The sequence below is a fragment of the Mesorhizobium sp. P3_B5 genome (assembly GCF_056402815.1).
In genome coordinates this window covers 562147-779356 of record NZ_JBFUGR010000001.1, presented here as the reverse complement: position 1 = coordinate 779356, position 217210 = coordinate 562147, and the positions used below count along the sequence as shown (strand labels likewise).

General features: G+C 63.1%; 233 protein-coding genes and 3 pseudogenes (2 of these 236 running past the window's edge). 107 read left to right on the top strand and 129 right to left on the bottom strand.

Annotated elements, in window-relative coordinates; all coding sequences use genetic code 11:
• The 5 genes from AC1DVW_RS03910 to AC1DVW_RS03890 form a co-directional block, all read right to left on the bottom strand.
• Positions 1-590 carry the 5' portion of an amino acid ABC transporter permease gene (locus AC1DVW_RS03910; RefSeq protein WP_477321293.1) on the bottom strand. It extends 568 nt beyond the left edge of the window, so only the first 590 of its 1158 coding nucleotides appear in the window; the start codon lies at positions 588-590; its stop codon lies off the left edge, out of view.
• A 4-nt stretch (positions 591-594) separates the two neighbouring features.
• The gene (locus AC1DVW_RS03905) at positions 595-1782 is read right to left on the bottom strand and encodes an amino acid ABC transporter permease (RefSeq protein ID WP_477321291.1); all 1188 of its coding nucleotides are present in this window, start codon (positions 1780-1782) and stop codon (positions 595-597) included.
• A gap of 63 nt (positions 1783-1845) precedes the next feature.
• Positions 1846-2874, bottom strand: a complete 1029-nt coding sequence (locus tag AC1DVW_RS03900; protein ID WP_477321289.1) for an amino acid ABC transporter substrate-binding protein — start codon at positions 2872-2874, stop codon at positions 1846-1848.
• Positions 2875-3253: 379 nt separating this feature from the next.
• Positions 3254-4114, bottom strand: a complete 861-nt coding sequence (locus AC1DVW_RS03895; RefSeq protein WP_477321287.1) for a DUF2182 domain-containing protein — start codon at positions 4112-4114, stop codon at positions 3254-3256.
• A gap of 9 nt (positions 4115-4123) precedes the next feature.
• Positions 4124-4759, bottom strand: coding sequence for a DUF1326 domain-containing protein (locus AC1DVW_RS03890; RefSeq protein WP_477321285.1), 636 nt, complete (start codon positions 4757-4759; stop codon positions 4124-4126).
• Between the two features lie 357 nt (positions 4760-5116).
• On the opposite strand from AC1DVW_RS03890, the gene AC1DVW_RS03885 reads away from it, so the two are divergent.
• The 4 genes from AC1DVW_RS03885 (at position 5117) to AC1DVW_RS03870 (ending at position 8161) form a co-directional block, all read left to right on the top strand.
• Complete coding sequence (locus tag AC1DVW_RS03885) at positions 5117-6286, top strand: cystathionine beta-lyase (protein WP_477321283.1); 1170 nt, start codon at positions 5117-5119, stop codon at positions 6284-6286.
• Between the two features lie 242 nt (positions 6287-6528).
• Entirely contained in the window at positions 6529-7200 is a 672-nt protein-coding gene (locus tag AC1DVW_RS03880) for an RNA polymerase sigma factor (RefSeq protein WP_477321281.1), read from the top strand.
• Between the two features lie 117 nt (positions 7201-7317).
• Entirely contained in the window at positions 7318-7842 is a 525-nt protein-coding gene (locus tag AC1DVW_RS03875) for a DUF4142 domain-containing protein (RefSeq protein ID WP_477321279.1), read from the top strand.
• Between the two features lie 10 nt (positions 7843-7852).
• On the top strand, positions 7853-8161 hold the full coding sequence (locus AC1DVW_RS03870; protein ID WP_477321277.1) for a cupredoxin domain-containing protein: 309 nt from the start codon (positions 7853-7855) through the stop codon (positions 8159-8161).
• A gap of 52 nt (positions 8162-8213) precedes the next feature.
• Here AC1DVW_RS03870 and AC1DVW_RS03865 read toward each other — a convergent pair whose 3' ends face one another.
• The 4 genes from AC1DVW_RS03865 to AC1DVW_RS03850 all read right to left on the bottom strand — a co-directional run bounded on the left by AC1DVW_RS03865 (position 8214) and on the right by AC1DVW_RS03850 (position 12698).
• Positions 8214-9110 carry a LysR substrate-binding domain-containing protein gene (locus AC1DVW_RS03865; protein ID WP_477321275.1) on the bottom strand — a complete coding sequence of 299 codons (897 nt, stop codon included), beginning with the start codon at positions 9108-9110 and terminating at the stop codon, positions 8214-8216.
• A 57-nt stretch (positions 9111-9167) separates the two neighbouring features.
• The gene (locus AC1DVW_RS03860; RefSeq protein WP_477321273.1) at positions 9168-10289 is read right to left on the bottom strand and encodes a branched-chain amino acid ABC transporter substrate-binding protein; all 1122 of its coding nucleotides are present in this window, start codon (positions 10287-10289) and stop codon (positions 9168-9170) included.
• A gap of 45 nt (positions 10290-10334) precedes the next feature.
• The gene (locus AC1DVW_RS03855; RefSeq protein ID WP_477321271.1) at positions 10335-11657 is read right to left on the bottom strand and encodes an aminotransferase class I/II-fold pyridoxal phosphate-dependent enzyme; all 1323 of its coding nucleotides are present in this window, start codon (positions 11655-11657) and stop codon (positions 10335-10337) included.
• Between the two features lie 132 nt (positions 11658-11789).
• Positions 11790-12698, bottom strand: coding sequence for a crotonase/enoyl-CoA hydratase family protein (locus AC1DVW_RS03850; RefSeq protein ID WP_477321269.1), 909 nt, complete (start codon positions 12696-12698; stop codon positions 11790-11792).
• An 81-nt stretch (positions 12699-12779) separates the two neighbouring features.
• Here AC1DVW_RS03850 and AC1DVW_RS03845 point away from each other — a divergent pair, with 81 nt between their 5' ends.
• Entirely contained in the window at positions 12780-13373 is a 594-nt protein-coding gene (locus AC1DVW_RS03845; RefSeq protein WP_477321267.1) for a TetR/AcrR family transcriptional regulator, read from the top strand.
• Here the strand turns inward: AC1DVW_RS03845 and AC1DVW_RS03840 are convergent.
• Complete coding sequence (locus AC1DVW_RS03840) at positions 13370-14596, bottom strand: anion transporter (protein WP_477321265.1); 1227 nt, start codon at positions 14594-14596, stop codon at positions 13370-13372. The two genes, AC1DVW_RS03845 and AC1DVW_RS03840, sit on opposite strands and share 4 nt — an antisense overlap.
• 580 nt (positions 14597-15176) lie before the next feature.
• Here AC1DVW_RS03840 and AC1DVW_RS03835 point away from each other — a divergent pair.
• Positions 15177-16247: a sensor histidine kinase gene (locus AC1DVW_RS03835; protein ID WP_477242514.1), complete on the top strand. Its 1071-nt coding sequence runs from the start codon at positions 15177-15179 to the stop codon at positions 16245-16247.
• A 1055-nt stretch (positions 16248-17302) separates the two neighbouring features.
• On the opposite strand, the gene AC1DVW_RS03830 is transcribed toward AC1DVW_RS03835, so the two are convergent.
• The 3 genes from AC1DVW_RS03830 to AC1DVW_RS03820 form a co-directional block, all read right to left on the bottom strand.
• Entirely contained in the window at positions 17303-17827 is a 525-nt protein-coding gene (locus AC1DVW_RS03830) for a hypothetical protein (RefSeq protein ID WP_477321263.1), read from the bottom strand.
• A 415-nt stretch (positions 17828-18242) separates the two neighbouring features.
• Entirely contained in the window at positions 18243-18734 is a 492-nt protein-coding gene (locus AC1DVW_RS03825; RefSeq protein WP_477321261.1) for a pyridoxamine 5'-phosphate oxidase family protein, read from the bottom strand.
• Positions 18735-18761: 27 nt separating this feature from the next.
• Positions 18762-18935 carry a hypothetical protein gene (locus tag AC1DVW_RS03820; RefSeq protein WP_477321260.1) on the bottom strand — a complete coding sequence of 58 codons (174 nt, stop codon included), beginning with the start codon at positions 18933-18935 and terminating at the stop codon, positions 18762-18764.
• Between the two features lie 168 nt (positions 18936-19103).
• On the opposite strand from AC1DVW_RS03820, the gene AC1DVW_RS03815 reads away from it, so the two are divergent.
• Together AC1DVW_RS03815 and AC1DVW_RS03810 are read left to right on the top strand one after the other, a co-directional pair.
• Positions 19104-19301, top strand: coding sequence for a hypothetical protein (locus AC1DVW_RS03815; RefSeq protein ID WP_477321258.1), 198 nt, complete (start codon positions 19104-19106; stop codon positions 19299-19301).
• A 212-nt stretch (positions 19302-19513) separates the two neighbouring features.
• A complete protein-coding gene (locus AC1DVW_RS03810; protein WP_477321256.1) occupies positions 19514-19804 on the top strand; it encodes a hypothetical protein in 291 nt (96 codons plus the stop codon).
• Positions 19805-19915: 111 nt separating this feature from the next.
• On the opposite strand, the gene AC1DVW_RS03805 is transcribed toward AC1DVW_RS03810, so the two are convergent.
• Positions 19916-20167, bottom strand: coding sequence for a hypothetical protein (locus AC1DVW_RS03805; protein ID WP_477242504.1), 252 nt, complete (start codon positions 20165-20167; stop codon positions 19916-19918).
• Between the two features lie 235 nt (positions 20168-20402).
• Here AC1DVW_RS03805 and AC1DVW_RS03800 point away from each other — a divergent pair, with 235 nt between their 5' ends.
• Together AC1DVW_RS03800 and AC1DVW_RS03795 are read left to right on the top strand one after the other, a co-directional pair.
• Positions 20403-20777, top strand: a complete 375-nt coding sequence (locus AC1DVW_RS03800) for a hypothetical protein (protein ID WP_477242502.1) — start codon at positions 20403-20405, stop codon at positions 20775-20777.
• A 169-nt stretch (positions 20778-20946) separates the two neighbouring features.
• Positions 20947-22791, top strand: coding sequence for a CHASE3 domain-containing protein (locus tag AC1DVW_RS03795; RefSeq protein ID WP_477321602.1), 1845 nt, complete (start codon positions 20947-20949; stop codon positions 22789-22791).
• 17 nt (positions 22792-22808) lie between these two features.
• Here AC1DVW_RS03795 and AC1DVW_RS03790 read toward each other — a convergent pair whose 3' ends face one another.
• The 4 genes from AC1DVW_RS03790 to AC1DVW_RS03775 form a co-directional block, all read right to left on the bottom strand.
• Positions 22809-22982 (bottom strand): hypothetical protein, encoded by a 174-nt coding sequence (locus tag AC1DVW_RS03790; protein ID WP_477242500.1) that lies wholly within the window; start codon positions 22980-22982, stop codon positions 22809-22811.
• Positions 22983-23029: 47 nt separating this feature from the next.
• Positions 23030-24427, bottom strand: a complete 1398-nt coding sequence (locus tag AC1DVW_RS03785; protein WP_477242498.1) for a PAS domain S-box protein — start codon at positions 24425-24427, stop codon at positions 23030-23032.
• A 271-nt stretch (positions 24428-24698) separates the two neighbouring features.
• On the bottom strand, positions 24699-24863 hold the full coding sequence (locus tag AC1DVW_RS03780) for a DUF3309 family protein (RefSeq protein WP_258602338.1): 165 nt from the start codon (positions 24861-24863) through the stop codon (positions 24699-24701).
• Positions 24864-25139: 276 nt separating this feature from the next.
• The gene (locus tag AC1DVW_RS03775) at positions 25140-25709 is read right to left on the bottom strand and encodes a hypothetical protein (RefSeq protein ID WP_477321254.1); all 570 of its coding nucleotides are present in this window, start codon (positions 25707-25709) and stop codon (positions 25140-25142) included.
• Positions 25710-25915: 206 nt separating this feature from the next.
• Here AC1DVW_RS03775 and AC1DVW_RS03770 point away from each other — a divergent pair, with 206 nt between their 5' ends.
• The 5 genes from AC1DVW_RS03770 to AC1DVW_RS03750 all read left to right on the top strand — a co-directional run bounded on the left by AC1DVW_RS03770 (position 25916) and on the right by AC1DVW_RS03750 (position 27742).
• A complete protein-coding gene (locus AC1DVW_RS03770; protein WP_477242494.1) occupies positions 25916-26083 on the top strand; it encodes a Thivi_2564 family membrane protein in 168 nt (55 codons plus the stop codon).
• A 52-nt stretch (positions 26084-26135) separates the two neighbouring features.
• Complete coding sequence (locus AC1DVW_RS03765) at positions 26136-26477, top strand: hypothetical protein (protein ID WP_477321252.1); 342 nt, start codon at positions 26136-26138, stop codon at positions 26475-26477.
• A 102-nt stretch (positions 26478-26579) separates the two neighbouring features.
• The gene (locus AC1DVW_RS03760; RefSeq protein ID WP_477316976.1) at positions 26580-26759 is read left to right on the top strand and encodes a DUF3606 domain-containing protein; all 180 of its coding nucleotides are present in this window, start codon (positions 26580-26582) and stop codon (positions 26757-26759) included.
• 37 nt (positions 26760-26796) lie between these two features.
• Positions 26797-27090 carry a hypothetical protein gene (locus AC1DVW_RS03755; RefSeq protein WP_477321250.1) on the top strand — a complete coding sequence of 98 codons (294 nt, stop codon included), beginning with the start codon at positions 26797-26799 and terminating at the stop codon, positions 27088-27090.
• Positions 27091-27274: 184 nt separating this feature from the next.
• Positions 27275-27742, top strand: coding sequence for a GFA family protein (locus AC1DVW_RS03750; protein WP_477321248.1), 468 nt, complete (start codon positions 27275-27277; stop codon positions 27740-27742).
• An 87-nt stretch (positions 27743-27829) separates the two neighbouring features.
• Here AC1DVW_RS03750 and waaF read toward each other — a convergent pair whose 3' ends face one another.
• From waaF to AC1DVW_RS03715, 7 genes are all read right to left on the bottom strand, one after another.
• Complete coding sequence (gene waaF / locus AC1DVW_RS03745) at positions 27830-29047, bottom strand: lipopolysaccharide heptosyltransferase II (protein WP_477321246.1); 1218 nt, start codon at positions 29045-29047, stop codon at positions 27830-27832.
• 357 nt (positions 29048-29404) lie between these two features.
• Complete coding sequence (msrA, locus tag AC1DVW_RS03740; protein WP_477273760.1) at positions 29405-29923, bottom strand: peptide-methionine (S)-S-oxide reductase MsrA; 519 nt, start codon at positions 29921-29923, stop codon at positions 29405-29407.
• A 72-nt stretch (positions 29924-29995) separates the two neighbouring features.
• On the bottom strand, positions 29996-30319 hold the full coding sequence (locus AC1DVW_RS03735) for a hypothetical protein (protein ID WP_477321600.1): 324 nt from the start codon (positions 30317-30319) through the stop codon (positions 29996-29998).
• Positions 30319-30516, bottom strand: coding sequence for a hypothetical protein (locus AC1DVW_RS03730; RefSeq protein WP_477321244.1), 198 nt, complete (start codon positions 30514-30516; stop codon positions 30319-30321). Before AC1DVW_RS03730 ends, AC1DVW_RS03735 begins: the two co-directional genes overlap by 1 nt.
• Positions 30501-30740, bottom strand: coding sequence for an ABC transporter permease (locus tag AC1DVW_RS03725; protein WP_477321242.1), 240 nt, complete (start codon positions 30738-30740; stop codon positions 30501-30503). Before AC1DVW_RS03725 ends, AC1DVW_RS03730 begins: the two co-directional genes overlap by 16 nt.
• A gap of 119 nt (positions 30741-30859) precedes the next feature.
• Positions 30860-31063, bottom strand: a complete 204-nt coding sequence (locus tag AC1DVW_RS03720; RefSeq protein WP_477321240.1) for a hypothetical protein — start codon at positions 31061-31063, stop codon at positions 30860-30862.
• On the bottom strand, positions 31060-31746 hold the full coding sequence (locus AC1DVW_RS03715; RefSeq protein ID WP_477321238.1) for a glycoside hydrolase family 108 protein: 687 nt from the start codon (positions 31744-31746) through the stop codon (positions 31060-31062). The genes AC1DVW_RS03720 and AC1DVW_RS03715 overlap by 4 nt, the downstream gene beginning before the upstream one ends.
• 148 nt (positions 31747-31894) lie before the next feature.
• On the opposite strand from AC1DVW_RS03715, the gene AC1DVW_RS03710 reads away from it, so the two are divergent.
• Positions 31895-32554 carry an FkbM family methyltransferase gene (locus AC1DVW_RS03710; RefSeq protein WP_477321236.1) on the top strand — a complete coding sequence of 220 codons (660 nt, stop codon included), beginning with the start codon at positions 31895-31897 and terminating at the stop codon, positions 32552-32554.
• Positions 32555-32651: 97 nt separating this feature from the next.
• Positions 32652-33635 (top strand): glycosyltransferase family 8 protein, encoded by a 984-nt coding sequence (locus AC1DVW_RS03705; protein ID WP_477321234.1) that lies wholly within the window; start codon positions 32652-32654, stop codon positions 33633-33635.
• A gap of 593 nt (positions 33636-34228) precedes the next feature.
• Here AC1DVW_RS03705 and AC1DVW_RS03700 read toward each other — a convergent pair.
• Positions 34229-35149 (bottom strand): hypothetical protein, encoded by a 921-nt coding sequence (locus AC1DVW_RS03700; protein WP_477321233.1) that lies wholly within the window; start codon positions 35147-35149, stop codon positions 34229-34231.
• Positions 35150-35483: 334 nt separating this feature from the next.
• Here AC1DVW_RS03700 and AC1DVW_RS03695 point away from each other — a divergent pair, with 334 nt between their 5' ends.
• The gene (locus AC1DVW_RS03695) at positions 35484-36059 is read left to right on the top strand and encodes a CatB-related O-acetyltransferase (protein WP_477321231.1); all 576 of its coding nucleotides are present in this window, start codon (positions 35484-35486) and stop codon (positions 36057-36059) included.
• Between the two features lie 55 nt (positions 36060-36114).
• On the opposite strand, the gene AC1DVW_RS03690 is transcribed toward AC1DVW_RS03695, so the two are convergent.
• Positions 36115-36498, bottom strand: a complete 384-nt coding sequence (locus tag AC1DVW_RS03690) for a hypothetical protein (RefSeq protein ID WP_477321229.1) — start codon at positions 36496-36498, stop codon at positions 36115-36117.
• Between the two features lie 109 nt (positions 36499-36607).
• Here AC1DVW_RS03690 and AC1DVW_RS03685 point away from each other — a divergent pair.
• A pseudogene (locus AC1DVW_RS03685) lies at positions 36608-36749 on the top strand (DapH/DapD/GlmU-related protein); the annotation flags it as partial.
• Positions 36750-36896: 147 nt separating this feature from the next.
• On the opposite strand, the gene AC1DVW_RS03680 reads toward AC1DVW_RS03685, so the two are convergent.
• The 3 genes from AC1DVW_RS03680 to AC1DVW_RS03670 form a co-directional block, all read right to left on the bottom strand.
• Positions 36897-38804: a portal protein gene (locus tag AC1DVW_RS03680; RefSeq protein WP_477321227.1), complete on the bottom strand. Its 1908-nt coding sequence runs from the start codon at positions 38802-38804 to the stop codon at positions 36897-36899.
• 290 nt (positions 38805-39094) lie between these two features.
• Positions 39095-39220, bottom strand: a complete 126-nt coding sequence (locus tag AC1DVW_RS03675) for a hypothetical protein (protein WP_280950361.1) — start codon at positions 39218-39220, stop codon at positions 39095-39097.
• Positions 39189-39758, bottom strand: coding sequence for a hypothetical protein (locus tag AC1DVW_RS03670; RefSeq protein ID WP_477321225.1), 570 nt, complete (start codon positions 39756-39758; stop codon positions 39189-39191). Before AC1DVW_RS03670 ends, AC1DVW_RS03675 begins: the two co-directional genes overlap by 32 nt.
• 407 nt (positions 39759-40165) lie before the next feature.
• Here AC1DVW_RS03670 and AC1DVW_RS03665 point away from each other — a divergent pair, with 407 nt between their 5' ends.
• Positions 40166-40537: a nuclear transport factor 2 family protein gene (locus tag AC1DVW_RS03665; protein WP_477321223.1), complete on the top strand. Its 372-nt coding sequence runs from the start codon at positions 40166-40168 to the stop codon at positions 40535-40537.
• Between the two features lie 32 nt (positions 40538-40569).
• On the opposite strand, the gene AC1DVW_RS03660 is transcribed toward AC1DVW_RS03665, so the two are convergent.
• Together AC1DVW_RS03660 and AC1DVW_RS03655 are read right to left on the bottom strand one after the other, a co-directional pair.
• A complete protein-coding gene (locus AC1DVW_RS03660) occupies positions 40570-41088 on the bottom strand; it encodes a hypothetical protein (protein WP_477321221.1) in 519 nt (172 codons plus the stop codon).
• Positions 41089-41446: 358 nt separating this feature from the next.
• A complete protein-coding gene (locus AC1DVW_RS03655; RefSeq protein ID WP_477321219.1) occupies positions 41447-42205 on the bottom strand; it encodes a phage terminase large subunit family protein in 759 nt (252 codons plus the stop codon).
• Between the two features lie 295 nt (positions 42206-42500).
• Here AC1DVW_RS03655 and AC1DVW_RS03650 point away from each other — a divergent pair, with 295 nt between their 5' ends.
• Positions 42501-42881, top strand: coding sequence for an ester cyclase (locus AC1DVW_RS03650; protein WP_477321217.1), 381 nt, complete (start codon positions 42501-42503; stop codon positions 42879-42881).
• Between the two features lie 214 nt (positions 42882-43095).
• On the opposite strand, the gene AC1DVW_RS03645 is transcribed toward AC1DVW_RS03650, so the two are convergent.
• Positions 43096-44253, bottom strand: a complete 1158-nt coding sequence (locus AC1DVW_RS03645) for an FAD-dependent oxidoreductase (protein ID WP_477321215.1) — start codon at positions 44251-44253, stop codon at positions 43096-43098.
• 73 nt (positions 44254-44326) lie between these two features.
• Between AC1DVW_RS03645 and AC1DVW_RS03640 the strand changes: the two genes are divergently transcribed.
• Together AC1DVW_RS03640 and AC1DVW_RS03635 are read left to right on the top strand one after the other, a co-directional pair.
• Entirely contained in the window at positions 44327-44779 is a 453-nt protein-coding gene (locus AC1DVW_RS03640; RefSeq protein ID WP_477321213.1) for a MarR family winged helix-turn-helix transcriptional regulator, read from the top strand.
• Between the two features lie 505 nt (positions 44780-45284).
• On the top strand, positions 45285-46184 hold the full coding sequence (locus AC1DVW_RS03635) for an ankyrin repeat domain-containing protein (protein ID WP_477321211.1): 900 nt from the start codon (positions 45285-45287) through the stop codon (positions 46182-46184).
• Between the two features lie 151 nt (positions 46185-46335).
• Here AC1DVW_RS03635 and AC1DVW_RS03630 read toward each other — a convergent pair whose 3' ends face one another.
• The 4 genes from AC1DVW_RS03630 to AC1DVW_RS03615 form a co-directional block, all read right to left on the bottom strand.
• On the bottom strand, positions 46336-46926 hold the full coding sequence (locus AC1DVW_RS03630; RefSeq protein WP_477321210.1) for a flavodoxin family protein: 591 nt from the start codon (positions 46924-46926) through the stop codon (positions 46336-46338).
• 294 nt (positions 46927-47220) lie between these two features.
• On the bottom strand, positions 47221-47982 hold the full coding sequence (locus tag AC1DVW_RS03625) for a terminase large subunit domain-containing protein (protein WP_477321208.1): 762 nt from the start codon (positions 47980-47982) through the stop codon (positions 47221-47223).
• Complete coding sequence (locus AC1DVW_RS03620; protein ID WP_477321206.1) at positions 47879-48241, bottom strand: hypothetical protein; 363 nt, start codon at positions 48239-48241, stop codon at positions 47879-47881. The genes AC1DVW_RS03625 and AC1DVW_RS03620 overlap by 104 nt, the downstream gene beginning before the upstream one ends.
• A complete protein-coding gene (locus AC1DVW_RS03615) occupies positions 48234-48671 on the bottom strand; it encodes a hypothetical protein (RefSeq protein WP_477321204.1) in 438 nt (145 codons plus the stop codon). The genes AC1DVW_RS03620 and AC1DVW_RS03615 overlap by 8 nt, the downstream gene beginning before the upstream one ends.
• A 69-nt stretch (positions 48672-48740) precedes the next feature.
• Between AC1DVW_RS03615 and AC1DVW_RS03610 the strand changes: the two genes are divergently transcribed.
• From AC1DVW_RS03610 to AC1DVW_RS03590, 5 genes are all read left to right on the top strand, one after another.
• The gene (locus tag AC1DVW_RS03610) at positions 48741-49073 is read left to right on the top strand and encodes a hypothetical protein (RefSeq protein WP_477321202.1); all 333 of its coding nucleotides are present in this window, start codon (positions 48741-48743) and stop codon (positions 49071-49073) included.
• A gap of 455 nt (positions 49074-49528) precedes the next feature.
• Positions 49529-49975 (top strand): Ros/MucR family transcriptional regulator, encoded by a 447-nt coding sequence (locus tag AC1DVW_RS03605; RefSeq protein ID WP_477321200.1) that lies wholly within the window; start codon positions 49529-49531, stop codon positions 49973-49975.
• Between the two features lie 46 nt (positions 49976-50021).
• Entirely contained in the window at positions 50022-50216 is a 195-nt protein-coding gene (locus tag AC1DVW_RS03600; protein WP_477321198.1) for a hypothetical protein, read from the top strand.
• A gap of 112 nt (positions 50217-50328) precedes the next feature.
• The gene (locus AC1DVW_RS03595; protein WP_477321196.1) at positions 50329-50592 is read left to right on the top strand and encodes a hypothetical protein; all 264 of its coding nucleotides are present in this window, start codon (positions 50329-50331) and stop codon (positions 50590-50592) included.
• 92 nt (positions 50593-50684) lie between these two features.
• On the top strand, positions 50685-50981 hold the full coding sequence (locus tag AC1DVW_RS03590) for a hypothetical protein (RefSeq protein ID WP_477321194.1): 297 nt from the start codon (positions 50685-50687) through the stop codon (positions 50979-50981).
• A gap of 27 nt (positions 50982-51008) precedes the next feature.
• Here the strand turns inward: AC1DVW_RS03590 and AC1DVW_RS03585 are convergent, their stop codons facing one another.
• Both AC1DVW_RS03585 and AC1DVW_RS03580 read right to left on the bottom strand, forming a co-directional pair.
• Positions 51009-51422: a DoxX family protein gene (locus AC1DVW_RS03585; protein WP_477321192.1), complete on the bottom strand. Its 414-nt coding sequence runs from the start codon at positions 51420-51422 to the stop codon at positions 51009-51011.
• A gap of 277 nt (positions 51423-51699) precedes the next feature.
• Entirely contained in the window at positions 51700-52449 is a 750-nt protein-coding gene (locus AC1DVW_RS03580) for a tryptophan 2,3-dioxygenase family protein (RefSeq protein WP_477321190.1), read from the bottom strand.
• A gap of 149 nt (positions 52450-52598) precedes the next feature.
• Here AC1DVW_RS03580 and AC1DVW_RS03575 point away from each other — a divergent pair, with 149 nt between their 5' ends.
• Both AC1DVW_RS03575 and AC1DVW_RS03570 read left to right on the top strand, forming a co-directional pair.
• Entirely contained in the window at positions 52599-53069 is a 471-nt protein-coding gene (locus tag AC1DVW_RS03575) for an Lrp/AsnC family transcriptional regulator (RefSeq protein WP_477321188.1), read from the top strand.
• A 449-nt stretch (positions 53070-53518) separates the two neighbouring features.
• Positions 53519-54058, top strand: a complete 540-nt coding sequence (locus tag AC1DVW_RS03570) for a hypothetical protein (RefSeq protein ID WP_477321186.1) — start codon at positions 53519-53521, stop codon at positions 54056-54058.
• Between the two features lie 161 nt (positions 54059-54219).
• On the opposite strand, the gene AC1DVW_RS03565 is transcribed toward AC1DVW_RS03570, so the two are convergent.
• Genes AC1DVW_RS03565 through AC1DVW_RS03555 form a run of 3 tightly spaced genes read right to left on the bottom strand, consistent with a single transcriptional unit; the run spans position 54220 to position 56619 of the window.
• On the bottom strand, positions 54220-55386 hold the full coding sequence (locus AC1DVW_RS03565) for an SdrD B-like domain-containing protein (protein WP_477321184.1): 1167 nt from the start codon (positions 55384-55386) through the stop codon (positions 54220-54222).
• Complete coding sequence (locus tag AC1DVW_RS03560) at positions 55383-56276, bottom strand: HTTM domain-containing protein (protein ID WP_477321182.1); 894 nt, start codon at positions 56274-56276, stop codon at positions 55383-55385. Before AC1DVW_RS03560 ends, AC1DVW_RS03565 begins: the two co-directional genes overlap by 4 nt.
• The gene (locus tag AC1DVW_RS03555; protein WP_477321180.1) at positions 56260-56619 is read right to left on the bottom strand and encodes a hypothetical protein; all 360 of its coding nucleotides are present in this window, start codon (positions 56617-56619) and stop codon (positions 56260-56262) included. The genes AC1DVW_RS03560 and AC1DVW_RS03555 overlap by 17 nt, the downstream gene beginning before the upstream one ends.
• 337 nt (positions 56620-56956) lie before the next feature.
• Here AC1DVW_RS03555 and AC1DVW_RS03550 point away from each other — a divergent pair, with 337 nt between their 5' ends.
• Entirely contained in the window at positions 56957-57322 is a 366-nt protein-coding gene (locus AC1DVW_RS03550; RefSeq protein WP_477321179.1) for a VOC family protein, read from the top strand.
• Positions 57323-57336: 14 nt separating this feature from the next.
• Here AC1DVW_RS03550 and AC1DVW_RS03545 read toward each other — a convergent pair whose 3' ends face one another.
• The 6 genes from AC1DVW_RS03545 to AC1DVW_RS03520 form a co-directional block, all read right to left on the bottom strand.
• The gene (locus tag AC1DVW_RS03545; RefSeq protein WP_477242420.1) at positions 57337-58299 is read right to left on the bottom strand and encodes a prohibitin family protein; all 963 of its coding nucleotides are present in this window, start codon (positions 58297-58299) and stop codon (positions 57337-57339) included.
• 512 nt (positions 58300-58811) lie between these two features.
• A complete protein-coding gene (locus tag AC1DVW_RS03540; protein ID WP_477321177.1) occupies positions 58812-59183 on the bottom strand; it encodes a hypothetical protein in 372 nt (123 codons plus the stop codon).
• 216 nt (positions 59184-59399) lie between these two features.
• The gene (locus AC1DVW_RS03535; protein ID WP_477321175.1) at positions 59400-61499 is read right to left on the bottom strand and encodes an EAL domain-containing protein; all 2100 of its coding nucleotides are present in this window, start codon (positions 61497-61499) and stop codon (positions 59400-59402) included.
• A 75-nt stretch (positions 61500-61574) separates the two neighbouring features.
• Entirely contained in the window at positions 61575-62726 is a 1152-nt protein-coding gene (locus AC1DVW_RS03530) for a M20 aminoacylase family protein (protein ID WP_477321173.1), read from the bottom strand.
• A gap of 16 nt (positions 62727-62742) precedes the next feature.
• On the bottom strand, positions 62743-63972 hold the full coding sequence (locus AC1DVW_RS03525; RefSeq protein WP_477321171.1) for a hydantoinase/carbamoylase family amidase: 1230 nt from the start codon (positions 63970-63972) through the stop codon (positions 62743-62745).
• Positions 63969-65177 carry a diaminopropionate ammonia-lyase gene (locus tag AC1DVW_RS03520; RefSeq protein ID WP_477321169.1) on the bottom strand — a complete coding sequence of 403 codons (1209 nt, stop codon included), beginning with the start codon at positions 65175-65177 and terminating at the stop codon, positions 63969-63971. Before AC1DVW_RS03520 ends, AC1DVW_RS03525 begins: the two co-directional genes overlap by 4 nt.
• Positions 65178-65278: 101 nt before the next feature.
• Here AC1DVW_RS03520 and AC1DVW_RS03515 point away from each other — a divergent pair, with 101 nt between their 5' ends.
• Positions 65279-65746: an Lrp/AsnC family transcriptional regulator gene (locus AC1DVW_RS03515; protein WP_477321167.1), complete on the top strand. Its 468-nt coding sequence runs from the start codon at positions 65279-65281 to the stop codon at positions 65744-65746.
• A gap of 28 nt (positions 65747-65774) precedes the next feature.
• Here AC1DVW_RS03515 and AC1DVW_RS03510 read toward each other — a convergent pair whose 3' ends face one another.
• Complete coding sequence (locus AC1DVW_RS03510) at positions 65775-66371, bottom strand: YdeI/OmpD-associated family protein (protein WP_477321598.1); 597 nt, start codon at positions 66369-66371, stop codon at positions 65775-65777.
• 278 nt (positions 66372-66649) lie between these two features.
• Here AC1DVW_RS03510 and AC1DVW_RS03505 point away from each other — a divergent pair, with 278 nt between their 5' ends.
• Positions 66650-67276, top strand: coding sequence for a hypothetical protein (locus AC1DVW_RS03505; protein WP_477321165.1), 627 nt, complete (start codon positions 66650-66652; stop codon positions 67274-67276).
• A gap of 125 nt (positions 67277-67401) precedes the next feature.
• On the opposite strand, the gene AC1DVW_RS03500 is transcribed toward AC1DVW_RS03505, so the two are convergent.
• Entirely contained in the window at positions 67402-67872 is a 471-nt protein-coding gene (locus AC1DVW_RS03500; protein WP_477321163.1) for a cupin domain-containing protein, read from the bottom strand.
• A 65-nt stretch (positions 67873-67937) separates the two neighbouring features.
• Here AC1DVW_RS03500 and AC1DVW_RS03495 point away from each other — a divergent pair, with 65 nt between their 5' ends.
• On the top strand, positions 67938-68399 hold the full coding sequence (locus AC1DVW_RS03495; protein WP_477242395.1) for a MarR family winged helix-turn-helix transcriptional regulator: 462 nt from the start codon (positions 67938-67940) through the stop codon (positions 68397-68399).
• Positions 68400-68439: 40 nt separating this feature from the next.
• Here AC1DVW_RS03495 and AC1DVW_RS03490 read toward each other — a convergent pair whose 3' ends face one another.
• The gene (locus AC1DVW_RS03490; protein WP_477242393.1) at positions 68440-69342 is read right to left on the bottom strand and encodes a S1C family serine protease; all 903 of its coding nucleotides are present in this window, start codon (positions 69340-69342) and stop codon (positions 68440-68442) included.
• 399 nt (positions 69343-69741) lie between these two features.
• Between AC1DVW_RS03490 and yghU the strand changes: the two genes are divergently transcribed.
• The gene (yghU, locus tag AC1DVW_RS03485) at positions 69742-70608 is read left to right on the top strand and encodes a glutathione-dependent disulfide-bond oxidoreductase (RefSeq protein WP_477321161.1); all 867 of its coding nucleotides are present in this window, start codon (positions 69742-69744) and stop codon (positions 70606-70608) included.
• Positions 70609-70728: 120 nt separating this feature from the next.
• Here yghU and AC1DVW_RS03480 read toward each other — a convergent pair whose 3' ends face one another.
• The 4 genes and pseudogenes from AC1DVW_RS03480 to AC1DVW_RS03465 form a co-directional block, all read right to left on the bottom strand.
• The gene (locus tag AC1DVW_RS03480) at positions 70729-71112 is read right to left on the bottom strand and encodes a YbhB/YbcL family Raf kinase inhibitor-like protein (protein WP_477321597.1); all 384 of its coding nucleotides are present in this window, start codon (positions 71110-71112) and stop codon (positions 70729-70731) included.
• Positions 71061-71279: pseudogene (locus AC1DVW_RS03475) on the bottom strand (hypothetical protein); the annotation flags it as partial. The gene AC1DVW_RS03480 and the pseudogene AC1DVW_RS03475, both read right to left, overlap by 52 nt.
• Before the next feature lie 71 nt (positions 71280-71350).
• On the bottom strand, positions 71351-72121 hold the full coding sequence (locus tag AC1DVW_RS03470) for a hypothetical protein (protein ID WP_477321159.1): 771 nt from the start codon (positions 72119-72121) through the stop codon (positions 71351-71353).
• A 300-nt stretch (positions 72122-72421) separates the two neighbouring features.
• Complete coding sequence (locus AC1DVW_RS03465) at positions 72422-73621, bottom strand: aminotransferase-like domain-containing protein (protein ID WP_477321596.1); 1200 nt, start codon at positions 73619-73621, stop codon at positions 72422-72424.
• A gap of 376 nt (positions 73622-73997) precedes the next feature.
• On the opposite strand from AC1DVW_RS03465, the gene AC1DVW_RS03460 reads away from it, so the two are divergent.
• The 8 genes from AC1DVW_RS03460 to AC1DVW_RS03425 are packed head-to-tail and all read left to right on the top strand — an operon-like array spanning position 73998 to position 80843.
• Positions 73998-74984, top strand: coding sequence for a 3-oxoacyl-ACP synthase III family protein (locus AC1DVW_RS03460; RefSeq protein ID WP_477321157.1), 987 nt, complete (start codon positions 73998-74000; stop codon positions 74982-74984).
• 2 nt (positions 74985-74986) lie between these two features.
• Complete coding sequence (locus AC1DVW_RS03455) at positions 74987-75988, top strand: NAD-dependent epimerase/dehydratase family protein (RefSeq protein ID WP_477321155.1); 1002 nt, start codon at positions 74987-74989, stop codon at positions 75986-75988.
• Positions 75985-76809: an MBL fold metallo-hydrolase gene (locus AC1DVW_RS03450; RefSeq protein WP_477321153.1), complete on the top strand. Its 825-nt coding sequence runs from the start codon at positions 75985-75987 to the stop codon at positions 76807-76809. The genes AC1DVW_RS03455 and AC1DVW_RS03450 overlap by 4 nt, the downstream gene beginning before the upstream one ends.
• On the top strand, positions 76806-78059 hold the full coding sequence (locus tag AC1DVW_RS03445; protein WP_477321151.1) for a F390 synthetase-related protein: 1254 nt from the start codon (positions 76806-76808) through the stop codon (positions 78057-78059). The genes AC1DVW_RS03450 and AC1DVW_RS03445 overlap by 4 nt, the downstream gene beginning before the upstream one ends.
• Positions 78056-79198 carry a GNAT family N-acetyltransferase gene (locus AC1DVW_RS03440; RefSeq protein WP_477321149.1) on the top strand — a complete coding sequence of 381 codons (1143 nt, stop codon included), beginning with the start codon at positions 78056-78058 and terminating at the stop codon, positions 79196-79198. Before AC1DVW_RS03445 ends, AC1DVW_RS03440 begins: the two co-directional genes overlap by 4 nt.
• On the top strand, positions 79195-80199 hold the full coding sequence (locus AC1DVW_RS03435) for a Rieske 2Fe-2S domain-containing protein (protein WP_477321147.1): 1005 nt from the start codon (positions 79195-79197) through the stop codon (positions 80197-80199). The genes AC1DVW_RS03440 and AC1DVW_RS03435 overlap by 4 nt, the downstream gene beginning before the upstream one ends.
• A gap of 52 nt (positions 80200-80251) precedes the next feature.
• Positions 80252-80539 carry a type II toxin-antitoxin system RelE/ParE family toxin gene (locus tag AC1DVW_RS03430; RefSeq protein ID WP_477321145.1) on the top strand — a complete coding sequence of 96 codons (288 nt, stop codon included), beginning with the start codon at positions 80252-80254 and terminating at the stop codon, positions 80537-80539.
• Between the two features lies 1 nt (position 80540).
• A complete protein-coding gene (locus tag AC1DVW_RS03425; protein WP_477242371.1) occupies positions 80541-80843 on the top strand; it encodes an addiction module antidote protein in 303 nt (100 codons plus the stop codon).
• Position 80844: 1 nt separating this feature from the next.
• Here the strand turns inward: AC1DVW_RS03425 and AC1DVW_RS03420 are convergent, their stop codons facing one another.
• The 13 genes from AC1DVW_RS03420 to AC1DVW_RS03360 form a co-directional block, all read right to left on the bottom strand.
• Positions 80845-82011, bottom strand: coding sequence for an ATP-grasp domain-containing protein (locus AC1DVW_RS03420; protein ID WP_477321143.1), 1167 nt, complete (start codon positions 82009-82011; stop codon positions 80845-80847).
• Between the two features lie 38 nt (positions 82012-82049).
• Positions 82050-82601 carry an isochorismatase family protein gene (locus tag AC1DVW_RS03415; RefSeq protein WP_477321141.1) on the bottom strand — a complete coding sequence of 184 codons (552 nt, stop codon included), beginning with the start codon at positions 82599-82601 and terminating at the stop codon, positions 82050-82052.
• A gap of 77 nt (positions 82602-82678) precedes the next feature.
• Positions 82679-83146, bottom strand: a complete 468-nt coding sequence (locus AC1DVW_RS03410) for a hypothetical protein (protein ID WP_477321139.1) — start codon at positions 83144-83146, stop codon at positions 82679-82681.
• 86 nt (positions 83147-83232) lie between these two features.
• Positions 83233-85263: an amidase gene (locus AC1DVW_RS03405; RefSeq protein ID WP_477321594.1), complete on the bottom strand. Its 2031-nt coding sequence runs from the start codon at positions 85261-85263 to the stop codon at positions 83233-83235.
• A gap of 100 nt (positions 85264-85363) precedes the next feature.
• Positions 85364-86746, bottom strand: coding sequence for an SEL1-like repeat protein (locus AC1DVW_RS03400; protein ID WP_477321137.1), 1383 nt, complete (start codon positions 86744-86746; stop codon positions 85364-85366).
• An 81-nt stretch (positions 86747-86827) separates the two neighbouring features.
• Positions 86828-88444, bottom strand: a complete 1617-nt coding sequence (locus AC1DVW_RS03395) for a WD40 repeat domain-containing protein (protein ID WP_477321135.1) — start codon at positions 88442-88444, stop codon at positions 86828-86830.
• Positions 88445-88556: 112 nt separating this feature from the next.
• Entirely contained in the window at positions 88557-89327 is a 771-nt protein-coding gene (gene xth, locus AC1DVW_RS03390) for an exodeoxyribonuclease III (RefSeq protein ID WP_477321133.1), read from the bottom strand.
• Between the two features lie 67 nt (positions 89328-89394).
• Positions 89395-90048, bottom strand: a complete 654-nt coding sequence (locus AC1DVW_RS03385) for an alpha/beta hydrolase family protein (protein ID WP_477321131.1) — start codon at positions 90046-90048, stop codon at positions 89395-89397.
• A 232-nt stretch (positions 90049-90280) separates the two neighbouring features.
• On the bottom strand, positions 90281-91387 hold the full coding sequence (locus AC1DVW_RS03380) for a tetratricopeptide repeat protein (RefSeq protein WP_477321129.1): 1107 nt from the start codon (positions 91385-91387) through the stop codon (positions 90281-90283).
• The gene (gene ku / locus AC1DVW_RS03375) at positions 91384-92286 is read right to left on the bottom strand and encodes a non-homologous end joining protein Ku (RefSeq protein ID WP_477242353.1); all 903 of its coding nucleotides are present in this window, start codon (positions 92284-92286) and stop codon (positions 91384-91386) included. Before ku ends, AC1DVW_RS03380 begins: the two co-directional genes overlap by 4 nt.
• A 304-nt stretch (positions 92287-92590) precedes the next feature.
• Positions 92591-92878, bottom strand: a complete 288-nt coding sequence (locus AC1DVW_RS03370; RefSeq protein ID WP_477243098.1) for a GIY-YIG nuclease family protein — start codon at positions 92876-92878, stop codon at positions 92591-92593.
• 159 nt (positions 92879-93037) lie between these two features.
• The gene (ligD, locus tag AC1DVW_RS03365) at positions 93038-95536 is read right to left on the bottom strand and encodes a DNA ligase D (RefSeq protein WP_477321127.1); all 2499 of its coding nucleotides are present in this window, start codon (positions 95534-95536) and stop codon (positions 93038-93040) included.
• Between the two features lie 31 nt (positions 95537-95567).
• Complete coding sequence (locus tag AC1DVW_RS03360) at positions 95568-95792, bottom strand: hypothetical protein (protein ID WP_477273895.1); 225 nt, start codon at positions 95790-95792, stop codon at positions 95568-95570.
• A 620-nt stretch (positions 95793-96412) separates the two neighbouring features.
• On the opposite strand from AC1DVW_RS03360, the gene AC1DVW_RS03355 reads away from it, so the two are divergent.
• On the top strand, positions 96413-97420 hold the full coding sequence (locus tag AC1DVW_RS03355) for an aldo/keto reductase (RefSeq protein ID WP_477321125.1): 1008 nt from the start codon (positions 96413-96415) through the stop codon (positions 97418-97420).
• 107 nt (positions 97421-97527) lie between these two features.
• Entirely contained in the window at positions 97528-98025 is a 498-nt protein-coding gene (locus tag AC1DVW_RS03350; RefSeq protein WP_477321123.1) for a GNAT family N-acetyltransferase, read from the top strand.
• 84 nt (positions 98026-98109) lie between these two features.
• On the opposite strand, the gene AC1DVW_RS03345 is transcribed toward AC1DVW_RS03350, so the two are convergent.
• Positions 98110-98352, bottom strand: coding sequence for a hypothetical protein (locus AC1DVW_RS03345; RefSeq protein WP_477321121.1), 243 nt, complete (start codon positions 98350-98352; stop codon positions 98110-98112).
• Positions 98353-98665: 313 nt separating this feature from the next.
• On the opposite strand from AC1DVW_RS03345, the gene AC1DVW_RS03340 reads away from it, so the two are divergent.
• Positions 98666-99199: an Hsp20/alpha crystallin family protein gene (locus AC1DVW_RS03340; RefSeq protein WP_477321119.1), complete on the top strand. Its 534-nt coding sequence runs from the start codon at positions 98666-98668 to the stop codon at positions 99197-99199.
• Positions 99200-99235: 36 nt separating this feature from the next.
• On the opposite strand, the gene AC1DVW_RS03335 is transcribed toward AC1DVW_RS03340, so the two are convergent.
• Positions 99236-99865, bottom strand: a complete 630-nt coding sequence (locus tag AC1DVW_RS03335) for a glutathione S-transferase family protein (RefSeq protein WP_477321117.1) — start codon at positions 99863-99865, stop codon at positions 99236-99238.
• A 70-nt stretch (positions 99866-99935) separates the two neighbouring features.
• Positions 99936-101360 carry a LuxR C-terminal-related transcriptional regulator gene (locus tag AC1DVW_RS03330; RefSeq protein WP_477321115.1) on the bottom strand — a complete coding sequence of 475 codons (1425 nt, stop codon included), beginning with the start codon at positions 101358-101360 and terminating at the stop codon, positions 99936-99938.
• A gap of 62 nt (positions 101361-101422) precedes the next feature.
• On the opposite strand from AC1DVW_RS03330, the gene AC1DVW_RS03325 reads away from it, so the two are divergent.
• Entirely contained in the window at positions 101423-101833 is a 411-nt protein-coding gene (locus AC1DVW_RS03325) for a hypothetical protein (protein ID WP_477242335.1), read from the top strand.
• A gap of 11 nt (positions 101834-101844) precedes the next feature.
• Here the strand turns inward: AC1DVW_RS03325 and AC1DVW_RS03320 are convergent, their stop codons facing one another.
• The 4 genes from AC1DVW_RS03320 to AC1DVW_RS03305 all read right to left on the bottom strand — a co-directional run bounded on the left by AC1DVW_RS03320 (position 101845) and on the right by AC1DVW_RS03305 (position 106334).
• Positions 101845-102852 (bottom strand): LacI family DNA-binding transcriptional regulator, encoded by a 1008-nt coding sequence (locus tag AC1DVW_RS03320; protein WP_477321592.1) that lies wholly within the window; start codon positions 102850-102852, stop codon positions 101845-101847.
• Between the two features lie 139 nt (positions 102853-102991).
• Positions 102992-103999: a zinc-dependent alcohol dehydrogenase family protein gene (locus AC1DVW_RS03315; protein ID WP_477321113.1), complete on the bottom strand. Its 1008-nt coding sequence runs from the start codon at positions 103997-103999 to the stop codon at positions 102992-102994.
• A gap of 31 nt (positions 104000-104030) precedes the next feature.
• Positions 104031-104801 (bottom strand): L-iditol 2-dehydrogenase, encoded by a 771-nt coding sequence (locus AC1DVW_RS03310; RefSeq protein ID WP_477321111.1) that lies wholly within the window; start codon positions 104799-104801, stop codon positions 104031-104033.
• Positions 104802-105020: 219 nt separating this feature from the next.
• Positions 105021-106334, bottom strand: coding sequence for an ABC transporter substrate-binding protein (locus tag AC1DVW_RS03305; RefSeq protein WP_477321590.1), 1314 nt, complete (start codon positions 106332-106334; stop codon positions 105021-105023).
• Between the two features lie 309 nt (positions 106335-106643).
• On the opposite strand from AC1DVW_RS03305, the gene AC1DVW_RS03300 reads away from it, so the two are divergent.
• Genes AC1DVW_RS03300 through AC1DVW_RS03290 form a run of 3 tightly spaced genes read left to right on the top strand, consistent with a single transcriptional unit; the run spans position 106644 to position 109547 of the window.
• Positions 106644-107630 (top strand): tagatose kinase, encoded by a 987-nt coding sequence (locus tag AC1DVW_RS03300; protein WP_477321109.1) that lies wholly within the window; start codon positions 106644-106646, stop codon positions 107628-107630.
• A complete protein-coding gene (locus tag AC1DVW_RS03295) occupies positions 107627-108904 on the top strand; it encodes a D-tagatose-bisphosphate aldolase, class II, non-catalytic subunit (protein WP_477321107.1) in 1278 nt (425 codons plus the stop codon). Before AC1DVW_RS03300 ends, AC1DVW_RS03295 begins: the two co-directional genes overlap by 4 nt.
• A gap of 52 nt (positions 108905-108956) precedes the next feature.
• Positions 108957-109547 (top strand): DUF922 domain-containing Zn-dependent protease, encoded by a 591-nt coding sequence (locus AC1DVW_RS03290; RefSeq protein WP_477321105.1) that lies wholly within the window; start codon positions 108957-108959, stop codon positions 109545-109547.
• Between the two features lie 67 nt (positions 109548-109614).
• Here the strand turns inward: AC1DVW_RS03290 and AC1DVW_RS03285 are convergent, their stop codons facing one another.
• Positions 109615-110319, bottom strand: a complete 705-nt coding sequence (locus AC1DVW_RS03285; RefSeq protein WP_477321103.1) for an SDR family oxidoreductase — start codon at positions 110317-110319, stop codon at positions 109615-109617.
• A 118-nt stretch (positions 110320-110437) separates the two neighbouring features.
• Here AC1DVW_RS03285 and gcvA point away from each other — a divergent pair, with 118 nt between their 5' ends.
• Complete coding sequence (gene gcvA, locus AC1DVW_RS03280; RefSeq protein ID WP_477321101.1) at positions 110438-111334, top strand: transcriptional regulator GcvA; 897 nt, start codon at positions 110438-110440, stop codon at positions 111332-111334.
• 22 nt (positions 111335-111356) lie between these two features.
• Here the strand turns inward: gcvA and AC1DVW_RS03275 are convergent, their stop codons facing one another.
• Both AC1DVW_RS03275 and AC1DVW_RS03270 read right to left on the bottom strand, forming a co-directional pair.
• Positions 111357-112463 carry a flavin-containing monooxygenase gene (locus tag AC1DVW_RS03275; RefSeq protein WP_477321099.1) on the bottom strand — a complete coding sequence of 369 codons (1107 nt, stop codon included), beginning with the start codon at positions 112461-112463 and terminating at the stop codon, positions 111357-111359.
• A gap of 230 nt (positions 112464-112693) precedes the next feature.
• Positions 112694-113110 (bottom strand): winged helix-turn-helix transcriptional regulator, encoded by a 417-nt coding sequence (locus AC1DVW_RS03270; protein ID WP_477321097.1) that lies wholly within the window; start codon positions 113108-113110, stop codon positions 112694-112696.
• 136 nt (positions 113111-113246) lie between these two features.
• Between AC1DVW_RS03270 and AC1DVW_RS03265 the strand changes: the two genes are divergently transcribed.
• Positions 113247-113834 (top strand): dihydrofolate reductase family protein, encoded by a 588-nt coding sequence (locus tag AC1DVW_RS03265; RefSeq protein ID WP_477321095.1) that lies wholly within the window; start codon positions 113247-113249, stop codon positions 113832-113834.
• On the opposite strand, the gene AC1DVW_RS03260 is transcribed toward AC1DVW_RS03265, so the two are convergent.
• From AC1DVW_RS03260 to AC1DVW_RS03250, 3 genes are all read right to left on the bottom strand, one after another.
• Entirely contained in the window at positions 113831-114643 is an 813-nt protein-coding gene (locus AC1DVW_RS03260; protein WP_477321093.1) for a class I SAM-dependent methyltransferase, read from the bottom strand. The genes AC1DVW_RS03265 and AC1DVW_RS03260 overlap by 4 nt on opposite strands.
• A 110-nt stretch (positions 114644-114753) precedes the next feature.
• Positions 114754-115173 (bottom strand): VOC family protein, encoded by a 420-nt coding sequence (locus AC1DVW_RS03255; RefSeq protein ID WP_477321091.1) that lies wholly within the window; start codon positions 115171-115173, stop codon positions 114754-114756.
• A gap of 95 nt (positions 115174-115268) precedes the next feature.
• Positions 115269-117320 carry a hypothetical protein gene (locus tag AC1DVW_RS03250; RefSeq protein WP_477321089.1) on the bottom strand — a complete coding sequence of 684 codons (2052 nt, stop codon included), beginning with the start codon at positions 117318-117320 and terminating at the stop codon, positions 115269-115271.
• 243 nt (positions 117321-117563) lie between these two features.
• Here AC1DVW_RS03250 and AC1DVW_RS03245 point away from each other — a divergent pair, with 243 nt between their 5' ends.
• The 3 genes from AC1DVW_RS03245 (at position 117564) to AC1DVW_RS03235 (ending at position 121915) form a co-directional block, all read left to right on the top strand.
• Positions 117564-118766 (top strand): MFS transporter, encoded by a 1203-nt coding sequence (locus tag AC1DVW_RS03245; RefSeq protein ID WP_477321087.1) that lies wholly within the window; start codon positions 117564-117566, stop codon positions 118764-118766.
• 131 nt (positions 118767-118897) lie between these two features.
• Positions 118898-119533: an ankyrin repeat domain-containing protein gene (locus AC1DVW_RS03240; protein WP_477321085.1), complete on the top strand. Its 636-nt coding sequence runs from the start codon at positions 118898-118900 to the stop codon at positions 119531-119533.
• Positions 119534-119692: 159 nt separating this feature from the next.
• Complete coding sequence (locus tag AC1DVW_RS03235; RefSeq protein ID WP_477321083.1) at positions 119693-121915, top strand: sensor domain-containing diguanylate cyclase; 2223 nt, start codon at positions 119693-119695, stop codon at positions 121913-121915.
• A gap of 62 nt (positions 121916-121977) precedes the next feature.
• On the opposite strand, the gene AC1DVW_RS03230 is transcribed toward AC1DVW_RS03235, so the two are convergent.
• The 8 genes from AC1DVW_RS03230 to AC1DVW_RS03195 all read right to left on the bottom strand — a co-directional run bounded on the left by AC1DVW_RS03230 (position 121978) and on the right by AC1DVW_RS03195 (position 131412).
• Positions 121978-122700, bottom strand: coding sequence for an ATP-dependent DNA ligase (locus tag AC1DVW_RS03230; protein WP_477321081.1), 723 nt, complete (start codon positions 122698-122700; stop codon positions 121978-121980).
• 256 nt (positions 122701-122956) lie between these two features.
• Entirely contained in the window at positions 122957-123295 is a 339-nt protein-coding gene (locus tag AC1DVW_RS03225; protein WP_477242300.1) for a slr1659 superfamily regulator, read from the bottom strand.
• An 18-nt stretch (positions 123296-123313) separates the two neighbouring features.
• A complete protein-coding gene (locus AC1DVW_RS03220; protein ID WP_477321079.1) occupies positions 123314-123874 on the bottom strand; it encodes a slr1658 superfamily regulator in 561 nt (186 codons plus the stop codon).
• A 2-nt stretch (positions 123875-123876) separates the two neighbouring features.
• The gene (locus tag AC1DVW_RS03215; RefSeq protein WP_477321077.1) at positions 123877-126243 is read right to left on the bottom strand and encodes a SpoIIE family protein phosphatase; all 2367 of its coding nucleotides are present in this window, start codon (positions 126241-126243) and stop codon (positions 123877-123879) included.
• Complete coding sequence (locus AC1DVW_RS03210) at positions 126240-127418, bottom strand: methyltransferase domain-containing protein (protein WP_477321075.1); 1179 nt, start codon at positions 127416-127418, stop codon at positions 126240-126242. Before AC1DVW_RS03210 ends, AC1DVW_RS03215 begins: the two co-directional genes overlap by 4 nt.
• Complete coding sequence (locus tag AC1DVW_RS03205) at positions 127415-127936, bottom strand: ubiquinone biosynthesis methyltransferase UbiE (RefSeq protein ID WP_477242292.1); 522 nt, start codon at positions 127934-127936, stop codon at positions 127415-127417. The genes AC1DVW_RS03210 and AC1DVW_RS03205 overlap by 4 nt, the downstream gene beginning before the upstream one ends.
• Positions 127937-128215: 279 nt before the next feature.
• Positions 128216-129865, bottom strand: a complete 1650-nt coding sequence (locus tag AC1DVW_RS03200; protein WP_477321588.1) for a putative bifunctional diguanylate cyclase/phosphodiesterase — start codon at positions 129863-129865, stop codon at positions 128216-128218.
• Positions 129866-130284: 419 nt separating this feature from the next.
• Complete coding sequence (locus AC1DVW_RS03195; RefSeq protein WP_477321073.1) at positions 130285-131412, bottom strand: helix-turn-helix domain-containing protein; 1128 nt, start codon at positions 131410-131412, stop codon at positions 130285-130287.
• Positions 131413-131707: 295 nt separating this feature from the next.
• Here AC1DVW_RS03195 and AC1DVW_RS03190 point away from each other — a divergent pair, with 295 nt between their 5' ends.
• The 3 genes from AC1DVW_RS03190 to AC1DVW_RS03180 all read left to right on the top strand — a co-directional run bounded on the left by AC1DVW_RS03190 (position 131708) and on the right by AC1DVW_RS03180 (position 133249).
• Positions 131708-132010 carry a hypothetical protein gene (locus AC1DVW_RS03190; protein ID WP_477321071.1) on the top strand — a complete coding sequence of 101 codons (303 nt, stop codon included), beginning with the start codon at positions 131708-131710 and terminating at the stop codon, positions 132008-132010.
• A gap of 115 nt (positions 132011-132125) precedes the next feature.
• Positions 132126-132356, top strand: a complete 231-nt coding sequence (locus AC1DVW_RS03185; RefSeq protein ID WP_477321069.1) for a hypothetical protein — start codon at positions 132126-132128, stop codon at positions 132354-132356.
• Between the two features lie 161 nt (positions 132357-132517).
• Positions 132518-133249 carry a DUF2270 domain-containing protein gene (locus tag AC1DVW_RS03180; protein WP_477242284.1) on the top strand — a complete coding sequence of 244 codons (732 nt, stop codon included), beginning with the start codon at positions 132518-132520 and terminating at the stop codon, positions 133247-133249.
• 49 nt (positions 133250-133298) lie between these two features.
• Here the strand turns inward: AC1DVW_RS03180 and AC1DVW_RS03175 are convergent, their stop codons facing one another.
• Positions 133299-134213, bottom strand: coding sequence for a LysR family transcriptional regulator (locus tag AC1DVW_RS03175; protein ID WP_477273947.1), 915 nt, complete (start codon positions 134211-134213; stop codon positions 133299-133301).
• A gap of 134 nt (positions 134214-134347) precedes the next feature.
• Between AC1DVW_RS03175 and AC1DVW_RS03170 the strand changes: the two genes are divergently transcribed.
• From AC1DVW_RS03170 to AC1DVW_RS03155, 4 genes are all read left to right on the top strand, one after another.
• Positions 134348-134758: a (R)-mandelonitrile lyase gene (locus AC1DVW_RS03170; protein WP_477321067.1), complete on the top strand. Its 411-nt coding sequence runs from the start codon at positions 134348-134350 to the stop codon at positions 134756-134758.
• 80 nt (positions 134759-134838) lie between these two features.
• A complete protein-coding gene (locus tag AC1DVW_RS03165; protein WP_477321065.1) occupies positions 134839-135828 on the top strand; it encodes an aldo/keto reductase in 990 nt (329 codons plus the stop codon).
• Positions 135829-135863: 35 nt separating this feature from the next.
• The gene (locus AC1DVW_RS03160; RefSeq protein WP_477273951.1) at positions 135864-136856 is read left to right on the top strand and encodes an aldo/keto reductase; all 993 of its coding nucleotides are present in this window, start codon (positions 135864-135866) and stop codon (positions 136854-136856) included.
• A gap of 167 nt (positions 136857-137023) precedes the next feature.
• Positions 137024-137491 (top strand): flavodoxin, encoded by a 468-nt coding sequence (locus AC1DVW_RS03155; RefSeq protein ID WP_477321063.1) that lies wholly within the window; start codon positions 137024-137026, stop codon positions 137489-137491.
• A gap of 531 nt (positions 137492-138022) precedes the next feature.
• Here the strand turns inward: AC1DVW_RS03155 and AC1DVW_RS03150 are convergent.
• Positions 138023-138682: a sulfotransferase family protein gene (locus AC1DVW_RS03150; RefSeq protein ID WP_477321061.1), complete on the bottom strand. Its 660-nt coding sequence runs from the start codon at positions 138680-138682 to the stop codon at positions 138023-138025.
• A gap of 275 nt (positions 138683-138957) precedes the next feature.
• On the opposite strand from AC1DVW_RS03150, the gene AC1DVW_RS03145 reads away from it, so the two are divergent.
• Positions 138958-139263, top strand: coding sequence for a hypothetical protein (locus AC1DVW_RS03145; RefSeq protein ID WP_477242270.1), 306 nt, complete (start codon positions 138958-138960; stop codon positions 139261-139263).
• Between the two features lie 6 nt (positions 139264-139269).
• Here the strand turns inward: AC1DVW_RS03145 and AC1DVW_RS03140 are convergent, their stop codons facing one another.
• The gene (locus AC1DVW_RS03140) at positions 139270-139608 is read right to left on the bottom strand and encodes a hypothetical protein (protein ID WP_477242268.1); all 339 of its coding nucleotides are present in this window, start codon (positions 139606-139608) and stop codon (positions 139270-139272) included.
• Positions 139609-139780: 172 nt separating this feature from the next.
• Between AC1DVW_RS03140 and AC1DVW_RS03135 the strand changes: the two genes are divergently transcribed.
• Entirely contained in the window at positions 139781-141889 is a 2109-nt protein-coding gene (locus tag AC1DVW_RS03135) for an alpha/beta fold hydrolase (RefSeq protein ID WP_477321059.1), read from the top strand.
• 33 nt (positions 141890-141922) lie between these two features.
• Here the strand turns inward: AC1DVW_RS03135 and AC1DVW_RS03130 are convergent, their stop codons facing one another.
• Together AC1DVW_RS03130 and AC1DVW_RS03125 are read right to left on the bottom strand one after the other, a co-directional pair.
• The gene (locus tag AC1DVW_RS03130) at positions 141923-142390 is read right to left on the bottom strand and encodes a GNAT family N-acetyltransferase (protein WP_477321057.1); all 468 of its coding nucleotides are present in this window, start codon (positions 142388-142390) and stop codon (positions 141923-141925) included.
• A gap of 175 nt (positions 142391-142565) precedes the next feature.
• Entirely contained in the window at positions 142566-143180 is a 615-nt protein-coding gene (locus tag AC1DVW_RS03125) for a LysE family translocator (RefSeq protein ID WP_477242262.1), read from the bottom strand.
• A 198-nt stretch (positions 143181-143378) separates the two neighbouring features.
• On the opposite strand from AC1DVW_RS03125, the gene AC1DVW_RS03120 reads away from it, so the two are divergent.
• The 4 genes from AC1DVW_RS03120 (at position 143379) to AC1DVW_RS03105 (ending at position 145502) form a co-directional block, all read left to right on the top strand.
• Positions 143379-143762: an ArsR/SmtB family transcription factor gene (locus AC1DVW_RS03120; RefSeq protein ID WP_477273965.1), complete on the top strand. Its 384-nt coding sequence runs from the start codon at positions 143379-143381 to the stop codon at positions 143760-143762.
• Positions 143759-144292 carry an SRPBCC family protein gene (locus tag AC1DVW_RS03115; RefSeq protein WP_477273967.1) on the top strand — a complete coding sequence of 178 codons (534 nt, stop codon included), beginning with the start codon at positions 143759-143761 and terminating at the stop codon, positions 144290-144292. Before AC1DVW_RS03120 ends, AC1DVW_RS03115 begins: the two co-directional genes overlap by 4 nt.
• Positions 144293-144351: 59 nt before the next feature.
• On the top strand, positions 144352-144825 hold the full coding sequence (locus tag AC1DVW_RS03110) for an SRPBCC family protein (RefSeq protein ID WP_477321056.1): 474 nt from the start codon (positions 144352-144354) through the stop codon (positions 144823-144825).
• A 98-nt stretch (positions 144826-144923) separates the two neighbouring features.
• The gene (locus tag AC1DVW_RS03105) at positions 144924-145502 is read left to right on the top strand and encodes a dihydrofolate reductase family protein (RefSeq protein WP_477273970.1); all 579 of its coding nucleotides are present in this window, start codon (positions 144924-144926) and stop codon (positions 145500-145502) included.
• Positions 145503-145574: 72 nt separating this feature from the next.
• Here AC1DVW_RS03105 and AC1DVW_RS03100 read toward each other — a convergent pair whose 3' ends face one another.
• Entirely contained in the window at positions 145575-145730 is a 156-nt protein-coding gene (locus AC1DVW_RS03100; protein ID WP_477242252.1) for a hypothetical protein, read from the bottom strand.
• A gap of 267 nt (positions 145731-145997) precedes the next feature.
• Here AC1DVW_RS03100 and AC1DVW_RS03095 point away from each other — a divergent pair, with 267 nt between their 5' ends.
• Entirely contained in the window at positions 145998-146723 is a 726-nt protein-coding gene (locus AC1DVW_RS03095) for an SOS response-associated peptidase (protein ID WP_477273972.1), read from the top strand.
• Here AC1DVW_RS03095 and AC1DVW_RS03090 read toward each other — a convergent pair.
• On the bottom strand, positions 146720-146980 hold the full coding sequence (locus AC1DVW_RS03090; protein WP_477242249.1) for a hypothetical protein: 261 nt from the start codon (positions 146978-146980) through the stop codon (positions 146720-146722). The two genes, AC1DVW_RS03095 and AC1DVW_RS03090, sit on opposite strands and share 4 nt — an antisense overlap.
• Positions 146981-146983: 3 nt before the next feature.
• The gene (locus AC1DVW_RS03085; protein ID WP_477273974.1) at positions 146984-147385 is read right to left on the bottom strand and encodes a hypothetical protein; all 402 of its coding nucleotides are present in this window, start codon (positions 147383-147385) and stop codon (positions 146984-146986) included.
• Between AC1DVW_RS03085 and AC1DVW_RS03080 the strand changes: the two genes are divergently transcribed.
• The 3 genes from AC1DVW_RS03080 (at position 147384) to AC1DVW_RS03070 (ending at position 149770) form a co-directional block, all read left to right on the top strand.
• Positions 147384-147569 carry a hypothetical protein gene (locus tag AC1DVW_RS03080; RefSeq protein ID WP_477273976.1) on the top strand — a complete coding sequence of 62 codons (186 nt, stop codon included), beginning with the start codon at positions 147384-147386 and terminating at the stop codon, positions 147567-147569. The two genes, AC1DVW_RS03085 and AC1DVW_RS03080, sit on opposite strands and share 2 nt — an antisense overlap.
• 357 nt (positions 147570-147926) lie before the next feature.
• Entirely contained in the window at positions 147927-148484 is a 558-nt protein-coding gene (locus tag AC1DVW_RS03075) for an OsmC family protein (RefSeq protein ID WP_477242243.1), read from the top strand.
• A gap of 56 nt (positions 148485-148540) precedes the next feature.
• Positions 148541-149770 carry an NAD(P)-binding domain-containing protein gene (locus tag AC1DVW_RS03070; RefSeq protein WP_477321054.1) on the top strand — a complete coding sequence of 410 codons (1230 nt, stop codon included), beginning with the start codon at positions 148541-148543 and terminating at the stop codon, positions 149768-149770.
• Between the two features lie 43 nt (positions 149771-149813).
• On the opposite strand, the gene AC1DVW_RS03065 is transcribed toward AC1DVW_RS03070, so the two are convergent.
• The 5 genes from AC1DVW_RS03065 to AC1DVW_RS03045 form a co-directional block, all read right to left on the bottom strand.
• On the bottom strand, positions 149814-150704 hold the full coding sequence (locus AC1DVW_RS03065) for an ankyrin repeat domain-containing protein (protein ID WP_477321052.1): 891 nt from the start codon (positions 150702-150704) through the stop codon (positions 149814-149816).
• A 262-nt stretch (positions 150705-150966) separates the two neighbouring features.
• A complete protein-coding gene (locus AC1DVW_RS03060) occupies positions 150967-151416 on the bottom strand; it encodes a CoA-binding protein (RefSeq protein ID WP_477321586.1) in 450 nt (149 codons plus the stop codon).
• Between the two features lie 5 nt (positions 151417-151421).
• A complete protein-coding gene (locus AC1DVW_RS03055; protein WP_477307773.1) occupies positions 151422-151793 on the bottom strand; it encodes a 2Fe-2S iron-sulfur cluster-binding protein in 372 nt (123 codons plus the stop codon).
• A complete protein-coding gene (locus AC1DVW_RS03050; protein ID WP_477321050.1) occupies positions 151790-153145 on the bottom strand; it encodes a selenium-binding family protein in 1356 nt (451 codons plus the stop codon). Before AC1DVW_RS03050 ends, AC1DVW_RS03055 begins: the two co-directional genes overlap by 4 nt.
• A gap of 254 nt (positions 153146-153399) precedes the next feature.
• Positions 153400-154437, bottom strand: a complete 1038-nt coding sequence (locus AC1DVW_RS03045) for a LacI family DNA-binding transcriptional regulator (RefSeq protein WP_477321048.1) — start codon at positions 154435-154437, stop codon at positions 153400-153402.
• A gap of 286 nt (positions 154438-154723) precedes the next feature.
• Here AC1DVW_RS03045 and AC1DVW_RS03040 point away from each other — a divergent pair, with 286 nt between their 5' ends.
• From AC1DVW_RS03040 to AC1DVW_RS02960, 17 genes are all read left to right on the top strand, one after another.
• Positions 154724-155743: a sterol desaturase family protein gene (locus AC1DVW_RS03040; RefSeq protein WP_477321046.1), complete on the top strand. Its 1020-nt coding sequence runs from the start codon at positions 154724-154726 to the stop codon at positions 155741-155743.
• A 97-nt stretch (positions 155744-155840) separates the two neighbouring features.
• The gene (locus AC1DVW_RS03035) at positions 155841-156821 is read left to right on the top strand and encodes a sugar ABC transporter substrate-binding protein (RefSeq protein ID WP_477321044.1); all 981 of its coding nucleotides are present in this window, start codon (positions 155841-155843) and stop codon (positions 156819-156821) included.
• A gap of 214 nt (positions 156822-157035) precedes the next feature.
• Positions 157036-157983 (top strand): ABC transporter permease, encoded by a 948-nt coding sequence (locus AC1DVW_RS03030; RefSeq protein WP_477321584.1) that lies wholly within the window; start codon positions 157036-157038, stop codon positions 157981-157983.
• A complete protein-coding gene (locus tag AC1DVW_RS03025) occupies positions 157983-158807 on the top strand; it encodes an ATP-binding cassette domain-containing protein (protein WP_477242231.1) in 825 nt (274 codons plus the stop codon). The genes AC1DVW_RS03030 and AC1DVW_RS03025 overlap by 1 nt, the downstream gene beginning before the upstream one ends.
• 111 nt (positions 158808-158918) lie before the next feature.
• Positions 158919-159230: a MocE family 2Fe-2S type ferredoxin gene (locus AC1DVW_RS03020; protein ID WP_477242229.1), complete on the top strand. Its 312-nt coding sequence runs from the start codon at positions 158919-158921 to the stop codon at positions 159228-159230.
• 100 nt (positions 159231-159330) lie between these two features.
• Complete coding sequence (locus AC1DVW_RS03015) at positions 159331-160143, top strand: 3-methyl-2-oxobutanoate hydroxymethyltransferase (protein ID WP_477242227.1); 813 nt, start codon at positions 159331-159333, stop codon at positions 160141-160143.
• A 250-nt stretch (positions 160144-160393) separates the two neighbouring features.
• Complete coding sequence (locus tag AC1DVW_RS03010; RefSeq protein WP_477242225.1) at positions 160394-160582, top strand: hypothetical protein; 189 nt, start codon at positions 160394-160396, stop codon at positions 160580-160582.
• 620 nt (positions 160583-161202) lie between these two features.
• Complete coding sequence (locus tag AC1DVW_RS03005) at positions 161203-161742, top strand: sigma-70 family RNA polymerase sigma factor (protein ID WP_477321582.1); 540 nt, start codon at positions 161203-161205, stop codon at positions 161740-161742.
• On the top strand, positions 161739-162578 hold the full coding sequence (locus tag AC1DVW_RS03000) for an anti-sigma factor family protein (RefSeq protein WP_477321042.1): 840 nt from the start codon (positions 161739-161741) through the stop codon (positions 162576-162578). The genes AC1DVW_RS03005 and AC1DVW_RS03000 overlap by 4 nt, the downstream gene beginning before the upstream one ends.
• A gap of 290 nt (positions 162579-162868) precedes the next feature.
• Positions 162869-163114 (top strand): DUF680 domain-containing protein, encoded by a 246-nt coding sequence (locus AC1DVW_RS02995; RefSeq protein WP_477321040.1) that lies wholly within the window; start codon positions 162869-162871, stop codon positions 163112-163114.
• A gap of 57 nt (positions 163115-163171) precedes the next feature.
• Positions 163172-163399, top strand: a complete 228-nt coding sequence (locus AC1DVW_RS02990) for a DUF680 domain-containing protein (protein ID WP_477321038.1) — start codon at positions 163172-163174, stop codon at positions 163397-163399.
• A gap of 83 nt (positions 163400-163482) precedes the next feature.
• Positions 163483-164454 (top strand): MBL fold metallo-hydrolase, encoded by a 972-nt coding sequence (locus AC1DVW_RS02985; protein ID WP_477321037.1) that lies wholly within the window; start codon positions 163483-163485, stop codon positions 164452-164454.
• A gap of 30 nt (positions 164455-164484) precedes the next feature.
• On the top strand, positions 164485-164964 hold the full coding sequence (locus tag AC1DVW_RS02980; RefSeq protein WP_477321035.1) for a tetratricopeptide repeat protein: 480 nt from the start codon (positions 164485-164487) through the stop codon (positions 164962-164964).
• Between the two features lie 56 nt (positions 164965-165020).
• Positions 165021-165524 (top strand): DoxX family protein, encoded by a 504-nt coding sequence (locus AC1DVW_RS02975; protein WP_477321033.1) that lies wholly within the window; start codon positions 165021-165023, stop codon positions 165522-165524.
• Between the two features lie 236 nt (positions 165525-165760).
• Positions 165761-168310, top strand: coding sequence for a caspase family protein (locus AC1DVW_RS02970; RefSeq protein ID WP_477321031.1), 2550 nt, complete (start codon positions 165761-165763; stop codon positions 168308-168310).
• A gap of 17 nt (positions 168311-168327) precedes the next feature.
• Positions 168328-168627, top strand: coding sequence for a hypothetical protein (locus AC1DVW_RS02965; RefSeq protein WP_477321029.1), 300 nt, complete (start codon positions 168328-168330; stop codon positions 168625-168627).
• Between the two features lie 123 nt (positions 168628-168750).
• Complete coding sequence (locus tag AC1DVW_RS02960; protein ID WP_477321027.1) at positions 168751-169023, top strand: hypothetical protein; 273 nt, start codon at positions 168751-168753, stop codon at positions 169021-169023.
• A gap of 128 nt (positions 169024-169151) precedes the next feature.
• Here AC1DVW_RS02960 and AC1DVW_RS02955 read toward each other — a convergent pair whose 3' ends face one another.
• The 4 genes from AC1DVW_RS02955 to AC1DVW_RS02940 all read right to left on the bottom strand — a co-directional run bounded on the left by AC1DVW_RS02955 (position 169152) and on the right by AC1DVW_RS02940 (position 172905).
• Complete coding sequence (locus tag AC1DVW_RS02955) at positions 169152-169784, bottom strand: TetR/AcrR family transcriptional regulator (RefSeq protein ID WP_477321026.1); 633 nt, start codon at positions 169782-169784, stop codon at positions 169152-169154.
• Between the two features lie 202 nt (positions 169785-169986).
• Positions 169987-171960, bottom strand: coding sequence for a putative bifunctional diguanylate cyclase/phosphodiesterase (locus AC1DVW_RS02950; RefSeq protein ID WP_477321580.1), 1974 nt, complete (start codon positions 171958-171960; stop codon positions 169987-169989).
• A 21-nt stretch (positions 171961-171981) separates the two neighbouring features.
• The gene (locus AC1DVW_RS02945) at positions 171982-172512 is read right to left on the bottom strand and encodes a putative pterin-binding protein (RefSeq protein ID WP_477321024.1); all 531 of its coding nucleotides are present in this window, start codon (positions 172510-172512) and stop codon (positions 171982-171984) included.
• 78 nt (positions 172513-172590) lie between these two features.
• Positions 172591-172905: a hypothetical protein gene (locus tag AC1DVW_RS02940; RefSeq protein ID WP_477321022.1), complete on the bottom strand. Its 315-nt coding sequence runs from the start codon at positions 172903-172905 to the stop codon at positions 172591-172593.
• Positions 172906-173229: 324 nt separating this feature from the next.
• Between AC1DVW_RS02940 and AC1DVW_RS02935 the strand changes: the two genes are divergently transcribed.
• From AC1DVW_RS02935 to AC1DVW_RS02925, 3 genes are read left to right on the top strand one after another with little or no spacing between them, the layout of a single operon-like run.
• Positions 173230-173709 carry a (2Fe-2S)-binding protein gene (locus AC1DVW_RS02935; protein ID WP_477321020.1) on the top strand — a complete coding sequence of 160 codons (480 nt, stop codon included), beginning with the start codon at positions 173230-173232 and terminating at the stop codon, positions 173707-173709.
• Entirely contained in the window at positions 173706-174689 is a 984-nt protein-coding gene (locus AC1DVW_RS02930) for an FAD binding domain-containing protein (RefSeq protein ID WP_477321018.1), read from the top strand. The genes AC1DVW_RS02935 and AC1DVW_RS02930 overlap by 4 nt, the downstream gene beginning before the upstream one ends.
• Positions 174686-176980, top strand: coding sequence for a xanthine dehydrogenase family protein molybdopterin-binding subunit (locus AC1DVW_RS02925; protein ID WP_477321016.1), 2295 nt, complete (start codon positions 174686-174688; stop codon positions 176978-176980). Before AC1DVW_RS02930 ends, AC1DVW_RS02925 begins: the two co-directional genes overlap by 4 nt.
• A 178-nt stretch (positions 176981-177158) precedes the next feature.
• Here the strand turns inward: AC1DVW_RS02925 and AC1DVW_RS02920 are convergent, their stop codons facing one another.
• From AC1DVW_RS02920 to AC1DVW_RS02905, 4 genes are all read right to left on the bottom strand, one after another.
• The gene (locus AC1DVW_RS02920; protein WP_477321014.1) at positions 177159-177980 is read right to left on the bottom strand and encodes an outer membrane beta-barrel protein; all 822 of its coding nucleotides are present in this window, start codon (positions 177978-177980) and stop codon (positions 177159-177161) included.
• A 69-nt stretch (positions 177981-178049) separates the two neighbouring features.
• Positions 178050-178766, bottom strand: a complete 717-nt coding sequence (locus tag AC1DVW_RS02915; protein WP_477321012.1) for an outer membrane protein — start codon at positions 178764-178766, stop codon at positions 178050-178052.
• Positions 178767-178846: 80 nt separating this feature from the next.
• On the bottom strand, positions 178847-179539 hold the full coding sequence (locus AC1DVW_RS02910; RefSeq protein ID WP_477321010.1) for an outer membrane protein: 693 nt from the start codon (positions 179537-179539) through the stop codon (positions 178847-178849).
• A gap of 262 nt (positions 179540-179801) precedes the next feature.
• A complete protein-coding gene (locus AC1DVW_RS02905; protein ID WP_477321008.1) occupies positions 179802-180947 on the bottom strand; it encodes a helix-turn-helix transcriptional regulator in 1146 nt (381 codons plus the stop codon).
• 375 nt (positions 180948-181322) lie between these two features.
• Between AC1DVW_RS02905 and AC1DVW_RS02900 the strand changes: the two genes are divergently transcribed.
• Positions 181323-182285, top strand: a complete 963-nt coding sequence (locus AC1DVW_RS02900; RefSeq protein ID WP_477321006.1) for an AraC family transcriptional regulator — start codon at positions 181323-181325, stop codon at positions 182283-182285.
• A 117-nt stretch (positions 182286-182402) separates the two neighbouring features.
• On the opposite strand, the gene AC1DVW_RS02895 is transcribed toward AC1DVW_RS02900, so the two are convergent.
• The 3 genes from AC1DVW_RS02895 to AC1DVW_RS02885 form a co-directional block, all read right to left on the bottom strand.
• Positions 182403-183167: a slipin family protein gene (locus tag AC1DVW_RS02895; protein ID WP_477242189.1), complete on the bottom strand. Its 765-nt coding sequence runs from the start codon at positions 183165-183167 to the stop codon at positions 182403-182405.
• Positions 183168-183237: 70 nt separating this feature from the next.
• Positions 183238-184608 carry an NfeD family protein gene (locus AC1DVW_RS02890; protein ID WP_477321004.1) on the bottom strand — a complete coding sequence of 457 codons (1371 nt, stop codon included), beginning with the start codon at positions 184606-184608 and terminating at the stop codon, positions 183238-183240.
• A gap of 228 nt (positions 184609-184836) precedes the next feature.
• Positions 184837-185943 carry a hypothetical protein gene (locus AC1DVW_RS02885; RefSeq protein ID WP_477321002.1) on the bottom strand — a complete coding sequence of 369 codons (1107 nt, stop codon included), beginning with the start codon at positions 185941-185943 and terminating at the stop codon, positions 184837-184839.
• A gap of 229 nt (positions 185944-186172) precedes the next feature.
• Between AC1DVW_RS02885 and AC1DVW_RS02880 the strand changes: the two genes are divergently transcribed.
• Entirely contained in the window at positions 186173-186664 is a 492-nt protein-coding gene (locus tag AC1DVW_RS02880; RefSeq protein WP_477321001.1) for a hypothetical protein, read from the top strand.
• A 14-nt stretch (positions 186665-186678) separates the two neighbouring features.
• Here AC1DVW_RS02880 and AC1DVW_RS02875 read toward each other — a convergent pair whose 3' ends face one another.
• Both AC1DVW_RS02875 and AC1DVW_RS02870 read right to left on the bottom strand, forming a co-directional pair.
• Positions 186679-187149, bottom strand: coding sequence for a GNAT family N-acetyltransferase (locus AC1DVW_RS02875; protein WP_477320999.1), 471 nt, complete (start codon positions 187147-187149; stop codon positions 186679-186681).
• 57 nt (positions 187150-187206) lie between these two features.
• Positions 187207-188916: a BTAD domain-containing putative transcriptional regulator gene (locus AC1DVW_RS02870; RefSeq protein WP_477320997.1), complete on the bottom strand. Its 1710-nt coding sequence runs from the start codon at positions 188914-188916 to the stop codon at positions 187207-187209.
• 166 nt (positions 188917-189082) lie between these two features.
• On the opposite strand from AC1DVW_RS02870, the gene AC1DVW_RS02865 reads away from it, so the two are divergent.
• Both AC1DVW_RS02865 and AC1DVW_RS02860 read left to right on the top strand, forming a co-directional pair.
• The gene (locus tag AC1DVW_RS02865) at positions 189083-189364 is read left to right on the top strand and encodes a DUF4242 domain-containing protein (RefSeq protein WP_477242181.1); all 282 of its coding nucleotides are present in this window, start codon (positions 189083-189085) and stop codon (positions 189362-189364) included.
• A gap of 105 nt (positions 189365-189469) precedes the next feature.
• The gene (locus tag AC1DVW_RS02860) at positions 189470-189646 is read left to right on the top strand and encodes a DUF1127 domain-containing protein (protein ID WP_477320995.1); all 177 of its coding nucleotides are present in this window, start codon (positions 189470-189472) and stop codon (positions 189644-189646) included.
• A gap of 24 nt (positions 189647-189670) precedes the next feature.
• On the opposite strand, the gene AC1DVW_RS02855 is transcribed toward AC1DVW_RS02860, so the two are convergent.
• The 6 genes and pseudogenes from AC1DVW_RS02855 to AC1DVW_RS02830 form a co-directional block, all read right to left on the bottom strand.
• Positions 189671-190561, bottom strand: coding sequence for a ribokinase (locus AC1DVW_RS02855; protein ID WP_477320993.1), 891 nt, complete (start codon positions 190559-190561; stop codon positions 189671-189673).
• Complete coding sequence (locus AC1DVW_RS02850; RefSeq protein WP_477320991.1) at positions 190558-191433, bottom strand: MurR/RpiR family transcriptional regulator; 876 nt, start codon at positions 191431-191433, stop codon at positions 190558-190560. Before AC1DVW_RS02850 ends, AC1DVW_RS02855 begins: the two co-directional genes overlap by 4 nt.
• Positions 191430-192407, bottom strand: coding sequence for an ABC transporter permease (locus AC1DVW_RS02845; RefSeq protein ID WP_477242173.1), 978 nt, complete (start codon positions 192405-192407; stop codon positions 191430-191432). Before AC1DVW_RS02845 ends, AC1DVW_RS02850 begins: the two co-directional genes overlap by 4 nt.
• 27 nt (positions 192408-192434) lie before the next feature.
• Positions 192435-193931 (bottom strand): annotated as a pseudogene (locus AC1DVW_RS02840) (sugar ABC transporter ATP-binding protein); the annotation flags it as partial.
• Between the two features lie 60 nt (positions 193932-193991).
• Positions 193992-195050, bottom strand: coding sequence for a sugar ABC transporter substrate-binding protein (locus AC1DVW_RS02835; RefSeq protein WP_477320990.1), 1059 nt, complete (start codon positions 195048-195050; stop codon positions 193992-193994).
• Between the two features lie 45 nt (positions 195051-195095).
• Positions 195096-196097 (bottom strand): TIM barrel protein, encoded by a 1002-nt coding sequence (locus AC1DVW_RS02830; protein ID WP_477320989.1) that lies wholly within the window; start codon positions 196095-196097, stop codon positions 195096-195098.
• A gap of 242 nt (positions 196098-196339) precedes the next feature.
• Between AC1DVW_RS02830 and AC1DVW_RS02825 the strand changes: the two genes are divergently transcribed.
• From AC1DVW_RS02825 to AC1DVW_RS02800, 6 genes are read left to right on the top strand one after another with little or no spacing between them, the layout of a single operon-like run.
• Entirely contained in the window at positions 196340-196942 is a 603-nt protein-coding gene (locus AC1DVW_RS02825; RefSeq protein WP_477320988.1) for a CDP-alcohol phosphatidyltransferase family protein, read from the top strand.
• A 35-nt stretch (positions 196943-196977) separates the two neighbouring features.
• Positions 196978-198762 (top strand): bifunctional alpha/beta hydrolase/class I SAM-dependent methyltransferase, encoded by a 1785-nt coding sequence (locus tag AC1DVW_RS02820; RefSeq protein ID WP_477321579.1) that lies wholly within the window; start codon positions 196978-196980, stop codon positions 198760-198762.
• Positions 198763-198767: 5 nt separating this feature from the next.
• Positions 198768-200114, top strand: coding sequence for a phosphatase PAP2/dual specificity phosphatase family protein (locus tag AC1DVW_RS02815; RefSeq protein ID WP_477320987.1), 1347 nt, complete (start codon positions 198768-198770; stop codon positions 200112-200114).
• Positions 200111-200542: a hypothetical protein gene (locus AC1DVW_RS02810; RefSeq protein ID WP_477242161.1), complete on the top strand. Its 432-nt coding sequence runs from the start codon at positions 200111-200113 to the stop codon at positions 200540-200542. The genes AC1DVW_RS02815 and AC1DVW_RS02810 overlap by 4 nt, the downstream gene beginning before the upstream one ends.
• A gap of 8 nt (positions 200543-200550) precedes the next feature.
• Complete coding sequence (locus AC1DVW_RS02805) at positions 200551-201219, top strand: lysophospholipid acyltransferase family protein (RefSeq protein ID WP_477242159.1); 669 nt, start codon at positions 200551-200553, stop codon at positions 201217-201219.
• A 20-nt stretch (positions 201220-201239) separates the two neighbouring features.
• A complete protein-coding gene (locus AC1DVW_RS02800) occupies positions 201240-202172 on the top strand; it encodes a phosphatidate cytidylyltransferase (protein ID WP_477321577.1) in 933 nt (310 codons plus the stop codon).
• Between the two features lie 24 nt (positions 202173-202196).
• Here the strand turns inward: AC1DVW_RS02800 and AC1DVW_RS02795 are convergent, their stop codons facing one another.
• Positions 202197-203735: an acid phosphatase gene (locus tag AC1DVW_RS02795; RefSeq protein WP_477320986.1), complete on the bottom strand. Its 1539-nt coding sequence runs from the start codon at positions 203733-203735 to the stop codon at positions 202197-202199.
• A gap of 204 nt (positions 203736-203939) precedes the next feature.
• Between AC1DVW_RS02795 and AC1DVW_RS02790 the strand changes: the two genes are divergently transcribed.
• Entirely contained in the window at positions 203940-205211 is a 1272-nt protein-coding gene (locus AC1DVW_RS02790; protein ID WP_477320985.1) for a cytochrome-c peroxidase, read from the top strand.
• Between the two features lie 13 nt (positions 205212-205224).
• Here AC1DVW_RS02790 and AC1DVW_RS02785 read toward each other — a convergent pair whose 3' ends face one another.
• The 7 genes from AC1DVW_RS02785 to AC1DVW_RS02755 form a co-directional block, all read right to left on the bottom strand.
• A complete protein-coding gene (locus AC1DVW_RS02785; protein WP_477320984.1) occupies positions 205225-206832 on the bottom strand; it encodes an FGGY-family carbohydrate kinase in 1608 nt (535 codons plus the stop codon).
• Positions 206833-206934: 102 nt separating this feature from the next.
• On the bottom strand, positions 206935-207663 hold the full coding sequence (locus AC1DVW_RS02780; RefSeq protein WP_477242151.1) for an SDR family oxidoreductase: 729 nt from the start codon (positions 207661-207663) through the stop codon (positions 206935-206937).
• Between the two features lie 26 nt (positions 207664-207689).
• Positions 207690-208949: a sugar ABC transporter permease gene (locus tag AC1DVW_RS02775; protein WP_477242149.1), complete on the bottom strand. Its 1260-nt coding sequence runs from the start codon at positions 208947-208949 to the stop codon at positions 207690-207692.
• Positions 208946-209779 carry an ATP-binding cassette domain-containing protein gene (locus AC1DVW_RS02770; protein ID WP_477320983.1) on the bottom strand — a complete coding sequence of 278 codons (834 nt, stop codon included), beginning with the start codon at positions 209777-209779 and terminating at the stop codon, positions 208946-208948. Before AC1DVW_RS02770 ends, AC1DVW_RS02775 begins: the two co-directional genes overlap by 4 nt.
• A gap of 79 nt (positions 209780-209858) precedes the next feature.
• The gene (locus AC1DVW_RS02765; protein ID WP_477278148.1) at positions 209859-210923 is read right to left on the bottom strand and encodes an ABC transporter substrate-binding protein; all 1065 of its coding nucleotides are present in this window, start codon (positions 210921-210923) and stop codon (positions 209859-209861) included.
• Positions 210924-211185: 262 nt separating this feature from the next.
• On the bottom strand, positions 211186-212070 hold the full coding sequence (locus tag AC1DVW_RS02760) for a cupin domain-containing protein (RefSeq protein ID WP_477320982.1): 885 nt from the start codon (positions 212068-212070) through the stop codon (positions 211186-211188).
• A gap of 197 nt (positions 212071-212267) precedes the next feature.
• Positions 212268-213218, bottom strand: a complete 951-nt coding sequence (locus AC1DVW_RS02755) for a LysR family transcriptional regulator (protein WP_477320981.1) — start codon at positions 213216-213218, stop codon at positions 212268-212270.
• Positions 213219-213311: 93 nt separating this feature from the next.
• Here AC1DVW_RS02755 and AC1DVW_RS02750 point away from each other — a divergent pair, with 93 nt between their 5' ends.
• The 4 genes in view from AC1DVW_RS02750 to AC1DVW_RS02735 are tightly spaced (at most 23 nt apart) and all read left to right on the top strand, a layout consistent with a single transcriptional unit that may run on beyond the window.
• Entirely contained in the window at positions 213312-214187 is an 876-nt protein-coding gene (locus AC1DVW_RS02750; protein WP_477320980.1) for a dioxygenase family protein, read from the top strand.
• Positions 214184-215197, top strand: coding sequence for a maleylacetate reductase (locus AC1DVW_RS02745; RefSeq protein ID WP_477320979.1), 1014 nt, complete (start codon positions 214184-214186; stop codon positions 215195-215197). The genes AC1DVW_RS02750 and AC1DVW_RS02745 overlap by 4 nt, the downstream gene beginning before the upstream one ends.
• A gap of 23 nt (positions 215198-215220) precedes the next feature.
• Positions 215221-216501 carry an ABC transporter substrate-binding protein gene (locus AC1DVW_RS02740; RefSeq protein WP_477320978.1) on the top strand — a complete coding sequence of 427 codons (1281 nt, stop codon included), beginning with the start codon at positions 215221-215223 and terminating at the stop codon, positions 216499-216501.
• Positions 216502-216504: 3 nt separating this feature from the next.
• Positions 216505-217210, top strand: the 5' portion of a protein-coding gene (locus AC1DVW_RS02735) for an ABC transporter ATP-binding protein (RefSeq protein ID WP_477320977.1). It continues 14 nt past the right edge of the window; the window shows 706 of its 720 coding nt (coding positions 1-706); it begins with the start codon at positions 216505-216507; its stop codon lies off the right edge, out of view.

Here is a 217210-nt window from a genome sequence, read left to right as displayed (position 1 = left end):
AGCACGATGCCGAGCGGCAGCGAAACGATAATGGCGACAAAGGCCACCGTCAGCGTCACCATCAAGCCGCCCCATCGCGGGGTTTCGACATGTTCCAAACCGAAGGAGCCGCCGACCAAAAGGAAGTAGGATACGATGGGGAAGACGACGATCAGCAAAAGTGCGTTGAGGCCCTTGCGCGGCAGCCTCGGCATCAGCAGCGGCACCAAAAGCACCACCAGCAAAATGCCGACCAGGATCGGACGCCAGCGTTCCTCGATCGGATAGGTGCCGAACATGATCTGGCCGAATTTGGCATTGATGAAGGCCCAGCAGGCGCCATGCCAGCCGTCGGGCTGAATGCCGCCCTGCGCTACCGTGGCGCACACGCTGCGGTCCGGTCCCGCCCACTGAGCGCTGATGAACGCCCAGTTGATGACCTGCGGCAGGATCATCGCCACCAGCGCGATCCCTATAAGGGTCAAGATGGTGTCGCCGACCGAAGCGATTAGGTTCTTGCGGACCCATGCGCCGAGACCGCGTTCGCTTGATGGCGCTGTCTGCGCCAGCACCATCTCGGTGCGCACCCAGGACGTATCGTGTTCCTGCATGGCCCTACCTCTCCACCAGCGCCATTTTGGCGTTGAACCAGTTCATCAACAGCGAGGTCAAAAGGCTTATGGCCAGATAGATCACCATCATAATGACCACGCATTCTACCGCCTGGCCGGTCTGGTTGAGCACGGTGCCAGCGGTGGCCGTCAGATCGGGATAGCCGATGGCGATGGCGAGTGAGGAATTCTTGGTCAGGTTGAGGTATTGGCTGGCCAGCGGCGGGATGACGATGCGCATGGCCTGCGGCACGACCACCAGCCGCAACGCTTGGCCAGAACGTAGCCCGAGCGCAGCCGAGGCCTCGCTTTGGCCCTTGGCGACACCAATAATGCCGGCGCGCACGATCTCGGCGATGAACGCAGCCGTATAAAAAGACAGGGCCAGATAAAGCGACAGGAACTCCGGTTTCACCACGAAGCCGCCGGTCAGGTTGAAGGTCGATTGTTTTGGAAAATCAAAGCTCAGCGGGAAGCCGCTCAGTGCATAGCCAAGCAGCGGCAGCCCGACGATCAACGCCACCGACGTCCAGAAGACCGGGAACGGCTGGCCTGTCGCCATCTGTCGCTGATGGGCCTTGCGAGCAACGAACCATGCCATGGCGATGCCGACAAGAAACGCGACGAAGATCAGCCACGAGCCATCGCCCCATACGGGGCGCGGAAAGTAGATGCCCCGCTGATTAAGGAGGGAGCCGAACGGCAGATGAATGCTTTCCTTCGGTGCGGGTAGCACGGCAATCACGCCGGAATACCAGAAGAAGATAACCAGCAGAGGTGGGATGTTGCGGAAGATCTCGACATAGACCGTGCAGATCTTCTGGATCAGCCAGTTTTTCGACAGCCGGCCGATGCCGACTATGAAACCGATCAAGGTGGCGGTGATGATACCGACAAATGCAACGATCAACGTATTGATCAAGCCGACGATGATGGCCCGGAAATAGGTGGAGTCCGAAGAATAGGCGATCGCCGTATCGGAAATGTCGAAGCCGGCGCGGCCCTTCAGAAAGGCGAACCCGGAGGCAATGTGCAGGTTGCTCAGATTCACAATGGTGTTGTGGACGATCCACCAAACACCGGACACCAGCAAAGCAACGACCAAGCATTGATAGAAAATGCTGCGGACTTTCGGATCGTTGATTAAGGAACCGCGACTCGGCTCCTCGCGAAGAACTTCCTGCGATGCCATTCGACCGTCCCCTGGAAAGAGAAACCGGAAGGCAGACAATCTGCCTTCCGGATCACATTTCGATCAGCGGATCGGCGGAGCGTATTGCAGGCCGCCCTTGGTCCACAGCGCATTGATGCCGCGCGCGATCTTCAGCGGGCTGCCCGAACCGACATTGCGTTCGAACATCTCGCCATAGTTGCCGACGGCCTTGACGATGTTGACGACCCAGTCATTGGAGACGCCGAGATCGGTACCGATCTTGGTATCTGCTTCCTGGCCGAGCACGCGCTTGATCTCGGGGCTTTCCGAGGTCTTCATCTCGTCGACGTTGGCCTTGGTGATACCAAGCTCCTCTGCCTGCAACAGCGCGAAATAGGTCCACTTGACGATGTGGTACCACTGGTCGTCGCCCTGGCGCACGGCCGGTCCAAGCGGCTCCTTGGAGATGATCTCGGGCAACACGACATGGTCGGCCGGTGCACCCAGCGTCAGGCGGATGCCATAGAGGCCCGACTGGTCGGTGGTGTAGACGTCGCAACGGCCGGCATCATAGGCGGCGTTGACCTCTTCCAGCTTTTCGAAGACGACCGGATTGTACTCCATCTTGTTCGCCTTGAAGTAGTCGGCGAGGTTGAGCTCGGTCGTGGTGCCGCTCTGCACGCAGACGGCGGCGCCCGAAAGCTGCAGCGCGGAATTCACGCCCGGCAGTTTCTTGGCGTTGATCATGAAGCCCTGGCCGTCATAGTAGGTGACGCCTATGAAGTTCAGGCCAAGTGCGGTGTCGCGGTTGATAGTCCAGGTGGTGTTGCGCGACAGGATGTCGACTTCACCAGACTGCAGTGCGGTGAACCGCTCCTTGGCGCTGAGCGGCGTGAACTTGACCTTGGTGCCGTCGCCGAAGACGGCGGCCGCCACAGCGCGGCAGAAATCCGCATCGATGCCTTGCCATTCACCCTTGTCGTCGGGCGCTGAGAAACCGGCCAGACCGGTCGAGACGCCGCATTGAATGAAGCCCTTCGCCTTGACTGTGTCCAGCGTGCCTGCCGAAGCGGCCGAAGCCATCAATCCGAGCGCGGCGGCTCCAAAAATGCCAATTGCAATATGTTTCATAACCCACAGACCTTCTTCTGTTTTTCAGGCAAACCCTGATCATTGTTCCCGTGCGTGAACGTAGCCCCCTTCCGATCTATTCCCGAAACCCGCATCGTAATCGACGCGCTGCCTCCCATTCACGAACTGCATCGAAGGCGATTATTCCTGTGAGGTCAAGGGAAATGACCGAAACCCAATGCGTTTGAAAACCAATTGCCGGAAATGCCTGAATTGCAGACAAGAGCGTCAGGAAATTTGCAAGCCGCGCAAACAAAATTGGCAAAGTCCTATCCGCGCAAATTCGCGCGGCGCCTGTGGAACTTGTCCTCCGGCATTGCTCTGCACGACTGCCTTTTGTCGCGATCAATTGGCATGGTCTGCCCTTGCGCTGGCGCGCTCAAACCGCTCCGGCAAGGAGCCAGAGACCGGCACCCGCCATCAGCACCCCGGAGATGCGGGGAATCAGTTGGCCGGCCGGAACTGTCTTCTCCAGAAGAATGAGGATGGCGATGCCGGCGATCCACAGGACGTTCATGACACCGCCGACGAACAGCAGCGCCATCAGCGCCCAGCAGCAGCCAAGGCAATAGGCGCCATGCCCGGCCCCGAACCGCAGGGCACCAAGCGGATCGGACCGGAACCCGCCGTGACTGGCCAGGAACGCGATCGGCGCCTGGCATTGCCGCAGGCACACCGCCTTCAACGGCGTCCATTGATAGAGGCCGACGGCGACCAGAACGAGGCCGGCCAGTATCCTGCTGTTGGTTGCCATCGTCGGGCTCAGCAAGGTGAGATCAGCCAGCAGCCATTGCGCGCTGGTCGCCGCAACGCTGAAGGCAACCCAGACCAGCAGATAGCCGGTGAAAAACCATGCCGTCGATGCGATCGGCCGGCCGCTCGCGCGCGCCTGGCGGCCAACGCCGGCATAGAGCAGCAGCATCGGCGCAACCGATGGCGTCATCATGCCGACCATCATCACCGCCCACATGGCGAAGATGAAAGCGAAATCGGCCGGTGCCCAGACCCGGAAACCGGGCGTCGCCGTGGCGCCCATATCCATGCCGCCCATATTCATACCCGACATGTCCATGCCCGCCATGTCACCGGCTGCGGCGCCCGGCGCGGCGACATCGGGCGCCGTCATGTCGGCGGCGAGCCACAGCACATAGGCCCAGGCGAGCACGGCAATGATGACAAGCGCAACCGTCACGACCGCGCGGTCGCGCCGCAACACCGCCTCAAGGGCCGAGTCACTCATTGGATCAGGTCAATGCACGACGCCGCTTTGCGTGAGATGCATAATGGCGAAATGGCTGTGGGAGTCTGCCAGCTCGAACTTGATCGGACCGGACGCCTTGGTCCAGCCGCGCCCGGCCTCGGCGAGCGCGTATTCGAAGCCATGCGGGAGATCGATGCGCACCCGATGTTCGGCGCCGGTGACCGGATTCTTGATCGGCTCGCCGTGCCCCTCGGTCACGCCCGGTACATGCAGCGTGGCCTTGCGCGCGTCGATGTCGACCTTGAAGTCGATGGCGGCGAAGATCGGATCGTGGACCTTTTCCAGCGTGGTCGAGAAAACCTGGAATATGGTCGCGCCGGGTTCGGTGTCCTGGCCGCTGAGAATGCGCAGCAGCGCTGCGCGCTGCGCATCGGTCGCCCGTACGTCGATGACCACCGCGGCCTCGCCCTTGCCTTCATGGATCGGGCCCGGCCAGCGAAAGATCCCGGCAAACCGCAAGCCGTCAAGCTTGGTCTCGCCATGATAGCCGTGCTCGATCTCCATGCCGGCGACCGCCTGGCAGAATCCGTGGGTCGGCAATGCATTGAACTGGCACGGACAGCCATAGGCACAGTTGCAGTTGGTGAATTCGCGCGCCTTTATCATCCATTTGACGTCGGTCATGGCATTCCTCCCCTTTGCCTCGCTCATGCTCTGTGAGCGAGATACCCGGATCGGAGGGATCTGGACGTCAACCGGCAAAAACCGTCCGGTAGCATCTGATCGAGGCAATCCGGCGATAAGTATTAGTATTCAATTATATATCTTTCGCAGCCACCCACAAGGCCGATCGGCGGGGGACCGGCGGGGCGCCCTGGCCAGGCATTGCCGGTGATCACGCCAGCGCGGGGCGGATCAGCGTTACCGACTTCTGCTGGCATGAATTGGCATATCCAAAGACCGTTGCCTGGCCGGCGTCGGGCTGTTGCACGGCCAGTGCCGCCGCACTATGGCTAGCGCCTCACCACAAGGCGAACAGCAATGGCAAAAGACGGCAACGAGATGGGCATCAACACGCGGCTTGCCCATTCCGGCAACAACCCGCACGACTATTTCGGCTTCGTCAATCCGCCGGTCGTGCATGCCTCGACCGTTCTCTACCCCAATGCCGCGACGATGGCCGCGCGCAGCCAGAAATACACCTACGGCACGCGCGGTACGCCGACCACCGACGCGCTGGCGCATGCGATCGACGCGCTGGAAGGCTCGGCCGGCACGATAATCGTGCCGTCGGGCCTGGCGGCGGTGACCATTCCGCTGCTGGCTTTCCTGTCGGTGGGCGATCACGTTTTGATCGTCGATTCCGTCTATCATCCGACCCGCAATTTCGCCGACACGATGCTGAAGCGGTTGGGTGTCGAGGTCGAGTATTACGATCCATATGCCGGCGCCGGCATCGCCAAGCTGATCAAGCCCAACACCAGGGTCGTGTTCACGGAATCGCCGGCCTCAAACACTTTCGAGGTGCAGGACGTCCCGGCCATCGTCAAGGCGGCGCATGCGGCCGGCGCCATCGTCATGATGGACAACACCTGGGCGACGCCGCTCTATTTCCGCCCGCTCGACCATGGCGTCGACATTTCGATCCATGCGGCGACGAAATATCCGGCCGGCCATTCCGACGTGCTGCTCGGCACCGTGTCGGCCAACGAGGCCTGCTGGAAACAGCTCTATGAGAGTTTTTGCACAATGGGGTGCTGCGCCGGGCCAGACGATGTCTACCAGGTGCTGCGGGGCCTCCGCACCATGGGCGTGCGGCTGGAGCACCACCAGAAAAGCGCGCTTGAAATCGCCGCTTGGCTGGAGGGGCAGACCGGCGTCGCCAGGGTGCTGCACCCGGCACTGCCCAGCCACCCGGACCACGCTCTGTGGAAGCGCGACTTCTGTGGCTCGAGCGGCATTTTTTCCGTCGTGCTCAAAGGCGGCGCTCAGAAACAGCAGCACGCCTTCCTCGACGCGTTGAAAATCTTCGGCCTCGGCTATTCCTGGGGCGGCTATGAGAGCCTCGCCGTGCCGGTCTGGCTCGGCGACCGCGTCGTCGCCAAGGGTCCCTATGACGGGCCGCTGCTTCGCCTGCAGATCGGGCTCGAGGATGTCGAGGATCTGAAAGCCGATCTGTCGCGCGGCCTCGCCGCGGCTGCGGCAGCATGAACAGGCGGAGCCTGCCGGACAGAATCGGAAAGCCGGCGTAACGCATTCAAAATGCATATTAAAAGCCGGGCGGATCGTACAGGCCGATCTGCCTGCTGCGGCAGCGTACGCAAACCTCAGACACCAGTACCGCAATCGTTGCGGCCCGGTTAGAATGTTCGGGAACCTTTTCCCAGCAGCGCCATCCAATGTTTCGATCGGAATTCCGTTCAAGAGATTGGGTCGTGATGAGGAAACTGGCCATGACTGCTGTCCTGACGATCATGCCCGCTGCCTCCGGCGAGATGCAACTGGTACGCCGTGCACTGGCTCGTGAGGGCAATGCCTTCCGCACCATCATGAAGACCCACAATCAACGGCTCTACCGCATCGCCCGCGGCGTGGTGCGCAACGACGCCGAGGCCGAGGACATCGTCCAGGAGGCCTATGTCAGGGCCTTTGCCCATCTCGATGCCTTTCGCGGCGACTCCTCGCTGGCCACGTGGCTGTCGCGCATCGTCATCAACGAGGCGCTCGGCCGTCTGCGCAAAAGAAGGCGAACGGTGGCGATGCCGGCAAACGCGCAAGCCGAAATCATCCAGTTTCCCCTCAATCCCAGCGACGATCCGGAGCGGACGATGGCGCAACGGCAGATCCTCGACCTTGTCGAACGAGCGACCGACAGCCTGCCCGATGTCTACCGGTCGGTGTTCGTGGCGCGGGTGATCGAGGGACTCAGCATCGAGGAGACCGCCGAGCTTCTCGGCGTGCGGCCCGAAACCGTCAAGACAAGGCTGCACCGCGCCCGCGCCTTGGTGCGCAAGGCACTGGACGACCAGATCGGTCCGGTGCTGCTCGACGCATTCCCCTTCGCCGGCCGGCGTTGCGACAGGCTGACCAGCGCGGTGATGCAGCGGCTCGGCCTGGAAAGCTGATCGTCGGCTGATTTGGGCTGATTTTCGCGGGAACGTTTGCCGCCGCCCCGCATCCAATGACCGTCAACTGAAAAACACGACCCGGCGCGATCCCTGCGTCCGGGCGAAGGAGATGCCATGTCTATTCGTCACACTGCCGCCCTCGCCGCCTCGCTCCTGCTCGGCACGGCCCCGCTCGCACAGGCCGGGGACAAGCCGACCGACCCGCAAATCGCCCACATCGCCTACACGGCCGGCGTCATCGATGTGGAAGCCGCCAAGCTGGCGATCGAGAAATCAAAGACCAAGGAGGTTGTCGACTTCGCCAACGACATGGTGCGCGATCATGAAGCGGTGAACGTCCAGGCGCTCGACCTGGTCAAGAAGCTCAATGTCACACCGGAGGACAACGCCACCAGCCAGGCGTTGAGCAAGGCTGCGGAGGAAGAGCGCGCCAAGCTCACCAAGCTCGACGGCGCTGCCTTCGACAAGGCCTATGTCGACAACGAGGTCGCCTACCACAAGCAGGTCAACGGTGCCCTTGAAACCCTGTTGATCCCGTCGGCGCAGAATGCCGAGCTGAAGAGCCTGCTGGAAACCGGCCTGAAGATTTTCCAGGGCCATCAGCAGCATGCCGAACACGTCGCCGGCATGTTGAAGTAAGGACAAGATCATGTCGAAGCGGCATCTGTGGATTGCCTTTGCTCTGGCTATCGGCATCGTTCCGGCACAGGCCGAAACAATCCAGATCACCATCGACAAGCTTGTCTTCTCGCCAGCCGCCGTCGAGGCGAAGGTCGGCGATACGATCGAGTGGGTGAACAAGGACGCGTTCGCCCATACGGCCACCGTCAAGGGCGGCTGGGAGGTGATGATCCCGCCGAAGGCAACAGCGAGCCTGACGCTGAAGACAGTCGAAGCGGTCGACTATTTCTGCCGCTTTCATCCCAACATGAAAGGGCGTCTCGACGTGACGCCATGATGGTTTGAAACCGGCGGCGAAGCGATCGCTTTGCCGCCGGTTGTTCCAAGCGTCAGTCCTGGCTCGCTCCGCCCTGTGCAAGCAGCCACTCGATCATTTGCGCGGCCTGGGCGGGTGGACGGTCCGGCGCCAGGACCGACAGGCTGAGGCCGGTTGGGACGCGCTGCGGGAACGGCGCCACGAGCGAACCGGCGGCGAGTGCGCGCGACACAAGCGCCTCATGCCCCATCAGAACCCCGGCGCCGTCGACGGCCGCCTGCAGCGCCATGCTGTAGAGCGAGAATTCGGAGCCGGACTCGATCGACGGGCCTTTCAGCCCTACAGCCTCGAACCACAGGCTCCAGTCGCCGGTCCAGGTGGTGTCCCAAAGCAGAAGCTGCGATGACAGATCCGCCGGCGTTTTCAGCTGCCTGGCGAGCGCCGGCGCGCAGACCGGAAAGATCACGTCGTCGCAGAGCTTGAACGCGCGGCTGCCGCCTGGGGCGTGCCTGGTCAGGAAGATTGCGAGGTCGAAAGGTTCCCGCCTGAAATCCGGCGGCTCCTCCAGCGCATGGATGGATGGGCGTAGCGCTGGATGTGCGGCACGGAGCGCCGGCAGACGCGGCGCCAGCCACAGCTGGGCGATCGACGGCAGCGCGGCAATGCTCACCTGCGGCCTTGGCGCCCAGATGCGCAATTCCTGGACGGCGAGGCCCATGGCGTCGAATGCCGTCGAGAAGGCCGGCAGGGCCGCGCGCCCGGCCTCGGTCAGATGCAGCCCCTGGGCATGGCGCACGAACAGCGGCGAGCCGAGCCAGGCCTCCAGCGCCTTGACCTGATGCGATACCGCCGCCGGGGTGACGCCCAGCTCATCGGCCGCCTTGGCGAAGCTTTCATGGCGGGCGGCCGCCTCGAAGGCCCGCAAGGCATTGAGCGGCGGCATGCGAGGTCGCGGCGGATTGACGGCCATCGTCCGACGTTCCCGGAAGGCGTCGGCGGCCGGTGACCGGTCGCCGACGCGGTGTTTCTACTTGAGGGCGACCGGGGTCAGCTTGCCGTCGACCTTCTGCCACTCAAATACGACGAAGCCCGGCTGCTTGATATCCCCCTTGTCGTCATAGGAGATCGAACCGAGCACAGTCGAGATGCCGGCGCCGGAATGAAGATAATCGGAAGCGGCCTTAGGATCGTCGGCCTTGGCTTTGGCAATAGCCTCGGCAAGAATCTGCGTTGCCGCGTAAGCATAGAGGGTCACCGCCTCGGTGGGCACGTTTTTGGCCTTGAGATCCGCAACGGCGCCCTTGGCTTCGGCAAACGTTGCCGGGTCAGGGAATGACGTCATCAGGGTTCCAACAGCACCGTCACCGCCGATGGCGCCAAACTCGCTGTTGGAGATGCCGTCGCCGCCCATCAGGATGGTGGTGACGCCTTGGTCGTGCATCTGACGCACAATGAGACCAGCCTCCGTGTGCTGACCGCCATAGTAGACAAGGTCGGCGCCCGATTGCTTGATCTTTGCGACGAGAGGGCTGTAATCCTTTTCGCCCGGGTTGACCTCCTCATGCAGGACCTCCTTGCCGCCGCCGGCATTGTAGGCCTTGGCCATTTCGTCAGCGAGGCCTTTGCCCGCCGTCGACTTGTCGTCGACGATCGCGATCTTCTTGTCCTTGAAGCGGTCGAGAACGAATTTGGCGGCGATCGAGCCTTGCTGATCGTCGCGCCCGCATGCCCTGAAGGCGTTCCACAGGCCGCGCTCCGTCACCATCGGGTTGGTGGCTGTCGGCGTGACGAACAGGACGCCATTCTCGGCATAGACCTCGGAAGCCGGAATGGTGACGCCGGAATTATAGTGCCCGACAACATAGTGGACGCCATCAGCGACGAATTTGTTGGCGACGGAAACCCCCTGCTTCGGGTCGGAGACATCGTCACCGACCGACACGGCAAGCTTTTGTCCGAGAACGCCGCCATTGGCGTTGATGTGTTCGACCGCGGTTTCGACACCGACGCGGTACTGTTCTCCGTAAGCGGCGTTCGGCCCCGACATTGGGCCGGCGACGCCGAACACGATATCCGCCCTGGCGGCCCCGACAGTCGCGGCAGTCATTAGGGCAGCAATCATCATCTGCACGATCATGCGCATTTTCATTCCCCTGTTTTTTGAGAAAGGCGGAGTTCTCCGCCGCTTCAGGCGTCAGTTCACAAAGTGAAGCTTGTTGAACCGGCGCCGGAATGCCGTGACATCTGCCGCCACCTGTTCGCTTGCGTCGTTGCCGCGAAGCCCCCTGGCAATGAGTGACGCGAGTTCCGGCATGTCGTCCTCGGTCATGCCCCAGCGGACGATCTCGGGTGTGCCGAAGCGCAACCCGTTCATGTGGCCGTCGACAGCGTCTATCGGCAAGCCGATGCCGCAGGTCAGGATGTTGGCCAGCCGCAACTTCTTTGCCGCCGCCTGGCCGCCACCGAACTCGGCTGCCTTGATGGCGAACTGATGCGATGTCGTGTAGCCCATGCCGGTCGAAAACACCGGCAGGCCGCGATCGGCAAGGCTTTCGGCCAGTGCCTTTGCCGTCCGCGCCATAGTCGTGGCGTAGGCCCTGCCATGGTCTTTCCAGTCCAGAAGCGTGATCGCCAAGGCTGCCGACTTGGCGGCATCGAAGTTGGCGGTCATGCCGGGAAATGCAATCTTGTCGAGCTTCTCGGCGACGGCGGCGTCGTTGGTGACGATCAGCCCGGACGCCGGACCACCAAGACTTTTGTAGGTGCTCATCGTCATCAGATGAGCGCCCTCCTCCAGCGGCTGCTGCCAGGCGTGCCCGGCAATCATGCCGCACAGATGGGCCGCGTCGAAGAGAACCAGCGCACCGACCTCGTCGGCGATCGCCCGGATCTCACGAATGGGATGCGGTAGCAGGTTGAGGCTGCTGCCGATGGTTATCATCTTCGGCCTTATCGATCTCGCCTGGTCGCGCAATTTGCCGACGTCGACGGTGTAGCCGTCGGCATCGACTGGAGCGGTGTGGATATCGAGCCCGTAGAGCCCGGCGCAACCGGCCATATGGTGGGTTACATGGCCTCCGATCGCCGGCGACGGGACAATGATGCTGTCGCCCGGCCTGGCTGCAACCATGAAGGCATAGAGATTGGCGATCGCGCCAGACGGCACTCGGATCTCGGCATAGCTGGCGCCGAAAACTTCGGCCGCGAGTTCCGCAGCGATCACTTCGATCTGCTCGATGCCCTCCAATCCCATTTCATATTTGTCGCCGGGGTAGCCGAGCGACGGGCGCGACCCCAGGCCGGAAGCGAGTGCGGCTTCGGCCTTCGGGTTCATCACATTGGTCGCCGGGTTGAGGTTGAGGCAGTCGGCCTCGTGGATCGAACGGTTTTGCTCGATGCCCCTGTTGACTGCCGCCATGACGGCATCGGTCTTCTGAGCGCTCGTCTCCTGCGCCAGCTGCTGGGCGAACTCGTCGCAATGCGAGGGAACCCAGGGCCTGCGAGCGAGAGCGACCATCGATGCCTCCTTGCCATTCGCCGATAATCCGGCTGTTAATGGGAGCCTAAGGTGGAGCCGTCGGTCGCCACGACGCAAGCGAGTAGTTCTAGCGCCTAGGCTTAGAAAAACTAGGTCTACCCATCCCGCCCCCTATTTTGAGGATCGCTTCCCTCCAGACATCGCAACGGCAGCGCCTTGATCCTGTTCGGCTAGCCGATCCTGCTCCAGCGACGCCCGCCTTGCTTCATCCGGCCGGGTGATGTGGGTCCACGAGCCGTCACAGCCCGGCTGGCGGCGCGCGATCCAGGCATCCAGACCTTCGCGCAGATCGGCGGTCGGGGCCATGCGGGCGAATTGCTCGGCCTCGACAGCCAAGCCTTCGGCGATGCTCTGGTTGAGGCCGCGCGCCACCGCGGTGAGGATGCTGGCGACGGCCAGTGGTGAATGCCTGGAAATACGCCGTGCCAGGTCAAAGGCTGCCGGCATCAGTTCCTCGTGCGGCACCACCACGTTGACAAGGCCGAGCTCAAGGGCGCGCGGTGGCGGAAACCAATCGCCGGTCAAAAGCAGTTCGAGCGCCCGCTTGCGCCCGGCCAGCCTGGGCAGGCGCTGTGTGCCGCCAAAAGTCGGCGGCATTGCGAGATTGATTTCCGGCTTGGCGAACAGCGCGCGGTCGCTGGCGATGGCGAGCGGCACGGCCTCGGTGATTTCGCAGCCGCCGCCGAAGGCGATGCCGTTGACGGCGGCGATGATCGGTTTGCGGAAGGCTTCCAGCCTTGCGGTCAAACGCTGGCCGCGCATGACGAAATCGCGCAGCGCGACATCGGCGCCGCGTGCGACGCTGACGGAGAATTCATGGATGTCGCCACCGGCCGAAAACGCCCGTTCGCCGGCGCCGGTCAGGATGACCGCGCGGATGGCGCCATCGACCTCGACGGCATCGAGGATCGCCAGCAACCGGTCGATCAGCGCGTAGTTCAGCGCGTTGAGTTTTTCGGGACGATTGAGGGTGAGCACGGTTACCCCTTCGCGGGTCTCGCTCAGGACAAGATCGGTCATTGCTGTTCCTTTCCAGATTGCCCCGGAAAAGGATCAGGCTTTCGGTTGCATGTATATTCACTAGTCGGTATACCTAACGTCATGCCTGAAGCGTCGAGCCCCACCCGCAAACGCATTGTCGATGCCGCGACCAGGCTCTTTTATGCGGAGGGAATCGGCCGCGTCAGCGTCGATGCCATCGCCGAGAAAGCGGGGCTGACCAAGCGGACGCTGTATTATCACTTCCAGAGCAAGCACGATCTGATCGCCGCCTATCTCGAAAGCCGCGACCAGCCCAATCTGAAACAGTTTGCAGGCTGGTTCGAGGCCGCCGAAGGCGGCGCCGACCGCAAGGTCGAGGCGATCTTCAGCAATCTGGCGCGGTCGGCACGCCACCCAAAGTGGAAAGGCTGCGGTTTCCTGCGCACAGCGGCGGAACTCGCCTCGATGCCTGGCCACCCTGCGGTCAAGGCAGGATCGCGACACAAGGCAAATTTCGAAAAATGGCTGGCGGCGGAATTGTTGGCCCGCGGTATCGCCGAGCCGCAGATGCTGGCGCGCGAGATCGTGCTTTTGATGGACGGCGCCTTCTCGATCATGCTGGTCCACCGCAACCCCGACTATATCGAAGCGGCCGGGCATGCCGCCGCGACGCTGGTTCGGGCGAGATCCGGGACTGGAAACTCCAGCTCTTAGAACCCGTACGCCAGCCACGCGGTGCTCGCGGCAAGGGTGATCAGGGTCAGCGGCAGGCCTACCTTGAAGAAGGCGCCGAAACTGAGAGCCGTGCCAGCGCGCCGCGCCTGCTCGGCGACAATCAGGTTGGCGACCGAGCCAAGCAGCGTGAAATTGCCGGCCAGCGTCGAGCTCATGGCGACGACGAGCCAGGCGCGCTCCGGGTTTTCCAGGCCGGGGATGAACGGCCTGAGCGCCAGCACGGCCGGCACATTGCTCATGATGTTGGACAGAACGGCGGTGAAGCCGGAGAGACGCCAGACGTTGTCCAACCCTAGGTTCTTGGCCGAGGCGATGATGTCGGGCGTCAGCAGCGTCTTTTCGGCGCCGGCGACGACCACGAACAGGCCGGCGAACATGAACAGCAGCGGCCCGTCGATCTCGTGGTAGATGCGCGCCGGCTTGATGGCGCGGGTGAGCAGCAGGATGGCGCCACCGATGAGTGCCGCCTTGGCGACCGGAACGCCGGCGAAGAAGGCGACCGCCAGCCCGATGCAGACGACCACCGCCTTCAGCACCTGCCCCGGCAGCATGCGGCCGCGATAGACTTCGGGGCTCAACTCGGCCGGCCGCTGGAATTCGGCGCGGTAGACGATGCGGACGAGGACGACGACGGCGACTAGGCCGAACAGGGCGACCGGCGCCAGGGCGGCCGAGAAGGCCGGATAGGAAATCCCCGACAGCGCGCCGATGACCATGTTCTGCGGGTTGCCGGTGATGGTGGCGACGCTGCCGCAGTTGGACGCCGTGGCGGTGGCGATCAGATAGGGGATCGGGTTGCGATTGATGACGCGGGTGACGTGAACGACGATCGGCGCCATAACCAGGCAGATGGCGTCGTTGACCAGGAACGCCGACAGCACGCCGGTCAACAGCGTCACCATCACCAGCAGCATGAAGGGCGCATGCGCGTGCTCGATGGCGTAGGCGCCGAGCGCCCGGAAGGCGCCCGACACTTTCAGGTGCGCCACCACGATCATCATGCCGAGCAACAGCGTGATGGTGTCGAAATTGATGGCGCGGTAGGCGTCTTCCATGCTCAGCGCGCCGATGGCGATCATCGCCGCTCCCCCGAGCAGCGCGATCCCTGCCCGGTCGAGACGCAGGCCGGGTATCCTGCCGATGGCGACGCCGGCATAGGTCAGGATCAGGATCAGCAAGGCCGCCGCGCCCGTCAATGTCATTGGCAGAACACCCAGTTCAAATCGGCCCGGCTCCGGGCGAGATCCCTCCCCGCCCGATCATTTCGTCCATGCAGCTTTAGCAAGGCCCCCGCAAAGTGAAAGCGCTGATGGCGACCGATCGTGAAAATCAGGGAGCAAATCGCCCGCCGCGACAGCCGATTTGCGCCAGTGAAACTTGCCGGCCGTCAGCCCCTTGGCTTTAGCCACGGCCAGCCATTATCGCTAGCTGGCTTACCAATATTTTCGGCCGTTCGGATGATTCAGATGGGCCAGAACGTTAAGAGGGAGCACCGGATTTCGGAGAGGAGGAAGCGATGCACCCGACGGAATGCCCGCGCTGCCATGGCGCCCGCAAGGTTTTCATATGCTCGCGATGGGTCGATTCGAAAGGACATTGCTGTCCTGGCGGGACACACCGGCTCAGTTGCCCCGGCCGCACCGTTGCTTGCCGGGAATGCGCCGGGCGGTGATGTTGAGCCGACAATGACTAAGCTGCATTCAATTCGCGACTCCGGCCCGGTAATGGTGTAATAGAAGAGGTTGAGCGGAGGCAAAAATGCCTCCAGATCGGCTTTGAGCCTTGTTCCACCCCATTGCGAATATCGAGGATGCGCAGACGCTGGCGCAGGCGATCGTCAATACGATCGTCGAGCCATTCCTTGTCCTTGACGAAAAGTTTCATGTGCTGGCAGCCAGCCGCTCCTTCTATCAGACCTTTAAGGTCGACCCCGAGGAGACCCACGGCGCCCTGCTCTATGCACTGGGCGACGGCCAATGGGATATTCCGGCACTGCGCCTGCTGCTGGAGACGATCATCCCCGAGAAGACAGCCATGGACGGCTTCGAGGTCGAGCATGATTTCCCCACTATCGGCCGCCGCACGATGCTGCTTAACGCCCGCAAGGTGCTCTACGATCACAGCTCGACTATTACCATTCTGCTCGCCTTCAACGACATTACGGCGCGACGCGCCATCGAGAAGGAAAAGGAAGAGCTTCTCGCCCGTACCGAGGATCTGCTGCGGCAAAAGGATGTGTTGCTGCGCGAGATGGAGCACCGGGTTGCCAACAGCCTGCAGATCATCGCCAGCATCCTGTTACTGAAGGCCCGCTCGGTCACCTCGGAGGAAACCCGCCAGCATCTGAAGGAGGCTCACCAGCGGGTGCTGTCGGTGGCCGAAGTGCAGCGCCATCTCCACACCGAGGCTGGTGTCGAAGAGATCGACGTCGTGTCCTATCTGTCCAAGCTGTGCATCAGCCTGGCCTCTTCGATGGTCGGCGATGTCCAGCCGATCGCGGTCAACGTCACGGCGGATGGCGGCAGGATTGACTCGCAAAAGGCGGTGAGTCTGGGGCTGATCGTCACCGAACTCGTTCTCAACGCGATCAAATATGCCTTCCCCATGGAGAAGGCGAAGGCGCTGATCCAGGTGACCTACGAGACCGATGGCAGCGACTGGAAGCTGACGGTTTCGGACAATGGCGCCGGCAAGCCCGCCAGCATCGTCGCCAGTGCGGGCCTGGGAACCGCCATCGTCGAGGCGCTGGTCAAGCAACTGGAGGCCAAGATCGAGGTCATCAGCGACAAGAACGGCACCAGCGTGTCGGTGACCAGAGCGACGTTCACTTCACGGGTGCCGCGCGCGGCGTAGCGTGATCCATTTCATGGCGGGGCGCCTTAGCCAAGTTGTCGGATCGGATTGCGCCAAGAGATGTCGGCGTACGCTCATGCAAGGGCGATGGGCCATTAAGGGCCAGATTCAGATTCTGGGCGGCTGTATCGCACCTGACACGTGAAGGGCCAAAGTTTTTGGTGATCCGTCGCGCCTGAGCCTAGTGATCCCATGCTTCCTGGCGAAATAGGCGGGTTCATAGGGCTTTTGCACCGGTATCTCGCTTGCCAAGCCGCTCCGCGGCTAACGCCATCTTTTCCTGGCATCGACAGGCAGAGGGCGTCCTGCTCCAGGTCGAAACGTATAGGTGGCGGATGGATCTGGCTTGTGAGCAGGATGCCCAAATCCAAATGGTCCGCTGAAATCGCCTTCAGCCGGAGGATCGTTGGATAGTGACGGTTGTTCCGGAGATTCACCGACTGAACCGGTGTGGTTGTGATCTTCCATTTCGAACGCACCAGCTTGCTTCATTCAGCTAAAAAGATCGGCAGGCCGCCTGGTTCCCTCGATGTCGCCAGCATGGTTTCCAAAACCTTACAGCTTCGGCTGGGGAGCGAGCGGTTCGGGTGGCCATACCTCGGCGTCGACCTCGAAGTCGGCAAGGACTGCCAAGAATGTGCGAGCGGTGTGGGCCTCGCTGGCCATGCTTCGTCCTTCCAAAGGAACCAGAATGCCATGCGGATCGTTGATTGAGATCAAGTGACAGGCACGAGTGATGCCCTGTCCAGGGCAAGAGCGGCGAACGGCGAAACGGCCGGGCGCTCTCATGGAGGCTTATATGGATATCACCACAATTCTGGTCATCGTTCTCATTGTCTTGCTGCTGGGCGGTGGCGGCTTCTACGGTCGCGGACGCTGGTACTAGACGGGAAAGCAATCATCGGGTCCGGAACCTCTCGATTCCGCGCAAAGAATAGAAGAATACCGGAAGGCACAACCCAATGGACAACCAGCACAACAGCATTTTGGAGGCTCGTTGGCTTCTTGCCGTACCGCTTTCGCTTGTTCTCACGGTGCTGTTGGCCGGCTTGGTCCTAGCCTGATTCACATAGCCGTAGCGGCAAATCGTCATTCTTTCGCAGCCTAACACTAGCCATTGCCAAATAGTCATAGGCTTGCAGCGATATCTCCCGGATATTGCTGAAGGATCGGGTTTCGTACACCCGATCGGCCCGCGCCCTCCGCCAGAGGCGCGGGCTTTCTTGTGCAGAAGCCCTGGCGCCGTCTTCCTGGTCGGCGCGTGTGACATCATCACCCACAACTTCGATATCGGCCGACGCCCCGTCACACTGGAGGGCGTCAGCGAACGATGCCCGATTTGCACAGTAATAGTCTCTGGAAGGAACGGATGCCCGTATCGTCCGTTTATCCTCCGATACGCACACGGTTTTGGACTGTGTTGCGTTTGGCAGGTTGAAAAGGAGAAGAAAATGGCTGACGGCCCAACTGTTGTTAATACAGGCGGTGGTGGAGGCGGAGGCACCACAGCCATCGCGATTGTTGTGGCGCTCATTGCGATAGCCGTACTGCTGGTTGTTACGGGTGTTATCGACATCCATGGCGGCCGCGGAGGCGACATCAATGTCAAGATCGACGCGCCTGCGGCATCAGCACCGGCGGCCCCAGCCGCACCAGCCCCGGCCGAACCTGCTCCCGCACCGGCTGCACCAGCTCCGGCTGCACCAGCGCCGGCCCCGGCTGCACCAGCACCGGCCAACTGATCGGCCGTTCCAACAGCCTTTAAGGGCAGAAGCGCAGCCCACCGGTGTCAAAGCCGGTGGGCTTTCCTTTCTATGCCGGTTGATCCGGATTCCGCAGGATCGTGCAGTTATCGAGAAACTATGCCTCGCATGGAACAAACGCCTCGCTGAGGTGTTGATGGATGGATCGAACCGCCCAAGCGTTCGGTCGTTAAAGAGCCCGCTTCCAATCCCCCCGGAATGCGGGTTTTTTGCGCCATCTCGGCTAGGTGGTTTAGCGATAGGCCTGCCGTCCCGAGATGGTCTCGATCGTGATCTGATAGAACAGATGGCTGCCGGTACCGGCCTGCGCCTCGCAAGGCTTCAGCGCGCCGGGCTCCCACCAATTGGCGTGCTTCTGCAGCAGCGACCAGGCAAATTGGCGATCATGGTCTGACGTGGGAGCCTGCTGGTCCCTGGCAGGAATCGTGCTGTCGAGAGCGGGCGCCTTGGGCAGGTCCTGGAACAGGCCCTCGACGACGACGCTCTTCCAGCCATGGACGCCGCCGACATCATCGACCTGCAGGCAGACATGCGGATTCTGGCGCATCCACTCGACCTTCTTGCCGAGCAGCGAGAAGCTGAAAATGAAATTGTCGCCGAAGGCGAAATGAATCGGAACCACGTAAGGCCGGTTATCTTTGACGCAGGCCAGGCGGCCAAGCCGGGCCGACTTCAACAAGGAAATGCATTCGGGCCGCGTCATCTCTGAGATGTTCATCGCCATTGTTCTTTCCGTTGCTGTTCGTCGACGTCAGGCACCACGATCGATGCGCCGGATGGCGCGTATCGCCTCGCCTTCGGCGACCCCGATCAATGCGTCGATGGCCTGGATCGCCTCGATCTGGCCGCGCGCCGCAACCGTCCTGCGTAAGGCGTGCAGGTCGTCGCGAATTTCGCAGAGCGTGGCTCGGATCGTGAAGGGCATAGGCCGCCTTCCAGGGACACAACAGCCTGAGGTGGCGATCGGTTCCGTTCCGAGCGGAATGACTCGCTAAGTTCGCGATATATCGTACAACAACGCTGTCGTCGGCCATGTCTCGGGCACCGGCGTTTGAGAGTGTACATCGTACTCCCGCCCTGCGGGAGCCATGCGATGCAAGACGACACAAGCCCGGACACTTTCTTATCCGCGCACGATTTCGACATTGTCAAGAATGCCTTCAGGCTATCGGTGGCCGAAGGGCTGATTGCTGAAGCGCATTGGATTCAGCATGCCAGGGATCTGGTACACCAACTCACCGGCCATGAAGATGTCTACGAGAGCATCGTCGACCGGATCGTCGGGCGATAGGCAAGCCTGGCGACCGCCCAAAGATACCGCGCCAAAATCGCACACGGCCCGATGGCACAAGGTTCCACTGCGGAATGGATAATTCTCAACGGTTAGTATCTAGCAATATCATTCTTCCAAAGCGCAATTTCTTGGAACCTTCGCACCAACAATCCGTTCTTTTTTCGATCGCTGCTTGGACGATCTCAACAGCAACAGAGGAGGAATTGATCATGAACTTCAAGATGATTTGCATGGGCGCAATGGCGCTTGCGATGACCACTGGTGCGGCCTTTTCGGCCGGAGGCAACACCTCGGCGCTCGACGATCCGGCGAAAATGGCGCCGTTCTTTACCGATGCCGGCATGAAGGCCATGAAGTCGGCGGATGAATTCAAGGCCGCCTGGATGGCGATGTCGGAAGAAGATCGCGCCGGGGTTACCAAGGCTTGCGGCGACGAGGCCATTGCCAAGGATCACGACGATTTCTGCAAGATGACCAAGCAGCTCGGCGGCGCCAACTAACGTCGGCTCTTGCAGACGGAAAATGGCGGGCCTTAGGGTCCGCCATTTTTTCTCTCCGATACCGCCCTGGCATCGACGGATGCGCTTGCGCCCGCCTTGGCGATTGGCGGGCTAGTCTGTGCCGGACGATCCGTCGACGGCCCCCTCGCCGTTCGCAGCATTGGCCAGAATTCCAAAGTCTTGCGACTTGGTCCCCGGTCCTGCCGTCAGGAACCCGTCGGCATCGAGCCCGCGCCGCAGCAGCTCCCTCACGGCTGCCGACCGGCTCGGCATGCGCTTGTCAAAACGCCAGTTTTCCAGCGCCGCCAATTCATCGGCGGTCAGCATGATCTGCAATCGTTCCGGTCGTTCCAGTTCAGCCATCTGCGCCTCCAGCCGCCAAGACCAAAAGTACGGTGAGTTAGTATGTCCCTCACTACGAGTAAAATTAGTGATCTCTGTACAGGACGTCAAGAGCTGCTGATACGTCACCGTCACACAAGGCCAATGGTGCGGAACAGGCGTCATTTGCACAATCAACATGTTCTACTAACTACTTGATTTTATTTGATAAATTGTTTATTTTGCTTGCCATTCCAGCGCGGCCGGCGCATGGTCGATGGCGAGGGACAAACCATTCCAGAAAGGAAGGTTTTCCATGAGATATGGCTATTCGGCTCATCTGCGGGACGACGTCAATTCGGAGGTTCAGGCGGCATGGCGCTCCCAGGGAATAGTGAATATCGCTGTGGTGGCTGAGGCCATACGGCTGAAAAACCTTGCCGAAAACGTCGCACTCGAGGATATCGAGTACATGGTGATGCAGGCTGCCCAATTCTACGGAGCGGCCATGGAACTCGAAGGGCTGACCGCCATCGACGTGACGACCTTCAATCCGCTGTCCGAGGATGGCGTCACAATATTCGGCAGTCTCGATGCGATCGAAGACAGACCCATTGCGTACGATCGGCGCCCGCTGGATCAAATCCAATAGGCGGTGACCGTCACCTGACGCTCCCTGGCATCAAGCCTGTTGTGGAAGATCGTCGTCCAGCATCCTGCGGCCGCCCCTTGCGTTGGGCCGAGGCGGCCCTTACCACATGCATTCGGCGAGGATTTCCTATGGTACAGCATAGCAGATGATCACGAGGCTGCGGCGCGCGATGCGTTGGCAATCGCTTCCGCTCATCGTCGGCTTCGCCATCCTGGCGTTGATCGTTGGCTCGCGTGCCATGCTGGTGGAAACACAGAGCGCCAATCGCGCCGCCGCGCGCAATGCGATCGAATATCAGCAGTTGCTTGCCGGTCTGCTCTCGCTGGCGCAGGACGCCGAGACGAGCCAGCGCGGTTACCTGCTGACCGGGGAGAAATCGTACCTGGAGCCTTATCAACAGGCTGTGGCCGCAATTCCCGGACAACTCGCCCGCATCGACGAGATGACCGCCGGAAACCAGGAAACCGTCCAGCAGATCGATGGCATAAAGGACGCGCTGGCGCAAAAACAGGCGGAACTGGCAGAGACGATCCGCCTATACGAAAAAAACCAGGCGGCGAAGGCGCTGGAGATTGTCCGCAGCGGGCAAGGCAAGGCCGCGATGGATCAGATTCGAACCAACATGGATACGATCAGACGCATCGTCAGCGCGACCCTGCACGCCAGGGACGCCCATACCGACCAGATTGAACGCTGGCTGCGCATCGGATCGTTCGCAGCACTGCTGGCGATTTTCGTGCTCGGCGTCTACACGGTCCGGGAATCGCGCCGCCGCTTCCATGAGGTGACCGTTGCCCAGGACGAGTTGACCCGCAAGAACACCGCGCTGACGGGAGAGATCCAGACGCGCGAGAAGGCCGAATCCCAGATCCGCCAGATGCAGAAGATGGAAGCTGTCGGCCAACTTACCGGCGGCATTGCCCACGACTTCAACAATATGCTGGCCGTGATTATCAGCGCCATGAACCTTGCCCAGCGCAAACTGGCGCGCGGCGAAAACGATATCGACAAGTTTGTCGAGGCGGCGACTGACGCTGCGACCCGAGCCGCCAATTTGACGGCTCGGTTGCTCGCCTTTTCGCGCCAGCAACCATTGGCGCCGCAAATCGTCGACGCCAACCGGTTGGTAACCGGCATGTCAGATTTGCTGCGCCGGGCATTGGGCGAAGCGATCCGGATCGAAACGGTCCTGGCTGGCGGGTTATGGAAGACACATGCCGATCCGAGCCAGATCGAAAATGCTATCCTCAACCTGGCGGTCAATGCGCGCGATGCTATGGGTGAAGAGGGCAAGCTGACCATCGAAACTGCCAACAGCCATCTCGACGACTCCTATGCCGCCACCCATGCCGAGGTGAAAGCCGGCCAGTATGTGATGGTCGCGGTAACCGACACCGGCACCGGAATGACGCCGGACATCATCGCAAAGGCATTCGAGCCGTTTTTCACGACCAAGCCGATCAACAAGGGCACCGGTCTTGGTCTCAGCCAGGTCTTCGGTTTCGTCAAGCAGTCAGGCGGTCACGTCAAGATCTACTCCGAGCCGGGCGAAGGCACGACAGTCAGGATTTACCTGCCCCGCTTCTTCGGCGATGAAGAGACCGCACCCTCCGCCGGAACCGGAGAGGCAGTCGCCAGGCCGGCGACTGAAACCATACTGGTGGTCGAAGACGATATGCGGGTGCGGGTCTCGACAACCGATGCGCTGCGCGAACTCGGTTACACCGTTGTCCACGCCGGCGGCGGCGAAGAAGCATTGCAGAAACTCGGCGAGACCCCGGGCGTCGCGCTCCTCTTCACAGACATTGTCATGCCGGAGATGAATGGCCGCAAGCTGGCCGAAGAAGCCGTCAGGCGCATACCAGGACTGAAGGTGATCTTCACCACCGGCTTCACCAAAAATGCCGTGGTCCACAATGGCATTCTTGACCACGATGTGCATTTCCTGGCCAAGCCGTTCACCATCGAGCAACTGGCCGCGAAGCTGCGCGACGTGCTGAATGCAAAGGCATAAACCTTCTTCGATGCCTGCTATTTTGCCTGCTTCAATATCCGCGCCTCACGCAGCAACGATGGTCGATCTGTACCGATCATGGCGATGAGGTCGTGTGCCTGATCAAGGGTAATGCCGGTTTCCTCTGTCAGGATAAGAGCCAGTCGCTTCTCCTTCGTCTGGCGGACACTGTTTTGTCTTTCCTCAGCCATCGCAATCCCTTTGGTATCTACAACCAAGAGTGGAGGCGAAGGTTCCTTCAATCGATCGCGGTATCGAGTGACGTCTGGACGAAGCGCAACGGCGCTTCCAACGTCCAGACAACGCCTTGCTTTTGAAACTCCAGCTGTCCGGTGCCGCTGAGCGCTTGCGGCGCGACGCGTTTGAGGACGATTGATCCGAAGCCGCGACGCGTGATCTCGTCCAGCTGCGGCCCGCCGAGCTCCCGCCAGACAAGCCGGAAGGTGTCGGCGCCATCGGCGACAGTCTTTATGTCCCATTCGACCTCGACCTGTCCGCCATGACGCGACAGCGCTCCGTGTTTTGCCGAATTCGTGGCGAGTTCGTGGAAAGCAATGCCGAGATACTGCACGGCGTTCGGCTGCAGCATGATCACTGGTCCGGCCAGCGACAGACGGGCCTGCGCGGCGAAAGGCTTGATCTGCGCCTCGACCAGCTCGCTGACCGTTGCGCCGCGCCATTCGGCGTTGACGAGAAGGTCGTGGGATTGCGAAAGCGCCATGATGCGCTCCCGTACCTGTCCGAGGAAAGCCTCCGGCGTGCTCATCGATTTGCTGGTTTCGCGGATCATCGAGATGATGACCGAATACTGGTTCTTCACGCGATGATTAACCTCGCGCATGAGCAGGCGGATGCGCCGTTCGCTCTCCTTGTGAGAACTGATATCGCGCGCGATCTTGGAGGCGCCGATGACCCGGCCGATGCCGTCGCGGATCGGCGAGACCGTCAGCGAAACCGGAATGAGCCTGCCGTCCTTGCGCTGGCGGATTGTTTCGTAGGATGGCACCCTCTCGCCGGCGCGTATGCGGCTGATGATCAGGGCTTCCTCGTCGAGATGATCGACGGGAATGAGCATGGTCACCGGCCGGCCGATTGCCTCGGCAGGCGTGTAGCCGAACAGGCGTTCGGCCGCGTCGTTCCAGCTGGTGATAGTGCTGTTCAGATCCTTCGAGATGATGGCGTCCATCGTCGATTCGACGATCGCTGCCAACCGAGTGCGGGCTTCGTCGGCCTGACTCTGGCTGCGCAGATCGAGCAAGGTGTTGATAGCGCCAATCACGCGGCCCGCTTCATCGCGCAGCAGGACGGGATGAGCCTTGAAAGGAATGAGTTCGCCATTCGGCCGTTCGGCGATCGCTTGGCCCCAGCGGACATCGCGCTCTTCGAGCAAGGCGACCGCCATCGGACATTCGTCATGCGCCATTGTCCGTCCATCGAGATGACGCAGTTTCCAGGAACCGCACCACTGGTCCTCGCCAATGACGGGCCGATGCCCCCAGAGGTCGGCTGCGGCCTCGTTGAAGAAGGTGATGTGACCTTGTCTGTCCGTGGTGTAGACGGCGACGGGCATCGCCTGCAGCAAATCGACGGAAGGTACTACTGGAATCCCAGCGTCCGCTTGTTGGATGATGTTCACTTGTTCCCCGCCCGTACGTTTCTAACGGATTGCTACCACCGATAAATGCACGTGAGGGGTTTGGGTTCCCGCCGCGCCTTTCGGCGCAGCGGGTTGCCAAGCTGCGGCGGCCCAACCCCAAACGCCGCAGCCCAACAACAGAAAGGAACCTATCCAGCCGGCCGCGGTCTATTAAATTTGACATATCGGAGTGGAAATCACCTCAACCGGTGAATGCAAAAAACCCGCCGCTCCCTTAGGCACGGCGGGCCTGAAATCGCTGCGAGCGACGCTAGATGCGTCCGAGTACGACCAGAATAATGACGATGAGGAGGACGAGGCCGAGACCGCCACCGCCATAATAGCCGGTGCCGTAGAATGGCCCGCCACCAAAGCCGCTGAAGCCGCCCAGCAAGGCAATGACCAGAATGATGATGAGAATAGTGCCGAGACCCATGGTGTTTTCCTCTGCCAGTTGGCGCTGTTGCAACAGGTGCGTTCCTCCGCCTGTTGATCACCATAGGAACTCGCGAAGCGCGTTCCTGTTCCACCTGATGACACGGGCACGGCCCCGGGCCAGAAAAGGGCACAAAAAAACGCCCGCTGGCCGGGAGCCAGCGGGCGATAGGCCTTTCAGCCCTTGACCGCCTGGAGGGACCCAGCGATCAGAGAAATAATGCACGGGGCGGGATGAAGTTGCGTCCGTTAGACAAGGAATTTGCCGGACAGCATCCTAGCGTGGAAATTCGGATTCAGAAGGGATCGACGCCTTTGCGGATTTCTTCCCTGTTTCTTCGGCCAAGGGAATTTCCGCGTCGCTTGACCAGCCCGCGGTCTCAGAGTCGCCGCGACGCGCGTCAGCGCCCGATCGTGTCAATATCGCGGTTGCCGCACCCTCCTGCGCCTGCCCAACCCGGGCCATGACGATGGTTCCACCGCCCCTGACATGCTCGGCGTAGACATAGGCATCGGCTTCATCGATGCCCGCAACGGCAAAGGCCTCCAGCACGCCGCCGGCCATACCGCCTGCCGCAGCGCCGGTCAGCGTCGATACCAGCCACCCGGCGCCGACAACAGGCCCAAGACCCGGAACTGTAATCGCGCCGATGCCGGCCAGAAAACCGCCGATGCCACCGACCGCGGCTCCGATACTGGCGCCTGTGGCGGCCGGACTGCCGCTGCGCTGCGAACCGTCCGGGGCTATGATGCTGATCTCATCTGTCGGGATGCCGGCACCCTCGAGCTCACGAACCGCGACTTCGGCGTCGCCATAGGTGTCGTACAGTCCAGCTATCGTTTTCATGTCGATTTCTCCCGGAGCGCGCAAAATCGGCGCGGATCCATGGACTCAAGCAACATGCGGACGAATTGTTCCATGAGGGCTATGAGAGAGGAGCGAACGGAAGCCATCCCGTGGCTGCGCCAGCGGCTTGAGGAACCAATCCGACGCTGCACCGTTTGCTGCAGCGTACTTCATGTTTTTTCAAAACAGCCAACGGAGTGAGGGACATGGCTTCATCAGTTCTCATCAGCATCCTGATCACCTTTCTGGTGATCATTCTTGTGCTCTATCTCGTCCAGCGCCTGCCGCTCGATGGCCGCACGAGACAGATCGCCCAGATCGTCGTCATCATCATCGGTATTATCTCGATGCTGAAATACCTGGCTGTCTTCTAGGAACCGAGCGGGGGCTGCGAGCGTTTCCACCTTACATTACAAGGAGAAAACGATGGCCGACACCCAAGCAGGCGCCTCGAAGGCGTCCGACGATACGCAGGAAGCGATGAAGAAGCAGATCGCAGAGCTTCGGCGCGAGATCACCAAGATCAATCGCACCCTGTCCGAGCAAGCCGAAGAGGCTGCCGAGACCGCGCAAGGCTGGTATGAAAGCGCGGCTGACAAAGCCTCGCGCACAACCCAGCAATTGCGCAGCCAGGCGCAGACGGTGTCGGATACGGTCCAGCAGAATCCGGGCACAATATCGTCGGCGATGGTGCTTGGCGGAATGCTGGGCGTCCTCCTCGGCATCGCCATCGCTAAGAGTTCGGAGCCCGAGCGCCGCTGGTTCTAAGCGTGATTGAACAGCGCGGGCGGCAGCTCCGGCTATGGACTTCGACTGCGGATCGGCGTCCATAGCGAATGACCGACAAACCTGCAAGTGCGAGAGCTACCCATGACCGACGACAAATCGAAGACCAAGGCGGACCGAAGACTGGTATCCGGCGAAGAACCATACGAAGTCGCTGCCTTCGCTAAAAAGTATGGCATTCCGCCGAGCGAGGCCAAAACGATCATTAAGCGCTACGGGCCGTCGAGGCGGAAACTCGACGCCTATATGGCGACGAGGACCTAGTCGGTCGGCTATGCGTCTCGAGCGCTACATGATTGTCATGCCTTTTCGATCAATCGCGTTGACAGCTGGAACGATCCTGCTTGCTGCGACGGCTGCGGCCTATGCCCGGCCGGATACGCGCAAGATGACCTGCGAACAGACGCAAACCCTGATCCAGAGCCATCGCGCGGCGGTGCTGACGACCGGGCCGAATGCCTATACTCGCTATGTCCGCCAGTTCGGCAATGAATGCGACTGGCCGGAGGTGCCGATCGCCGCCGCTGTCCCGACACGCGACGGTCAATGCCGGGTCTATCGATGCCAGGAGCCGGTCTTCGATTTCCCCAACTGACGGATCGCGGTCGCTTTGCAGCCTGTTGTTGCATGGGCCTGAAATTGGCTGCCGTCGCGTCATCGACGCCTTTTGAGATCTCGCGTGGAACCGTTGCGCCTCGAGTGAATTGATTCTGCGCGAGGCTGGCGTAGCGCGGCGACCGACATCTTGACCGGGTGAGCCAAGCCAGGAGGGAGCAGCTATGTCCAACGACATCCGCAGAAGTGGCAGCTGCCTTTGTGGCGGCGTGCAATTCGTGGTGACCGGAGATCCCTTGCGGACCGGTCTTTGCCATTGCAAAGACTGCCGCAAGACCAGCGGATCAGCCTTCTCGGCCTTCGCGGTCTGGCCGCTGGCAGCATTTGAAACCAACGGTATCGTCAACAGCTACGGCGGCAGGAGTTTTTGCCCGACTTGCGGCGGCCGCGTCAGCTTCGTCGGAGACGATGAGGTCGAAGTGATGGTCGGCAGTCTCGATCTGGCGCCGTCCGAAGGACTAGAACCTAGCTATGAGCTGTGGATCGGGCGCCGCGAGCACTGGCTGCAGCCCCTGCCCGAGGCGCAGCAGTTCGAGCACGACCGCGTCGACGGCGATCAGACGGACGCGCAAGATTCCACCGCGGACGGCGAGACGTCTTCCGGCAGTGAGCCGTTGCGCAAATCGGCCTAAGAAGCAGTCAAGAAGCCGGAGTCGTTTGCGAGGCGGGTGCGATGAACATGAACGAGCGATCCTGACGCCGTGCGTTTGCTGTGCCGTTCAGGTGCGGACTTCGGTTGAAAGACCGGCCAGGGTTTCCCGCACGCGGTCTTCGCTGACGCCGAGTGTGTCCGTGATCCAACTGGGTGTTGACAGCGGCGGCTCAAGAAAGCGGACGTGGCTGTTTACCGGCCCATGCACATAGGGACGGTTCATTCCGTAGATAAGCGCGCACGGGACATTCAGGGCGGCGGCGGCGTGCGAGATGCCGCCGTCGACGCCAAGGAACATGGTCGAGGCAGCGATTTGGCACATGGCTTCGTCAATCGACGGGGTCGAGGTGAAATCGACTGCCTCGGGAATGGCGGTGCGGATTTGTGCGGCACCGGCGCGCTCGCGCGATCCACCGACGATCCAGATCGCCCAACCGCGATCATTATAATCCTTGGCGATCGAGATGAACCGCTCGACAGGCCATGACCGAAAATTGTCAACATCGGCAGTGTAGAGTGAGAGCGCCGGCCGGTCGGCATCGATTTTCTGGCGCTGGCGCCAGCCATCCAGTTGTGCTGGATCGACCACCAGCCGTGGTGCCGGCCATTGCGTGTCTGCAGCCGGCTTTTCGCCAAGCGAGGCAATCGAGCAGACCTCTTCGAAGATCCGCGTCTTGCGCGGGCCGAAGGCCCACAAATGTCCAAGCCAATCGACCGGGAAGCGATTCAGTAGCCCGAATTGCAACTCCTGCGGATAGCCGATGCGTTCGGGTATGCCGGCCATCAACGTCATCAGCGCCGCTTTGGTGGTGCTGGTCATCAGATAGGCCGTGCGGTAATTCTGCTTACGCAATTCGCCGACCAATCGGCGGCGCTCCCCAATGCCGAGTCGCAGGTGACGCTTGTCGAGTGCCCAGCCTTTCCTGACATGAGGCATAAGCCCTGCCAAAGGCAGCGCCACGGATGACGTGATCACATCGATAGGGCGATCCGGAAATTTTTGGGCAATGATCTGAATGGCGGAGTGGCAGCGGACGAAGTCGCCGACCGCCGAAAAGCCGACCAGAAGAATTGGATCGCTGGTTGTCAAGGAAGTGCTTCGCCATCGAGGATTCGGGCATACAGGTCCAGATAACCCCGTGCCGTCTTTTGAATTGGAAACCTCGTAGCAGCAGATTCGCGGCATTGTCGAGGCGCTTGCGGGTGCTTCTTTGAGACCAATGAAGAAATTCGCGATCGCACTTGAGGCTGTCAGAGAGCTTACGGCGCCGACTGTCTTGGGCAACGCTCTCCGCGGCGGGAGGGCAAGACGTTCGGGACCAGGTTACGGACTCGTTAATCAGCGCCTGCTACTATGCCCAATGACCAAGAATCTCGGAAACACCCCCAGGCACAACCCCACACCGGCAAAAGGCTCTGCCCTGGGTTGGCTGGCGCCTGCTCTGTTTCCGCTGGCGGTTGTCGCGCTTGGATATTGGATCGGCAAGCAATTCTTCGGCTTCTAGAGCCTACGTCTGGTCAGGGCGCGGGAACGAGCCAGCCAGCCGCCGGGGGGCGCGGGCTGGTCGAGATACGAGCCTCAAACGCAAAAAACCGCCGCACCTTTCGGCGCGACGGTTCAAATCCAGGCCGATCCGGCGCGTTATGAAACGGCCTTTTCGCGAACCGGAAGCTTCCAGCCCGGCCTGACAAAATGGCAGGTGTAGCCGTTGGGATATTTCTCCAGATAGTCCTGATGCTCGGGCTCCGCCTCCCAGAAGGCGCCTGCTGGAGCAAGCTCGGTGACGACCTTGCCTGGCCACAGGCCAGAGGCATTCACATCGGCGATGGTGTCTTCGGCAATCCGCTTCTGTTCGTCGCTGGTATAGAAGATCGCCGAGCGATAGCTCATCCCGACATCGTTGCCCTGGCGGTTGCGCGTTGTCGGATCATGGATCTGGAAGAAGGATTCAAGCAGCGTGCGAAAGCTGATCCTGGCAGGATCGAAGTTGATCTCGATGGCTTCGGCATGGGTGCCATGGTTGCGGTAAGTGGCATTGGGCACATCGCCGCCGCTATAGCCGACACGGGTCGAGATGACGCCTGGATAGCGCCGTATCAAATCCTGCATGCCCCAGAAGCAGCCGCCGGCAAGGACTGCGCGTTCGGTGGAAGTCGCCATATCACATCTCCTTCGGATTTCTCCTAAGGTAGGCATTGTTGCTGCTTTCGACCAGTTGCCGGAGGCGATACGTTATTCTTTTTCGACCGATCTGAACCGCCGCACGATCATCTCGAACAGGATATCCGCAATCCACATCGCCGAGACGCCGATGAGAAAGGCGGCGGCCAGCGTGGTGGTGTCGTCGGCCGGGTTGGGGATCGGCAGGCCTGTTGCCTTGAAATAGGACACGGCAGGCAGCGTCAGATAGGCGGCAGCCAGCGCGCCGCAGATCGGCGAAGCCACCATTTCGCGCAGCTTGTAGCGATGGCGCGACAACGCGCGAAGCACGCCGCCGGCGAGTCCCGCGGCGACGACAGGTCCTTTAATGCCGAGCAGGTCGAAGAAATCGTGCATCATGGCCTCCACCCGCAAAGTCGTTCACCCTTGCGGTTGTGCGCCAGCAGCGCCCTCGCCTCGGCGTCCGACAGCGCGTCGACGGCCTTGGTCGACAAGCGGAGCGGCGACGAGACCGCGCAGAAGCCGCCCTGGATGGTCATACAGCCGGAGAGCGCGACGGCAAGGGCCAGCGCGAGACTCAATCCTTTGCCCATGATTTGAGCTCCTTTCGGGTGGTTTCAGCGGGCAGCGCCCCGATATCGTTCTGGATCTCGTTGGCAATTTCGCGCGCTGCCGTCTCAGTGGCGGCCTGCCGGGCGCGCTCTGCGCTGGCGCCGGCGAGCCGCTGATGAAAGCCCCAGCCAAGCGCGGCGATGATGGACGCCAGCATGCCGAGTAGCGCCGGGTTGCCGATGAAGAAAGACAGGAGCGCGGTCATTGCCAGCACCACAGAAGCGCAACGCCGATCGCGGCTGCAAGAACGAGTGCGCCAACCGCCCAAGGCAGCGCCTGACGGAGGACTTCGGTGACAATCTCGAGCATCGCGACTTTCTCCCGTCACTTCGGCCAGTGGAATTTGTGGGCGAGGACGTACCAGCCCTCGGTGGCGCCGCTGATCGCCAGACCAACGCCGGTTTCCAGGGCCATCTGAACATCGGGATCGTCAGACAGTGCCGCGGCATCGCCGGCGCCGAGCAGGCCGCGCGCGACGAGGACGCCGGCGCCATAGCGCAGCGCAATGCGGATAAGGACAGCAGTCATTTCGGGTTCCTTGCGAAAATGAATTTGAGGATTTGAAACAGCACGCGCCAGAACGGATTGGGTTCGGCTGGAGCGGCCGGCGGCGATTCAGGACCAGGCGGTGCAGGTGATTCGGCTTGCGGTTGGGTCGGCTGCGGGGCCGTCGAAGCTGCCGGAGCCGGCTTGACGAAGCCCGCCGACATCAACAGCGCCCGCGACCTCACCGAGCCGACCCGATCGCTCCAGCCCTTGCCAAAAATTGGCCAGGTCGGCAGCCGCTTCAGGAAGGTCAGGCGGGCGTCACAGAGATCGTCGATGATCGTCCCCGCCGGCCTGGCGCGGACGGCCCGCAGCGTGGCCGGGCCAATCCTGCCATCCTGCGCCGTGCCGACGGCGGCCTGAAGGTATTTCGTCGCCCTGCCCGGCCCGCTGTTCACGGCGAAGTCGAACACGGCATAGTCGATCCCTTGGGGAAGCTCGGCGCCGGCAACACTGTCCCAATAGAAGCGGCGATAGACGGTTGCCACTTGCTCGTCGGTGATCTCTCGCAATTCAGCCTTGGTCGCGTCGGGCTTCACGAAGCGGCGGAAATTGGCAAGGGTGACGCCCTTCATGGTGGCGCCGCCGGGATCGGCCGGATTGTCGGACCAGCCGCCTTCGGATTTGAGGACGAGCGCAAGCGCCCGCGAAAAATTGCGGTCCATGGGAGTGTCCTTTGCTGTGGAAATGCAGCACGAGCCGCAGAGTGCGGGCAGCACCCGCCAAAATGGGAGCGCTTGATTTTACCGTGCCAAACTGAAATTGCTCGCCGGAGTGGATACCATCGCGCTCCAGTCAGGCGGCAGGCTAATTATGCTGAAGGAAAGCTACATCGAGTTCATGCTTCGATGGCACTTGTATCGAAGGTGGCATCGCCCTCAGCGACCGAAGCGGCTGGCTGAGTACAACTTCCACAAGACAATGAAAACCGTTCCGCCGGGCGGCCTGTTTATCGACCTTGGCGCAAACGTTGGCGATGTTACGAGACATGCCCTCAGCTATGGCATGAAAGTAATAGCTTTCGAACCCGACCCTGTCGCCGGTCTGGCTTTGACGAAAAGGTTTGGCGACAACGAGCGAGTAACGATTATCCTGAAAGCCGTCGGAGGGTTGGCAGGAAAAGCCAACCTCCACCAGGTGCCGGACACCAAAGACATAGGCATGACCGAGTGGTCATCTCTTTTCCGGGCGCCAGCGCACGCGAGTGGGGAAAGTTTCGAGGTTGAGGTGGTCGATCTGGTGCAGTTTCTACGAGATCTGCGCGAGCCTGTAGCCGTCGTCAAAATGGACATAGAAGGAGCCGAAGCGGAATGCATTGAGCGCATGCTGGATGACGGTATATATCGTTCGATTGGCCAGGTTTGGGTTGAGACGCACGAAAGGTTCTCCCCGGACTTGGCTGAAAGGATCCGAGCGCTACGCGACCGAATCAGGCGAGAAGAGATCCACAACATCAATCTGGACTGGGGCTAAGGCCAAGCGTTGGCAGCGGCGTAGATAGTCGCCGCTTTGTAGCGGGCACGCCGGCGCAATGGCTCGCGAACGACGGCGGATGCCCGCGGAGGAAATCTTGACGAACTCATGCTTCTTTTTGGCTGCTGACGCCAGATACTTCTCTTATGGGTGTCTGGCAGCGCGCAGAATTTTGGACGTCTCTGGCGAGAAGACGCCTGGCTTTCTCTTCCACGTCGGAGCATCCGAAGCCGATATGCGAGTTGCCGATCGCTTGCTGAAGGATCAGATCCGGATCGTGGATGTAACGGCCTTTATGGCGGAGTCGGGTTATCGCTTCCGCCCAGGCAGCGTTGCCACCTTCATCAGGCTTTTCGCTGATCAACTGCCTGAATTCGCCACGTATGATCGCGTCGTCTACACAGACGTCGACGTGCTCTTCAACCGGGACATCGGCGATTTGGCCGGCCAGAGATTCCAGGTTCCGCTATTGGCGGCACACGACGACTACATGTACTTCAGGCCGGGCTACCGGGAAGAAATGTCGATGCAGCCAGGCGCCCCTTATTTCAATGCCGGCATCGTTGTCTTCAACATGCCACCCGTTCGCGAGCAGGGCCTTTTGGAGCAGGCTCGCCATTTGGCAGTCGAAGGACAGATGAACGATCAGAACGCACTCAACATCGTCTTCGAAGGGAAATGGCAGACTATGCACCCCAATTGGAATCTGATGTCGAACGGGACCAAGGAATATCGCTTCGCCCAGGCTTACGCCCGGCATTTCGCAGGCGGCAAGCCTTGGGGCAACCAAGTCGGTGTCGAGGTCGAGGCGCTTGAAGTCTGGCGCGAACTGGCAAGGAACACCCCGTGGGGGGCACCGTTCCAGCAGAGCATCCCATTCGAGCGTGGAGTGATCAAGCGATTTACCCGCAAGTTCGATGCGATCGTCGGGCAGATCCCGGGCAAAGACGTGTACAAACGCCGGGCACGCTACGATGGCCGCAAGACGCACGATATCTATGCGAGGCATGCAGTTGCTGGAGAGATGGCCGTCAGCTTTCCCGAAGTGCTCGGCGGCTTCAGTCTACAAGCCGACACCTGAGGCTCCACAAGCTGGCTCCCAAGGGCCGGCAGTTTCGAGAGACCTCCAAGATCGGGATCCCGTCACACTGGACTATCGTTTTAGAAAAGCCTTAATAAGCAGGTGATAGAGTATGAGCGAACGGTGCGCGGGGGCTCGCCGGTCTGTCGATATGGAGCATTGGCGCTTGGGCGCCGGGGTCTGGGCGAGATGGGTTTGCTGTTTTCGGAATCAGGCGAGTGCAACGGCTGCGGAGGTACCGGCAGGAGCTTTGAATGTCCGCGATGGCGCGCCTCAAATGGCAATTGCTGCCCTGCCGGCACCCACCGCCAGAGGTGCCCCGGTGAGACAGTGCACTGTTCGGAGTGTTTGGGCACGGGTGGATGCAGGGGCGGCGATCCGCACAGAGCCGCAAGCATCTCCACGGATTTGACCCCGGCAATCGCGTCGTGCTGGAGGCGGTGACCGACAGTCGACCGCTCGGCGTGACGCTTGGAAACACGTTCTCGGCGATTTTGGCTCGCCAGCCATAGCTGGCACGGCAATGCTTGCCCGTGCGGAGAATGATCGTCGCGGGCAGGTTCGTTGCTGAAACGAGGTGTCTGGAGACCAGATCACACCTGGATGATACGGTCCGATGTCCCGCCAAGATAAGTCGACCAGATGTGATCGGCGAGCAGGCGCCGATACTCGAGCCCCCTGGACGGCCCGATGTAGGATGCGCCGCCGACATGCAGCACAACCCTGTCTATGATCTCGTATTTCGCATCGACCTGGCCAAGATGAAGGTGCAGTTCGCCCTCTATCGCCAATTCGAAATCCTCGGGCGAAAATCGCGAATAGATCGGTTCCCAATTCTGGCCGCCGGTGTCGAGACCAAGCGGCCCGTTGCCTCGGAAATCGAGAGACAGGACCCCGACATCGCGATAGTTGAAAAAGCAAAACCCTGCCCAAAAGAACCAGCCCTTATCGTCTGCGGCCCTCGTGAACTTGTAGTTTGAAGCAGAAAGCCGCTTCCATCCGAAGGCAGTCTTGCCTCCCATGCGCGCGGAGAAATCCAACGGCGCTATGGGCAGACAGTCGTGATCGAGGAAGCCGAACATCTCGGGTTTGAGATGACGAACGATGTTGTAATAAATCCAGTTCATCGAATTGCCGTGCGACCGGCCCGGGTTCCATTCGGGATTGCGCGGCAGGCCGAAATATGGAACGCCCCTGATCTTGCAGACTTTTTCGATGGACTGCCGCGCCGCCGCGGAGTTCGAGTTGTCGACAACGACAAGCTGCATCCCGGTGGAATGTTTCTGCCAGCCCTTGGTGAGAGCGTCGATCACCCAAGGCGTGTTGAACGCGACAACAAAACAGAATCTGTTTTGTTTCGTCTTGCCTAGCTCCTCGGCAAAGCTGCGCCCCCCAACAGCATTTTGCAGCCTGAAGTATCGGTATATGAGCCAGTCCCGCGCCCTGATGCAACCGTAGACAACAGGAGTGCTGCGAAATGCCCCCACAAACCGTTTTGAAAGCCGCAAACGCATCACCGCTCTGCCTATTACCTCAACAAGGTGGGACGTTTAAGTTATCGAGAGGCGACCGACAAGACCTGGAGAGCGGCCACCGCCGCAAAGAGCGTCGACGGGCCAGGCGGCTGGTGTTCACAGTAGCGGCGTCGCCAGAGAATCGATGAGTTTTCCCAGATGTGGCAGCACTACGGCGGCACCGGGCAGGATTTTCGAATGTCCACGATGGCGCAGTCCGAACGGGAACTGCTGCCCCTCGTGCGCAAGCAGCTTGGCAAGCGATTCCCTGTTTGGGTTGTGGGAGGGGTGATCTGCGGCTATGTCGTTCCATTGCCGCAAACGGGGGTTTCGGATGGGTAAATTTTCCAATTGGCTGAAAGATTGGCGTAGCGAGTTGCCGGATTTCGTAACCGTCGGCCGTCACACCTATGGAGTGAAGCGGCGTAAGATCCTTTTCCCGACCAAAGATGCGCCGTTGAACGTTGGAGCCTTTTGCTCGATCGCTGGAGAGGTTCTTCTTATGTGCACCGGCCAACACCAGACCGGTAGCGCAACTTCATTTCCGATCTACAGCCGCATGCTGAAAATGCCTGAGCCGGTCGAGAACGGGGGCAGGCCTGGAGGGGTAACCATCGGGAACGATGTCTGGGTAGGCCACGCCGCGATCATCCTGCCGGGAGTGAGCATCGGCCATGGCGCGGTCGTCGGAGCCGGGGCGGTCGTTACCAGGGATGTGCCGCCCTACACGATAGTCGGGGGCATCCCGGCCAAAACGATCCGACTACGCTACTCACAGGACGTCATCGACAAACTGCTGGCGATCCGATGGTGGGATTGGGATGACGAGAAGATCAAACGCGAGGCCGCCAGCCTGACAGGCCCGATTGAGGCTTTCATCAAACGACATTTCAAGACTGTTGAACTTTAGCTGGCGAGAATGACGGACCGAGCCCAAGAGCCGTGACGAGTATAGCTTCGGGCGGTCAAGAGCGAACCAGCGGGCGAAATAGATCGGATTGGCGGTCAGGGCAGCCTAGGCGGCAGGCATCCTGCCGGCCTGTATGATACAGAATCTCGATCACCGCTTCGGGCGGATCGGCACCATCGAATTCGCCAAAATAAACTCTGTTGTCGTCAACGAAATATTTCGCCACACACAATGTCCCTTCACCAAGCTCCAAGTATTGCAGGTTTAAAATGTCCCGATTGTCCGAATGGCTGCGCAACAAACGGCATCCGATGCCAGCAAGCGTCAGTGTAGGTCGCCACACATACGGAGTGGAGGCGCTGAAGATTTCCGGCACTTCGGCAGAGGCACCTTTGAGCGTCGGTTCTTTCTGCTCTATCGCTGGTGCCGTCACCTTCATGTGCTCCGGCCATCACTCTATGGACCGTGCGACATCCTTCCCAATCCACCAAATGATCCTCAAAAGACCTTCCCCGGTCGAGAATGGCGGGAAACCGATGGGAATAAACATCGGCAACGATGTCTGGATCGGCAGGGGCGCAACGGTGCTGCCGGGTGTGAGCATCGGCCATGGCGCGGTCGTCGGGGCCGATGCCGTTGTCACGAGAGACGTTCCACCCTATGCGATTGTTGCTGGAAATCCGGCAAGGGTTATCCGGTTTCGCTTCTCCGAGGCAACGATCCCGCGAATGCTGGAGATCCGGTGGTGGGATTGGAACGACGAGAAGATCAAGATGGAGGTCGATGCGCTGACTGGCCCTATTGATGCATTCGTCGCGCGGCATCGTCCGGATGCGCTCAGGCCCAGGCCCTTATGACCAGTTTCCAGTTGGCGTTTGTAGTATTGAAAGTGGCGCCGGTGTCCTTGCGTATCAAAGTGTACGCATTTGCATTGTTACCGAACCTGACGTTGATGTTTGTGGCGTCGGGGACCAACGAGTTACCTCGACCAATCGTGCCGTCCCCGCTAAAATTTGGGTTGATGATAACTTCATCACCGATTGAATAGCCGCCATCTCCAGTGGTGCATTGCAAAACGGCCATGTACAGCTTGGGCTTGACGCCAAGGCCATGAGCCAAAGTCAAAGCGCCTCCAGAAGTGATGGTCTGCTGCCCACTTTCAAAGGATAGGGTGAAGGGCAACGTCGACCATTGTGGAGCTGTCGCGCCGGTATTCATCAGCAGTGCCTGCCCGGCCGTGCCCTTGGGGAGCCTGACTAGAGCTTTGGCGCTTGACGCATAGAAGAGGTCGCCAGCGACCACCGATGCCGGGAACGGAACGAAGGTCTGTGCGCCAGCGCCATCGCCGATGAGCAGGACATTATCGTCGGTATCCCATTGGATATCGCCCTCCGCCGTAGGCGTGGGCGCCGCGCTCTGCTTCAGGGTAAGCGTAGGCGTTGTGATCGTGGGGCTGGCCTTCGGCGCAAAGGTGGTGTCGACATAGGCCGTGGTCGCCAGCTTCGTGCTGTTGTCGCCCGGCGCCTGGGTCGGTGCCGCGGGCGTCCCCGTGAACGTCGGGCTGGCCTTTGGCGCCAGGCTCGACACAGCAACACCGCTGTCCTTGGCGAGCTTGCCCGTTGTGCCGTTGAACGTGGCGATGTTGTCAGTGACGGCCGATGCCGGGCCGGCGATCAGGTCGGACGCCTTGATGCCGCTGTCCTTGCCCACCTTGCCCGTAATGCCATTGAAGGTGACGATGTTGTCCGTCACCGAAGACGCCGGCCCGGAGAAGTCGCCCGCTCCCGTGCCGTCCGCTCCCTTGTCCCCTGCCCGGGCAAATATCAGCCAGATGCTGTCGGCTGTTGTCGGCAAGGTGCCGGAGCCGCTGACATAGGCCAGCGTCAGCTTGCGGTAGGGGTCGCCCTCGTAGCGGCGCCAGTTGAAGCACGACACCGGGAACGAACGGAAACCGCTTTCCCGGACGATCTCTTCCTCGTCTTCGATGACGTGATAGGAAGCAAAGGCCGTATCGAGATACTGGTAGGAACCGCCGAGCCGATACATCTTGCGCTCGTCGCGCGGTTTTATGCACTGGATCAGCGAAATTTTGGTCTCGCATTTGGCGGGGTCGTCGACCAACACCTTGATGCGCGCCGGCAGTTTTTCGTAGCCGAGCAATTGTGCCGCCTGTCGCGCCGTGCGCTCGTAGCGGCGGTGAAACGTGTCGACCTGGCCCCAGCGGTTGCGCGAGAGATAACCCTCGACGACAGGGATCGAGGCATAGCGGATCAGCGTGCCGCCAAAGCCCTCCTCGGCATAGAGATAGGCCGGGCCATAGCGCACGACATTGCGCAGACAGGCTTGCGTCGCCGGCACGAAGTTCGAATTGGCGGAATAGCGCAGCGCAAACAGGAAATCGCGCAAGGCTTCCGCCCATTCCTTCTCCTCGTCGGTCTCCTCGTCATTCATGGCGGCGGTCGACAGGCCGTGCCATTTCTCCGACTGCGGAATGATCAGGCTTTCGAGCCCCGCGGCCAGCCGGTTGGCGGCCGAGTTGATGGTGTTGGCGTAGACGCGTGCACCCCGCCGCTCCTGCCGCTCGGCCTGCGAGTCAGGGCCGCCAGCGCGGCGGCCGCTCCAGACATCGGGCGCATCGGGGTCGCAGAATTCGGACACGGCCTCCCAGACCGCCTCATACTGGCTGCGCTCGCTCTCGAGCTCGGCCTGGCGCGACAGGATATCGTGGGCGCGGGAATCGCTCATGTGGTTCAGCCTCGCTGGATGCGAAATGGAGGGTTTGCCCTTCTCCCCCTGTGGGAGAAGGTGGATCGGCGCGCTAGCGCCGAGACGGATGAGGGGTGTTTCAGCGGAGTGAGGCGATGGTGCTTTCTGGAGCACCCCTCATCCGACCTCGCTTCGCGAGGCCACCTTCTCCCACAGGGGGAGAAGGAAGAGCGCTCACCCATCCCGCCTTTTCAGCAGCCTGGCATGCTTTCGCCAATACCACCAGGCCAGCACCCGCTTGCGAAAATTGCGCTTCATCGCGGTCATGGTCATACTCCCAGCAGCACGCGGCGCTGGCCGGTGAGATCGCTTGGCGACAGGTCGGTTTTCACCGTGCCGGCCGTGCCCTGGCGCTGCTCGAGCTCAGCCCGCAGTGCGGCTTCGCGTGCCTGCACGTCCTTGTCGGCGATGGTCGGCGTTGGCGGCAGCGGCTTCAGTTCCGGTGGTTTTTGAAACAGACACATGGTTCCAGCCTTCTCTTGTCCAGTCGTAGAGGAAAAAATCTTCGCCGTTCTTGCCGTAGCCCGGCAGCAGGCAGCGTTGGGTGGCACCCAGCCGGTCAAGCCAGCGCAGCGCCAGTTCATTGGCGGCCAGGGCGCGGGCCTCGACGCGGAAAGCGCCGCGCGCCGCGACCTGAGGCGCCAGCACAGTGAGGAAGAAATCGGTGATGCCAGGCACGCAGCACCTCATGCGGCGCGTGCCCCAGCTCCAGGCGATCCACAGCCCGCTGCGCTGTTCGGCGGCGCCAAATCCGGCTTCCGGATTGCCGTCGAGCTCGGCGACATAGGCAAAGCCCTGCAGCGCGGTGAGCGCCAGCAAAGCCGGCGACCACTGGTCGAGCTGGCAGTCGATCTCGGCCCGGTCCTCGGGCCGCAAATTGGCGGCGATGTAGGAGAGATCGCGCAAGGTGGCGGGGATGATGCGGAGGGTCATGAGCAGGCCATGGGTGCGCTTCTCGTTTCGTGCGTATCGAAGGCAGGGCATTCGCTTCAGTTTCAATGGCCCGTCACCTTGGGCGTTTGCGCTGCCCCTCACCTGCCTGCCGGCATCCTCTCCCCGTATAGTGACGGGGAGAGGGACGCTCTCATCGCCGGTTTCGCCAATCATCAGCGTTGGAAGAAGGACGCCGTTGTGGCCAGCCCCTTCTCCCCGTCACTATACGGGGAGAAGTGCCCGGCAGGGCGATGAGGGGCGGTGCCAGCTTCGACGATTGGCTCGTCACAAGTGCAATCGTCGCTGTCCGAAGCGATTGCCCTCAAAGGCCTGCGCACTTGACCGGCCCCGTCGCCAGTGACCTACTTCGGACGCGCACGCTATCGGTTATACGGGGAGACGAGCGAATGGACATTCGATCGACACTGACGGGGTTAAGCGAAGCCTTCAACGCGCACGATCTCGATCGCATCATGGCGTTCTTTGCCGACGACTGCGTCCTGGAGATGCCGAGGGGAAGCGAGCCCTGGGGCACTCGTCTTGAGGGCAAAGCCAACGTGCGAGACGCGCTGGCGACACGCTTCGAAGGCCTGCCCGACGTCCACTACGGCAATGGCGAGCATTTTGCGGACGAGGCAGCCGACACCGGCATGTCGAAATGGACCCTCACCGGCACCACCCGCGAGGGCGTGAAAAAGGAAGTCCAAGGCTGCGACTTCTACACGTTTCGCGACGGCAAGGTGACCCGCAAGGATTCTTACTGGAAGATCGTGGAGTAGGAGTTTGCGATAGGGTCAATTCGCGACATTGATCAGACTATTCCAGCTTGCCGCAACGCATCCGCTGCCCTCAAGGCCTTGCGTATGGAAACACCGAGTTCGCCATGCTCGAGCCGAGCGGTGACCTGCACGCAGATGTCGCCATGAAGACTGCGGACGGGTGCGGCTTCCAACTGCAAGATGAGATTGATGGTCTGCACCGTCACTCTCGAGCTCTTGCTGTTAAAGCCGGAAACGGACCTGTCGCCCGATACCTTGAACACGGCCCAGTCGGTCAGCTTGGCATGGCGCTGATTGGGCGGCTCCCGGGGATCGTGTCTGAGCAAATGTTCGCAAACAACACGACCAAGGTCCTCATCGCTGGCATCGATTGGCAAGACCGAAGGCTGTCCCGTTTCAAGGGACAACGAGCCAGGAATCGACATCACCGAGGTCACCAAGAATTTGCGATCGGCGTAACGGTAGATGACGGCTTCGAGTTCGCCGCCGTTCAAATTGCGTAGCCGCTGTATCGCCAGCAGCGATGAGCCTGGCAGGTCCAACACGTTCATTTGGGTCCTAGCCCTCTAAGATGCCCTCAAATGGCAAAGGGTCGCATCAGTTTTGAGTGTCTGGCCTTCGGGCCATCCGGCTGTCGATCTCGGTCAGCTTGGCCAGGATGCCTTCCTGCGCTCGCACCATCGTCTGCAGAACGCGGAGGAGTTTGAATGTGAGCCAAATTTGGATTGCGAGATAAAGCAGGTATGGCAACCAGGAAATGAAGTACCCGAGCAGTGAATTTTCCGATTCCATACTACCCCCGAATTACTAATGCCGTGATATCCTCTATTGCCGCCGGGCACACGTGAACGCAAGCTTCCAGCTTGCAATATTGACGGATCGGTTCGGCGCTGGCGATACACGCTTCGCTCACCGAAACGCCCCCAGCGGATCACTCTGCCCCGCCGACCGTTTGCGCTCTGCCCTGAACTCCGCCGGGTCTACCACCGCTTCCCGCAGCATCATCACGCCGTAGCGGGTCGCGGCCATCAGGTCGTCGCGCAGTTTCACCACCTGGCCGTCCTTGCGGTGGTAGAGGCGGAACTCCTCGAACCAGGGCAGAAGCGTCGAAAACACCTTGAAGCGGCCGGATTGCATGCGGTCGAGCATCTCCATCAGCCCGGCCTCGACCGACACCGAGCCGTCGGCGAATTGCGCATGGCGGGTCAGCATGTTCAGCCCGTGCGCGGCATATTGTTTGGCCAGCGCCACGCCGGCCCCTTCCAATGTCTCGCGGCGGCCGTCGCGCGGCCAGGCCCAGGGCAGCCATTCGCCCCATGGTTTCAGCGTCAGCGCCTGCATGGCGGGCGTCTGCTGCGAAGCGCGGGCCGCCTTGGCGACATAGACGACATCGGCCTCGGTATCCCAGGCGAGTTCGACCGCGGCCGACGGATGGTCCCAGCCGAAATCCAGCGCCCCGATACGCGGCCAGTAGCGCGGCAGCCGGAACGGCGCGCAGGCGATCAGCTCCTTGGCCACCGGAAAGATGCGGCCGGAGCCCAGCACCGGAATGCCTTTTGCGCGCGCTTCACGCTCATGCTCCGGGTAGGCGGCGACGATCGCGGCGCGCTGCTCAAGCGTGTAGTGCCCGGCATCGTCGATGGTCATGAAGGTGACGTGGCGGGTCATGGAGCTTCCTTTGGAAAGCTTGGGTTCCTCGCCCCCATTCTTCATGGGGGAGAGGTGGCTCGGCGAAGCCGAGACGGAGAGGGGGACTGGCGCAGACATAGCCGGATGAGGCGATCGAACTAGCTTTGCCAAGGCTGGAACTCTACGATGGCCCCCTCTCCGGCCGCTGCGCGGCCACCTCTCCCCCGCTCTGCGGGGGCGAGGAACCGCCAATCGCCTGTGCAGCGACCTGTCTCAACGGTCGCCAAGCTCACACCTGGGCGCTACCTTGCAGCAGCAGCCAGGGGCAACTGCCGTGACCGACCTCGCCGTCATCTACCGCGCCTACATCGCTTGCCTGAACCGGCAGGACTGGCCTGATCTCGGGCAGTTCGTCGATGGCGACGCGATCCACAATGGCCGGCGGCTCGGGCTAGCGGGCTATCGCGCCATGCTGGAGCGGGACTTCGACGACATCCCCGACCTTCACTTCAACATCCAGATGCTGGTTTGCGACCCGCTTTATGTTGCCAGCCGGCTCGCCTTCGACTGCACACCAAGGGGAATTTTTCTCGGCTTGCCCGTCAACGGCAAGCGCGTCTCTTTCGCCGAGAATGTGATCTACGCTTTTCACGACGGGAAGATCGTCGAAGTGTGGTCGGTTATCGACAAGGCGGTGATCGAGGCTCAGCTTTAGAGCGGTTGGCGATTCCTCGCCCCCGTGAAGCGGGGGAGAGGTGGCTCGGCGAAGCCGAGACGGAGAGGGGGAGTGGCGCAGACGTAGCCGGATGAGGCGATCGAACCAGCTTTGCCAAGGCTGAAACGCTACGAAGGCCCCCTCTCCGGCCGCTACGCGGCCACCTCTCCCCCGCTCTGCGGGGGCGAGGAACCCAAGTTCTGTAAAGCTCCCCTCACCCCGCCGCAGCCACCTCCCCGCGCATCTCCGCATGCTGCCGGAACTGCTCCAGCGTCAGCTCCAGGCTGATATGCGACAGCTCGGTCGCGGCCGCTTCCGCCGCGTGCGTTGCCGGTTCCACCACACGTTCGAACATCTCCTGTTCGTAGAGCTTCACCGCTTGCGTCCAGTCGCCGGCCTCGACCAGGTGGCGGCCAAGTTCGGCGGCGTCGAGCATGGCGGCGTTGACACCCTCGCCACCGAAGGGCGACATGACATGGGCGGCGTCGCCAAGCAGCGTGATGCCGACCCGGTTCGGCCAGTGGTGGCCGACGGGCAGCGCGTGGATAGCGCGGGCAACGATGTGGTCGTTGCTGGCGGCGATCAGATCGACAAGGGCTGGCGCCCAGTCGGCGAACTCGGCCATCAGCCGCGCGCGGGCCGATGCCGGCGAAGCAAAATCGAAGGTCCTTTCCGCCCAGTCCGCCGGGACGCGGAAGATCGCATAGCCTCTCAGATGCGCATCGGCGTTGCGCTGCACGATCATGCTCTTGCCGTCGCCGTCGATGCCGATCTTGCCGCGCCCGACCAGTTTTGACAGCGCCGGGTGGCTGGCGTCGGCATCGTCGATGCCGAATTCGATGAAGGTCAGGCCGGAATATTGCGGCCGGTAACGCGACACCAGCGGCCTGACCCGTGACCACGCGCCATCGGCGCCGACGACGAGGTCGAACGGCCCGATCATTTCGGCGCCGATCGCCAGATCGTAGCCGCCGTCGGCGCGTGCATAGACTTCGCGCAGCTCGCGGCCCCATTGCACGGTGCCGGCCGGCAGCGAATTGAGCAGGATATCGCGCAGCGCCGAACGGTCGACTTCCGGCCGGTCGCCGCTGGCGTCGTCATGCGCCAGCACCAGCCGCCCGGTCTTGTCGTAGAGCCGGTCGCCCTGGTCCTCATAGCGCGCAATGCGCAGGAATTCCGCTTCGAGCCCGGCGCGCCGCAGCGCCAGCTGGCCGGACTCGGCGTGCAGATCGAGCGTGCCGCCTTGCGGTCGGGCCAGGGCATGCTGTTCACGCTCGAAGACGGTGGCGGCGATGCCATTGAGGTGGAGGATGCGCGCCAGGGTCAGGCCGGCAGGGCCGGCGCCGACAATGGCGATGCGTGGTTGGGTCATGGACAGGGCTCTCGCATTGATTTATATAGGAGCCTATATAATAAACATAGGCACCAATGCAAGTCTGGAAATCATGACCGACTGGACGCTGTTTTCGAACCCCGCCCCGCTCATCAACATGGCCTCGCGCGCCCTTGCCCGCCTTGGCGAGCGCCGGGTCAAGGCATTCGGCTTCAGCATCGGCCAGATGCCGGTGGTCTATCTGCTGCGCGACGGCGGCGCGATGTCGCAAAAGGAGCTGGCGCGCTTCGCCAGGATCGAGCAGCCCTCGATGGCGCAGGTGCTGGCGCGCATGGAGCGCGACGGCCTGATCCGCCGCACGCCCGACCCGAACGATGGTCGCAGCAGTCTCATCTCGCTGACCGAAACCGCACTCGCCAGCCTGCCTGCCGCGCGCGCGGCGCTGAGCGAAGGCTCGGAGCAGGCACTGGCCGGTTTCAGCGAGGACGAGGTGGCGACGCTGCTCAGCCTGCTGCGGCGGCTGAACGAAAATCTCGACCGGCTGGTGGCGCAGGAGACGGAGTGAGGGCTGGCCAATGGTGTTTCCAAAGGAACGCTAATATATATGGACGCTCGAACCAGCAGCGCCTGCCAAATGCGTGAGGAATGCCATGCGAAGGTTCATTTTCACGGCAGCGTGTATCGCCGTCTCAGCATCGGCAAACGCCCATGACTGGTACCAGGACAAGATTGACCCACAGACGAGATTGAAGTGTTGCGGCGGTTCTGATTGCCACCCCGTACCTCGGTCTTCGGTGCAGCCCACGATCGACGGCGGCTACATCTACCTGCCGCATGGCTTCAATATCTCACGCAGCCGCACACAGGAATCCCCTGATGATCAATACCACATCTGCGAGGGCACCTACGTCATAACCAATCAGCAGTATTTGCGTTGTTTTTTTGCACCTCGCGTCAAGGTCTCGCTAGGGCGTGAACTCACAAGCGGGCATGGCTAGATCAAACGTCTGCTTCCGATAACACCGGCCAAGGGAACTCTCATCAAGGAAACTCTGATCAAGGAGGATACAATGATCAAGCGGGGACGCATGTGGGTGATAGGGGCTTCGTCGGTCCTTTGGTTTCTTGCACTCCCCGCCCAGGCGAGCGACCTGGGTGATCTTGTCAAGAAAGGCGACGTCGCAGCGGTGACTTCCGCCTTGGACAAAGGCGCCGCTATCAACGAAATTGACGGTGTTACCGCGCTCTACATCGCCTGCGAAGCCGGAAATGTCGAACTGGCAAAACTTCTGATCGATCGTGGGGCGGACGTTAACCTGCCCGTCAGTTGGCAAAGAACGCCACTCTACGCCGCCAACAAGGGTGGCTACGCCGACATCGTCAAGCTGTTACTCGACAATGGGGCCAATCCAAATCAGTTGGCGAAAGCGCAGACCCCGCTGCATGTGGCTGCCGAGAATGGCTGCCTTCAGTGCGTCATCTATCTCGTCGGTGCTGGAGCAGAGGTCAATGCACTGACATCGAATGGAAGTCCGCCCATACATCTGGCCAAGCTCAGGGGTCACGACGACGTCGTCGCCTACTTGCGCAGTCATGGCGCCGAACGACCGGCCATTGCGCCGATTTCGCCACGGCTTGCATCGGCAAACGCTGAATCGGGCAAAGAGATTTTCGGCAGAACGTGCGGGGCTTGTCATCTTGTGGTGCTGGGGGTCAAGAACCCCAAGCCCAATCTGTGGGGAATCGTCGGGCGGCGGAAGGCTTCGCAAAACGATGTCCAGTATTCGTCAAGTCTAAAGGACGCTGGTGGCGATTGGACCTTCGAGGAACTCAATTTCTTTATCTCAAACCCCGCACTCACTTTGCCTGGAACCGATATGAGTTTCCCGGGTCTGCCGGACGAGAAGCAGCGAGCAGACCTCATCGCTTACCTCAGGACCTTGAGTGAAACACCGTTGCCGCTTCCCTGATTGCTCCGCCGAGCACGAGGAGCTCTTGCGATTTCAGGACGCAAAGCGGTAACCGGCCGAGACTCCGGTGTTCCGAAAGTCGGGTGGGAAGATAGGTCATGTTTGGGCCCCTCGTGTCTCACCACGCGAGGAGGCAAGAGATGTGCCGGTATCACCTGCTCCCGACCCACTGCCGGATCTCGTCAGCCAATTGCTCGAGAACGCCCATCGTCCCGGCGGGGAGCGGGTCCGGAAACCGTTGCTCGGGATACGCGAGCGTTCCCCCCAGATGGACCGGCTGGACGCAGGGCATCTCGTGCTGTTCGAAAAACTTGATCATGTTGTCCGCACATAGGCGCACACTCGGATCGTCCGCGGGATCGGTGGCGCCGTTGACGATGACCGCTCCGAGTTTTCCTTTGAGCTGTTGTCCGCCGCGCCACAGGGGATCCGATCTGTCGAGCAAGACGACGCCCAGGGCCGGCGGCATTCCGAAGCAGGTAGGAGTAGCCATCAGAATCACGTCCGACTCTTTCATGAGTGACAGAACACGATCGATCCCGTCGCCGTGGTATCCGAACGTTTGATAACACTGCTCGCACCCGAGACAGTCGATACGCTCATCGGCCAGACGCACCTGTTCCACGACCTTCACCCGCCGATCTCTCTCGAGCGAGCGAAGAACCTCGCCGAGCATCCGCGCTGAGTTACTGGACGCGCGTGGGCTACAGTCTATTCCAATGATGGTCGTCGCTTTGTCCATGTGAGTATCCCTAGTAAGGCGTGACACAGGGCGAAGTCTTGAGTATCCCCACCGATGGCTTCAAAGTCGATGATACTCGCTCTCTACCTTTGAATTTTCCGGATCACAATTGTCCCCTAAGGTCGGTGAGCTGATCCGATCCGTCGAGGGCTGCTCGGGAAATATCCCACCATGCGGTCTGGCATTCATCGTTGCCGGCAGCCGCCCGAACTAGCCCTGACTGAATGGGGCGCGAAGGTGACGCATCCCGATGGCGATAGGGCGGGGAACGAAGTCCTCGGACGGACCGACCACTTAGCCCTTCGCCATACCCTCTACCTCACTCGCCGACAAAAACAACAGCACCACATCCGACATGCCGAGCAGCGGCGTGAAGGTGACGATAGTGATGCCGCCCGTTGCGTTGGTGCGGGTCAGGCCTTCGGAATAGATGTCGAGCGGCGGCTCCTCGTCGAACCAGACGCCGTGCAGGGTTTCGCCCTGCCACTTCTCGCGGCCTTTTTCAAAACTCTTGAACGACAGCACCGATTCATCGGCCTGGACATCGCCGCCACCGCCATGGCGCACGACGACGCTGTCCAGCGCACCGGGCGCGCCGCGCCCCATTGTGGTGTTCAGGATGGCGTCGCCCGGGATCATGCCGGTGCCCCACGCCGCCTGCTGCTGCGGCGGGCCGACCAGGATGCGCTGCGGGTTGTCGCGCGTGCCCTCGCCGGTAACGCCGGCCGCCCACAGCCGCACCGCACTGTCAAAAACCTTGCCTTGCCACCACGCGGGATAGCGGCCGGTGAGATGCATCGCCCATTCGGCGCCGCCGGCCCGGGTCTTGCCAAGCTGGTTGCCGGCCATGAACAGGCGCTCGCGGTTGGTCGCTCCTGCGGCGTGGAATTCAGCCTGGCGTTGATAGGGGTTGTAGGCCGCAAGTTGGTTAGTCCGACGCCGGCGGTCCAGTTCAGCCAGCAGGCTCAGATATTCCTTGCGCGCCGATGCCTGGCTTGGCGAGGAACGGCCGGAGGACGGCTTCGAGGCCGCGGATGCGGCTGCGGATCTCGTCATCGCTCAGCGCGTCCAGATGGTTGATTTCGACATGCAGACCCTTTGGTAGATCCTTCGGCAGCACCGACAGCACGATTTTCAGATACTGGTCGGGCTTGTCGGCCCGCACCGCGGCGATGACGCCGGCGCCGTGGCTGCGAAAATCGGCGCGCACCGCCTCGACGAAATCATCGCCCAACGTTTTCTTCGGCCGCTTGCGCCCGGATTTGCTTGGGGATTTCGGCGCGGGTTTGCGGGACGGGTTTTCGGACTCAGCCATGCGGCGAAACCCCGGCGGGCTCCGCAGCCGCCTTCGCCGGCCTGGCCGTCCTCGCCGGCTTGCCCCTGCGGGATTTCCGACGTGCCGGCTTTGCGCTCTTGCGCACCGGCTTGGCCGTGGCGGGTTTTGCCGCCGTATTGGTCGATGTGCTGTCGCCTTGCCCGGACTTTGCCGCCGCTTCCGGCAAGGCTTTCAGGTTCGCCCTGGCGATGCCGACCGCCCTGCCGTTGACGCCCTGCGATCCCAGGGCAAAACCAAAGCCGCCGACCGCATCGACCGGACCGCCTTTGACCATGCCAATCAGCACACCTGGTGCGACCGTCTCGAACCGGCCAGCGCGCGCCTGCGGCACGCTTTCGAACTCGCCGATGGCGCTGACGACCTCATGGCCGCCATCGTCGATGATGATTGTGGCGTATCGCACAGACATAGCTGTTCACCTCTGCACAGAGTCAGGGAACAAAGTCCCTTTCTCGCGAGCTACCTAGGAATCTCTAATATGCGATTCATCGTCGTACAGGAGCCGACTGACACATGGGCCGTATTTGACACGGCGCTGGACGAGCCCGCGGATTTCACCGGCAAATGCCTCATTGGTTTGACGCGGGACAGCGCCAAGTGGTTCGCCGCAAGGTGCAATCAGGAAGCGTCGCGGAGAGGCGGTCAGCGTAATCAGGCGGCAGTCGTCGCGCCAGCGTGCCTGCGGATCCGACTGGCCTTTACGCCTATTCATGGGGATGAGATGTTTGATGCCTCATTGCACATGATGGACGCCCCGCCAACGGTCAACGGCGGCAACACAAGTGGCTTTTTGGTCAACGAGATCGCCTGAAAACAAAAAACCCATTGGCGGCGGGTCGCTGGCGCAAATCAGCACCATGGACAAATATTAGCATAGCTGCCGTCACCCGGTCAAGGAAATAATTCCTAGTCGACGAACCCCTTGCCATGACGATCGCCGAAAGTCGGTGCCACTGTCACCGGTTGGGCGTCTGGCGACGAGACGGCACTTCGGTTGGAAAGTGAACCCGATTGTCTCTGGCGATCTGGCCTGAAAACAAAAACCCGCCTCGGCGGCGGGTCGGTGGCGCAAATCAGCACCATGCCCCAAATCAATAGCATAGATGCCGTCACCGGGCAATCACGGCACGGTATGGAATCGGCCGGAGTCATGCTTGATAGCGCTACCATGGCGATGTCAAGCCATATTCATGTGTCCTAAAGTGCCATGCCCTAGCGTAATCCGGCCTGATATTCTTGCTCTGGTGGGAACAGGGGAGCAACGCTATGTCTGGAGAAAGCAACCAGCGAAATATAGGTTTGACCGTCGATATCGTCGCGGCGTTTGTCAGCAATAATTCAGTGCCGGTGGATGATTTGCCGGCGCTGATCGCCAGCGTCAATGCTGCCCTTGGCGGCCTGGAGCAGCCTGTCGCTGCTGAGCAACCGGCGCCGGAACCCGCCGTCAATCCGAAGCGGTCGATCACGCCGAACTTCATTTTCTGCCTCGAAGACGGCAAGAAATTCAGGTCGCTGCGACGTCACCTTGGCTCGCGCCACGGCATCACGCCGGAGGTCTATCGCGCCAAATGGGGGCTGCCGGCGGATTACCCGATGACGGCGCCCAACTACGCCGCCAAGCGGTCGGAACTGGCAAAGCAGTTCGGCCTCGGCGTCAGGTCGGTTGAGGTACAAGCCGGAAAAGCCCCCGCCAAGCGGGGCCCCAAGGCGTAGCAGCGCCGGCGCCATTGCGCCGCCCGTTTGCCTGTGGAGGACGACCATGGTGATTGGAGAGCCCGATGACGTCCGCGTCGAACGGATCGACCGCCGGTGGGCGGTGCTGGTGACCGCGCAGGGCAAATTGACCCGGCACCCGTTCGACACCCAGGCCGAGGCCGAGGCCTTCGCCGACGAGCAGCGAACGAGGCTTGGCCTTCCCGCCAAGCCACCGGTGGACGATCCCAGGACTCCGTAAACCTGTGGAAATGCCTCGATCCATGGACATATCGGCCGCTCGGGCCTTTGCGACCGGCTGGTCATTAGCCAGCGCTTATGGAATCATTTTGCCCGGGACTTGGGAGGGCAGGATGGACAAACCAGCCATGGCATCCATGTTCAGGATGCGGCATGCACCAGCAAAGGTATCGGGCGTTCGCAGCATCGGCGCAGGCCAGGCCGATCCGGTCATCAGCACGAGGCCGCTGGGCGAGGCGATCCGCTTCGTCATCGACGCCCACCCCCACTACGACATCAGCGCGGTGGCGATCAGCTGCGGCGACGGACCGAGCCTCGGCCCCAGGGAGGTGAAGGCGCTGTGGCTCGAATACGGCCATCGCTGGATGGAGGAGTAGGCGATCGCCAATTTTGAAATTCGGACGCTGAAGCGCCGTCTGGATCGGAAACGGCGTTCGTGCGTTGGTCCTTACCCAATGGGAGCAAAACAATGAACGTCGCCAATCTGCAACTCGAAGGCCTGCTGATGGCCATCGCATCGATCAACCAGGTGCTGGTCCGCAAGGGAGTGCTGTCGGTCGAGGACATCGACATCGCCTTGCGCAAGGCCGAGGCCAGCGAAACCGGCGAGGAACGCTCCGGCGGCATGTCGGCTTCGAGCCGCGATGCCGTCAACTTCCCGATCCGGCTGCTGGAGCTGGCCAACCAGTGCCAGCCGGAGACGGATATGCCGTCCTTTTCCAAACTGGCGCGCATGGTCGGCCAGATGAAGGATCCTCTGTCATGACCGACGCGGCGATTGCTCGCCGCACCATCATGCCCTGCCAAGCCTCGACGCCAGGACATCGCCCGGCCCATGAACCGCGGCGAAGAGCAGGCCGGCGGCGAACGGGAAATGCGACATGAAGGCGCCGAACTCGGCCTGGTTCCCCGCCCAGTGCGAAGGACCGTGGAAGGCAAAGCCGAGGAAGACCACGTAGACCGCGCCGATCACTGCTGCCGGGGTCAGGAACGCGCCGGTCAGGAAGGCAACCACCAGCAGCGTTTCGAGGATTGCGGCGCACCAGGCCAGAAACAGCGGGAACGGGAAGCCAGCGGCGGCGATGTAGCCGGCGGTCATGCCCATGTCCATGAGCTTGAAGGCCACCCCCATCGCGAACATGGCGGCGAAGATCAGGCGGGCGATGATAATGGCAACGGTCTGCCAGGTCGATTGGGTGGTTTCCACGATGTTCCTCCGGGATTGGGTTTCGACCCAAGGACGGGCGACCATCGCGAAATCCTACACCGGCCGCAAGGTTTTTGGCTGGGATCGGCGCGGCCCTGCCTTCTCCCCCTGTGGGAGAAGGTGGATCGGCGCGCAGCGCCGAGACGGATGAGGGGTGTTGGAAGAGATGAGGCGCCGGTGTCTTCTGGAACACCCCTCATCCGACCGAGCTTCGCTCGGCCACCTTCTCCCACAAGGGGAGAAGGGAGGACCAGCGTCGATGCCTCGCGCCGCTCCCCTACCCCACCTTCTCCGGATGGCTGATCGAGTCGCGCACCACCCCGTACTCGCCGCCCCAGCGGTCGGTCATGTCGCAGCGTATGTCCCACAGTTCGGGGAAGAAGCGATGGCGCGCACCGGCGGCAAGCAGTTCGACCGGGCGGCCTTTCAGCGATTTCGAGCCGAGCCCGATCGAGCGATGGATGAGGTAGAGATGGTTGGCGCGGAACTTTTGGAACAGCTCGTCGAATTCGATCAGCGCCTCGGCGACGACATAGGAGTCGCCGTGATCATATTTGGCATCGTAGACATCCTCGACCGTCAGCCCGCGGCCATCTAGATAGGCGGCCTTGAAGGCCCGCCACAGGTCCGGCGGCATGCGCAACAGCAGCTTGAAGCCGGGCGACTCCTGGCCGCTGCCATTGCCAAGCTGCAGCCTTATCTGCTGGTATTCCTTGGGCGACATGGTCTCGAGAAGGTCGAGCTGCGCCGTCATCATCCGCATCAGCCGGTGCACGCGGCCCATCAGCGTAACGATGCGATGCGTGTTCTGTTTTTCGAGGAAATCGATGACATCGACCAGCGTGTAGGTGATGAGCTTCATCCACAGCTCCTCGACCTGATGCACGATCTGGAATTGCAGCTCGTCGGCATTGACCATCTCGGCCAGCGGCTTCTGGCATTGCAGAAGCGTGTCGCATTTGAGGTAGACGCCGTAGTCGCGCATCTCCGGGGTTTCGATGCGGGCATAGTAATCCGGCTTGTTCATGCAGCTGCTCCTTGCCCGGCCCATCGCCGCAGGCTCTGTCTGGCGACAGTGTAGCCGCTTTGCGCTTGAACATTGTTCCTTTCTGTTATTCAAATAGCCGGAATTGAAGGACGAATGTCCGACCATTTAGCAATTTCAGGGAACGATTCATGCTTGATGCTCTCGACCGGAAGATCGTCGCCGCGCTTGAGCGCGATGCGCGAATCTCCTTTGCCGTGCTCGCCGAAGAGGTCGGCCTGAGCAAGACGCCGTGCTGGAAGCGGGTCAAGGCGCTGGAGGATGCCGGCATCATCCGCGGCTACACCACGCAGATCGATCCGGCAAAACTCGGCTTCGGCATCGAGGCCTTCATCCAGGTGTCGATCGATTTCGAGGTGTCGGACGCCTTCGAGGCGGCGGTGCAAAAGCACCCGCTGATCCGGCGCTGCCACGCCACAACAGGCGAGGCCGACTATCTGCTGCAGATCGTCACCGTCGACATGATGGCGCTGGACCGGATGCTGCGCGAAGAGCTCAGCCGCCTGCCCGGCGTACGCCGCACCATCACCTCGATGGCGATGCGCGAGATCAAGAGCGATATTTCGTTCGCCAATGCGGCTGCGCATGCGCTGAGGAGGTAAGGCGCACAAACCAGATGGTTTGAGACATTGGCGCAGCAGCCTGCCCGCCAGGGGTGAGATTGGCTGTCTCGGCGGCGAGCCCCTGACTTTTTTTGGGGTGGTCGAAAAACAGGCGTCGAAGCGGTTTATAGACCGGCACGGGGGTATGCGGATGGCGGATGTGGTCTCAATCAGAATCGGCGTGGAGCCTGCCGGGTCGGCAGGACGCTCAGGGTTTTTCGCATTGATGGCGAATGCCAATATCGCGCGCCATTCCTTCCTGCAGTTCAGGAGCATGCTGGCGGCGGCGCTGCTTGCCTCGACCATGCTGCTGCCAACAGCCATGGCAACCCGCGCGGCGTCGGTCCTGCCGGAGCCGCGAGACGGATTCCACCGGCCGATGGATCCGAAAGCCCAATTGCAAGAGGCCAACCGCGTTCTTCTGGCGCAAGTAAGCGGGAACGGCGGCAATGGTGGGAATGGCGGTAACGGCGGCAACGGTGGTAACGGCGGTAACGGTGGCAACGGCGGCAACGGTGGTGCCGGTGGAAATGGCGGCGACGGCGGTGCTGGAAATGGCGGCAATGGCGGCGCCGGTGGGAATGGCGGTGACGGCGGTGCCGGAAATGGCGGCGATGGCGGCGCCGGTGGGAATGGCGGCGACGGCGGTGCCGGAAATGGCGGCGACGGCGGTGCCGGAAATGGCGGCAATGGCGGCGCCGGTGGGAATGGCGGCGACGGCGGTGCCGGAAATGGCGGCGATGGCGGCGCCGGTGGGAATGGCGGTGACGGCGGTGCCGGAAATGGCGGCGATGGCGGCGCCGGTGGGAATGGCGGCGACGGCGGTGCCGGAAATGGCGGCTCCGGCGGTAATGGCAGCTCCGGCGGCAATGGAAGCTCAGGTGGCAATGGCGGCGGCCACAGCCATCACACCACCACCACCCCCGGCCGGTCGGACGGCGGCCGTTCCTGCGGAGTCTCCCAGACAACGTCTTGCTGACGCGGCTTGACCTCCTCAAAACCACCGGCGACGGCCGGAATGCAGCGTCAGGGTGCTGCGTAGACTTAGAGCAGTTCACCGTTTCATGGAACCGGCGAACCGCTCTAACTCTTTGTTTTGACGCAATTCCGGACGGAAAACCGCTGCGCACTTTTCCTGGAATTGCTCCAGCTACGGACCGGTGCGATAAGCGAAATCGTCGATCGCGGCCTGCCAGTAATGCTGCGTCCGGATCTCGAGCCGCGTGATGCGCCTATAGTCGGCTGCGAAGTAGACCAGCCCGTTCGCGGATAGCACAAACGAATCCTCATAGGCGGGCTCATCGCCCCGCCAGGCCTTCAGGACAAGCGTCTCGCCCTCCGCGCCGTCCCAGCCGGCGCCGAAATAGGCGCCCGTGAAATCGAACGGCTTGTCGCTGAACACCTGCGCGGGGTGGCCAGAGCTGTTGTAGGCGATGAATTCGCCCGACATGGTGGTGTTGATGTAGCCCGGGCCGTCGGTGAAGCGCTGGTGCATGGCGACGAGATTGTACCAGTCGAGCCCGCCATAGCCGGACGGAACCTCGAACACGCCCGACGTCGTCATGAGGTCGTCGAAGCCGACGACATGCTGGTTGGGCAGCGGCGCCTCGGCAGGTCTGCCTTTGTCCGAAAACGCGGAGAGCACCACCGGCGCCACGCCGACCACAATTTTGCGCCGCTGCGTCGCCCCGTCGGCCGAAAAATCGACCAGCCATTCGCCGGGCGCCGCGGCTGCGCTGAAGCGCCCATCCGGGCCGACCTTGGCGGCGGCAGTGACGCCGTCCGGCCCTATGAGGGAAACACGCGCCCCGGCGGTGACCACGCCGCTGATCGTCAGATCTGCCGCAAGCCCGACCGGGTGCGTCGTGCGCTGTGCGATCATGTCGCCCGGCGATCCAGGTGAAACGACATAGTCGCTTTCCTGCGAGGCGTTGCCGGTGGTGACGGAATAACCTGGCGGAGGCACGACCCGGAACGCGTAGTGGCCGGGATCGACAACTTCGAGATCGCGCTGGATGATCGACATCCGGAAGTTGGCGAAGCCGCTGACATTGGTCCATCTCATGATGGTGTCGCCCTTCGGCTTGCCGAGTTCGACAGCCACACGCGACATCGGCCGATCGCCGAGATCGTAGACGCCGTTCCGGTTGAGGTCGCGGAACACCAGCAGCGACGTGTTCATCTGGCCACCGTTGAAGGAACCCCATGCCCGCCTGGGATAATAGTTCTGCGCACTGCCGGCACGCGCCGCGCCGCAGACCATGGCCAGACCGATTGCCGCCGCGACGGCCGGGGAAAACAACAAACCACGCTTCACGAAATTTCCTCTTTAAATCCGGTTCCCTGGAGACGCGCGATGACCTTGTCGACGGCATCCGCATCGAAATAGGCAAGATAGAGCAACGCCATGGTGACGCTGAACGTATAGACCGGCAGCGTCAGATAGATGATGGCGTGGAAGGCCAGGCCCGGCAGCAGCAGATAGCGCCTCGTCGCGGCAAACGGCAGACCGAAGGCAAGGCAATATTCGAGCGCGACCACGGCGACGGACACGATCGTGGCGAGCCAGGCAAGGCTGGCTGGATAGTCCGAACCCGCGTAGTACCAGAGGAATATCGCCTCGATCCGCGCGCCGCTGAGAAAGGCGTAGCTCGACTTGTCGAAGGCGGCGAAGAAATAGAGCACCGAGAGTTGCAGCACGATCAGCCGCAGCCCCCACAGATTGCCGCGCTCTGCCGGCGGCGCAACGCCGGCGCGCTCGGCGCGCATCACCGAGAGGTAGCGGTCCAGCGAATAGGAGCGGCCGCAGGGGGTGAGCGCGATCAGCAGCGCTGTGACGGCAAGCAGATAGGCATGGTGGTGAGTCCAGGGTTCGCGACCGAGCTGGAAGCCAAAATAGTAATACATCGTCAGCCCGACCGCGCCCGTCCAGACGGCAGCGACGCGGCTGTGATAGCCGACGAAGAGCAGCACGGTCGCGACGAAGAAGTTGACGGCCAGAAACAGGCCCACCGGCGATTGGTCCATATAAAGCAGCAACTCGCCCGCCCAACGCGACCAGAACAGCGTTGCCAGGCCGATGCGGATCAAAGCGGACGAACGCGACGAGCCCTCCGAACAGACCGCCCAGTCGACGAAGCGTGCGGCAATAGCGTGCATCAGACGCCAGCCGGGCCAGTCAGCGATGGCGTCAGCCGGCGCATGCATTTTCGGCATCGGTATGGATGATCTGCCAGCCGCTGCGCGCCGCCTGCCGCGCGCGCACACGGATGTCGGCGCCCTGCCCGGCGGCCGTGCAGAGCCGCTTGATGACGGAAGCCAGTTCGTCGCGGCTTTCGATCCGCTTCAGCTTGCCGTCGCGGGGCGCGCCGAGCATCTCGAACCGGTCGAGCGGGACAAGCACGCCGTCGGGCCGGCGGATTTCGAAGGAAGCGTCGATCACGCCCATTCCGATCGCACTGAACATGGTCCAGGAGCGCAGCAATGCCGTTCGCACCCCGAAGACCTGCTCCGCGGCCGGACCGGCGATCATGAACGCGGCGATCGCCATGAATGCGAAAAACCGCAGGCGTCCTGCCGACACCCGCCCGGCAGACTCCGCACCGATTCTGATTGAGACAACATCCGCCACCCGCGCACCCCCGTTCAGATTATAGAACGGTTCAACGCCCGTTTTTCAAGCCACCCCAGAAAAAGTCAGGGCTCGACGAGCGACGCGAAGGAGTGCACATCAAGGCCCGGACATCATGCGCTCAAGCATTTGGTATAAGTCGCGCATCGCCCGAGCCGCTCTGTCGCGCATGTCCGATGAGCAGGATGCAGACGCCTTGCCGCAACTTGTCCCGCCAGCTATTTCTCGCGAGAGGCGTTTGTGAGGGAGCCTGCGGATGGTGTCCGTCCGGTATCTGGTCCGCGATGTCGAAGCGTCCATCGCGTTTTATACGAGCCATCTGGGCTTCGCGTTGAAGCAGCAATTCGGTCCGGCGATGGCCATCCTGACGCGCGGCGACCTCTCGCTCTGGCTCGCCGGCCCCATGGCGTCGGCCGCCAGGCCGATGCCGGACGGCCGGACGCCCGAGCCGGGCGGGTGGAACCGCATTGTGCTCGAAGTCCAGGACTTGCCGGCAATCGCCGCTGAGATGCGCGAGGCCGGCGCGCGGTTCCGCAACGAGATCGTCGAGGGTCCGGGCGGGCGGCAGATTCTTTGCGAAGACCCGTCCGGCAACGTCGTCGAGCTGTTCGAGCCCAGGTAGGTCGCGAGCCGCCCTCAGTTCGGCGCGACGGCCGGCGCGCTGAGTTCGAGGAACGGCACGGTCGAGCCCGGGATCATCGACGTCGGCAATTGCCCGTCCCACTTCTCGGCCTTGGTCAGCTCGACCAGCAGCGGGTTGTTGGCAAGGGCGGCGGCACGCGCCTTGATGGCTTCGGCCGTCGCCTCGCCTTCGACCCTGGTCTTGTAGGCGCTGGCCTCGGCTTCGGCCTTGACGCTGTCGGCGCGACCCTTGGCCTGGGTCACGGCAATGTCGGCCTTGATCTTTTCCTGCTGCAGGTTCTGTTCCTGCTTCTGGACTTCGACCTGCGCCGTCATCCTGGCTTCGACCGCCTGTTCATAGGCGTCGGAGAAGTCGATGTTTTCGACCTGGACGCTGTCGATCATCACCGGGCCGTCGGTCACCTTGGCGATGGCGTCGGCGACATCCTTGTTGAACTTCGCCCGGTTCTGGATCACCGACACCGCATCATACTGGCCGAACACGGTCTTGATCTCCTGCGGCGCCTTTCTGGCAATGACCCGATCGGCCAGCGCTTCGATCGAGCCGTAGTTGGTGTAGACGTTGCTGACCTCGGCCGCCGGGACGTGAAAATTCACGGTGACGCGCATGTCGGCGGGCTGCTGGTCGCGCGAATAGGCCTGCATGGCCGGCAGGCCGCTGCAATCATTCTCGTTTTCGCAACCCCATTTGATGACCTGCTGGCGCAGGCTGATCTTCTCAACGCGCTGCAGCCAGGGCAGCTTGAAATGCAGGCCGGGATCGACGACCGAACTCAGCGCGCCATTGGTCAACAGCACGCCGCGGTCGCCCTGGTCGATCGTGTACCAGGAACCGAGAACCGCAAAGACGGCCAACGCGATGACAACCAGTGCGATCAGGCCGGAGCCGATCGAGCGGGAAGCGACCGCCGCCACCCTGTTTTGCGGACGGTTCGAAGTGCCTTGCGTGTCGGTCATTGCCCACCCCCGTTTGATTGCCCATACCATGCATCGACCACGAGTGTGGCGGCAAGATTGCAATCATGTGGATATGGCGGACTTCTCGCGCCAGCTTTTGGCGTCAGGGATCAGCGGGATGGCTCTGACTGGTTTGTGGATTTGCCTGGCTCGTCCGTCATGGCCCGATCCTGCCCGGCGCGCTCCTCTTTCTGCCGCTCGGCGTCGGCTTTGCGCTTCGGGCAATCCTCAAAATCATGGTCGCGTGAGCCGCAATAGGAGCAGCATTTTGCCGGGGTGTCGGGGCGAAACATCGTGGCCATGCACAAGAATGCACGAAAACCCATCCGGTTGCAGCGCCCCTGACGAAGTTGGCTGGCTCAGTCCCGGCCGGCGCATCCATGCCTCGCGATCAGGAACCGCGGGGCGGCTTCCTGCTGTCTTGTCGGTGCCGTGCGGCCGCCAATCATCCGGCGTTGCCAACACCCAAGCCGGGGTCTGATCAACGTCGGGTCGTCGTGTCGGCAGGCGGATCAGTCGTCGCCGCCGCCCTCTCCGCCATCGCCGCCGCCGCCACCGCCATCACCGCCACCGCCACCGCCGCCACCCGCATGATCGCTGTTGTGATCGCCGCTCTCGTGATCGCCGCCTTCATCGTCACCCTGGTCGCCGTGATGCTCGCCTGTGGCGACGCCATCGCCATCGTGATCGTCGCTGCTGTCATCACTTTCCGTGGCGACATGTTCGTTCTCGCCAGTGGTGGTCGCGTCCTGGCTGTCATCATCCGGGATGGTGACCGTTAGTCCGCCTCCATGGTCGGAGACCTGGGTCGCGAACGCGTTCGTGGCCATAAAGACGCCCAGCAGGCCGATCGAGGTCGTTACCAGCAGAGGGAACTTTTTCATCGTCGTCTCCGATTTCGGCACGCCAGCCACTGTCACTGGCACCGGCTTTATCCTCCCGACCGAATTATGACGCCCTTAAACGGGTCGCATCAATTTTAGCAGTTGCTTATTTTCTGCCGATGCGGCCGCGCGATGCTGAAGGCCAGGCGAACATGAAGCTTGCGCTTCGATCGAAGCCTGACCACCCCCGGGGGCGCGCCTCAAGCGACCGGCCAGCTACGCTTGCCGCCGCTCCGGCACAGCCACCTGGGCGGTCGCACGGGAGACGATCGCCTCCAGCGGCTCGGGCCGGTGCAGCAGAAATCCCTGGCCGGAGTCGACCCCCATATCCCTCAGCATGTCGAGCGCGGTCTGCTGTTCGATCTTCTCGGCCACCACGGAACAGCCGAGGCTTCTGGCGATGCTGGTGATGGCCAGCACGATCTCGCGGTCGAAGCGGCTTTGCACGATGTGTTCGATGAAGGAGCCGTCGATCTTGATCGTGTCGACGGGAAAGCGCCGGAGATATTCGAACGAGCTCATGCCGGCGCCGAAATCGTCGAGGCTGACGCGGCAGCGCCGCTCGCGTGCCTTGCGTACGAACTGTTCGGCGGCGTCGAAATTGGTGACGGCCGCGGTTTCGGTGATCTCGAAGCCGATGCCGCAATGCGGCACCCCGGTCTCATCGATGACGCTGTCGACGAAATCCCAGAGCTGCGGGTCGCTCAGCGTCTGCGCCGACAGGTTGAAGCCGAGGGTCAGCACGCCCGCTTTCAGCGCTGGTCCGTAAACCGAGAGCGCCTTCCTGATGATCCAGCGATCGAGCCGCGAGGCAATGCCAAAACGCTCGGCGACCGGGATGAACTCGACCGGCGAGATCAGCTTGCCGTTGCGCCCGATCAGCCGCGCCAGAACCTCGACATGGCGGCTCTGTTCCCACGGCTGTCCAAGCAGATGGATTTCCTGGCCGAACAGTTTCAGCCTGCCGTCTTCCATGGCATCGACGGTGTCGGCGGCGACGCGCGCCGCGTTGAGGCCGCCGGAGCCCGATGCCGTCTCGACGGAAAACACCGCAAAGCGATTGCGCCCGGCAGCCTTGGCCGCGTAGCAGGCGTCGTCGGCGCAGGCCAGCGCATCGGCGACCGTGGTGTTGACGTCATCGACAAAGCTGATGCCGATGCTGGCCGCGAGCTTGCGCGACGCGGCCGCCGGTCCGAGGTCGGCATCGCGAACCGCCGCGAGAACAGCAGCGGCCAGCGTCTCGGCCTGCGCGGTATCGCAGTTCGGGACGAGCAGCGCGAACTCGTCGCCGCCCAGCCGTGCGGCATGTGCCGATGGCGGCAGACGGCGGACAATGCCGTCGGCAACGCTCTTCAGCGCCAGATCGCCGGCGGCGTGGCCGGCGAAGTCGTTCAGCGCCTTGAAGTAGTCGAGGTCGACATAGAACACCGCCAGCGGCAGCCGGCGCACCGTGGCGATATGGTCGGCCAACAGCCTGTCGAAGGCGGTGCGGTTCAAAAGACCGGTCAGCGCGTCGTGGTGCGCCGCATGGGCGAGCTCCTGTTCGCGCAGCTTGGCCTCGGTGATGTCGCGCACGGTGCCCAGGATCTGGCCGGCCGAGCCGGTGGCGATGAAGCGCACCAGCGATTCCACATGCCGGATTTCGCCGTCGCGCTTGATAATGCGATATTGCGAGGCGATGACGGCATCCGAGCCGACAGGCACCTGGTGGGCCTGCTCGGTGACTTCCTTGTCCTCGGGATGCAGATAGGTGTGCCAGAGATCGGCCGTCACCTCATCGGTGTCGGAGGCGAGCCCGTAGATCTCGCGGGTGCGCTCGTCCCAATAGCTTTTGCTGGCATCGATGTCGTGATGCCAGATGCCGGTGCCGCTGGCGGCGAGCGCCAGGCGAAAGCGGATATTGACCTGTTCGAGCTGGGCTTCCGCGGCCTTCTGCCTGGTGATGTCGGTCTGGACACCCATCAGCCTGACCGGCTTGCCGGCGGCATCATGCTCGACCACGCCACCGCGATCCAGCACCCAGACCCAGTGACCGTCCTTGTGCCGCAGCCTGAGCTCGGTCTCGATCGAGGGCGTCAGGCCGGCAATGTGGCGGTCGCCGCTGGCCTGCGCCCGCTCGCGGTCGTCGGGATGGGTCAGTTTCAGCCAGAGATCGCTGCTGTTGGCCAGTTCGCCATCGTCATAGCCGAGCATGCGCGACCAGGTCGGCGAGTAGAAGCAGTCGCCGCTCGCGATATCCCAGTCCCAGACGCCAAGATGGGCGCGCTCGAGCGCCAGCGCCCAGAACTCCCCGTTGCGTGTTTTCTGTTTGGCCATGCCCTGGCTTTGCCCGCCCTTTTGCGGCCAATGTGCACAAAACCAGAGAAGAAACCGTTACCTTGGACTGGCGCCTCAAACGCCAGGCAAGCGCTGGCGCGCAATCGCCGCATGGAAGCGGGCGCCGTGCAGCAGGCCGTCATCGTTGAAATCGTAGGACGGGTTGTGCAACGGCGCGGAGTTACCGTTGCCGAGGAAGACGAAGCATCCCGGCACATGGTCGAGGAAGCGGGCAAAATCTTCCGAGCCGGTCATCGGTTCCGCAGCGATGCCGACGGCGTCGGCGGCCAGCACACTCCTGGCAGCGGCGAACGCCTCGTCGACCATGGCCGCATCGTTGACCAGCGGCACGAATTCGCGCGTGTAGGTGACCTCGGCCGCGACGTTGTAGGCCTGCGCCGTTCCTTCAGCGATGCTGCGCATCTGTTTTTCGATCTCGGCGCTGACCTCGGGGCGAAAACTCCTGGCATCGCCCAGGATGCGCGCCAGGCCGGGCAGCGCGTTGCGGGTGCCGTCGGTGATCAGCTCGGTCACCGAGACGACGCCGATATCGGCCGGACTCAGCCGGCGCGAGACGATGGTCTGCAGCGCGGTGACCAGTGCGCAGGCGGCGACCAGCGTCTCGCTGCCGGAATGCGGCCGCGCCGCATGGCCGCCGACGCCTTTCAGCACGATCTCGAAATTGTCCTCGGCCGACATGAACGAGCCAACGCGGGTCTCGAAATGGCCGACCGCCAGACCCGGCATGTTGTGCAGGCCAAAAATCTCCTCGAAGGGAAAGCGCTGCAGAAGGCCGTCGTCCAGCATGGCGAGCGCACCCCTGCCCCATTCCTCGGCCGGCTGGAAGATGAAGCGCACCGTGCCGTCGAAGCCGCCTTCGGCGGCCAGCAGTTTTGCGGCGCCGAGCAGCATCGAGGTATGGCCGTCATGGCCGCAGGCATGCATGGTGCCAGGCGTCTGCGAGCGATAATCTTGAGTGCCCTGTTCGGCGATGCGCAAGGCATCCATGTCGGCGCGCAATGCAATCGCCCGGTTGCCGCTGCCGCGCGTCAGCGTGCCGACGACGCCGGTGCCGCCAATGCCCTCGGCGACCTCCAGCCCAAATTCGCGCAGTTTTTTGGCGACGAAAGCCGAGGTGCGCTTCTCCTCGAAACCGAACTCGGGATGGGCATGCAGATCCTGCCGCCACGCGGTCATCTCCAGATGAAGTGCGTTGAGATCGGTCATCCCGAGCCCCCTTCTCTTACGACGCAAGCCTGGCGGCGACGCCAAGCAGGATGTTCGCCCCGGCGATCAGTTCGCCGTCGGCGGTGAATTCCGCCGGGTTGTGGCTGATGCCGCCCCGGCTCGGCACGAAGATCATGGCAGACGGCGCGATCCGCGCAATCATCTGCGCATCATGCCCGGCGCCCGACGTCATGCGCCGGCACGAGAGGCCATGAGCCTTCGCCGTTGCCTCGATGAGTTCGACAATACGGCTGTCAAAGATGACAGGCTCGAAGCGCGCCAGCCGCTCGACCGCGATTGTGACGCCCGTGTTTTCGGCGAGCGCATCGAGATAGGAAGCCAGCGCGGCTTCCTCGGCCTGCAGGCGATGCTCCTGGGGATCGCGCAGGTCGATGGTGAAGCTTGCCCGCGACGGGATGACGTTGATGGCGTTCGGTTCGAAGGCGATGGTGCCGACCGTGGCTACCGCCGATGGCGAAGCACTGGCGCAGTCCTGCAGGAAGGTGACGACGCGGGCGGCAGCGGCGCCGGCATCGCGGCGCATCGACATCGGCGTGGTGCCGGCATGGTTGGCGACGCCGTCGATGGTGACGCGCTGCCAGGAAATGCCTTGCAGGTTCTCGACCGCGCCGATGGCCACACCTTCGCGCTCCAGCGCCGGGCCTTGCTCGATATGCAGCTCGACATAGGCATACGGCTTGAGGAAACCGGGCTCGTGCATGCCGGCGTAGCCGATGCGTTCGAGTTCCTGGCCGAGCACCGAGCCATCGGTGCCGACCGCTGCAAGTGCTTCCTCCACGCCGATGCCGCCAGCAAAGACCAGCGAGCCCATCATGTCAGGCGAATAGCGCACGCCCTCCTCATTGGTGAAGGCGGCGACGACGATCGGACGTGCCGGCGCAAAGCCGGCCTCCTTCAGGCTCACGATTGCTTCCAGCCCGGCGAGCACGCCATAGCAACCATCATAGATGCCAGCATCGATCACGGTGTCGATGTGCGAGCCGAGGAGGATGGGAGCCTGATCCTGATTTCCGCTGTCCTTCCAGATGCCGAAGATGTTGCCGATGCGGTCGACGGCCACCTCCAGCCCGCTCCCCCTGAGCCAGCCGACGAAGCGGTCGCGGCCAATCCCGTCCATGTCGGAAGCCGCGAGGCGAACGAGCCGGCCTTGCGCATCGCGGCCAAGCGAGCCGAACTCGCGAATGCGGGCGAGCAGGCGGCCGGAATTGATGGCCGGGTTGCTCATGCCGTTTGTCCGACCTGCGCCTTGGCTACATCTTCCGGCTTGAGCCCGACCAGTTCGGCATAGCGGCCGGGATCAGTGGCGCCCTCGGTGTTGATGACCAGCACACGGGAGTTGGCGTCGAGGCCAAGGGCTGACCGCATCTCAGGAGCCGCCAGAGCGTGGATCAGTCCCGCCAGTCCGGCCCCGCCGCTCTCGCCGGAGACGATTGCGGGATCGCTGCCCAAAGGCCGCGCCAGGCGGTTCATCACCGCGACCGCATCCTCTTCGTCCACCGTCATGAAGACGTCGGCAACCCGCACCAGCACCCGCCAGGCCAGCGGCGAGGCCTCGTAGCATTCGAGCATCGCCATCACCGTCGGTGCATCATGGGCGATCTTCACCGGATGCCCAGCCTTGGCGGTGGCGAAGATGCAGGCGGCACGCGCCGGCTCGACCACGACGACTGTCGGTCTGCGCTCGCCAAACAGGACGGTCAAATGGCCGGCAACGGCCGCTGCAAAGCCGCCGACGCCGGCCTGCAGGAAGACATGCGTCGGCGGCCGGGCGAGATGGCGAAGTACCTCGCGCACCATCACCGTATAGCCTTGCATGACCAACCCCGGAATGCGCTCATAGCCCGGCCACGAGGTGTCGGAGACAACGGTCCAGCCCCGCTCGGCGGCAACCCTTGCGGCCTCCACCACGGACTGGTCGTAGCTGCCGTCGACCCTGATCATCTCGGCGCCGACGCGGGCGATCGCGGCGACGCGTTCGTCGCTGACGCCTGAATGGACGAAGATGACCGACCGGGCGCCGACCAGTTGCGCGCCTTGCGCCACCGAGCGGCCGTGATTGCCATCGGTCGCGCAGGCGAAGGTCATGCCAGCGGCGACCGCCGCCACTTCGGGCGCATGCAAGTCGCCAATGTCGACGCCGCGGCCTAGCCGTTTTGCGGCCTCCTCCAGCACCAGCCGGATGACGGCATAGGAGCCCCCCAGCGCCTTGAAGCTGCCGAGCCCGAGCCGAAAGCCTTCATCCTTGACATGGATGGAGCCCAACCCGAGTTCGGCCGCCAGCGCATGCAAAGAGTGCAGCGGCGTTTCCGCATGGTTTTGCCGCTCAGCCAAGAAGCGTTCGGCCTCTTCGGCCTCGACCACGCCCAGCGTCGTGGCATCGGCCGGATCGAGCGGCGTGCGATGTTCAGGCAAGGTGTTGAGCAAAAACATGGGTGTCGGATTCCTCGTTGCCTTATGTCTATTGCAACAAGGGCGAGAGTTGCGCTCTGTTTGGGTCCTGCGAATGCAAGTTTGTTTCGTCAGGAGCGGAAATGCCGCAAAGCCTCGACAGTTTCGACCGCGCCATCCTCGCCATCCTGCAGAAGGACAACACGACGCCGCAGCGGCTGATCGGCGAGGCCGTCAACCTCTCGGCGCCGGCCGTGCAAAGGCGGATCCGGCGCATGGAGGAGACGGGTGTCATCCGCGCCAATGTCGCCCTGGTCGACCCGGCCAAGGTCGGCCATCCGATCACGCTGTTCGTCGAGGTGGAGGTGGTCAGCGAACGCGCCGCGCTGATCGACGCTGCCAAGCGCGACTTCGCCTCGGTGCCCGAGGTGCAGCAATGCTACTATGTGACAGGCGAAGCCGACTTCATCCTCGTCGTCACCGTGGCGACGATGGCCGACTACGAGGCGCTGACGAGGCGGCTGTTCTTCGAAAACAACAACGTCAAGCGTTTTCGCACTTTTGTCGCCATGGACCGGGTCAAGGTCGGGTTGCAGGTGCCGGTGGGGTGAGCAGCCACCGAACCGATCGAGCCGGGCGTCATTTTTTGCCCTGCGGGTAGATCGTCTCGCCGCGCTTCAACATCTCGACGAAGGTCTCGATCTTTTTCTTGCGACCGGCCTCGGTCTTCATGTTGTGGGTGCGGAAGGCGAGCGCGAAACGGTTCTGGGCGCTGAGCTTTCCCAGCATCTCCTTTGCTCTCGGCTCGGCGTCGATGGCGGCCTGCAAATCGTCGGGGATTTTCATGTCCTTGCTGCGATAGGCACGCGCCCAGCGGCCGTCGGCCTTGGCGGCGTCGACCTGTTTCAGCCCATGCCCGGTCATGCGGCCCTCCTCGATTAGGCGGGCGACATTGTCGATGTTGATCTGGCTCCAGATGCTCTTCTTGCCACGCGGCGTATAGCGCTGCAAAAAGCTCTTGTCGTCAAAACCCTTGCGCACCGCGTCGATCCAGCCCCAGCACAGCACGACATCGATGGCCTCTTTCGGCGTGATCGACGGCAGGCCGGAACCCAGTTTGTAGACCTTGATCCAGACCTCGGTCTCGGTGTCGTGGTGTTTGGCGAGCCAGGCGTAGAAACTGGCCGCGTCGGGGAATTCGTGGACCTTGTCGAGATCGACCTTGACCGGCGCCATCAGAGGAGCGTCCACGTCTCGATTGTCGTCATCGTTCTGGTGCCTCCGGTGCCGCTGTGGTCCGAATGCAGGCTTAGCGAAACGAACCCTCCCCAACAAGCGGAGCCTGCCAGTCCAATCCGATGAGGCAGGATCAGGAACCACCGTCGCGTTCCTTCCCACCCCCTTCTGTCCTGCCAACGCCCATGGTGGTTCTTCCCGCCATGATGTAGCTTCTGCAAAATCTTCTATCCCTATGTTTTTGTTCCGGACATCTCACCCTCACCTCGGGAAATGCCATGCGATCGATGCTCCTCGGCCTCGCCCTGCTGCCGGCAAGTTGTCTGCTCTCCGGCGCTGCACTCAGCGAGCCGATCGAAACCCAGAAAATCATCACCGCGGCCACCGGCGACTGGAACGGCGACGGCGCCATCGACCTGGCAATAATCGTCGAGACCGAACCCGGCAGTGCCATGGACATGCATTTTTTCCTCAGGGACAAGGAACACAATTTCCTCAAGCCTGCCGGCACCGTGCAGGAGCAGATCTATGGCGAATGGAACGGCTATGACCGGCCGGGCTATGAGGCGTCATACATCGAGCCGGAGCTGACCGCGCTGCCGAACGGCTCGATCAAGCTCTCCATACCGGGCATACCGATGAATGGCGCGCGGACCGACCAGACGCTGACCATTGCATGGCGCAACGACGCCTTCGTCGTCGCCGGCTTTGCCTATGACTATCACGACTACATGAAGGACAATGTCGCCAGCGACTGCGACTACAATCTGCTGACCGGCAAGGGCAAAAGCAGCAAGATGCAGCCGGATGGCACGAGAGTGCACAGGACGGTGGCAGTCGAAGGCAAGGTCGTCCCGTTTGCCACATGGGACAGCGGGGCCAGCGTTACCGATTGCGGGGAGTGAGCAGCCGGTTCGCGAAGCGAATTCATCGTGCCAGTGGCACATGAAAGGCCAGCGAACGCCGGGACGCCGCGCAGCAGCGGGGACCCGGCAGGCGGACACCGAGCCCTTCGCCGGCTCAGGGAAAATCAGGCCTTCGGTGCAGCCGGCGTCAGCCCGTGGCGGTGCATGATCTCCATCATCTTGGCCTTGTCCGGCGGGCCGCCGGCGGCGGCGTAGAACATGGCGAAGATCTCGCGGAAGTAGTCCGGGCCAATCGCCGCCGGTGTGACGACGCACAGCACCTTCGCGTCGAGGGTGCCATTGTTGTCGAACCGGTGCACGGCGCCGCGTGGAATACACAGCGCCTCACCCGGTCCGACCTCGATCGGCTTGCCGTCGACGGTCCAGGTCAGCACGCCTTCAATGCCGTAGATCGTCTCTTCATAGTGATCATGGCTGTGCGCCGGCGCCAGCAGACGCATTGCGCTGGCCACCTTCAACTCGAAGGCGGCGACGCTGCCGTTCGAACTGTCGCCCGTCACCAGGAAGCGGATCGATAGCCACTTGTCGCCGATGGTCTCGTCGGCTGGATTGATGTGAAGATCTATGACGGACATTGCGCAAACCCCTCCGGTAAATTACATTTACTGGCTATTAGTAAACTCAATTTACCGGATCGTCAATGGCCACCGCAACCGAAGTTCTCCAGACCAAGACCCAGGACCTGCTGATCGGCGCCCTGCTGCGTGTGCCGGCGCAGGCGATCCAGCGCCGTCTGATCAAGGAGCTCAACGCCGCCGGTTTCGACGAATTGCGCCTGCCGCATATGGCGGTGCTGCAGTTCCCGGGGCCGGACGGCGCGCGCCCCGGCGCCATCGCCGAGCGCGCCGGCATGAGCAAACAGGCCATCAACCAGCTGCTCAGCAGCCTCGAAGGCTACGGCTATATCGTCCGATCCGATATTTCCGGCGAAGGTGGCGCGCGCGTGGTGCGGTCCACCGAACGCGGCCACGCTGCCTTCTGGAAGATGGTCGACATCCTGCGCGACATCGAGGAGGAGTGGCGCGCCGAACTTGGTCCGGAGCGCTTCGCCCAACTCAAGGCATTGTTGTTCGTCGTCTGGGAAAGTCCACTGGTGAAGTGAGGCGCGGCCTTCCCTTCTCCCCTCGTGGAAGGGGAGCGACCTACTGCAAATGCGGCTTCTTGAGAAAGCTGTTGCGGTCGGCTGACTTGATGCGCAGCCAGGTGTCGCGGCCGTCGCGCACCACGCGCAGCGGGATTTCCGCTCCGGCCGGGTTCTGCCACAGCTTGCGATAGAAATCGGCGAGACCGTCGACCTCGCCGTCGCGCACGTCCGAGATGATATCGCCCTGGCGCAGACCGGCCTTGGCGGCGGGGCCGCCGGCGGCGACGCTCATCACCACCACCGCGCCATTGTTTTCGGCGGAGAAGGCGCCGAGCCAGGGCCGCGGCGGCTTGGCCACCTGGCCGCGGGTCAGGAGGTCGTCGAGGATGGGCGGCAAGAGATTGATCGGCACCACCATGTTGATGTCGGCGACCTCGCCGTTGCGGCTCATCTGCAGCATCAGCGAGCCAATGCCGAGCAACGAACCGTCCTCGCCGATGAGGGCGGCGCCGCCCCATGACGGGTGGGCGGGCGCGATGAAGATCGCCTCGTCGAGCAGATATTCCCAATAGCCGGCGAATTCCTGCTTGGTGACGATGTGTGCGTTGACCGAGCGACCGGTGCCGTCGGCCAACACCACGGGATCGCCGACCTTGGCTTTGCCGGCGTCGCCGAGCGCCAGCGCCGGCAGGCCGAGCGGAGCGAGTGCCTGAACCAGGCCAAACCCGGTCTCCTGGTCATAGGCCAGCGCATGCGCCGGCACGACACGACCGTCCTGGGCAGTCAGCCAGACCTCCTCCGCCTCGGTGATCAGATAGCCGATTGTCAGCACCAGCCCATCCGGGCGGATGACGACGCCGCTGCCCTCGCGGCGGGTGCCCAGCGCCGATGCCGTGAAGGCGTCTTCGGGGATCGAGGCGCGCACGGCCACGATGGAGCGCAGATTGGGATCGATGGTCATGCTTTTTGTCCTGGGTAGGCGATGCAAATGGTCTGGCGATATCTCCTATAGGTATGACATACGGGACGAGGCGCAAGGGGTGCGGTCTTCCCTTCTCCCCTTGTGGGAGAAGGTGGATCGGCGCGCAGTGCCGAGACGGATGAGGGGTGTTGGACGGAATGAGGCGTCGGTGTTTTCTGGAACACCCCTCATCCGTCGCCTTCGGCGACACCTTCTCCCACAGTGGGAGAAGGGAGAGCCCGCACCGACATCGACGATAGTTCAACAAAAGTTGGACTTCCCCCTTTCCAGCCCGCGCACCGGTACCTAGATGTAGGTCTGCCCCCGCCGATCAATCCCGCGCCGCGCATCGTGCAAGGTGCCAAGACCCTCCCCCGCCAAAACACGAGGCCTCCCGACATGACCGATTACACACCGCCGAAAGTATGGACCTGGAACAAGGGCAATGGCGGCGCTTTCGCCAGCATCAACCGGCCGATCGCCGGCCCGACGCATGACAAGGAGCTGCCGGTCGGCAAGCATCCGCTGCAGCTCTACTCGCTGGCGACGCCGAACGGTGTCAAGGTGACGGTCATGCTGGAGGAGCTTCTGGCGCTCGGCCACAAGGGCGCTGAATACGACGCCTGGCTGATCCGCATCAACGATGGCGACCAGTTCGGCTCAGGCTTCGTCGAGATCAATCCCAACTCGAAAATCCCGGCGCTGCTCGACCGCAGCGGCAAGGAACCGGTGCGGGTGTTCGAATCCGGTTCGATCCTTCTCTACCTCGCTGAAAAGTTCGGCGAGTTCCTGCCGACCGAGCAGCCGGCGCGCGCCGAGGCGCTGTCCTGGCTGTTCTGGCAGATGGGCTCGGCGCCGTATCTCGGCGGCGGTTTCGGCCATTTCTACGCCTATGCGCCGACCAAGATCGAATATGCCATCGACCGCTTCGCCATGGAGACCAAGCGGCAAATGGACGTGCTCGACCGCAGGCTGGCTGTGTCAGAATATCTCGGCGGTGCCGACTACACGATCGCCGACATGGCGGTGTGGCCCTGGTATGGCGGGCTGGCGCTGGGCCGCATGTACAATGATTCCGGCGCCTTCCTGTCGGTCGAGGAGTACAAACATGTGCAGCGCTGGGCCAAGGCCATCGACGCCAGGCCGGCGGTGAAGCGCGGCCGCATGGTCAACCGCGCTTTTGGCGAACCGGCGCTGCAATTGCACGAGCGCCACGATGCACGCGATTTCGACACGAACACGCAGGACAAACTCGCGGCGGAGTAGGCCGGGCCGGCGAGCTGCGTGGCGCCGGAGCATTCCGGCGCTTTGACCCTCGCTGGTTGATTCAGGATTTTTGTCTATCCACTTGATTGGGAACGATTTTTTCGAATCGAAAGTTCGCGATCAACGGCTCCAGGTATAGGTCACGCTTGCCTTGCCAAGGGACTCGCCCATCGCGTCGGCCACCAGCATGGTGGGCGATGCGTTGGCCTCGGTGTGGAGCTTTGCCTCCTTCATTGCATAGAGCGTGATGACATAGTGATGAAGACCGCTGCCGGGCGGGGGACAAGGCCCGAGATAGCCGGTGCGGCCAAGGTCGGCCTTGCCCTGAACAGCGCCCTTGGGCAGGCCCTTGCCGCTTTTCGACCCGGCGCCCTCGGGCAATCCGCTGGCGCCCGCCGGAATGTTCCACACCTGCCAGTGCCACCAGCCACACCACCACCCATGGCGTCGGGATCGAACATGGTCAGCATGTAGCTTTTGGTGCCGGCCGGCGGATCCTTCCAGTTCAGGGCAATCGAGACGTTTTGTCCGTCGCAGCCGCCCGCTTTGTCGGCGACATATTTCAAGTCCCATTTTCCGTCAGCAACGGAAGGGCTCGATATCTCAAAGGCTGATGCTGAATTGGCAAAACCAAGAACAACAAGGGCGACCACTGCCACACGCGAAATCATATCATTCCTCCCAGGTTTTCGCGGATTTTAGCGAAAATCCCGCCCGGGCATGCGCAACTTTCCGTGACGCGCTAGGCCTTTTGAACCGCCGACATCCACAACCGGTCGATGTCGGCCAGGTAAGTCTCGTCGATCTCGTCGAGATGGTTCCAGTACATGCCGTCCTCGTAGAAATAGCCGAGGTCCTGCTCGATCCTTTCGGCCTTCTCGGCACTGTCGTGCGCAATGCCGGCAAGGATCTCCGCTTTCATTTCGGCGACCCTCGCTCGAGACAGGCTCTTCAGCTCGTCGAAGGTCAGGCGCGGAAAGATCAGCCGGCTGCGCGGCAATTCGGACAGGTTGATGCACAGGCAGTCCCGCCGCAGCGCCTGGACAAGCAGGCGGGCGGACTTGGCCTCGAGGTTGCGCAGCGTCACGTCATCGCGCAGCGGGTCGGCACGGCCGATGCCGTAGAAATGCGTCTTGTCGGGCTGGTCGTAGATCATGTCGCAGCCAAGGAACGCCAGAACATCGGGCCTCTGGCTGTGGATGGTCCAGTAGGCCGAGGTCAGCGACATGGTGGCGCCGGCATAGACGAAGCCGCCGAAGGCGTTCTGCGCCGGCACATATTGCGAGGCGCTGAAGATCTGCGCCTGCCGCAGCCTGGCGCCCGGGGGCAACCGGTCCGACGGGAAATCGCCGGAATGGACGAGGAAATCCCAGTCCGGGCGGACGCGCCAGGCATTGTTGATGGCGACAATCTTGCTGAAAGCGGCCTTCGGCCACACCTCGCAACGCACCACATCGGGCGCGCTGCCCATGAGCAGGATCACGCGCGGTGCCGCGGAATCGTCGCTGGCCATGGCACTCCTCATTCGGCCATGGGAGCCCTGCCCGGCCGGCGCGCCAACCTGCCACCTCCGGTGGAATGGCTCAAGTGCGAATGCGGGGATGGGGCGATCTCCCCCCTCGTGCGGGAGATGTCCGGCAGGACAGAGGGGGGCGCGAAGGATCGCGAACTCTCGGTCCAACGCATGCGAACCGCAACCTGCATGAGCTATCGCTATGGTGGTTGAAAGGTTAGCGGGACAGCGCCCCCCTCTGCCCTGCCGGGCATCTCCCCCACATGGGGGGAGATCGGCAGTTTCAGCGCCGGCGCAACCCTACCCCTTCAACAGCGCCGCCAGCCTCGGTATCCCCTCGCTCACCGCGCGCTGGTCAGCCAGCGTAAAACTCAGCCGCAACGTGTTGCGGCCCGCCCCGTCGGCGTAAAAGGCGCTGCCGGGCACGAAGGCGACGCGCGCCTCCTTGACCGCCCGCGCCAGCAGCGCGGTGGCGTCGGCGCCTTCGGGCAGCGTCACCCAGACGAACATGCCGCCATCGGGCCGCGTCCAGGTCACGCCTTGCGGCATGTTGGCCGCCAGCGCCGCAAGCAGGCCATCGCGGCGCTCCCGGTAAGCGTCGATGAGCTTTTCGACCTGGGCATCGAATACGGACTCGGCGACGCGGTGCATCACCACCTGGTTGATCGACGGGCTGTGCAGGTCCGACGCCTGTTTCATCAGCACCAGCTTCTCGATGACGCGGCGCGGCGCGCAGACCCAGCCCACCCGCATGCCCGGCGACAGGATTTTTGAGAACGAACCGCAATAAAGCGTGCGGGCATTGTCGATGCCACCGGAGCGGGCGCAGTCGAGCGCCAGGATCGGCGCCACGCCCTGTCCGTCATAGCGCAGCGCGCGATAGGCGGCGTCCTCTATGACGGCAATATCGAGCTCGGAGGCGAGATCGAGCACCGCCTCTCGCTGCTTGAGGCCTAGCGTCTCGCCGGTGGGGTTGGCGAAATCCGGCACCAGATAGGCGAATTTGACCTTGCCACCGTTGGCGGCGGCCGCGGCGCGGTAGGCGTCGGGCGTCATGTTGCCGCCATCGGGCGTCAGCCGGTCATAGCGCGGCTCATAGGCGTTGAAGGCCTGCAGCGCGCCGAGATAGGTCGGCCAGGTGACCAGCGCCGTATCGCCCGGGGAGAGAAACAGCTTGCCGAGATAATCCAGCGCCTGCTGCGAGCCTGAAGTGATCAGGATGTTGTTCTCGTCGCAGGCGACGCCTAGCTTGCCCATCTGTCCGGCCAGCCAGCGCCGCAGCGGCAGAAAACCTTCGCTGACCTGATACTGCAGCGCCGCGCCCGCATCCGCGCTGCCGAGCACCGCCGCATAGGCATCGGCGATCGCCTGCGACGGAAACAGCGCCGGGTCGGGGATGCCGCCGGCAAAGGAGATGATGTCGGGCTGGTCGAGCAGCTTCAGCAGCTCGCGGATTTCCGACGCCTTCATGCGCGAAGAGCGCGACGCCAACAGGTTCATCAATGTCAAAACGCACCTCCCACCCGGCTGCAGGTCGATTATAGGTCAATCTCGCTGACCTATATCAGAGCCGCTTGCCCGATTGAATAGCCAGAAGGCTGACATGCCTAGCCCAATCGGAACACCCTTCGCCATCAGCCAGTTTGGCATTCGAAAAAGAGAATGGGGCTCAACATGGCAAAAGGCTGACCGTCTGTTGGCGCGCCGCGTCGCAAAATTGCTTGATTTTGAAAGCTTCTTCCACCGCAGCTGGTGGGCTTCCAGCGAATGCGGTCGCCAGGCCGGCACACAGCGATCGGTGGACTGTCACTGCCGCGCTGTTACCATCGGGCGCGATCCGGGTTAGAAAAAGCGCTACTCACTCGGCGGGATGAGAATGCGGATCAAGATCATCGGAACCGGGCGGGCCGTGCCGGCTGCGTGCGTGACGTCGCGCAGCCTCGATGCGCGGCTGGGGCTTGGCGATGGCCAGCTCGAAGCCGCCACCGGTGTCATCGAACGCTATGTCTGCGAGGCTGAATCGCAGGTCGACCTGGCCTGCGTGGCGGCGCGACTCGCCCTGGCGGATGCCGGGCTGGTGGCCGGAGATATCGATCTCGTTGTTGGCGGTTGCGGCGTGCCCTACCAGCCGCTGCCATCGACCGCGCCGCTTGTCATGCAGCGCCTCGGCATGGCCGACGGTTCGGCGGCGGCCTTCGACGTCAATAGCACCTGCCTTGGCTTCCTCACCGCCTTCGAGACCGCCGCCCACATGATCGAGGCCGGGCAATGCCAGCGGGCGCTTGTTTTCTCCGCCGAGATCGCCTCGCGCGCACTGCCCTGGAACCAGCCGGAAATCGCCGCTCTGTTCGGCGACGGCGCGGCGGCGGCCGTGCTGTGCAGGGCGGCATCTGGCGAGGGCGCGGTTAGGGCCAATCTGATGCGCACCTACCCTTCGGCCTATGAAGCCTGCAGCATCGGTTCCGGCGGCACCCGCTTCGATTTCCATCGCCAGCCGCAGGAATTCGCCAGCCATGCGCTGTTCCACATGGACGGCAAGGAATTGTTTCGCATCACGTCGCGCCATTTCAACGGTTTTGTCGCCGAGCTCTTGCAGCGGGCCGGCTGGACTCATGACGATGTCGACGTCGTCGTGCCGCACCAGGCCAGCCCGTTTGCGCTCGCCCACATGGCGCGCCAGACCGGCTTCGCCAGGGAAAAACTCGTCGACATTGCGGCGCGCTTCGGCAACCAGATCGCCGCATCGATTCCCTTCGCGCTCGACATTGCGCGCCGCGAGGGGCGGATTGCTGCGGGCGCCAAAGTGCTGTTCCTCGGAACTTCGGCCGGCGTGTCGTTCGGCGGCATGGCGCTGGAAGCGTGAGCATGGGGCGTGTGCTTGTCACCGGCGCCAGCGGTTTTCTCGGTTCGCAGCTCATGGCGCGGCTGGCGGCATCGGGCATGCCGGCGCTTGGTCTTGGCAGGGATGCGCGGCGCGGCGCAGCACTCGAAGCGGCCGGACATGTGGTCCTCCGCCACGACCTGTCGCAACCGTTCGACGCTTCAACCCAAGCGCGGCTTGATGACGTCGAGGCGATCGTCCATTGCGCCGCCCTTTCCGCGCCTTTCGGCAGGCTAGCGGATTTCGAAACGGCCAATGTCACGGCAACCCGCAACCTCGTCGATTTCGCGCGGCGGCAAAATGTGCGCCGCTTCGTCCACATCTCCAGTCCCTCGGTCTGTTTCGCTTTTCGCGACCAGCTCGATGTGCGCGAAGACAGCGCCCTGCCCGCTCCGGTCAACCATTATGCGCGCACCAAGCGGCGGGGTGAGGAGATCGTGCTTTCAGCCCGCGAAATCAAGCCGGTAATCCTGCGGCCGCGCGGTATCTACGGCGCTGGCGACCGCGCACTGCTGCCGCGCCTGCTTGGCGCCGCGCGGCGGCGCCCGCTGCCGCTGTTTCGCGACGGCAGAGCGCGCATCGACCTGACCCATGTCGACGATGTCGTCGATGCGATCCTGGCCGCCCTTGCTGCCGACCAAGATGCCGAGGGCCAGATCTTCAATGTCTCCGGCGGCGAGGTGCTGCCGGTGCGCCGCATCGCCGACGAGGCCTGCGCGCGCGCCGGCCTTTCCGCACGATGGCGCAAAATGCCGCTGTGGCCGGCGATGCTGGCGGCCGGCGCAATTGAGGCGGTGGCGCTACGCCTGCCCGGCCAGCCGGAACCGGCGGTGACTCGCTATGGCCTTGGCCTGTTTGCCTATGCCCAGAGCCTCGACATTTCAAAGGCAAGGCGCATGTTGGGCTGGGCGCCGAAAGTGTCCTTCGAGGACGGGCTCGACCGCACATTCGCAGCAGAAGCACCCTCTTGGGGAGCAGCATCTTGAAAATCGTCTTCGCCAACAGTGCCTGGGTTGGTGCCGCCGAGCGGCTGATCCTGCGCGGCGGGAGCTGGAAGACCGTCCGGCTGCGTGTCCGCTATGGGCTGATCCTGCATCCGCAGGCCGGGCCTGTGCTGATCGACACCGGCTATACGCCGCACGTAACAATGGGACCTGAGCGTAGTGCGCCGCTGCGTCTGTACGGCGCGGTGCTGAGGCCCAAGCTCAATGCGGCCGAACAGCCGCTGCCGGTGCTGGCACGCTTCGGCCTGACGCCGCGCGATATCCGCGCGGTCATCGTCACGCACTTCCATGCCGATCACATGTCCGGGCTGTCGCTGTTCCCCGAGGCGCGCTTCATCGCCAGCGATGCGGCGTGGTCGCGGGCCAAGGCGAGAACGGGCTGGCAGAATCTGCGCCATGGCGTTTTTTCCGAGCTGTTTCCGGCTGATTTCGAGAGCCGCCTCGACGGGCTGTCGTCCAGGAAGCAGATCGCGCCGCATCATGGCGTGCCCGGCGGCGCCGACCTGTTCGGCGACGGCAGCGTGATCGCTGTCGACTTGCCCGGCCATGCTGATGGTCAGTTCGGCCTGCTGTTCCCAAATTTGGAACGCCCGCTGCTCTATGGCGTCGATGCGCAATGGCTGCTTGCCGCCCTTGTCGAAAATCGCACGCCGGGTTTGCCGGCGACGCTGCTGGCCGAGGATGCCGCAGCCCTTGAACCAAGCAGCGAGACGCTACGGCGGTTTCTGGCAACCGGCGGCGAGGTCATGTTCTGCCACGATCCAGAGCCGACGTCCTACGATCTCGACAGCGAGGGCGGATGAGCGGGCTCGGCGAAGCGCTCAAATCGTTTGCCGTCACCCGCTGGGTGTCGCGCAAGAGCCGCAGGGATTTCGAGCGCTGGCAGGCGCGCGCCTTGCGCCGCTGGCTCGACCGCGACCTGCCGCTGGCGCCCTTCTACGACAAGGCGCCGCGCCATCTCGGCGACCTGCCGGTGACCGACAAGGCGCTGCTGATGGCGAACTTCGAGCGCTTCAACATCGGCGGCGTGTCGGCTCGCGATGGCTGGGCCGCCGCTTCCGCCGACGGCCGCCTCGGTGACCTGACGATCGGCGCCAGCACCGGCACATCAGGCAATCGCGGTCTGTTCATCATCTCCGAGGCCGAAAAATATCGCTGGCTGGGTGCGATCCTGGCCAAGACCGTGCCCCATCTTCTCTGGCGCCGGCAGCGGGTCGCCGTCATCCTGCCGCAGAACACCGGGCTCTATGACAGCGCCCGTAAATCCCGGCGCATCGATCTGCGTTTTTTCGACCTGACGCTCGGTCCGGAAAACTGGCGCGCCGCGTTAGAGGATTTCGCACCGACGGTGATCATCGCGCCGCCAAAGATGCTGCGCCATTTCGCGGCTGCCGACTTCAAGCTGGCGCCGCTGCGCGTCTTCTCAGCCGCCGAAACGCTGGATCCGGTCGACCGGCCGGCGATCGAAACATTCTTCGGCCGGCCGCTCGACCAGATCTACATGGCAACAGAAGGGCTGTTCGCCGTAACGTGCCGGCAAGGCGGGCTGCATCTGGCCGAGGATTCGGTGTTCTTCGAGTTCGAGCCGGTCGGCGACGAGCTGGTGACGCCGCTGGTCACCGCCTTTCGCCGCCAGACCCAGATCATGGCGCGCTACCGGATGAACGATCTGCTGCGCCTATCCAAGGCGCCATGCCGCTGCGGTTCGCCGCTGCGCACGGTGGACGAGATCGTCGGCCGCATGGACGATGTCTTTCGGCTCGCGTCAGAACATGGGCCGATCCTGATCACCCCCGACATATTGCGCAATGCGGTGCTGAAGGCGGATCGCCGCATCGACGATTTCCGGCTGATCCAGACCGCGCCCGACGCCGTCGAATTGCAACTGGCGCCAAACCTTGCCGGTGACGCTGCTGCGGCAGCGCTGGAGGCGGTGCGCGCACTGCTGGCCTTGCGCCAGGCGACGGCATCCGTCGACCTCGTGCGCGCGCCGCTGCCGCTGGAAACCAGCCGCAAACTGCGCCGCGTCGAATGCCGACTGGGGGCAGCATGAGCCCGATGCCTGTCGCGACCAGGCAGGCCCAGGCAGACCGGGTTGAAAACAATCCCACCCGGGTCGAGGCCTTCGTGCGGCTCTTCAACGAGATTCCCGTCCGCGACCTCATCCGCAATTTGACGGTGACCGTCGAGCCGTTCGAGATTGCCGGGCGGTCCTTTCCGCTGACGCTCAACGATGCCAGCGAGGCGCCGAACTGCTACATCTGCCGCCCATCCAGCGCCTATATCGACTATGCCATCGACGAGACCCGCAATTTCGTCTCGGCCCCATGGTTGCAGTGGGCAGTGCGGGCGCTGATCGGCCTGTGCGCGCCGCTGGTCAAGGCAAGCGGCCTCGACCATCAGGTGCAGGTCAACAACTGGCTCTATTCGACCAATCCGGTGCCGCTGCTCGATCGCAAGGCGATCGCGGCAATGCGTTCCAGCCTGACGGCGCGCTTTCCGGATCGGGCCATCGTTATCCGCTCGCTGAACGAGATCGCCGACCCCGCCACCATCGCGGCGCTGAAGGCCGAAGGTTTTCGCATGCTGGCGGCGCGGCAGATCTACATCTTCGCCGATCGCAGTTCGGCACCCGCCATGACCAACGACATGAAGCGCGACCGCAAGCGGCTGCGCACGACGCCCTTCGAGCGGGTCGGCGATGCCGATTTCACCGCGGCCGATTATTCGCGCGCGGAAGCGCTCTACACCATGCTCTATCTCGACAAATACACGCCGCTCAATCCGCATTACACCGCGCGCTACATCGCGGAGATGCACCGTCGCGGCATCATCAGGCTTGCCGGCCTGCGACGGCCCGGCGGCGAACTCGTCGCCGTCACCGCTCTGTCCGAGAACGGCGCGACATTGACGCAACCGATCGTCGGCTACGACACTGGCCTGCCGATCGGCGACGGGCTCTATCGCATGATGATGGCGATGGCGCAGGACCATGCCACGGCGCACGGCCTGTTCTTCAACATGAGCGCCGGGGCCGCCGCCTTCAAACGCTTGCGCGGCGCCGTGGCGACGGTGGAATACAACGCCGTCTATGCAGGCCATCTGCCACGCCGCCGGCGCGTGGCCGTGCGGATCATGGAAACCGTGCTGGCGCGGGTCGGCATTCAGCTGCTTCGGAGATTTGAACTGTGAACGACCCCAAGCATCCAAAGCAGAAAGACTATTGGCAGGCGGTGGCGCTGTCGGCCGATATCAAAAGCAAGCCGAAGCGCATCCTGTTCGACGGCGCGCCGCTGGTGCTGTTCCGCTCGGCACAAGGCATTGCCGCCCTGTTCGATCGCTGTGCGCACCGGCTGGTCGAATTGTCGACCGGTAAGGTTGTCGGCGGTGAGATCGAATGCCCCTATCACGGCTGGCGCTACGATGGCGAAGGACGCTGCACCGCCATTCCCGGCCATGTCGGTGACATCCCGCACTACCGGGTCCGCCGCTTCACCGCGACCGAGCGCGACGGTGTCGTCTTCGTCTCCTCGGGCACACCCGAGGGCGAACCCTATCTCCACTGCATGCAAGGCAAGGACGTCGTCGCCAAGCGCGTGCGCAGCTCGGCGCAATCGACGGTGCTCGACGCGGCCGAGAACATTCTGGATGCCACCCACACCCACTTCACCCACAAGGGCGTGCTGCGCGGCCTGACTGCCAAGCGCCATCTCGTGCGCGTCGAGGTGACCGGCGGCGAAGGCTGGGTCGAGAGTTGCTACACCGGCGAGGACCGTCAGCAGGGACTGGTCAGCCGGCTGCTGGAAGGCGAGCGGGCCAGGACCATCGGCCGCTACCGCCATCCTGGGATCGTCGAGCTGGAATACTGGGGCAAGCGCGGTCTGGCGCTGGCGACGACCTTCCATTTGCGCCAGGCCGATGAGCGCACCGTCGAGGGCATCGGCTGGCTGATCGGCCCGCGCCAGGGCCTGCTCGGCGAACTCAAAGCGCTTGCCTTCCGCCCGCTCTTCGCCTTTGCCCTGCAGCAGGATCGCCGCGTGCTGAAATCGGCAAGCGACAATGCCCGCATCCCGCCGGCAGTGCTGCCGGCGATCGGACCGCTGGATTTCCTGCGCCGCGATATCGCCGCCATCATCGACGGCAAGATGCCACCGGCAGCCGCAGGGCCGCGGGTGCATCAGATCGAACTGTAATCTAAAGTTCACAGCACTTGATTCTGACCGTTTCGTGAATTATAGTTCACGGATGATGGAAGTCCGGCTGACCGATGAATTCCGGAAATGGCTCAGAGGCCTCGCTGACATTCGCGCCGCAAAGAAGATCGCTCAACGGATTGCCCGCGTTCAGGCGGGATTGCTGGGAGACGCCAAGTTCTTCGACGGCATAGGAGAGCTTCGCGTAGACTACGGGCCGGGATACCGCGTGTACTTCGTCCGGCGCGGCAAGACGGTCATCATCCTGCTCTGCGGAGGCGACAAAGGCTCGCAGGATAGGGACATCGGAAAAGCCAGGCAAATGGCAAAGGAAGTTTGATATGACCCTCAAAACCACACTGTTCGATGCCGCCGAATATCTTGATGACGCCGAGTCTCAAGCCGAACTGCTCGCTGACGCGTTCGAAACCGGAGATGCAACTTATATCGCGCACGCCCTTGGCATCGTCGCGCGCGCTCGCGGCATGACAAGCGTCGCAAAGGACGCCGGTGTGACCCGGGAGGCGCTTTACAAGGCACTGAGCGAAAAGGGCGATCCGCGACTCAGCACGCTGCTGGGAGTGACGAAGGCGCTGGGCCTGCAGCTTTACGCGAAGCCGGTTGATCCCGTCGCGGCACCTTGAATCAAGCTTGCTGGTGCTGAAGCGGCCCGTTCCACTCGATATCCCGCGTCGACGCGGCCTGCAGGCTTATTTGCTCACGCCGCGCCGTGCCGGCGATCTCGGCCAGCGCACGCCACTGCGCCCGCTTCGGCGCGGGATCGCCGGGCCAGTCGAGCAGCTCGTCGGCAGCGCGCATCGCCTGACCGAACCGTGCGATCTGCCCGGATCGCAAGGCTGCCGGCAATCCAAACACCCACATGGCCAGCCGCACCGTCTGCGGTACGGTGACATCAGGCTTCACCTCGTCGCCGCCTTCGAACACGGCATCCGTGAAGCGCTGCGGATCGCGAAAGAAATGCAGGCCGCTGACGGCGCGCGGATTGCACTCCAGCGGCAACACCTGGCCGTCCTGTTCGCGCATCAGGTCGAAGGAGATCTGGCCGGTCCAGCCGGTACCGGCGACGAAGGTTTCGACGAAGCGCCGCGCGGCGGCATCCTCGACGCGCTCGAAGCAGATGCCGGCGCCCTTGCCGGCGCGATAGAGCGAACGATAGAGCGCCAGCGCCTTGAGCTCGCCGTTGCGGGCCACCGCATAGGCGCTGATCTCCTCGCCGGCGACGAAGCGCTGCGCCACCCACGGCATTTCAGGCGAAGGGCTGATCGTGTCGAGTTCTTCAGGTGACGGACGCAGTAGGACATGACTGGCAAAACGCGACCAGACCGGCTTGAACACCAGCTCGCGCGACCGGCCGCGCACGGCCTGCAGATCCGCGTCCGACTGCAGCAGCGTGGTTTCCGGCACGGCGATACCGAGGCTCTCAGCCAGCCGGATGAAAGCGTGCTTGTCGTGGACCCGGGCGAGCAGGTCCATGTCAGGCGCAAACAGGCGGGCCGGCATGGCGCGGTCACGCCAGAGTTGGCCGAGATAGAAAACCTCCTCGCAAGTCGGGATGACGAGATCGACGCCGTCGGCGCGAACAAGCGCTTCCACTGCCTCGGCATAGGCATCGGGAGCAAAACGCGGCGGCGGCAAACGGCGATAGAGCGCGCATGCCGTGCTCGCCGCTGCGATCGGCCGAGCCGGACTGTCGGCCAGGATCACCCGCCGCCCGGCACCGTGAAGCAACCGCGCCAGGTGCAGCGCCACCGGCGCCCGGGCTCCGGTGATCAGCACGGTGTTATTTTGCATGAGGCACCGACATCACGGCGGGCACCCCAGAGCGAGGATTAAACGCCGGTCAAGGAATTTGTCGTCACCAGCGTCACGCCGGCCTTGGCGAATTCGGCATTGTGGCGGGCGATGATCTGCGCGGCCGTTTCGCTAGGGCTGTCCAGCGTGCTGTGGGCGTCGGACACGACGGTCACGCCAAGCCCGTGGGCAAAGGCGCCCTTGACCGTGGCCGCGACGCAAAAGTCGCTCTGCGCGCCGACGAGCACGACCTCACCGGCGCTCTGCCCCGCCACCCATTCGCCAAGTGCGGCATTGCTGAAGGCGTTGCCCACGCTCTTGGAAAAGGTCGGCTCGTCTTCGGCCTGGCCAAGTTCCGGCCAAACCGGCCAGCCCGGCGCGCCGGGCGCCAGCGGATCGCCGGCCGGCCCGTCATGCCTGACGAAAGCGACCTTGCGCCCGCCGCGCCGCGCCCATTCCATCACCGCCCGCACGCGGCTGGCGATGCCCGCAGCATCATGGATCGGCGGCTCGGCGACTCCGTCGAACATGCCGGTCTGGAGGTCGATGACGATGAGCGGGGCGGTGGCCGCAGGCCTGGATTCTGACATAGGCGCGAACATAGCGTGAGTGGCAGGAGGGTCAAGGATGCGCGGCGGGCATGCTGGCACTTCCGGCCGTGAGGCGCTCAGAAGATGTGCAGAAGACGGAAACTGAAGTAGTACCCCGTGCCGAGAATGATGACAGCAAGGATGGACAACGAGACCACGAAAGCAAAAAATGAAACGGTTGCCATTGGCGACCTGCTCTGCCGCTCTTCGTCTTTTCGATCGATTGCGCGGCCGACGACCTTCATGATTTCAATGAAGGGAATTGCTGCAAGACCAACTGGAATAAATCCCAACAACATATTCAGCGTTGGCGGATGATTGTATAAGCCAATGAGTGTTTCAGAGAAACGGTATATAAGAATCGGTGTGTATCCAACGACCGCGAAGCCGCCTCCGACAACAAAGTAGATAAACAATATCCAAGGCCAATCCTTGGAAAGCCACTGTTTTCCGGCGCCTTTCTTAGCACGATAGTCGAGCGTCACGAAATAGACGCTGCCAGCAGCCCAGCAAAGGCCAACCCAGTAGTTCGTCCATACATTCATCCACATACCGTATCGCGCGGGCAGTTATCCGGCGATTAAGTTTCTCCACGATGATAGCGGGTTAGCAGCTATCCTCCTGCCGCGCCTCACCCGATGCCGCCGGTGATCGCATAGGCACCGGCGGTGCCGCCATTCGGCAGCCGCACGATGGCGGTGACGATCGAGCCGTAGGCGCCGCGCCAGACGCTGTGGATCCCTCGATGCTCGACGGCCGGAATGAGGGCACGTCCGGTGAAGCAGGCGCCAGTCCGCTGCATGGCGACAGGCTCGCCGTTGACATGGACTTTCACGCTGGCAGCCGCCAGGCCGGGGGTTTTGGCGTCGCCTTGCACGTCGAGCGTGACAACGATCTCGTCAACTCCATCTGAATGGCGCGCCTCGGCGGCAAGCATGAGAGAGAGCGGTGGCGCCTCTCCGGACTGGCTGGAGCTCGGCCGGCCAAGAAAAACATCATCCGGCAATTCCAGCGTGCGCGGCGGGCTCGTGCGGCGGCGGGTGGCACGCTCGAAATCGCCGGCCAGGCGCAGCAGCCTCACATCGTCATAGGCCTTGCCGGCGAAGGTCAGGCCGACCGGCATGCCGATGTCGGCCATCGTGCCCATCGGCACGGTGACCGTGGGAATGCCGAGATGGCGCCACACCAGATTGCCGTTGGCGACCCAGGTGCCGTTGCGCCAGGCAAGGGCGGCGGCGGCCTCGTCGACATCGGCATCGGCCGGACCGACATCGGCCACGGCGGGCAGCACCACGGCATCCAGCCCTTGCGCATCCAGCCAGTCCTCGAAGTCGGCCCGCCGCGTCGCTTCCAACCCTTTCAGGCCCGCTTCCATTGTGGGGATATCCACGAAGGGCGTGACGGCGAGCTTCGCCCGTTCGACATAGTCCGCCAGGTCGAAACCATCGTCGCCATAGCGGTCCGGCAATGTTCCTGGCGGCTGCGGGAAAATCTTCGGACCATCGACCGATGCCAGATCGGGAATTTTCGGATCGGCATTGGCGCGCAGGAAATCGTCCCATCCCCAGACGCAAAGGTCCCAGATCTCGCGCTCGGCAAACTCCTGGGGAACAAGCCCGCGCTCGACCATGGTCTTTGTGCCCGGCCGGTCGCGCTCGTAATTGGAGACGACGGGAAAATCGACCTCGACCACGGTGGCGCCCAGCCGCTCGAGATCCCGCGCCGCCTGCTGCCAGAGGGCCAGCACCGAGGCGCGAGCCTCGATGGGCGTGGTCACCTCTGTATCCTTACCGATATACATGCGGGGCACGCCGAGCCGGACGCCGTTGAGCGCGCCCTCCAGCTTCAGATCGGCGTAGCGTGGCGGCCGGACAGTCGAGCTCTTTGGCAGCGTCACCCATGGCTGTACGCGCCAGAAATCGCCTCTCGTCTCGGCATCGTCGGCGACGATCACGTCGAGCAGTTCCAGCATGTCCGGCACGCTGCGCGTATGCGGCACGACGACGTCCATCGTCGGCACCAGGGGCCAGTTGCCGCGCACGGAAATGACGCCGCGCGACGGCGTGTAGGCGACCAGCGCGTTGTTCGAAGCCGGCGCCCGGCCCGACGACCATGTCTCCTCGCCCAACCCGAAGGCGGCGAAGCTTGCCGCCGTTGCCGTGCCCGAACCATTGGACGAACCCGAGGCAAACGCAGCGGTCAGATACTTGGCATTGTAGGGGCTTTCGGCGCGGCCATAGACGCCGCGCTGCATGCCGCCATTGGCCATCGGCGGCATGTTGGTGAGCCCGATCAGCACCGCGCCGCCGGCGCGTAGTCGCCCGATGGTGAAGGCGTCCTCATTGGCGACGAGATGTTCGAAGGCCGGCGACCCTGCGGCCACCGTCAGGCCTGCCACCTTGTAGCTGTCCTTGGCGGTGTAGGGGACGCCGTCGAGCGGGCCGAGCGTCGTGCCGTTCCTGCGGCGCTGGTCGGAGGCGGCGGCCTCCTCAAACATTTTGGGGTTGAGTACGGGCACAGCATTGAGGGCGATGCCATGGCGGTCGTAGTGCGCGATGCGCCGCAGATATGCGCCGACCAACTCGACGCTGGTGACGGTACCGTCGTCCAGGGCCTGGCGCAGATCGGCGATCGAGGCTTCGACGAGATGGAGGTCGGGCATGGGACGGCTCACTTGGCGTTCCGTCACCTCTGCCCTGCCGGGCATCTCTCACGCAAGAGGAAGCTTCGCCGATTTCGCCAGCGTTGCCTGAGCACTCAGCTCACAGCGTCTTGCTATCGAACTGGCCTTTTTCCTTCATCAGTTCGAGAAAGGTCCTGGCCTCGGCGTTTCCGTGTCCCGCCGCCGTGGAAAACCACTTGATGGCTTCCGGATAATTCGGCTCGCCTCTGATCCCGGTGTAGTAGAGCTTGCCAAGGTTGAGTTCTGCTTCGACATTTCCCGCCTTGGCTGCCTCCAGCAACCAGAATTCGGCGGATTTGTTATCCTTGGCTATCCCTCTGCCCTGCGCATAGGCAGCAGCCAAATACAGCTCGGCCGAAACATTCCCCTGCTTTGCAGCCTTGAGCCACCACGAAACGGCATTCGCGTCACTCTGGGTCAGGCCAGCGCCTGTCCAGTATGAGACGCCCAGGTTCCCCTGGGCATTGGCATCTCCCTGGCTCGCCGCTTTTAGCAACCAGGACGCCGACTCGGCATCACTCTGGGCGACGCCTCTGCCCGTTGCGTATGCGTAGGCCAGCGCAGATTGCGCCGGGACACTGCCCTGTTCCGCCGCCTTGACCAACCAGGCGACCGACTGGGTGGCGTCCTTGCCGATGCCCTTTCCCAACTCATACGCGTTTGCCACGGCGTATTGCGCATCGGGCAGGCCGGCGGTTGCTGCCTTCATCCACCATTCGAAGGCCAGACGGTCATCCTGACCGACACCGTGGCCAAGCGAATACAGAGTGCCCAGCAGAGTCTGGGCATTCGGCTCACCCTTGTCGACCGCCTTTCGCACCCACATCACGGCGAGTTGATCGTCCTTCTTGACGCCTTGGCCGAGATAGTAGGCACGACCGACGACGAAAGCCGCCTCCGCGTTTCCCTGGTCAGCCGCCTTACGCCACCAGTAGAGAGCTTGCTCGTAGCTTTGTGTAACGCCTTGGCCCTGCGCATACAGGGCGCCGACGGCGTACTGACCATTGGCGTTGCTCTTGTCGGCTGACTGCCTGGCAAACTTCAACGCCAGTTGATCGTTTCTTTCGACCCCTTTGCCGCGAGAATAGGCTTGGCTGAGCCAAGCTGCCGCATCGCCATTTCCTTGCTCGACCGCCTTGCCCCACCAGTAGATCGCCAGCTTGTCATTCTGAGCGATTCCAGCGCCATTCCAGTACATCGCTCCTAGACCGCACTGTGCGTCAGCATTTCCCATCTCGGCAAGCAGAGAGGTCTGATGGAATTGCTCCCGATAATCCTTGGCCAGGAAAGCCGCCTGAAACTTCCTTATGGCTGACCACTGCAGATAGTAATTTCGGACAGGCCCAAGCAGCACGAAGCCCGCCAGCAACACCAGGACGACGGTGAGGACCTTTCGACGACGCGGCGCGGGCGGACTGAAAACAGCTGTATCGGCTTCAAGTGGCCAGTCATTGTTGCTCAAGTTGGCGATCCATTTGCAGCCACCAGTAATCCTTAGCGCAAGCCGCATTGCTCTGAAATATCCGCTGCATTGAATGTCGCACTACTCCGGCGCTCCCGCAAACAGCACCACGCCGTCGCCGCCCGCCCCCGGCCAGTCCCTGATGGTGCGGTCGTAGCCGCCGGTGAGCAGCGTGCCGTCAGCGGCGAAAGCGACCGAATAAAGCGGCCCGGTGCCGGGATCAAACTCGGCGATCTCGGCGCCGGTGCCCATGTTCCAGAGCCGCGCCGTGCCGTCGAGTGAGACCGAAGCCAGGCGCTTGCCGTCGGGGGATAGCGCGATTTCGTAGACGGTACCGGAATGGCCCTCGAAGCGGCGGACTTCCCTGAAGGTGTCGAGATCCCAAAGCTTGATCGTGTAGTCGCCGCTGCCGGTCACCACATGGTGGCCGTCGGCGGTGAAGACGGCGCCATAGGTGCCTTGCTCATGGCCGTGCCAGCTGCGCAACTGCTTGCCTGAAACGATGTCCCAGAGCTTCAACTCGCCGTCGATGCTGCCGGAGATGGCGTGCGTGCCGTCGGGCGAGACGGCGACGGCGCTGACCGACCAGTCGTGGCCCGGCAGCACATGCAGCACATTGCCCTTGTCGATATCCCAGACGATGACGGTGCCAGTGTCGTGACCGCTGACGGCCAGCTTGCCGTCCGGGCTGATCGCCAGGTTCCTGACGCCGCCATTCGCCCCAGAGGAAAAGACGTGCAGCACCGCCCCATCCGAAAGCTGGCGTAACACGATCTCGCCATCGTCGCCCGCGGTCAGCGCCTGCTTTCCGTCGGGCATGAACAGTGCTGTGCGCGCCATGTCCTTGTGGACGCCGAGGTTGCGGATCAGCCGCTTGCCGTCCATGTCCCACAGCTTGATCAAGTGGTCGGTGCTGGCGCTCATGATCGAGTGCCCATCAGGCGCCACCGCCAGCCAGACGACGGCATCGCGGTGGCCTTCGGGTTGCGTCGGCAGCGGTGGCGGAGCAGGAGGCAGCGGCGCAACGGTTGCTGGCAGAGCAGGCTCAGGCGGTGAGGCGGGAGGGGCAAGCGCGACCTCCGGTGGCGGCGCCGGCACTGCGGGTGCCGCAGGTGGCTGGGCAGGCAATGGCGCCGGCTGAGCCGGCACCGGCTCCGGCGGTTTGGCCGCCAGTTCGGGCGGTGGCGCGGCTAGGTCGGGCGGCGGGGCGGCTGGCGGCGGCGCCGGGGCAGCGACCGGCGGCGAAGTTGGGGGAGCCGGCGGTGTCACCGGTTCCGGCGCCGGCGGAGCGCTGGCGACATCCTTGGGTTCATTGGGCTTGGGTTCGCTGGGGGCGGCCACCTCGCCCGAGCCGGCGCGATGGGCCAGCCACGGGCCGACCGCGTTGACCAGCAGCGCCAGCACGGTGATCGCCGGCAGAATTAGGAAGGCCCGCCGCAGGCCTGGTCTGCCGGGGTTTTGCAGCTCGGCCCCTCGGCCAAACAGCGGCGCTCCGGCCTGGTGGTTCGGGCGGCCCGGCAATAGGCCGGCCAGGAACAACAGCGCGCCGATCAGGCAGGCAGCACCCGCCACCAGAAACACCACGAGACGCACTGATGCGAAGGACATGCCCGCATCGTGCTGCGCCAGACGCGCCATGGCCAAACTGGCGACGCCGATCGCCAGCAGGAGAACCGCAAGCAGCCTGTCCCTGTTCATCGGGCTTCCCCCCTCGGCACTTCGCTCATCATGCAGCCCAGCCGGAGCTACCAGCGAACATGTATCGCAAAATGCCGCGCGCGAAAGTGGTCGAGATCACGTGCGCGCTGGCCTACTTCAACTCCACCCACACCGGCGCGTGGTCGCTGGCACCGTCTTGCCCGCGAACATCGCGATCGATGCCGGCGGCAGTGAGGCGGCGCGCCAGCTTCTTCGACAGCAGGATGTGGTCGAGCCGCAGGCCGGCGTCGCGCGGCCAGCGGTTGCGGCGATAATCCCAGAATGTGTAGAGCGTCTCCTTCGGATGCTTCTTGCGCAGCGCATCAAGCCAGCCCTGCTCAAGCAGACGAGCGAAGGATGCCCGGCTCTCCGGCTGCACCAGCGCGTTGTCGTCATAGGAGCGGGTGGCATAGATGTCGCGCGGCTCGGGCACGATGTTGTAGTCGCCGGCCAGCACCACCGGCAGGCCGGTGTCAAACAGCTGCCCGGCATGCGCTTCCAGCCGCTCATGCCAGGCCAGCTTGTACTGGAATTTCGGGCCGGGCTGCGGGTTGCCGTTCGGCGCATAGAGGCAAGCGACGACAAGGCCGCTGACCGCTGCCTCGATGTAGCGGCTTTGTTTGTCGGCCTCGTCGCCGGGCAGGAAATCGCGGGTCAGAACGGGTTCCGAACCGCGCGCGAGTATGGCGACACCGTTCCAGGTCGGCTCGCCCTTCCACACCGCGCCATAACCGGCGGCGGCAAGGGCTGAGCGCGGAAACTGCGTATCGCGTGCCTTGAGTTCCTGCAGGCAGACGATGTCGGGCTTGGCCACCGCCAGCCATGCCAGCAGATTTTGCAGGCGGCTGTTGATGTTGTTGATGTTGAAGCTGGCGATCTTCATTTGCCGGATACGCCTTTCACTTCGTCATCCTCGGGTCTGCCCGCGTCGCTTCGCTCCTTGCTCCGCCCTAGGATGACGAAGCCGATGGCCGCGCCAGCTTGGCTTTCACCGCCTCGGCCAGTGTCTTCAGATGATCGGCGGTGGAAAAGCCGGAGAGCGCCTTGCGCGGCTTCAGATCGTGGTCGCCATCCTCCAACCAGATCACCTCGATGGCATCGGAAAGATCATAGGTCGCAACCTCTTCCCTGGTACCGAACTCGTCGCGCGTGCCCTGGAAGATTAAGGTCGGCGTCTTGAGGTCGGCGAGATGTTTAGTCCGGAGCTGCTCGGGCTTTGCCGGCGGATGGAAGGGATAGCCGAGACAGATCAGGCCGGCGATTTCGCCCTTGGCAAACATCTCGTCGGCGACCATCGAAGCGACACGCCCACCCATCGACTTGCCGCCGATGATCAGCGGGCCGCTCACGCCCCTGCCCCTGAGGTCGGTGATCGCCTTGATGTATTCCGGGTTCACCGTCTCGGCCCGTGGCGGCGGCTTGCGGTGGCCGTAGCGGCGGGCGGCCATGTAGTGGAATTCGAAGCGCGCGACCTGGAAGCCGGAAGCGGCGAGCGCCTTCGCGGTGGCGGTCATCGAGGGAGAGTCCATCGAGGCGCCGGCGCCATGGGCGAGCAGAATGGTGACCGGGGCGGTGTCGTGGCCGTCAAAGAGGAAGGTGGTCATGGGGAGACCTTTCGCGCGACGGTGACGCTGCCGATCTCCCCCCTCGTGGGGGAGATGCCCGGCAGGGCAGAGGGGGGCGCGAAGGAACACCGGCCTTCGCTCAAATCTCTTCGGGACGAGACGCTTTGAAATGGGCCGATCTGTCGGCGGAACAGCGCCCCCCTCTGTCCTGCCGGACATCTCCCCCACAAGGGAGGAGATTGGCTGTCATTCCGGCCTTCGCCAACCATCGCTACCCCGCCGTCCGCGTCGCCTGCAAATCGACGAACTGTATCCCCTTGGCCGCCATGCGCGCCCATTCGGAGTCGCCGTCGAGTTCGAGGTAGCGCACCCAGTGGCGGCGGGCCTCGGGCAGATTGCCGGCGTCGAATTCCAGCCTTGCGAGGTTGAACACCGGATCGGCATAGGTCTTGTCGAGCGCGATGGCCTTTTGCAAATGCCGGCGGGCGGAAGCCATCTTGCCCTCGTCGCTCATCAGCCCGGCAAGGTTGAACCAGGCTTCGACGAAGGCGGGGTCGAGTTTTATGGCGCGGGCGTAGTCGTGCGCGGCCTCCGCCACGTGGCCGCCGGCGCGCAGGCAATTGGCGCGGTTGAAGGCGGCGATGGCGTCGCTCGGGTCGATGGCCAGGCAGCGCTGGTAGAGCGTCGCGGCCTGATCGTGATCGCCCTGCTCTTCCGCCGCCTCCGCCGAGGCAAACAAATCTTCCAGCGCGTCGTCATCGGCAGCGCCCAGATCGAACAGCAATTGCCCGTCGATCTCGCTCTGGCCGCCTTCGAGGTAGATCGCGTCGGCGCGCCCATGCTGCGATCCGACATTGAGCGACTTGGCGGTCAGCGAGGCGACCGGACCGGAGCGGTGCACGGAGCGGGCGATAGCGCCCCATGAGGCGCCGCCGGCGGTGAGCCCCGCATATTTGCGGGCGAGGATCAGGTCGCGGAAGGAGTACGGTTCGCTGTCATGCTCGAAGGCGTCGAATAGCGACAACAGGTCGAGATCATCCGCGGCGAGCCGCGACTGATCGATGAGAGATTGCCGCGAGAGCGCCGACGCCTCCGGCGCCTTGATCAGCCCGAGCAGGCGCAGGAACCCGTTCTCGCTGAGAAGCGTGCGCCCGGCGGCGCGCTCGGCGGCTACGCGGCGCGCTATCTCGGCATCGCCGGCCTTGGCCAGGAAATTGCGGCCGAAGACAACATGAGAGGTGCGCCGGGTGACGCCGCGCCGCAACTGGCCGTGCTGGCGCTCGACCTCGCGCGCGGCCAGCCGCAGCGGAAACGCCGCCAGCGCGCCAATGGTGCCGAAGACGGCACCGGGTGTGACTATACCGGTGGGCGCCGTCACCCTTTGCTCTTGCCGACGGCCTTGAGCAGGTTGGCCTTGAGCGGATTTTCCTTGGGCGCGGCCTTGGCCTTGGCGGCAGGCTTCGCCTCGTCATCGGCCTTGCTCTTCGACTTGGCCGGCGGCTTCGCCGCCTGCGACAGGCTCGCCTTCAGCGCGTCCATAAGGTTGATGACATTGCCCCGCTCGGGTGCTGCCGCGATGATCGGCTTGTGACCTTTGAGCTTCTCGCGGATCATCGCCATCAGTGCGATCTCATAGCGGTCCTCATAGTCCTTCGGATCGAAGGTGGTTTCCTTCTGCTTGATCAGCGCCTCGGCCAGTTGCAGCATTTCGGCCTCCGGCTTGCCGGCCGGGATGTTGCCGAAATACTCAGCTGTGCCACGCACTTCGTTCGGGTTCCTCAAGGTGCAGACGAACATGCCGTTTTCGCGCGCACCGATGGTCACCACGCGTTCGCGGCTCGACAAGACGAGGCGGGCGATCGCCAGCTTGCCGGATTTGCGCATGGCCTCGCGCAGCACGGCGAAGGTCTCTTCCGCCATAGCGCCGTCCGGCGCCAGATAGTAGGGCGCGTCCTGGTAGATGACATCGACCTCACCCTCGTCGACAAAGGCCTCGATGTTCATCGTGTGGTTGGATTCGATGCGCACCGCGTCGAGATCGGCATCATCGATGATGATGTACTGCTTGTCCTCATACTCGTAGCCCTTGACCAGGTCCGAGCGCTCAACCAGCCCGAGTTCGGGATCGACCGGCTTCATGTTGATGCGGTTATGGGTCTTCTTGTGCAGCTGGTTGAAGCTGATGCGCTCGCTCGTCGTCGTTGCCGGATAGAGCCGGACCGGACAGCTGACGAGGCTGAGCTTGAGGTAACCTTTCCAACTTGCCCTGGGCGCCATGAAACTCTCTCCTACGCAAACTGCTGCAGCTGTCTTTCGTCCGAAGGACGTGCGGCGCTGCGGAAATCCTACATGCCTGCCGACAATACCGGCAAATCCCTAGCGAAATCTTCCATGAACGCGCCGGGGTCGCCGGAAGGCCCGGCGGCGCAGAATAATTCAAATTGTCGGAAGCGTCGATGGAGGTTGAGGAAGCGGCCGTCCTTCCCTTCGTCATGCTATGGCGAAGCAAGGAGCGAAGCGACGCGGCGCAGACCCTAGGATCCATGCCGGGACGCGTAAGCGTTACAACGGTGGGGAAAGTTCACCATCCAGTTCCCCGAAAGAGTTCGAACCAGTCTGGATTCGCCTTTTCGATCAGGTCGATCTTCCATCGGCGCGGCCAGCGCTTCAGCGATTTCTCCCGCTGGATGGCGTCGGTGATGTCGAAATATTCCTCGTACCAGACCAGTCGCTGCACACCGTAGATACTGGTGAAGCGCGAGCCTTGGCCTGACTTGTGTTCGGGCATGCGCCGGCCAAGGTCGTTGGTACCACCGATGTAGATTGTGCCGCGTTTCTGACTCGCGGTCATGTAAACGTAGCCGGTCATGTGGTCACGATAACGAATGGCACGATCGCCAACCATCCTGATGAGCGGCATTCTAGGGTCAACGTCACGGCATGGATCCTAGGGTCTGCGCCGCGTCGCTTCGCTCCTTGCTACGCCCTAGGATGACGAATGTGAGAGGGTCGCGCCATCACGAATGATCTACCGCGCGGTCCCAAACACCGGCAAATCCCGGGCGAAATCCTCGATATCCGCCCAGGGATCGCCTGACGTCGCCAGCAATCCCGGCAGCGAGGAATAGTTCAGATCCTGTGGCGCATCGATGGATTCGAGATCGCTCCAACTCACCGGGGTCGAGGCCGGCAGATTGGTGCGGGCGCGCAGCGAATAGGGCGCGGCGGAGGTGTGGCCGCGTGCATTGCGGTGATAGTCGATGAAGATGCGCCGCTTGCGGTTGTCCTTGCCCATGGTGGTGGTGAAGGTATCGGGCGCGCTTGCCGCCAGGCGCGTGGAGATGGCGCTGGTTGCCTGGTGCAGTTTCTTCCAGTTCTGCTTTTGCGTCACCGGCACCGTGATGTGGATGCCCGAGCCACCGGAGGTCTTGGCGAACGGCACCAGGCCAAGCGCTTCCAGCTCGCTGCGGATATGCACCGCGGCCTCGACCACTTCGCGCCAGGCAATGCCCTCACCCGGATCGAGGTCGAAGACGATCTGGTCGGGCTTGTCGAGGCTCAAGCGATGCGTGCCCCAGGTGTGGAACTCGACGACGCCGAACTGCGCCAGCGCCAGATAACCCTTGGCACCTTCGACAGAAAGGTAGGATTTGGTTTCGTTCTCGGAATTGGTTGCCTCAAATGTCACCACCGAGGGCGGCATGCCGGTGAAGGCATGGCGCTGGAAGAAACAGTCCTTTGGCAGGCCGGTCGGGCAGCGCACCAGCGACACCGGACGTCCCAGAATGTGCGACAGCATGAAATCGCCGACCAGCGCGTAGTAGACGGCGATATCGAGCTTGGTCGGTCCGGTCTTGCCGAACAGCCGCCGCTCCGGATTGGTCACCCAGATGGTGGCAAGGTCGGCCTCGGCGATCAGCCGCTTGCGTTTTGGCGCGACCGGTGTCGACAGCCCGACATCGCGCAAGCCGCGAAATACGCCGTGGCGCAGCGCATTGTCGGCGGTGCGGTTGGCATAGTGGATGCGCGCCGACAGTAGCGGCCGCACCCAGTTCATCTCGCGCATGATCTCGCGCGGCACGCCCTCCGGCGCAGACGCGCCTTCGCGCAGCGGCTGCAGCCGGGCGAGCAACGCGCCTGACGTGGCAGCGTCGAAGCCGGTGCCGACCTTGCCGCGATAATGCAACTCACCATCCTCGAATTCCGCCATGCCGAGCGCCGCCAGCCCTTCGGCCGCATCGGAGGTGGTGTAGCCAGCAATGACGAAGTCGCCCTTCTGCAGAGCCTTGGTCTTGGTCCAGCTCCTGGTGCGGCCGCTCTGGTAGATCGCGGTTGCCCGCTTGGAGACGACGCCTTCCAGCCCCAACTCGGATGCCTGGTCGTAGAGCCCCTGCCCGCTGCCTTCGACATGATCTGAGAACTGGATGGCGGAGTTGGCGCCGAGGCCGGACAGCAGTTGCGCCAGCAGCGCCTTGCGCCTGATGAGCGGCGCTTTTCTCAGGTCCCAGCCGTCGAGGTGCAACAGGTCGAAGGCGTAAAAGTGCAGCTTGCTGCCGGCGCCTGCGGCCAGCGCGTCCTGCAGCAGCGCAAAGCGACTGATGCCCTTGGCGTCGAGCACCATGATCTCGCCGTCGATGAAGGCATCGCGGCACGGCAGTTTGGCGAAGGCGTGCGGCAGGTCGCCATAGCGCTTGGTCCAGTCGATGCCGCCGCGGGTGATCAGCTTCACCTCCCCGTCGCAGACATGCGCCATGGTACGGTAGCCGTCGAATTTTATTTCGTGCAGCCAGACTTCGCCTGTGCGGTCCCCCGGGTCGTCGCCGCCCGGCGGCTTGGCGATCTGGGAGGCGAGCTGCGGCTCTATGCGAGCAGGCGCCCCCGCCTTGACCGCGCCGGGCAACGCGCCGGGCTTCAACGCCACGGGCTTGCCGGGCTTGCCAGGCGGTTTCGGCGGCGCCACCAGCTCCTCGATGCGCAATCCGGATTTGACGCTTTCCGGCCGCGCGGCAAGGATGTCCAGCGCGGTGTCGGCGGCGAGGTCGCGCTCCTTGAACAGCAGCCAGTTCTTCTTGTTCTGGTCCTCGCCGGGCTTGGGTTTCAACCTCGTCAGCATCCAGCCACCATTCAGCTTTGCGCCAGCGAGGCGAAACTTGAAGGCGCCGGTGCGCAGGCTTTTGTCGACATCGTCCATCGGCGCCCAGGTGCCGGTGTCCCAGACGATCATCGGCCCGCCGCCATACTCGCCCTCGGGAATGACGCCCTCGAAGTCGACATATTCGAGCGGATGGTCCTCGGTCTCAACCGCCAGCCTTTTGTCGGCCGGGTTGAGCGATGGACCGCGCGGCACCGCCCAGCTCTTCAAGACGTCGCCCACCTGCAGGCGCAAATCGTAGTGGTCTGATGTGGCGTGGTGCTTGTGGACGACGAAACGATTGCCGTCGCCGTCAGCCAGCCCACCCGCCGGTTCGGGCGTCTTCGAGAATTCGCGCTTGGCGCGATAGGCCCTGAGTTTCGGCGGGGTGGTCATGTCCGCATGCTAGGCGGGATGCGGCGGCTGCTCAATCGTCGGTGGCCGGCGTCAGCTCGAGCTCGGCGGGCGACAGGCCGCCCTGCAACTGGCTGAGCCGAAATTCGTCGACCCAGTACGCCTCGCCATCGACCAGCACGCGGGCCGAGTAGGCGCCACCGGAAAAGCTCTGCGCGGTGATGTAGACCCTGTGGCGGTCGAGCGCCTTGCGCACCGCGGCGCGCTTGGAATTCTGGCTGGTGGCGGAACTGGCCATGACTTGCTCGTACACATGCAGCCGCAGGACAAGCGGCTATCTAGGATGGCCGAGAGCGGCTGTTCTGTCAATTTTCGCGGCAATCGCGCCGCCCCGCATCGCCCTGTCGGGCACATCTGACGCGCAAGCAATGAAGGTTGCGGGTGGTCCACGTCGGAGCTGTTTTCAGCTTTTCAGTTCGGCCCGGACCACCCGCCCGCCTTGCGTCCTTCCCAAGACAGTTGACCAGATAGGTGCACCGGCGCGAACACGCCTTGATCAGGATCAAATGGCTGCAAACAGGCCGGGTTGGACATCAATGATGGCGAAGCGGCCGCTCACCTGCCGGCGCGAAAAAGCCCGCCGCCTTTCGGCAGCGGGCTTTGCAATGGCAGCGATTATGTTCCGCTGCCCGACAAGAACACGAGCGCAGTGATGCGGGTGAGAAGCTGACGCTTGTCGAGCGTCGGCTTCTTGTAAATCTTCTTCATCGGTACCCCCAAAGCCCAAATGGCCGCCGGCAAAGGGCGCTCGCGGCCGGACTTTGTCAAGGAGACGGCAGCGCGGCCTCCAGATTGGCGGCTTTGGAAACTGAGCGCGCGCCCTATATTGTCCTTTCAATTCACCTGGAGACCACACCAATGACGCTCGGCACTCGCAAACTTGGCAGCCAGGGGCTGCACGTCTCCTTGATCGGCCTCGGCTGCATGGGCATGAGCCAGTCCTATGGCCCGGCAGACGAAGCGGAATCGATCGCCACGCTGCACCGTGCCATCGAACTCGGTTGCACCTTCCTCGACACGGCTGAGGTCTACGGTCCCTTCATCAATGAGGAACTGGTCGGGCGGGCGCTGAAAGGCCGGCGCGACCAGGTGACGATCGCCACCAAATTCGGTTTCCGCATCGAGAATGGCAAGCAGGCCGGCACGAAGCGCGACAGCCGGCCGCAACATATCAGGGAGGTGGTAGAAGCTTCGCTCGGCCGGCTCGCCACCGACCATATCGACCTCCTCTACCAGCACCGCGTCGATCCCGACGTGCCGATGGAGGATGTCGCCGGCGCGGTCGGCCAACTGGTCGCCGAGGGCAAGGTGCGCTTCTTCGGCCTGTCGGAGGCAGGTGCGGCCAACATCGGCCGGGCGCACGCCGTGCACCCGGTGTCGGCCGTGCAGAGCGAATATTCGCTGTGGGAGCGCAATCTGGAGCCCGAGATCATCCCGCTGCTCAAGCAACTCGGCATCGGCCTGGTGCCGTTCGCGCCGCTCGGCCGCGGTTTCCTCGCCGGCGACGTCAAGCGCGCCGAGGACTATCCCGAGGGCGATTTCCGGCGCGGCGACCCGCGCTATCAGGGCGAAAATTTCGATGCCAATGTCGCGGCCGCCTCCACGGTGCGCGACATTGCGACGGCCAAGGGCGTCAAGCCCGGGCAGATCGCGATCGCCTGGCTGCTACACAAGGGCGGCGATTTCGGCATCGACATCGTGCCGATCCCCGGCACCAAACGCAGAACCTATCTCGAGGAAAACATCGCGGCGGTCGCGATCGAACTTGATGCCACAGAAATGCTGGGGCTCGACATGGCGCTGGCGCCAGGCAAGGTGGCCGGGCCGCGTTACAACGAACGCGTCATGACGACGATCGATCGGTGAGGGCCTGGCTGCCCTCGCCCCTCCCCTTGTCTTCGCCGGCCTTCGTCTTGTCGGCAAGCAGCGCGTGAGGCGGTGAATTTCGAGACAATCCGGAACAGGAGCAGACGATGACGCAGATCAGGGCGATGACCGAACAGGATGTAGCGTCGGCCTCGCGACTCCTGGGCGGATCCTGGCGCCGGACCTACTCGCCGATCCTGGGCGCCGAGACCACGGCGCGGCTGTCGGATGACAAGCACGCGCCGGAGCGGCTGGCGGCGGAGTTGCGCGACGACAACAAGATGTCCTTCGTGGCGGAACGGCTCGACGGCTCGATCGCCGGCTACGCGATGGCGGCGATGGACGACAAGGGCGACGTCATGCTCGACCGGCTTCACATCGACTCCGGCGAATTCGGCACCGGCTTGGCGGCCGACATGCTGCACGCGGTGCTTGCTGCCCATGCGGGCATTGCGAGCATCGCGCTGGAAGTGATCGAGGGCAACGACCGGGCCATCGCCTTCTACCGCAAACACGGATTTCAGGTGGTCGAGAAGCGGGCGGCCGCGCATGGCGTGGGAGGCCACGCGTCGCTGATCATGCGCAGGCTGCTGTCGAGGGCGTAGAAAAGAGGAATAGGGCGGTAGGTATGCGCGGTTCCGCGCCACCTTACTCCCCTGCTCCCTACCCCTTATTGGCCTGCTCCCGTACTACTCGAACCCAGGAGCCGCGCTCGCCGATTGGTCCTCGTCCTCCGGCGGGTCGAGGATCTCGATCAGCCGCGCCACCCTGGCGCCCGGCAAGGGATGGCCCTCATTGACCAGAGCCTCGTCGGCGCCGATCCAGGCGAAAGCCTCGCGCAATTCCTCGAGGCTGGCGCCGGTCAACGCGATGTCGGCGATGATGGCCTCGTCCACAGGCCCCAGAACCGAAATGATGTCATTGCGTGTCATGGTTCTCCTCCGTGCCCGACGCAAGGGTGCCGGCCCAACTCCGTGGAGCACCCAGCCGGAGACGGCATCGGGGATCAAATCTGCCGCTGGATGGAATCTGGGTCTTGACTTCGCGCCGACAACCTCCAAATCGACATTTGCCGGTTTGCCGAACGGAACCGGCGCAGGGCGTCGGCTCCTTGGCCGCCCGGCTTCGAGCCCGGAGCAGCGGCACGGTTCGACTTGAGAGTCTGCGGATCCAGGCTGAACACACGGATGCGGGGGGTGCCGGCATCGCCTGATGTGAACCAGTCGAGAAAAGGAGACCAATGACATGGCTATTCGTGATCTCATGCCCTGGGGCCGGGAAGGCAGTCAGGCCCCGAACTTCTATCGCGAAGGCGAGCGCGATCCTTTCATGACGCTGCATCGCGAGATGAACCGGCTGTTCGACGATGCGTTGCGCGGCTTCGACACACGGCTGCCGTCGCTCGCCCGGGCTTTTGGCGCAAACGCCAGTTGGCCGAGCATGGAAATCTCCGACGGCGAAACCGAGATCCGCGTGACCGCCGAAATCCCGGGCATGGAGGAAAAGGATGTTGAGGTGATGCTCGATGACGGCATGCTGACGCTGCGTGGCGAAAAGCGCGCCGAGACAGAGGACAAGGACAAGCAGTTCTCCGAGCGCTTCTACGGCCGCTTCGAGCGACGCATCCCGCTCGGTACCGAAGTAGAGGAGGACAAGGTCCGCGCCGCCTTCCACAATGGCGTGCTCACCGTGACGTTGCCCAAGACCCAGCGTGCCCAGACCAAATCCAGGCGCATTCCAATCGGGGGCAGCGCCGGAACCGGCAAGAGCAAGCACTGACAATATTAGCACCGGGCGCTTTGCGCGCCCGGCTGCTCACCCGCCGGAATGCGGGTCGATGCTGTAGGGATGCACCGGATAGTCCGGACCGATGGTCTCCAGCACGCGATCAACCCAGGCCATGAGCATCGGGTAGTCCGCGAGAGAGAAACCGCAATCTTCGGCCCGGTGACTGTAGGCGTAGACGGCGATATCCGCGATGGTCAGATCGTTGCCGACGAGGAACGGAGTGGCGGCGAGGCTGCGCTCCAGCGCGGCCAGCGTGCGCACGCCGGCTTCGCGCTTGCCGGCAACTATTGCCTGGTTGCGCTCGAGCCTTCCGGTCAATGTCCAGTAGCGCAGCGAGCCGATGACCGGCTCGACATGATACTGTTCGAAGAACAGCCACTGCATGATTTTGGCGCGCCGATAGAAGTCTGCCGGCAGCAAGGGCGTCCCCTCGGCAACATAGGTCAGGATCGCATTGGACTCAGCGATGGCGCGCCCGTCGTCGAGTTCGAGCACGGGGACGGCACCGGCCGGATTGAGCTTCAGGAAGGCGTCGGTGTGGCTCTCGCCCTCGAAGATCGAGACCATTCGGCTTTCGTAGGGAATGTTGAGCAGCCCGAGCAGGACCCTGGCCTTCCAGCCGTTTTGCGACGGCAGATAATCATGAAGCGTGAGCATGGAGACCCTCTTCTGCAATAGGGCCGGGTTTGCATACTGCGCCGGCGCGCACCACCCGATTCTTGCGGCTCTATCCGAGTTTTGCCAGCTTTGCGGCCTGACGAATGGCCTCTGCGGCATCAGGGTTGGTGACGGGGTAGCCGGCGATGAAGCGCTCGACTGAAAACTCCGGAAACTCTGCACGGAGCCGAGCGGCAAACACAGCTGCCTCCGAGCCATCCCCGACCGCCGTGTGCGCCAGCGTCAGGAACATCAGTATGTTGGGGGAATCCGGCGCGCCCCTCCGGAGCGATGCGATGGCCTCGCGATGCCTGCCGGCGGCGAACAGGATGCGGCCCTGCATGCCGAAATACCAGGACGGCGCAAGCGGGTTGAGGCGCATGGCGCGTTCCATCAGCGGGATCGCCTCGGCTGGATCGCCGGCAACCAGCGCCCTGCTGCCGGCCAGCAACGCCAGCGTGTCGGCATGGTTGGCACCGTATTCGAAGGCGCGCTGGTACGCGCGCTCCGCCGCCTCGAGATCGCCAAGGCATCCCATGAGGTCGCCCAGGCAAGTCTGGACTGTGCTATCCATCGGGTCGAGCCGAAGCGCATTTTCGACAGCCGCACGCCACCTCTCGACACCCCCCTTAAGATCGCCACAGAGACCGTGGCAGGACTGGATCGAATAGGCATAAGCGAGCTCGATCCAACCCCTGACCAAGGTGGGATCGAGTTCGAGCGCCCGTGAGAACAGGCGGATCGCCTCCGCATTGCCGGCACGGCTGAAGGTGTTGTGCTGTTCGGCACCAAGCAAATAGAGATCATAGGCGCGCAGGCTGGCGGGCGGCTTGCGGCGAACGGCGTTGCGGCCGACGGTAGCAATCGCCCCACAACATCCAGCCAGCACGTTGATGACGCTTTCGGTCAGGCTGTCCTGTAGAGTGAACACGTCCTCCAGCGGGCGATCGAAGCGATCGCTCCACAGGCTGACGCCGTTCTGAGCGTCAGCCAATTCGATCGTCAGTCGGACCTGCCGGTCATCCGCCCGCAGCTGGCCCGAGACGATATAGGTGGCGCCAAGCGCCTTGCCGTCGGCGGCGAAGTCGGCGGGCTTGCTGCCCAGCGACTTCATGGTGTGGAAGGCGATGACCGGTAGATCGGCATAGCGCGCGAGATCGATGCTGATGTCCGACGATAGGCCGTCGGCGAAGCGACGCCAGCGCTCTTCGGCATTCAGGCATTCAATTGGGAATATGGCGAGTACCGGCGAGGCGCCGAGCAAAGGTGACAGCACGGCGCGCGCGGCGCCATTGATGTGCGAGGCAAGCGCGATCTTGTTGTTGACGCCGAGCTTCTCGTAAATCGCGGCGAGATGAGTCCGGACCGTCGAAGGCGCGATAAACAGCGCTTTGCCGATCTCGCGATAGGTCAGGCCCGAGGCAAATCTCTCCGCCACCGCGCGCTCGCGGTCCGATAGCGCTTCGGTCGGTGAAGACGTCGCGATGCGGTTCATCGAGAAGTTCCGTGCCATCGGATAGGCATGGTTTCAACTGCTACGGCAGCAAAATACTACAAATGCAGGAGGCAGAATACCGCACCTGCCCGATGCCACCTCAGGTGAACGCGATGCAAGCTCATCGCACGCAGCTGCAAGCCGCGTTCAGCCGAAGGGAGGTTTCGATGCGTCCTGTTGCAATAGTGCTGGCATGCGCGATCCTGGGTTTTTCCGCCGCCCCGTCGCCGTCAATCGCAAGCGGATGCAGGCAGCTGCTGGAGTCGGATGTGAAAATTGCCAGCATGCGTGCCTATGCCGACATCCTGGCCAATGCTGCTCGCAACGGCTGGGATTACACGCCTGAATCGATCGTCAGCGGCTCAAAGCGGCATTTCGAGGAATTGAAGGTCCAATTGATCGCCGTCGGCTATGAGATCGTCCCTGTCGGCACGCACCCGTATTGCGCTCGGAGCAAGCTGGCCGCCGGCTAGCCTTCCCCGCCTCAAGCCGAACTGCGCAGCATCAGCTCCGCGTTGAGCAGAATGCGACCATTTGCTGGTTTGGCTGAGGATTTTTCATACAGCCGCTCCAGCAGCAGCTCGATGGCCAGGCGACCGATCTCGTTGTAGTTCTGCGCCACTGTCGTGATCGGTGGGCAGGCGTAGCGCGACAAGGGGTGGTCGTCATGTCCGGCAACCCTGAGGTCGCAGTCCGCGCCGTGGCCGACCTTCAGGCCCAGCTGATAGGCGGCGGCGATGACGCCGAAGGCGACACGGTCGTTGGCGCAAAGCACCGTTTTGGTCGGAAAGCCTTGTGACTTCAGGATACGAAGCGCTTCGTCAAAGCCGAACTTTTCGAAATCCCATGACCGTGTGTCGGCGACGGCCACGATTTCAGGCGTCATCTTCAACTGCTGCATGGCCTCGACATAGGCGCCCTGCCGCGCCGAGGCGTTGTTGTTGACCAGCGGCATGGCGAAGTAGCAGGGCGGCTCGCCGGACCGGCAGAGATAGTCGACGATCAGCCTGAAGCTCTGCCTGTTGTCGGTGCCGACGAATGACGAGGTCTCGTCGAGCGGCGAGTCGACATAGATCAACGGGATGCTCGACCCGAGTTCGGCCAGGATGCGGTGATGGGACTGCACGCCGAGCGGCGCGATGATGGCGCCGGCGATGTTCATCGATTTGAATGTCTGGATCGCCTGGTCTTCCATCTCGGCGCGTCCGTCCGAGGAGAGTACAAACGCCAGGAAACCGGCTTCGTTGGCGATCAGCTCGATGCGGCGCGTCAGCGCCATGTAGAACGGATCGGTCGAATTCGGAATGATGACGCCCAAAATGTTGCTGCGGCGGCGGTTGAGATTGACGGCGAACATGCTCGGCCGAAAATCGGATTTCTTCAGCGCCGCCTCGATGGTGCCGCGCGTGTTTTTCCTGACCGAGCTGGGGTCGTTGAAATATTTGGAAACCGTCGTGCGAGACAGACCGACAAAGGCCGAGAAGTCCTCCATCGTCCTTATCGTCTTTGCCATTTGCCGGCCCCCTGTTCGACCTTCCTTGTCTACGTGAGTCACCATCTTGCGCAAAGCAGCAAGGTTTCACCCGTGGTAGAGCCAGTTTGCCGGTTCATGATGTGCCGCGCATCCTCGCTCAAATGCCTGCGGAAAACTGTACTTTCATCGTCGCCGGGTCGCCGCCGGCTTTGGCGAAAAACGGCAGCAGTTCGGAAAGCGGCAATTGGTGGCTGACCAGCCGCGCCATCGTGCCGTCGTCGTGTTTGAGAATATCGAGCGCCTGCGGAATGTTGCGATTCAGCGAATGCGACCCCGCCAGTTTGATCTGGCGGCGGAAAATTTCGAACGGGGCGACCGAGATCCTGGCATCGGGCGCGCAGACGCCAAAAACCAGCGCGGTGCCGCCATCGGCGGTGAAGCCGATCATGCCCTCGACCACCTTGGCGACGCCGGTGGCGTCGGCGACGAAATCGAAGCCCCGCGCCCGTGCCGACAGCGCCTGCGATCCGGACATCAGCGGCTCCAGGCCGAGCGCTTCTGCGAAGGCAAGCCGGGGCTCGCTGATGTCGGCAACCGCAACCTTTGCCACCCCTCTCGCCTTCAGCGACAGCGCAAGCAGCAGGCCGATCGGCCCGGCGCCGAAGACCAGCGCGGTGCCGGGCATGCGCTGCTCGATGCCGGCGGCGCCGAGGCCGTTCAGCACACAGGCGAGCGGCTCGGCAAGGGCTGCGGTGGCGAAACCAAGATCGCCTATGCCGTGCAAATGGTCGACGGCAACCAGGCTGTACTCGGCGAAGCCGCCATCCGCGGTGACGCCATAGGCTTTCAGGCTGGCGCACAGATTGGTGAGGCCCTTGCTGCAGGCCGGGCAATGCCCGCACGGGATGTTGGGATCCACGGCGACCCGGTCGCCCGGCTTGACTGTGGTCACATCCTCGGCGACCGCCTCCACCGTGCCGGCATATTCATGACCGGGGACCAGTGGAAACGCGCCCTCCCCGTATCGGCCATGCAGGACCTCGATGTCTGTGTGGCAAAGCCCGGCCGCGCGGACCCGCACCAGTGCATGTCCCGGCTTGACCCTTGGCAGGTCCAGCTCCGCCATGCCGGCAACGCCCGCTGCGGTAAATCGGATGGCCTTCATCTCAGTCTCCTTGACGAAGCGGCTCGGCGCCTCAGCTCATCCAGTTGCCGCCGTCGACATTGTAGGTCTGTGCCAGGATGTAGTCGCTGTCGGACGAGGCCAGAAACACGGCGAGCCCGGCGATGTCCTCGGGGTTCGCGAAGCGGCCGATGGGAACGGATTTGGCCACGGCTGCCTTCTTCTCGCCCGGCTTCAGGCCCTCCCAGCGGGCGAAGTGGGCGTCGACGACATCCCAATGCTCGCCGTCGACGACGCCGGGCGCGATGGCGTTGACGTTGATGCCGTGCTTGACCAGGGCGAGCGCCGCCGACTGGGTCGCCGAAATGATCGCTGCCTTGGAGGCGCAGTAGAGTGTCACCAGCGCCTCGCCGCGGCGGCCGGCCTGGCTCGCCATGTTGATGATCTTGCCGCCGCGGCCGCGGGCAATCATCACATTGGCCACGGCCTTCATCATGAACAGCGGCCCCTTGAGATTGATGGCGAAGACGCGATCGTAGCTCGCTTCGGTGATCTCGGTGATCGGCGCCATGTCGAAGATGGCCGCATTGTTGACGAGAATGTCGATGCCGCCGAAATCGCGGTCGACCGCGGTCACAGTCTTGTCGATCGCTTCGAGGTCGGTGACGTCGAGCTTAACGGCGCGGGACGAAGCACCGATCGCGGCGGCCGCCCTCGTCGCGCGCTCGATGTCGATATCGGCAATCACAACGGTGGCACCTTCGCGCGCATAGGCTTGCGCGAAGCCGAGGCCGATGCCGCGCGCACCGCCGGTTATGAGGGCAATCTTGTTCTTCAGTCTCATTTCAAATTTTTCCAGCGTTTTTCAAAAAGATGTACCGCCAAACGGCGGCCAGCGCGACGTCATCAGATGCATGGCCCGCCTCGCCAGGCGGGCGGTTTCCAAGGAAAGCACGGACCCGCTGTGGACGGGTCCGTGCATCCTCCGGGCCTGCTGCAACGGGAGGTTTTTTCAGGCCCGGATCGCCCGGGACGGCACGCTCCGTCCCGGGCTTGAACGCGCCTATTTGATGTAGCCCGCCTCCGTCATCGTCTTCTCCACCGAAGCCTGGGCGCCGTTCAGCACATCGTCAACCGACTGCTGGCCGGTGACCGCGGCGGCAATCGCCTGGCCGACCTCGGTGCCGATGCCTTGGAATTCGGGGATGGCGACGAACTGGATGCCGGTATAGGGAACCGGATCCTTGGTCTGCTTGGTCGGATCGGCGGATTCGATCGCCGAAAGCACCGTCGCGGCGAAGGGTGCTGCCTTCTGGTAGTCGGCGCTGGCATAGGTGGACTTGCGCGTTCCCGGAGGCGCCGCGACCCAGCCTTCGGTCTCGCCGACGCGCTGGACATAGGCTTTCGAGGTCGCCCATTTGACGAAGGACTTTGCGGTATCCGCCTTCTTGGTCGAAGTCGGGATGGCCAGGCTCCATGCCCAGCCCCAGGCCGAGCCGTTGGGCGTGACCGCCACCGGCGCCTTGGCGAAGGCAACCTTGTCGGCGACCTGGCTCTGCTTCGGGTCATAGACACGACCCGCCGCGGACGTGGCATCGATCCACATGGCGCAATGGCCGGAGGCGAACAAAGTCTGGTTCTCGTTGAAGCCGTTGGAGCTGATGCCCGGAGGTCCATCCTTCTTCATCGTGTCGACATACCAGCCTATCGCCTTCTTCCACTCGGGCGAATTGAGCTGCGGCTTCCAGTCCATGTCGAACCAGCGGCCGCCGAATGTGTTTATCAGGGTGCCGAGGAAGGCCATGTTCTCACCCCAGCCCGGCTTGCCGCGCAGGCACAGACCATACTGCTCCTTCGACTTGTCGGTGAGCTTGTCGGCGAATTCCGTGATCTGGTCATAGGTCGGCTGCTCCGGCATCTTCAGGCCGGCGGCGTCGAACAGGTCCTTGCGGTAGAGCGTGAATGAGCTTTCGGCGTAGAAGGGTACGGCGTAGAGGTTGCCGTCGACGGTGAGGCCACTACGCACCGGCGCGATCAGATCGTCGTAGTCATAGTCGTCGCCGAGATCATTGAGCGATGTGAGCCAGCCGCTCTTGCCCCAGATCGGGGTCTCATAGCCGCCGATGGTCAAGACGTCGAACTGGCCGCCCTTGGTGGCGATGTCGGTGGTGACCCGCTCGCGCAGCACGTTCTCCTCGAGCACCACCCAGTTGACCTTGTTGCCGGTCGCCTTCTCCCATTCGGGCGACAGCTTCTGCATGATGATCATGTCGCCATTGTTGACCGTCGCAACCGTGATCTCCTCGGACAGAGCGGCACCGGCCGTCAGCGCCAAAGCTGCGACCGACAGGCCAAGAATTCCCATACGCTTACCAATTGGCATTTCGTCTCCTCCTTTACGAATGCGCATGTGTAAGTGAACATGCGTGTATATTTTATTGCGCTTGAAGACCCAGGAGTCAAGCTGCGCAAACCTTGATATTTGGCACCTCGCAAAAGCTCGGCGGATAGCGGGTCGCCATATTGCGCTTTTGGAAAACCGCGCGCGTTGCAAAAAAAGTGAACGCACGTGTAGTTTCTGTTGACTTCGCTCTCGACGCGATTTACCTCGGCTATAACAGGGAGCTATCGTCGCGTGCCGCCAACGACCGGCGTCCGGTCCCGCTGGGGAGAAGGAATTGCAAGTATGAGCCTGTCCCGCCGAAGGGAGATCGCCGCCGAGACCGCGGGGCCGACGATTGCCGCCGGCGAAATCCTGGTCGAGATCATGGCGACCGACCGGGGCATGGGTTTCCTCGAACCGCTGACGCTTGTCGGCCCCTACCCGAGCGGCGCGCCTGCAATCTTCATCGACCAGGTGGCAAGGCTGGGCTGCGGCGCCGGGCTCATCGGCTGCGTCGGCCGTGACGATTTCGGAACGATCAATCTGGACCGGCTGAGGCACGACGGCGTCGACGTCTCCGCCGTCGCCCTCAGCGACCGCTACCCCACAGGCAGCGCCTTCGTGCGCTACCGGCCGGACGGCGGCAGGGACTTCGTCTACAACATCGCCGAATCCGCCGCCGGGCAAATCCGCCTCACCACCGAGGCGCGCCAGTTGGCGGACAGGGCCGGCCATCTGCATGTCATGGGGTCGACCTTGTCCGTGGCCGGGCTGAGGGAGATCGTCGCCTATGCCGTTAGCGCAGTGCGCGCCCGCGGCGGCTCGACCTCTTTCGATCCGAACACGCGCAAGGAACTGATCGACGGCGCCGACGGCGCGCAATTCGCCGCTCTGGTCGACGATGCCGACCTGCTGCTGCCCTCCGGCGACGAGCTGCTCGCTGCGGCCGGCGTCGATGACGAATGCCAGGCGGTGAAAGCGCTGATATCAAGGGGCGTTGGCGAGATCGTGCTGAAGCGTGGAGCTGCCGGCTCTTCTTATTTCGGCAGCGACGGCAGCCGGATCGACTGCGCCGGCTTCCTGGTCGAGGAAGTCGACCCGACCGGCGCCGGCGACTGCTTTGGCGCCACCTATCTCACCTGCCGGCGCAAGGGCATGGAGCCTGGCAAGGCGCTGTTCTATGCCAACGCCGCCGGCGCCCGCAACGTGACACGACTGGGGCCGATGGAAGGCACCGCCGGCTTCGACGTGCTTGACGATTTCATCACCGGGACCGCGAGAGCGACATGAGGACCAATCCGCTTGCAGGCCTCGCCACCGCGCGCAGAAACGGATCGCCCTACGGCATCGCCTCGATCTGTTCGGCCCATCCGCTGGTGATCCAGGCGGCGATACGGCGCGCCGTCAACGACAAGGAAACCATCCTGCTGATCGAGGCGACCTGCAACCAGGTCAACCAGTTCGGCGGCTACACCGGAATGACGCCGGACCTGTTCATCGCCTTCGTGCTGGAGATCGCCAGCCGGGAAGGGCTCAACCCCTCGCGCATCATCTTCGGCGGCGACCATCTTGGACCGAACCCGTGGCGCGCCGAGCCGGCGGCGCAAGCGATGAGCAAGGCCGAAGCCATGGTCACCGCCTATGTCTGGGCCGGTTTCAGCAAGATCCATCTCGACGCGTCGATGGGCTGTGCCGGCGAGCCGGCGGCGCTCGACGACGAGACCATCGCCACGCGCGCGGCGCGGCTGGCCAAGGCGGCCGAAAAGGCGGCACGCGCGGCCGGCAGCGCCTTGCCGGTCTACATCATCGGCACCGAGGTCCCTGCCCCCGGCGGCGTCGACCATACGATCAGCGACCTGAAGCCCACCGAAGCGGCGGCGGCGCGGCGCACGATCGCGGTGCATCGCGAGATCTTTGCCCGCGAAGGCCTGACCGAAGCGTTCGGCCGCGTCATCGCCGTGGTCGTGCAGCCGGGCGTCGAATTCGGCAGCCAGAATGTCGTCGCCTATGCGCCCGAGGCGTCGAAGGCGCTGACCGGATTGCTCGACGAAGAACCGTCGCTCGTCTACGAGGCGCATTCCACCGACTACCAGACCCGCGCGGCGCTGACCGCGCTTGTCGATAACGGCTTTCCCATCCTCAAGGTCGGTCCCGGCCTGACATTTGCCTTGCGTGAGGCGCTTTATGGACTCGACCTGATCGCCTCCGAAATGGTCGCAGACTACGGCGACCGGTCGCTTGCCCGCACGATGGAGCGCGTGATGCTGGCAGCGCCCGGCCATTGGCACAGTCACTATCATGGCGACAGGGCGAGCCTCTATCTGCAGCGGCATTACAGCTACAGCGATCGCATCCGCTATTACTGGAGCAACCCGACTGCCGGCGTTGCTGTCGGCCGCCTGCGCGAGGTGCTCAACGGCGTGAGCATTCCCGAAACGCTGATGCGGCAGTTCCTGCCGATGCTGCCGGCCGCGCTCGGACCGATGGGCAACCCCGAGGCCATTCTGCTCGCGGCGGTCGATCAGGTGCTGGCCGACTATGAGGCGGCCTGCCGCGGCGGCTGAGCGCATTGCGCCGGGTTGATCTTTGCTTCAGCCCAGTGTCTTTGACGTCCCCATGAAATCAGCCCTGTTCTCCCTCCTGTTCGCGGCCTCGCTGATGGCGTCGCCGGCGTGCGCCGACTGGAAGCCGGTCGAGAAGGTCGAGACCTATGCCATTGCAGGCCAGACCGGCCCAGAACTCTATGCCGCGATCGGCGAACGGGGGCCGTTGCTTGGCAAGGGCCGCGTGATCGCGCACACCAATTTCAAGCTGACCTGGACCAGGGACTACAGACCGAAAGGCAATGCCTGCGTGCTCAAGTCGGCGCGGCCAAAACTGATCATCACCTACACGCTGCCCAAGCCGGCGGGTCCACTGCCGGCCGCCGTTCAAAAGAATTGGGAGGTGTTCATCGCCGGGCTTGCCGCCCACGAAAGGGTGCATGGCGCAGCCATCGTCGAGATGGTGCGCAAGATCGAGACCGTGAGCGTCGGCCTGACCGTCGCCGGCGACCCCGGCTGCAGCAAGATCAGGACCGAGCTGACCAGGCAGCTCGCCGAAATCTCGCTGGCGCAGCGGCAAGCAAGCCGCGACTTCGATCGCGTCGAATTCGGCCCAGGCGGTAATCTGCAGAAGCTGGTGCTGGCTTTCGTGAATGGGGGATAGCGCTGGCGGGACAGCGCCCCCCTCTGTCCTGCCGGACATCCCCCACAAGGGGGGAGATCGCAACTCGTCAGATCGCGCGGATGATGCCACCATCCACGCGGATGTTCTGGCCGGTGATGTAGCCGGCGCCTTCGGAGGCGAGGAAGGCGATGGTCGCGGCAATTTCCTCCGAGGTGCCATAGCGCTGCATCGGCACGCTGTCGCGGCGCTCCTCCGTGGCGGGCAGGCTGTCGATCCAGCCGGGCAGCACGTTGTTCATGCGCACATTGTCGACGGCATAGGTGTTGGCGAAGATCTTGGTGTAGGCGGCAAGGCCGGCACGGAATACCGCCGAGGTCGGGAACATCGGGCTCGGCTCGACCACCCAGGCCGTCGAGATGTTGATGATGGCGCCGGCCTTCTGCTTGACCATCTGCGGGGCGACGACGCGCACCGGGCGGATGACGTTGAGCAGATAGACATCCATGCCGGTGTGCCACTGCTCGTCTGATATCTCGAGGATCGGCGCGCGTGGTCCGTGGCCGCCGCTGTTGACCAGTACGTCGATGCGGCCAAAGCGCTCGAGCGTCAGGTCGACAAGGCGCTGCAGATCGTCATTCGACTGGTTGGAGCCGGTGACGCCGAGACCGCCAAGCTCCTTGGCCAGCGCCTCGCCCTTACCGGACGAGGACAGGATGGCGACCTTGAAGCCGTCCGCGGCCAAGCGCTTTGCCGCCGCCGCACCCATGCCGCTACCGCCGGCCACGACAACAGCCACTTTTTCTACACTCATTTTTCTCTCCTCGAGAGTTTTGCGGCGCATGCCTTGCGCATTCAAAGGATGATATAGCTGGTTTCCGCACCTGGTTCGAACCAGAAAGCCTGAATTCAAGCAGTAGAAAAACTCCTGGATGCCCGAAGCCTTCCGCAGTCTGCCGCCGTTGAACGCGCTGCGCGCCTTCGAAGCCGCCGCGCGTCATCTCAACTTCCGTGTCGCCGCCGAGGAGCTGAACGTGACGCAGGGGGCGGTGGCGCAGCACATACGCGGGCTGGAGGCCGATCTGGGCGCAAAGCTGTTCGAGCGGCTGCCGCGCGGCCTGGCGCTTACCGATGAGGGCCGCGCCTATGTGCCCAACATCCGCCGCGCCTTCGACCTGATCTCGGAGGCCACCTTGTTACTTCGCCCCGAGCCGGCGCGGCTGACGATCAGCGTCACGCCGAGCTTTGCCACCAAATGGCTGATCCCAAAGCTGCCGGAGTTCGTGGCGCACAACCCGCTGGTCGACCTGCGTATTCTCGCCAGCGAAAGCCTGTCGAGCTTCCAGAGCGACGGCGTCGACATTGCGGTGCGGCAAGGCCGCCCGCCCTTCGGCCCCGGCCTGATGGTAGACCTTTTGTTTCCACAACAGATCGTCGCCGTCTGCAGTCCGGCCCTGCTGCCGGGCGGTGCTAAAGAGATCGCGCCGGCCGACATCCAGCATCATGTGCTGCTGCACGATGCGCACAATCTGTGGCCGGAGTTCATGGAAAAGGCGCTCGGCCAGAAGATGACGACGGAAGTGAAGCGCATGCGCTTCAACCAGACGGGCCTGGCGATCGACGCGGCCATTGCCGGCCAAGGCATCGCGCTGGCCAGCCGCTTTCTCGTCGCCGCCGACATTGCCGCCGGCCGGCTGACGCAGCCGCTCAGCGCGGAGATGCGCGGCACGCAGGATTTTTATGTCGTGGCACCACGCAAGCAGCGGCACCCCGAGCCGACGCAGGCCGTGCGGCAATGGCTGCTGGATGAAGCGCTGGTGCTGTCGTGAAGGCTCTCGCAGCGCCCATCGTTCAACCGCCCCGCCGGGCAATATCGCCGGCCACCGCAATCGCCTCGCGGCCGATTTCGCGCAACAGGCCGGTGACCGGGTTGTGGAAGCCGACGAGATAGAGGCCGAGTTCGGAGGCGCGTGCGTTGACGCCGCTGCGTTCCGGTTGAAATTCCGTGGGCAGAAACTTTTCGTAACCCGGCCGGTAGCCGGTGGCGAGGATGACGGCGTCGAACGCTTCCTGGCGGCCATCGGTGAACTGGGCGCCGCGCTCGGTGAAACGCACTATGTCGGGCGCTATCCTGATGGCGCCTTTGGTGATCGCCTCGACGGTGCCGACATCGATGACCGGGATGCGCCCGACCTGGTCGATCTGCTGCAGGATGCCCTGCTTTGGCCTGACGATGCCGTATTTTTCGAGCTTGCCGAGTGCCAGATCAAGGATGATCGGAAACAGCCAGTCGTTCAGCGCCTGCGGGATCGGCCGGCTGGCGATGCCGACCATCTGGATCGGCACGCCGAACAGCTGGCGCGGCACGATGTGGACGCCTTTGCGCACCGAGATGACCGGCCGCACCCCGTTCTCGGCGAGGTCGAGCGCGATCTCGGCGCCGGTGTTGCCCATGCCGACGATCAGCACCGAGCGGCCGGCAAAAGGTGCCGCCTCGGTGTAGTCGGCGCTGTGCAGCACCTCGCCCTTGAAGGTCTCGATGGCGGCGAGCTTGGGAACGATCGGCTCGGCATTGTTGCCGCTGGCGATGACGATATGGCGTGACCGCAAACTGTCCGAACCGGTCTCGACCAGGAAATGGCCATCGTCGCGGCGAATGGATTTCACCGTCTCGCCGAAGCGCGGGCGCAGGTCGAATTTTTGCGCATAGTCGTCGAGATAGCAGGCGACAAGCTCACGCGGCACATAGCGCGGATAGTCCTTGGGAAACGGCTGGAACGGCAGCGACGAGAATTTCTTGACCGTGTGCAAATGCAGCCGCCGATAATGCCGCCGCCAGGCCGGCCCGATCTCGTTCGCTTTCTCAAGAATGACGAAATCGATCCCTGCCCGCTTCAGGCAGGCGCCGACCGCAAGGCCGGCTGGCCCGGCGCCGATAATGGCAACGTTTGTATCCAAACAAACCTCCCTTACCCGCGAAGCTGCCGATCTCCCCCCTTGTGGGGGAGATGTCCGGCAGGACAGAGGGGGGCGCTGTCCCGCCAACTGTCAATCAAATACCATTGCGCGAATACCATTGCGCGCTCGGCCCAATTCTCGCTCGAAGCAGATTGGACGCAAGGCTGGCGATCCTTCGCGCCCCCCTCTGCCCTGCCGGGCATCTCCCCCACGAGGGGGGAGATTGGCTGTCATCCAATATGCTCGGCGCGCAGCTGCTGCTTCAGCTGCTCCAACGCCGCTTCCCCGCCTGCCGCCAGCTCATCGGCGACCCTCGCGAGTTCACCATCAGCATTGCGATATCTGCTGCCCCAGGCGCCGAGCGTCGCCAGCACCGGCAACAGGTCGATGCCGGCCTCGGTCAGGCGATAGATCGCCTTGAGCTTGTGGCTGGGATCGCCGCTCCTGGTGATGATGCCCTCTTCCTGCAGGGTCTGCAGCCGCTCGGCCAGCGTGCGCGACGAGATGCCCTCGTCGGACAGCAGGAACTCCCTGAAGTGCTTCTTGCTCGCGAAAATCAGGTCGCGAACGATCAGCAACGTCCAGCGATCGCCGAGCAGTTCGAGCGACAGGTTGATCGGGCAGCCGGATTTTTCCCTGGTCGACATTTCAATGGTTCCATTTTTAAATCACTTTACTATTGACATCATTTTGGCGATGCGTCAATACTTCCAGAAGTAAACCATTAGTGGCGGGAGCGAGCGCATGGCTCCTTGAAACCGCCGACAGCCAGGGAGTGAGGACATGAGAAAGCTTATCCTGCAGATGCAGATGTCGGTCGATGGCTTTGTCGGCGCCGCTGGCGGTGAACACTGGCAGCTCTGGGAATGGGGTGGCAATTGCCCGTGGGACGACGCGTTGAAGCGGGATTTCAACGCCGTGTTCGCCGGCATCGACACCATCCTGCTCAGCCGCAAGATGGCCGAGGAAGGCTACCTCACCCATTGGGGCGATGCGGCGAAGAATTTTCCACGCGACGGTTTTTATGCCTTTGCACAGCGCATCGTCGATGCTGACAAAGTGGTGCTCAGCGACAAGCTCAAGGCGTCGCGGTGGGAGCGCGCCACGATTGCCAGCGGCGACCTGCCGCGCGAGGTCAAGGCGCTGAAGGCCACCACGGGCGGTGACATGGCCGTGTTCGGCGGCGCCGGCTTTGCCTCGGCGTTGATTGCGGCGAGGCTGGTCGACGAATTGCAGCTGTTCATCAATCCGGCGGCGCTTGGCGACGGCGAGAGGATTTTCGACCGGGGCGGGTTCAGACAGTTGCGGCTGCTCGGATCGAAAGCCTATGCCTGCGGCATGGTGGTCAACCGCTACGCCCCAATGGCTTAGGCCACAGCCACGATGACGTGTGCCTGAATCTTGGCGGCAACCGCGCCACTGCCATGTCTGGCTGCAATCGCAGATTCTGCACAGTCGGTAGCCGCTTCCAGTTTCCCCGCGTCCCTGGCCTCGATTTCGTTGCGAAGCGGCGTTCCCTGGCAATAGGCAACGGCCGGAATGCGCGGCGAGGAGGCACGGCTTTGTTCGGCTCTCGTTTCGATCACCACATGGGAGAAACCTGCGTCTTCCAGGTCGCTGCGGATCAGTGCCGTATCATTGTAGCCGTGCGGCGTGCGTGCGAGAAAACGCGGCGGATCGTTCGGAAACATCCTTGCCAGAGCATTCGTCACATCATCGGCAAAGACATTCTCCTCAATGCGATCCCATACGTTGAACAAGAAATGGCCTCCGGGCTTCAGGACCCGCTTTGCCTCGCGATAGGCAGATGTTCGGTTGGGAAAGAACATCGCGCCGAACTGACAACAGACGAGATCGAAGGCCGCATTTTCAAACGGCAGCGCCATCGCATCCGCCTGGCGCCATGTGATGCGACTGTCGGGCGCCTGTCGCGAAGCGGCGTAGTCGAGCATCGGCTGGTTGAGGTCGGTTACGACATAGCTCGCGCCAGGGGACAGTTTTGGCGCCAGCACGCGGGTGACAACCCCGGTGCCCGCGGCGATTTCCAAAACGGCGCCGGGCGACAGGGACGCTGCCCGTTGTGCAAGATCCGCGGCGAACGGCTCGAAAATCAACGGCACCATGTAGCGGTCGTAGTTTTCCGGAATCGAGCCGGCAAATACCTTGTCCGTTTGCGACATTGCTACCCCCTGCCGTCCGATCGATGGCTGGCGAGACTAGCATAGAATTGTTGCTTTGGGCCGCTTCCGACAGAGAGGCGTCAACTCCGCGAAAGCGGATGAGCCGCGCCTTAGAACGTGATCGTCACCGAAGCAGCACTGCGCGTCGCAGCCCCGTGAAACACGGCCTCGATGTTGTTGCCGTCGGGATCGAGCAGGAAGGCAGCGTAGTAGCCAGGGTGGTAGGGCCGCTCGCCCGGTCCGCCATTGTCGATGCCGCCGGCGTCGAGGCCGGCCCGGTAGAAAGCGTCGACCATGGCGCGGTCCCTGGCCTGGAAGGCCAGATGATGGCGCCCGGTCAGCTGTCCCCTCGCCGCTCGGCTGTCGACGCTGGAGATGAACAGCTCGTCGGCCCAGAAATAATCTGCAGCCTCACCACCGATCGGAATACCGAGCACCTTGAAGACAGCTTCGTAAAAACGCCGGCTGGCCGGGAGATCTTTGACCACCAGCTGGATGTGGTCGACAAGGCGGCCGCGATGAAGCTCCATGAGCGATCTCTCCTGCTCACGAGATCACAAACCTAGCGTCGCAGGGCGGCTCGTCAATTCGGCAGCACATTTTGTCGGCTCACCGCGCGGGCCTGTCAGGCCCGCTTTGCAGCCACGGCAATTCGAAGCTGCTTCAGCAACTCGGCTTCCCAGGCTGACGGCGCTTTCTCCATATCGCGGCCGAGCCAGTCGAAGTATCCAAAATCGCCTTTCGGGTTCTCGCTGAGGCCGCGCTCCCGCGCCAGCCACAAGAGACGGCCGGCATACGCTTCCGGCGCAAACTGCGCGCTTGCCAGTTTTTCCATGCCGGCAGAGCGCCAGAACGGATACGGATCGGCGGCGTTGCCCAGCCCGCCGACGAGATAGGTCTCGGCCAGTTCCAGGCGTTTGCCTTCATGCCTCTCATTGGCGAGCATAAGCGGCAGGACCTCTGGCAGGAAGAAGTGCTCATGATCGGTGTCGATCAGCTGGGCATAGCGCAGAAGCAGCGGATTGCTGTCCTTGTCGAGAACGGCAAGAGCGTGCGCCGCATGGCCGAAGGCGCCGACCGAGGCTTCCTCGCTATAGGGTTCGTAGTAGGCGCCGATCAGTGGATCGAGGTTTTGGCAGACCGCCTCCACCAAGCGGCCGATTGCCGGTGCAGCCCCCGGACAGGTCTTTTCGATATGGGCGAAGAAGGTCTTTTCATCGAGCTTCTTGCGGCCGTCGAGAAATTCGGCGCGCAGTTGTTTGTCATGGGGCCGGTCGTTGATGTCGGGGCCGATCTGCGCGGCAAGCGCGTCAATGGCCGCCACACAGCCGAGCTGATCCATGGACGTCAATTCGACGCGATAGACGCTGCGCTTCTTCGCCAGCGCCTCGGCCTTTTGCGCCAGCTTCACGTCAGCCTCGGCGGTTCCGTCCGCCGCGATGGGGCGGCATTTGTCATCCAGTCGCGAGATCGTCCGGATTGCCGTCGTCGCCGCCTGCGGCGTGCCGTCGGCGATCGCGATCTCATTGTCAAACACCATCTCCAGCCGCCGGCCATCGAGCGGCGTCGCGGACTTGAAGCTCGCCGCGCAAGGACGCCAGGTGCCGGGCCGCATACCAAAGCGTTCGAACCTGATTTTCGGCGAGTGTTTTCCATCGATGCCGACACAGGCAACGAAGTTGTTTCGCTGGATCCAGAACGCCTGACCATCCGGCTGCCAGCCGATCATGTCGTCTTCCTTGAAGCCGAAGTGGAACAGATTGGAGCCAACGTTGGAGGAGAAGCTTCTTTCTTCAGGCCAAAGCCAATCGGCGTATCTGTGGCCAAGCGTGCTCCAGGTCGATTGCGGATTCTCTTTCAGGAAGTTCGATATTTTCCGATAGATTTCGCCCCGCCTGGCGGGCTGGCCGTCCTTCCATGCTTTTGTGTCCAAGTTCCCTTCGTCGGGCAATTCATGACCGGTCATCCACATTGGAGCAGCGACCGCGACGATGCGTAGCGGCGATGCCTCCCAGATTTCGAGACCGAAGCTGAAATAGTCCTCGCCCTGTTGCGTGACACGAGGCAAATGCGAATTGTCGGAGCGCAACCAATAGCGGCCGTCGGCGCTTGGCGAATGAAGGCGCTCGTTGGCATTGCTGCCCTGGCAGGATGCCGTTTCGACATCGCCGGATCGAAGATCTATTTGAACCAGTCCGTAACCGCGCTTCCCGGCCTCGCCGACAAGGGCGGAGTAGGTGACGTTACCCTCGCCATCCAGCACGCTACTACGGGTTAGTCTCACGCCACCCGGCAGGCCTTCGATGACTTTGACGACCGCCTGCTGTTCGAGGTCGACAACACGAAGGTCGACCGAGCGGATTCCGTGGTTGACCAGAAGATAGACCATGCGCCCGTCGGGACTTTGCAGCATCTCATGGTTGGAATGGTCGTGCGACGGCTTGCCGTTGAAGTCGGTCGCCAGCGGCAGCTTGAGGTTCCGGCGCAGGGACCGCGTCTTGCAGTCATAGATGAACAGCCCTTCCTTGGGATCGAAGAACCAGGCAAGACCGCCCGGTGAGATGCCACACCGGAACGGCACAAAAAAGCCCGGGCTCGGCTTCATGATCCATGGTTCGGCACCGCCGAACGACACGGCAAAGTAATGTGTATTCTTGATGTGCTTTACGAGATCCATGGCCGCCTCCGAATAGACTTCTAGGCGATCCAAGTTAATTTGAGGTTGGCCGAAATTGCCAAGAACAGCACCGACCCGGCACCCTTGGCTTTTCACCATGTCCAGGCAGGCCTCCGCGCAAACAGGATAATAAATGCAACCGGATTGTCGGATTTGAAATCCCGCCAACGTCCTTCGGACGCAAGCGGCGTGACGGAGCTCTAAAAAGGTCGCGCCGTGTGGACATGATGTTGGGAGAAAAGCATGAGCCTTTCCTATCGTTGGGTCATCGTGGCGGCCGGCGCCCTGATGAGCTGTGTCGCCATCGGGGCGATGTTTTCGCTGGCGATTTTTCTCGAGCCGATGTCGCTCGACACCAACTGGTCTCGCGCCGGCATATCGAGCGCGATGACGCTGAATTTTTTGGTGATGGGCGTCGGCGGCTTCGCCTGGGGCGCCATCTACGACCGCCTCGGCGCCCGCCCGGTCGTGCTGGTGGGCGCTACGCTGCTCGGGCTGGCGCTGGTGCTGGCGAGCCAGGCCGGCTCGCTGCTCAGCTTCCAGCTAACCTATGGCGTGCTCGTCGGCCTCGCGGCCAGCGCCTTCTTCGCGCCGATGATCGCGTTAACCACCGCCTGGTTCGACACCAACCGCAGCCTTGCGGTGTCGCTGGTCTCGGCCGGCATGGGTGTGGCGCCGATGACCATCTCGCCCTTCGCGCGCTGGCTGATATCAGCCTATGACTGGCGCACCGCCATGTTCGACATCGGCGTCATGGCCTGGGTGCTGCTCTTGCCGGCGGTGCTTCTGGTACGGCAGCCGCCCAAGCTTGTCGCCCATGATACCACCTCAGGCCCTGCCGCCGAAGGTGCCGGCACGTCGGTCGGCCAGGCGTTGCGTTCGCCGCAATTCATCGTGCTCGGCCTCACCTTCTTCGCCTGCTGTGCGGCGCATTCCGGCCCGATCTTCCATATGGTGAGTTATGCCATGCTGTGCGGCGTTGCACCGATGGCGGCGGTCACGATCTACAGCGTCGAGGGCCTGGCCGGCCTGGGCGGCAGGCTGTTGTTCGGCGTGCTTGGCGACAGGCTCGGCGTCAAGCCGGTGCTGATCACCGGGCTGGCGATCCAGGCCGCGGTGATCGCGGCCTATCTTGCCGTCAGCCAGCTCGACCAGTTCTACATGCTGGCGGTCATCTTCGGCGCCACCTATGGCGGCGTCATGCCGCTCTATGCGGTGCTGGCGCGCGAATATTTCGGGCCACGCATCATCGGCACGGTGTTCGGCGCGGCAACCATGCTGTCCAGCCTCGGCATGGCCTTCGGCCCGCTGGCCGGCGGCATGGTGTTCGACGCCTACGCCAACTATTCCTGGCTGTTCATCGGCTCGGCCATCGTCGGACTGGGTGCGATGGCAATCGCCATCGCGTTCCCGCCGCAACCTAGCCGGCAGTTGCAGGCGGCGTAGCCCGTGCCAAAGCAATGGCCGCTCGCGGGAGCGGCCATTGCATCAGGATTTGTCGTCGTTCCCGTTGCCGGACGCCATCGAAACGGCGCGATGTGTGGTATTCTGGCCTGGCACATCCGGGAGCCACCGCATTGACCAAAAGCTTGGAAGCCGAAGACGACAGATGGTGGTCGAGCCTGCTGGTCGCCGCCGAAAAGGGTGATGCGGAAGCCGTGCAATCGGAGCTGGCCGCCGGCGCGGATATCAACCAGGCGGACGAAGGTGGTTGGTCGGCGCTGCATCTTTCGGCCCTCAACGCCCACACCGCGACAGTCGAAGCGTTGATCGAACACCCCGAAATCAACGTGAACTCCCGAAACAAATGGAAGAGCACGCCGTTGAGCCTGGCCGCAGCCAAGGGCCACTACGCTTCCATCTCGGCCCTCGTCAAACATCGCGCAATCGACATCAATGCGACCGCCGACTACTACGGCCGCACGGCGCTGATCGAAGCCGCCAAGAACGGGCATCTGGGCATCGTGAAGCTGCTGGTGGAACATGGCGCCGACGTCAATCTGATGGACAAGTCAGGGCGCAACAATGCGCTGATAGAGGCCATCAAGGGTCGGCATTTCGCCATCGCGGAATATCTGCTGGAGACTCGGAAGGTGAACTTCTTCAATCGGGATATGCGACTGAACGCCATGATCTGGGCGGGAAGCTGCCACAACCCTCAATTCATCGAGAAGCTGGAAGCCGCCATCAGCAATTTCTTCGACGGCAAGTGACGGCGAGGCAGCGGCAATTGCCTTCATGAACCGCAGCGAGATAAGCTTCCAGCTTGGTCGCCGTTAGCAGGTTAATAAGCATTTGGTAATAAACACAGGAGATGAACTGCAAGCTCGATCTGGCGTATAAGATGCCCTCGTTCTCAGCGAGTCGGTAACGTGCGCATCAAAAGCTTGATCATCCTTAGCATGACGAGCGCCGCGGCGCTGATCGGGCTGGTTGGCGGCCTTGCGATCTTTACGCAGATGGCCGCGACCAGGTCGCTGGGTTTGACCGAGGCGACCAACGTCGCGCGGGAACTGGCCGACACCATCGTCTTCAAGCCGTCCGACGGGACCCCTTCGCTGTTCGAGCGGCCAGAGGCGCTCAAACAATTCATGGAGCACCAGCATCGCCGCATGCGTCGAGATTTCCTGGTTCTCGACCGCAACAAGACCGTCGTTGCCCATGCCGCCGACGAAGAGCACAAGATCGGCGAAAAATTCGAACACGATTCCGGTAACGAAATCGGCCAGACGCTGGAGGACGGCATCCCGCGCAAGTTTGTCGACACGGGGGAAGTGAACGCCATACTCGCCGTGCCGATCGAATATCCCGAGGATACGATCATCGGCGCCGTGCTGCTGGAATATGATCCTGTCCTTCATGCCGCTGAAGAGCGCACCAACAGCCTGCTCTGGCTGGTTGGCCTCAGCGCCGCGGCGGCGGTGCTGGTCGCGGTGGGGTTTGCATGGATGCTGCTCAGCCGTTTCGGCTCCGGTCTCAAGGATATGATGGGCGGCATGGCAGCGCTGGCGAAGGGCAATGCCATGACGCGCATCAGTCATGCCCGCAAGGATGAATTCGGGCAGCTGGCCGACGGGTTCAACACCATGGCGGACCAGCTTGCATCGGCGCGGGCGCATGTCGAGGATATCGTCGAGACGGCGGCCGAAGGCATCGCGGTGCTGGACGTCGACGGCCGCATCGCCAGCGCCAATCCGGCGGCCGCAACGATGATCGGGCGGCGCGCCGACAAGATCGTCGGGCAGCAATGGGATTCGGTGCTGACGGTGCGCGACCCGAGAGGTGGCGCGTTCGCCGCCGGCGCTTCCCCCATTGAAATGGCCTTGGCCACCGGCCGCCAGCACCAGGGCGAGGTGCGCCTGACCAGATCCGATGGCTCGCATGTGCCGGTCATCGCCAGCTGCAGTCCGCTCAGCCGCTCCGACGGCGGACTGGTCCTCACCCTCAACGACATCAGCGAGTTGCGCCGCGCCGAAGGGGTCGTCAACGAGCGTGCCGATCAGATGGCGGTGCTCAACCGCGAGCTGCACGAGAAGTCGGAAACCACGACCCGCCTGGTCAAGCTTGGCGAGCTGCTGCAGGCCTGCGTGACCTTCCCCGAAGCTTTTTCTGTGGTCGGCACGGCCATGACCGAGTTCCTCGGCGGCTTGAGCGGAACGGTGCATTTGACCAGCGCCTCGCGCAATCTGGTCGAGGAGATGGCACATTGGGGCGACGTCCGGTCGAGCGCCACGCAATTTGCGCCCGAAGACTGCTGGGCGCTGCGGCGCGGCCAGGAGCATGTCGCCGGCCCGGGCATGCTGACTCCGCGCTGCGCCCATATCACGGAGAACGGCAAGAAAGGCTATGTCTGCATGCCGCTGGCGGCGCAAGGCGAGACGCTGGGCATCCTGCATCTGTGCGAGCCGAACGCAGTCGAGAAGCCGCAATGGCTGGCTGAAAGGCAGCAGATCCTGCGCGGCGTCGTCGACACGCTGGCATTGGCGCTGGCCAATCTGCGCCTGCGCGAGACTTTGCGGCAGCAATCGATCCGCGATCCGAACACTGGCCTGTTCAACCGGCGCTATCTCGAGGAAACAAGCAGCCGCGAACTGCGCCGGATGGAGCGCTCGGCCCAGCCGCTGACGATCCTCATGCTCGACGTCGATCATTTCAAGCAGTTCAACGACACGTTCGGGCACGAAGCCGGCGACCTCGTCCTGAAGCAGGTCGCCGCGACATTGATCGAACACGCGCGCGACAGCGATGTCGTGTCACGCTACGGCGGCGAGGAATTCGCCATCGCCATGCCGGGATGCTCGCTCGAGGAAGGCGCCGAGCGGGCCGAAGCGCTGCGCCAGGCTATCAGGCAGCTCCACCTGACGCATCGCGGCCGCACGCTGGGCACCGTGACGGTCTCGTTCGGGGTCGCCGCCTACCCCGAGCATGGCGCGGGCTGGGCTGAAATCACCAATGCCGCCGATCATGCGCTCTACGAAGCCAAGGGCGAAGGACGCGACCGCGTCGTCGTCGCCAAAAGCGGCACGCCCGGCGAGCGGCCCCCGATCCAGCTGGTATCGGCCGCCGCGAAAGCGAGTGTGGACATCAAGGGCTAACTTGCTGCCCTGGCTGTCCGAACTGCAATCAGCCGGCGCTGGCGAGATACCGTCTCTCGCCGTCACGCGTGGCCATCAGGGCCACTGGAGCCGTGCCAGGCTCGCGAATGACGCCCGGCAATTCGGAAATCGCGTTCCTCGAAACATCTGGCCTTCAGCCATGTGGTCGACGATCCGCTCCGGTAGCGGCTGTCGGCGCGCTTCGAGATGATGCCCTCAAGCCCCATCTTGTCGATGGCGCGGAGGATCGCCAGCGCATCGCCGTCGAAATGCTCGCTGTACCGGATCTTGCCGGCGCCAGGCTCAACCAGTTGCCACAGCGCCTGCTTGCGCTGCAGCAGGGGCAAGGGGGCAAGATTGCGACCATCGAGATGGAGGATGTCGAACGCCACGAACACCAGCCGGCTCGGCTCATTCCAGATCGCGGATTCCAGCGCAGGGCAATCGGGAGCGCCCTGCTCACCGGCTACAATGACCTCGCCGTCGAGAATGGCAGCCCTGCATGGCAGCTCGACTGCCAGCGCGATGGGCCAGTATTTTGTCGTCCAGTCATGGCCGTTCTTGCTGAAAAGACGCACGCCGCCTCGATCGATGATGAGCTGCGTCCGGTAGCCGTCGAACTGGACCTCGTGAACCCATCCCTCATCTTCGGGCGGTTGCTCGACCAGAGTCGGGATCTGCGGCGGAATGAACTCCAGCCGGCCGCCGCTGACCTTGCTACGCTTACTCAATGACGGACACCTTTGACGCGTAGCGGGAGGCGTTGCCGGCACAGGCAGCGACACCCCAGCTTTCTGGACGCCTGCCGCCTGTGCCGAGCCCCCGCCAGACCCATTGCGAACATCTACGGACGAGGTCGGAATGTCGTTAGCTTCGCATCCAGATACTTATCCTGGCGTACATATCTCGCTCTCGGTGCGGCGATCTTGCACCGACTGGCCGCCGCCGCCCAGGATTGCCGCTGGCTCACGCAGTCCCTTGGTCAATTTCGGGCGACCCAGTTAAGGTCTGTTGGTCTTCAGGCCTGAAGACCAACAGACCTTAGTCCATCAAAAGCACCAGGGCGGGATGCAGCTTCTTCAGGTTCGGCAGTGATTTCGATTGCCAGGGTATGTCGGGCGTTCCACGCACGACGAGGCGAACATCGGGATGCTTGCGTACCTCGATGGTAAATTTCGCCAGCAGGTTGATGCCGGAAGAGTTGAGAAAGTGAAGGTCCTTCAGATTGAGTGTAATGGAAGCGGGATTTGAGGCAAGAACACTGGTCGCCAAAGCCGTGACGGGCGCGCCGGCCTCGGAACTGGCAAGCCGCATTGCGCCGTCGAAGAAAATATCGCTTCCTTCGTTCCACACGCGGTAGTCGTCTGTCTTGATTTCCATGGCCTGGCTTCGTTTCTTCTAGTTGTGCGTTTGCGAGATCGGAATGGAGGCATAGGTTTCCAGGCAAATCCGATCGCTTTCGTCGGCGGCGCTGAATATCCAGGCCAGGCGTGCGCCATAGTCGCTCATCAGCGTCAGCAATCCGAGTCCGGAGCGTGACACGTCGGGGCTCGCGGCATTCGCTTCAATTCGCTGTATCAGCAGGTCTCTGGGGTCGCCAACCGTGATGTCCGCCAGGAGGTTCTTGAACTCGGATGCATTTTCACCATCGACGTCATTCGACACCTTGAGCTTGAAGCACTCCGAATCCATCGACGCCTCGATCACGATCTCGCCCGGTGCGCGAAACTTGACGGCGTTCTCGATGAGCTCGTTGACCAGATAGCCGATGCTGTGCCGCACTTCGATGTAGTCATTGCGGGACGACCGGAAGCGCAACGCGAAAAGATCGGCGATGAAGTCCGAGGTCGTGGCACAATGCCGCCAACTCAAGTCGAGAGGTCCGTCGAACAGCCGCACGCGACTGACGCTCTCCTTCATCCCGATTGCAATGTCAGGGGTCCCGAACAGCGTTGTCATTGCTATGTGTGCCTTATGATCACGAGGGTGATGTCGTCATGGATCTTCTGGACTCCGATATGGGCCATCAGATCCTCGATGATCCCGATCTTGATGTCCTCGGCGCTGCCGCCTTGACGCTTTTTTGCGCTCTGGCAGAGGCGCTCGAACCCGAATAGCCTTTTGTCCTGATCCTCCGCCTCGGTCACACCGTCGGTGTGCAGCACGATCACGTCGCCACTCTCGAACAGGATGTCACGCGTGTCGATGAACTTCGAGATGTCATTCTCCAGACCAACCGGCATACCCAGATCAAGCGTATCGATGCGTTCGACCTCCCCGTCCGCACGCACGACGAGAACGTCCTCATGCTGGCCGGATAGCGTTACCCGTTCATCCTCGAAGTCAAGAAAGGCCAGCGAGAGATGCTTGCCGGTGTTCGTCCGCTCGATGTTCTTGTAGATCGCTCTGTTCAGCCGATCCAGAAACTGGTGCGGATCCGCTTCGTCGGTCTCTTGCAGCGCGCGTGCAACGGATTGGACCATCAGCATCAGCACGCCGCTCTCAAGACCATGACCGGTCACGTCGCCGATGCCGATCTTGATCCGTGATCCGTTCTGCAGGACGTCGTAATAATCACCGCCGACCTCGTCGGCCGGCCGCATGTAGGCTGCGATCTCCAGCCCTGGAATGGCTTCGAGTTCGAATGGTTTCGGCAGGACCATCAACTGGATCTGCCTGGCAACCGCGAGCTCGGCGCCGAGGCGGACGTTCTCGTCCTGCAGCTTTTCGTTGAGTGCGGAAATCTCCTGATTGGCGTCGCCGAGCTCCCTGGTTCGTTCGTCGACCAGTTGCTCGAGGTTTTCCGTGTGGAAGCTGATCTGCTCGGCCATGCGGTTGAAAGCGATGCCAGCGGCTCCAACCTCGTCGCGCGTCGGAATGCTGACGCGGACTGAATAGTCCTTGGTCTGGAGCCGCTGGGCGGCACTGGCAAGCGCCCTGAGGCCCGCGGTGATCCGCTTCGAAATTCCGAGCACGGCCGCGAAAACAATCAGAAGCGAAACGATGATCGCACCGATCTGAAAGAGCAGGATACGATTGGTTGCGCGCGAAATACTCTGCTGCGCGGCAAACAGGGACGCGTAGATCTCCCGTTCGGGAACGACGATCCCGACCGACATCGTTTCGGACGTTATCGGTCCCGAACTCCACAGATTGGTCGGCTTCAGGCGCTTGAGGACAACAATGTAGGGTACGCGTTCGCCCTTGTTGTCGAGCATGATATGCTGAATGACACCGTCATTGTTCTGGCCGAGGGGCAGCGACGCGATAGCCGGCTGCGTACTTCCCCGCAGGGACCGCTCCAGGCCGGTGACGCCCTGCGTGCCCGCGTCGCTTGATGAAGTCAGGCCGATGATCGCCTGGCCCGACGGATTGATGGCCACCACATTGCCAGTCGACATGGTGAGGAAGCCGAACCCCGTTTCAGCGATCTTCACCCTTTCGACGACTTCCGCGAGTTGATCGAGAGTGATGTCTGCCCCGGCCGTACCTGCGATGCCGGTGTGATCGCGCGTCCACAGCGGGTGGAAAAAGCTGACGATCAGCTTTCCCGTGATTGCGTCGGTGTAAGGCGCTGTCTGGGTGATATCGTCAGGGACCGGACGCGAGGCTGGATCCCTGGCCCATTGCTGCCATGAACCATAGATGCCCGGAAAGAAGAACTCCCAGAACTCCGCCTTGTTATGGCCCGGATAAAGCTTGTCGAAGGTCTGCGCCTGGTCCGTATACGGCACAGTCCTGAAGATCGGCCGTTCTTTTGGACCAATATAGTACATTTGCAGTTTGGACGATCCGCTGGCCATGAGAGTCGGCGCGACGAGATCGATCACGGTACTGTCTTCTATTTCCTTCTGAACGCCGGGCAGCGGCGTGTGGTCGGCGCCCAGCAGGTAGCCCCAGACACTGACCACGGAAGGCGCGCCAGGCAGGTTCTGCGCCCAATCGCCCTGCGCGTCGTAGACGACCTTCACGGAGCCGGGCGCTTCATGCGAAAGCGTCGCTCCGACCTCTTGCTGCCTCGTCGGTTCGTCGATCTGGGCCTGCAGTACGCCAGCCAGCGCCTTGACGTCGCCGTGAACCCGATCGAGCAGCAGATCGACGCTCAACGCCGTCGATTCGGCATAGGAACGAATGTATTCCTGGTTTGCGGTCGTCAGGCCCTCACCGACTTCCGATGTTGCGTCGCGCGACAGCTTCTGAACGTTCCAAAGCGCCAGGCCACCGCTCAGCAGGAGGTCGAACAGGACGGCGCCGCCAACGACCAACACGAATTTCGCTCGAAAGGAGCGCAGGCCGAAGCGCGGCGTAGGCTCATTGTCGGCTTTCATTGCGGCCGTCGCCCCGATGCGACCCAGATCGGCCAACCCGCATAACCCTTGGGATGGAGCGCAGCGAAAATGTGATCCTCGAAGCCCTGCCGGAACCGTGCGACGAACTCGGGTCCATCGCCGCGCCTGGTCGCCATCTCGCCCGCATAGACATCCGCCCAGGCCGCAATGACATCGGCGAAATCCTGCGGATCGCTGTCCAGGTTAGTGACCATGAAGGTCTCTACACGGATATCTTCGAATCCGGCTTCCATCAGATATCGCCGGCTCTTTGGCCCAAGCTCGACGTCCATCTCGAAATGCCCGAACAGCTTCGCCACCTCGTTGTAGGTCCAACGGATGCTTTCGGCGCGCGGCTCGCCGAGGCAATGCGAATTCTTCTCGTTGGTGATGTAGACCCGCCCGCCCGGCTTGCATATGCGGTAGAGCTCCTTGAGGATGAGTTCAGGCCGATTGAATATCTGGAGGGAATGCCGGCAGGTCACCAGGTCGAACTGCGCTTCGTCGAGCAGCATCTCCGACGCATCTCCATAGGTATATTCGATGCCCCGGATATCGAACTCCCGCATCACCTGTCGGGCATAGTTCAGGCTCGATATGGAGTGGTCGAGGGCGACGATCCGCGATGGCTGGAACTCCTTCTGCACGAGCACGGCGAAATCGCCGATCCCGCAACAGATGTCGGCCATGACGATCCCTGGCCTCATGCCGTGTCGCGGCAAGATTGCGCGCTCGTGGCGCCAGGTCATCTTCGTCTGTGAACGCAGGATCGGAACGAACCCGCCTTCCTCGAGGAAGCCCTGTCCCGGATAGAATTCGCTGTCATACTCCTCGACCGTGATGTTCGGCTCGATTCCGCTCAAGCGACCGAATTTTCGCGAGGTCCATCCGACGACGCTTGACGTGATGACGACGAATTTGAGATCGGGCCGAGCGCGGCAGGCGTCGATGATGATCCTCGAAAAGGCGTGAAACGCGGCGTTATTCATCTGCGTCAGGCGTCTGACATTGACGTAGAGAACGCCGCGCACACGGCCGATCGCATCGCGGAGCAATGCTATGCTGGGCCCAAGCTCATCGATTGCCTGAGGCCGGACCACCCCGGATATGGAGAACTCCTGGTTGTTGGCGTCATATTGCGCCTTGAAGCGCGGGAGGAGGTCGTAAGGGCTCAATGTTGCAGACCCTCAAGCGGAAGATCCACGACAAGCTTGATTGCATCACCATCGGCTTCCTCGACCCTGAGTATCGCGTTGTAGTCGACAGCCAGTTCCAGGAGCACGACCTCCCGGCTGGGCGCGAGATCCCCGGACACCGAATTGAGGTATCGCTCCCTGGCTTCTGTTCCTGCGACGTGTGACACGGCTTCTTCGTAGAATTGGCGCTCCTCCGGCACGCATGGGAACGTCAGCTCGATCCTGTCCGTTGCGCCGTGGCGGGACACCCTGCATGCCAGTTCACCACCGGCATGGCGGGTACGAAAGGCGACTTCCAGTAATTCATTGAGGGCAGAGGAGAAGAGATTTGAATGCCGGACCGAGTCTGATCTGTTTTGACTGATCATCCGGGCCATGTATGACGAGACATAATGGCAGTGACTCCAGGCGGAGACGAAAGCTTTGATTTCCATGTCGATCTGGATCATGGGCGCAAAAGTCGGCTCGCCAGCCAGCTCATGATGAACAGGTCCCATAGGCATCCTCCCTTGTTCCATCAGCACTGAGCCCTGGTAGGGCGATGGTCTCCGCGATGAAAAATTTCACCGCGCGCCGTGATGAGTCACTCTTGCACCGACTCGAAGAATTGAGCGGTATCTGCCTCGATCGTTTTGTACAAATCTCCACTTCACCGTTAACAAAGGGTGCAAGGTGCAAAGCAATTTCAGGAAACCTGCGCAGCGGTTTTCCGTCCGAAATTGCGTAAAAACAAATACTTAGAGCGGGTCGGCGGCACTATGAAAAGCTGAACCGCTCTAAACCGCCCGATTTGATTCCTCCATCGCTCGCACCACCCTTAGCGGGGACCGTCTGATGAAATTGCTGGTTGCCTCGGCTCCGAGCGGGCGTCCCAGGAAATTGCCTTGCAGGCAATCACAATTCTCCTTGATGAGCCACCGCGCCTGTGCCGACGTCTCGACCCCTTCGGCGGTGACGCTTATTCCCAGGCCGTGCGCCAGATTTATGATCGATCGCACGATGGTCTGGCTTTTGAGATCGGTCTCCAGGTCGGCAATGAAGTACTGATCTATCTTCAACGTGTCGAAGGGAAAGTTCTTAAGGTAGCTCAACGATGAGTAGTATGTTCCAAAATCGTCGAGCGATATTCGTATTCCCAAGACGTTCAGCGTGTTTAATGTGTCGATATTGTCGATCGTCTTCTCGAGAAGAACCGTCTCGGTAATCTCGAGTTCAAGTCGGTCGGCCCGGATTCCAACTGCGTCGATGACCTGAGCGATGGTATCCGTCAGCGAACCGCTAAGGAACTGAGCCGGCGACAGGTTCACTGCGACCGTCAGCGAGGAGGGCCACGTCAATGCCTGGCGACAGGCTTCCTCGAGCACCCATCGTCCAATCTCGTCCATCAGACCGTCCGCCTCGGCGATCGGTATGAACACGCTGGGTGGAATGATTCCGATCTCGGGGTGCCGCCACCGCAGCAGCGCTTCGAAGCCGATCACCGACGCGGGAGAGCGAATGAGCGGCTGATACTCCAGATAAAGCTCGCCCCGCTCCAGCGCGGTTCGAAGGTTGCGCCTCAGATTCTCGCGTTGCTCGAGCAAGAGCAGCATCGAACGGTTGAACGTTCGAGCGCAACCGCGTCCATCCGTCTTGGCTGCGTAAAGTGCAATGTCGGCGGCTTTCATCAACTGCTCGCCATCGGTCCCGTGCTCCGGCCCGAAAGCAATTCCGATACTCGAGCCGACGAAAACGGGAATGCCGTTGATGACGAAAGGCTCCTTGAACGCGTCGACCAGCGATCCTGCGAGGCGCTCGGCTTCCGCGGGCTGATCCTTTCCCAATTGGATGACGGCGAACTCATCGCCGGCATACCGGTATGCGGATTCACCGTCCTGCAGAGCGTCGCGGATTCGACCCGCCGCGAGTTGAAGAAGCGTGTCGCCTGCTCCATGACCGAGCGTGTCGTTGACCGCCTTGAAATCGTCGAGGTCGATTTGTAACAGTGCGGCTTTCGGCTTTGCTCCACCGATGGCCGCCAGCGCCTGCTGTAGCCGCTCGCCGAATCGCCGCCGATTCTGCAGTCCGGTCAGCACGTCGTGCGTCGCCTGATGGAGCAGAATTCCATGCTCCTGCTCCTCCGCCGCACTCCGCTCGCCGTGCCCCCTTGTCTCGATGATTCCCACACCATTCGCGGCGGCGAAGACGAAAACGGAACGGGGCGCTTCGTCCGATGATCGCGGCAAGTCGATGCGTGCAGGAGTGCCGCCGTGGAACACACGAAGAAATTCGTCGCGGTACCTCGCATCGAGGAAGCTCGGGTAGATCTCCCAAACGGCGGCACCTGGCGCTACCGCGCCTCCGTACACGCCTTTGAGCTTGGTTGCGTAGTGCGTCAGACAGAAGTCGCTGTCATAGAACGACAAAAGTTCGGTCGTGTTTGCCAAAAGGTCAGCGAGAAGCGCTTCGCCGGCACGTGGAACATCGCTTGAGGAAAGCCCCTCACTATCCGTGCCGACGCCTGATGCCTCTGGGTTCAAGAGCCACCTCCATAGGCGGTGCAAATTCGAGTTCCCCAGTCCAGAAATAGCATAACTGCCAAGCTTGGCAAACTTTCAACTCGCTTCTTAACAAGTTCCGCAGCTGCGTTGTTGCAATGCATGCTCCGCCGTGATTGGCGGCAAATTGTCGATATTAATGAACTGTGACAGTTCATTAATAAATCGGCAATTGGCGGGAATTGGCTGCATGATTGATGTCGCGATCGACGCGACACGAAATATTGTGGTCCATGAGCCAGCGTGGCCTTGGCCGCCCCTGGCAAGCCCGCTTGAACCTGCTCCATCTCAACATCGCCGATCCTGTTTCAATTTCCGAGCGCCTTGAGCCAACCTTCAAAGGAAGAGGCCTTCTGGTGTTCTGCATGAGAAGCAAAGTGGGCCGGGCGCGGCAACACCACCGTACTGCGGCCCTCGCGGGGGCTATAGCCGAATTCCTTGCTGAATGCCCGGCTGAAATTGGCCGCTGAACTAAACCCGAAGGCCTCGGCAATTTCAACAATGCGCCGGCTGTCCGCCGGATCGCTAAGCGCAATATGGGCTGYCAGAAGCCGGCGGCTTTGAATGTAGTGGAGAACACCACCGCTTGGTTCGAACAACTGATAGAGACGAGAGCGTGAGACGCCGAGCGCCCGGCACATTGAACCCGGTGTCAGACGAGCCGCGTCCAGATTGTTTTGGACGTATCGGCGCGCGCGCTCCATCAGCGCGACACCCGCCAATTGTTCGGCGGCGGCAGCATGTTCCGCCGGAGGCGCGAGGCAGGCAATGATCATGCTGCGTGTTGCATGCACGATGCGGGGCAGATCGTCAGCCGTGAGGCTGCGCAGTCTTGCCTCGATGCTGTTGACGTAGTCGACCAGGAGGTTGGCAAAGTTGCCGGACAGAATTGAATTGTTCTTCGCGTCGAGGGTTGCCGCCACATCGGCGAACAAATCACGCGGCAGATAGAGAAAGAGACTTTCGGAGTCCGTTGTCCTCCCGCGAAACGGATAGCCAAGCGACCTGATCTCCAATTTCCCCGGCTGGCCTTCTGCAACGCGGCGATCGACCTCCGTCCACGACCGGCCAGTATGGGGCAAGGCGATATACCAGTGATCGATCGAGCTGGACCGGAGTTTTGCGGCAGAACGCATGTAGCTGTGTGCCGCTGCGCGCTGCTGAACGACCAGCATGCCACCGAGGTTCCAGGCCGTGTGGTCGGCGGGAAAGCCATCGTCCGGCGATTTGTCATCCGGCAACTTGACCTCGACAAGCGGAGCCATATGCGCTTGCCAGGCGGCGAATTGATCCTCTGGTGTCAGTTCGAGCGTTGAAAAGGACAAAGGCTGGAGCGCCGGCGCGAGTGACGAAGCTTGCTCGTTGTGAGGTTGAGCGTCGCGCGACCAACGACGTCGATCACGCTCCGGGGTCTTGCCTTGCTTTTTAGCGTCCATCGCGTGGTGCCATATCCGAATCGGCTATGCTCATGCCCCGCTCAATCATGTGGTGTATCTCGGGTATCTGGCAAGGCTCTGAGGCCGATATCGACAGACCAGCCCGATCAAGCCGTTCGGTGACCACAGCCGCGCCGACTGCAGCTGAACTCGCGTCGACAGAACCGGCGATCACGCTGAGTTACAGCAAGAAATGCATTCCGAGATAAGTTTCTGGATGCAACGCTAACGACACTCTTCAGCCCGGTGCATATACATCGAGCATTGTAGAAGCGTAGTTGGGGAGACCCTAGAGATGAACACAAAGCTCAACAGCGAAGCTCGTCGCAAGATAATTCTTGACGGATACGTTAACAACGAGCCGTTGAAGGATATTGCGGCCAGGATCGGATGCTCACTGGCCAGTTTGAAAGTCACCGCCAGTAAAATCGGCTGCACTCGAACGCCGAAGGAGGCGGCCGATTTTAGGCGCGGCTTTCATATCCCGGAAAACAAGCGGCAGGATTACTACCAGTTGATGACCATTGGTCAGTATAAAGCTCGCGAGTGCGCAGAAATTTTGGGATTGCTGACAGTTCAATCGTCAGGAAACGAGTAAACTCACCGCAATACACTATCGACGATATTATCGCTGGAGCATTCCATCGCCTCAGCGGTTCGTCGGTAAGAGGCCCGCCGCAGCACGGGCAGCGGGCCCTGAAAGGTTCGCACAGATGCTGCGTCGGCGCTTCAATCGCACCTGCCTCAGCCCTCACGATCTGGCTATTTGCGAACGCGTGTTCGATCGGATCTGCGCGGATGAGCGTCTCGACCCATTGGACCCGGACGCCGAAATCCTGGCGGTGATGGTTGTGGCCATTTTTCGAAATGCTCACACCGGCGAGTGCGAACTGCTGGAAGCGGTCAGGTCTCGTCGGCAAAAGGGCGCGGGAAGTGGGCATTAGCGCACCGCATTCGACCGCGTAGCCGAGCGGGTCTGGCTGAGCGCATAAACTCCTCCAAGGAAAGAGGCTGGAACGTTTCGGCCAGCCGCGCGTTGTGTCTGTTGGGGTGAAGGCCGGCTTGTTTCGGCCGGCCATGGCGTTAGGGAGGCGCGTGGCGGGGAATGTCCCAGGTCAAGACCGTGAAGCCGGCCGAAGCGGCAGCAGCGCCGCGGGCGTCGGAGGTGTTCGCGATGAAGCTCACTTCATCGGAACTGGCAACGACGATGTCGCATTTCCATCGCGCCGAAATCGCCCGCATGGCCGGCTGGCGCGACAGGCTGGACCGGACCAGCAACTGGGCGATCACTGTTGTTGCCGCCATGCTGTCGGTGTCGCTGTCGACGCCCAGCGCCCATCACGGCGTGCTGTTGTTCGCCATGCTGCTCATCACGCTGCTGTTGTGGATCGAGGCGCGGCGCTACCGCTTCTTCGACGTCTACCGCGCCCGGGTACGCCAGTTCGAGCGCTATTATTTCGCGCAGATCTTCTCGCCGCAGCCGGACTACGCCTCCAACTGGTTGGCCATTGTCGGCGAAGGCTTACGCTCGCCACGCTTCCTGATCTCGCAGCGCGCGGCGCTGGTGCGGCGGCTGCGCCGCAACTACATCTTCATGTACACGATCCTGATGCTGGCCTGGGTGCTGAAGATCACGACGCCCAGCCTGCAACGCGACGGATCGCCAATCGGCTTCGGCGCCTCGTTCCTGGACGCGATGCGGGTAGCTTCGCTCGGCCCGGTGCCCGGCATCGTTGTCACATGCATTGTCGGGTTGGCCTATGCCGCCATGCTCGCCGCGGCCGTCCTCGTCAGTAGCGAGGAAGGCGAGCTTTCGCACGGTACGGTGCATGTTTGAGATGCCTCGCCTTCCGCCTCTGCCGCGCCGGAGATGCAGCCGGCGTAGGTTAGTCGGGCTGGCTCGCCCCTCGCCCCCGATAGCGCAGCGCCTCGACCAGCACGGCAAAGGCCGACGAATGCTGCCGGCGGCTGGGGTAATAGAGGTGGCAGCCTGAAAAGGGCGGGCACCAGTCGGCGAGCACGCGCACCAGCCGGCCATCGGCAATATGAGCCAGCGCCTGGTCTTCCGGCAGATAGGCCAGGCCGAAGCCGGCCAGCACAGCGCTCAGCCTGAGCGCGGAGGTGTTGAAGACGAACTGCCCTTCGACCCGCACCTTGAGCTCGCGGCCGTTCTTCTCGAACTCCCAGGCGTAGAGCCCGCCATAAGTCGGCAGCCTGAGATTGATGCAATCGTGCGCCGTCAGGTCCTGCGGCGTTTTTGGCGGCTTGCGCCTGGCGAAATAGGCGGGCGCGCCGACCACCGCCATGCGCATGTCTGGGCCGATGCGCACGGCGATCATGTCCTTCGCCACCTGCTCGCCGAGCCTGACGCCGGCGTCATAGCGCTCAGCGACGATGTCGGTGAGACCGTAGTCGACGATGATCTCGACCTTGATGTCGGGATAGTTCGGCAACACCTTCGCCAAAGCCGGCCACAGCACCGTGTCGGCGGCATGCTCGCCCGCCGTGATGCGGACCGTGCCGGCGGGTTTATCGCGCAGTTCGCTCAGCGCGGCGAGCTCGGTCTCGATCTCCTCAAAGCGTGGGCCAATGGTCTGCAGCAGGCGCTCGCCGGCTTCCGTCGGCGAGACGCTGCGCGTGGTGCGGGTCAACAGCCTGAGCCCAAGCCGCTCTTCCAGCCCGCGAACCGTGTGGCTGAGCGCCGACTGCGAAACGCCGAGTTGCGCCGCCGCCCGGGTGAAACTCCGCTCCTTGGCCACCGCCAGGAAAGCGATCAGGTCGTTGACGTTCTCGCGCGGCATTCATGAATCCTCCTCATAGGTGCATGCGGATTATACCATCTAATCCGCCGCCTTCGCAGCCGCTAGATTCCACCCAACACCAATCATCGGGAAAGGCCGGGCGAACGCCGCGGCCGATCGAAGGACTCCAGACCATGGACATCAAGCGAAGCGGCTCTCAAGCCTCCGGCAAGGGGCCGGCCGATTGGTTCACCGGCACCGTCCGCATCGACCCGCTGTTTGCGGCAAACGCGCTGGCGCGTGCGGCCGGCAATGCGGTGACGTTCGAGCCGGGCGCGCGCACCGCCTGGCATACCCACCCGCTCGGTCAGACCCTGATCGTCACCGCGGGCTGCGGCCGCGCCCAGCGCTGGGGCGGGCCGATCGAGGACATCCGTCCGGGCGACGTGGTCCGGTTCGAGCCCGGCGAGAAACACTGGCATGGCGCCGCACCGACCACGGCGATGACGCACATCGCGGTTCAAGAGTCACTCGACGGCAAGGCTGTCGACTGGATGGAGCATGTCAGCGACCAGCAATACCTGGCCGCCCCCAAGGCGACATGAGCACCGAACACCAGACCTGAAGCGGAGAGAGCGACACGGACGTGGCGCGGCCTCCGACAACACTAAAAAGGAGCAAGACAATGCAAAAGCGCACACTTGGAAACAGCGGCCTCGAAGTCTCGGCCCTTGGCCTTGGCTGCATGGGGATGAGCCAGTCCTACGGACAGCCGATGGCGACGCCGGATGCAGTCCGCCTGATCCGCTCGGCGTTCGAGCGCGGCATCACCTTCTTCGATACCGCGGAGGTCTATGGGCCATTCACCAACGAGGCGGTCGTCGGCGAGGCGCTGCAGCCGATCCGCGACCAGGTGGTGATCGCCACCAAGTTCGGCATCGACATTGCCGGTACGGCCGGACATGAAGGCATGGACAGCCGGCCGGAGCATATTCGCGACGTCGTCGAGGCCTCGCTCAAGCGACTGCGGACCGACCGCATCGACCTGCTCTACCAGCACCGCGTCGATCCGGTCGTGCCTATCGAAGAGGTGGCGGGCGCGGTGAAGGATTTGATCAGCCAAGGCAAGGTGAAGCATTTCGGCCTCTCCGAGGCTGGCGTGCGCACCATCCGGCGCGCGCATGCGGTGCAGCCGGTCGCCGCCCTGCAAAGCGAATATTCGCTGTGGTGGCGCGAACCCGAGGAGGCGATCCTGCCGGTCCTCGAAGAACTGGGGATCGGCTTTGTGCCCTTCAGCCCGCTTGGCAAGGGTTTCCTCACCGGCGCCATCGACGCCACCACGACGTTCGACAGCAGCGACTTCCGCAACACCGTCCCACGCTTTGCGGAGGAGGCCCGCAAGGCGAACCAGGCGCTGGTCGATGCGATTGTCGCGATCGCGGCCGAGAAGAAGGTGACCCCGGCACAAGTCGCGCTCGCCTGGCTGCTGGCGCAGAAACCCTGGATCGTTCCGATCCCCGGCACGACGAAACTCCATCGCCTCGAGGAGAACATCGGCTCGTCCACGGTGGCGCTGACCGCAGCCGATCTTGCCAACATCGAGAACGCGGTTTCCGCGATTGCCGTGCAGGGAGAGCGCTATTCTCCGCAACAGGCGGCAAGGATCGATCGCTGAGCGATTTTTTCAAACCGCAATCAAGGAGAAAGAAGATGCAAAAGCGCAGACTTGGAAACGGCCTCGACGTCTCGGCCTTTGGGCTCGGCTGCATGGGCATGACCTCGGCCTACGGTCGGCCGGCGGTGAAGAGCGACATGATCTCGCTCATACGGAGCGCCGTCGAGCTTGGCGTCACCTTGTTCGACACGGCCGAGGCCTATGGTCCGTTCGTCAATGAGGAGCTGGTCGGCGAAGCGCTGGCGCCTTTGCGCGATAAAGTGGTGATCGCCACCAAGTTCGGCTTCGACATCGACCTTGAGACGGGCCAGCGCAGCGGCGGTCTGAACAGCAGGCCGGACCATATCAAGGCGGTCGCGGAGGCTGCGCTGAAGCGGCTCAGGACCGACCGCATCGATATCTTCTACCAGCACCGCGTCGATCCCGCCGTGCCGATCGAGGATGTCGCCGGCACAATCAAGGAGCTGGTCGATGCGGGCAAGGTGAAGCATTTCGGTCTCTCCGAAGCCGGGGCGCAGACCATCCGGCGCGCGCACGCCGTCCATCCCGTGACCGCGGTGCAAAGCGAATATTCACTGTGGTATCGCGGCCCCGAGGCGGAGATCCTGCCGACGCTGGAGGAACTCGGCATCGGCTTCGTTCCCTTCAGCCCGCTGGGGGCAGGTTTTCTGACCGGCAATATGGACGCGAACACGACTTTTGCCAGCACCGACTTCCGCGCCAGCGTTCCCCGCTTTGCGCCCGAGGCGCTGAAAGCGAATGTGGCGCTGGTCGACCTGCTGCGCAGCGTGGCGACGGCGAAGGGCGCTACCCCGGCGCAGATCGCGCTTGCCTGGCTGCTGGCACAGAAGCCATGGATCGTTCCGATCCCCGGCACCACCAAACTACACCGTCTGCAGGAAAACCTCGGATCTTCCGCCATTGAGCTTGCGCCGGAAGAGCTCAGGGATATCGACCAGGCGGCGTCGCAGATCACATTGAAGGGTGCCCGCTTGCCGCAAGCGGTGCTCGACATGACGGGCCGCTAGGCGATGGCGCGCCAGCGTCAGCCTGGCATGAGGCGGATATCGAAGGATCGGAGGCAATTCCTCGGTTCTTCCTGGAAGGCAATTTCCGGGCTTGTGACAGGCGGGCTTTTTCTGATGCCAAAAAAATCCTCGCCGAGCCGGCAAAGCCGAACTTTGCCGGCCGAAAGGTGCTGATCCTCTATTATTCGCGCACCGGCCACACAAGGACTGTCGCCAACCAAATCCATGGGCTGGTTGGCGGCGACATGGTGGAGCTCCGGACCGTGCAGCCCTATCCGGATGACTATGATGCGCTTGTCGCACAAAACGTCGAGGAACAGAGCTCCGACTACATGCCGCCCTTGCAGACGACAATCGACAATCTTCGGGATTACGACGTTGTCTTCATCGGCTCGCCGCTCTGGAACGTCAGGCTGACGCCGCCGGTCCGCAGCTTCCTGTCCAGCCATGATCTGTCAGGCAAGATCATTGCACCATTCGTCACCTACATTGTCAGCGGCCTCGGCCGGTCCCGGCGGGACATCCAGGAATTGTGCCCGGATGCCAGCGTGCTGGACGGCCTCGCGGTGCTGGGGGAGGATGCAGGTGAGGTACAAACCGCGGTGTCGGAATGGCTCCGCGGCTTGCGTTTGTAGCGAGCTGGACGGCGGGCCTGGCCTCATCTCAATAGCATGATCAGTCTGGCGCCGGCCCCTTCTCAGGCGATGGCACCACGTGGCGGCTTTGGGGCCGCGCGCCTGCGGATATTGCGGCATGGTGAGGATCGACAAGCCAGGCATTTAATTCAAATCCGACTGTGGATATTTGCCATCGGGTAAAGCGAATCGGCCATCCCTGTTGAACGGCGGGCAATAAGGAGAAGCTTATGAAGAGCGACTTTGCCGCCGCACACCTCCATCTTGAACGAGCATGCCACTATCTGCGCGGCGACGATGGGACGAGCAGCCATGCCCGCGCGACCTTGGACCTTCTGATCGAGGCAATTGTCGCGGCCCAATACACTCGGCCCGCGGGAGACGTCGTGGAATTTCCCATTGCGGCAAGGCTGCGATAGTCGGCCCTGCCTTTTAGAGCATGATCCCGAAAAGTGGAATCCGGTTTTCGGAAAAGATCATGCTCAAACAAAGGGATAGGCCTATCCCGATTCCATCGGGATGGAACAGGCTCTAGCTTCGGCCTCGCGGATCTGGCGGAGCCGAAGCCGCCGACCTTCCCTCAGCGCGCTGGTTCAGCGCAAATCCCGCCTGAAATTCCCTGGTGTTGTTGCGATTGGGATAGGGCTGGTCCGGCACCGAAACGCGCAGATGCGCACACAGGGGCTCCCAGCCGTCGCCGAGATTGTGGACCAGCAGCCGCTCCGGCTGCACTGTCGCCATGACCGCGGCGACGTTAGCCTCGTAGAGGGCAATCGCGGCCGCGCGGTCGTGCGCCTTGCCGCCGAAGACCTGCTTCGAAACCAAGGCAATGCCCAGCGATTCCTGATCCTGGCTCTGGCTGATGCCGGCCAGGATGGTTTTCTCGAAACTCTGCCACCAGCTTTCCGCAGAGCGCCAAGTGAGGATGACCCGGGCGTCGGGATAGACCTCGATCAGCTCGCGCCAGTAATACGCCGATGGCCAGTCCATGCAGGAGGCATAGCCTGCAAACAGCGCACTCCAGTCGGGCACGGCGCCCTTCGCCAGCGCGCGCCAGAGCCGCTTCTGCTCCTCATTGGCGAGAACTTCGGACATGTGATGACAGGGGCCAAAACCGAGGATGGTCAGCGCTTCGCGCATCGAATCCGTTCCGGTGCGGCCAAAGCCGGTTCCGATCACCTTGATCGACATCGTTTTTCCCCCTGTGTCGAACCGGCCGAAGTCGGTCCCGTGGCCATGACCCCACGGGCGATTTCCCCGCTGCACGACAGCGGCCATGTCCGCGCCCAGGGAAACACCGGGTGGCGTTGGGCAGTAACCCTTCGCTCTCCATCGCGCATATCCCAGATGCAGCCGAGCCAGATTAGCCGCGAACGATGGAGCTGTCCCCTGCAAAGATCGGTTGACCAGCCTTGGCCGCGAAGCGACTATTCTGCTCGGACAGCCAGACTGCAGGAGGACATGCGATGGACGAGCCCGAACGGTGGCGGCACATGACCAGTGCGCCGAAGGATGGCAGCCGGATCCTGGTCACGATCCGGCCGTCCGAACAGGGGCCGGCCGAAGTCGACCTCGCCTATTGGTCGCGAGCCGATCAGTTCGGCATTGAAGGCTGGCGCGCTTCCGACTCGTCTCCGGGACACGTGATTGGATACGCCGAACCGGAACTGAAGTGCTGGATGCCGCTGCCGACAGCCAATCTAAGCCGGGCTTCCATGCCGGCGCCCTGGGAAGGCGAGGACAGCCAGCAACTGGATGGCTCGGGGATCTAGCGGCGCTCAGCGACCCCAGAGCGTTTTGCTGAATTGCGAGTGAGCCTTCGACAGCGTCGAGCCAATGTCGTCGATTAACTCAAAGGCATTTTTCGCCAAGGCGAGGAAGGAGCGCATTCGCCGGAAGAAAGCGCTCCCGACACGCGCGACCAGTACAGATGCGCGGATCGCAGCGGCCGAGAGATCGAACTTGCGAACCGCCGATGCCCGCCAAGCCTGCTGTCTTTGGAGATATCGCGCAAGCGCAATATCATGACGCAGTGGCATAAGCCCGTCGCGCAGCTGCGGGTTCTGCCAGGGATCATCATGCCAGATGGGCCAGTCAGTCGTGTTCGGGCGTAGCATTGCGTCCTCCTGAGACAAGGGCCTCGTCCGGGCAATCTCCTCCCGCACCGTGAGAAACGCGGTGGAACCAGCGTGATGGAATCGTGAAAAGCGCCAGGCAGGCGGAAACACGGTTGAAATAGAGACCGCGACGCGAAAGGATCGCCGCCAAATTGTGGCTGTGGCGGATCCGATGACGGCGCCTCATCTTTATCTACTGGGTGGTTTCGACTTTGCCGGTGTCGGGGCCGCGGTCCCGGCCCTTAGCCGCAAGGCGCGGGCGATGGTGGCTTACCTCGCTCTGCAGTCCGGACACTGGCAGTCGCGCGAGAAGCTCGGCGCCCTTTTGTGGGGTGGCAACAGCGAGACCCAGGCCCGGATGAACCTCCGGCAGGCGGTATCGGTCGTCAGCAAAGTCATGCAGGCGTCCGGCAGCGGGCGCTTCCTGAAGGACGGCGACAACATTGCCTTCCTTCTCGATGGCCTTGATTTCGACGTCGCGCGGTTCGAGGTGCTGGCCGTCAGCTCGGCGCCCGACGACCTCGAACGGGCACTTGTCGTCTATCGCGGCGACCTGCTTGACGGCTTCGGCCTGAAGGAGGAGCCGTTCGAGGATTGGCTGCGGGTCGAACGGGAACGCCTGAGGGCGATGGCCGTCGCGGCACTGGACAAGCTCGTCTCGCACTATTGCGTGACCAACGATCCCGCCTCATGCGTGCGGGCCGCAACGCGCCTGCTGTCCATCGAGCCGCTGAGGGAGGACATCCACCGCGCCCTGATGCGAGCCTATGCGGCCCAGGGCCGGATCAACCTCGCGCTGAGGCAATATGAGAATTGTCGCGGTGCGTTACAGCGGGAGCTTCATCTGCAGCCCGAGCCCGAGACAAGACATTTGCACGAGATGCTGCGGGCCCGCCGCACGACATCGCCGCGTCCGGCTTCGGCCTCCGAGCCGTCGCGCGTCCAGGCCGAGGCAAGCGGCGAGCCCCTGCGCCCGTCGACCCACTATGTAAAATCCGCCGGGGTCAACATCGCCTATCAGGTGACCGGCGACGGGCCGATCGACCTGATCTTTGTGCCTGGATGGGTCTCCAATCTCGACCTTGCCTGGGCCTCGCCACGGCTTTCGCATGTGTTCCAGCGCCTCGGCGGCTTCTGCCGCTTGATCCGCATGGACAAGCACGGCACGGGGCTGTCCGACCGCAATGTCGGTTTGCCGACCCTGGAAGAGCGGATGGAGGACATGCGGGCCGTGCTGGATGCGGTCGGCTCGAAGCGCACGGTTCTGTTCGGCAGTTCCGAGGGCGGCCCCATGTGCATGCTGTTCGCGGCGACCTATCCCGAGCGCACGGCGGCACTTGTGCTCAACGGAACCTATGCCAGGGGCAGGTGGTCGAAGGATTACCCGTGGGCAAGGACGGCCGAGCAGGTGGAAGAAGACCTAGCCACCATCGAGAGACAGTGGGGAGAGCCGGCGGACATGGGCAATGCGGCCCCCAGCCTGATGAACGACACGTTCGAAAGAGAATGGTTCGCCGCTTACCTCAGGAATTCAGCCTCGCCCGCCGAGGCGATCTCACTCTGGCGCTGGGGAACCGAAATCGATGTTCGCGACATCCTGCCTGTCATTCATGTTCCGACACTGATCGTTCAGACGACGGGCGACCGCTGGGTCAAACGGGAAGAAGGACTCTACCTGGCAACGCATATTGAAGGCGCCAGATATATCGAGCTGACCGGCCGGGATCACGTGATCTGGGGCGAGAATTCCGATCGCCTCGTCGACGAGATCCAGGCTTTCGTCACCCGCGCCTTGCCGGCAGCGTCGGGCGAAGGGGTTCTGGTGTCGGTGCTGTCGCTGGAGATAGGCGGCCAGCCATCTGATGCAGGTACAGATCTGATCGAGCGACACGCCGAGGATATCCGTGGCGAACTGCTCGCTGCCGAAGGCCGCCAGATCAGGCGCTCGGCAAGCGGATTCCTCGCCGTGTTCCAACGGCCGACGCGGGCAATCCAGTGCGCAATCGCCATCCGCCATCGCCTGCGGCATTCCGATCTGGATGTCCGGTCGGCAGTCCACACCGGCGAATGCGAGGAGCGCGGCAATGACTTCACCGGCATCGCGATCGAGCTGTCATCGCGGTTGCTCGACCATGCGCGGCCGGGCGAGATCATCGCATCGCGAACGGTGCGCGATCTCGTGGTCGGCTCCGGGCTGGTATTTGAAGAGCATGGCGAGATGGAAGCAAGCGGGCTGCCGGGCAGCCTGCAGCTCTTTTCCGTGAGGGAGCCGCTGGTCTGACGCCGGGCGGACGGCTGCTTCTATGGCGCCGCACTAGCCGGTCGCCGTCACCACTTTGCTGACCAGCCAGCGGTGCTTGCCAAGGCGGCGGGCGCGCTCAAAACCCTGGCGCTCGAACATGGCAAGGGTTGCATTGTGCAGGAAGGCACCGGGGACCGACCGTCCTTCCGCATCCTCGGGGTAGCTTTCCACCGTCCCGCCGCCGAGACGGCCGATTTCCTGGACGGCGCCTTCGAGCGCGGCGGCCGCGACGCCCTTGCCGCGGTATGACTTGTCGACGAAGAAACAGGTGATCCGCCAATCCGGAAGGCTCACCAGTCCTTCGCGATAGGCACGCTGGTGCTTGATGCGCGGCAGCTCTTCCGTCGGGCCGAACTGGCACCAGCCGACGCAGGCCGGCCCATCGAAGACGAGGGCAGCGTGGGCGCGGCCCTCGCGCACCCTGGCTTCCTTCTCCACGCGGTTTTGCACGGCGCCAACGCCTTTGGCATGGAAGGCCATGCACCAGCATCCGCCCCAGACGCCGTTGTGTCTCTCGACCAGCGCGGCGAAGTCAGGCCATGTAGTTTCATCAAGAGGTTTTACGCTGAAGCCGGTCATCGTCGTCTCATTCGGCTCGGCACGATAGCCGATTTGCCGGTCTTTTGCAGTCCAGCGTTAGGCGACGGTCGGGGCCCTAATTTCTGAAGGCGATCGTCGCGGCGGCGCCACCCATGCACACGGCAGCGCCGCGATTGAACAGCCGGGTGGCGCGCGGCGATTGCAGGGTCCGGCGGGTTCTCGCCCCGGCGATGGCAAACGGGAACTGAACGGCTGCCAGGATGATTGCGGTGATTGCCAGGAGAATGGGGACATCCATCGACGACAACGCGTGGATGTCGACGACTGTCGGCAGGATGGAAATATAAAACAGGACGGATTTGGGATTGCCCAGCGTGATCAGGACACCCGAAACAAACGCGTTCTTGCCACTCTTGACCGAGCCCGCGTCGGCGCCGTCGAACGTTTCGCCGGACCGCCAGAACTGCACCGCCAGCCAGCAGAGATAGGCCACGCCCGCCCATTTGATCGCGATCAGCAGAAAGCTGAAGGTCTCCGCTATGAACGCCAGGCCGGCGAGCACCGTGGCGAGATAAAGCACGTCGCCCAGGACCATGCCGGCGGTCACCCAGGCGGCTTGCCGATATCCGCTTTTCAAGGCCTGCGCGACAATGGCAACGATCTGCGGACCGGGAATGATCGCGGCGATTGCCAGCGCGCCCGAGTAAGCAACAAAGCCCGACAACGTCATGGTCCGCACCTGTCAGTCATGGAGGATCAAACGCCTGCTGGCGAGTGGAAGCGCCGACAATCCGATCGCTGGCCAGCCCCTGTCAATCCCATGAGCGGAACGATGCCGCCGCTTTGATACGGCTGAACCGCCTCGGTCGCTCAAAATCATTCAACCAAACGGTTGACTATCTGAAAGCGCATATCTATATTCAACTACATGGTTGAATTAGAGACGCCACAGATGGATCAGGTCTTTCACGCCCTCGGCGACGCCACGCGCCGGCACATGCTTCGCGACCTCGCCGGCGGCGAGCGCACGGTGAGCCAGCTGGCCGAGCCCTTTGCGATGTCGCTGGCGGCGGCCTCCAAGCACATCAAGGCGCTGGAGAATGCCGGGCTGATCCGGCGCGAGGTGCGCGGCCGCACCCATGTCTGCCGGCTCGAAGCCGGGCCGCTGGCCAGCGCCCACGAATGGCTGAGCTTTTACGAGCGCTTCTGGAGCAGCCGTCTCGATGTCCTCGAACAGCTTTTGCGCGACGAGATCGCGCGCAAATCCCCCTCACCGCCAACAACGCCAACACCAAAGGGAGACGACAAATGAACCAGATGAAAAGCTTCGATGGCTATGGCGAACTGATCGAGCCCGCCACCTTGAAGATCGAGCGGCTTTTGCCCGGAACCATCGAGCGCGTCTGGGAATATCTGACGCGGAGCGATTTGCGCCGTCAGTGGCTGGCGGCCGGTGAGATGGAGATGAAGGCCGGCACTCCTTTCGAGCTTACCTGGCGCAATGACGAGCTGACCGACCCGCCCGGCGAGCGCCCGGCCGGCTTTGGCGAGGAACACCGGATGCAGAGCCGGATCGTCGAGTGCGATCCGCCGCGCAAGCTGACCATCGCCTGGAGCGGCAGCGGCAACGTCTCGTTCGAGCTGGTGGAGAAGGGCGACGAGGTGCTGCTCACCATCATCCACCGCCGCCTGGCCGACCGCTCGAGCCTGCTGATGCACGTTGCCGGCTGGCACATGCATCTCGACATTCTGGCGGCCCGCGTGACAGCGAGCACGCCGGAACCGTTCTGGGACGGCTGGAGCCGCCTGATGACGGACTACGACCGGCGCCTGCCGGTCTGACGCAACGCATGGATTTGGAACCCTACCTGCCCACGGGCACAACGCAACAGGAGACAGTCATGACCAGCTTCACCACCGCCTTCACCGTCGACCAGACCCCGGATGCAGCCTTCGCGGCCATCACCAATGTTCGCGGCTGGTGGTCGGAAGAAATCATCGGCCCGACCGACAAGGCCGGCGAGGTGTTCGACTATCGCTACCGGGATCTGCACCGCTGCAAGATCAAGGTAACGGAGCTCATCCCCGGCAAGAAGGTGGCCTGGCGCGTGCTGGAGAATTACTTCAGCTTTACCGAGGACAAGACGGAGTGGACGGGCACGGACATCCTCTTCGACATCGCCGAGAAAGACGGCAAGACCGAAATCCGTTTCACGCATCAGGGCCTGGTTCCCGACTATGAGTGCTACGACGCCTGCTCGGACGGTTGGCGCACCTACATCAACGGCAGCCTGAAGAGCCTGATTGCATCGGGCAAAGGCCACCCCAATCTCGGCGAACCGATGACCGACAGCGAGCGGGCGCTCGTCGCCTAGATAATCCGCCGCCCGGTTCAACCGAGCGAGCCATCCCCTTCCCCACATCCTGAAACGATGAAACGTGCTTGCCTCGGGCAAGCCCGATGGAGGACGTCATGCGTAAATTGATCACCGGAATGAAGATTTCCGTCGACGGCAAGATGGAAGGACCCGAGGGTTACGCCGACTGGGTCGATGCTTGGTCGGAGGAATACGGCCTGATGCCGCAAATCGACGCCTGCCTGCTCGGCGGCGTCATGTATTCCGGCTACGAGCGCTATTGGAGCGCGATCCAGCAGAACGAGCCGGACCAGCCGCTGCCGATGACCGGCAAACTGGTCAACCCGGCCGAGCTGATATGGGCCCGCTTCGCCGCAAAAACCCCGCACTATGTGCTGTCAAACAGCATGACTTCGGCAGCCTGGCCGACGACCCGCTTCGTACGCAATCTCGACGACATCGCGGCGCTGAAAGAGCAACCCGGCAAGGACATCTACCTGATGGGCGGCGCCAGGATTACGGCGAGCCTGATCGATGCCGGGCTGGTCGATGAAATGCGGCTGATCCTCTATCCGCTGCTTGCCGGCGACGGCAAGGCGCTGTTCGGCGCGGCGCACAATCGTCGCGGGCTCGAGCTGCGCAAGGTCGAGAAACTGTCGGATGGGCGTGTGAGCCTGGTGTACGGGATTGGCTGACGGGCCTCGATCCAAAACCGAAAGTCGGCGTGGCTGCGCTGACCTTCGGCCCGACAGAGCCACCGCCTCGCCTTAGAACGGCAGGCGGATTTCGTCGGATTCGACCGTCCTCGGCCAGCCGATGTCCTTCCGGATTTCCGGCGGCAAGTCGTTCAATGCCCGCATGGTTTTCTTGCGCTTGCTGGCGCGTTTGAGAGCCGCTCCAAGGCGGCCAAGTCTCCTGAACATCGATATCCTCCATATCGCAGCGACAGAACCAGCAGCGCCGCCCCGTCGCATTGCGCCGGTTTTGCGATGTGTCTGTATCCGGTCGATTGCGCGAGAACGGTGAAAGACTTCACAAAACCGGGCATGCTTGAAACATTTGCATGCAAACTAATCTGGGCTGGGGAATTGGGGCGTCGGCTGAGGCGGTCTGTCACCAATCGGTCGGGCAAGGCTGGAAATCCCCTGCCCTTTCCAACAAGATGCGGCGACATCCGGGAAGGCCGTGGCATGTGCAACCTCTACAACATCACCACCAGCCAGGAGGCAATCCGCCAATGGACACATACCTTGCGCGATATCCTCGGCAATCTCGAACCCTCCATCGACATCTATCCCAACCAAGCCGGCCCGGTGGTACGCAACGCGGCGGACGGGCAGCGCGAGCTGGCCAATCTGCTGTGGGGCATGCCGACGCCGATCGAGCGGGTGAAGGGCAAGGCAGACTACGGCACCACCAACATCCGCAACCCGCAATATGGCCACTGGCAGCAATATCTCGGCGTGGAGAACCGCTGCGTGGTGCCGCTCACCAGCTTTGCCGAGCCGAGCCCGACGCCCGGCGACAAGGACCCTGAGACAGGCATCCAGCGCAATGTCTGGTTCGCACGCGGCGAAGAGCGGCCGCTATTCTTCTTCGCCGGCCTGTGGACGCGCTGGCAAGGCGTGCGCAAGGTGAAGGACGGCCCGGGCGACTTCGAGCTCTATGGCTTCCTCACCACCAAGCCCAATGCGCTGATCGCGCCGATCCACGAAAAGGCGATGCCGGTGATCCTGACCACGCCGGAGGAAACCGAGACATGGCTGACCGCGCCGTGGTCTGAAGCAAGGCATTTGCAGCGCACCGCCCCTGATGACGCGTTGGTGATTGTCGAGAAGCCGGCGACGCAGATCAAGTTCCCGCCGCAGGCACCACCGCAAACACCGCCGGCGCCGGTGCAGGGCTCGCTGTTCTAAAGCTTGAACTTCTGCAGCACCCAGACGTAGCCCTTCGGCGGATGGTCCTGGTCGATGAACTGCGTCCGCACCGTCGTGTCCGTTCGGCTGCAGCGCTTGCACCTGAAGCGGATGGCTTCCAGCGGCTTGTTCCAGCCCGCCACCTTGGCCACCTCGTTGGCGCGGAAGCGGCCGACATGGTAGCAGTGACCGCACTCGACAATGAGCAGCATGTTGGCCTTGGCCGCTCGCCCGACGCTGTCCATTGGCCCGGCCATGGCTCATTTCCGTTTATGATAATCCTGCGGCAGCGGCAGCAGACCGAGCCCGGCCGCGCGGAAATCGGGCTCCTTCTCCGCCACCGTCGCCATCACCTCATGCAGTTTGTCGGTCAGCCCGCTCAGCTGCCAGAACAGCGCGCCATTGGCCTTCAGGTGCAATTGTGCCGCAAGCACCGTCTGGCGCAGGCGCAGCGCATCGTTGATGATTGCCTCCGCATTGCCTGCAAACAAGCGGTCATAGCGGCTGTTTCGTCTGCCCATCGCGGCTCTCCTCGGATTGCGAGCAACCGCCCCACCTCTCAGCAAATAGGAACGCATTCCTCGCCGAGTCAATTCGCCCTTGACATTTTTGTTCCCTATTTGTTCACTATCCCCTAATAAGCCAATCGGAGACATCGCCATGGATCACATCGTGACGCTGGACAGCCGCCAGGAAGCCGCCCTGCAGGACATCGCCGACAGCTTCATCGCGCAGCACAAGGGCGACGCGGTGAAGGCGCTGAAAGAGATGATCGTGCTCAACGGGCATCTGCAGGAAAGGCTGGATGTGGTGGAGAGTCGGCAAAGGCTAAGCGCTCAGAGGTGATGGTACGCTGACGCGTATTCAATCGTGTCGAAAATCGGCTTTGCACCCCGAAATTGACCTTGCAGCCTTCTGGATGGCGTCCACGGCGGCGAACCAGCGGTCGGCAACGCCGTGAAGATCGCCGCGCGAAATGCAGTGGGCCAACTTGCTGGCGCCCTTCAAGAACCAACGCCGACAGACACGCAGGGCACCTTGCAAGGCGCAACTCGGTGCACGAGGGCGACCATGCCTGCGCGGAAACACCTTGTAGAAACGCGTCGCTGCCCATACCATGCCAGGTCTTGGTGAAATCTGATCAGGAGGTCAGTGGAATCGGTCGGGTTTTTGAGCCAGTGCAAGGTAGGGAGGATAATAATTATGGCTTCCGAAGTACAGGCAAACAATGGCGTTAACGTAGAGGCGCTGCTCGCCGCAAAAGAAGCGCTTACCAATGCCCCGGAGGCGGCGCAGTTCAAGTGGCGCGCGGCCTGCGAATGGAAGGACGGCACCCACAGCCACTCGACGGTCGAGAGTTTTTACGGTCTCGGCCAGGACCAGCATCGCAAGACCACCTTCGCATTCGATGCCGACCATCCGGAGGTCTTCGCTTCCCTGGATCAGGGCGCCACGCCGGTCGAATACGTGCTGGTCGGGCTGGCCAGTTGCCTGACCGCCGGCATCGCCGCGGTTGCCCAGAACCGGAACATCCAGTTGAAGTCGGTGAAGGCGACCATCGAAGGCGACATGGATCTCGCCGGCATACTCGGCATCGACAGCGACGTGCGCAACGGCTTCAGCGGCATCACGGTGAGGTACAACATCGACGCCGACGCCAAGCAAGAAGACATCGAGGCTCTCGTCGCTCAGTCGCAAAAGCGATCGGCGGTCTATGACATTGTTACCAATCCGACGAACGTCACGGTCGTGGTGAACTGAAAGGCGCTTCGAGCCGTAGACTCTCCTGAGAGGGCGCGATTAGTTCCGTCACCACAGTGATCGTCGGTGCAGGGCACGCGGGGCTCGCGATGAGCCGCTGCCTCGCGGAGCGCTCTATTGACCATGTGCTGCTGGAGCGCGGCGAGATCGCCCATACCTGGCGCACCGAGCGATGGGATTCGCTGCGGTTGCTCACCCCGAACTGGCAGAGCCGGCTGCCGGGCTTCCGCTATGACGGCGACGACCCCGACGGCTACCGGACGATGCCTGAGGTGATCGACTTCCTCGGGAACTATGCCAAGGCGATCTCGGCTCCGGTCAGAACACACACGACCGTTACCTCGGTTCGCAGCGACGGGGCGGGATATCTCGTGCGCACGGACCGCGGCGAGTGGCGATGCCGGACCGTGGTGCTGGCGTCGGGCGCATGCAACGTCGCGCGCCTGCCCGATTTCGCCGCCCGTGTGCCGCCGTCGGTCGCCATGCTGACGGCGCAGTCCTATCGCAATCCGGGTCAGGTCGCCGACGGTGGTGTGCTGGTGGCGGGCGCGTCGGCCAGTGGCACCCAGATCGCACAGGAGCTGCAGCGTTCGGGGCGTCAAGTGACCCTGTCGGTGGGCGAGCACATAAGGGCGCCCCGCGTCTATCGCGGCAAGGACCTGGAATGGTGGATGGACGCCGCCGGCGTGCTCGACGAGCGCTACGACGAGGTAGACGACATCAGGCGGGCGCGACGGGTTCCTTCGCTGCAGCTTGCCGGCACGCCCGACCGCACCACCCTCGATCTCAATGCGCTGGTCGACCTCGGCGTCAGGCTCGTCGGCCGTCTCGCCGGCATCACCGAAGATGGCAAGGCCCAGTTTGCGGGGTCGTTGCGCAACATGTGCGCGCTTTCCGATCTCAAGATGGCCCGACTGCTCGACCTCATCGACGAATGGGCGCGCGCCAACGGCCTGGACGCGACCGTCGGGCCGCCGGATCGCCTGCCGCCGACCCGTGTCGAGGACAGCCCGCCGCTCGGCCTAGACCTCGCCGGAGGCGCGATCAGGACGATCATCTGGGCCACCGGCTACCGGCCGGACTACTCCTGGCTGGAACTGCCGGTCCTCGACCGCAAGGGCTACGTCCGTCACGACGGCGGGGTTGCCGACTATCCGGGCCTGTACCTGATGGGGATGCAGTTTCTGCGCCGCCGCAAGTCTTCGCTGATCGACGGCGCCGGCGACGACGCGCGTGATCTCAGCGACCATCTGGCATCGTACCTCAGGCAAAATTCAATCGCCTAGCCGACGCAGGCCCGTAGCAGCAGTTGCACAAGATATCATCGATTCAGGGCAGCGGGATCGGCTTGTCGCTGAGTGTGCGCAAGTAGGCGATCAGGTTGACCCGTTCGGTCTCGTCCGAAACACCAGGAGTCTCCATCTTGACGCCCGGCGTGGTGAGCATGGGCCCGAAGAGATATCTGTTCAGGTCCTCGTACGTCCATACACCCTCCCAGCCCAGCAACGTGTCGGAGTAACTCATATTTACCACTGATGCCTTGTCGCGGCCGACGACGCTCCACAAGTTCGGTCCTATTTTATTCCCTCCCTGTGGCTCGGCGTTGTGGCAATTGGTACACCGGCCGGTGAAGTAGGTTCGGCCCTTCTCGACATCGGCAGAAGCCAACTTCATTGAGATTGGGGCTGGTGTTGGCAAGACGACGCCGTGCGACAAGAGATAGTCGGCAACTTCGCGTTGCCCCCTGCTTTTTGCCAGATGGAGCGGTGTCTTGCCGTCCATTGTCTTCGCATTCACATCTGCGCCGGCCTCGACCAGTGCCTTCACGCAGTCGAGACAATCGAGACTTACGGCGACATGAAGGGCGAATTCGCCACCACGGTTGGAATTTGGATCTGCGTCCCGCTCCAGCAACAGTTTTAACAGATCGATCTTGCCTGGCCCGACAGCCGCCATCACCGGGGGGCCCCCAGTCGTCTGGGCGTTGACGTCCGCACCACGTTCTATGAGCAGTTTTGCCGCTTCGATGTGGCCCATCCAGACCGCAAAGTAGAGCGGCGTTGCGGTTCCATCATTCTCATCTATGCCGGCGCCCGCATCGAGCGCCGCCGTGATCGCCGCGACATCGCCCGCCATGGCGGCATCGTGAATGTCGGCGGCATGCGAAACAAATGGAATGTGTACAAGCACCAACAGGATGAAAAGCAAGAACCCGCGCATTAGCATCTCCCAAGGCAGGCCTGAGGATCGGCACGATTTCAAAACGGCAAAGTCTACCTCAAAATCCCTGGTCGTGACAGCGCCATCGATGGCTCAATGAATGGTGGCAGCCCTTGAAAGAATGAACGTTTTCAGGAAGACCGGCCATGTTCTTACCGGCCGTCTGGCAGGGGGCCGTAAGGTTTCATCCGGGTCATGAGCGCATGTTGCGCCGGACGTCCGCCTTGAGAACGAAACAACTCCGAATTCCGTGGCCCTGCAATCATATTCCCAAGTGCAACTTCGGCTTCCAGAAGGGGCGGAACAACTCGATCTTGGGACAGCGGTTCATCACCACTTTCAAGCCCGCTTCCTCCGCCAGCCGCGCGGCAGCGTCATCGCGCACCCCAATCTGACCCCACAAAACCCTAGCATTGATTGCAATGGCCCCCCGTGCGACTTCCAGCAGATCTTCGGAGCGGCGAAACACCTCGACCATATCGACCGGCCGGTCGATGGCCGCCAGTGACGGGTACACCTTAAGCCCTCGAATTTCATCCAGACCGGAACTGGGGTTGACCGGGATCATATCATAGCCGGTTTCGTGCAGCACCCTGAGAACACCATAGGAAAACTTGGTCTTATCGGGGCTCGCCCCCACCATCGCGATGGTTTTGACCGACTTCAGAATGTCTTGCAGATAAGCCTCCGAATAGGGCTCATCATGATTCATATGGGTCATTTCTTTGCTTCCAACGGGGTCGCAATATCGGCTTTCAATTCATGTGCGGCCAAGGGGTCAAGGAAGGGGTTGCGATAGAGCTTGTCGTGGCTTTCAACGCCGACCTCCAGCGTGCAGTCGCTCATGGGGCGGGCAACGCAGAGGATTATGTAGCCATTGTTGATCTGGCGGTTGTTCAGCGCCCGCTGCGCCTTTTGATCGACCTTGCCGCTGATCATCTTGGCCGCACAGGTGATGCAGCCGCCATACTTGCAGCCGTAGGGCAGGTCCACGCCCTGCTCCCGCAGGCTTTGCAAGAGGGGCTTGCGGTGATCGACGTCAAAGGCCGCACCGCCTTGATTGGCGAGAGTGATGGTGAAGCTGGTCATACCCAGATGTCACTCGTGCAATCGCCGCCGGGATAACGGGTTTCGTGGCAGCGGCTTGGTCCATTTGGCTCCTTGCCAAAATCGACGACAAATCGCGGATCAATTTCCATGCCGCCGTTTTCCGTATCGCAATTGACCATCAGCATGCAGCCGCCATTGGTGCGGATTTCCGGATAGAACTGATTGTCCCAGGTCGAGAAGAGTGAGGTCGTCACATAAAGGCGCTTGCCGTCGAGGCTGAGCTGTATCATCTGCGGCCCGCCAGTCACTTTCACGCCATTGACCTCAGGCGCACGGCCGAGAAGTCCACCCATCCACACTTGTCCAGTAAGCTTGGCGTTGTGAGGGTCCGAGATGTCATACTGACGGATGTCGCCATGCAGCCAGTTGCACAGATAGAGATATTTATCGTCCATGCTGAGCAGAATGACTGAAATCACGCCCGGTATTGGAATCGGCCATTCGGGATGCGGCTCATTGCCGACATCGACAATTTTTTCCCATTGCCAGTCGCCCGCCGCATCCTTCCACCAATGGATGATATTCGCCGAAAGGGCCGCGCCAACAAAGCCGTGACTGCTGTCGGGATCATGATGGAAGCGCACTTCCAGCGGGATCAGGCCATCTTCACCGAGATAGAATGTCTGCTTCGGCTCCTTCTTTTCAAAATCCCAGAAATGGATCTCCCGGCCATACTTCAGATGGCCAACCTCTTCCAGGTCGAAGCCCGGCATGAAGGTATTGGGCGCAGCCCATTCCGAGCTGACCATTACGTTGTGTCGCGGCTGGTACCAGAAATCATAACCAAACTTGATACTGCCCATGGAGCTTTCCCAGCGGCCGACAATCTCGAACTCCTTGCTGAGTTGCAGATAGCCGCCGGGGGCATTGCCTTGAGCATCGCCAAGCATGGAAACGATGATGTCCGAGCCGAGGCAATGCACTGTGTGCGGCGCCGACAGATTGGTCCTGGCCTTGATTTCAGCGCCGTCTATGACCTTGAACAGGGTCGGATTGCGCGGATCGGTAGCGCAGTCGACAATATGCAGATTGGACGAGCGCACACCCGGCACAATCAGATATTTCCGCTCCATGCCCGCATCGCCATGGCAGGACGAACAGGCATTCCAGCCTGAATGATGAAGCTCATCGCCGATACCCGGCATTTGCAAACGTGAAATCACCTGGCTGTAGGTCGAACTCTCCGGGTCGACATCGATGGTGCACAAATAGTCCGGCTTCTGAATGCCCGTGCCGGTGTAGATGGCAATCGTATAGAGCAGCTTCTCGCGAGGTGCCCGCATCGCCTCGGCGGGAGAAGCATAGCCGGGTCCACAGCAATGTTCGGTCATGGGTAAGTCCCCAATTTGAATAGATCACGGCCAACCCCAACGGGGTCAGGCTGGAATGTTAGTGCATGCTTGGCATTGGCGCTACGGCCGGGGTGGTCGGTGAAGCGCGCACCGTGACGGACACCCCGGCGACAGGGCACCCACGGGACCGTCCAAGGCGAGCTTTTTATCCGGGCGAAACACTGGTGGGACGATCGGAGATCGGTGCCTGGACAAGGCCCAAGGGAAAGCGCCAGGCTTTGCAATACGCCGCCCTAGATATTCTCCCGCGTATAAACCTCAAACGGCAAGATCGTCGTGACATTCCCCCCCTCGTTCGGAGCCGACACGGCGCGGACCATGCCAGTCAGCGCTTCGTGTGCGATGCGGGCGAGCGGGTGCGAGATGATGAAGGTCAGCGTGCCGTCGAGCAGCGCCGGGCGGGTCGAGTCCATCAGTTCGTAGCCGACGACGACGAGGCTGCCGGCGCGGTCGGTGGAGCGGAGCGCCGCAATGGCGCCGGTGATGCCGCCGCCGGCGACATAGAGGCCGCAGAGATCCGGATTTTCGTTCAGCAGCTTTTCGGTCATCTCCTGGGCGATGGCGCTGGATTCGAAGGTGAGCAGCGGCTCGAGCAGCGTGAATTCAGGCGCGTGCTCGCGGAAGTAGGAGCGGAAGCCGCTCTCGTTCATCTCCTGGCAGCGGTAGCGGTGATTGCCGACGAGGATGCCGAGCTTGCCAGGCGCCTTGCAGACATGCTCGAACACCCAGGCCGCGGTGCGCCCGACTTTCCAGTTGTCGAGGCCGATGTAGCGCACATGCCCCGTCGCCGAGATCTGCGAGATCAGCGCAAACACCGGCACGTTGCGGGCATTGAGCGTATCAACGGCTTGCGTCACCAGCGGATGGACCGCGGCGACGACGCCGACGGCGTCGCATTCGGCGCCGAGCGCCAGCAGGCGCGCGGCAACGTTCTGCGGCGACAAATCGTCGAGAAACTCGGTGCGCAGCTCTATCTCGCAGTCGGGAATGGTCGGCGCCACCGCGCGTATCGCCTCTGCGATGTTGCGGTAGAAGGCGCGGCCGGGCTGGTGCAGCAGGAAGCCGAAGCGGTAGCGCGGCCGTGCCGCCGCGATGCGGCTGCGCAGCGCGCCCATGCCATAGAAACCGATTTGCTCGGCCGCCAGCCTGACGCGCTCGCGGGTGCCCTGGCGGACGGCGCCGGCGCCGCTCAGCACCCGGTTGACGGTGGCCACCGAAACGTTTGCCTCGGCGGCCACATCCCTGATCGTCGGCCGTTTGTTGTGATCCATTTCGTCTCATCCGCTTGGTGCAATTGATACTAAGATATCATCTATCGTGCAAAATTGATATGAATGACACAATCCAATTGGAACAAAAATTCTATTCTTGATTCATTTTGGATCAAGATGTTTATCTCTGAAAAAGCAAGCAAGGCGGACGCACCGCCAGCCCAGGGATAGCAGCAGCACAGCGCAGACAGGTTTTCGCCCACCGCCTTCAGGCGGTGCGGGGCAGCGTGCGCGTGCGGCCATCCCGGGGCGTCGGCAGGTGCGGCATTGCGGGTGGAGGATTTGCATGGACGATCTGAAATACGGCGTGCGCGACAAGCGCGGCGACTGGAAGCCGAACGGCCGCATCGAGGCGGTGCCGCTTTGGAACTGGCCGCCGAAACTGCCAAAAATCCTGGCATGGCTGCCCGGCTACATCTGGCCGTGGAATGCCTTCCACATGGCCACGGCGCTGATCTACTGGTTCTACGTCGTGCCCGGCGTCGAGACGATGAAGACCATCAGCTGGGGCTGGGCGCTGTGGCTCTACGCCGTCAACGCCACGGCAATCCTTGTCTTCTACGGCATTTTCGAGCTGCGCTATTACATCAAGCGCGCCCAGGCGACGCGGTTCAAGTACAACCACAAATTCCCCGGTGATGCGCCCTCCGACGTGTTCTGGTTCCAGAGCCAGAACCTCGACAATTTCCTGCGCTCGTTCTTCATCACCATCCCGCTGTGGACCGTCGTCGAAGTGATTTTCCTGTGGTGCTTTGCCAATGGCTACGTGCCGTGGGTCGGCTGGCAGGACCACCCGGTCTATCTCGCAGCGCTGGTGCTGATCGCGCCGGCCATCCACGAGGTGCATTTCTTCTTCATCCACCGCCTGATCCACTGGGGTCCGCTCTATCGCTGGATCCATTCGGTCCACCACAATTCGATCAACCCCTCGCCCTGGTCGTCGCTGTCGATGCATCCGGTGGAGGGGTTTCTCTATCACGCGGTGGCCTTCTGGCACCTGATCATCCCGTCCAATCCGATCGTTGCGCTTTTCCAGCTGCATGTCGCCGGCTTCGGCGCCGTCAATGGCCATCTCGGCTTCGACAAGCTTGAGGTGAGCGAGGACACGGCGGTCAACAGCCACGCCTACACGCACTACCTGCACCACAAATATTTCGAGGTGAACTATGGCGGCGACGGGTTGATCCCGCTCGATCGCTGGTTCGGCACCTGGCACGACGGCACCCGGGACGGCGACGCCGCGATGGACGCCCGCTTCCAGAAAAAGAAGGAACGCCTGAACGCCAAGGCCGCGGCGAACCATTGATCAATCGATGCGATGCGCAACGGGAGAGGTGCGCACCGGCAGATGAATTCAGAGTTTTTCTAAACCCGTCGGACGACGGCAACCGGGAGGAGACGACATGAAGCGTACAACGAAACTTTTGACGGCGATGATGACCGCGGCAGTGCTGGCGACAGGCGCCACGTCAGCTATGGCCGATGGGGCGAAGATCTTCGTCATCGGCGGCAAGGCGGACGATCCGTTCTGGTCGAAGGTCAAGAAGGGCGCCGACGACGCCGGCAAGGTCGCCGAACTGACAGGCGGCTCGGTCACCTGGCTCGGTCCGCAGAACTACGACAATCTCGGCCCCGACGCCGCCAAGCTGATCCGCACCGCGCTCAGCCAGAAGCCGAGCGCCATCGTCGGCCCCGACTGGGTGCCCGAAGCCATGGATGACGCCTTCAAGGAGGTCGTTGCCGCAGGCGTGCCGCTCATCATCTACAATTCCGGCGGCATGGATGCAGCCAAGCGGCTCGGCGCCATGAACTATGTCGGCAATGAGGAATACGCGGCCGGTCTCGGCGGCGGCACCTATTTCGGCAGCCACGGCGCCAAGAACGTGCTGTGCGTCAACACGCTGCCAGGCTCAACCAACACCGAAGACCGCTGCAAGGGCATTGCCGACGCCATCGCCAAGAGCGGCGGCAAATCCACCCAACTGCCGCTGCCTTCCTCCAGCTTCGGCAACCCGACCGCGGTCGCCGAAGCGATCAAGGCCGCCGTGCTGAAGGACAACACCCTCGACGGCCTCATCACCATCAGCGCCGGCGACGCCAACAGTGCGGCCAACGCCATCAGCCAGGCCAGTGTCGGCGACAAGGTCAAGCTCGCTTCGTTCGACATGGACGAGACCGGCCTGCAGCGCATCAAGGACGGCACGCAGCTGTTCTCGATCGACCAGCAGCCTTACCTGCAGGGCTACCTCGCAGTGTCGCTGCTCAACGGCTTCGCCAATTACGGGCTCGACCTGCCGACCAAGCCGGTGCTGACCGGACCGGGGATCGTCGACGCCGCCAATGTCGATGCGACATTGGCCGGTGCCGCAGCCGGCGCCCGCTAACAAAATGAGTGTCCGGCCAATCCACGGGCCGGACATCGCCGCCCGGCGCCCCAGACGAGGGTTGCGCCGGGCCCCATTGTTCAAGCCAGGGACCACTTCGATGACATCCCAAGCCCATGACCAACCCGCAGTGGTAGCGACTGCGCCACCGCACTCGTCGATACCCTCGATCGGCAGCCTCGTGCGGCGCCCCGAGGTCGGCTCGCTGATCGGCATGATCGCCGTGCTGGTGTTCTTCTCGATCTTCGGCGGCGCCAACTTCATGTCGGCCGGCGGTGCCGCCAGCTGGCTCAACGTCGCCTCGGAACTCGGCATCATCGCCCTCCCCGTCGGATTGCTGATGATCGCCGGACACCTCGATCTCTCGGTCGGATCGATGATCCCGGCCAGTTCGATGACCATTGCCATCATCTCGGGTCACTACGGGGCACCGATCATCGTCGGCATCCTCGCCGCGCTCGGCCTTGGCCTTGCCGTCGGCTTCATCAACGGGGTCCTGGTGATCCGCACCAAGGTACCGTCCTTCGTCGTCACGCTGGCAACACTGTTTGCGCTGGCCGGCCTGACACTCGGCCTTTCGATCATCCTGTCTGGCAGCACCAGTGTTGCGCTGAAGAGCGGACCGATCGCCAAGCTGGTGTTCGGCGACTATCTCGGCGGCAAGTTCCAGGTCACCCTGTTCTGGTGGATCGCCGCCGTCCTGATCGTCGGCTTCATCCTGAATTTCTCGCGCTTCGGCAACTGGATCCTGGCCATGGGCGGCGACGCCGTCAGCGCCCGCAATGCCGGCATACCGACCGACCGTGTCACCATCGCGCTGTTCATGAGCAGCGGCCTGTGTGCGGCCTTCGTCGGCATGTCGCAGGCGATCCTCTACAACAGCGCCCAGGTGGCGGCGGGGCAGTCGTTCATCTTCAACTCGATCATCGCGGTGGTCATCGGCGGCGTTCTGCTTACCGGCGGCTACGGCTCGGTGGTGGGCATCGTGCTCGGCACGCTGACCTTCTCGATCGTCAACCAGGGCATTTTCTACACCGGCTTCGACGCCAACTGGGCAAGCCTGATCATCGGCGTCCTGCTGCTCGCTGCCGTGCTGATGAACAACACCTTCCGCACCATGGCGCTGACCTACGCGCCACGCACCAAATCGAGGGCACGCTAGTGACCACGCCCCTGCTCCGGCTGACCGGAATAAACAAGTCGTTCGGTCCGATCGACGTGCTTCATGACATCTCGCTCGAGGTCAACAGAGGCGAGGTGCTGTGCCTGCTCGGCGACAATGGCGCCGGCAAATCCACGCTGATCAAGATCCTCTCCGGCGTCCACAGGCCGACATCGGGGACGATGGAGATGGACGGCAAGGCGGTCGAATTCGGCAGCCCGCGCGATGCCAGCGACCATGGCATCGCGACGGTCCACCAGTTCGGCGGAACGTTCCCGCTGATGAGCATCGGCCGCTCCTTCTTCGTCGGCGCCGAGCCGACGCGGCGCTGGGGTCCGCTCACCATCTACGACCGCAAGCGGGCCAACGAGACCGCCGTCACCGAGATGCGCCAGCTCGGCATCACCCGCATCGACGACGGCGATCGCCTCGTCGGCGGCCTGTCGGGCGGCGAGCGCCAGGCGCTGGCCATCGCGCGCGCCGTCCATTTCGGCGCCAGCGTGCTGATCCTCGACGAGCCGACCGCGGCCCTTGGTGTCAAGGAGGCGGCGCATGTGCTGCGCATCGTCCTGCAGGCGCGCCGCAAGGGCATCGCGGTCATCTTCATCACCCACAACGTCGTGCATGCGCTGACCGTCGGCGACCACTTCGCCGTCCTCATCAGAGGCTCCAAGGCCGCCGATTTCCGCAAGGGTGAGAAAAGCCGCGAAGCGATCACCGACCTCATGGCCGGCGGCGAGCAGATGGCTGAGCTCGAAGCCGAGATCGAGAGCTTCTCGGCGACCAACGACGGGCATGCGCCGCGCGACGGGGCGCATGCGTGAACCCAGTGAAGATGCCTTCCACACGGGCATCTTCCCTCCCGGGCGGCCGGCGGACACATGGTCCGCCGGCCGACTTTTCGACCAACCGAGGACCAAGGCTGCAGGACGACAATGGCAAAGTGGATTGATGCGTGCGCGACGGATGACATCGAGGAAGAGGACGTCATCCGCTTCGATCATGATGGCCGGACATTCGCCATCTACCGCAGTCCCGACGATACATTCTACTGCACCGACGGGCTGTGCACGCATGAGAAGGTGCATCTGAGCGACGGGCTGGTCATGGAACACAGGATCGAATGCCCGAAGCACAACGGCGTGTTCGATTACCGGACCGGCGAAGCGGTGCGCGCGCCGGTCTGTGTGAACCTTAAAACCTACGCCACGAAGGTCGAGGACGGCCGCGTGCACATTGAGGCCTGACATGTCCGACACTTTCTCGCTCGCGGAGGCGTTTGCCTCTAGCGATCCCGAGGCGGCCTTGCTGGCCTTCCGCGACACTTTCACTGTCTGAGGAACGAGAATGGTCACCAAGAGCAGCCGCCCCACCGTCGCCGACATCCGCGCCATGAAAAGCCGCGGACAAAAGATTTCCATGCTCTACGTCACCTCGCTCGAGGAGGCGGCGGCGGCGAATGCGGCCGGCGTCGACATGCTGTCGATCGAGGGTCGCTTTTTCACGCCCGAGATGCGCGACGCCGCCGGCCGCTGCTTCGTGCAGGTCGGTCTCCCCTACGGCCCGTTCGGCAATCTGATCACAGCCGAGGACTATCTGAAAACCGCCTATCACTACATGCGCATCGGCGGCGACTGCTTCTACTGCGCCGCCTCGCTCGATATCCAGAAGACGCTTTGCGACAACGCGGTGCCGGTCGTCGCCCATGTCGGCCTGATCCCCTCGCAATGCACCTGGACCGGCGGCTTCAAGGCCGTCGGCAGGACCGCCGAGAGCGCGCGTGCGGTGTGGGACCACGTCAAGCGGCTAGAGGCCATCGGCTGCTTTGGCGCCGAGCTGGAGGTGGTGCCCGACCGCATCGGCGAACTGATCACCGCGAATACGCCGATGATCATGCTTGGCATGGGCGCCGGACCACATGCCGACGCGCAATATCTGTTCAGCGAGGACGTGCTCGGCCACACCACCGGCCACAAGCCGCGCCACGCCAAGACCTACCGCAACTTCGCCGCCGAATATGAACGGCTGCAGCGCGAGCGTATCGCCGCCTATCGCGAGTTCATCTCCGACGTGCAGACAGGCGCCTATCCCGAGCCGCAGCACGTGGTCCCGATCACCGACGCCGAGCTTTCGAGCTTCAGGACCGCGCTCGGCCTCTAGCGCCGTCCCTCGCCCGCGCTGCACAGCACGGCTCACCGTTATGTCTTGTTTGGCTAAGATAGCGGAACCTCCAAGGAACATGTCGGTCCGGTTTCCGCGCTTGTGACCTCAGACCTTGGTCCTAACAAAACAGCGCAAAAGTCCTATGTAGCCTAACTGAAGCCCGGCCGAAGGAACATCTCGCCGCGCATGCCGTTTGCCGCATGATTTCCGGCATGAAACCGCCGGACATGTGTCGGGAGGATGCGCCATGCCCCATCGGTCGACCATTATCAAAACCGGCCACGGTCCAGGTACAGCGATCGCCGTGCTGATGGTGGGGGTGATGGCGATCGGCATGGTGTTCGTCGTCCTGGGCGGCCTGCTCTACCTCAACGACCGGCCAGAAGATCAACGCCCGCTGTCTTCGGTTCCCGCCCGGTCGGTTCAGCCGGGCTAGCGAGGGGCGGCGAACTGAACGCCTTTGGCGTTGAAGCAGGGGAGACAGGGCCGAGTTCATAGCCAGTGACCACCGCCGGCGGGCTAAGTTCGACGCCGCCTTGCGTTCATATTAGCGATCACGCATATCGAGATCAGCCGGCGACCGCCAGAAGCCGGCTAGGCCCGGCCGGCAAATTTGCACCAGGCCGCCGGACCACTCTTTCGCATGCGGGTCACTCGACAACGCAGTGCCCAACTTTGCTAAGAGTCCCTGCGCTGCCTGAGCAGCTTGAAGCGAGGCGTTGCCCTGGCCAATCACATTGCCGTGAAAAAAGATTTGCGGCATCCGGGAATAAACCGTCGCTGGCGCTGGTCTTCCATGCATACGCTGCTGATTGACCTTGAAGGAACGCCACACTGCAAGCCTCCACACTGACGCGCATTGCTTGTGCTCAAGTACGCATCCGGATGGACGCATCGTTGCGACCCGCTGTGTGATTGACATCGATGAGACACTTGCTTTCAATTTCACCGCAGCTGGCGACCCGGCATATTTCGGCCGGGTTCGCTCGCAAGGCAGAACCATCCTCGCCCCACGAGCACAGCTCAAGGCGAGGCGCACATGACGGTGCACCGATGCTGAGCAGCAATGCGCAGGCCGACCGCTTCAGCGAAGTGGTAATGCCTCACCTCGCCGACGCGCTATCGCTGGCCCGCTGGCTGACCGGCAATGCCACCGACGCCGAGGATGTCGTGCAGGACGCCTGCATGAAGGCGCATGCCAACATCGCCAGCTATGCCGGCGGCAATGCACGCGCCTGGCTGCTCACCATCGTTCGCAACTCGTGCTACACATGGCTGGCGCGCAATCGCCCGCGCAGCATCGTCTCGGTGGGCGACCTCGGCGATCTCGACGAGGTGAGTGCCGCTCACGCAGCCGATCTGACTGATAGCGAAAGCCCGGAGGCGAGCATGATCGCCAAGGCAGACACGGCGGCCCTGGAGGCGGCGATCGCCGCCCTGCCGCAACCCTTTCGCGAGACGCTGGTGCTGCGCGACATCAATGGCCTCGCCTACCGCGATATCGCAGCCATGCTGGGCGTGCCGATGGGCACGGTGATGTCGCGGCTGGCGCGGGCGCGCGGCCTGCTGATCTCTGACCTTGGGAGGGCGCAATGAACGCGCACAATGACGGGTTGCCCGAGGACGCCGCAGGCATGAACCTGATGCTGCACGCGCTGGTCGATGGAGAGCTCGATGCCGCCGCGGCAATGGCGGTCGAGCGGCGCATCGCCGCCGATCCCAAGCTGGCGGCCGAACATGCCCGCATCATGGCCTTGCAAGGGGCGGTGGCCAGGCTTCCGAAGCCGCAGGTGAGCGACGCGCTCAGCGCGCGCATCGCAGCGATGGCCGCAGCCGGCAATGTGGAGGTGCTGCGCCCCAAAGCGCCGGCGCAGGCGAAGGCCACTCAAGCGAGGTGGTCAGCGCGCAACTTCGGATCCTTCGATTGGCGCGCCATGGCGGCGTCGATCATGATCAGCGCGGTGCTGGCGAGCGGCGCGACGCAATGGGCGATGCAGCCTGGTGCAATCGATGGCTTTGCCGCCGGGGTGGCCAGCGGCCACCAGCGCAGCCTGCTGGCGACGAGCCCGGTGGATGTCGTCTCGTCGGACCGACACACGGTAAAGCCGTGGCTCGACGCAAGGCTCGGCCTTTCGCCACCGGCGCCAGACATGGCGAAGGACGGATTTGCGCTCATCGGCGGCAGGGTCGAGGTCATCGGCGGTAGGGCTGTGCCGGCGCTGGTCTATCGCCACCGCGAACATCTGATCACCCTTGTCGCCGAGCCGCAAAATGCCGGGGCGGTGACCGACCGTGTCGACCTTTCGGAGGGCGGCTTCTCGCTGGTGCATTGGAGCGACGGCGCCTTCTCCTATTGGGCGATTTCCGACATGGAGCGGCCGGAGCTCGACGATTTCGTGGCGCGCTTCCGCGCCGCTGTCGTCACCGGCTGATCGCCGTCCGTCCAGACCTCTGCAGCCGATATCAGATGCGACGTCACCGCTGGCGCAGATCCTGCGTGGGCTGACGGACCATGGCAGCAGCATGGTGCCGACTTCGGACGCGACGTGCGTGCTCGTGCGGCATCGGCTGGCCCAGTTCCGGGCGCACGCCGCCGCTGATTTCGGGATTCTGAAAAGAATCTCGCGCCACCCGGGAATAAAGGGATGCCTTCGCGGGTCTTGTAGTTAGCGGGGCCAATTTCCCGGCACGCAACCAAGAAACGAAACAAGGACCTACCGAAATGACCAAGCTCGCTCTCAGCGTGGCTGCCATGCTGCTTGCCTCAAGCGCTGCCTTTGCCGGCAGCGACCATGGCGCGAACAACGCCAACCAGCCGGTCGCTACCGTCGACACCAATGCCACGGCTTCCATCCCCTCCACCCCGCGCCAGGACGGCGTCGACACCAAGGTGACGACCGGGCCGAGCCAGGGGTCGGTTCAGGACATCATCACCCGGCACAACAACGACGGACTCTGGGGCCGCTGAACGCGCCCCGACCTCCGAACAACTTTCTCTCACCTCTCAAAATCAGGAACTGTTGAAATGAAAAAGATCGTCCTCACCGCCGCCGCCATCCTCGTTGCCACTGGCACGGCTTTCGCCGGCAGCGACCACTACGGCTCGAACACTTCCGACCAGCCGATCGCCGGCCATTCGGTTTCAAAAATCGACACCTCGCACACCGGCTCGATCCGAAAGGCCAAGAAGGTCCAGGGTGACGCCGATGCCAGCGTGCCGGCTCAGTACGGCCAGGGCATCTGGGGTAACTGAGGTTCTCGGGTCAGCAATCAGGACGGAGGGCCACGACTGGCTCTCCGCCACCCCACCCCCACCGCTTCACACAGGAGATCATCATGTTCAACATGACACGTCGCACGTTGCTTGGGTCCGCGGCTGCCGCTGCCGCCTTCGGCCTCGCCGGAAAGCTGGAATTTACTCGTCCCGCCTTGGCCGAAACGCCGGTCGAGCCGACCGTCGGCTTCTACAAATACAAGGTCGGCGATATCGAGATCACCGCCATCTATGACGGCATCTGGCGCAAGCCGCACGACCCGGCCTTCATTAGGGATGTCTCGGTTGAGGACACCAAGGCGGCGCTGGCCAAGGCGGGGCTACCCACCGACTTCATGCCCATCCCGCTCACCGTCGTCGTCCTCAAGATGAACGGGCGGCTGATCATGATGGACGCCGGCTCCGGTGTCGGCCAATGGCAGACCAATGCCACCCATCTGCCGGCCAACATGGCCGCCGCCGGCATCGACTACAAGACGATCGACACCATCATGATTTCGCATTTCCACCCCGACCACGTCTGGGGCCTGATGGAAAAGGGCACCAGTGCGCCGGTGTTCCCGAACGCCGAGCTGATCGTCAACGCCACGGAATACAATTGGTGGACCGACCCCGGACGGCTGGCAAAGCTGCCCGAGGGTCGCAAGCCGGCAGGCAAACGCATCGCCGAAAACTTCCCGAAATGGAAGAACTGGAAGCTGGTCGAGGACGGCGCCGAAGTCGCGCCCGGCATCCAGATCATCGCTGCGCCCGGTCACACGCCCGGCCACTCGGTCTACCTGGCGAACTCCGGCAAGGAGCAGATCATGATCTCGGCCGACACGATGTATGTGCCGGCGCTGCTGGCGCCGCATCCGGAGTGGCAAGGCAGCTACGACCAGGACGGGCCGACGGCGATCACCACGCGCCGCAAGCTGATCGATCGCGTGATTGCCGACAACATCCGCATCTCGGGCTCGCATTTCCCGTTCCCAGGCACCGGCACCTTCGTCAAGGACGGCAACGCGTATGGCTTCACCCCCGTGCAAATTTAGCGCGGCAATACCCACAAAGCGAGAAAGACAATGAAACCTTCCCTCTTCAACAGGCACGCCCTGTTTGCGCTGCTCGGCGCCGTTGCCGTGTTGACCGCGGTTCCGGTCGCCGTCACCGTGCCTGCCTACGCCGTCGACAACATCGAAGGCGACGATGCACCCGACCTCACCGCCGTCAAAGCCAAGATCGATGCCAAGGACTACCAAGGCGCGCTGGCTGAGCTGCGCGACCTGGCGCAGGACACGCAGCAGGCCGACGTCTACAATCTGCTGGGCTTCACGCTGCGCAAGACCGGCGACTACACGACTGCGCTGACCTACTACACCAAGGCGCTCGAGCTGAAGCCGGACCACAAGGCGGCGCGCGAATATCTCGGCGAGCTCTATGTCGAGACCGGCGACATGGCCAAGGCCAGGGAGCAGCTGGCGTCGCTGACGCAGCTCTGCCCGGCAGGCTGCGAGGAACGCGCGGACCTGCAAAAGGCCATCGATACCAAAGCGACCAAGTAAAACCAGGCAGGCGCCCGTAGGGCGCCTGCTCCTTCCCTATTGCCTGGAGCCAACCCGTGACACCGACACAAATCGCCTCGAAATTACACCTCACCGACTTGATCCTGCTGACGGGTCGCCTGCTGCTTTCATTGCTCTTCGTGCATGAAGGTTTGGAGCTGGCGACGCATTTCGAGGGTGCCACGAAAGCCATGGCCGCACTTGGCGTCAGCCTGCCGCTTCTCGCGGCCACCATAGCCCTGCAGCTGGGAGCTGGCCTTTCGGTCGGGCTGGGCCTGCTGACGCGCCTGGGCGCGGTCGCGCTCGGACTGTTCTGTCTGGCAACGGCCGCCCTGTTCCACAGCAACTTCGCCAGCCAGAACGAATTGCTGCATTTCGAAAAGGATTTTGCCATAGCCGGCGGCATGTTCGTCCTCGCCGTTTCCGGTGCGGGTGCGATATCCCTCGACAGGCTGCTGAACAGCTTGGTGAAGCGCCGGCAACAGGACAGAGAGACGGTTGCCGCGCTCATGGCGGCCGGTCGCCCGCTGCCGGTGGGCGATATCAAACTCCCGTTCTAAGGGGAATGCTCGAGAATGGCTGCTGCCGCTGCTAAGCATTGGCAGCGGCAGCCTATTGTTGCGGACACCCTGCCGCTGCGGTAAGCTGGAGCCCGATCGGACGAGAACCGTGCCCGCTGTCGCGATGGCTTTTCACTCTGTTTCCGTCTCGGCAGATTGTGAACTCTTTAACAGACCTCGAAGCCGAAAGCTGCGTTGTTGTCGGCAATGGGGGTGCAGCGGTTAAGGGATTTGCCATGCTCCGACTTTGCGGATTCATTGCGATCTTCATCCTCGCGAGCCTCGTGACTTTCGAGGCCTGCGCCGATCGAAGGGTTGCCCTGGTGATCGGCAATTCCGACTACCTAGAGATTCCGGCGCTGAAGAATCCGGCCCAGGATGCCGACGACGTGTCCAACACGTTTCGACTGGCCGGTTTCGAGGTTTTCGTCGCCAAGAACCTCACCAAGCAGCAATTCGAGGCCCAGTTCCGCGACTATCTGGCCGCAGTCGACGGCGCCGACCTGGCTGTCGTCTACTATTCCGGGCACGGCTTTCAGATCGGCGGCGAAAATTTCCTGATCCCGGTCGATGCCTCGTTGAAAAAGGCGGCCGACATCGAGGTCCAGGCCATCAAGCTCAACGATGTGCTGGAGCAGTTGCGTTCGAAATCGAAAATCCAGGTGATCATCCTCGACGCCTGCCGCAACAACCCCTTCCCGCGCAACAATTACTGGCTGCGGGACCAGCTTGTCACCGCGGGCACCAGCGGGCTGGCGCAGGTGAGAAGCTCACTGAACACGCTGATCGCCTTCGCCACCGAACCCGGCGCGGTCGCCTATGACGGCAGCGGCGACGTCAGCCCGTTCTCGTCGGCGTTTTCGCGTCGTGCGCTTGCCCCGAACCAGGAGATCCACACGGTCATGTCGGCGGTGCGCCGGGATGTGGTGGAAGCCACGAAGGGTCTGCAGGTGCCCTGGGAAAACTCGTCGCTGATCGACGACGTCGTGCTGATGCGCCGCAGCAACCGGCCCTCGCTGCCGCCGGTACTGGAAAAGGTCGTGTTGTCGGGGGTCGGCCCTGTCGATCTCGGCCTGCCCGAACCCGTAGATGTCGACGGCGGCAGCATCACCATCAGCATCGAAAGGCCGCCCGCTTTGGGACGGCTGATGCTGGACGGCAAGGCTGTGGCGACGGGTGAGCCGATCCAGGGCAAGGACATGCCGCGCCTGCAGATGGACGTCCCCAAGGGGGGCGCCGCGCAGGACGAAGTGGATATGCTGGCCTATGCCACGCATGACGAGTGGGGCAACGGAACCCAGGGTCTCCTGATATTCCGCGTCAAAAGCGGCGAAGGTGCTGCGGGCCAACAGGTCATGGCCTCGCTCGAGGCGAAGCAGAAGCAAGAGGTGCTGGAGCGCGGCATTCATATCACCGGTGCCGCCGAGGCCATCGAAAACCGCAACATCGATGTTCCCGTTGGCGTCGGCCCGGTCGCGCTGAACCTGGATTTCCCGACGGACGATCCGGCGGTCAGCCTGAAGGTTTCGGGATATCCCGCAACCGGAACGCTATCGCTGCCGGATCGAACGCTGTCGCCCGAGTCGAACCTGATGGCCGGTGAAGTCGACCGTTTGCGCTACGAACCCCAGATCGGGGCCGGCGCGCCGGTCGAGGTCGGCTTCGAAATCCGGGCCGACAGCAGCACAGCCAGGCCCGCCGCGATGAAACTGTCGCCGACTGTCGACCCTTGTGATACGGCCGCCGGCGAACCGCTCGATCTGCAGGGCGTCGTTGCCGGCCTGCTGCCGAATGAAATCGGTACCAAGGCGGTGGAGGTCTGCGAGGCCGCGGTGAAGGCTTACCCCGATATCCCCCGCTTCCGTTACGAACTGGGGCGTGCGCTGCTTGCGGCCGGCAACGTCGATGACGCCAGGACTGCCATCGAGGACGCCGCCAAGAAGGGGCATGTGCGCGCCGTGTTCGAACTCGGCTACCTCTACGCGACGGGCACCGCAATGGCCGTCGACCGCGAGCAGGCCAATGCCCTCTACAAGGCGGCATCCGACAAGGGCGATCCCTACGGCATGACCGCGTGGGGCCGCGCTCTGTTCAATGGCTATGGCGTCAAGCCGGATACCAGCAAGGGGCTGGACCTGCTGCTCAAGGCGGCGGCGATGGGGCACACCTATGCCATGAACGATCTCGCTGCGATCTTCACCGAAGGCCGCAACGGCGTGCCCGCCGATGCGGCACGCGCTGTTGCCTTCCTGCAGGCCGGCGTGCAGCGGCAGGACATGTATTCGATGAACCTGCTCGGCCGCAATTACCTCAGCGGCCAGGGCATCGACAAGGATCCGAAGACGGCGCTGGAGCTTTTTCAGAAGGCCATGGACCTCGGCCAGCCTTACGCTCCAGGTAGTCTTGCGCGCATGTACCGGGACGGCGCGGGTGTGGAACCAAATCTCGCTGAAGCGCAGAGACTGTTTGAACTGGCGACAGCGCGGGGCGATCCGTCCAGTGCCTATGATCGCGCGGCTCTTGAAATGGCAAAGGGCGACCAGGCCGATCAGGTCGTTGCCGTGCGTTTCCTTGCATTCGCGGTTGCGCTCGATGTCCGCAAGGAGCTGCCGGACGCCCCGAAGGTCCTGGCGCAATTCGGCGCGAAGCCGAAAACGGCGGCGTTGAAAGAGCTGCGCCAGGAACTCAAATCGAAGATCGCCGCGTCCGGTTCGCTGGACACTCAACTGGTCAAGGCAGCCAGGGCGGTCTGGGAAGAAGCCAATCCGCGTCGGGACTTGTTTTGAGCAACGAGGAGGCAATCGTGGGCAGGGCATTGAAGCAAGCATTCATCGGAACCATTCTATCCGGCCTCCTGGCTGGACTCATGGGCTGCACGTCGCTGTTGCCCGCGGTTGAACCAACGCCACAGCGGAAAGTCATTCGCACGACGCCTCCGCCAAAGGTTGTCAAGTACAAGAACGCGGTCGCCAAAAAGGTGGTCACCAAGAAAGTGATAGTGCCGACCGAGGAAGCCCCAGTGACGCAACCTGTCATTCCCACCATGGGAGGCGGGAACGGAGGAAGCGGCAGCGGCAGCGGCGGCGGCGGCTGGAGCGGTTGACCAGGTCGTCCATCAGCAACCGCTAATTGACAGCTTGGAAGAAACGGCGCTCACTCGCCGCGTAGGTGGATCGCAGCAAAGGGCGGGCGATTTCGACCCGCGGCGCCACCTTGGGAGGATGCCATGCCAACCGTTATTGGCCATCACAACATCACAAAAGACAGCAAGCACTGGCTCTCGTCACCGAAGCGCAAGGAAATCTTCGGCTCGCTCGGGATCACTAACATCCGCACGTTCGTCGATCCGCAGAACCCGAAACGGGTGGCTGTGATGATGGACGTTCCTGATATGGACAAGCTTGGGGCCTTGATGCAGAGCAAGGCAGCCGCCGACGCGATGGCCCACGATGGCGTGGTGCCGGAGTCGCTGGTGATCCTGGTGGAAGCGAAAGGGTAGTTCGCTCAGCCGCTAGGGTCAGTCCGATTTTACAGTGAAGCCAGCCGGCGCGGGCGGACGCGCCGGGGATGGTGTCGTGCACCGAATGCAAGGTCAGGGGCCCGGCTGCGCCTCAGCGCCTAGCCTTCTCACCCACCACCCTTCGCGGCCTTCCCTGCCCCAAACCGCAACCCGTCCATCAGCAGCGACACCAGCCGGCGGGAACGGTCGCGCCAGTCCTTGGTGTCGGGCGCCGAATAGATGCCCGACAGCGCGTGCAGCACATCGGAGCTGTCGACGTCGCTGCGGATCGAACCTTCGGCCACCGCCGCCTCGACCAGTTGCCGCAAGGCGAGCGTCACCCGGCCCGAGCTGTCGGAGAACAGGGTCGAGTTGGTGGTGAGCAAGAGGCGCAGGCTGGTGGCCAGGCCGCGCTTGGTGGCGATGTAGTCGACGAAGCGCTGCATCCATTGTTCGAGCGCGACGTCGGCCGGATGGTGGCTGGCGAGTTCGTCGGCGGCCGCGCACAGCCCCTCCACTTCGCGCCGGTAGACGACCTCGACCAGATGCTCGCGCGTCGGAAAGTGCCGGTAGAGCGTGCCGATGCCGACGCCGGCCTGGCGCGCGATCTCCTCCAGCGAGGCATCGACACCTTCAGCGGCAAAGGCCTTTGCCGCGACCTCGACCAGCGCGTCGCGATTGCGCCGCGCGTCGGCGCGCAGGGGTTTTGCCCCGGCGGCTTCGGGTTTGTCGGCAAGCGTGGCGGGCGGCTCGGCAGCCAATTTCTTCTCCAATTGTGATCCGGGGCTTGAACCCAAATAGACGAAGCGTCTCCGATTTCATCGGTTGCGAATTTCGGACCTTCAGATCCACGACACCGGAATCGAGTATGTCATGTCCTTCGAGCCTGCAAGCCTTGCCGTGGCCAGTCGGCAAGAATGAGCCGCCATGCAGATTGCGGAAAGCGCCGGGGCCGGACACAGGCTAGGCAGAAACGCTCAGCTTGAATTTGTCCGTTTCTCTTGTCCTGCCCTGCCGTGCGATCAGGTGGTTTGTCAGCAAACTCTCTTCGATGGGCCGTGACATGTAAAACCCTTGAGCGCTGCGGCATCGTTCGGCGATCAGAAAATCAAGCTGCGCTGCGTTTTCCACTCCCTCCGCCACGACGGCCAAACCGAGGGAGTTGGCCAGAGCCAGAATGCCTCGAACAATGTTCTGTTTTTTCTTCGACGACTCCAGATCGCTCATGAACGACCGGTCGATCTTCAACTGATCCAGCGCGAAATCGGCGAGGTAGCCGAAACTTGCATAGCCGGATCCGAAATCGTCGAGCGCCAGACCGACCCCGATATTTCGGATTTCCTTCAGGCTATTCAAGGCGTTTTGGCTGTTCTGGATAAATACCCCTTCTGTAATTTCGAGCTGCAGGCGCGATGGCGGTAGCCCCGTCTGTCGCAACGTTTCAAGGAGATGCGCGAAGTAGCCATCGTTCTGAAGGCTTTTGCCCGAAACATTGACCGAGCAAACGAAATCATCGCCAGATATCGGCATCCACCGAACGGCCTGCAGGCAAGCCTTGGTCAACACCACCTTGTCGATTTCCAGTATAAGGTCACTTCGTTCGGCAGTTGGAATGAACGACATTGGCAAATGAACCGCTCCCGAGATGGGGTCGTGCCAACGGACGAGGGCCTCGGCGCCGGTCATGCGCCCGGTTGCCAGCTCGAATTGCGGTTGCCAGACCAGGAAGAACTCGTCGCTATCGAGCGCCCGCTTGATGCCGGCTTCTTCACCGAGCTGCATGTCGATCCGGCTTCGGATTGCAGGCGAAAACGTCACGAAACCGGAGCGCCCGTCCGCTTTCGCCGCGTAGAGAGCCCGATCTGCGTTGCGCAGCAGGGTGGAAATATCCGAACCGTGCTGCGGAAAACAGGCCATGCCGATACTGGCTCCAATGCGGACCTGATGGCCTTCCAGTTCGGCAAACCGGTTCAATTTCTCCCGAAGGCGATCTCCGAAGCCATCCGCAACCGAGGGCCCTTCCCCGATCGCCATGATGGCGAACTCGTCCCCACCCAGTCGGACGGCGACCACTTCATCGGGCCGTTCAACCGATTGCAGGATTTCGGCGACTGCTTTCAGCAGCAAATCACCGATGTGATGCCCGAACGTATCGTTGACGCTCTTGAAGTGATCCAGGTCCACCAGGAAAAGCCGGAGTTGCTTGCGGGCCAGCCTTGCCCGATCCAGCATCTCATCCCTGTTGGCAGACATCCAGGCACGATTCTTCAGTTCGGTCGTCGCATCACGCCAGGCCAGAAATTCCAGTTTCCGTATCGTTTCCCGGCGGCCGATGAGCAACACGGCAGTGCCGATCGCAAGCAGCGACAAGACCGTTAGAGCAAAGGCAATCTGATAGTTGAATTTCTTCAGGCTTTTTTCCGTCGAAAAGAGATCAACGTTGACCTCCTCTCCGTATTTATAATATTCGTCGTTCATTCGTTCGACGATCCGTTCGAGCTCGTCCCCCAATTCCTTCAAGTTCTTTTCGTCGAGAGGCGGCCCGCCTGCAATCATGGTATCAAGCCGCGCCACAGCTGCATGCACGCGCGGCACGAGATTTGCGTAGGCGGGAATTTCGCTCGCTGTATCACGGCCGTCGACGCGCTCGAAGCGCACGTAGACGAGGTCGTTTGCCGCCGAGAGCTGCTCGACGCTTTGCGCCGAACCGGGAGCAGCCTGGGCGAGCGAAACCACATCCCGCAGGTGGGTTACATCGCGTATTGCAATGTGGAACTCGCGGATGGCGAAAAAGCCGAACCGGGGCAGCGTCGATTCGATCTTGCTGATGCTGAGAAACAACACGGTTATCAGTATGGCCGAGCAGCCGACGGCAGCCGCAATGGCCGTCCCGTAGGTCAGCGGAACTCGCCAGCCTCTCTGTCCAAATCGTTCCATGGAAGCCACGCCGGAACTCGACTAACCGCCGGACTCGAGCGTTTTGATCAGCCAGACCCATCGTGGTTTGCGTATGGGCGTGTCGAAGGCTGGGTAGTCGGTGAGCGGGTAGACCAGCCGGGTCGGACCCTGCGTGCGCCGGGTCAGCAACTTTCCGTCCTGGCGGGTGGCGAGCAGGAGCGGACCGTCGGTCCAGTCTTCGTGAGGAATTATCTGCACATATTCATCCACCGCGCGCAGAGCAACAGAATCCGCCCCTTCCAATCCAACGAGCTTGAGCACATCGCGGAACAGAACGCCCTCAAATGTAAGCTGCCCCTCTTCGTAGGGACTGGGGGTTGTAACTCTGTAGAGACCGAGCTTTTCCAGCTGTCGCAGGGTGACCGGAATGGTCTCGCCGTTCTTCTGAACATTGAACGCCACCGTGTCTGGCGGCTCAGGGAAACTGACAGGGTCCAACGCCAGCGCTGGCAGAATGCCGGCCGCTAAAACAGCCAGCATGATCAGACTGCGCTTGAGGGATAATATTCCTGCGTTGAACAAGGATGACATGTAGCAATCCTTTTCTTCTCGATAAGCCAGCACCCGCCATTACCGGAGCGCCAATTCTTCAGGCGCTGGTTGACACTGTCATGAATGCTTAATTTTTTCGTTACTTTTGTTGGCGCGGCCGCTGAGCCAAATATTGAGGAATGCCCCGGCACCAGCGCCTCGATCGACTCCTTGTTTCGGCTTCGACAGAGTTCCGCCTGGATTGGCGCAGCCGCCTTCGCAGTTGTAGAACCGCTGGTGAAGCCGCGGCGGGTGATCGGGCTGGCGTCTCCCGGCATGGCGGACGGCTCCGCGAGCAAGTTTTTTCTTCACATGCAGATCGGGGGTTGAACCATAGCCGGTCAGCCCCCACGTAATAAACGGAGGCGCCTCCGATTTGTGGAGTGCCTTCATCATATAATCAGGGGGAACCGGTATGTCACGTGCTGAGAGCTTGCAAGCCGGCCGCACTGCCCGCTGGAGATTGGCGCAGACGGCGGAGAGCATAATCTCCCCCCTCGAGGGGGAGATGTCGCCAAAGGCGACAGAGGGGGTCGATCCGACCGGGCGCGACCTCCCGCGGCAGATGGAGGTTAGCGCTCGACGCGAGGCGACCCCCTCTGGCCGCTTCGCGGTCATCTCCCCCTCGAGGGGGGAGATTATGCTCTCCGCCGTCCCTCGCCCGCCCCGACACCAGATCACTCCCCATCCGCGTCAAGCAACTGGAGCCAGACGCCCATGACCACTACAATCCCCATCCATCTCGACATCAACGGACACCACCACGACCTCGAGGTCGAGCCGCGCGTCACGCTGCTCGACGCACTTCGCGACCGTCTCGACCTGACCGGCACCAAGAAAGGCTGCGACCAGGGCCAGTGCGGCGCCTGCACGGTGCATGTCGACGGCCAGCGCGTGCTGGCCTGCCTGACGCTTGCCGCCCAGGTCGACGGCCGCACGATCACCACCATCGAAGGGCTGGCCGAGGCGGACGGCACACTGCACGCGGTACAGGCCGCCTTCCTCGAACAGGACGCCTTCCAGTGCGGCTACTGCACGCCCGGCCAGATCATGTCGGCGGTTGCCTGCATCCGTGAAGGCCATGCCGGCTCGGATGACGAGATCCGCGAATACATGGCCGGCAATCTCTGCCGTTGCGGCGCCTATCCGCACATCGTCGCCGCCGTGCGCCAGGCAGCACTGGAGGTCGCATCATGAGGGACTTTTCGTATTTTCGCGCCGGCTCGGTCGACGCGGCACGTGAGGCAGCCGCCCTGCCCGGCGCCATGCTGCTCGCCGGCGGCACCACGCTGATCGATCTCGCCAAATGCGGCGTCGCCGAGCCGCAGACGCTGGTCGACATCACCCATCTCAACGGGCTTGACGCGATCACCGTCGATGAGCGCGGCGCCACCATCGGCGCGCTGGCAAAGATGAGCCGCATCGCCGACCATGCCGACATCAAGAGCCGCTTCCCCGCCGTCTCGGAAGCGCTGTGGCAGGCCGCCTCGCCGCAGATCCGCAACATGGCGACCATCGGCGGCAATCTGATGCAACGCACGCGCTGCTCCTACTTCCGCGATGCCGAAAATTTCCCCGCCTGCAACAAGCGCACGCCCGGCAGTGGCTGTTCGGCGCTCGGCGGGGTGACGCGCGGCCATGCCGTACTCGGAACCAGCGAGGCCTGCATCGCCATGTATCCCGGCGATCTCGCCGTCGCGCTGGTCGCCTTCGACGCAGTGGTCCATCTCGGCGACCGCCAGCTTCCGGTCGACGACTTTTTTCTCCTCCCGGGCGCCTCACCCGACAAGGAGCATGCCATCCGGCCCGGCGAAGTGATCACCGCAATCAGCATTCCCGGCTCCGCCGCCGCACGGCGTTCGACCTACCTGAAGGTGCGCGACCGGCAATCCTATGAGTTCGCCGCGGCGAGTGCGGCTGTCGGCGTCGAGTTCGAGGCTGACGGAAGGACGATCCGCGACCTGCGCGTGGCGATGGGTGGCGTTGCCACCAAGCCGTGGCGAGCGCGGGCCGTGGAAGCGGCATTGAAGGGCAAGGTGCTGGAGCCTGACACAGTGCGGGCCGCCAGCCTGCTCGCCATGGAAGGCGCCGTCGACCATGGCGCCAACCACTACAAGATCGAACTGGCGCCGCGCGTCGTCGCCCGCGCCATAATCAAAATGGGAGAAACGGCATGACCGTTCACAACATCCGACATGGCGATGCCTCGGACGGCGGCGGCGATGCCGTCGGCGGGCGGCTGTCGCGCGTCGACGGCCCGGCCAAGATCACCGGTGCCGCCAAATATGCCGTCGAGCAGCAACTCGAAGGGCTCGTCTATGCCGTGCTGGTCGAGAGCACGATTGCATCAGGCAAGGTGCGCTCGATCGACACCAAGGCTGCCGAGGCAGGGCCCGGCGTGCTCAAGGTGTTGACGCCCGACACCATCGCGCCGCTGAAAACCGCCTCGGACTGGTTCGGCACACCGCCGCCCGATGTGCCTTATTGTCCGCTGGCGCGCGACATCACCTTCTCCGGCCAGCATGTCGCCGTGGTGGTGGCGGAAAGCTTCGAGCAGGCGGTCGCCGCCGCAGCCCTGGTCAAGGTCAGCTATGACGAGACGCCGGCCATTGTCGACCTCAGCGATGCCAAGGCCGGCGACGGCATACCGATCGCCGCCATGACCAAGGAATGGGGCGATGCGCAGGCGGCGTTCGCCGCCGCTCCGGTCAGGATCTGCGCCGCCTACAACACGCCGCGCGAATACCAGGCGCCGATGGAGCCGCATGGGCTGATCGCGCGCTGGGAGGGCGATCAGCTCACTGTCTGGGAGCCGAGCCAATGGCTGGACGGCATGGCGCGCACCTATGCCGAATGGTTCGGCGTGCCGTTCGAGAGTGTGCGGCTGGTCTCGCCCTATATTGGCGGCGGCTTCGGTTCCAAGGCGCTGGCGCTCGGCCACAGCGCGGTGGCTGCGGTGGCGGCCAAGATGCTCGGCCGGCCGGTGAAGCTTGTCATGACGCGGCCGCAGACCTTCACCGGCTATGGCGGACGCGCCGCGACGCGCCAGACGGTGGCGCTCGGCGCCGATGCCGAGGGCCAGATCCAGTCGATCGTGCATCGCGGCGTCAATGAGACTTCGATGGACGGCATGTGGGTCGAGCCATTGGGCGTGGTCACCTCGATCATGTATGCGACGCCGAACTTTTCCTCGCGCCAGAACGTCGTGCGGGTGAATTCGGTGGTGCCGGGCGCCATGCGCGCACCGGGAGAGAACCCGAGCGCCTTCGGCATCGAGTGCGCCATCGACGAACTCGCCTACGAGGTCGGCATCGACCCGCTGGCGATCCGCCTGAAGAATTATGCCGAACAGGATCCGCACGCGAAAAAAGCCTGGTCGACACGGCAATTGCGCGAAGCCTACGCCACTGGCGCGGAGGCCTTCGGCTGGTCGAAGCGGATGCCAGAACCGCGCTCGATGCGCGATGGCAACCAGCTGATCGGCTGGGGCGTCGCCGCCGGCACCTATCCGGTGCGGCGCGCCTATGGCGAAGCGATGGTGCGCATTCTCGCCGATGGCTCGGTCGAGGTCGAAAGCTCCTCGATCGACATGGGCCAGGGCACCTACACGATCCTTGCGCAGACCGCCGCCGAGACGGTCGGCGTGCCGGCAGAGAACGTCGTGGTGAAACTCGGCGACTCGCGCTTCGCCCGCGCCGGTGTCGCCGGCGGCTCCAGGCTGGCCGGCGTCATGACCGGCGCCGTCTACAAGGCGGCGACCGCCGCGCTCGACCAGTTGGTCGGACTGGCGATTTCCGATCCGCGTTCGCCTTTCCATGCGCTGCAGGCCAACACGCTGGTTGTCGCCAACGGCCGCATTGCATCGCCGCGCGGCGACGGCCCTGATGTCTCGATCGCCGAGTTGCTCGCCAGCGTCGGCCGCGACCATATCGAGGCGCTCGGCGACACCATGCCGGTGAATTCGACGGCCGCCGATCGCTACAAGAACTACACCACCATTGCGGCTGCCCTGCCGCACACAGAAGGCGACTATTCCCGCCACAGCTGGTGCGCGCATTTCATCGAGGTGCGGGTCGACGAGGATTTCGGCACGGTGCGCGTGTCGCGCGTGGTGTCGGCGCTGGATTCCGGCCGGCTCTATAACCCCAAACTCGCCGAAAGCCAGTGGAAGGGCGGCATCATCATGGGCATCGGCCAGGCGCTGCTGGAAGAAGGCATCGTCGATCGCCGCCATGGCCGCATCATCAACAACAACCTCGCCGACTATCTGGTGCCGACCAATGCCGATATCCCGGATATCGAGGTGATCTCGGTCGGCATTCCCGACCTGCATTCCTCGGTGCTTGGCGGCAAGGGCGTCGGTGAGCTCGCCATCGTCGGCGTGGCGCCGGCGATCGCCAATGCTGTGTTCCATGCGACGGGCAAGCGGGTGCGGGATTTGCCGATCACGCTGGAGAAGCTGATTTGAGGCGAAGCCGCCGACTCCCCCCTCGAGGGGGAGCCGAAGGCGACAGAGGGGGTCGTCGCGCGTAGAGCGCCACCTCTCTCTGCCGCGGTAGGTCGAGCCCCGCCGTGCCGACCCCCTCTGGCCTGCCGGCCATCTCCCCCTCAAGGGGGGAGATTACGCGCTCCTCCGTCTCTTCGCCCTACTTCGTATTGATCGCCGAGGCGGGCCTGTAGGTGTCCATGGTCGCTCCGTTGCGATCTTCGTCGAACAGCGAGTCACTGCCGAAGCTGGCGCGCAGGCCGATGACGAACTTGTTGGCCCTGGTGTCGTGGCTGAACGTTTCGACTTTCGTCCGTTCGAATTGATAGCGGCCGAACAGCGACCAGGGTGTTTCGTCGAAACGGTACATCGCCTGGACAGCAACGCCGAATACGTCCTCGTTGACGCTGTATTGAGTTCTGTTGAAGGCGAGCTCGCCATCGAGGCGAAGGTTCTTCTGAACGAAATAGCGCGCCGTGGCGTGCACACCCCATTGGTTGCCACGAAAGGCGTTGATGGTGAGCTGACCTATGCTGGCCTGGCCGTAGAGGGTCAGATTGCCGAGATAGAGCTGGGCTTCCGGGCCGACCGCATAATTGTACGCCGTTACCGCGCTGTCGATGCCGAATGACGTGTAGGCGGCGAAGACGCCGGCGACGAAGCTGTCGGGATCACGGTAGTAGACGTGAGCCGCGCCGCGCGTCTCGTCCAGAGGGGCATAATGGCCCCAGATGCGGTCGTAGGTCACGTCGCCTTGCAGGTTCCAGCGCTGCGCAAACGCGACGTTGACGCGCGCGGCACCGCCGCCGGCCCGGGTCGTGTAGTCGTCACCGACAAAGCGAAGCCCGCCGAGATAGAGTTCGCCATAGCCGGAAATATGCGGTGTCGCCACCGCCTCCACGGCGAGCGGCTGGACGGTGTCCGCCGCGTAAGCGGATGTCGCTGCGATTAGTGACGCGACGACGGTTGAACAACGAAGCATGAAGGCCCTCAAATACGAAATGCGATTCTGTTCCGGACCGGCGCCCGGAGATGGAAAATGAGCAGCGGATCAGAATTTGTAGGCGACACCGATGCGGATATCGTGCGTCGTCAGTTCGATCGCATCCGAACCGATAGGAGCCCCGTCGAAGGTCGAGTGACGCACAGAGGTGTGGCGGCCAAAATCGGCAAAGCGGTATTCGCCGCGAACCACCCAATTGTCGGTGACGGCATATTCGGCACCGGCACCGAGCGCATAGCCCGCGATCGTATCTTTGGCGTCAGCGTAGGGACCGCCCGGAATGTCAACGGTGGTGTGCTTGTAACTTGCCACCGCCAGGCCGCCGGTCACAAACGGAAGCCACCGATCCATCGCGTAGCCGGCCCGCAGGCGAACGGAGCCGACCGAATCCAACTCGAGAACGCCGCCAAAGGCAGGGTCATCAACGCCGAGCGCCCGATAAAGCGTGGTGTCCTTCACGCTGGCGAAGCTGTAGTCGCCCTCGATGCCGAGAACCAACCCGCCGTCGAACTGATGGTTGAAGCCGGCGTACAGGCCGCCGAAGCCACCGGACGGACTGTAGCCCCATCCGTAGTTGTCGAAGCTGCCCGGTGCAAAGGTCTGCCCGACCCTTGCATCTCCCCACGCGTATCCGGCCTGCGCGCCAATGTAGGCGCCGGACCAGTTGTAGGTGGCGGCAACCGATAGATCCTCATTGGCGTACGCCGCGGACACCAGGGTGACAGGTGCAAGAATAAAAGCCATAGCAAGAAGAATGGTTTTCATCGTCTGTTTGCTGTCCCAGGAAAGTTTCCTTCCCCCGGCGACGGCAAAGGCCGGCGCGGGGTTTTGCTCGGTCTGGCAGATCAGAATTTGTAGCTGAGCCCGACCCGGATATCGTGCGTCTGGAGGTCGACGTGCGTTTCGGTGGCAAGGCCATCCGCCGCCGAGAGAGCCTTGCTGCCGAAGTCGGAGTAGCGATATTCGACCCGAGCGATCCACTTGTCGGTGAAGGCGTGCTCGACGCCGCCTCCAACCGTCCAGCCAACATGGGTCTCTTCATGGAATGGGACGTCACCGGCAGGGCCGCCAGTGATCACGAGCACTTCATACTTGGCCGCAGCCACGCCAGCAGTGATGAAGGGCAAGGTCCGATCGAAAGCGTAGCCAGCCCGCAGCCGCGCCGAACCTGACCACTTGACCTCGCCCTTGACCAGCGCGCCGCTGCCGCTGGCGAAGGTCGTCAGTCCATCCACGGCATTGTACGTCAGGTCGGCTTCGGCACCGAGCACGAAGCGGCTCGCCATTTCCTGATTGAAGCCGATGTGGATGCCGCCAATGAAGCCGTCCGGATCGATGGCACTGTGGAGATCGCCACCCCCACCACCGCCGCCGGAGATCAGAAGATCGGAGCTTCCGGCTGCGTAGCCGAAGTGTACGCCGGCGTAGAGGCCGGACCAGTCGTAGCCGGCGACAGGCGAACCCTCACTGAGGTCGGCCGCGGATGCAACGCCGGCGGGCGCGAGAAGGATGGCTGTCGCGAGAAGTATTGTTTTCATTGTCAATGTGCTGCCCCAGAAATGTTGCGTTCCCCGCCGCGGAAATGCTTCGCGGAGATCCAGCTGTTGTCGGCGCTCCGGTGTTGCATTGTCGGGCGCCGTGCGTCTTGGGCTGGACCGCACTGGAATTGTCCTGAAACGCGCCGAGGCACTTTCCCGACCGGTGTGGCAAATCAGCCGCACCCGATCGGCGCGCGCCGCGCGTCGGGAAGCTGCCGATCCTTCCGCAAGGAGGAGACTGGCAGCCTCGGCCGGCCAGCCACTATGATCCGGGAGCAGCGAGGGGGGCGCCCATGTCCGAAATGAGTTTGACGAGATCGGCCTGGCGCCGCGTGCCGGTCTTGGCGAAGATCCGGTTGAGGTGGGTCTTCAAGGTGTTCTCGCCGATGCCGAGCGACACAGCGCTCCTGGGCGCGGACAAGCCGCTGCCGATCCGCAGCAGGACCCGCGCCTCCGCGGGCGTCAGGTCGAACAGCGTGGTGAGAACGGCTTCCGGCAGTGGCGAGGAGGACGTCGTGGTCGACACGAAGACAGCAGCACAGGCAGGCCGGAAAGCCGCGCGCGCGGTTCCTTCGGTCAACGGCAAGATATAGGCGACGGCGGGCGGTTGGCCCGGGGCCGAAATAGGCAGGCCTATGCCCCGCGACCCAAGCGAGGCATCCGCGCTCGCGGCACCGGCGATCGCTTGCTGCAGGGCGAGGACCACCGCCGGATTCTGCGCCTGGAGCAGGCCGTTCCTGGACAGAATGGGACCTTGCGCTGAAAGCATCTGTTGGGCAGCCCCATTGGCATGGAGGATTGCTCCGTTGGCACCAGTCAGCACGACAGGCACGGCCAGATGGTCGAGCGCCTGACGATAAAGACTGGCGGTCACGCGGGCCTGATCGAGCAGATCCCCAATCAGGGACGCGCGGCGCAGATGCGGCGAGAGCAAGGCCATGAAACGCTGCTCTTCAACGGATATGATGCCCCTGTCGGCCCGTATGGTGCATCCCATGAGGCCGATACGGTCCGGTGTATGAACGAATTTGATGATGCAGCCTTCGCGCAATCCCTGCGGATTGGCCCAATTCTGAAAAAACCGCGTCTGCTGAAGGTCGGCCTCGCTCATTTGCGACAGCGTCGTAACGGGCGTGTCGATATCGCCGACGACCGCGACCTTCAGTCCGGGAATTGCGTCAAAGTCATAATCCTCCTGGAGCGCGCGCATTTGCTCGGCATCCCAGGGCGAGCGGGCGGCGAAGCGGCCGTGGTTGTCGGCGGTGCTGGCAAGCGCGATGGTGGTATAGGCCGCGTCCATGGTTTCGGTGATCCGGATCATCACCTCGGCCCAGCCGTCCGGGTTCAATACGCAATCGTAGATATCGCCAACAATCGAACCAAGGACTTCGCTGCTCAGCCTTTCCACCGTTTCTCCTACACCCCAGCATGCCTGCCCCTCGCATGATGGATGGCGGGCAAGAAATGAAACCAGCAATATTTGACAGCGGCTCGGTGCAAAGTCGCCGATGCCGTCTGGAGGATTTTGCTGGCGTCATACTTTCGGGTGACGCCAAGCGTGGTTGGGCTCGATTAAGGGTTCAACAGGTTGAACGCCAAGCCATCAATGTTGCGGGTTATTCCTGGAATGGAAAGCGCCGCGTTCGATTTTTTTGAGACTGCGGGTTTAGCGGGGGCGCTCCTTGTCACGAAAGACTGTGTTTTCATCGGCTCGCCGGTTGAGGTCGTGATGCTGTTACGATGCAGGCCGGGGAACCTGCTTGCAGCCTATGAGGGATGATGCTTGCACAGGATTATCTACAATTCCAGCGACCTGATCGGCGGCGAACAAATCCAGAAAGAGCAATGGATCTCATCGCTGACATCCGGTTACGCCCGTCTGCGTGCCGATCCGGCCATCGGCAGATCGTTCGAAGGCGAGCTCAGGATTGTTCGAACTTGCGACGTTTCGGTGGGCACGATCCACGGCACTGTCAAATCGATATCGAGAACCACTGAAGACATTGCGGCCCAGAGCACCAACAATGTCGTGTTGCTTCTCAATGCCGGACACTCCCCGCTCAGCGTCGACCAGTCGGGAAGGAGCGTCGATCTGAGTCCAGGCGCGTCCGTTCTTGTCGAGCAGAGCGCTCCCTCAATCATCCGAGTGAGCGACGGGCAATGCGGCCTGATCGCCGTGCAGACCGATCGCGAACGCGTGCGTCAGCGATATTCAGGGTTTGAGGATCGCCTGATGACGGTCGTGTCTAGCTCCATGATGATCAACGCCCTTGTTCGTGCCTATGTCGGCGTTCTGGCCGATGAGAAAGAAGGCGAGTCTCAACTGACCATGCAGTTCGTGGCCGATCATATTGCCGATCTGATCGCCGCCACCGCCTCCATTGCTGCACCTGTGACGGCGCACGACAACGCGGACGCGCGAGGTCTACGTGCGGTACGGACGCAAGCGATTCTGACTAAAATTCGCGGCGGCTTCACCGACCCAGAAATCTCCGCGCAAGGCGTCGCGAAGGAACTCGGCCTGTCGGCGCGCTATGTCCAGGACCTGCTTCAGGAGACGGGCATCAGCTTCTCCGAGCGCGTTCTCGAGCTGCGCTTGCAGAACGCCCACAAGATGCTCTCGCAGAGGCACAATGACGCCATGCGCGTCAGCGAGATCGCCATGATGAGTGGCTTCAGCGACGTGTCGTATTTCAATCGCTGCTTTCGTCGTCGCTTCGGCTACACGCCAACGAGCGCGAGATAGATCAGGACGGCACCGGCCTGGCATTGTCGGCGTGGCGCCGGCGATCGCCAATGCGGTGTTCCACGCGACGGGCAAGGAGACGGGCAGGCGCCGCCGCCGGCTTTCGCCAATCTCCACTCACTTCTGCTCGCCGGGCTGCTTGATGAAATGACTGATAATATCCATCGGCACCGGAAACACGACCGTCGACGAGCGCTCGCCGGCGATGTCGTGCAGAGCCTCGAAATAACGCAGCTGCATGGCCTGCGGCTCCTGAGACAGCATCTTGCCGGCCTCGACGAGTTTTGCCGCCGCCTGCTGTTCGCCATCGGCGTTGATCACCTTGGCGCGGCGCAGGCGTTCGGCCTCGGCCTGCTTGGCGATGGCGCGGATCATGCTCTCGTTGAGATCGACATGCTTTATCTCGACATTGGAGACCTTGATGCCCCAGGCATCGGTCCGCTGATCGAGTATCTCCTGGATATCGCTGTTGAGCTTGTCCCGTTCGGCCAGCATTTCATCGAGTTCGTGCTTGCCGAGCACCGAGCGCAGTGTGGTCTGCGCCAGCTGGTTGGTCGCGGCCATGAAGTCCTCGACCTGAATGATCGCCCGCTCGGCGTCGACGATGCGGAAATAGAGCACGGCGTTCACCTTGACCGAGACATTGTCACGCGAGATCACGTCCTGCGGCGGCACATCCTGGACCACCACCCGCAGGTCGACCTTCACCATCTGCTGGACGAAGGGGACCAGGATGATGAGGCCGGGACCCTTGACCCCGGTGAAGCGGCCGAGCGTGAAGACCACGCCGCGCTGGTATTCCCTCAGGATGCGAATGGCCGCGGACAGGAACATGACCACGACAAGCGCCAGAACGAGATAGGCCACATAACCGATGCTCATTGCCTTGCTCCATCATCAGAGCATGTCGCCCAAAATGTGCAGCGGTTGGGGACATGCTCAAAACAAAGACTCACCTCCGGCGCCGTACCGTCAGCACGAGGTCCTTGACCTCGGCCACCTCGACGCTGTCGCCCGGTGCGAGCGGTTCGTCGGCCTTCGCCCGCCAGCGCTCGCCCTGGGCCAGCACATGGCCCTCGCCTTGCGACCAGTCGAGGATCTCGGCCGGCAGTCCGTGCATGGCCTGCGCGCCGACGCGTGGAAGGCTCCTGCGCGCCGCCCACAGATAGCTGCCGGTCAACAGCGCCAGGCCAAGCGTCAAGGCCGCGGCGGCGCCGATGACGGCCCACGACATCTCGAAGCCGGGACCCTCGATCTTGAGCAGCATAGCTGCCCCCAGCAGAAAGGCGCTCACACCTCCCAGCCCAAGCACCACGGTGGGGTTGAAGGCCTCGACGATGAGGAAGGCGATGCCAAGCAGCATCAAGGCAAGGCCGGTATAGTTGATCGGCAGGAGATTGAGCGCATAGAGCCCGAGCACGAGGCAGATCGTGCCGATCACGCCGGGCGCGACCGCGCCCGGGCTGGTGAACTCGAAGACGATGCCGTAGACGCCGACCAGCATCAGGATGACGGCGATGTTCGGATCGGTGATGACGGCGAGAAGCCGGATGAACCAGCCCGGATCGAGCGTTTCGACCGGCAGCCCTTTCGTCGCCAGTACCTGCTTCTTGCCTGACACCTCGACCGTCCGCCCGTCGGCCAGCTGCAGCAGTTCTGTGGTGTCGCGGGCGACGAAGTCGATGACATGTTCCTGCAGCGCCGCATTGGCCGAGAGGCTCGCCGCCTCGCGCACGGCCTTTTCACCCCAGTCGGCATTGCGCCCGCGCAGTTCGGCCAGCGAGCGGATCAACGCAACGGCGTCATTCGTCACCTTGGCCATCATCGGGTCGCCCGCCGGCGGTGGCCCGGTGGCGTTCTTCTGGTCCTTGCCGGTGTCCTTGTCGCCGCCAGGACCGGGAAGAGACGGCAGCGGCCCGCCGAGCTCGACCGGCGTTGCCGCCCCCAGATTGGTGCCGGGCGCCATCGCCGCCACATGGGTCGCGTAGAGAATGTAGGTGCCCGCGCTGGCCGCGTGGCCGCCGGCCGGCGCGACATAGCCGATGACCGGAACCGGCGAGGCAAGGATGTCGGCGATCATCTCGCGCATCGAGGTGACCAGTCCGCCGGGCGTGTCGATCTGCAGGATGACGACCTCGGCGTTTCGCCCTGTGGCGACCGCCAACGCTTCCTTGAGCTGCCTGGCGCTCGCCGGACCGATGGCGCCGTCTATCTGGACGTTCAACGCAACTCTTTCCCGGCCGCCAGCCTGTCCGGAAGAGGGACAAGCGACCACAGCGGCCACGAAAGCCGCGGCAAGAAGGGCCACATGCGCGCGTTTCACGCTCAAAGCTCCTTATACAAGATATGGGTGCGATTTCGCCAAAATCCATCATGCTGGGAGTGGCGCCGGCGATTGGTTGACGGCTGGGCGCATAACCTCGCCGCTCGTAGGGGAGATGGCCGGCAGGCCAGAAAGGGGCGCACAGGATCTCGGCATTATTCCGGCCTGAGTTCCTCGCCCTCAACGCTGATCCCGGGCGCAAGTTCGAGCCCTTTCGCCAATCTCGGCCTATCCGGGAATGTCCCAGTTCGATCGTATCAGAACATCGCTGGGCGGAAGGATCTCCTCGGTCTTGAGGTCCCGGCGTTGGACCTCATCGGCGACAAATTCCTCACGCGGCGACCATGCCCCACCGCTGTCCATTTTCAACGGGATTCCGTCTCGCGTCAGACACTGGAAAAGGTCCAGATCAAACGTGCCCGGTGCCATGTTGAACCAGTCGCAGGCCTCGCCGAGAACGCTGCCCGTGCGACCGATGCTCTCCGGGATGACATTGCGGCCCAGGAGAACAGACACCGAATCTCCGGGTCGACATTTCTTGCATATGAAGAGCTGCTCAAATTCGCCGCCCTTGGCGGCCTTGAAGAATAGGTATTGCCCCGTTTGGTCGTTCCGGATGCTTACCTTTCGTCCTCCCTCCGGATACGATGTTTCGTCGTAGATCCACGGGGCATGCCGCCGCAGTACCCTGACCGCACCATTCCATTGCATGTGCATGGAAAAATCCGGAGGCCGTGTGATGGCCTTTGCAGCCGGCTGGTTGTCGAAGTGCAGCCATTGAGCAACATCGAGCAAGTTGGCAGGCAACTCGACCTCCTTGGCGGGCACTGACCGGCGTTCGAGTTTGACAAGCGTCGTGGGTGGTAGCGGCGAGCCGTTCAAAAACACCTTGGTGGCAATCTCGATACCGTCGGCTGTCAGGCAACTCAGCCATTTCCTCTTGTCTGGATCGCGCCGCAGAACCTCCCGCACATCGCATTGCTCGCTGGCATGCGTCTCGGTCTTTCCGGTTTCGATCACTCCGCGAATTCTTGAGTAGGACGTAGACGTCTCACGGCTTATCGAAACAAACGAAAGGCCCGCCTGCGCATCCCTTTGGAAAGAGACTGATATTTGCTTTGACGGATTTCCATAGCTTGTGCCCTGGCCTTCGTCGATGCGGACCCAGCCGCCATGGTGTGTGACGATCCTCGTATGGGACCCGGCCGATCCTTCCGCTGCCGTCATAGTCGCAACATAGTCGGGTACATTGGCGGAGGGCGAATAGGGCAAGTCGCCCGCCCGCACCGCCGAACTTGCAAAAACCAGGCCTACCACGATCGATAGTCTCGTCATGGCCCCCCCCATGCGACGAAGCTGGTCCCGAATGATTTCCGGCAAGAACGGCGATTTTGCGACGGCGATGCGACCGGGCGCCGCCGCCTCCCCACCCTCCTCTTTGCCCTACCGGCATCTCCCCGACGGGGGAGATTGCGCGCGCAGCCGTTTTCGCCAATTATCGGCGTAGTGCCCGGCTTCGGTTATTCCGCACTGTGGATGCCGCGATGGCGCGGGAGGGGAGATCATGAGAGGCAGATCAGCAAAAGTCATCGTGGCCGTCGTGGCCGCACTGCAAGCGGCGCAGCCGGCATTTGCGGCGTCCTGCACCTGGACCGCAAAAATGGAAGAAGACGAGGGCGGCAGTGTGCTGACCGCGTCTGTCTGCGGCGGGCCGAAAGCCGATGCGCATCTGATGCTGGCCTGTTTCGACAAGCCGGTGCTGAGCTATGATCTGGGCGCCGCCGGCCAGCAGCTGGAGCCCGGCATCAGTGGCTCGTTCGTGTTCAAGGCCGGCGACAAGGCCGTGACCAAGAAGCTCGATCTCGAGGCGATGTACAATTACTTCACCGTGCAGCTGGAAAGCACCGACCCGCTGCTCGCCTTGTTGCGCGCCAAGGGCGAACTCACGGTCACCTCGGACAAATATGGCGAGAACAGCTTTCCGCTCGCGGGCTCATCCGCCGCCATAGGCAAGGTGCTGGCCGAGTGCGGCAAAGCCTCCGACGAGGCAGACTGAGGCCAGCCGGCTCGTCAAGGATCGACCGACAACGCCATTTTGTAACCGAGATGGCTGGCGGTGAAACCGAGGCGCCCGTAGAAAGCGTGCGCCTGCACGCGCCCCTTGTCGGTGGTCAGCTGAACGAAGCTGCAGCCGCGCGCGCGGCACTGTTCAATCGCCCATTCGATCATCAGCTTGCCGACGCCACGCGACCGTAATTGTCGCGCGACGCGAACCGCTTCGATCTGGCCTCGCCAGGCGCCCTTCCTGGAAATGCCTGCTAGAAAGGTGAGCTGCAATGTGCCGACCACTTGCCCGGCTTCGACCGCCACGATCAGCAGCTGGTTGGCATCGGCATCGATGGCGCTGAAGGCATGAAGATAAGAAGGCGCGAGCGGCACGGACGGGTCTTCCCGACCGGCGCCGAGCGCATCATCGGCAAGCATGGCAACGATCGCCGGCAGGTCTGACGCTTGCGCGCGACGGAACTCGATTTCGCTCATCGAGGGATGACATACGGCGCGGGTTTGGAGGTGGCAAGAGTGGGTTCAAGCCCACCCCTACACCTGCCCACCAATAAACGCCGCCGCGCGCGCCACATGAGTGTCCCTGTGTGTGCGGGCGGCCAGCGCCAGCCATTCGCGGCCGAAGGCGTCGGCGACTTCTGGCTGGCCCTGCTTGAGGCTGATCTCAGCCTGGCTGGCCAGGATTTCCACCTGCAGCGCGGCATAGACATCGGTGTCGCGCGCGCAGCGCCGGCCGGCCTCGCCTAGCCACTCCATCGCTTGCGGCAGTGCATCCTCGGCGGCATAAGTCAGCGCCAGCGCGCGCGCCACCGCCCCTTCCCAACACGGGTCGTTCATCTGGCAGCTCAGCGCGAAGGCCTCTTCCAGCCTGGGCCTGAGTTCCCGCGCGGGCGCCTGCTGGCGGATGCGGGATTCGCTCAGCACCGCGACGGGCCATGGCCGGAATGAAATCCAGCGCTGCTCGTCGACCAGTGCCAGGCAATCGCCCAGCCAGCTGTCGGCTTCCTCCAGCCGGTCGGCGGCAAGCAGGCCCCAGCCGCCCAGGCCCAGCGACCAGATTTCGCGGCGGCGATTGCCGGCCGAGCGGGCATGCTCCAGCGAGACGGCATAGTGGTCCATGCCACCTTCGAGCCGACCCCAGTCGACCAGGTTGAAGCCGATGACGCCATGGATACCGGCCAACGCGTCGCTGTCCTCGGCCAGGCACTCCGCTTGCGCCAGGTAGGCGGCCGCCGTCGGCCGGCGCCCGGCCAGCGCCTCGACATAGCCGAGTTCCCGAAAGGCCGCCGAAGCGATGCCGGCGCTGCCGGCCTTGCGTGCCAGTTCGGTGCTCTGGCTGAGCAGGATCGAGCCCTCATCGTCATACCCCCTGACCGAGTGCACCAGCGCGGTGCCGAGCTCGAAAGTGGCTGTGGCGCTGAGATGCGGGTTGTTGATCTTCCCGGCGTCGCGGACGGCGCGGCGCAAGCAGTCGATGCCGGCGTCGGCCGCACCCGCGGCAAGCGCCGCGAGCCCGGACTGCATGAGCGACTTGACGAAGGCTTCCGGTGAAATGCCACCCGGCTTGGAGGCGATGGTGCGCCGCGCAGCACTGCGCAACGCGGCCGAAGGCTTTTCGCCAAGCTCGGCCAGGAACACCGCCTCCGTTGCTTCAACCTGCTCGAGCGCCGCGGGGTAGCGCCCGGCCAGCGCCAGGCTTTTGACCAGAAGAATATGCAGGCCCTCATCATAGGGGCTGCGCCGCACACCAAGCCCGGCCAGCCTGACGGCGCGCTCATAATCCTCGACCGCCATCGCCCGGATGGTTTCCTGCCTGATCCGGGCCTCGACAATGCCGGCAATGCGCTGGCGCTCGACCAGCAGCCAGGTCGAGAATTCCGGGCTGCAGCGCGGCTCCAGCGCACCGAGCAGCGGGCCTGCAAGCTCGACGTCGAAATCGTCGCGGTCGAGCCGCAGCACATCGACCTCGATATCCCCGGCGAAATTGCATTCGACCGGATCGCCGTTCAGGCATTCCGAAGCGTTGAGCGCCTTGCGCAATGAGGCCAGACACCAGCGCAGCGAGCCCAGCGGATCGACGGTTTCTGGAAACAGTTCCGAGGCCAGGCTGCGGCGGTCGAGCGGGGCGCGCGCCAGCACCACGCGGGCAAGCAGCGCCCAGGCCTGATGGCCGCGCACCGGCTGGCTTTGTCCATCGGCATCGAAGATCGCAGGTTCGCCGAGAAGCCTGATTTTTCTGCCCATCGAGTTCCCACCATTCGACAGCAACTGCCCTGCCCGTCGCCCGTGTGACCAAGCGTGTGACGGCCCCGTGCCGTTTTTTCACAAGCCGGCACGCGGGGTCCAACGGCGGCCGGTTCCAAGGCAGCGTCAACGCAACAAACGTCACCGTAACAATGGAGATCGGCACATGCCAACATTCATCATCGAGCGCGAGATCCCGGGCGCAGACAAGCTCAGCCCGGCCGAGCTCAGGGATATTTCGGCGAAGTCCAACGAAGTCGTGGCCGGACTGGGCGAGCCCTACACCTGGGTGACGAGCTATGTCGCCGGCGACAAGATCTACTGCGTCCACGAAGCCGACAGCGCCGACACCGTCGAGCGGCATGCCCGCGAGGGCGGCTTCCCCGCCAACAAGATCACCAAGATCGCTGCGTTCATCGGGCCGGAGACGGCGCACGCCAGGGGCTGAGCCATCGAAGGCTGATTCAGGATCCGGCTCTATCGCTTTGATTGAGCACGATCTTTCTGCGGCAGGCCGGCCCAACCGGCTTGCTGCATTCCCAATGGAGAAACCATGACCATCACGCTCAGAACCATGCTGACCGCCGTCGGACGCGGTTGGCGCACACGGCAAAGCCGCCGTTACCTGGAGGCGATGCCCGACTTCATGCTCAAGGATATCGGCATCAGTCGTTCCGACATCGACCGCGTCACGACGCATGGTCAGACGCGCGGCAAGTCCCGAGGCTAGGGCCGAAGCCCGGGGTGGTGTCGCTCAAAGCGCGCCGCGCTCCCCTTCCGGCGTCGCCACCAGCAAGGCGGCTGCGGCGTTGGCGGCGGCGATTGCTGCTTCCATCTGATGGCCACGGGCAAGCTCGGCCGCGAAGGCGCCGACGAATTCGTCGCCGGCGCCATGGGTGCTGACGACTTTCACCGGGATGGCGGCCAGCGCGAAGGCCGTGCCCGCCCGGTCGCAATAGGCGACCCCCTCGCCGCCGGCAGTGACGATCGCCGAGGGGTAGGCATCGACAAGCCGCCGCGCGGCTTCGGTGGCGCCTTCGAGCGTGTCGACGACCGGAACGCCGGCCAAAAATTCCGCCTCGATGGCGTTGACGACGACGATGTCGGTCAGCGCGATCAATTCGGCCGACAGTGTTCGCGCCGGTGCTGCGTTGAGCACGACGCGGCCTCCAGAGGCCTTCACGGCGCGCGCGGCAGCGACGTTGGCGGCTTCCGGCACCTCGTTCTGCAGCAACAGCACAGCCGTCTGCGCAACCACCTCGCCCGCAGCCGCGATGTCATCATCGCCCAGAGCGAGATTGCTGCCGGAGACGATCACCGCGCCATAGTCGCCATCGCTGTCGAAGATCGCCACGCTCATGCCGGAACCGGCGCCTGCTGCCACCCGCACGAAGCGGCGGTCGACGCTGCTGCGATCGAGATTGGCGAGCAGCGCCGAGCCGAAATCGTCGTCGCCGACGGCGCCGATCATCGCCGCGCGCACGCCGGCCCGCGCCGCTGACACCGCCTGGTTGCCGCCCTTGCCGCCGCATTTCGGCTGCCAGGCATGGCCGGTTACCGTCTCGCCCTTGCGCGGGCGGTCGGGCGCGTCGACCATGATGTCGTAATGCAGGCTGCCGAACACGGTGACCAGCGGAACCGTCATGTGCCCCGGTCTTTTCGTTTCGAGGTGACCGCAGACATGGTGCGGCCGAGATTTCGCTCCGCCGCCTGATAGTCGCGCTGTGCCACCGCCACGAACAGCGCGTCGAGGATGTTGAGCTGGGCGATGCGCGCCGCCGCGTTCTCGCCCATCAGCGGCGAGCCCTGCGCGGTCGAGCACAGCACGATGTCGGCAATCTGGGCCAGTGGCGAGTTGTCGTAATTGGTGATGGCCAGCGTGCGGGCGCCGCTCTTGCGGGCGAGATGGATGGCGTCGACGACGGCTGAGGTGTTGCCGGAATGCGAGAAACCGACGGCGATGTCGTCGGCGCCGAGCAGCGAGGCCGACATCAGCATCATGTGCGAATCGTCATAGACCGAGGCGCGGATGCCGATGCGCAGGAATTTGTGCGAGACGTCGCGCGCGATCTGCGCCGAGCCGCCGACGCCGTAGAAATCGCGGTTCCTGGCGCGGTAGAGCAGATCGGCGGCGCGGTCGAAATCGTCCATGTCGAGAATGGCGAGCGTTTCCTCCAGCGCCTGGATGGAGGTGCGGAACACTTTTTGCACGATCTCGGCCGAACTGTCGTCGACCGACAATTCCTGATGCATTTCGGCGGTCGGCAGGCGGCTGTATTCATAGACAGCGGTGCGAAAGTCGCGATAGCCGGAGAAGCCGAGTTTCTTGGCGATCTTGACCACCATTGCCTCCGACACGCCGGCCTCCTCGGCGATCTGCTTGAGCGGAATGGTCTCGTCGAACCCGCGCCGGCCAAAAACGGTTTCCACCACCTTGGCCTCGAGCGGCGTGAGATGCGGCATCATCATGCGGATGCGCGGCCCCACCGCTTTCAGATCTAGATTGCTCAACGTCATCCACGTCCCCTCGTCACGCGATCGATAAGCATCGCGGCGAGGATTATAAGGCCTGTTGCAAGCAGCTGATAGAAGGACTGGACATTCATCAGCGTCAGCCCGTTGCGCATGGTGCCGAGGATGACGGCGCCCAGAATGGTGCCGATGACGCTGCCCTTGCCGCCCATCAGCGAGGCGCCGCCTATGGCCGCCGCGGCGATGGCGTCGAGCTCCCACAGATTGCCGAGAATGGGTTCGGCCGCACCCAGCCGGCCCATCAGGATCTGCGCGGCAAGTGCTGCCAGCACGCCCGAGATCATGTAGGCGGCGATCTTGGTGCGGGCGATCGGCACGCCGGCGATATAGGCGGCCTCCTCATTGCCGCCGACGGCGAGCAGATATTCGCCGAACGGCGTCTTCTTGAGGATGATCCAGGCAACCAGCGCGACGAAGGCGACAATGATAACCGACAGCGGCAGCCCGAACAGCGAGCCGTTGAAGATGGCGCGAAAATCGGCGGGCAGTCCCAGCACCGGATTGCCGCCGGTGTAGATCAGCGCCAGCGCGCGGTAGGTGCTGAGCGTGCCCAATGTGACGATGAAGGGCTGCAGCCCGACATAGGCAACGAGCACGCCATTGAGCAGGCCGCAGGCAAGGCCGATGGCGAAGCCGGCGGCGATGGCCAGCGGAAACGGCACGCCGGCAACCAGCATCGAGGCCGAGATGACCGCCGATAGCGCTGCCGTCGGCCCAACGGAGAGGTCGATTCCGCCGGAGATGATGACCAGCGTCATGCCCAGCGCCAGGCAGGCATTGATGCTCGACTGCTGCAAGATGTTGATCAGATTGCGCTCGGCGAAGAAGCCGGGCACCAGCGCGCCGAAGACGGCAAGGATGACGACCAGGCCGATCAGCGTGCCGGCGTCGCGCATCGAGAAGCGGTGCAGGAAATTCGCCATAGGCCGCGCTGCTGTGTTTTCCGAAATGTCCGTCATCTGTTGCCTTGCCTGCTGCCCGGTCTTGCCGGCCTGCATTGTCGTTTGCGGGATGGCGTGCGCCGCGATCGCCTGTTCGCTGAGGTTTTCGCGGCCAAGTTCGGCGGCGACCGTGCCGTCGCGCATGACCAGCACGCGGTCGGCGAGCCGGATCACCTCGGGCAGCTCGGAGGAGACGACGATGACGCAATGGCCCTCGGCGGCGAGCTCCTCGATCAGGTGATAGATCTCGGCCTTGGCGCCGACATCGATGCCACGCGTAGGCTCGTCGAACAAAAGGATGCGCGTGCCCGCCGCCAGCCAGCGGCCGATAATCGCCTTTTGCTGGTTGCCGCCGCTGAACAGGCGGATCGGCCGGTCGAGCAGGAACGGGCGCAGGTTGACGCGCTTCATCTTCTCGCTCGCGACCTGCTTCAGCCTGGTGTGATCGATGACGCCGCGCGGCGCGAACACGCCCATCGATGCCAGCGCCATGTTGCTGGAAATCGAGCGCAGCGGCACGATGCCTTCGCGCTTGCGCTCCTCCGGCACCAGGCCGATGCCGGCGGCAATGGCGTCGCGTGGACTAGAAAGTCTTATCGCCTTGCCGTCGATTTCGACGGTGCCGGTCGAGGCGCGATCCGCGCCGGCGAGCAGCCGCAGCAGTTCGGTGCGACCGGAGCCGACCAGGCCGGCAATGCCCAACACCTCGCCGCGATGCAGGTCGAAGGAGACGTCGCGGACTTTTGTTGCCGAGGCAATGCCGCGCACGCGCATCCGGACATCATTGGATTTGTGCGAGCGGTGCTGTTCCTGCGCCAGTTCGCGGCCGACCATCATGGCGACAACGGCTTTTTCCGACACTTTTGCCAGATCGACAGAATCAACGACGACGCCGTCGCGCATGATTGTGGCGCGCTGGCAGATGCCGAACACCTCGTCCAGCTTGTGCGAGACATAGACAACCGCAACACCGTCGTGGGCGAGCCAGGCAATGACTTCGGCGAGGCGGTCGAATTCGCTCGGCGTCAGGCTGGAAGTCGGCTCGTCCATGGCGACGATTTTCGCGCGGTCGAGGAGAGCGCGGGCGATCTCGACGATCTGCCGCTGCGCCACTTTCAGGCTGCCGAGCGGGGCCGCCGGATCGATGGATGGGTCTATTGCCGCGAGGGCCTCAGCGGCGCGCCGCTCCTGCTCGCGCCGGTCGACGAAGACACCGCCACGCGTCAGCGGATGGCCGAGAAACATGTTCTGGGCGACGCTGAGCCGCGGCACCTGCTGCAATTCCTGGTGGATCATGGCGACGCCGGCGGCGCGCGCCGCGACCGGGTTGTTCAGCGTCACTGGTTGGCCGTCGATCAGCACGCTTCCCCCAGTCGGCCGGTAGACCCCCGACAGGATGCGCAGCAGCGTCGACTTGCCGGCGCCGTTCTCGCCGAGCAGGCCATGGATTTCACCGGCGCCGACCGAGAAGGACACATCGTCGAGCGCCCGCACAGCCGGAAACAGCTTGGAAATGCCCGCGAATTGCAGCCGGGGTGTCATTGGGTTTTCTCCGGGCAAGGATGCCGGCCGATATCGGCCGGCGCCCGCCCTGTCCTTGTGCTACTGGCCCGCCGCAGCGTCCTCGAGCAGCGCCTTGCGCACAGCGTCGCCGGCGCCGGAATAGCGGTCGGCATTGTCCTTGGTGATCAGCGCCTGCGGGGTGGCGACGACGCGCGGCAGCTTCTGCCCGGCCACCAGTCGCAGCGCCGATTCCAGCGCCACTTCGCCGGTCAGCACCGGGAAGCTATCGACCGTGCCGGTCAGTTCGCCGGCGCGGATCGAGGCATAGGCGTCCGAAATGCCGTCGGTGCCGAAGACGGCGACCTTGTCCTGCAGGCCGGCGGCCTTGACCGCCTCGACGATGCCCAGCGCCATGCCGTCATTGTTGGCGTAGAAGCCGATTAGGTCGGGATGCTGCTGCAGGATGTTGGTGGCCGCGTCGTAGGAGGTCTGGCGGTCCCAGTTGCCGGGAACGCTGGCGACGACCTCGAACTTGCCGGCCTCGGTGATCGTGGTCTTGAAGCCGTCGGTGCGCTGGACCGCTGCATAGACGCCGGCCTGGCCTTCGACGATGGCGACCTTGCCGCCAACCGGCCGGTTCTTGATGAACCATTTGGCGACGCGCACGCCATTGTCGCGCTGGACGTTGCCGACATAGTGCTCGGCCTGCGGGATGACCGCGTCATTGACATTGACCACCGGCACATTGGCAGCCTTGGCCTGTTCGATGATCGGCTGCAGATTGGAGTCGGTCTGCGGCGAGACGAGCAGCACATTGTAGCCCTGCGTGACCAGGCCTTCGGCGATGGTCAGCTGTCCGAGCTGGTCGCCCTCGCTCTGCGCCGCCTGGTAGACGACGGGCACGCCGACGCGGTCGCCGAAGGACTTGTAGCCCTCACCCAGCGAGCGCCAGTATTCGTTGGTCAGCGTCTTGGAGACAGCGCCCGCCTTGGTGCCGTCAGGCAATTTGGGGAACGCGCCGAACTTGGCTTCCAGTTGCGACCAGTCGATGCGGTCCTTCTCGGTGTCGGAATTCAGCGGCGCGAGATCGGCCGAGAAGGCCGAGCCGATGGACAGGACCATCAGGGCAGCGGCGGCAGTGGCAAGCAGAAGTTTCATGGTCATTCCTCCCTAGTGAAACGGCGTATGGCGACGCCGGGCGCTTCAGGTATCTCGTGGCGTGTCCGGTCCGAGCATGGCTTCCTGGACGATGGCCTGCGACGTGACGGCGTCCTGGCTGTCCATGGCAGCGGACAGCCGGTTGTCCTTCTCCAGCCGGTCGACGACGCGCAGCATGCGGTTGACGGTGGCGATGTTGACTTCGCATTCGCGCACCGGATCGAGACCGGTCATGTCTGGGAAAGTGTCGAAGTAGATGGCGCCGGCATAACCGTCGCGGCGGATCTGGCGCAGCAGTTCGATGGTCTGCAGCGTGTGCACGGCGCCGACCATCAGGCCATCGTCGCGCTTGGCGTAGCCGTCGTTGAGATGCACGCCCAAAAGCTTGCTGTGGCGGGCGATCAGCGCGGCGGCAAAGGCCGGCTGTTCATCGGCATAGAGCACATGCGCGAAATCCAGGGTGACGCCGAGATTGGGCAGGCCGACATCGCGGATCGCCAGCAAGGTCGTCGCCGCATCCGGCATCAGGCTGTAGGAGCGCGGCTCGTTGGGCTTGTACTCCAGGCTGATCTGGCAATCGGGATCATGCGCGGCAACTTCACGAATCCCGTCGATTTCGTGTTGCCAGAGCGTCGCATAGTCGGCCTGGAACGCATAATCGAAGCCATCCTGGCCGAGCCAGAGTGTCATCAGACTGGCGCCGGCCGCCCGCACCGCATCGATGCCGGCCTTGGTCAGGTCGATGGCTTCGCGACGGACCGCCGGGTCCGGATTGGTGAAGGCGCCGAGTTTGAAGGCCGGATTGGAGTAGTAGCGCATGGCAAAGCCATTGATGGAAAGCCCGAGATCGCCAAGTTTTCGCGCGATTTCAGCAGGCTTTTCAGCGACATGGTCGGGAAAGTTGAGATCGAGGTCGGTGAGCCCGTCGACCTTGGCCGCGCGGGTGGCCATCTGCATGAGCGACGGCTTGCCTGTGAGATCAGGCCACTCGGCCTGCGGCCGCGAGGCAAAGGAATTCAGGCGGGTGGCAAAACGGTTGGTTGTCATGGTTGACCCTTCGGTGGTTTCTACTTCACACAAATACGAATATTTGTAAAGTCCTCATTTCCGGGAGCGACGTGCGGCACACATATCCTGCATAGCCGAGCGCTTCGGCTGCTGCCACCGCATCGATGCTCGTGACTTTCGAGTGCGGCAGCTGTGCAGATACTAGCGCGCGCCCTTGCACCGCGCGCGCCGATTGACCAATCTCGCTGACACTGTCATGAGCCGCGGTTGGGGGATCGCACATGCCGACGCTTTATGCTCTGAAACCGGCCTTCCAGGCCAAGCTGCGGCCGCTGGCCGATGGGCTGGCCAAAGCCGGCGTCACCGCCAACCAGATCACGCTGCTCGCCGCCGCGCTCTCTATCGCCACCGGCCTTGTGGTCGCTGCCTTTGCCGAGCATCGCGCGATCTTCCTTTTGATGCCGGTGGTGCTGTTTGCCCGCATGGCGCTGAACGCCATCGACGGGATGCTGGCACGGGAGCATGGGCAGGCCTCAAAACTCGGCATGTATCTCAACGAACTCTGCGACGTCGTCTCCGACCTGGCGCTGATCCTGGCCTTTGCCACGCTCTTCCCGGTCTGGGGCGTGGTCGCCTTCGCCATTGCCGCGGTCATCGCGGAATATGCCGGCGTGCTCGGCGTCGCCGCCGGCAGCGGGCGCAACTATGCCGGGCCGTTCGGCAAGAGCGACCGGGCGCTGGCGCTCGGCGTCATCGCTTTTCTCCTCGCCTGCGGCCTGTGGGTCGAGGCGATCGTGCCGTTTGTGTTTCCAGCCATGGCTACACTGTCGCTGATAACCGCCATCAACCGGATACGCAGCGGCCTTAGAGCGGGCGGCAACTGATGACAAGTCAGAGACCCAGCCGCCAGAGGGAAGACATGATCCACGAACAGGATATCGCCGCCGCACCGAAAAACCTCGAGCGGGTGGCGCAGGAGCGGACATTCAAGACCCATGACGGCACCGAGATCTTCTACCGCTACTGGCCGGCGATCGGTAAAACGGCCAAGGGCGCCATCCTGTTGTTCCATCGCGGCCACGAGCATGGCGGGCGGATGGCGCATCTGGTCGACGAACTGGCCATGCCCGACCACGCCTTTTACGCCTGGGACGCGCGCGGCAATGGCCGCTCGGCCGGCGAGCGCGGCTATGCGCCGTCCTTTGCCGCCCTGGTGCGCGACATCGATTGTCTGGTGCGCGAAATCGGCAGGGACGGCTTTGGCCAGCGCGACATCGCACTGATCGCGCAATCCTTCGGCGCGGTACTGGCCGCCGCCTGGGTGCATGACTATGCGCCTGACATCCGCGCGCTGGTGGTGGCCTCGCCGGCTTTTTCGGTGAAGCTCTACGTGCCCTCCGCCAAGGAGGGCATTGCGCTATGGCAGAAGCTGAAGGGCCGCTTCTTCGTCAATTCATACGTCAAGGCCAAGTTCCTGACGCATGATGCCGAGCGCATCGCCTCCTTCGACGCCGATCCGCTGATCACGCGGCCGATCGCCTCCAACCTGCTGGTCGAGCTCTATGCTCATGCCGCCCGCATCGTTGCCGATGCCCGCGCCATCACCGTGCCGACGCAGCTCTTGATCTCGGGCAGCGACTGGGTGGTGCGGCACGGACCGCAGCACGAGTTCTTCGTCAATCTGGCGAGCCCGGCCAAGGAGCGGCATGTGCTGCCCGGCTTCTTCCACGACACGCTGGGGGAGCGCGACCGCAAACAGGCGCTCGACCTGATCCGCCCGTTCCTCGAAAGGCAGTTCGCCGCACCGGAAAAGAAGATCGACCTGACCGGCGCCGACCGCGCCGGCTACACACGCGACGAGTCCGACAAGCTGGCTTCGCCGCTGCCGCTTTTGTCGCCAAAGGGCCTCTACTGGGCGATGAGCCGCGCCTCGATCCGCATGGGCGCCTGGCTGTCCACGGGCATGAAGACGGGGATCGCCACCGGCTTCGATTCCGGCTCGACGCTCGACTATGTCTATGAGAACGAAGCGCGTGGCATCAGCCCGATCGGCCGCATGATCGACCGCACCTTCCTCGACGCCATCGGCTGGCGAGGCATCCGCCAGCGCAAGCTGCATCTGGAAGAGCTGATCGGTAGCGCAGYTGCCTCGCTGAAGGCCGCTGGCCGGAAGCTAAACATCGTCGATATCGCCGCCGGCCATGGCCGCTACGTGCTCGACGCTGTCGCAGCCAGTGCTGAACAGCCTGACAGCGTGCGGCTGCAGGATTACTCCGAGCTCAATGTCGGGCTCGGCCGCAAGCTGATCGCCGCACGCCAGCTGCCGCAAAACGTTACCTTCCGGCAGGCCGACGCCTTCGATGCCGCCATGCTTTCGGGCCTCGACCCGGCGCCGGACCTCGCCATCGTCTCCGGCCTCTACGAACTCTTTGCCGACAACGCGCTGATCGCCCGTTCGCTGGGTGGACTGGCCAGCGCCATGCAGCCCGGCAGCCTGCTCATCTACACCAACCAGCCCTGGCATCCGCAGCTCGAGATGATCGCGCGCAGCCTGACCTCGCATCGCGGCGGCCAGGCCTGGGTGATGCGGCGGCGCACACAAGGCGAGATGGACCAAATGGTTTCGGCGGCAGGCTTCGAGAAGATCGACCAGCGCATCGACCAATGGGGCATCTTCACCGTTTCGGTCGCGCGGCGCGTCTGAGAACCATGGCCGTGCCCGTCTCCGATCCCGCCCCTGCCCCGGCGCGAGAACCCTTTTTTGGCATCGTGCTCAGGGCGGCACTTTGGCTGGCATTGCTGACGCCGCTGTTCTATTCGACCTATGGCTTCGCCAACTGGCTGGCGTCGCAGCGCGACCATGTCGGCAACATCGTCTTTGGCTGGGAACATGCCATCCCATTCATGGCCTGGACGATCGTGCCCTACTGGTCGATCAATCTGTTCTACGGCCTGTCGCTGCTGCTCAACGACACGAAGAGCGGCGTAAACCGCCTCGCCGGCCGCTATCTCACCGCGCAAGTCGTGGCCGTTACTTGCTTCATCCTGTTTCCGCTGGCGGCGACCTTCGTGCGGCCAGCGACCACGGGCCTGCCGGGCTTCCTGTTCGCGGTGCTCGGCGGCTTCGACAAGCCGTTCAACCAGGCACCGTCGCTGCACATCGCGTTGCTGGTGATCATCTGGTATCACTGGCGCCAGGCTCTGGGGCGACTTCGTCTGGGCGGCGTTTTCAAACCCGTCTGGCACGTCTGGTGTTTTCTGATCGGCGCCTCGGTGCTGACGACATGGCAGCATCATTTCATCGACATCCCGACCGGCGCGCTGCTCGGCTTTTTCGCGCTGTGGCTGTTTCCGGCCCATGGCGACCTGCCCTTTGCCGGTTTCAAGCTGACCACCGACCCCAAGGCGCGGCGGCTGGCGCGGTTCTATGGCCTTGGTGCAGCCCTTGCGCTGGCCGCCGCCGCTGCCGGCGCGTTCGTCTCCCCGATCGCGCTGATCCTGTTGTGGCCGGCGCTGGCGCTGGCCATTGTCGCCTTCGCCTATGCCGGGGCCGGCCCGCGCGTCTTCCAGAAAGCGGCCGATGGCACCGTCTCGCTGGCCAGCCGCATTTTGCTGTGGCCCTACCGGCTTGGCGCCAGGGTCAATGTGTGGATATGGACGCGCAAGCTTGAGCCACAGGTGGCGGTCGCCGACGGTGTCTTCCTCGGCCGCTTTCCGACCCCCACTGAAGCCAACGGCTTCAGCACGGTGATCGACCTTGCCGGCGAACTGGAACGGCCGCGCGGCGCGACCAGCCGCTGGATCAGCGTTGCCATGCTCGACCTGGTCGCGCCGCCCAGGGATAGGCTGGAGCAGGCGGTGGCGTCGATCGAGCTGGCGCGCAGGCGCGGCACGGTGCTGGTCTGCTGCGCGCTCGGCTTCCAGCGCAGTGCTGCCGTCGTCGCCGACTGGCTGGTTGTGTCCGGCCGCTCGCACACACAGGCGCAGGCGCGAAAAAAGCTCGCGGCATCCGGCCGTCCGGTGCATCTTCACAGCGGGGTGGACAAGCCGGCATGAGTGGCGAGACGTATCACGACAAAGCCGAGGCGTTCGCCGCCGGGCTGATGCTGCAGGCGGCATGGCCGATCCTGCTGGTGGTGGCCGCCTTGATGGCGGCGCCGATTATTGGCCTCGTGGCCGCGCCGCAGACGACACCGGTAGCGGTCGCGTGGCTGGTTGCCGCGGCGAGTGCCGTAGCCACCCTCGCCCTCTCCGCCTTGCTTGCCTTCGACGCGCTGCTGTTTCGGCTGATGGCCAGTCACGCCAGCGAGGCCGGCGGGGGTGCCGCAGTCGACGATTTGCTGGCGCGCATGCGGCTGAAACCAACCGCTGCCGGCGGCCGCACGCTCGACCAGCGCATCACAGGCACGCGCCACCTGCTGGTGGAGCAGCGAATCGCCTTCGCCCTGTTTGCGTTGGCCTCGTTCGTCGCGGCATTCCTTTGAGCCCGTCGATGACAAAGCTTCATATTCGCGCCAACACCTTCACCTTGCTGCAGACAGTGACCTCGGTCGGCCTGTCGGCGCTGGCTTGGGTGGTGACCGGCGTACGGCCGATCTGGAATGGCAGCCAGCCGTCGGAGCGGCAGCGCATCTATTTCGCCAACCATGCCAGCCATGGCGACTTCATCCTTTTGTCGGCCTGCCTCAGCGAAAAGGTGCGCGCCCGCACCCATGCCGTGGCGGCGGCCGAATATTGGGGCAAGTCGCGGCTGCGGCGCTTTATTGCCGAGGACATGCTGTCCTCCGTGCTCATCCACCGGCAATGGACCGACGAGACGCAGAACCCGATTTCGATCATGCTGTCGGTGCTCGACGACGGCCATTCGCTGATCCTGTTTCCCGAGGGCACCCGCAACACCACCGATGCGGAATTGCTGCCGTTCCGCTCCGGCCTCTACAATCTGTCGATGGCGCGGCCCGAGGTCGAGCTGATCCCGTGCTGGATCGAGAACATGTCGCGCGTGCTGCCCAAGGGCCAGTTCCTGCCGGTGCCGCTTCTGTGCCGCGTCGTCTTCGGCCCGGCGGTGACGATTGCGCCCGGCGAAGAGCGCCGCGCCTTTCTCGAGCGCGCCCGCCAGACGCTGCTTGCGCTCAACCCCCGCCCGGATCGAGACGACTGATGCCACTTTCGCTGCCGCCGATGCATGAAACCATGATCCTGGTAATCGGCCTGGTCGGCGTGCTGTCGACTGCGAGCCTCGTCGCCGGCATCCTGTCGTGGCGGGCGCCCAAGCCACTGTCGTCGGGGCTCACCAACCTCAACCAGCGCATCAACGCCTGGTGGGTGATGGTGGTGGCGATCACGGTTGCCTTCTTTTCCGGCCGCACCGGCATGACCATCCTGTTTGCGCTGATCTCGTTTGCGGCGCTGCGCGAATTCGTGACGCTGACGCACAGCCGGCGCAGCGACCACTGGGTGCTGCTGGGCATGTTCGGCATCATCATCCCGTTCCAGTACTGGCTGGTGTGGACCGCCTGGTACGGGCTCTTCACTATTTTCATCCCGGTCTACTGCTTCCTTTTGATGCCGGCGATCACAGCGCTCAATGGCGACACCGAGCGCTTCCTCGAGCGCGTTTCGGCGCAGCAATGGGCGATCATGATCTCGGTCTATTTCGTCAGCCATGTGCCGGCGCTGCTGACGCTCAACGTGCCCGGCTTCGAAGGCCGCAACCTGTTGCTGATCGCCTTCTTGATCATCACCGTGCAAGGCAGCGACGTGCTGCAATATATTTTCGGCAAGCTGTTCGGAAAACACCTTCTGTCGCCCTCCGTCTCGCCATCAAAAACCTGGGAAGGGCTGGTCGGCGGACTGGCGGCGTCGAGCCTGCTCGGCGCACTGCTGTCGTTCCTGACACCGTTTTCGCCGCTACAGGCAGCAGGCGTCGCCTTCATCGCCTGCCTGATGGGTTTTCTCGGCGGGCTGGTCGCATCGGCCATCAAGCGCGACCAGGGCGTCAAGGACTGGGGCCATCTGATCGAAGGCCATGGCGGCATGATGGACCGCGCCGACAGCCTGGTCTTCGCCGCCCCGGTGTTCTTTCACACGGTCCGTTATTTCTGGACCGTGTGAGAGAACGAGTACGTCCGGATCGGTCTAGCGGCTGAGATTAAGTGCTGCGCTCAGATCGCCCATCGGCGGCTGGTCGTTGTTGCGCAGCGCCTTGTCGCGAGCGACGATACCGGGCAGCACCGGCAAATCGTAGCGCGCGGTGATGAAGCGCAGGATCGACGTCGTATCGTATTGCGTGTGATCGACGGTACCCGCTTTGGCATAGGGCGAGATGATGAAGGCCGGGATGCGGTTGCCCGGCCCCCAGCGATCCGCCTTCGGCGGCGCGACGTGATCCCAGAAGCCGCCGTTTTCGTCATAGGTGACGACGACCAGCATGTGGCCCCATTGCGGGCTTTTCTCCAGATGCGAAACGATGGCGGCGAGATGCTGGTCGCCGCTGCCGACATCGGCATAGCCACCATGCTCGTTGAGATTGCCCTGCGGCTTGTAGAAGCTCACCGCAGGCAGCTTGCCGTCGTCAATGTCCTTGATGAACGCCACGCCGTCGAGGCCGCCGTCCTTCAGGTGCTCGGCGCGGGCAGCCGTGCCGGGCGCATAGGCGGCGAAGTAATTGTAGGGCTGGTGATGGAACTGGAAGTTCGGCACCGGCGTCGCATTCTTGCCGTCGAGCGCGGCCTGCCAGGCGCCGGAGTACCAGGCCCAGGCGATGCCCCGCAGCGACAAGAGATCGCCGATGGTGATCTCGTGCTGTGGCGGCAGCGTGGTCGGCGCCGCCGGATCGGCCAGCGCCTTGTCGCCGCCTGCGGCCGGCTTGTTGGCGCTCGGCTGATAGGGTGGCTGCATGGTATTAACCGCGTAGAAATCAGGCGTGATGGCGCCGTCATTGACGAATTTCGGCGCGCCGCCGAGCGCCGAGGGCGGCGAGTTGTCGGCGACCTTCAGCGTCTTGCCATCGGCGTCAACAACCGCGATCTGATCCTTGATCGGGCTGGTGTCGGCATGGGGATAGACCGGCACGCAAGCGCAGGCGATCTGGAAATGGTTGAGGAAGGAGCCGCCGAAGGCGCCCTGGAAGAAATTGTCGGCCAGCACGTATTTCTTCGCCACCGCCCACATCGGCAGGACGGAGCCGTCATAATGGCCCATGACGACGCTGCCCGAATCGGCCCAGGCGACGAACTTGTCGTTGCGGCCGCCATTGATCTGCATCTGCTCCTGATAGAAGCGATGCCAGAGGTCGCGGGTGATGACCGATGTCTTCAGATTGAAGCCATTCGGATCGTCGATGGCGAAGCACGCATTGGCCAGATGCGCGGTCTGCGCTTCGGTCACCGGCGGGGTGACACCCTTGCCGGTCAGGCCGCCCCAGGCCGGCGGCAATTCGGCCAGCGGCTTGCCGTCGCGGTCGAGCTGGCGCACCTGGTCGGCCGACACGTTGGACAGGCCATTGGCGCCAGGGAAGCCGCCATAAAGATTATCGAAGCTGCGGTTTTCGGCATAGATGACGACGACAGTATCGATCTTGTCGTAGCCGGCGGGAGCGGCGCCGGCGATGGTCGTGAAGGAAGCCAGCGCTGAGCCGGCCAGATAAAGCGAATTGAAGAGCTTGAGCCTCGACATGGAAATACCTCATGGCTGGGTGGTGGCTAGAGGGGCAGTGCATGGCCGGGGGGGCGACGAACCATAGGCATGCAGGTACTTCGATGCCTTGTCACCTTTGTGACAGTCTCGACCTTTGCGAACACGGTTGCGTGAGCGCGGGGACCGGTCATCAAGCCGTTGCAGTGCTTCCTTATTTCCGCAACGAAAATCGGACTGAGCCACATGACTGCTGGACGATGGAAAGGCCAGGTGATCGCGATCGTCGCGGCATCGGTGGTTGGCCTCGCCGTGATCGCGCCGGGAGCCACGGCCGAGCCGGATGGCATGCATCCCGGGCCGCTGTCGCGCGCGCAAGCCTTTGCCAGGGCGACGGCCCTGACCGCGCTTGGCCGCAAGCTGTTCTTCGATCCGTCGCTGTCGGCCTCGGGGCTGCAATCCTGCTCTTCCTGCCATGATCCGAAGCATGCCTTTGGTCCGGCCTCGGCCACCCCAGTCGAGATGGGCGGGCCCAAGATGGACCAGCCGGGACTGCGCGCCGTGCCGTCGCTGCGCTACCTCCAGGCGACGCCTGCCTTCACCGAGCATTTTTACGATTCCGACGACGAAGGCGATGAGAGCGTCGACAATGGTGCGACCGGCGGCCTGACCTGGGACGGCCGCGTCGATCGCGGGCAGGACCAGGCGAAGATCCCGCTGTTGTCGCCCTTCGAGATGGCCAACAAAAATGCCGGCGATGTCGCTGCCGCACTGCGCAAGGCCGCCTATGCCGACGATTTCAAAGCGGTTTTCGGCGACCAGGTATTCGACCATCCGGACGATGCTTTCGACGCCGCTGCCGAAGCGCTCGGGACGTTCGAGCAGAGTGCCGCCGATTTCTATCCCTATTCCAGCCGCTACGACGACTTCCTCGCCGGCAAAGCGACACTGTCGGCGCAGGAATTGCGCGGGCGCGCTTTGTTCGAGGATGAAGCCAAGGGCAATTGCGCCAGCTGCCACCTCAGCGAGCCGGCCAATGACGGCGAGCCGCCGCAGTTCACCGATTATGGTTTCCTCGGCATCGGCGTGCCGCGCAATCCGGCGCTTCCCGCCAATGCCGATCCGAATTATTTCGATCTCGGCCTGTGCGGCCCGCTGCGCACCGACCTCAAGGGCCGGGCCGCGTATTGCGGCCTGTTCCGCACGCCGACGCTGCGCAACGTCGCGCTGCGCAAGAGCTTCTTCCACAATGGATATTTCCACTCGCTGCGCGACGCTGTCGCCTTCTATGCGAGCCGCGATATCGATCCCGGCCGCTGGTATCCAAAGGCCACCGACGGCACGGTTCGCAAGAACGACGATCTGCCCAAAGCTTACTGGCCCAACCTCAACCAGGACCCGCCCTTCGGCAAAAAGCCCGGCGACAGACCGGCGCTGACCGATCCCGAGATCGACGACATCGTCGCCTTTCTCCAAACCCTCATCGACGCCGACCAGCAGGCCGACGCGGCGCGTTGAGTTTCGGATCGGCTCAGCCGCGGATCGCGCGCCCTGCCCGTTGTAGCAGTTCGAAGGCAGTGAAGCGCTTGTCGTGCCAGGCTTTCACTCCGCCGGCCGGACGATAGATCTCGCCGATGCGCGACATGCCGGTCATCGCCGATATCACGTCGGGATAAGTCTTCGCCGCCACCGCGCCCAACATGGCCGATCCCAGCAGTACCGGTTCGGGCGAGGTCGATCCGGCCACGGTCAGTCCTGTGGTGTCGGCCAGCAGTTGACGGACCAGTTCGCTCTGCGCGGCGCCGCCGCTGACGACGATGGTGTCGATGGCGATATTTTTCCCGGCCATCGCTGCCACGATCTGGCGCACGCCATAGCCGATCCCGCACAGGCCGGCGACATAGAGCGCGACCAGATTTTCGAGGGAAGTGTCCATGCCCAGCCCGGCGATCAGCGCCTTGGCTTCGGGGTCGGCGAAGGGCGAGCGGTTGCCGAGGAATTCGGGCACGACGTGCAGGCCATCCGCCAGACGCGCCGCCTCTGACAGTCCGGCGGACTGCGTCGCCGCCTGCTGGCCAAGCCAGGCAGCGAGGCCGATGCCTTGCGCCTTGGCTCGCACTAACACTTCGGCCGAGGCCGGGTGAAAGGCGATGAGATGATCGATCGCCGCGCCCGCCGCCGACTGGCCGCCTTCATTGAGCCATAGGCCCGGCACCATCGAGGAGAAATACGGGCCCCAGACGCCAGGCACGAAGGCGGGCTCGTTGGTGCTGGCCATGGTGCAGGCCGAGGTGCCGAAGACATAGGCCATGCGCGACTGCAATGTGCCGACATCTCCCTTACCACCGACGGTGCCGACACCGCCGGCATGGGCATCGATCAGACCGGCGGCGACCGGCGTTCCCGGCAGCAGACCGAGTTCGTTGGCGGCAGTTCCGGTCAATCCTTGAGCGAGTGCGGTGCCGCCTTCGGCGATCTCGGTGCCGATGCGGGCAAAGCCTTCGTCGGCGAGCTGGCCGAGGCCGATGGCGCGGAAATAGGCCTCGTCCCAGCGCCGCTCATGCCCGAGATAGGTCCATTTGCAGGTCACGGTGCAGATCGAGCGCGCCAGGCTGCCGGTCGAGCGCCAGGTGAGATAGTCGGTCAGGTCGAAGAAATGCTCGGCCGCGGCAAAACTCACGGGCAGGTTTTCACTTAGCCACAAGAGCTTGGGCGTCTCCATCTCCGGCGAAATGGTGCCGCCGACATAGTCGAGCACGCGATGCTTGCCGGCATTGATGCGCTGCGTCTGGTCGAGGGCGCGATGGTCCATCCAGACGATGATGTTGCGCTGGCTGTCGCCCGAGCGGCCAACCGGCAACGGTGCACCGCCCTGCCCGATCACCACCAGTGAACAGGTCGCGTCGAAGCCGATGCCGGCAATATCGCGCGGACCAAGCCCGGACTTCGCAACCGCCTCGCGCACGCTGGCGCAGACCGCGCGCCAGATGTCGTCGCTCGACTGCTCGGCGATCTCGCCCGGCTCGATGAACAGTGCGATGTCGCGCTTGGCCGACGCCAGCATGGCGCCCTCAGCGTCGAACACCCCTGCCCTGGCGCTGCCGGTGCCGACATCGATGCCGAGGAAGTGTGGGGGCATGGGGGAACCTCGAGGAATTGGCGAATAGCGAATAGCGAATAGCGAATAGCGAATAGCGAGCGATAATTTTCCTATTCGCTATTCGCTACTCCCTATTCGCTCCTACAAATCATTGCTCTGCGGCAGGATCACCAGATCCCGGATGGTGATGTTCCTTGGCCGCGTCAGCATGAACAGCACGGCTTCGGCGACCTCGGCGGGTTGCATCAGGCCGCCGGCGGCCAGCTCCTCGTCGAGCTTCTCCTTTGGCCAGTCGCTGATCAGCGCCGTCACCACGGGTCCTGGCGCCACGGCGCCGACGCGCAGGCCGTGCTTGGCGACCTGGCGGCGGACCGTGTGAACGAAGGCCTGCACGGCATGTTTGGAGGCGGTGTAGATCGGCTCCCAGACGACGGGTACGAGCCCGGCGATCGAGCTGGTGACGATGATGTCGCCGGTCTTGCGTTCGACCATGTGCGGCAGCACGGCGTGCACGGAACGGAATACCGCATTGATGTTGAGGTTCAGCATGCGGTCCCAGGCATCGGGATCGCCGCCGAGGATCTCGCCGCCGACATAGGCGCCGGCATTGGCATGGAATATGTCGAGCTGGCCGGCCTTCTCCAGAATCTCAGGCATCATGGTGGCGACGCTCGACGGCTTCATCAGATCGACCACCACCGGGATCGCCTGCGGCCCAAGCTCCGCGCAAACCTCCTTCAGCCTGTCCTCGGCGCGGTCGACCAACACGACCCGTACGCCGGCGGCGATCAGCGCCCTGGCACATTCGAGCCCAATGCCCGAGGCGGCGCCGGTGATTGCCGCGACTTTTCCACTCAAATCCTGAGCCATTTCGATGGTCTTCCTGTCTACTGGGTTCAGGCTCGGCCGTGGGAAACCCGCGAACGGCGCGCCAGGGAGTCGACGATGACCGCGATCGCCAGAACGGCGCCGGTGATCATGTAGCGAAGCGACGACGACAGGTCGAGCAGCGTCAGCCCGCTGGCGATCGACTGGATGACGATGATGCCGAGCAGCGCCGAATAGGCGCTGCCGCGGCCGCCGAACAGGCTGGTGCCGCCGATGACGGCCGCCGCGATGGCGTTGAGGTTGACGTCGCCGGTGCCGGCCTGCTGGCTGGCCGAGGCAAGGCGTGCGGCCGACAGCACGCCGCCGAGGGCGGCGAACATCGAGCACATCGCAAAGGCGCTGAGATAGATCAGCCGCACCTTGATGCCTGCGCGGCGCGCGGCTTCGCGATTGCCGCCGACGGCGGTCATCGAGCGGCCCCATTTGGTGCGGGTCAGCGCATAGTTCATCGCCACGACCAGGCCGACGAACAGGCCGAACATCCACGGGATGCCGCGTGCCTGGTTGAGATAGGCGACGATCAGCTCCAGCACGATGGTCAAGGCGGCGACCTTTACGATCAGGCCGCTAACCGACGGCGCCGACAGGTTGACGGCGCGGCGGCGGCTGACGGTGCGCAGGCCGGTGATCAGCATGACGATGCCGGGTACCGCCGCCAGTCCGAAAGACACCCATTTGGGCATGACCAGCAGCTGGCCGAAATTCACCAGGTTCGAACCGTAAGGCAGGTTGATCGAACCGGTGGAGCCGAGGATGTAGAGCTGCAGCCCGAGCACCGCGAGCAGGCCGGCCAGCGTCGAGACGAAGCTCGGCATGCCAAGTCGATTGAACAGCAGCGCATAGAGCGAGCCGATCAGCGCGCCGAAGGCGACGGCGGCAAGGATGGCGAGCGCCACCGGCCAGCCCTGGTTGACCCATAGCGTGCCGACAAGCGCCGAGGCAAAGCCGCTGATCGAGCCGACCGAGAGATCGATCTCGCCGACCATCAGCACGCAGACGATGCCGAGCGCAATGACGCCGACGGTCGAGCAGTCGAACAAAAGATTGACGAGATTGCTCGAGGAGACGAACACCGGATTGAGCGTGGTGAACACCGTCCAGATTATCACCAGCCCGACGACCACCGGCAGCGAGCCGAGATCGCCGGAACGCACGCGGTCGAGGAAGGCGCTGATCGTGCCGCCAACGCCTGTCGCATGCTTGACGCGCACGTCGCTGCGGTCGAGCGCCGTCGACGCCGAGGTGTCGTGCTTGGGCTCCGCGCTCATGGCCGCTGCTCCTGCTTGTGCTCATGCCCGGGTTTTTGCTCCAGCCTGCGTCGCTCGGCACGGCGCGATACCGCATTGTTGGAGGCGCCGGTGATGGCGCTGACCAGTTCCTGGTTCGAAGCGTCGGGTTCGAAGACACCATTGTTGCGGCCGAGCCTGAGCACGACGATGCGGTCGGCGACGGCGCGCACGTCTTCCATATTGTGGCTGATCATCAGCACGCCGAGGCCGCGCTCGCGCACCCGGTCGATCAGGTTCAGCACCTCCGCGGTCTGGGCGACGCCGAGTGCGGCTGTCGGCTCGTCGAGCAGGATGAGTTTCGGCTCAAGCAGCAGCGAGCGGGCAATCGCCACGGTCTGGCGCTGGCCACCGGACAGCGAGGCGACCGCTTCGCGGACGCTCGGAATGCGCGCCGACAATTCGTTGAGCAGCGTCCAGGCGCGGATCTCCATCGCCACCTCATCCAGCCGCAGCGGATTGAGCTCCTTGCCAAGAAAAATGTTGGCGACGACGTCGAGGTTTTCGCACAGCGCCAGGTCCTGGAAGACGGTGGCGATGCCGAGCGTCAGCGCCGCACTGGGGTCGGGCATGGTCACTTGCCGGCCACGGAAATTGATCGTTCCCGAACTCGGTTGGTGGACGCCGGCAAGGATCTTGACCAGCGTCGATTTGCCGGCGCCATTGTCGCCGACCAGCGCCACCACCTCGCCGGCATGCACGTCGAGATCGATATCGGTCAGCGCCGACACGGCGCCGAAATTCTTCGAGATGCCGCGCAGGCTGAGCACCAGCTCGCCTGTGGCAACCGGTCCGTCAGAAATGTCGGTCATGGATGGCAAACCTTTCCGGAAGGCCGGTTGTTTTGACGTCCGGCCGCCGCAAGGGCGGCCGGACCTGATGATAGTGCTATTAGTTGGTGATGCCGAGCTTCTTGCAGCCTTCGACGTAACGATCGACGCAGAGCTCGGCGGCCGTGTTGATCTTCTTGTCGATGATCTCCGCCTTGAGGTTTTCCTGCGTCACCACCGCCGGCGTGAACAGCTGCGAGGGCGTATCGTAGAGCGTCATTTCGGCTTTCGGCGCCTCACCCGACAGCAGCTTGACGGCAACGTTGGCGGCGGCGGCCGCGACGATCTCGCTCGGCTTGGAGATGGTGTTGTACTGGTCGCCGGCGATGATCAGCTGCAGGGCAGCGATGGTCGCATCGTTGCCGGTGACCGGCGGCACTGGATCGACGCCGGCTGCCTTGAAGGCGGCGATAGCGCCGCCACCGGTGCCGTCATTGGCGGCGACGACGCCGAGGATCTTGGTCGAGAAGCGGGTGATCTGGCCGCTCGCCCACTGCTGTGCTTTCGGCGGCGCCCATTCCGGCGTGTCGAACTCGGCCAGGATCGGATAGCCGCTGTTGTCGAGGCTGGAATGGATGCCCTTCTTGATCAGGCCGGCTGCCGCGTCGGTCGGTGAGCCGTTGATCTGCAGCAGGCCACCGCTGGCGGGATCGACCTTCAGCGCCTTCAGGTGCTCGACCAGCGAATCCGCGATCGCCTTGCCGATGCCTTCATTGTTGAAGGAGACGTAGAAATCGGCCGGAGCGGTCGGGATCGGCCGGTCATAGGCGATGACCTTGACGCCCTGGCTCTGCGCCAGCTTGACCAGCGAGGCGGCGGCGGTCGAGTCGACGGGGTCGAGCACGATCGCCTTGGCGCCCTGCGAGATCACCGAGTTGAACTGCTGCTGCTGGCGCGAGGCGTCGGCATCGGCATTCTGGTAGAGCACCTTGCAGCCGGGGCAGAGTTTTTTCATCTCGGCGACGAAGCCGGGATAGTCGTGCTGCTCGTAGCGCGTCGAGGCCTGGTCTGGCATCAAGAAGGCAACCGTGGCGTCGGTGACCTCGGCGGCAAAGGCGGCGGTGCCGCTCAGGAGAGAGAGTGCCAGTGCTGCCGCACCGGTCGATTTCCAAGCAAATCTGGTCATTCGAATGTCTCCGTTTCAAGGAATGGTTTCACGAAAGCCTGGACGCCAAAAATGGCGCGCCGGGCCTTGACTGCAAGTCGAACAGTTGAGAGGATTTTTTGTCCTGAACTCGGCCGAATCCGCCTGGATCACCGCTCTGTTCTGGCTTCATCCTCTTGATATTGCTGGATTTCAAGACAAGCGATCTCCAGCACGGGGCGCCTCCAGCGCACCCCGCGTTTTTTCCTTCTGCAAATGTTCAGGCTCCTCCCGGTCCTCCCTGTTAGGCGGCAATCTCCGCGCTTATGTTTTCCGCCAGCAAGGCCCGAAAGCGCGAAGGCGACATGGCCTTCTGCACCAGGAACTGGCGGTTGAAATTCGAGATGTTGTTGTAGCCGGCGGCGTAGCAGATCTCGGTGATCGACATCTGGTCTTCGCTCATCAGCAGCTGACAGGCGAGATTGATGCGCAGTCGGTTGACGTACTGGACCAGCGCCATGCCGGTGTGGCGGCGGAAGCTGCGCGAAAACGCGCTCGGGCTGCGGCCGGCAATGGCGGCAAGGTCACCTTCGCTGAACGGCTCGGTCAGATGCGCATTGATGTAGGCAAGCGCCTTGTTGACGCCGGCCGACATGAAGCCGGAGGGATCGGGCAGATAGTTGGCGCTGGTCAGCGGCCGCACGTCGGCGGCGCGGCTGAGGATATCGACCAGCGTCATGAACAGCGCGATGCGGCGCACGCCTTGCGCCTCGACCAGTTCGGCCAGCACCGGCCCGGCAAGCTGGGCCGTGGCTGCCGAGAACAGCGCGCCGCGACGGCTGAGTTCGAGAATGCCGGTGCAACCGGCAAGTTCGGGAAGTGCGGTGGTGGCGTCGGCGATGAACTCTTGCGAGAACTGGACGACGCGGCCGCGCAGCGGCACCACGGCGCCGGCAGGCACGTCGCTCACCCAATTGTGCGGCAGGTTGGGACCGGTCAGCACGAGGTTGCCGGGCTCGAATTCGCCGATGAAGTCGCCGACGAAATAGCGGCCTGTGGTGGCGACGACGTGGTGGATTTCGTATTCGGGATGAAAGTGCCAGCGCACGGTGTGGAAGGGGTAGCCGTGGGCCCACGCCTTGAACGACTCGCCTCGCCTGATCTGGACAACTTCCAAGTCCGGATTCATGTCAGTTCCTCCCGGCGCCGGTCCGGTCGTGCGACCAGTTGCAGTGCCTTGTCCCGCAGGCCGCGTATGCCGCTCTCTGCAGTGATCAAAGCTTAGGCGGCAATTGTTGCAGCCGCCACCACGGTCTGTCCATGTGACTGATACTTTTTTGACGTTTTGAAGACCGCGGCGACGCAGTTGCGAACACGCCAACGATGTCAGGCCCCCCAGATCACCGCTTGCTCGTGGCGCTTGATCAGGTGCTTGAGGTTGTCGAAGCTCTGGCGGATGTGGCGGGCGAAGGCATCGACGGCCGGCGCGCGCGGCGTGTCGGCGCGCCTGAGCAGGCCGAGCGCGCGCTCGGGATGCGGGATCGCCACCGGCAGAGCGGTGATCGATTTGTCTTTGCGAAAGGCGAAGACGACGCTGTGCGGCAAAACCGTCAGCGCATCGGTTTCCTTCATGTAGTTGATGGCGCTGGTCAGCGACCCGCCGGAATAGCGGATTTTTATCTCGGTGGCGCCGAGCGACAAAAGCAGGCTGCGCAGATCCTCCAGCAGCGGGCTGCCGGGCGGCGGCGCGATCCAGGGGTAGTCGAGCAGATCGCCGGTTTTCAGCTTGCGGCGCAGCAGCAAGGGATGCGTGGCGCGGCAAGCAACGACATTGCGTCCGGGCAGGATCTCGCGGAACTCCATGCCGGACCCCTCCTCCAGGATATCGATCGGGCAGACGGCAAGGTCGATGCGGTCGGCATTGATGGCGGCGCGCAGGTCCGGCAGATAGCCATAGCTCTGGTCGACGCGCACATCCGGATAGGCGTTCTGGAAATCGGCGATCATGCCGGAGATCAGCGCATCCATGAAGAACGGCGTGCCGCCGACCCGCACCACGCCCGAACGGCCCTGGCTGAAATTGGCGACGATGTCCGAGGCTTTGCGCGACGCAGCCAGCATGACCTGGCCATGATCGGCGAGCGCCCGGCCGAGCGGCGTCGGCTGCAACGGCCGGCGCCCCTTCAGGAACAGCGGCTCGCCCAGCCGTTTCTCCAGCATCGACAAGGTGCGCGACACCGCCGGCTGCGACAGGCCGATGAGCGCCGCGCCCTCGGTGACGCCGCCGGCCTGGACCACCGCCGCGAGCTGAACCAGATGCCTTTCGTCGAGTTTCATAACGATATGATATATTAATCCGAGAAGAAATCATCATCTTCATTCATGGCCTGCGTTATGGTCCCCCTCGCGAAGTGAAACCTGGGGAGGACCATGTCGCAGGCCGGCCCATCATCATTCAACGAGGCCAACTCGTCCGAACTCGTCGCCCAGCGCCTGCTGAAGGCCAAGGCCGGGCCGCTGCCGCAATTCCTGGCCAGCGTCGTCGACCATCTCCACCAGATCGTCAGGGAAACCCGACCGACCGCCGCCGACTGGCGGCAGACCATCGCTTTCCTCACCGAGATCGGCCATGCCAGCGACGAGAAGCGGCAGGAATGGGTGCTGCTCTCCGACCTGCTCGGCGTCACCGCGCTGGTCGAGGAGATCAACTCGCGCCGGCCAAAAGGCGCGACGCCCAACACCGGTCGCGGCCCGTTCTATCGCGCCGACGCGCCACGGCTGCCGCTCGGCGCCGACATTTGCCTCGATGGCGTCGGCGCGCCGCTGACTGTCTCCGGGCGCGTCGTCGATCTCGACGGCATGCCTATTGCAGGCGCGACGGTCGAGACCTGGCAAGCGAATTCGCAAGGGTTTTACGAGAACCAGCAGCCGGATTTGCAGCCGGAATTCAATTTGCGCGGCGTCTTCACCACCGACAAGGATGGACGCTTCCACTATCGCACGGTGAAGCCCGCCGGCTACGGCGTGCCGGATGACGGACCGGTCGGACAATTGCTCGGCCGCATCGGCTATCCGCTCAGACGCCCGGCGCACCTGCATTTTCTCATCCGCGCCGACAATTTCGAGACGCTGACGACGCAGGTGTTCGAGCGCGGCGACCCGCGTCTCGACGAGGATGCGCTGTTCGGCGTCAAGCCGGAACTGGTCGGCGACTTCAACCACGTCACCGGGCAAGGGCGCGACAGCTGGGCGCTCGATTTTGGCTTCGTCATGGTGATGGCGCGTAAGGGGAGCCGGGCTGCATGACACGTTCCTTCATTTATTCCGGCAGTCCGGCGCATATCGTCTTCGGCAATGGCGCCTCGGTCGATGTCGCAAGCTGGGTCGAGAAACTCGGCTGCAAGCGCGCGCTGGTGCTGTCGACGCCGCACCAGGCCGCCGATGGCGAAGCGCTGGCGAAGACGCTTGGCGCGCTGGCGGCAGGCACCTTTTCGGGCGCGGCCATGCACACGCCGGTCGAAGTGACCGAAGCGGCGATGGCCAAGGCGAGCGACGTCGAAGCCGACTGCGTCGTCGCGCTCGGCGGCGGCTCGACCACCGGCCTCGGCAAGGCGATCGCCTGGCGCACCGACCTGCCGCAAATCGTCATCCCGACCACCTATGCCGGCTCCGAGGTGACGCCGATCCTCGGCCAGACCGAAGCTGGCGTGAAGACCACGCTGCGCGACCCAAAGATCCTGCCGGAAGTGGTGATCTACGATCCGGAACTGACCATCGGATTGCCGGTGGCGATGAGCGTCACCTCCGGCCTCAACGCCATGGCGCATGCGGCCGAGGCGCTCTATGCGCAGGACCGCAATCCGGTGTCGACGCTGATGGCGACCGAAGGGTTGCGCGCCCTCAAGGCTGCCCTTCCCGTGCTGGTGAAAGAGCCCAGGAATCTCGAAGCGCGCGGCGACGCGCTTTACGGCGCCTGGCTGTGTGGCACCGTGCTCGGCACCGTCGGCATGGCGCTGCACCACAAGATCTGCCACACCCTGGGCGGTTCCTTCGACATGCCGCATGCCGAGACCCACGCGGTGATGCTGCCGCACACGATCGGCTTCAACGCCGCCGCCGTGCCTGAGTTACTGAAGCCTGTCGCCGACATCTTCGGCAGCGCCGGAGGCGGCCTGCACGATTTCGCCAGATCCATCGGCGCGCCGCTGACGCTCAAAGAGTTGGGCCTCAAGCAGACAGACCTCGACCGCGCCGCCGGGATCGCGACGCAAAACCCGAGGGAAGACGCCCGCAGGACTGAAGACGAGCAAAGCTGAAGGTAACAAAGGGAGGAACAGCAATGATCACCAGACGCGAATTCATCAGGAATTCCGCCGCGACCGGCGTGCTCGCCGGCACCTCGGGGCTGGCCATGCCGGCCATTGCCCAGAATGCGCCGATCAAGCTCGGCTATGTCAGCCCGCAATCAGGCCCGCTGGCGGCCTTCGCCGAGGCCGACAAGTTCATCATCGACGGTTTTCTGGCCGCCACCAAGGCGGCCGGCCTCAACTACGAGGTGGTGGTCAAGGACAGCCAGTCCAATCCGAACCGGGCGGCGGAAGTCGCCAAGGAACTGATCGTCAACGACAAGGTCAATCTGATGCTTGTCGCCTCGACGCCGGAGACCACCAACCCGGTCGCCACCACATGCGAGGCCGAGGAAGTGCCCTGCCTGTCGACCGTGGCGCCATGGCAGCCCTGGTTCATCGGCCAGCAAGGCAATCCCGGCGATCCCGCTTCATGGAAGCCGTTCAACTATGCCTACCATTTCTTCTGGGGGCTGGAGGACGTCATTGCCGTGTTCACCAACATGTGGGCGCAGGTCGAGACCAACAAGAAGGTTGGCGGCCTGTTTCCCAATGATGGCGACGGCAATGCCTGGGGCGACGGCACTGTCGGCTTCCCGCCGGTGCTGGCCAAGGGCGGTTACGGGCTGACCGACACCGGGCGCTACCAGAACCTGACCGATGATTTCTCGGCGCAGATCAACGCCTTCAAGGGTGCGTCCTGCGAAATCATCACCGGCGTGATGATCCCGCCCGACTTCACCACCTTCTGGAACCAGGCCAGGCAGCAGGGCTTCACGCCCAAGGTGGCGTCGATCGGCAAGGCAATCCTGTTCCCGCAATCGGTCGAGGCGCTCGGCAAGTCCGGGCACAATCTGTCGTCGGAAGTCTGGTGGACGCCCAACCACCCGTTCAAGTCGTCGCTGACCGGCGAAAGCTCGGCGCAGGTGGCAGCGGGCTTCACCAAGGCCACCGGCCGGCAGTGGACGCAGCCGATCGGCTTTGTCCATGCACTGTTCGAGATTGCCGTTGATGTGATGAAGCGGGCTGGAGAACCCGGCGACGGCGACAAGGTGGCGGCGGCGATCGCGGCGACCAAGCTCGACACGCTGGTCGGACCGATCGCCTGGGACGGCGCCAAGCTGCCGCCCTTTGCCGCCAAGAACGTCGCCAAGACACCGTTGGTCGGCGGCCAGTGGCGGCTGAAGGATGGCGGCGGCTATGACCTCGTCATCACCGACAACAAGACCGCACCCAACATCCCGACCGGCGGGACGATGGAAGCGATTGCCTAGGCCATGCCCATTCTCGCGCTCTCCGATGTCTCGAAACGCTTCGGCGCCCTCACGGTCGCCGACGCGGTTTCGTTCGAGCTGCGGCAGGGCGAGGCACTCGGCATCATCGGTCCGAACGGCGCCGGCAAGTCGACGCTGTTCAACCTCATCACCGGCAACATATCAGTCGATGCCGGCAGCATCCACTTCGACGGCCAGGACGTGACCCGCCTGCCGCCGATGAAACGCTGCCTCGCCGGTGTCGGCCGTTCCTTCCAGATCCCGCAGCCATTCGAGAAGCTGACCGTGTTCGAGAACCTGCTGGTCGCCGGCGCTTTCGGCGCACGTAAGACCGAAGCCGAGGTCGGCGACCGCTGCGCCGAAATCCTGGTCGAGACCGGGCTGATCGAACGCGCCAACCATCCGGCCGGTGGCCTGAGCCTGCTGCAGCGCAAGCGGCTGGAACTGGCGCGTGCGCTGGCCACCGAACCCAGGGTACTGCTGCTCGACGAGATCGCCGGCGGCCTGACCGAAGGCGAATGCGGCATGCTGGTCGACACCATCCGCGCCATCCACAGAGGCGGCATGTCGATCATCTGGATCGAGCATGTGCTGCACGCGCTGAACTTGGTGGTCGAGCGGCTTTTGGTGCTCAACTTCGGCAAGATCATCGGCATGGGCACGCCCGATGTCGTCATGACGTCGCGCGAGGTCCGCGAGATCTATCTCG

Excerpts from the sequence above, each read along its gene's own strand:
- AC1DVW_RS03820 (WP_477321260.1), bottom strand. The coding sequence starts at position 18,935 with ATGCCCTTCACGATCCGAGCCACGCTCTGCGAAATTCGCGACGACCTG.
- AC1DVW_RS03460 (WP_477321157.1), top strand. The coding sequence starts at position 73,998 with ATGCGGATCAAGATCATCGGAACCGGGCGGGCCGTGCCGGCTGCGTGC.
- AC1DVW_RS02865 (WP_477242181.1), top strand. The coding sequence starts at position 189,083 with ATGCCAACATTCATCATCGAGCGCGAGATCCCGGGCGCAGACAAGCTC.
- AC1DVW_RS03265 (WP_477321095.1), top strand. The coding sequence starts at position 113,247 with ATGAGAAAGCTTATCCTGCAGATGCAGATGTCGGTCGATGGCTTTGTC.
- AC1DVW_RS03350 (WP_477321123.1), top strand. The coding sequence starts at position 97,528 with ATGACGCAGATCAGGGCGATGACCGAACAGGATGTAGCGTCGGCCTCG.
- yghU (WP_477321161.1), top strand. The coding sequence starts at position 69,742 with ATGACCGATTACACACCGCCGAAAGTATGGACCTGGAACAAGGGCAAT.
- AC1DVW_RS03770 (WP_477242494.1), top strand. The coding sequence starts at position 25,916 with ATGGCTTCATCAGTTCTCATCAGCATCCTGATCACCTTTCTGGTGATC.
- AC1DVW_RS03510 (WP_477321598.1), bottom strand. The coding sequence starts at position 66,371 with ATGGCGCCGGTCAAGGTCGATCTCGACAAGGTCCACGAATTCCCCGAC.
- AC1DVW_RS03500 (WP_477321163.1), bottom strand. The coding sequence starts at position 67,872 with ATGTCCGTCATAGATCTTCACATCAATCCAGCCGACGAGACCATCGGC.
- AC1DVW_RS03880 (WP_477321281.1), top strand. The coding sequence starts at position 6,529 with ATGACTGCTGTCCTGACGATCATGCCCGCTGCCTCCGGCGAGATGCAA.
- AC1DVW_RS03020 (WP_477242229.1), top strand. The coding sequence starts at position 158,919 with ATGGCAAAGTGGATTGATGCGTGCGCGACGGATGACATCGAGGAAGAG.
- AC1DVW_RS02855 (WP_477320993.1), bottom strand. The coding sequence starts at position 190,561 with ATGACGGTTCCGCTGGTCACCGTGTTCGGCAGCCTGCATTACGACATC.
- AC1DVW_RS03885 (WP_477321283.1), top strand. The coding sequence starts at position 5,117 with ATGGCAAAAGACGGCAACGAGATGGGCATCAACACGCGGCTTGCCCAT.
- AC1DVW_RS03595 (WP_477321196.1), top strand. The coding sequence starts at position 50,329 with ATGGACAAACCAGCCATGGCATCCATGTTCAGGATGCGGCATGCACCA.
- AC1DVW_RS03360 (WP_477273895.1), bottom strand. The coding sequence starts at position 95,792 with ATGGCCAGTTCCGCCACCAGCCAGAATTCCAAGCGCGCCGCGGTGCGC.
- AC1DVW_RS02860 (WP_477320995.1), top strand. The coding sequence starts at position 189,470 with ATGACCATCACGCTCAGAACCATGCTGACCGCCGTCGGACGCGGTTGG.
- AC1DVW_RS03355 (WP_477321125.1), top strand. The coding sequence starts at position 96,413 with ATGACGCTCGGCACTCGCAAACTTGGCAGCCAGGGGCTGCACGTCTCC.
- AC1DVW_RS02985 (WP_477321037.1), top strand. The coding sequence starts at position 163,483 with ATGTTCAACATGACACGTCGCACGTTGCTTGGGTCCGCGGCTGCCGCT.
- AC1DVW_RS03730 (WP_477321244.1), bottom strand. The coding sequence starts at position 30,516 with ATGGGCAAAGGATTGAGTCTCGCGCTGGCCCTTGCCGTCGCGCTCTCC.
- AC1DVW_RS02775 (WP_477242149.1), bottom strand. The coding sequence starts at position 208,949 with ATGAGCGCGGAGCCCAAGCACGACACCTCGGCGTCGACGGCGCTCGAC.
- AC1DVW_RS03135 (WP_477321059.1), top strand. The coding sequence starts at position 139,781 with ATGACGGCGCCTCATCTTTATCTACTGGGTGGTTTCGACTTTGCCGGT.
- AC1DVW_RS03570 (WP_477321186.1), top strand. The coding sequence starts at position 53,519 with ATGGTGGGAATGGCGGTAACGGCGGCAACGGTGGTAACGGCGGTAACG.
- ku (WP_477242353.1), bottom strand. The coding sequence starts at position 92,286 with ATGGCGCCCAGGGCAAGTTGGAAAGGTTACCTCAAGCTCAGCCTCGTC.
- AC1DVW_RS03445 (WP_477321151.1), top strand. The coding sequence starts at position 76,806 with ATGAGCGGGCTCGGCGAAGCGCTCAAATCGTTTGCCGTCACCCGCTGG.
- AC1DVW_RS03060 (WP_477321586.1), bottom strand. The coding sequence starts at position 151,416 with ATGAATCATGATGAGCCCTATTCGGAGGCTTATCTGCAAGACATTCTG.
- AC1DVW_RS02935 (WP_477321020.1), top strand. The coding sequence starts at position 173,230 with ATGACCACTACAATCCCCATCCATCTCGACATCAACGGACACCACCAC.
- AC1DVW_RS03780 (WP_258602338.1), bottom strand. The coding sequence starts at position 24,863 with ATGGGTCTCGGCACTATTCTCATCATCATTCTGGTCATTGCCTTGCTG.
- AC1DVW_RS03830 (WP_477321263.1), bottom strand. The coding sequence starts at position 17,827 with ATGGATGTCGATAACACCCGTAACAACCAGCAGTACGGCTATCGCAAT.
- AC1DVW_RS02765 (WP_477278148.1), bottom strand. The coding sequence starts at position 210,923 with ATGACCAGATTTGCTTGGAAATCGACCGGTGCGGCAGCACTGGCACTC.
- AC1DVW_RS03470 (WP_477321159.1), bottom strand. The coding sequence starts at position 72,121 with ATGGCCAGCGACGATTCCGCGGCACCGCGCGTGATCCTGCTCATGGGC.
- AC1DVW_RS03455 (WP_477321155.1), top strand. The coding sequence starts at position 74,987 with ATGGGGCGTGTGCTTGTCACCGGCGCCAGCGGTTTTCTCGGTTCGCAG.
- AC1DVW_RS02950 (WP_477321580.1), bottom strand. The coding sequence starts at position 171,960 with ATGGAACGATTTGGACAGAGAGGCTGGCGAGTTCCGCTGACCTACGGG.
- AC1DVW_RS03095 (WP_477273972.1), top strand. The coding sequence starts at position 145,998 with ATGTGCAACCTCTACAACATCACCACCAGCCAGGAGGCAATCCGCCAA.
- AC1DVW_RS03465 (WP_477321596.1), bottom strand. The coding sequence starts at position 73,621 with ATGAACCTGTTGGCGTCGCGCTCTTCGCGCATGAAGGCGTCGGAAATC.
- AC1DVW_RS03490 (WP_477242393.1), bottom strand. The coding sequence starts at position 69,342 with ATGACCATCGATCCCAATCTGCGCTCCATCGTGGCCGTGCGCGCCTCG.
- AC1DVW_RS03670 (WP_477321225.1), bottom strand. The coding sequence starts at position 39,758 with ATGACCCTCCGCATCATCCCCGCCACCTTGCGCGATCTCTCCTACATC.
- AC1DVW_RS03690 (WP_477321229.1), bottom strand. The coding sequence starts at position 36,498 with ATGAAGGTGACGGCACCAGCGATAGAGCAGAAAGAACCGACGCTCAAA.
- AC1DVW_RS03415 (WP_477321141.1), bottom strand. The coding sequence starts at position 82,601 with ATGTCAGAATCCAGGCCTGCGGCCACCGCCCCGCTCATCGTCATCGAC.
- AC1DVW_RS03055 (WP_477307773.1), bottom strand. The coding sequence starts at position 151,793 with ATGACCAGCTTCACCATCACTCTCGCCAATCAAGGCGGTGCGGCCTTT.
- AC1DVW_RS03905 (WP_477321291.1), bottom strand. The coding sequence starts at position 1,782 with ATGGCATCGCAGGAAGTTCTTCGCGAGGAGCCGAGTCGCGGTTCCTTA.
- AC1DVW_RS03765 (WP_477321252.1), top strand. The coding sequence starts at position 26,136 with ATGGCCGACACCCAAGCAGGCGCCTCGAAGGCGTCCGACGATACGCAG.
- AC1DVW_RS03665 (WP_477321223.1), top strand. The coding sequence starts at position 40,166 with ATGGACATTCGATCGACACTGACGGGGTTAAGCGAAGCCTTCAACGCG.
- AC1DVW_RS03760 (WP_477316976.1), top strand. The coding sequence starts at position 26,580 with ATGACCGACGACAAATCGAAGACCAAGGCGGACCGAAGACTGGTATCC.
- AC1DVW_RS03735 (WP_477321600.1), bottom strand. The coding sequence starts at position 30,319 with ATGCACGATTTCTTCGACCTGCTCGGCATTAAAGGACCTGTCGTCGCC.
- AC1DVW_RS02945 (WP_477321024.1), bottom strand. The coding sequence starts at position 172,512 with ATGTCATCCTTGTTCAACGCAGGAATATTATCCCTCAAGCGCAGTCTG.
- AC1DVW_RS03865 (WP_477321275.1), bottom strand. The coding sequence starts at position 9,110 with ATGGCCGTCAATCCGCCGCGACCTCGCATGCCGCCGCTCAATGCCTTG.
- AC1DVW_RS02910 (WP_477321010.1), bottom strand. The coding sequence starts at position 179,539 with ATGAAAACAATACTTCTCGCGACAGCCATCCTTCTCGCGCCCGCCGGC.
- AC1DVW_RS03800 (WP_477242502.1), top strand. The coding sequence starts at position 20,403 with ATGGCGAGGGACAAACCATTCCAGAAAGGAAGGTTTTCCATGAGATAT.
- AC1DVW_RS03580 (WP_477321190.1), bottom strand. The coding sequence starts at position 52,449 with ATGAACAAGCCGGATTACTATGCCCGCATCGAAACCCCGGAGATGCGC.
- AC1DVW_RS03655 (WP_477321219.1), bottom strand. The coding sequence starts at position 42,205 with ATGACCCGCCACGTCACCTTCATGACCATCGACGATGCCGGGCACTAC.
- AC1DVW_RS03290 (WP_477321105.1), top strand. The coding sequence starts at position 108,957 with ATGAAATCAGCCCTGTTCTCCCTCCTGTTCGCGGCCTCGCTGATGGCG.
- AC1DVW_RS03075 (WP_477242243.1), top strand. The coding sequence starts at position 147,927 with ATGGCTTCCGAAGTACAGGCAAACAATGGCGTTAACGTAGAGGCGCTG.
- AC1DVW_RS03090 (WP_477242249.1), bottom strand. The coding sequence starts at position 146,980 with ATGGCCGGGCCAATGGACAGCGTCGGGCGAGCGGCCAAGGCCAACATG.
- AC1DVW_RS03220 (WP_477321079.1), bottom strand. The coding sequence starts at position 123,874 with ATGACAACGCTGTTCGGGACCCCTGACATTGCAATCGGGATGAAGGAG.
- AC1DVW_RS03285 (WP_477321103.1), bottom strand. The coding sequence starts at position 110,319 with ATGAGTGTAGAAAAAGTGGCTGTTGTCGTGGCCGGCGGTAGCGGCATG.
- AC1DVW_RS03680 (WP_477321227.1), bottom strand. The coding sequence starts at position 38,804 with ATGAGCGATTCCCGCGCCCACGATATCCTGTCGCGCCAGGCCGAGCTC.
- AC1DVW_RS03575 (WP_477321188.1), top strand. The coding sequence starts at position 52,599 with ATGCTTGATGCTCTCGACCGGAAGATCGTCGCCGCGCTTGAGCGCGAT.
- AC1DVW_RS03190 (WP_477321071.1), top strand. The coding sequence starts at position 131,708 with ATGAACACAAAGCTCAACAGCGAAGCTCGTCGCAAGATAATTCTTGAC.
- AC1DVW_RS02800 (WP_477321577.1), top strand. The coding sequence starts at position 201,240 with ATGCATGAAACCATGATCCTGGTAATCGGCCTGGTCGGCGTGCTGTCG.
- AC1DVW_RS03535 (WP_477321175.1), bottom strand. The coding sequence starts at position 61,499 with ATGGCCAAACAGAAAACACGCAACGGGGAGTTCTGGGCGCTGGCGCTC.
- AC1DVW_RS02795 (WP_477320986.1), bottom strand. The coding sequence starts at position 203,735 with ATGTCGAGGCTCAAGCTCTTCAATTCGCTTTATCTGGCCGGCTCAGCG.
- AC1DVW_RS03110 (WP_477321056.1), top strand. The coding sequence starts at position 144,352 with ATGACCAGCTTCACCACCGCCTTCACCGTCGACCAGACCCCGGATGCA.
- AC1DVW_RS02750 (WP_477320980.1), top strand. The coding sequence starts at position 213,312 with ATGTCGCAGGCCGGCCCATCATCATTCAACGAGGCCAACTCGTCCGAA.
- AC1DVW_RS03715 (WP_477321238.1), bottom strand. The coding sequence starts at position 31,746 with ATGGACCGCAATTTTTCGCGGGCGCTTGCGCTCGTCCTCAAATCCGAA.
- AC1DVW_RS03160 (WP_477273951.1), top strand. The coding sequence starts at position 135,864 with ATGCAAAAGCGCAGACTTGGAAACGGCCTCGACGTCTCGGCCTTTGGG.
- AC1DVW_RS03255 (WP_477321091.1), bottom strand. The coding sequence starts at position 115,173 with ATGGAGCTTCATCGCGGCCGCCTTGTCGACCACATCCAGCTGGTGGTC.
- AC1DVW_RS02970 (WP_477321031.1), top strand. The coding sequence starts at position 165,761 with ATGCTCCGACTTTGCGGATTCATTGCGATCTTCATCCTCGCGAGCCTC.
- AC1DVW_RS03625 (WP_477321208.1), bottom strand. The coding sequence starts at position 47,982 with ATGACGAGATCCGCAGCCGCATCCGCGGCCTCGAAGCCGTCCTCCGGC.
- AC1DVW_RS03590 (WP_477321194.1), top strand. The coding sequence starts at position 50,685 with ATGAACGTCGCCAATCTGCAACTCGAAGGCCTGCTGATGGCCATCGCA.
- AC1DVW_RS03630 (WP_477321210.1), bottom strand. The coding sequence starts at position 46,926 with ATGGACAAAGCGACGACCATCATTGGAATAGACTGTAGCCCACGCGCG.
- AC1DVW_RS03440 (WP_477321149.1), top strand. The coding sequence starts at position 78,056 with ATGAGCCCGATGCCTGTCGCGACCAGGCAGGCCCAGGCAGACCGGGTT.
- AC1DVW_RS03700 (WP_477321233.1), bottom strand. The coding sequence starts at position 35,149 with ATGCGTTTGCGGCTTTCAAAACGGTTTGTGGGGGCATTTCGCAGCACT.
- AC1DVW_RS03015 (WP_477242227.1), top strand. The coding sequence starts at position 159,331 with ATGGTCACCAAGAGCAGCCGCCCCACCGTCGCCGACATCCGCGCCATG.
- AC1DVW_RS02880 (WP_477321001.1), top strand. The coding sequence starts at position 186,173 with ATGAGAGGCAGATCAGCAAAAGTCATCGTGGCCGTCGTGGCCGCACTG.
- AC1DVW_RS03250 (WP_477321089.1), bottom strand. The coding sequence starts at position 117,320 with ATGGATCTCGTAAAGCACATCAAGAATACACATTACTTTGCCGTGTCG.
- AC1DVW_RS03875 (WP_477321279.1), top strand. The coding sequence starts at position 7,318 with ATGTCTATTCGTCACACTGCCGCCCTCGCCGCCTCGCTCCTGCTCGGC.
- AC1DVW_RS03175 (WP_477273947.1), bottom strand. The coding sequence starts at position 134,213 with ATGCCGCGCGAGAACGTCAACGACCTGATCGCTTTCCTGGCGGTGGCC.
- AC1DVW_RS03710 (WP_477321236.1), top strand. The coding sequence starts at position 31,895 with ATGCTGAAGGAAAGCTACATCGAGTTCATGCTTCGATGGCACTTGTAT.
- AC1DVW_RS02770 (WP_477320983.1), bottom strand. The coding sequence starts at position 209,779 with ATGACCGACATTTCTGACGGACCGGTTGCCACAGGCGAGCTGGTGCTC.
- AC1DVW_RS03815 (WP_477321258.1), top strand. The coding sequence starts at position 19,104 with ATGCAAGACGACACAAGCCCGGACACTTTCTTATCCGCGCACGATTTC.
- AC1DVW_RS03425 (WP_477242371.1), top strand. The coding sequence starts at position 80,541 with ATGACCCTCAAAACCACACTGTTCGATGCCGCCGAATATCTTGATGAC.
- AC1DVW_RS03840 (WP_477321265.1), bottom strand. The coding sequence starts at position 14,596 with ATGACATTGACGGGCGCGGCGGCCTTGCTGATCCTGATCCTGACCTAT.
- AC1DVW_RS03245 (WP_477321087.1), top strand. The coding sequence starts at position 117,564 with ATGAGCCTTTCCTATCGTTGGGTCATCGTGGCGGCCGGCGCCCTGATG.
- AC1DVW_RS03000 (WP_477321042.1), top strand. The coding sequence starts at position 161,739 with ATGAACGCGCACAATGACGGGTTGCCCGAGGACGCCGCAGGCATGAAC.
- AC1DVW_RS02815 (WP_477320987.1), top strand. The coding sequence starts at position 198,768 with ATGGCCGTGCCCGTCTCCGATCCCGCCCCTGCCCCGGCGCGAGAACCC.
- AC1DVW_RS03810 (WP_477321256.1), top strand. The coding sequence starts at position 19,514 with ATGAACTTCAAGATGATTTGCATGGGCGCAATGGCGCTTGCGATGACC.
- AC1DVW_RS02760 (WP_477320982.1), bottom strand. The coding sequence starts at position 212,070 with ATGAATCCGGACTTGGAAGTTGTCCAGATCAGGCGAGGCGAGTCGTTC.
- AC1DVW_RS02995 (WP_477321040.1), top strand. The coding sequence starts at position 162,869 with ATGACCAAGCTCGCTCTCAGCGTGGCTGCCATGCTGCTTGCCTCAAGC.
- AC1DVW_RS02780 (WP_477242151.1), bottom strand. The coding sequence starts at position 207,663 with ATGGCTCAGGATTTGAGTGGAAAAGTCGCGGCAATCACCGGCGCCGCC.
- AC1DVW_RS03895 (WP_477321287.1), bottom strand. The coding sequence starts at position 4,114 with ATGAGTGACTCGGCCCTTGAGGCGGTGTTGCGGCGCGACCGCGCGGTC.
- AC1DVW_RS03410 (WP_477321139.1), bottom strand. The coding sequence starts at position 83,146 with ATGAATGTATGGACGAACTACTGGGTTGGCCTTTGCTGGGCTGCTGGC.
- AC1DVW_RS03525 (WP_477321171.1), bottom strand. The coding sequence starts at position 63,972 with ATGAGCAACCCGGCCATCAATTCCGGCCGCCTGCTCGCCCGCATTCGC.
- AC1DVW_RS02925 (WP_477321016.1), top strand. The coding sequence starts at position 174,686 with ATGACCGTTCACAACATCCGACATGGCGATGCCTCGGACGGCGGCGGC.
- AC1DVW_RS02785 (WP_477320984.1), bottom strand. The coding sequence starts at position 206,832 with ATGCCCCCACACTTCCTCGGCATCGATGTCGGCACCGGCAGCGCCAGG.
- AC1DVW_RS03615 (WP_477321204.1), bottom strand. The coding sequence starts at position 48,671 with ATGTCTGTGCGATACGCCACAATCATCATCGACGATGGCGGCCATGAG.
- AC1DVW_RS03050 (WP_477321050.1), bottom strand. The coding sequence starts at position 153,145 with ATGACCGAACATTGCTGTGGACCCGGCTATGCTTCTCCCGCCGAGGCG.
- AC1DVW_RS03085 (WP_477273974.1), bottom strand. The coding sequence starts at position 147,385 with ATGGCGATGTCTCCGATTGGCTTATTAGGGGATAGTGAACAAATAGGG.
- ligD (WP_477321127.1), bottom strand. The coding sequence starts at position 95,536 with ATGACCACCCCGCCGAAACTCAGGGCCTATCGCGCCAAGCGCGAATTC.
- AC1DVW_RS03860 (WP_477321273.1), bottom strand. The coding sequence starts at position 10,289 with ATGAAAATGCGCATGATCGTGCAGATGATGATTGCTGCCCTAATGACT.
- AC1DVW_RS02845 (WP_477242173.1), bottom strand. The coding sequence starts at position 192,407 with ATGACGGACATTTCGGAAAACACAGCAGCGCGGCCTATGGCGAATTTC.
- AC1DVW_RS03545 (WP_477242420.1), bottom strand. The coding sequence starts at position 58,299 with ATGACCGACACGCAAGGCACTTCGAACCGTCCGCAAAACAGGGTGGCG.
- AC1DVW_RS03405 (WP_477321594.1), bottom strand. The coding sequence starts at position 85,263 with ATGCCCGACCTCCATCTCGTCGAAGCCTCGATCGCCGATCTGCGCCAG.
- AC1DVW_RS02990 (WP_477321038.1), top strand. The coding sequence starts at position 163,172 with ATGAAAAAGATCGTCCTCACCGCCGCCGCCATCCTCGTTGCCACTGGC.
- AC1DVW_RS03755 (WP_477321250.1), top strand. The coding sequence starts at position 26,797 with ATGCCTTTTCGATCAATCGCGTTGACAGCTGGAACGATCCTGCTTGCT.
- AC1DVW_RS03600 (WP_477321198.1), top strand. The coding sequence starts at position 50,022 with ATGGTGATTGGAGAGCCCGATGACGTCCGCGTCGAACGGATCGACCGC.
- AC1DVW_RS03385 (WP_477321131.1), bottom strand. The coding sequence starts at position 90,048 with ATGACCACCTTCCTCTTTGACGGCCACGACACCGCCCCGGTCACCATT.
- AC1DVW_RS03045 (WP_477321048.1), bottom strand. The coding sequence starts at position 154,437 with ATGGATCACAACAAACGGCCGACGATCAGGGATGTGGCCGCCGAGGCA.
- AC1DVW_RS02835 (WP_477320990.1), bottom strand. The coding sequence starts at position 195,050 with ATGAAACTTCTGCTTGCCACTGCCGCCGCTGCCCTGATGGTCCTGTCC.
- AC1DVW_RS03505 (WP_477321165.1), top strand. The coding sequence starts at position 66,650 with ATGCGATCGATGCTCCTCGGCCTCGCCCTGCTGCCGGCAAGTTGTCTG.
- AC1DVW_RS02920 (WP_477321014.1), bottom strand. The coding sequence starts at position 177,980 with ATGCTTCGTTGTTCAACCGTCGTCGCGTCACTAATCGCAGCGACATCC.
- AC1DVW_RS03850 (WP_477321269.1), bottom strand. The coding sequence starts at position 12,698 with ATGACCGATCTTGTCCTGAGCGAGACCCGCGAAGGGGTAACCGTGCTC.
- AC1DVW_RS03555 (WP_477321180.1), bottom strand. The coding sequence starts at position 56,619 with ATGGCGATCGCCGCGTTCATGATCGCCGGTCCGGCCGCGGAGCAGGTC.
- AC1DVW_RS03150 (WP_477321061.1), bottom strand. The coding sequence starts at position 138,682 with ATGTCGATCAAGGTGATCGGAACCGGCTTTGGCCGCACCGGAACGGAT.
- AC1DVW_RS03530 (WP_477321173.1), bottom strand. The coding sequence starts at position 62,726 with ATGACCGATCTCAACGCACTTCATCTGGAGATGACCGCGTGGCGGCAG.
- AC1DVW_RS02915 (WP_477321012.1), bottom strand. The coding sequence starts at position 178,766 with ATGAAAACCATTCTTCTTGCTATGGCTTTTATTCTTGCACCTGTCACC.
- msrA (WP_477273760.1), bottom strand. The coding sequence starts at position 29,923 with ATGGCGACTTCCACCGAACGCGCAGTCCTTGCCGGCGGCTGCTTCTGG.
- AC1DVW_RS03030 (WP_477321584.1), top strand. The coding sequence starts at position 157,036 with ATGATCGCCGTGCTGGTGTTCTTCTCGATCTTCGGCGGCGCCAACTTC.
- AC1DVW_RS03225 (WP_477242300.1), bottom strand. The coding sequence starts at position 123,295 with ATGGAAATCAAGACAGACGACTACCGCGTGTGGAACGAAGGAAGCGAT.
- AC1DVW_RS03695 (WP_477321231.1), top strand. The coding sequence starts at position 35,484 with ATGGGTAAATTTTCCAATTGGCTGAAAGATTGGCGTAGCGAGTTGCCG.
- AC1DVW_RS03395 (WP_477321135.1), bottom strand. The coding sequence starts at position 88,444 with ATGAACAGGGACAGGCTGCTTGCGGTTCTCCTGCTGGCGATCGGCGTC.
- AC1DVW_RS02980 (WP_477321035.1), top strand. The coding sequence starts at position 164,485 with ATGAAACCTTCCCTCTTCAACAGGCACGCCCTGTTTGCGCTGCTCGGC.
- AC1DVW_RS03855 (WP_477321271.1), bottom strand. The coding sequence starts at position 11,657 with ATGGTCGCTCTCGCTCGCAGGCCCTGGGTTCCCTCGCATTGCGACGAG.
- AC1DVW_RS03300 (WP_477321109.1), top strand. The coding sequence starts at position 106,644 with ATGAGCCTGTCCCGCCGAAGGGAGATCGCCGCCGAGACCGCGGGGCCG.
- AC1DVW_RS03795 (WP_477321602.1), top strand. The coding sequence starts at position 20,947 with ATGCGTTGGCAATCGCTTCCGCTCATCGTCGGCTTCGCCATCCTGGCG.
- AC1DVW_RS03140 (WP_477242268.1), bottom strand. The coding sequence starts at position 139,608 with ATGCTACGCCCGAACACGACTGACTGGCCCATCTGGCATGATGATCCC.
- AC1DVW_RS03130 (WP_477321057.1), bottom strand. The coding sequence starts at position 142,390 with ATGGCCTTCCATGCCAAAGGCGTTGGCGCCGTGCAAAACCGCGTGGAG.
- AC1DVW_RS02930 (WP_477321018.1), top strand. The coding sequence starts at position 173,706 with ATGAGGGACTTTTCGTATTTTCGCGCCGGCTCGGTCGACGCGGCACGT.
- AC1DVW_RS03620 (WP_477321206.1), bottom strand. The coding sequence starts at position 48,241 with ATGGCTGAGTCCGAAAACCCGTCCCGCAAACCCGCGCCGAAATCCCCA.
- AC1DVW_RS03420 (WP_477321143.1), bottom strand. The coding sequence starts at position 82,011 with ATGCAAAATAACACCGTGCTGATCACCGGAGCCCGGGCGCCGGTGGCG.
- AC1DVW_RS03495 (WP_477242395.1), top strand. The coding sequence starts at position 67,938 with ATGGCCACCGCAACCGAAGTTCTCCAGACCAAGACCCAGGACCTGCTG.
- AC1DVW_RS03790 (WP_477242500.1), bottom strand. The coding sequence starts at position 22,982 with ATGGCTGAGGAAAGACAAAACAGTGTCCGCCAGACGAAGGAGAAGCGA.
- AC1DVW_RS03115 (WP_477273967.1), top strand. The coding sequence starts at position 143,759 with ATGAACCAGATGAAAAGCTTCGATGGCTATGGCGAACTGATCGAGCCC.
- AC1DVW_RS03260 (WP_477321093.1), bottom strand. The coding sequence starts at position 114,643 with ATGTCGCAAACGGACAAGGTATTTGCCGGCTCGATTCCGGAAAACTAC.
- AC1DVW_RS02940 (WP_477321022.1), bottom strand. The coding sequence starts at position 172,905 with ATGAAGGCACTCCACAAATCGGAGGCGCCTCCGTTTATTACGTGGGGG.
- AC1DVW_RS03120 (WP_477273965.1), top strand. The coding sequence starts at position 143,379 with ATGGTTGAATTAGAGACGCCACAGATGGATCAGGTCTTTCACGCCCTC.
- AC1DVW_RS03725 (WP_477321242.1), bottom strand. The coding sequence starts at position 30,740 with ATGACCGCGCTCCTGTCTTTCTTCATCGGCAACCCGGCGCTACTCGGC.
- AC1DVW_RS03775 (WP_477321254.1), bottom strand. The coding sequence starts at position 25,709 with ATGAAAACGATAGCTGGACTGTACGACACCTATGGCGACGCCGAAGTC.
- AC1DVW_RS02850 (WP_477320991.1), bottom strand. The coding sequence starts at position 191,433 with ATGACGTTGAGCAATCTAGATCTGAAAGCGGTGGGGCCGCGCATCCGC.
- AC1DVW_RS03635 (WP_477321211.1), top strand. The coding sequence starts at position 45,285 with ATGATCAAGCGGGGACGCATGTGGGTGATAGGGGCTTCGTCGGTCCTT.
- AC1DVW_RS02825 (WP_477320988.1), top strand. The coding sequence starts at position 196,340 with ATGCCGACGCTTTATGCTCTGAAACCGGCCTTCCAGGCCAAGCTGCGG.
- AC1DVW_RS03185 (WP_477321069.1), top strand. The coding sequence starts at position 132,126 with ATGCTGCGTCGGCGCTTCAATCGCACCTGCCTCAGCCCTCACGATCTG.
- AC1DVW_RS03520 (WP_477321169.1), bottom strand. The coding sequence starts at position 65,177 with ATGTTTTTGCTCAACACCTTGCCTGAACATCGCACGCCGCTCGATCCG.
- AC1DVW_RS03540 (WP_477321177.1), bottom strand. The coding sequence starts at position 59,183 with ATGAAAAAGTTCCCTCTGCTGGTAACGACCTCGATCGGCCTGCTGGGC.
- AC1DVW_RS02745 (WP_477320979.1), top strand. The coding sequence starts at position 214,184 with ATGACACGTTCCTTCATTTATTCCGGCAGTCCGGCGCATATCGTCTTC.
- AC1DVW_RS03310 (WP_477321111.1), bottom strand. The coding sequence starts at position 104,801 with ATGAGACTGAAGAACAAGATTGCCCTCATAACCGGCGGTGCGCGCGGC.
- AC1DVW_RS03560 (WP_477321182.1), bottom strand. The coding sequence starts at position 56,276 with ATGCATGCGCCGGCTGACGCCATCGCTGACTGGCCCGGCTGGCGTCTG.
- AC1DVW_RS03180 (WP_477242284.1), top strand. The coding sequence starts at position 132,518 with ATGTCCCAGGTCAAGACCGTGAAGCCGGCCGAAGCGGCAGCAGCGCCG.
- AC1DVW_RS02830 (WP_477320989.1), bottom strand. The coding sequence starts at position 196,097 with ATGACAACCAACCGTTTTGCCACCCGCCTGAATTCCTTTGCCTCGCGG.
- AC1DVW_RS03550 (WP_477321179.1), top strand. The coding sequence starts at position 56,957 with ATGGTGTCCGTCCGGTATCTGGTCCGCGATGTCGAAGCGTCCATCGCG.
- AC1DVW_RS03430 (WP_477321145.1), top strand. The coding sequence starts at position 80,252 with ATGATGGAAGTCCGGCTGACCGATGAATTCCGGAAATGGCTCAGAGGC.
- AC1DVW_RS03295 (WP_477321107.1), top strand. The coding sequence starts at position 107,627 with ATGAGGACCAATCCGCTTGCAGGCCTCGCCACCGCGCGCAGAAACGGA.
- AC1DVW_RS03890 (WP_477321285.1), bottom strand. The coding sequence starts at position 4,759 with ATGACCGACGTCAAATGGATGATAAAGGCGCGCGAATTCACCAACTGC.
- AC1DVW_RS03345 (WP_477321121.1), bottom strand. The coding sequence starts at position 98,352 with ATGACACGCAATGACATCATTTCGGTTCTGGGGCCTGTGGACGAGGCC.
- AC1DVW_RS02805 (WP_477242159.1), top strand. The coding sequence starts at position 200,551 with ATGACAAAGCTTCATATTCGCGCCAACACCTTCACCTTGCTGCAGACA.
- AC1DVW_RS03900 (WP_477321289.1), bottom strand. The coding sequence starts at position 2,874 with ATGAAACATATTGCAATTGGCATTTTTGGAGCCGCCGCGCTCGGATTG.
- AC1DVW_RS02740 (WP_477320978.1), top strand. The coding sequence starts at position 215,221 with ATGATCACCAGACGCGAATTCATCAGGAATTCCGCCGCGACCGGCGTG.
- AC1DVW_RS03105 (WP_477273970.1), top strand. The coding sequence starts at position 144,924 with ATGCGTAAATTGATCACCGGAATGAAGATTTCCGTCGACGGCAAGATG.
- AC1DVW_RS03100 (WP_477242252.1), bottom strand. The coding sequence starts at position 145,730 with ATGTTCAGGAGACTTGGCCGCCTTGGAGCGGCTCTCAAACGCGCCAGC.
- AC1DVW_RS03315 (WP_477321113.1), bottom strand. The coding sequence starts at position 103,999 with ATGAAGGCCATCCGATTTACCGCAGCGGGCGTTGCCGGCATGGCGGAG.
- AC1DVW_RS03370 (WP_477243098.1), bottom strand. The coding sequence starts at position 92,878 with ATGACCGGCTACGTTTACATGACCGCGAGTCAGAAACGCGGCACAATC.
- AC1DVW_RS03720 (WP_477321240.1), bottom strand. The coding sequence starts at position 31,063 with ATGACTGCTGTCCTTATCCGCATTGCGCTGCGCTATGGCGCCGGCGTC.
- AC1DVW_RS03320 (WP_477321592.1), bottom strand. The coding sequence starts at position 102,852 with ATGGAGGACTTCTCGGCCTTTGTCGGTCTGTCTCGCACGACGGTTTCC.
- AC1DVW_RS03040 (WP_477321046.1), top strand. The coding sequence starts at position 154,724 with ATGGACGATCTGAAATACGGCGTGCGCGACAAGCGCGGCGACTGGAAG.
- AC1DVW_RS03010 (WP_477242225.1), top strand. The coding sequence starts at position 160,394 with ATGCCCCATCGGTCGACCATTATCAAAACCGGCCACGGTCCAGGTACA.
- AC1DVW_RS02790 (WP_477320985.1), top strand. The coding sequence starts at position 203,940 with ATGACTGCTGGACGATGGAAAGGCCAGGTGATCGCGATCGTCGCGGCA.
- AC1DVW_RS03080 (WP_477273976.1), top strand. The coding sequence starts at position 147,384 with ATGGATCACATCGTGACGCTGGACAGCCGCCAGGAAGCCGCCCTGCAG.
- AC1DVW_RS03330 (WP_477321115.1), bottom strand. The coding sequence starts at position 101,360 with ATGAACCGCATCGCGACGTCTTCACCGACCGAAGCGCTATCGGACCGC.
- AC1DVW_RS03515 (WP_477321167.1), top strand. The coding sequence starts at position 65,279 with ATGCCGCAAAGCCTCGACAGTTTCGACCGCGCCATCCTCGCCATCCTG.
- AC1DVW_RS03215 (WP_477321077.1), bottom strand. The coding sequence starts at position 126,243 with ATGAAAGCCGACAATGAGCCTACGCCGCGCTTCGGCCTGCGCTCCTTT.
- AC1DVW_RS02960 (WP_477321027.1), top strand. The coding sequence starts at position 168,751 with ATGCCAACCGTTATTGGCCATCACAACATCACAAAAGACAGCAAGCAC.
- AC1DVW_RS03825 (WP_477321261.1), bottom strand. The coding sequence starts at position 18,734 with ATGGCGATGAACATCTCAGAGATGACGCGGCCCGAATGCATTTCCTTG.
- AC1DVW_RS02870 (WP_477320997.1), bottom strand. The coding sequence starts at position 188,916 with ATGGGCAGAAAAATCAGGCTTCTCGGCGAACCTGCGATCTTCGATGCC.
- AC1DVW_RS03870 (WP_477321277.1), top strand. The coding sequence starts at position 7,853 with ATGTCGAAGCGGCATCTGTGGATTGCCTTTGCTCTGGCTATCGGCATC.
- AC1DVW_RS03270 (WP_477321097.1), bottom strand. The coding sequence starts at position 113,110 with ATGTCGACCAGGGAAAAATCCGGCTGCCCGATCAACCTGTCGCTCGAA.
- AC1DVW_RS03170 (WP_477321067.1), top strand. The coding sequence starts at position 134,348 with ATGGACATCAAGCGAAGCGGCTCTCAAGCCTCCGGCAAGGGGCCGGCC.
- AC1DVW_RS03035 (WP_477321044.1), top strand. The coding sequence starts at position 155,841 with ATGAAGCGTACAACGAAACTTTTGACGGCGATGATGACCGCGGCAGTG.
- AC1DVW_RS03165 (WP_477321065.1), top strand. The coding sequence starts at position 134,839 with ATGCAAAAGCGCACACTTGGAAACAGCGGCCTCGAAGTCTCGGCCCTT.
- AC1DVW_RS02895 (WP_477242189.1), bottom strand. The coding sequence starts at position 183,167 with ATGAGCATCGGTTATGTGGCCTATCTCGTTCTGGCGCTTGTCGTGGTC.
- AC1DVW_RS03645 (WP_477321215.1), bottom strand. The coding sequence starts at position 44,253 with ATGACCCAACCACGCATCGCCATTGTCGGCGCCGGCCCTGCCGGCCTG.
- AC1DVW_RS03845 (WP_477321267.1), top strand. The coding sequence starts at position 12,780 with ATGCCTGAAGCGTCGAGCCCCACCCGCAAACGCATTGTCGATGCCGCG.
- AC1DVW_RS03660 (WP_477321221.1), bottom strand. The coding sequence starts at position 41,088 with ATGAACGTGTTGGACCTGCCAGGCTCATCGCTGCTGGCGATACAGCGG.
- AC1DVW_RS03640 (WP_477321213.1), top strand. The coding sequence starts at position 44,327 with ATGACCGACTGGACGCTGTTTTCGAACCCCGCCCCGCTCATCAACATG.
- AC1DVW_RS03750 (WP_477321248.1), top strand. The coding sequence starts at position 27,275 with ATGTCCAACGACATCCGCAGAAGTGGCAGCTGCCTTTGTGGCGGCGTG.
- AC1DVW_RS03805 (WP_477242504.1), bottom strand. The coding sequence starts at position 20,167 with ATGGCTGAACTGGAACGACCGGAACGATTGCAGATCATGCTGACCGCC.
- AC1DVW_RS03605 (WP_477321200.1), top strand. The coding sequence starts at position 49,529 with ATGTCTGGAGAAAGCAACCAGCGAAATATAGGTTTGACCGTCGATATC.
- AC1DVW_RS03065 (WP_477321052.1), bottom strand. The coding sequence starts at position 150,704 with ATGCGCGGGTTCTTGCTTTTCATCCTGTTGGTGCTTGTACACATTCCA.
- AC1DVW_RS02810 (WP_477242161.1), top strand. The coding sequence starts at position 200,111 with ATGAGTGGCGAGACGTATCACGACAAAGCCGAGGCGTTCGCCGCCGGG.
- xth (WP_477321133.1), bottom strand. The coding sequence starts at position 89,327 with ATGAAGATCGCCAGCTTCAACATCAACAACATCAACAGCCGCCTGCAA.
- AC1DVW_RS03325 (WP_477242335.1), top strand. The coding sequence starts at position 101,423 with ATGCAGGAGGCAGAATACCGCACCTGCCCGATGCCACCTCAGGTGAAC.
- AC1DVW_RS02755 (WP_477320981.1), bottom strand. The coding sequence starts at position 213,218 with ATGAAACTCGACGAAAGGCATCTGGTTCAGCTCGCGGCGGTGGTCCAG.
- gcvA (WP_477321101.1), top strand. The coding sequence starts at position 110,438 with ATGCCCGAAGCCTTCCGCAGTCTGCCGCCGTTGAACGCGCTGCGCGCC.
- AC1DVW_RS02875 (WP_477320999.1), bottom strand. The coding sequence starts at position 187,149 with ATGAGCGAAATCGAGTTCCGTCGCGCGCAAGCGTCAGACCTGCCGGCG.
- AC1DVW_RS03125 (WP_477242262.1), bottom strand. The coding sequence starts at position 143,180 with ATGACGTTGTCGGGCTTTGTTGCTTACTCGGGCGCGCTGGCAATCGCC.
- AC1DVW_RS03335 (WP_477321117.1), bottom strand. The coding sequence starts at position 99,865 with ATGCTCACGCTTCATGATTATCTGCCGTCGCAAAACGGCTGGAAGGCC.
- AC1DVW_RS03145 (WP_477242270.1), top strand. The coding sequence starts at position 138,958 with ATGGACGAGCCCGAACGGTGGCGGCACATGACCAGTGCGCCGAAGGAT.
- AC1DVW_RS03610 (WP_477321202.1), top strand. The coding sequence starts at position 48,741 with ATGCGATTCATCGTCGTACAGGAGCCGACTGACACATGGGCCGTATTT.
- AC1DVW_RS03205 (WP_477242292.1), bottom strand. The coding sequence starts at position 127,936 with ATGGGACCTGTTCATCATGAGCTGGCTGGCGAGCCGACTTTTGCGCCC.
- AC1DVW_RS02885 (WP_477321002.1), bottom strand. The coding sequence starts at position 185,943 with ATGACGAGACTATCGATCGTGGTAGGCCTGGTTTTTGCAAGTTCGGCG.
- AC1DVW_RS03340 (WP_477321119.1), top strand. The coding sequence starts at position 98,666 with ATGGCTATTCGTGATCTCATGCCCTGGGGCCGGGAAGGCAGTCAGGCC.